This is a genomic window from Micromonospora sp. NBC_01699, from assembly GCF_036250065.1.
In the GTDB taxonomy this organism is placed as follows: Bacteria; Actinomycetota; Actinomycetes; order Mycobacteriales; family Micromonosporaceae; genus Micromonospora_G.
Genome location: NZ_CP109199.1, coordinates 4,655,585 through 4,886,270, shown reverse-complemented (window position 1 = coordinate 4,886,270; position 230,686 = coordinate 4,655,585). Strand labels below are relative to the sequence as shown.

At 71.3% G+C, this 230,686-nt stretch carries 69 protein-coding genes and 4 pseudogenes (1 of these 73 only partly in view); 38 read left to right on the top strand and 35 right to left on the bottom strand.

What is annotated here, in order from left to right; all coding sequences use genetic code 11:
- Positions 1-286: 286 nt before the first annotated feature.
- The 7 genes from OG792_RS20260 (at position 287) to OG792_RS20230 (ending at position 68,645) form a co-directional block, all read left to right on the top strand.
- Positions 287-1,114, top strand: coding sequence for a 2OG-Fe dioxygenase family protein (locus tag OG792_RS20260; RefSeq protein ID WP_329101157.1), 828 nt, complete (start codon positions 287-289; stop codon positions 1,112-1,114).
- Between the two features lie 127 nt (positions 1,115-1,241).
- Positions 1,242-2,132 carry a dihydrodipicolinate synthase family protein gene (locus OG792_RS20255; protein ID WP_329101155.1) on the top strand — a complete coding sequence of 297 codons (891 nt, stop codon included), beginning with the start codon at positions 1,242-1,244 and terminating at the stop codon, positions 2,130-2,132.
- A 62-nt stretch (positions 2,133-2,194) separates the two neighbouring features.
- Entirely contained in the window at positions 2,195-3,379 is a 1,185-nt protein-coding gene (locus OG792_RS20250; protein WP_329101152.1) for a pyridoxal phosphate-dependent aminotransferase, read from the top strand.
- Between the two features lie 433 nt (positions 3,380-3,812).
- Positions 3,813-26,105 (top strand): non-ribosomal peptide synthetase, encoded by a 22,293-nt coding sequence (locus tag OG792_RS20245; RefSeq protein ID WP_329101150.1) that lies wholly within the window; start codon positions 3,813-3,815, stop codon positions 26,103-26,105.
- Positions 26,105-29,317: a non-ribosomal peptide synthetase gene (locus tag OG792_RS20240; RefSeq protein WP_329101148.1), complete on the top strand. Its 3,213-nt coding sequence runs from the start codon at positions 26,105-26,107 to the stop codon at positions 29,315-29,317. The genes OG792_RS20245 and OG792_RS20240 overlap by 1 nt, the downstream gene beginning before the upstream one ends.
- The gene (locus tag OG792_RS20235; RefSeq protein WP_329101145.1) at positions 29,296-37,485 is read left to right on the top strand and encodes a non-ribosomal peptide synthetase; all 8,190 of its coding nucleotides are present in this window, start codon (positions 29,296-29,298) and stop codon (positions 37,483-37,485) included. The genes OG792_RS20240 and OG792_RS20235 overlap by 22 nt, the downstream gene beginning before the upstream one ends.
- A 2-nt stretch (positions 37,486-37,487) precedes the next feature.
- A complete protein-coding gene (locus tag OG792_RS20230; RefSeq protein ID WP_329101143.1) occupies positions 37,488-68,645 on the top strand; it encodes a non-ribosomal peptide synthase/polyketide synthase in 31,158 nt (10,385 codons plus the stop codon).
- A 119-nt stretch (positions 68,646-68,764) separates the two neighbouring features.
- Here OG792_RS20230 and OG792_RS20225 read toward each other — a convergent pair whose 3' ends face one another.
- A complete protein-coding gene (locus OG792_RS20225; protein ID WP_329101141.1) occupies positions 68,765-71,398 on the bottom strand; it encodes a non-ribosomal peptide synthetase in 2,634 nt (877 codons plus the stop codon).
- Between the two features lie 578 nt (positions 71,399-71,976).
- Between OG792_RS20225 and OG792_RS20220 the strand changes: the two genes are divergently transcribed.
- Positions 71,977-85,671 carry a non-ribosomal peptide synthetase gene (locus OG792_RS20220; protein WP_329101139.1) on the top strand — a complete coding sequence of 4,565 codons (13,695 nt, stop codon included), beginning with the start codon at positions 71,977-71,979 and terminating at the stop codon, positions 85,669-85,671.
- A gap of 186 nt (positions 85,672-85,857) precedes the next feature.
- On the opposite strand, the gene OG792_RS20215 is transcribed toward OG792_RS20220, so the two are convergent.
- Both OG792_RS20215 and OG792_RS20210 read right to left on the bottom strand, forming a co-directional pair.
- Entirely contained in the window at positions 85,858-87,714 is a 1,857-nt protein-coding gene (locus OG792_RS20215) for an ABC transporter ATP-binding protein (RefSeq protein WP_329101137.1), read from the bottom strand.
- 185 nt (positions 87,715-87,899) lie between these two features.
- Positions 87,900-88,703 carry an alpha/beta fold hydrolase gene (locus tag OG792_RS20210; RefSeq protein ID WP_329101135.1) on the bottom strand — a complete coding sequence of 268 codons (804 nt, stop codon included), beginning with the start codon at positions 88,701-88,703 and terminating at the stop codon, positions 87,900-87,902.
- 546 nt (positions 88,704-89,249) lie between these two features.
- Here OG792_RS20210 and OG792_RS20205 point away from each other — a divergent pair.
- From OG792_RS20205 to OG792_RS34750, 5 genes and pseudogenes are all read left to right on the top strand, one after another.
- The gene (locus OG792_RS20205; protein ID WP_329101133.1) at positions 89,250-90,260 is read left to right on the top strand and encodes a ParB N-terminal domain-containing protein; all 1,011 of its coding nucleotides are present in this window, start codon (positions 89,250-89,252) and stop codon (positions 90,258-90,260) included.
- 191 nt (positions 90,261-90,451) lie between these two features.
- The gene (locus OG792_RS20200; protein ID WP_329101131.1) at positions 90,452-92,044 is read left to right on the top strand and encodes an MBL fold metallo-hydrolase; all 1,593 of its coding nucleotides are present in this window, start codon (positions 90,452-90,454) and stop codon (positions 92,042-92,044) included.
- Positions 92,045-92,081: 37 nt separating this feature from the next.
- On the top strand, positions 92,082-93,095 hold the full coding sequence (gene hppD / locus OG792_RS20195) for a 4-hydroxyphenylpyruvate dioxygenase (RefSeq protein ID WP_329101129.1): 1,014 nt from the start codon (positions 92,082-92,084) through the stop codon (positions 93,093-93,095).
- Positions 93,092-94,138: pseudogene (locus tag OG792_RS34755) on the top strand (alpha-hydroxy acid oxidase); the annotation flags it as partial. The gene hppD and the pseudogene OG792_RS34755, both read left to right, overlap by 4 nt.
- Positions 94,139-94,297: 159 nt before the next feature.
- Positions 94,298-95,536, top strand: coding sequence for an aminotransferase-like domain-containing protein (locus OG792_RS34750; RefSeq protein WP_442932488.1), 1,239 nt, complete (start codon positions 94,298-94,300; stop codon positions 95,534-95,536).
- 1 nt (position 95,537) lies between these two features.
- On the opposite strand, the gene OG792_RS20185 is transcribed toward OG792_RS34750, so the two are convergent.
- The 11 genes from OG792_RS20185 to OG792_RS20135 all read right to left on the bottom strand — a co-directional run bounded on the left by OG792_RS20185 (position 95,538) and on the right by OG792_RS20135 (position 117,959).
- Entirely contained in the window at positions 95,538-97,874 is a 2,337-nt protein-coding gene (locus OG792_RS20185; protein WP_329101125.1) for an ABC transporter permease, read from the bottom strand.
- The gene (locus OG792_RS20180; protein WP_329101123.1) at positions 97,871-98,581 is read right to left on the bottom strand and encodes an ABC transporter ATP-binding protein; all 711 of its coding nucleotides are present in this window, start codon (positions 98,579-98,581) and stop codon (positions 97,871-97,873) included. Before OG792_RS20180 ends, OG792_RS20185 begins: the two co-directional genes overlap by 4 nt.
- A 10-nt stretch (positions 98,582-98,591) precedes the next feature.
- Entirely contained in the window at positions 98,592-99,671 is a 1,080-nt protein-coding gene (locus OG792_RS20175) for a threonine ammonia-lyase (protein WP_329101120.1), read from the bottom strand.
- Between the two features lie 320 nt (positions 99,672-99,991).
- Positions 99,992-105,595: a DUF6603 domain-containing protein gene (locus OG792_RS20170; protein WP_329101118.1), complete on the bottom strand. Its 5,604-nt coding sequence runs from the start codon at positions 105,593-105,595 to the stop codon at positions 99,992-99,994.
- 10 nt (positions 105,596-105,605) lie between these two features.
- Positions 105,606-107,867 (bottom strand): ComEC/Rec2 family competence protein, encoded by a 2,262-nt coding sequence (locus OG792_RS20165; RefSeq protein ID WP_329101116.1) that lies wholly within the window; start codon positions 107,865-107,867, stop codon positions 105,606-105,608.
- 15 nt (positions 107,868-107,882) lie between these two features.
- A complete protein-coding gene (locus OG792_RS20160) occupies positions 107,883-110,468 on the bottom strand; it encodes a LamG domain-containing protein (RefSeq protein WP_329101114.1) in 2,586 nt (861 codons plus the stop codon).
- Complete coding sequence (locus OG792_RS20155; RefSeq protein ID WP_329101112.1) at positions 110,465-110,632, bottom strand: hypothetical protein; 168 nt, start codon at positions 110,630-110,632, stop codon at positions 110,465-110,467. Before OG792_RS20155 ends, OG792_RS20160 begins: the two co-directional genes overlap by 4 nt.
- A gap of 14 nt (positions 110,633-110,646) precedes the next feature.
- On the bottom strand, positions 110,647-114,558 hold the full coding sequence (locus OG792_RS20150; RefSeq protein WP_329101110.1) for a hypothetical protein: 3,912 nt from the start codon (positions 114,556-114,558) through the stop codon (positions 110,647-110,649).
- Positions 114,559-115,149: 591 nt separating this feature from the next.
- Positions 115,150-116,448 carry a hypothetical protein gene (locus tag OG792_RS20145; protein ID WP_329101108.1) on the bottom strand — a complete coding sequence of 433 codons (1,299 nt, stop codon included), beginning with the start codon at positions 116,446-116,448 and terminating at the stop codon, positions 115,150-115,152.
- Positions 116,445-116,972: a SigE family RNA polymerase sigma factor gene (locus OG792_RS20140; protein ID WP_329101106.1), complete on the bottom strand. Its 528-nt coding sequence runs from the start codon at positions 116,970-116,972 to the stop codon at positions 116,445-116,447. Before OG792_RS20140 ends, OG792_RS20145 begins: the two co-directional genes overlap by 4 nt.
- A 165-nt stretch (positions 116,973-117,137) precedes the next feature.
- Positions 117,138-117,959: a hypothetical protein gene (locus OG792_RS20135; RefSeq protein WP_329101104.1), complete on the bottom strand. Its 822-nt coding sequence runs from the start codon at positions 117,957-117,959 to the stop codon at positions 117,138-117,140.
- A 288-nt stretch (positions 117,960-118,247) separates the two neighbouring features.
- Between OG792_RS20135 and OG792_RS20130 the strand changes: the two genes are divergently transcribed.
- Positions 118,248-118,511: a hypothetical protein gene (locus OG792_RS20130; RefSeq protein WP_329101103.1), complete on the top strand. Its 264-nt coding sequence runs from the start codon at positions 118,248-118,250 to the stop codon at positions 118,509-118,511.
- A 78-nt stretch (positions 118,512-118,589) separates the two neighbouring features.
- Here OG792_RS20130 and OG792_RS20125 read toward each other — a convergent pair whose 3' ends face one another.
- Positions 118,590-119,171, bottom strand: coding sequence for a TetR/AcrR family transcriptional regulator (locus OG792_RS20125; protein WP_329101102.1), 582 nt, complete (start codon positions 119,169-119,171; stop codon positions 118,590-118,592).
- Positions 119,172-119,239: 68 nt separating this feature from the next.
- Here OG792_RS20125 and OG792_RS20120 point away from each other — a divergent pair, with 68 nt between their 5' ends.
- The 4 genes from OG792_RS20120 to OG792_RS20105 all read left to right on the top strand — a co-directional run bounded on the left by OG792_RS20120 (position 119,240) and on the right by OG792_RS20105 (position 122,649).
- Complete coding sequence (locus OG792_RS20120) at positions 119,240-120,253, top strand: hypothetical protein (protein WP_329101101.1); 1,014 nt, start codon at positions 119,240-119,242, stop codon at positions 120,251-120,253.
- A gap of 404 nt (positions 120,254-120,657) precedes the next feature.
- Entirely contained in the window at positions 120,658-121,236 is a 579-nt protein-coding gene (locus OG792_RS20115; RefSeq protein ID WP_329101099.1) for a hypothetical protein, read from the top strand.
- Positions 121,237-121,404: 168 nt separating this feature from the next.
- Positions 121,405-122,085: a lytic polysaccharide monooxygenase auxiliary activity family 9 protein gene (locus tag OG792_RS20110; RefSeq protein WP_329101097.1), complete on the top strand. Its 681-nt coding sequence runs from the start codon at positions 121,405-121,407 to the stop codon at positions 122,083-122,085.
- A 120-nt stretch (positions 122,086-122,205) separates the two neighbouring features.
- The gene (locus tag OG792_RS20105; RefSeq protein WP_329101095.1) at positions 122,206-122,649 is read left to right on the top strand and encodes a hypothetical protein; all 444 of its coding nucleotides are present in this window, start codon (positions 122,206-122,208) and stop codon (positions 122,647-122,649) included.
- Positions 122,650-122,955: 306 nt separating this feature from the next.
- Here the strand turns inward: OG792_RS20105 and OG792_RS20100 are convergent, their stop codons facing one another.
- Both OG792_RS20100 and OG792_RS20095 read right to left on the bottom strand, forming a co-directional pair.
- Positions 122,956-124,047, bottom strand: coding sequence for a hypothetical protein (locus OG792_RS20100; protein ID WP_329101094.1), 1,092 nt, complete (start codon positions 124,045-124,047; stop codon positions 122,956-122,958).
- On the bottom strand, positions 124,044-125,006 hold the full coding sequence (locus OG792_RS20095; RefSeq protein ID WP_329101092.1) for an ACP S-malonyltransferase: 963 nt from the start codon (positions 125,004-125,006) through the stop codon (positions 124,044-124,046). The genes OG792_RS20100 and OG792_RS20095 overlap by 4 nt, the downstream gene beginning before the upstream one ends.
- Before the next feature lie 222 nt (positions 125,007-125,228).
- On the opposite strand from OG792_RS20095, the gene OG792_RS20090 reads away from it, so the two are divergent.
- The 12 genes and pseudogenes from OG792_RS20090 (at position 125,229) to OG792_RS20035 (ending at position 200,721) form a co-directional block, all read left to right on the top strand.
- Positions 125,229-132,485 (top strand): SDR family NAD(P)-dependent oxidoreductase, encoded by a 7,257-nt coding sequence (locus OG792_RS20090; RefSeq protein WP_329101090.1) that lies wholly within the window; start codon positions 125,229-125,231, stop codon positions 132,483-132,485.
- A 47-nt stretch (positions 132,486-132,532) separates the two neighbouring features.
- On the top strand, positions 132,533-137,992 hold the full coding sequence (locus OG792_RS20085) for a type I polyketide synthase (RefSeq protein WP_442932487.1): 5,460 nt from the start codon (positions 132,533-132,535) through the stop codon (positions 137,990-137,992).
- Complete coding sequence (locus tag OG792_RS20080) at positions 137,992-151,647, top strand: type I polyketide synthase (RefSeq protein ID WP_329101086.1); 13,656 nt, start codon at positions 137,992-137,994, stop codon at positions 151,645-151,647. The genes OG792_RS20085 and OG792_RS20080 overlap by 1 nt, the downstream gene beginning before the upstream one ends.
- A 26-nt stretch (positions 151,648-151,673) precedes the next feature.
- Positions 151,674-166,166, top strand: a pseudogene (locus tag OG792_RS20075) (type I polyketide synthase); the annotation flags it as partial.
- Positions 166,167-166,455: 289 nt separating this feature from the next.
- Entirely contained in the window at positions 166,456-178,494 is a 12,039-nt protein-coding gene (locus OG792_RS20070; protein WP_329101082.1) for an SDR family NAD(P)-dependent oxidoreductase, read from the top strand.
- Between the two features lie 70 nt (positions 178,495-178,564).
- Positions 178,565-188,800 (top strand): annotated as a pseudogene (locus OG792_RS20065) (type I polyketide synthase); the annotation flags it as partial.
- 109 nt (positions 188,801-188,909) lie between these two features.
- A pseudogene (locus OG792_RS20060) lies at positions 188,910-195,050 on the top strand (type I polyketide synthase); the annotation flags it as partial.
- A gap of 40 nt (positions 195,051-195,090) precedes the next feature.
- Positions 195,091-195,960, top strand: coding sequence for a 3-hydroxyacyl-CoA dehydrogenase family protein (locus OG792_RS20055; RefSeq protein ID WP_329101076.1), 870 nt, complete (start codon positions 195,091-195,093; stop codon positions 195,958-195,960).
- Between the two features lie 35 nt (positions 195,961-195,995).
- Positions 195,996-196,283 carry an acyl carrier protein gene (locus OG792_RS20050; RefSeq protein ID WP_329101074.1) on the top strand — a complete coding sequence of 96 codons (288 nt, stop codon included), beginning with the start codon at positions 195,996-195,998 and terminating at the stop codon, positions 196,281-196,283.
- Positions 196,276-197,400: an acyl-CoA dehydrogenase family protein gene (locus tag OG792_RS20045; RefSeq protein ID WP_329101072.1), complete on the top strand. Its 1,125-nt coding sequence runs from the start codon at positions 196,276-196,278 to the stop codon at positions 197,398-197,400. The genes OG792_RS20050 and OG792_RS20045 overlap by 8 nt, the downstream gene beginning before the upstream one ends.
- Positions 197,397-198,500, top strand: a complete 1,104-nt coding sequence (locus tag OG792_RS20040) for an HAD-IIIC family phosphatase (protein WP_329101070.1) — start codon at positions 197,397-197,399, stop codon at positions 198,498-198,500. The genes OG792_RS20045 and OG792_RS20040 overlap by 4 nt, the downstream gene beginning before the upstream one ends.
- A gap of 244 nt (positions 198,501-198,744) precedes the next feature.
- Positions 198,745-200,721: an AfsR/SARP family transcriptional regulator gene (locus OG792_RS20035; RefSeq protein WP_329101068.1), complete on the top strand. Its 1,977-nt coding sequence runs from the start codon at positions 198,745-198,747 to the stop codon at positions 200,719-200,721.
- 58 nt (positions 200,722-200,779) lie between these two features.
- On the opposite strand, the gene OG792_RS20030 is transcribed toward OG792_RS20035, so the two are convergent.
- Both OG792_RS20030 and hemA read right to left on the bottom strand, forming a co-directional pair.
- The gene (locus OG792_RS20030; protein ID WP_329101066.1) at positions 200,780-201,445 is read right to left on the bottom strand and encodes an O-methyltransferase; all 666 of its coding nucleotides are present in this window, start codon (positions 201,443-201,445) and stop codon (positions 200,780-200,782) included.
- Positions 201,446-201,484: 39 nt separating this feature from the next.
- Positions 201,485-202,729, bottom strand: coding sequence for a 5-aminolevulinate synthase (gene hemA / locus OG792_RS20025; RefSeq protein ID WP_329101064.1), 1,245 nt, complete (start codon positions 202,727-202,729; stop codon positions 201,485-201,487).
- Between the two features lie 278 nt (positions 202,730-203,007).
- Between hemA and OG792_RS20020 the strand changes: the two genes are divergently transcribed.
- Entirely contained in the window at positions 203,008-204,555 is a 1,548-nt protein-coding gene (locus OG792_RS20020) for a class I adenylate-forming enzyme family protein (protein WP_329101062.1), read from the top strand.
- A gap of 6 nt (positions 204,556-204,561) precedes the next feature.
- Positions 204,562-206,109, top strand: coding sequence for a long-chain-fatty-acid--CoA ligase (locus OG792_RS20015; RefSeq protein WP_329101059.1), 1,548 nt, complete (start codon positions 204,562-204,564; stop codon positions 206,107-206,109).
- A gap of 76 nt (positions 206,110-206,185) precedes the next feature.
- On the opposite strand, the gene OG792_RS20010 is transcribed toward OG792_RS20015, so the two are convergent.
- A complete protein-coding gene (locus tag OG792_RS20010; protein ID WP_329101057.1) occupies positions 206,186-207,508 on the bottom strand; it encodes an LPXTG cell wall anchor domain-containing protein in 1,323 nt (440 codons plus the stop codon).
- Between the two features lie 97 nt (positions 207,509-207,605).
- On the opposite strand from OG792_RS20010, the gene OG792_RS20005 reads away from it, so the two are divergent.
- Positions 207,606-208,103, top strand: coding sequence for a YcxB family protein (locus OG792_RS20005; protein WP_329101055.1), 498 nt, complete (start codon positions 207,606-207,608; stop codon positions 208,101-208,103).
- Positions 208,104-208,193: 90 nt separating this feature from the next.
- Here the strand turns inward: OG792_RS20005 and OG792_RS20000 are convergent, their stop codons facing one another.
- The 5 genes from OG792_RS20000 to OG792_RS19980 all read right to left on the bottom strand — a co-directional run bounded on the left by OG792_RS20000 (position 208,194) and on the right by OG792_RS19980 (position 214,054).
- Positions 208,194-211,556, bottom strand: coding sequence for a family 16 glycoside hydrolase (locus OG792_RS20000; protein ID WP_329101053.1), 3,363 nt, complete (start codon positions 211,554-211,556; stop codon positions 208,194-208,196).
- Positions 211,557-211,795: 239 nt separating this feature from the next.
- Entirely contained in the window at positions 211,796-212,404 is a 609-nt protein-coding gene (locus OG792_RS19995) for a class I SAM-dependent methyltransferase (protein WP_329111338.1), read from the bottom strand.
- A 222-nt stretch (positions 212,405-212,626) separates the two neighbouring features.
- A complete protein-coding gene (locus tag OG792_RS19990; protein ID WP_329111336.1) occupies positions 212,627-212,878 on the bottom strand; it encodes a Scr1 family TA system antitoxin-like transcriptional regulator in 252 nt (83 codons plus the stop codon).
- 226 nt (positions 212,879-213,104) lie between these two features.
- Positions 213,105-213,296, bottom strand: a complete 192-nt coding sequence (locus OG792_RS19985; RefSeq protein ID WP_329101051.1) for a DUF397 domain-containing protein — start codon at positions 213,294-213,296, stop codon at positions 213,105-213,107.
- Complete coding sequence (locus OG792_RS19980; RefSeq protein WP_329101049.1) at positions 213,284-214,054, bottom strand: helix-turn-helix domain-containing protein; 771 nt, start codon at positions 214,052-214,054, stop codon at positions 213,284-213,286. The genes OG792_RS19985 and OG792_RS19980 overlap by 13 nt, the downstream gene beginning before the upstream one ends.
- Before the next feature lie 772 nt (positions 214,055-214,826).
- Between OG792_RS19980 and OG792_RS19975 the strand changes: the two genes are divergently transcribed.
- The 3 genes from OG792_RS19975 to OG792_RS19965 all read left to right on the top strand — a co-directional run bounded on the left by OG792_RS19975 (position 214,827) and on the right by OG792_RS19965 (position 216,138).
- The gene (locus OG792_RS19975; protein ID WP_329101047.1) at positions 214,827-215,021 is read left to right on the top strand and encodes a hypothetical protein; all 195 of its coding nucleotides are present in this window, start codon (positions 214,827-214,829) and stop codon (positions 215,019-215,021) included.
- Between the two features lie 644 nt (positions 215,022-215,665).
- The gene (locus tag OG792_RS19970) at positions 215,666-215,845 is read left to right on the top strand and encodes a hypothetical protein (protein ID WP_329101046.1); all 180 of its coding nucleotides are present in this window, start codon (positions 215,666-215,668) and stop codon (positions 215,843-215,845) included.
- 11 nt (positions 215,846-215,856) lie between these two features.
- Positions 215,857-216,138 (top strand): hypothetical protein, encoded by a 282-nt coding sequence (locus tag OG792_RS19965; protein WP_329101044.1) that lies wholly within the window; start codon positions 215,857-215,859, stop codon positions 216,136-216,138.
- Here the strand turns inward: OG792_RS19965 and OG792_RS19960 are convergent.
- On the bottom strand, positions 216,086-216,385 hold the full coding sequence (locus OG792_RS19960; protein WP_329101042.1) for a hypothetical protein: 300 nt from the start codon (positions 216,383-216,385) through the stop codon (positions 216,086-216,088). The genes OG792_RS19965 and OG792_RS19960 overlap by 53 nt on opposite strands.
- A 74-nt stretch (positions 216,386-216,459) precedes the next feature.
- Between OG792_RS19960 and OG792_RS19955 the strand changes: the two genes are divergently transcribed.
- On the top strand, positions 216,460-217,467 hold the full coding sequence (locus OG792_RS19955; RefSeq protein WP_329101040.1) for a DUF5954 family protein: 1,008 nt from the start codon (positions 216,460-216,462) through the stop codon (positions 217,465-217,467).
- An 83-nt stretch (positions 217,468-217,550) separates the two neighbouring features.
- Here the strand turns inward: OG792_RS19955 and OG792_RS19950 are convergent, their stop codons facing one another.
- From OG792_RS19950 to OG792_RS19910, 9 genes are all read right to left on the bottom strand, one after another.
- A complete protein-coding gene (locus OG792_RS19950) occupies positions 217,551-218,600 on the bottom strand; it encodes a glycosyltransferase (protein ID WP_329101038.1) in 1,050 nt (349 codons plus the stop codon).
- A 180-nt stretch (positions 218,601-218,780) separates the two neighbouring features.
- Positions 218,781-219,761, bottom strand: a complete 981-nt coding sequence (locus OG792_RS19945) for an ROK family protein (protein ID WP_329101036.1) — start codon at positions 219,759-219,761, stop codon at positions 218,781-218,783.
- 73 nt (positions 219,762-219,834) lie between these two features.
- Positions 219,835-221,298, bottom strand: coding sequence for an argininosuccinate lyase (locus OG792_RS19940; protein ID WP_329101034.1), 1,464 nt, complete (start codon positions 221,296-221,298; stop codon positions 219,835-219,837).
- A 9-nt stretch (positions 221,299-221,307) separates the two neighbouring features.
- The gene (locus OG792_RS19935) at positions 221,308-222,261 is read right to left on the bottom strand and encodes an amidohydrolase family protein (RefSeq protein ID WP_329101033.1); all 954 of its coding nucleotides are present in this window, start codon (positions 222,259-222,261) and stop codon (positions 221,308-221,310) included.
- Positions 222,258-223,079 carry a creatininase family protein gene (locus OG792_RS19930; RefSeq protein ID WP_329101031.1) on the bottom strand — a complete coding sequence of 274 codons (822 nt, stop codon included), beginning with the start codon at positions 223,077-223,079 and terminating at the stop codon, positions 222,258-222,260. Before OG792_RS19930 ends, OG792_RS19935 begins: the two co-directional genes overlap by 4 nt.
- On the bottom strand, positions 223,067-224,845 hold the full coding sequence (locus OG792_RS19925; protein ID WP_329101029.1) for an ABC transporter permease: 1,779 nt from the start codon (positions 224,843-224,845) through the stop codon (positions 223,067-223,069). Before OG792_RS19925 ends, OG792_RS19930 begins: the two co-directional genes overlap by 13 nt.
- Positions 224,842-225,915, bottom strand: a complete 1,074-nt coding sequence (locus OG792_RS19920; RefSeq protein WP_329101027.1) for an ABC transporter ATP-binding protein — start codon at positions 225,913-225,915, stop codon at positions 224,842-224,844. Before OG792_RS19920 ends, OG792_RS19925 begins: the two co-directional genes overlap by 4 nt.
- A gap of 142 nt (positions 225,916-226,057) precedes the next feature.
- Complete coding sequence (locus OG792_RS19915) at positions 226,058-227,104, bottom strand: extracellular solute-binding protein (RefSeq protein WP_329101025.1); 1,047 nt, start codon at positions 227,102-227,104, stop codon at positions 226,058-226,060.
- Between the two features lie 37 nt (positions 227,105-227,141).
- On the bottom strand, positions 227,142-228,293 hold the full coding sequence (locus OG792_RS19910; protein WP_329101023.1) for an ROK family protein: 1,152 nt from the start codon (positions 228,291-228,293) through the stop codon (positions 227,142-227,144).
- A gap of 485 nt (positions 228,294-228,778) precedes the next feature.
- Between OG792_RS19910 and OG792_RS19905 the strand changes: the two genes are divergently transcribed.
- Positions 228,779-230,686 carry the 5' portion of a BTAD domain-containing putative transcriptional regulator gene (locus OG792_RS19905; RefSeq protein WP_329101021.1) on the top strand. It continues 1,377 nt past the right edge of the window, so only the first 1,908 of its 3,285 coding nucleotides appear in the window; its start codon is at positions 228,779-228,781; its stop codon lies off the right edge, out of view.

Genomic DNA, 230,686 nt, shown 5'->3' with positions numbered 1-230,686 from the left:
ACGTGCGGCCGCCGCCCGGTCGTCGTCCCGCCGTGGACGGGCGCCGCCCGCCAGCGCGTTCAAGCAGGCGCTCACGGACGCGTTCAACCGCCGCCGCCACGCAGTTGAGCGTGCGCCGCCGGCCGTCCGGCCGCCGCCGCATTCCACGACACCGTCGTGAGCGTCTACGCCCGATCAATTGTCCGCGTACGATTCCTGGCCACCGCATCAAAGACGTGATTCACTGCTGTCGACCAATTCTTGTCACCGTCGGTGAGGCGTAAGCAGACCGAGAGAGGGGCAATTCATGGACGGGAGTCGACCCGAGACGACTTTGGTCTTACCGGATCGCCCGGACGCGAATGCGGACAGCCTGGCCGAACGCGGCTTCGCCCGCGGCCGGGCTGCGGACTTCGGCTTCTCGGCGGACGAGCACCCGGAGGGGTTCCGGCAGCTAGCTGCCGCCTTCGCCGACCTTCCACCGGACTCTTACGCGCCGGGCAGCAACCGTTTCCGCCGGTACTCACAGCTCGTGTATCTGCCGTGGAATGACGGTCTGTTCTGGATTCCCGGCGTTTCGGACGACGTGTACGGATCCGTCGCGGAATACTATCAGGGTCGCTACAATCCGGATTTCACGAAATTGCGTAGGCGCTTTCCGGAAGTGCCCGACGAGCTCCGGGTGAATCCGCTGCTGCTACAGATCCTCCGGTCGGACGTCGCCCGCGTGCAGTGGCTTGAGGAGCTGACCCGAACCCCGATCTACATCGGGCTGCATATGGTGAAGCTCGCCGTGCACAATCCGGGCGAGGCCGCCGTCTCGTCGCCGAACTGTCTGCACCAGGACGGCGGGGCGACCATGTTCACCTTCGCGCACCTGGTCGACTGCCACAACGTGGTCGGCGGCGAGAACGTCATCGCCACCCCGGAGAGCGCCGGGCGACAGCCCGAGGAACTCGCGCCGGAGGCGATCCACGCCCAGTTCACGCTGACCCAGCCGCTGGACACGTACGTGGTGCACGACCACCGGGTCAGCCACCACGTCAGCGCCGTGCGGCTGGGCGACGAATCCCCGGGCCCCGGTCAGCGCTCGATCCTGATCATCGGCGTCGCGCCCTTCGTACCTGATTTCTGAGCTTCCGGCCGCTGCATCCACGGACGTTCCCGTCGAGACGGTCCCCGGCCGGCACCTGCCGGCGGTCTCCGCCCGGCGGCGCCGCGGTCCGTCCGGCCCGCGGTACACGAAGAAGAGAGGACGCATCATGGACCTCGTACCGGGTGGGGCCAACACCCTCGTGGTGACCCCGTTCGACGACTCCGGAGAGCTCGATCACAAGTCGATGGCGTCGCTCATCGACTTCGTGCTGGGCGGTGGCATCCAGGGAATCATCGCGCTGGGCACGACGGGCGAGTTCTTCACCCTGTCCACCGCCGAGCGGGTCGAGGTCATGCGCAACGTCGTGACCCGGGTCGCCGGCCGGGTGCCGGTCACCGTCGGCGTCGGCGCCGACGGCACCGCCGCCGCGATCGAACTCAGCCAGGCCGCGCGGGAGGCCGGCGCCGACTGTCTGATGGTGCTGCCCCCGCTCTATTTCGACCTGTCGCCGGCGGCGCAGATCGAGCACTTCACGACGGTGGCCCGGTCGACCGACCTGCCGATCATGCTGTACGACGGTGCCGGCAGGATCCCCGTTCCGGCCGAGGTCGTCGCCGAGGTCGCCAAGCGGGCGTCCAACGTGAAGTACGCCAAGCTGGCGTTCACCGACCCGGAGCGGGCCAGCGACATCCTCCGCCTGGCGCCGGGCGTCGTCCCGCTCGCCGGCGAGGACAGCGCGCTGCTGAGCACCTTCCGGGCCGGTGCGGTCGGCAGCACGATCGCCACCGGCAACATCCAGCCCCGCGAGGTCATGGCGGTGCACGAGGCGTACCACCGGGGCGACCTGGACGAGGCGTACACGATCTTCACCAACACGCTGCTCCCGGCGATGGTCGCCATCTCCATCCCCGAGCGGAACTTCATCGCGCGCTTCAAGGAGGTGGTGGCGGCCATGGGCGTGATAGCCAGCGCCCACGTCCGGTCACCGCTGCGTCGGATCGACCCCGAGTCGCGCGAGGAACTGCTGATGGTGATGAAGCGGCTGCACGTGCTCTGACCCACGCCGCGGGCCGTTCGTCACGGTCGCCGAGCTGGCGGAGAAACCCTTAGGAGGTATAGATGCCGTCAGTCGGCGCGTACGCGCAGGCGGTGGGCCGGTCCGGCTTCCGGGCCATCAGCGAGTGGCTTCAGGAGATACCGGGACCGGAGATCGCCCTGCACATCGGGGCGCCGGACCACCCCTCGCCCGACCACGTGGTCACCGCCGTCGAACAGGCCGTACGCCGGGGCGCCGCCCGCTACGGGCCGAACCGCGGCGAACCGGACCTGGTCGAGGCGATCCAGGCCAAACTGGCCCGACAGAACGACATCCGGGTCGGCACCGAGCAGATCGTCGTGACTGCCGGTGCCGCCCAGGGCGTCCACTTCGCGCTGGCCACGATCCTGGCACCCGGGCAGGAGGTGCTGGTGCCGGACCCGGGCTGGCCGAACTACGCGATGGCGACCCGGTCGCTCGGCGGCGTGGCGCGGCCCTACGCGCTGTCGGCCGACGACTCCGCCGCCGAGCAGCTCGCCGACCTGGAGCGCAGCATCGGCCCGGCCACCATTGCCATCGTGGTGAACTCGCCGGCCAACCCGCACGGCGTGGTGCTGTCGGCGCAGACCATGCAGGGCGTCGTCGAGCTGGCCCGGCGACACGACCTGTGGGTGATCTCCGACGAGTGCTACGAGTCGTTCCGGTTTACCGGCCGCCACCTCAGCCCGGCCGCCCTCGACGGCGAACGCGTCATCAGCTCTTTCAGCTTCTCCAAGACCTTCGCGATCCCGGGCATGCGCGTGGGCTACCTGGTGGTGCCACGGGCGTTGGCCGCGCTCTGCCTCCGGTTACAGGAGATGTCGATCTGCTGCGTGAACATCGCCGCCCAGGCCGGTGCCGTGGCCGCCCTCCAGGGACCGCAGCAGGTGGTCACCGACCTGCGGACCAGCCTCCTGCGGCGGCGGGCCAGCGTTACCCGGACGCTGCGGGACGCCGGAATCCCGTACGTCGAGCCGCAGGGCGCCTTCTACGTCTTCGCCCGGGTCACCGACCCGCCGCCCGACGAGGGCGGCCAGGGCGGTGACTGGGACTGGACCCGCGAGCTGCTGCGCTCGCAGCGGGTGCTGGTCGCCCCCGGCTCCACCTTCGGCGCGCGCGGCGGTGGCTGGGTACGGGTCTCCCTCACCGCCGACGACAGTGCCCTGGAGGAGGGCGTACGCCGTCTGGTCACGTTCACGCACGCCGCCGCCGTCGGCGGACGGCGCTGACGGACCGCTCCAACCGAATCCGTACGCCGGCCGGGTCGGTTCAACTGTCGACGGGCAGCAGTTGGACGCGTTCGCCGAAACCGACCACGTCGGACGGCCGGCGGCGCGGCGGTGATCGCCGTACGCGGGTCCACGGTCGATGGCCCGATACCCGGTCGACGGGGGTTCCGCAGCCCGCCGCGGTTGGCAGGGCTTACCTCGTGACGAATCCGGTCCGCGCCCAGATGATGGCTCCGGATGCGGGCCGTCGAGCGCGTCGCCGTCGTCACCCCGGCGGGCCGGGACTCCCGTATCCACGGTCCGTCGGAGCGCGACCGGACCCGCGGTGTACCGCAGTCGACCGGGACCGCGCCCGTTCGCGGCGTGTCCGTACAAGGAACCGAACATCCAGCGAGGCCGGCGTCGCGGGCATGCGATGCCAGAAGGAGTCACGATGATCCCGTTGTCGTTCGCCCAGCGCCGGCTGTGGTTCATCGAGCAGCTGCACGGGCCCAGCGCCACGTACAACGTCCCCGTCGCGCTCCGGCTGTCCGGACGGGTGGACCGGGAGGCGCTGGCCGCCGCGCTGCGCGACGTCATCGGACGTCACGAGTCGCTGCGCACCGTCTTCCCGACCGTGGACGGCGACCCGGTGCAGCGGATCGTCGGCATCGAGGAACTGGACTGGGAACTGCGGGTCGTCGACCTGCCCGCCGACGCCCCGCAGGCGCTGACCGAGGCGGCCGAGGCCGCGACCGAGCAAACCTTCGACGTGTCCTGCGAGGTGCCCATCCGGGCGTGGCTGTTCTCCGCCGGCCCGGACGAGCACGCCCTCGTGGTCGTCACGCACCACATCGCCAGCGACGGCTGGTCGCGCGGCCCGCTGGCGCGCGACGTCTCCGTCGCGTACGCGGCGCGGTGCGCCGGCACGGCGCCGGACTGGGAACCGCTGCCGGTGCAGTACGCCGACTACGCCCTGTGGCAGCGGGAACTGCTCGGCGACGACCGGAACCCGGACAGCATCGTGTCCCGCCAACTTGCCCACTGGCGTACAGCGCTGGCCGGTATGCCGGAGGAGCTGACCCTGCCGGTCGACCGTCCGCGACCGGCGGTGGCCAGCCATCGCGGGCACAGCGTCCGGGTGACCGTGCCGGCGGCGGTGCACACCCGGCTGCGCCGCGTGGCCCGTACCGAGGGTGCGACGGTCTTCATGGTGCTCCAGGCGGCCCTGGCGGCGCTGTTGTCCCGGCTGGGCGTGGGCACCGACATTCCGATCGGCGTGTCGGTCGCCGGGCGTACCGACGTGGCGCTGCGCGACCTCGTCGGCTTCTTCGTCAACACCCTGGTCATGCGCAGCGACCTGTCCGGCGACCCGACGTTCGCCCAGCTGGTACGGCAGGCCCGGGAGAACGGGCTGGGGGCGCTGGCCAACCAGGACATGCCGTTCGAGCGGCTGGTCGAGGAGCTGGCCCCCGCCCGGTCGCTGGCCCGGCACCCGCTCTTCCAGGTGATGCTGACCGTGCTCAACCAGGAGGAAGCGGTCCTCGACCTGGACGGTGTGCGGGTCGTCGACCTGCCCGCCGGGCCCGACCCGGCGAAGTTCGACCTGAGCGTGAGCGTGTCGGAGACGTACGACCCGGCCGGGCAGCCGGCCGGCATCACCGGCTGGATCACCGTGGCGGCGGACCTGTTCGACGCCGGGTCGGCGCAGCGGCTCGCGGACCGCCTCGGTGGCCTGCTCGACACGGTGGCCGGGGACCCTGACGTCCGGCTGAGCGCGCTCACCGTGCTCGACGCCGACGAGCGGCGCCGTGTGATCGAGGAGTGGAACGACACCGCCGTCGCGCTGCCCGCCGCCTCGGTCATCGAACGGGTCGAGGCGCAGGTCGCCCGTACCCCGGACGCGACGGCCGTGGTCTGCGACGGCGTCGAGGTGTCCTACGCCGAGTTGGACGCACGGGCCAACCGGCTGGCGCGGCACCTGCTGACGCTCGGCGTCGGCCCCGAGTCGGTGGTGGCGCTCCGGCTGCACCGGGGCGTGGACACCATCGTGTCGATCCTGGCCACGTGGAAGGCGGGCGCCGCATACCTACCGATCGATGCCCGGCAGCCGGCCGAGCGGCAGGCGTTCCTGCTGGCCGACAGCGCCGCGGCGGTCGTACTGAGCACGGCGGACACCGCTGCGGCGGTGGTACCGAGCACGGCAAACACCGCCGGCGACCGTACCGGCGCGGCCGTACCCACCCTGGTGCTGGACGACCCGGCGGTGGTCGCCGCGATCGCCGCCGCCGACGCCACGTCACCCCGGGTCAGCGGGTCTGCGGATGCGCTGGCGTACGTCATCTACACCTCCGGATCGACCGGCACCCCCAAGGGCGTCGCGGTGACCCACGCGTCGCTGGCGAACTACCTGTCGTCCGTCCCGGACCGGGTCGGCTTCGGCGCGGCCGGCGGCCGGTACGCCCTGCTCCAGGCACACACCACCGACCTGGGCAACACCACACTGTTCGCCAGCCTGGTCCACGGCGGGCAGCTGCACGTGCTCGGCGAGGACGCCAGCACCGACCCGGCCGCGGTCACCGACTACCTGACCCGGCATCGCATCGACCACCTCAAGGCGGTGCCGTCGCACCTGGCCGCCCTGTCGGCATCCCGTGGCGTCGCCGCGGTGATTCCGGCCCGGTCCCTCGTACTCGGCGGCGAGGCGGCGCCCGCCGGCTGGGTCCGGCAGCTCATCGAAGCCGCCGGTGAGCGCCCAATCTTCAACCACTACGGCCCGACCGAGACCACCATCGGCGTGGCCACCACCCGGCTCACCCCGGAGCTGGTGGCCGGCGGCACCGTGCCGGTCGGCCGGCCGATCGCCAACACCCGGATGTACGTGCTCGACCGATGGCTCAACCCGGTGCCGCCGGGCGTGGCCGGGGACCTCTACGTTGCCGGCTCCGGCCTGGCCCGTGGCTACGTGCGACGCCCGGCGCCGACCGCCGAGCGGTTCGTCGCCGACCCGTTCGATCCGGCCGGATCACGGCTGTACCGCACCGGCGACCGGGCCCGCTGGACCGTGGACGGGCAACTGGTGTTCCTCGGCCGCGACGACGACCAGGTCAAGGTGCGCGGCTTCCGCATCGAGCTGGGCGAGGTGCGCGCCGCGATCGCCGGCCACCCGCAGGTCGCCCAGGCAGCGGCGGTCGCCTGGCAGGACCCGGCCGGCGAACGACGCCTGGTGGCCTACGTCGTACCGGTCGACGGCGCCGACCGTGCCGCGCTGCCGGCGGCGGTCCGCGCGCACGTCGCCACCGTCCTGCCCGACTACATGGTCCCCGCCGCCGTCCTCGCCCTGGACACGCTTCCGCTGTCGGTCAGCGGCAAGCTCGACCGTGCGGCGCTGCCCGACCCCGACTTCGCCGCGGCGGCGGGCGCCGGCCGCGCACCGGCGGACGCCCGGGAGGAGCTGCTGTGCGCCGGCTTCGCCGCCGTACTCGGCCTGCCCCTGGTCGGCGTCGACGACGACTTCTTCGCCCTCGGCGGGCACTCCCTGCTGGTCGTCCGGCTGGTCGAATGGCTGCGCCAGCGGGGGATGTCGGTGCCGGTGCGCGCCCTGTTCCAGACGCCGACCCCGGCCGGCCTGGCGCGGGCGGCGGCTGACATCACCGCCCAGGCGCCGGTCCCGCCGCGGGCGATCCCGGCCGGCGCCACCGAGCTGACGCCGCAGATGCTGCCGCTGGTCACGCTCACCCCGCAGCAGCTCGACCGGATCGTCGCCACCGTGGACGGCGGCGCCGGGAACGTCGCCGACATCTACCCCCTCGCCCCGCTGCAAGAGGGACTGCTGTTCCACCACCTGCTCACCGCGGGTGGGGTCGACGCGTACGTCACGCCCACCGTGGTCGAGTTCGACACCCGGCGGCGCCTGGACGACTTCACCGCCGCCCTGCAACGGGTGATCGACCGGCACGACATCTACCGCACCTCGGTGGTCTGGGACGGCCTGCCCGAGCCGGTGCAGGTCGTCTGGCGACGGGCGACGCTGCCGGTGGTGACGGTCGCCGTGGATGCCGGCGACCCGGTGGCGGCGTTGCGGGTGGCCGCCGGCCGCAGGATGGACGTGGGTCGGGCGCCCCTGCTCGACCTGCACGTCGCGGCGAAGCCGGACGGCACCGGTTGGCTCGGCCTGGTCCGCGTGCACCACCTGTCCCAGGACCACCTCGGCCTGGAGGTGCTGCTCGACGAGGTCCGTACGGTGCTGTCCGGATCCGACGCCGCGCTGCCGGCCGCGCTGCCGGCCGCGCTGCCGTTCCGCGACTTCGTCGCCCGGGCGCGCGGCGCGACGGACACCGCCGCCCACGAGCGCTACTTCGCCGCGCTACTCAACGACGTGGACGAACCGACCGCCCCGTACGGGGTGCTCGACGTGCACGGCGACGGCACCGCCCTGACCCGGTCGGTCACCCCGGTGCCGGCGGACCTGGACGAGCGGCTGCGTCGGGTCGCCCGGCAGCTGTCGGTCAGCCCGGCGACCGTCCTGCACGTCGCCTGGGCGCGGGTCGTCGCCGCGGTCAGCGGCCGTGACGACGTGGTGTTCGGCACCGTCGTGTTCGGCCGGATGAACGGCGGCGCGGGCGCCGACCGGGTGCCGGGCCCGTTCATCAACACCCTGCCGGTGCGGGTCCGTACGGCGAGCGTCGGCGTACGAGCGGCGGTCGACGCGATGCGTGACCAACTCGCCGGGCTGCTCGAACACGAGCACGCCTCGCTGGCCACCGCCCAGCAGGCCAGCGGTGTCCCGGCCAACACGCCGCTGTTCACCGCGCTGTTCAACTACCGGCACAACGCGCCGACCGGAGCGGCGCAGCCCGTCGACGGCATCCGCGTACTCGTCACCGAGCAGTACACCAACTACCCGCTGTCGGTCTCGGTCGACGACGACGGCGCCAGCCTGGCGGTGGAGGTGGAGGCGGTCGCCCCCATCGACCCGGCGGCCGTGGGCGCGCAACTCGGCACAGCGACCGGCGCGCTGGTCGCCGCGCTGGAGGCGGTGCTGGACGGCGGACCGGACATCGCCCTCGGCCGGGTCGACGTGCTCGACATCGACCAGCGGCGGCGGGTGCTGGTCGAGTGGAACGAGACGGCCGTCGAGGTGGCGGCGCCACTCGTGCCGGAGGTGTTCACCGCGCAGGCGGCGACGACGCCGGACGCGACGGCGGTGGTGTACGAGGGCGCGGCCCTGAGCTTCGCCGACCTGGACGAGCGGGCGAACCGGCTGGCGCAGGTGTTACGGGGCCGAGGTGTCGGTCCGGAGTCGGTGGTGGGCGTGCTGTTGCCGCGCGGGCTGGACGCGGTGGTGGCGATCCTGGCGGTGTTCAAGGCCGGTGGGGCGTACCTGCCGATCGATCCGGAGTACCCGGCCGAGCGGATTGCCTTCCTGGTCACGGACGTGGCCGCGACGACGGTCGTGACGTCATCGGCGCTCGCCGGACTCGCTGCGGCCGGAGTGCCGACGCTCCCGCTCGACGACGCGGGCGTCGCGGCGGAGCTGGCGGCGGCGCCCCCCGGTCCGCCGGCGGTCGGTACGCGGGCCGGCGACCTCGCCTACGTCATCTACACCTCGGGCTCGACGGGGCGGCCGAAGGGCGTCGCGGTCACGCACGGCAATCTGCGCAACCTGTTCGGGTTGCACCGGTTCGGGCTGTTCGCCGGAGCGTCCGGTCGGGTACGCGCGGCGTTGACGGCGTCGCTGTCGTTCGACACCTCCTGGGACGCGTTGCTGTGGATGGTTGCCGGGCACGAGCTGCACGTGATCGCCGACGAGACCCGCCGTGATCCGGCCGCGATGGTCGGCTACGTGCGTGAGCACGGCATCGGCTTCTTGGACGTCACGCCGACGTACGCCGAGGAACTGGTCGCTGACGGCCTGCTGGCCGTCGCGCCGCAGATTGTCATGTTCGGTGGTGAGGCGGTCGGCGCGTCGTTGTGGTCCGCGTTCCGGGCCGCCGACGGTGTGCGGTGTGTGAACTTCTACGGCCCCACCGAGGCGACGGTCGACGCGGTCTGGCTCGACGTGGCCGACAGCGAGCGGCCGCTCATCGGCCGACCGGTGGCCAACACCCGCACGCTGGTGTTGGACGCCGCGCTGCGCCCGGTGCCGCCGGGGGTGGCCGGTGAGCTGTACCTCGCCGGGGCGCAGCTCGCCCGGGGCTACGTCAACCGGGCCGGGCTGACCGCCGAGCGGTTCGTCGCCTGCCCCCACGAGCCGGGTGAGCGGATGTACCGCACCGGTGACCTGGTGCGCTGGGATGCCGAGGGGCGGCTGGAGTACCTGGGCCGCGCCGACGACCAGGTGAAGCTGCGTGGCTTCCGGATCGAGTTGGGCGAGGTACAGGCCGTGGTGGCCGCGCACCCGGACGTCGTCCGGGCGGCCGTCGTCGTGCGTGACGACAAGCTGGTCGCCTATGTCGTGGGTGGCAACGGCAACGGCGTACGGGAGTTCGTGGGCCGGCGGCTGCCGAAGTTCATGGTCCCGGACGCCGTGGTGGCCCTCGACGTGTTGCCGGTGACGGCGAACGGCAAGCTGGACCGGGCGGCGCTGCCGGCGCCGGTGCTGTCGGTGGGTGCCGGTCGTGGTGGCGTGGATCCGCGCGCCGACCTGGTGGCGACCGCGTTCGCCGAGATACTGGGCCTGCCACGGGTCGGGGCGGACGACGATTTCTTCGCCCTGGGTGGGCATTCGCTGCTGGCAGTGCGTTTGATCAGCCGGGTCCGGAGCCTGTTCGGCGTCGAGGTCCCGCTGCCCGCGTTGTTCGACGCGCCCACCCCGGCCCGGCTTGCGCAACGACTGAGCAGCGCCGGCACCGCGCGCCCCGCGCTGGTGGCCGGGCAGCGGCCGGAGCGTCTGCCACTGTCGTACGCCCAGAACCGGCTCTGGTTCATCGGGCAGTTGGAAGGGCCGTCCGGCACCTACAACATGCCGGTCGTGCTGCGGCTGTCCGGACCGGTCGACCGGCCCGCGCTGGGCGCCGCGCTGCGTGACGTGCTGGGCCGGCACGAGGTGCTGCGTACGGTCGTCGTCACCGCCGACGGCGAGCCGTACCAGCGGGTGCTGGACCCCGAGGACCTGCCGTGGGAGCTGTCCGTCCGGTCGGTGGCACCCGAAGCGGTCGCCGAGACGGTCAGCGCCGCGGCGTCGTACCCGTTCGACCTTTCCCGTGAGGTGCCGATCCGGGCCTGGCTGTTCGAAACCGGCCCGGACGAGCAGGTGCTCGCCATTGTCGTGCACCACATCGCCGGCGACGGCTGGTCGATGGAGCCGCTGGCCCGGGACCTCTCCATCGCCTACGCCGCCCGCCGGCAGGGCAGCGCACCCCTGTGGAAGCCGCTGCCCGTGCAGTACGCCGACTACGCGCTCTGGCAGCGCGACCTGCTCGGCGCGGCCGACGATCCGGACAGCCTGCTGTCCCGGCAGGTCGCGTACTGGCGGCAGGCGCTCGCCGGCGCGCCCGAGGAGCTCGACCTGCCGTTCGACCGGCCCCGCCCGGCGGCCGCCGGCTACACCGGCCACGCCGTGCCGCTCTCGCTGCCGGCCGAACTGCACACCAGACTGCGCGACGTGGCCCGGGCCGAGGGCGCAACCGTGTTCATGGTGCTCCAGGCCGCCCTCGCCGTGCTGCTGTCCAGGCTGGGAGCCGGCACCGACCTGCCGATCGGTGCGCCGGTCGCCGGCCGCATCGACGCCGCCCTCGATGACGCCGTGGGCTTCTTCGTCAACACGCTGGTGCTGCGCACCGACGTTTCCGGCGACCCCTCGTTCGCCGAACTGCTGACCCGGGTACGCGGGACGAACCTGGCGGCGTTCGAGCATCAGGACGTGCCGTTCGAACGACTCGTCGAGGAACTGGCCCCCGCCCGGTCGATGGCGCGCAACCCGCTGTTCCAGGTGATGCTCACCCTCCAGAACACCGCCGACGCCGCGCTGGTGCTGTCGGGCACGGCCGCCGACTCCCTGCCCCACGCGACGCCGGCCGCGAAGTTCGACCTGGACGTGACGTTCGGCGAGACCTTCGACGACGCAGGCGCACCGACCGGTATGAGCGGCATCCTCGTCGCCGCCGCGGACCTGTTCGACCCGGCGACGGTCGAGACGCTCGCGCGGCGTTTCATCCGCGTCCTGAATACCGTGCTGGCCGACCCGACGTCACCGGTCAATGCCGTGGACGTACTCGATGTTGATGAGCGGCGGCGGGTGTTGGTGGAGTGGAACGAGACTGCGGTGGCGGTGGGGGCGCCGTTGGTGTTGGAGGTGTTCGAGGCTCAGGTGGTGTTGTCGCCGGAGGCGACGGCGGTGGTGTGTGGGGAGGTGGCTCTGAGTTTTGTGGAGTTGGATCGGCGGGCGAATCGGTTGGCCCGGTTGTTGGTCGGTCGTGGAGTGGGTCCGGAATCGGTGGTGGGTCTGTTGCTACCACGGGATGTGGACGTGGTGGTGGCGATTCTGGCGGTGTTGAAGGCGGGTGGGGCGTACCTGCCGCTGGATGTGCAGTATCCGGTTGAGCGGATCAATTTGATGGTGGCGGACGCGGCGCCGGTGGTGGTCGTGACGTTGTCGGAGTCGGTGAGCGCCGTGCCGGCGGGTGTTCCGGTCTTGGCGTTGGACGATCCGGGGGTCGGCGTGGAATGGGCGGCTGTGTCGTCCGATTCTTTGCCGGTGGTGGTGGGTGCGGAGTCGGCGGCGTATGTGATTTATACGTCGGGGTCGACGGGTCGGCCGAAGGGTGTGGTGGTGACTCATGGTGGGTTGCGGAATTTGTTTGCGTTCCATCGTGCGGGGACGATGGCGGGTTTTGTGGGTCGTCGGTTGCGGGTGGCGTTGACGGCGTCGTTGTCTTTTGACACGTCGTGGGAGGGGTTGTTGTGGATGGTGGCGGGGCATGAGTTGCACGTCATTTCTGATGAGGTGCGGCGGGATACGGCGGCGATGGTGCGGTATGTGGTTGAGGTGGGTGTGGGTGTGATGGATGTGACGCCGACGTATGCGGAGCAGTTGGTGGCTGATGGGTTGTTGGAGGGGCCGCCGGAGGTTTTGTTGTTGGGTGGTGAGGCGGTTGGTTCTGGGTTGTGGGATCGGTTGCGGGGTGTGGTGGGGATGTTGTTTGTGCCGTTGTATGGGCCGACGGAGTACAGCGTGGATGCGTTGGGTTTGTCGGTGGCCGTTGGTGAGCGGCCGTTGGTGGGTGTGCCGATTGCGAATACGCGGGCGTATGTGTTGGATGCTTTGTTGCGGCCGGTGCCGGTTGGTGTGGGTGGTGAGTTGTATTTGGCGGGTGCGGGTGTGGCTCGTGGGTATTTGGGGCGGGCGGGTTTGTCGGCGGGTCGGTTTGTGGCGTGTCCGTTCGGTGGTGTGGGTGAGCGGATGTATCGGACGGGTGATGTGGTGCGGTGGGATGTGTGGGGGCGGTTGGAGTTTTTGGGCCGGGTTGATGATCAGGTGAAGATTCGTGGGTTCCGGATCGAGTTGGGTGAGGTGGCGGCGGCGGTTGCGGCCTGTCCGGGTGTTGCTCGGGCGGTGGTGGTGGTGCATACGGATGTGGTGGGTGACCGGCGCCTGGTTGCTTATGCGGTTGCCGATGGTGGGGATGTTGACGGGTTGCCGGGCCGGGTGCGTGGGTTCGTCGCGGAGCGGCTGCCGGGGCATATGGTGCCGGCCGCGGTGGTGGTGCTTGACGACCTGCCGGTGACGGTGAGTGGGAAGCTCGATCAGCGGGCCCTGCCCGCACCCGACTTCGCCGGTCTGGCCGGCCGCGGCCGCACTCCGGCCAACGCCCGGGAAGAACTGCTCTGCGCCGGCTTCGCCGACCTGCTCGGCCTGCCGGAGGTCGGTGTCGACGACGACTTTTTCGCCCTGGGTGGACACTCCCTGCTGGTCGTCCGGCTGGTCGAGTGGTTGCGCCAACGCGGCATGTCGGTCGCCGTCCGAGCGCTGTTCCAGACGCCAACCCCGGCCGGTCTGGCCACCGCCGCGGATGCCCACCAGGTGACCGTGCCGGCCAACGCGATCCCGGCCGGCGCCACGGTCGTCACCCCGGAGATGCTGCCCCTCGTCACGCTCACCGTGGAGCAGATCGACCGGATCGTCGCCACCGTCGACGGCGGCGCGGCCAACGTGGCCGACGTCTATCCCCTCGCCCCGCTCCAGGAAGGGCTGCTGTTCCACCACCTGTTCGCCGCCGACGGCCGAGTCGACGCGTACGTCACACCGACCGTGGTGGAGTTCGACTCCCGGCAGCGACTCGACACCTTCCTCGCGGCGGTACAGCAGGTGGTCGACCGGCACGACATCTACCGCACCGGCATCGTCTGGGAAGGACTCGACACGCCGGTGCAGGTCGTGTGGCGTACCGCCGGTCTGCCCGTGACCGAGGTCGTGCTGCCGGACGCGGACGACCCGTCCGCCGCCCTGGCCGAGCAGGTCGGGCTCTGGATGGACCTGGGCCGGGCGCCGCTGCTGGACGTCCACCTCGCCGCGGTGCCGGGCAGCGACCGCTGGCTGGCCCTGGTCCGCGCCCACCACATGATCGAGGACCACACCGGCATGGACATCATGCTGGCCGAGATCCAGACGATCCTCGCCGGCCGCGGCGCGGACCTGCCCGCCCCGGCCCCGTTCCGGGAGTTCGTCGCGCAGGCCCGCGGCGGCGTCAGCGACGAGGAGCACGAGCGGTACTTCGCCGCGCTGCTCGGCGACGTGGACGAGCCAACCGCCCCGTACGGGCTGCTCGACGTGCGCGGCGACGGCACCGGTCAGACCTACGCCCGGATCGGGCTCGACAACACGGTCACCTCCCGGCTCCGCGAGGTGGCCCGGACGCTCGGCACCAGCCCGGCGACGCTGATGCACGTGGCGTGGGCGCGTACCCTCGCCGCCCTCTCCGGCCGCGACGACGTGGTGTTCGGCACGGTCCTGTTCGGTCGGATGAACGCCGGCGCCGGCGCCGACCGGGTGCCCGGCCCGTTCATCAACACCCTGCCGGTCCGGGTGCGTACCGGTCGGGTGGGTGCGCGTGCGGCGGTCGCCGCCATGCGCGACCAGCTCGCCGGGTTGCTGGAGCACGAGCACGCACCGCTGGCGACCGCCCAGCGGGCCAGCGGCCTGCCCGGCGACGCCCCGCTGTTCACGTCGCTGTTCAACTACCGACACAGCACGGCGGCCGACCCGGACCCGGCCCTCGACGGCGTGTCCGTCGTCTACTCCCGGGAGTACCACAACTTCGCGCTGTCGGTGTCGGTCAGCGACGACGGCGACGGCATCGCGCTCACCATCGACGGCGTGCCGGCCATCGACCCGTACGAGGTCGGCGCGCTGCTGGCGACGACCACGACCGGTCTGCTCACCGCCCTGGAAAGCGCCGACGACGTGGCCCTGAACACGGTCGACGTGCTCGACGCCGCGGCACTGCGTCGGGTCCTGGTCGACTGGAACGACACGGCGGCCGAGGTCGCCCCGCAGTTCCTGCCGGAGGTGTACGCGGCGCGGGCGGCGGCGATGCCGGACGCGACAGCGGTGGTGTTCCGGGACGCGTCGCTGACGTTCGCCGAGCTGGCGACGCGGGCGAACCAGCTGGCCCGGCTGCTCGCCGACCGTGGGGTGGGGCCGGAGTCGGTGGTCGGGCTGATGCTGGAGCGGGGCCTGGACGCCGTGGCCGCGATCCTGGCCGTGTGGCGGGCCGGTGCGGCGTACCTGCCGATCGACCCGGAGTACCCGGCGGAGCAGATCGCGTTCATGATCGCCGACGCCGCTCCGGCGCTGCTGCTGGTCTCGACCCGGACGGCCGACGCGGTCCCGGCGGGCGCCCCGGTGCTGGTGCTCGACGCCCCGTCCACCGTCGACGAACCGGCCGACACGCCGACCGACAACCCGGTCCCGCCTCGGCACGCCGAGCAGCCCGCCTACATCATCTACACCTCGGGCTCGACCGGCCGACCCAAGGGTGTCGTGGTCACCCACCGCGGCCTGCGCAACCTGTACGGCGTCCACACCTCCCGGTTCATCCCCGCCGCCACGGACGGGCGCAAGCGGGTGGCGTTCACCTCCTCGCTGTCCTTCGACGCCTCGGTCGACCCGCTGCTGTGGCTGGCCGCCGGGCACGAACTGCACGTCGTCGCCGACGACGTCCGCCGTGACACCGCCGCCACCGTGGCGTACGTCCGGGACCGGGGCATCCAGGTGATCGACGTGATCACCTCGACGTACGCGGAACGCCTGGTCGCCGACGGCCTGCTGGCCGCCCCGCCGGAGATCATGATGCTCGGCGGTGAGGCGGTCACCCCGCAGATCTGGGCCGACCTCCGCGCCGCCGACGGCGTGCGGTGCGTCAACCTGTACGGCCCCACCGAGATCACCGTGTACGCCACCTCGCTCGACTCCACCGACAGCGACCGCCCGTTGATCGGTCGGCCGGTGGCCAACACCCGCACGCTGGTGTTGGACGCCGCGCTGCGTCCGGTGCCGCAGGGGGTGGCCGGCGAGCTGTACCTGGCCGGCGCCGGCCTGGCGCGGGGCTACCTGCGCCGGTCGGGGCTGACCGCCGGGCGTTTCGTGGCCTGCCCGTACGGCGGGTCGGGGGAGCGGATGTACCGCACCGGTGACCTGGTCCGCTGGACCGACGGCGGGCGGCTGGAGTACCTCGGTCGGACGGACGACCAGGTGAAGCTGCGCGGGTTCCGGATCGAGCTGGGTGAGGTGCAGGCGGCCGTCGCGGCGTACCCGGAGGTTGTCCAGGCGGCGGTGGTCCTGCGCGACGACCGGCTGGTCGCGTACGTCGTCGGTGGTGACGGCACCGGCATCCGGGAGTTCGTCGGCCGGCGGTTGCCGGCGCACATGGTCCCCGCCGCGGTGGTCGCGCTGGATGCGCTGCCGACAACGGCGAACGGCAAGCTGGACCGGGCGGCACTGCCGGCGCCGACGCTGTCGGTGAGCGCCGCCCGTGGCGGTGCCGATCCGCGCGCCGAGCTGGTGGCCTCGGCGTTCGCCGAGGTGTTGGGCCTGCCACGGGTGGGAGTGGACGACGACTTCTTCGCCCTGGGTGGCCACTCGCTGTTGGCGGTGCGGTTGCTGAGTCGGCTGCGGTCGGTGTTCGGGGTGGAGGTGTCGCTGCGGGTGTTGTTCGAGGCGCCGACGCCAACCCGGTTCGCGGCGCGGCTGACCGACGCCGGTGCGGGTCGACCGGCGCTGGTGCCCTGGGAGCGGCCGGAGCGGCTGTCGTTGTCGTTCGCGCAGCGCCGGTTGTGGTTCATCAACCAGCTGGAGGGGCCGACGGCGGCGTACAACATGCCGGTGGTGCTGCGGTTGTCCGGCGCGGTCGACGCGGCCGTGCTGGACGCGGCGTTGCGGGACGTGGTCGGGCGGCACGAGGTGCTGCGGACGGTGTTCCCGACGGTGGACGGGGAGCCGTACCAGCGGGTGCTCCCGATGGACGGGTTGGCGTGGCGGCTGGAGCGGGTGGAGACCGGTGACGTCGAGGCGGCGGTCGCCGAGGCGGCCGCGTACGCCTTCGACGTGTCGGTCGAGGTCCCGATCCGGGCCTGGTTGATCAGCGGTGAGGTGCTGGTCGTGGTGGTGCATCACATCGCCGGTGACGGCTGGTCGATGGCGCCCCTCGCCCAGGACGTGTCGACGGCCTATGCCGCTCGTCAACGGGGGGCGGAGCCGGAGTGGGTGCCGCTGCCGGTGCAGTACGCGGATTTCGCTTTGTGGCAGCGGGCGGTGCTGGGCGACGAGACCGATCCGCGGAGTCTGGTGTCGCGGCAGCTCGGTTACTGGCGGGAGGCGCTCGCCGGTGTGCCGGAGGAGTTGGCGTTGCCGCACGACCGGCCACGGCCCGCGGTGGCGAGTCACCGTGGGTTCAGCGTGCCGGTCGACGTGCCGGCCGCGGTGCACGCGCGGATGGTGGAGACCGCCCGCGCGCACGGGGTGACGGTGTTCATGGTGATGCAGGCGTCGCTGGCGGTGCTGTTGTCGCGGTTGGGTGCGGGCCTCGACGTCCCGATCGGTTCGGCGCACGCGGGTCGCACCGACGAGGCGCTCGACAATCTTGTCGGCTTCTTCGTGAACACGCTCGTCCTGCGGGCGGACCTGTCGGGTGATCCGTCGTTCGCGGAGCTGCTGGTGCGGGTGCGGGAGGCGGCGCTGGCCGGTGCTGAGCATCAGGATGTGCCGTTTGAGCGGTTGGTGGAAGAGTTGGCGCCGGCCCGGTCGATGGCCCGGCACCCGCTGTTCCAGGTGGTGCTGACGAAGACCGACACGGTGGACGCGGTGCTGGACCTGCCCGGCGTCGAGGCGTCGGGTCTCGGCTCGGGTACCTCGGCGGTGAAGTTCGACCTGGACGTGCTGGTCGGTGAGGTGTTCGACGCCGATGGCGGACCGGCGGGTCTGCGGGGCACTGTCACGGTGGCGGCGGATCTGTTCGACGCGCCGTTCGCCGACCGGGTCTCCGCCGGTTGGGTCCGGGTCCTGGATACGGTGACCGGCGACCCGTCGCTGCGGCTGCACGCCGTCGACGTGCTCGACGAGGCGGAGCGGCATCGGGTGCTGGTGGAGTTCAACGACACCGCCACCGATGCTGAGGCGGAGCTGGTGGTGGCGTCGTTCGCGCGGCGCGTCGTCGAGACCCCGGACGCGGTGGCGGTGGTCGCCGACGGCGAGCGGACCACCTATGGCGAGTTGGACGCGCGGGCGAACAGGCTGGCCCGCTACCTGCTCGCCCAGGGCGTCGGTCCGGAGTCGGTGATCGCCCTGTCGCTGCCGCGCGGGGTCGAGCTGGTCACCGCGATTCTCGGGGTGTGGAAGGCCGGTGCGGCCTATCTGCCGATCGACACGCAGCAGCCCGTTGACCGGATGGCGTACATGCTGCGCGACAGCCTGGCGGTGTTGCTGCTGACCACCGAGGACCTGGTGGACGACCTACCCGCCGGCAAGGTACGCATCGTGGCGCTGGACGGGGCGATGACCGCCGCGCACCTGGCGATGGCCGAGTCCACCGCCCCGTCCGTGTCGCGTCGCCCCGGCGACCTGGCCTATGTCATCTACACGTCCGGCTCCACCGGCCAGCCGAAGGGTGTGGCGGTCACCCAGGGCGCGTTGGCGAACTATGTGGCCTCGGTGCCGGACCGGCTCGGCTTCGCCGCCCGTGGTGGCCGATACGCGTTGTTGCAGGCTCAGGTCACCGACCTGGGTAACACGGTGTTGTTCGCGAGCCTGGCCCGGGGCGGGCAGTTGCACGTGTTGCCGGAGGAGGCGGTCACCGACCCGGTCACCGTGGGCGGCTATCTGGCCGAGCACCGGATCGATCACCTCAAGGCGGTGCCGTCGCATCTGATGGCGCTCGGCGCGGCCGGTCGCCTGGAGGACGTGATCCCGGCCGGGAGTCTCGTGCTCGGCGGTGAGGCCGCCCCGGCCGAGTGGGTGGCCGAGCTGGTCGCCGCCGCCGGGGACCGGGGGGTGTTCAACCACTACGGGCCGACCGAGACCACGATCGGTGTCACCACGACCCGCCTGGACGGTGGGCAGGTGGTGCCGATCGGTGAGCCGATCGCGAACGTGCGTACCTATGTGTTGGACGCGGGTCTGCGGCCGGTGCCGGTCGGGGCGCCCGGCGAACTGTACGTCGCGGGTGCGGCGTTGGCGCGTGGCTATCTGCGCCGACCGGGACTGACGGCGGAGCGGTTCGTGGCCTGCCCCTACGGCACGGCTGGGCGGATGTATCGCACCGGCGACCGGGTGCGGCGGTTGGCCGACGGCCGGTTGGTGTTCCTGGGCCGGGTCGACGAGCAGGTCAAGATCCGTGGGTTCCGGGTGGAGCCGGGCGAGATCCAGTCGGTGCTGGCCCGGTGCCCCGGGCTGGATCAGGTCGCCGTGGTCGCGCGACCGGACGTCCGTGGTGAGCTGCGGCTGATCGCGTACGTGGTGTCCGACGACGACGTTGACGGTGTTGTCGAGCAGGTGCGTCGTTACGCGGGACAGCGGTTGCCCGAGCACCTGGTGCCGTCGGCCGTGGTGGTGCTCGACGTGCTGCCGCTGACCTCGAACGGCAAGCTGGACCGTCGGGCCCTGCCCGAGCCGGATCTGGCCGCGTCGGCCGGCGCCGGACGGGAGCCGGCCAACGAGCGGGAGCAACTGTTGTGCGCGGCCTACGCCGAGGTCCTCGGTGTCGAGGGCGTCGGTGTCGATGACGATTTCTTCGACCTGGGTGGGCATTCGCTGTTGGCGGTACGTCTGATCAGTCGGATCCGGGCGCTGCTGGGTGTCGAGGTCGAGATCCGGGCGTTGTTCGAGACCCCGACCGTCGCCGGACTGGCCGCGACCCTGCCCGACCCCGAGGACGACTCCACCGACAGCGTGGGTCGGCCGGTGCTGACCGCCCGACCCCGCCCGGAACGTATCCCGCTGTCCTCCGGTCAACGCCGCCTCTGGTTCATCAACCAGCTCGAGGGACCCAGCCCGGTCTACAACGTCTCGAACGCGGTCAGCCTTGCCGGTCCGGTCGATCCGGCCGTCATCGAGGCCGCGCTGCGCGATGTCATCGGCCGGCACGAGGCACTGCGTACGTTGTTCCCGACCGTCGACGGCGAGCCGGTGCAGCGGATCGTGCCGGCGGATCAGCTCGACTGGCGGGTGCGGCACGAGATGGTGGCCGACGACGAAATCGACGCGGCGGTCGGCCGTTGGCAGTCGTACGCCTTCGACCTGGCCGTCGAGCTGCCGATCCGAACCTGGCTGTTCAGCACCGACGCCGACCGGCACGTGCTGCTCGTGGTCATGCACCACACCGCCGGCGACGGCTGGTCCTGGACCCCGCTGGCCCGGGACTTCTCCACCGCGTACGCGGCCCGTGGCAACGGCGCCGCCCCGGACTGGACGCCGCTCCCGGTGCAGTACGCCGACTACGCGCTCTGGCAGCACGAGCTGCTCGGCGACGGACAGGACCCGGACAGCCTGCTGGCCCGACAGGTCGCCTACTGGCGAGACAACCTGTCCGGGGCGCCCGAGGAGCTGAACCTGCCGTTCGACCGGCCGCGCCCGGTGGTCCTCAGCGACCGTGGTCACCGTGTCTCGGTGCAACTGCCCGCAGACGTACACGCCGATCTGGCGCGGTTGGCCCGGGCCGAGGGCGTCACCGTCTTCATGGCGTTGCAGGCGGCTCTCGCCGTGCTGCTGTCCCGGCACGGCGCCGGCACCGACATCCCGATCGGTACGGCCGTCGCCGGCCGCACCGACGAGGCGCTCAACGATCTCGTCGGGTTCTTCGTCAACACCCTGGTGATACGCGGCGACCTGTCCGGCAACCCGGAGTTCACCGAGGTGCTGCGCCGGGTCCGGGAGACCAGCCTGGCTGCCTTCGCCCACCAGGACGTGCCGTTCGAACGGCTCGTGGAGGAGCTGGCGCCGACGCGGTCGTTGGCCCGCAACCCACTGTTCCAGGTGATGCTCACCCTGCAAAACCAGGAGGAGGCCGTTCTCGACGTGGCCGCGACCGACGTGGCGGCCGACTCCGGCGGCACGTTCGCCGGCGAGGTCGCCGAGGCGACCGCTCGATTCGACCTCGACTTCAGCCTTCAGGAAATGGTCGACGAGAGCGGCCGGCCGGCCGGGATCCGGGGCAGCGTCGTGGCGGCCGCCGACCTGTTCGAGCCCGAGTCGCTACGCCGGCTGACCGACCGGTTCGTCCGGGTGCTGCGGCTGGTGTCGGCCGATCCGGGGTTGCGGTTGGGTGCGGTGGATGTGTTGGACGAGGTGGAGCGTCGTCGGGTTTTGGTGGAGTGGAATGGGTCTGTGGTGGAGCGGGTGGGGGTGACGGTGTCGGGGTTGTTTGAGGCGCAGGTGGCGCGGACGCCGGACGCATTGGCGGTGGTGTGTGGTGATGTGGCGTTGACGTATGCGGAATTGGATTCGCGGGCGTCTGGGTTGGCGGGGTTCCTTTCTGCGCGGGGTGTGGGTCCGGAGTCGGTGGTGGGGGTGTGTTTGCCGCGTGGTGTGGATTTGGTTGTTGCTGTGTTGGGGGTGTTGAAGGCGGGTGGGGCGTATTTGCCGATTGATCCGGGTTATCCGGTGGAGCGGGTGGCGTTTATGGTGGGTGATGCGGTGCCGGTGGTGGTGGTGACGTCTTCGGTGGTGGAGGGGGTGTTGCCTCGGGGGATTGTTCGGGTGTCGGTGGATGATCGGGTGGATGGTGGGGGGTTTGTGGGTTGTTCTGGTTTGCGGGGGGAGCATCCGGCGTATGTGATGTTTACGTCGGGGTCGACGGGTCGGCCGAAGGGTGTGGTGGTGGAGCATCGGTCGGTGGTGGATTTGTTGGGTTGGGCGGTTGGTCGGTTTGGTGGTGGGGGTTTTTCGCGGGTGTTGGCGTCGACGTCGTTGAGTTTTGATGTGTCGGTGTTTGAGTTGTTTGGGCCGTTGGTGTGTGGGGGTTGTGTGGAGGTGGTGGCGGATTTGTTGGAGTTGGTGGGTGGGGGTCGGGAGTGGGATGTGAGTTTGGTGAGTGCGGTGCCGTCGGCGTTGGTGCGGGTGTTGGGTGGTGGTGGGGTGGGTGCTCGGGTGGGGGTGGTGGTGTTGGCTGGTGAGGCGTTGTCGGAGCGGGTGTTGGGTGAGGTGCGGTTGGCGTTGCCGGGGGTGCGGGTGGCGAATGTTTATGGTCCGACTGAGGCGACGGTGTATTCGACGGAGTGGTTTGCGGATGGTGTGGTGGGGGGTGTGCCGCCGATTGGTCGTCCGTTGGATAATGTTGGGGTTTATGTTTTGGATGCGGGGTTGTGTCCGGTGCCGGTGGGTGTGGTGGGTGAGTTTTATTTGTCGGGTGTGGGGTTGGCGCGGGGTTATTTGGGTCGGGCGGGGTTGACGGGTGAGCGGTTTGTGGCTAATCCGTTTGAGGTGGGTGGGCGGATGTATCGGACGGGTGATTTGGTGCGGTGGGGTGTGGGTGGGTTGGTGGAGTATGTGGGTCGTTCTGATGATCAGGTGAAGGTTCGTGGTTTTCGGATTGAGTTGGGTGAGGTGGAGGTGGTTGTTGCGGGGCATCCGGATGTGGTTGAGGTTGCGGTGGTTGCTTGGGAGGATTCGACGGGGGATAGGCGGTTGGTTGCGTATGTGGTGCCGGTGTCGGGTGTTGATCGTGGGGGTTTGTCTGTTGGGGTGAGGGCTTATGTGTCTGGTCGGTTGCCGGGGCATATGGTGCCGGCGGCGGTGGTGGTGGTTGATGGGTTGCCGTTGTCTGCGGTGGGGAAGTTGGATCGGCGGGCGTTGCCGGTTCCGGATTTTGCTGCGAATGCGGGTGTGGGGGTGGGGGTGGGGCGGGGGCCGTCGAACGCGCGGGAGGAGTTGTTGTGCGCGGGCTTCGCCGTGGTGTTGGGTTTGGAGAGTGTGGGCGTCGATGATGATTTCTTCGCCCTGGGTGGTCACTCGCTGCTGGTCGTACGGCTGGTCGAATGGCTACGCCAGCGGCGGATGTCGGTGCCGGTGCGGGCGTTGTTCCAGACCCCCACGCCGGCCGGGTTGGCTGCCGCGGGTGCCGGTCGGGGGCAGGTGCGGGTGCCGACCAACGCGATTCCGGTCGACGCCGTCCCGATCACTCCGGAGATGCTGCCATTGGTGGCGCTGACCCCGGAGCAGATCGACCGGGTGGTGGCGACGGTCGACGGTGGTGCGGGCAACGTCGCCGACATCTACCCGCTCGCCCCATTGCAGGAGGGGTTGCTGTTTCACCACCTGCTGGCCCAGGGGGGCCGGGATGCGTACGTGTTGCCGACCGTGGTGCGGTTCGATCGCCGGGAGTTGCTCGACGGCTTCCTGGCGGCGTTGCAGCGGGTGATCGATCGGCACGACGTCTTCCGTACGGCGATCCTCTGGGAGGGTCTGGACTCGCCGGTGCAGGTGGTGTGGCGGCACGCCACCCTGCCGGTGACCGAGGTGGCGGTTGCCGGGGCCGATCCGGTGGCGGAGCTGCTCGCCGCCGGGGAGACGGCGATGGATCTGGGTCGGGCACCGCTGATCGAGGTCCACCGGACGGCGGTGCCGGGTGGCGATGAGTGGCTGGCCCTGGTCCGGGTGCACCACCTGGTGCAGGATCACACGGGTCTGGACCTGCTGATCGCCGAGGTGCGCGCGGTGATGGCCGGGCGGGACGACGCTCTGGCGCCGGTGGTGCCGTTCCGGGAGTTCGTGGCGCAGGCCCGTGGCGGAGTGGCCGAGGAGGAGCACGAGCGATACTTCGCCGACCTGCTCGGCGACGTCGACGAGCCAACCGCCCCGTACGGGGTGCTCGACGTGCGCGGCGACGGCACGGGCCAGCGGCACGCCTCGGCCGCCCTCGGCGCTGCCCTGGCCGGTCAGCTCCGACGAGTGGCCCGGTCGTTGGGCACCAGCCCCGCCACGTTGCTGCACGTCGCGTGGGCGCGCACCGTCGCGGTGCTGTCCGGCCGCGACGACGTGGTGTTCGGCACCGTGTTGTTCGGCCGGATGAACGCCGGCGCCGGTGCCGACCGGGCGCCGGGACCGTTCATCAACACCCTGCCCGTACGGGTGCGCACCGGCGACCTGAACGTCCGGGCGGCAGTTAGCGCGATCCGCGACCAACTCGCCGGGCTGCTCGAACACGAACACGCCTCACTGGCGCTGGCGCAACGGTCGAGCGGGGTGGCACCGGAGACGCCACTGTTCACCTCGATCCTCAACTACCGGCACAACGCCGCCCAGGAGACCACGGAGGCCGAAGCCGTCGAGACGACGGGCACGGACGGCATTCAGGTGGTGTTCTCCCGGGAGAACACCAACTATCCGCTGACGGCTTCCGTCGACGACAACGGCGACGCCATCTACCTCACTGTGGATGCGGCCACGCCGATCGACGCTCATTCGGTCGCCTCGTTGTTGCGTACGGTGATCGGCAATCTGGTGACCGCGCTGGAGGCGGACGGAGAGCTGTCGCTTCGCTCGGTCGACGCGCTCGATGAGGCCGGGCGTCGGCAGTTGGTCGTCGGCTGGAACGACACGGAGGTGTCGTATCCGGTTAATGGGACGTTGCCGGATTTGTTCGCGGGGCGGGTCGCCGCGTCGCCGGATGCGGTGGCGGTGGTGTTCGAGGGTGAGCCGTTCACGTACGCCGAGCTGGACGCTCGGGCCAACAGGGTCGCCCGGTATTTGCGGGCTGTGGGTGTGGGTCCGGAGTCGGTGGTCGGGGTGCGGATGGACCGTGGTCTCGATCTGGTGGTGGCGTTGTTGGGCGTGTTGAAGGCCGGCGGGGCGTATCTACCGGTCGATCCGGGGTATCCGGCGGAGCGGGTGGCGGTGATGTTGGCCGATGCCGGGGCGACGCTGGTCCTGGATTCGATCACCGGTCTGGATGGTCCGGTGCCGGAGACGGTGGTCGATCTGTGTGTGGATCATCCGGCGTATGTGTTGTTCACGTCGGGGTCGACGGGTCGGCCGAAGGGTGTTGTTGTTTCGCATGCGGGGATTGTGAACCGGTTGCGGTGGATGCAGGACCGGTTCGGGTTGTCCGCTGCGGATCGGGTGTTGCAGAAGACGCCGTTCACGTTTGACGTGTCGGTGTGGGAGTTCTTTTGGCCGTTGGTGGAGGGCGCGACGCTGGTGGTGGCGCGTCCGGGGGGTCATCGTGATCCGGGTTATCTGGCCGAGTTGATTCGCACGCAGCAAGTGTCGACGGTGCATTTTGTGCCGTCGATGTTGGAGGCGTTCCTGCCGGTGGCGGAGTCCTGCACCGGCCTTACCCGGGTGATTTGTTCGGGTGAGGCGTTGCCGGCCGGTGTGCGGGATCGGTTCCTGGCCGTGCTTCCCGATGTCGAACTGCACAATTTGTACGGGCCGACGGAGGCGTCGGTTGATGTCACCGCCGTCCGGTGCGAGCCCGGTGTGCCGGTGACGATCGGTTCACCGGTCGCGAACACCCGCACCTACGTGCTGGACAGCGGCCTGCAACCCGTCCCGGTGGGAGTGGCCGGGGAGTTGTATCTGGCCGGTGTGCAGTTGGCGCGGAGCTACGTCAACCGGGCCGAGCTGACCGCCGAGCGGTTCGTGGCCTGCCCGTACGGCGGGTCGGGGGAGCGGATGTACCGCACCGGCGACCTGGTCCGCTGGACCGACAACGGGCAACTGGAGTACCTGGGCCGCACCGACGACCAGGTCAAGATCCGAGGGTTCCGCATCGAACTCGGCGAGGTCCGGGCCGCCGTGGTCGCGAGCCCCGACGTCACCCAGGCCGCCGTCGCGGTCCGCGACGACCGGATCGTGGCGTACGTGGTCGGCGCCGCCGACCCTGCCAAGGTCCGCGAGCACGTCGCCCGGCGGCTGCCCGGCTACATGGTGCCGGCCGCGGTGGTGACCCTGGACGCCCTGCCGCTGACCAGCAGCGGCAAGCTCGACCTGCGGTCCCTGCCGGCGCCCGACTTCGCCGGGACCGCCGGTTCCGGCCGCGCGCCCGCGAACCCGCGCGAGGAGGCACTGTGCGCCGCGTTCGCGCAGGTCCTCGGGCTCGAACGGGTCGGCGTCGACGACAACTTCTTCACCCTCGGCGGGCACTCGCTGCTGGCCATACGGCTGATCAGTCGCATCCGCACCGTGCTTGACGTCGAACTCGGCCTCCGCGACCTGTTCGACGCGCCAACCGTGGCCCAGCTTGCCCAGCGCATTCCCGCCGAGAAGTCCAGTCGGCCGGCGCTGCGGCCGATGCGTGAGCGGAAGGATTCCTGATGATCCCGTTGTCGTTTGCGCAGCGCCGGCTGTGGTTCATCGCCCAACTGGGCGATGTCGGCACGACGTACACCATGCCGATCGTGCTGCATCTCTCCGGCGGCGTAGACGTCGCCGCGCTGCGGGCGGCCCTGCGGGACGTGCTGGACCGCCACGAGGTGCTCCGTACGGTCTTCCCGACTGTCGACGGCGAGCCGTACCAGCAGGTCCTCGACGTCGCCGAGTTGGACTGGGACCTGCACGTGGTCGACGTCGCACCCGACGGGCTCGACGCGGCGGTCGCGGTGGCCGCCGCGCACACCTTCGACCTGGCCACCGACGTGCCGGTGCACGGCTCGCTGGTGTGCGCCGGCCCGACCGACTCGGTCCTGGTGGTGGTCCTGCACCACATCGCCGGCGACGGCTGGTCGATGGAACCGCTCGGCCGCGACGTCTCCACCGCGTACGCCGCGCGGCGCGAGGGCCGCGCCCCGGACTGGGCGCCGCTGCCGGTGCAGTACGCCGATTTTGCCCTGTGGCAGCGGGAGCTGCTCGGCGCGGAGTCCGATCCGGACAGCGTGGTGTCCCGGCAGCTCGGCTACTGGCAGACCGCCCTTGACGGCGTACCCGAGGAACTTGCCCTGCCCGCGGACCACCCACGGCCGGCCGAGGCCACCCACCGGGGACACGCCGTGCCGCTGTGGGTACCCGCCGACGTGCACGCCCGGATCGTGGAGCTGTCCCGCACCGAGGGCGTCACCGTGTTCATGGTGTTGCAGGCTGCCCTCGCCGTACTGCTGTCCAAGCTGGGGGCCGGCGCCGACGTGCCGATCGGCACCGCGGTCGCCGGGCGCACCGACGAGGCGCTCGACGACCTGATCGGCTTCTTCGTCAACACTCTCGTGCTGCGCACCGACCTGTCCGGCGATCCGACCTTCGCCGAGCTGCTGGCCCGGGTGCGGGAGACCGGGCTGTCCGCGTTCGAGCATCAGGACGTGCCGTTCGAGCGGCTGGTGGAGGAGTTGTCGCCGGCGCGGTCGATGGCCCGGCACCCGCTGTTCCAGGTGATGCTGACCGTGCAGAACAACGCCGACTCCGACCTGGCGATGTCCGGCGTCACCACCGGGCGCTTGTCGGCCGGACCGGGCGCGGCGAAGTTCGATCTTGAGATCAACGCCGCCGAGACCGTCGACCCGGCCGGCATGCCGGCCGGGTTGCACGGGGCGGTCGTCGGCGCCGCCGACCTGTTCGAGCGGGCCACCGTCGAGCGCCTGGTCATCTGGTACGTCCGGCTGCTGGGCGTGGTGGTGGCCGATGTCGGTCGTCGGTTGTCTTCGGTGGATGTTTTGGATGATGTTGAGCGTCGGCGGGTGTTGGTGGAGTGGAATTCGGTGCCGGTGGTGGTGCCGGCGGTGTCGGTGGGTGACTTGTTTGCGGCGGTGGTGGCGGGGGCGCCGGGTGCGGTGGCGGTGGTGGCGGATGGTGTGGGGTTGACGTATGGCGAGTTGGATGAGCGGGCGGGTCGGTTGGCGAGTTTGTTGGTGGGTTGTGGGGTGGGTCCGGAGTCGCGGGTTGCTTTGGTGTTGGGTCGGGGTTCGGAGTTTGTGGTGGCGATGTTGGCGGTGGTGCGTGCGGGGGGTGCGTATGTGCCGGTTGATCCGCGGTATCCGGTGGAGCGGGTTGGGTACATGTTGGAGGATTCGGGGCCGGTGGTGGTGTTGGCTTCGGCGGCGACTGTGGGGGTGTTGGTTGATTGCCCGGTGCCGGTGGTTGTGCTGGACGATGTGGAGGTCGTCGCGGAGTTGGCGGGGTTGCCGGTTGCGTTGCCGGTGTCGGTGTTGGTGGATCATTCGTTGTATGTGATTTATACGTCGGGGTCGACGGGTCGGCCGAAGGGTGTGACGGTTACGCATGGGAATGTGGTGGGGTTGTTTGCGGGTGCGGCGGGGTTGTTTGGTGGGTTCGATGGTGCTGATGTGTGGTCGTGGTTTCATTCGGCGGCGTTTGATTTTTCGGTGTGGGAGTTGTGGGGTGCGTTGTTGCATGGTGGTCGGGTGGTGGTGGTGCCGTTTGAGGTGTCGCGGTCGCCGGGGGAGTTCGCGGCGTTGTTGGTGCGGGAGCGGGTGACGGTGTTGAGTCAGACGCCGTCGGCGTTTTATGGGGTGATGGATTTGTTGGATGGGTCGTTGTTGCGGGTGGTGGTGTTTGGTGGGGAGGCGTTGGATCCGGGTCGGTTGGGGGGTTGGTTCGTTCGTCATGGTGGTGGTGGGCCGGTGATGGTGAATATGTATGGGATTACTGAGACGACGGTGCATGTGACGTTTGAGCGGGTGGGTTCGGGTGGTGGGGGGAGTGTGGTGGGTCGGGGGTTGCCGGGGTTGCGGGTGTTTGTGCTTGATGCGGGGTTGCGGCCGGTGCCGCCGGGTGTGGTGGGTGAGGTGTATGTGTCGGGTGGGCAGTTGGCGCGGGGTTATTTGGGGCGGGCTGCTTTGACTGGTGAGCGGTTTGTGGCGTGTCCGTTTGGTGGTTTGGGTGGGCGGATGTATCGGAGTGGGGATGTGGCGCGGTGGAGTGGTGGTGGTCGGTTGGAGTTTGTGGGTCGTGTTGATGATCAGGTGAAGGTTCGGGGTTTTCGGATTGAGTTGGGTGAGGTGGAGGCGGTGGTTGCGGCGGTGGGGTTGGTGTCGCGGGCGGTGGTGGTGGTGCGTGAGGATGTTCGGGGTGATGTGCGGTTGGTGGCTTATGTGGTTCCGGTGGGTGGGGTGGATTTGGTGGGGTTGTCGGGGGTGGTGTTGGGGGAGGTGGCTCGGCGGTTGCCGGGGTATATGGTGCCGGCGGCGGTGGTGGTTTTGGATGCGTTGCCGTTGACGGTTAATGGGAAGTTGGATCGTGGGCGGTTGCCGGTGCCGGTGTGGTCTGGGGGTGGGGGTCGGGCGCCGGTGAATGTGCGGGAGGAGTTGGTGTGTGCGGGGTTTGCTGAGTTGTTGGGTGTGGATGGTGTGGGGGTTGATGACGATTTTTTTGTGTTGGGTGGGCATTCGTTGTTGGTGGTGCGGTTGGTGGAGTGGTTGCGTCGGCGTGGTGTGGTGGTGTCGGTGCGGGCGTTTTTCAGACTCCTACTCCGGGTGCGTTGGCGGCTAGTGTTGGTGTTCGGCAGGTGGAGGTGCCGGCGAATCGGATTCCGGTCGGTGCCACTGGGATTACTCCGGATATGTTGCCGCTGGTTGAGCTGACCGTCGAGCAGATTGATCGGATCGCTGTCAGCGTCGATGGTGGTGCCGCGAATATCGCTGACATCTATCCCCTGGCTCCGTTACAGGAGGGTTTGCTGTTCCACCATCTGCTGGCCGGCGACGGACCGGACACCTACGTCCTGCCCACCGTCATCGAGCTGGACGCCCACGCACTCGTCGACCGGCTGGTCGACACGCTGCGCCGAATCGTCGACCGGCACGACATCTTCCGCACCTCGATCGTCTGGGACGGCCTGCCCGAACCCGTCCAGGTCGTCCAGCGGCAAGCCACCCTCCGGGTCCAGCAGGTGACCCTCGACCCCGACGGCGACGACCCGGTCGCAGAGCTGGTCCGGGCCGGCGGGTCGCGGATCGACCTGGGGCGAGCGCCGCTGATGGACCTGTTCACCGCCCGGATCCCCGGCGACGACCGGTGGCTGGTGCTGGTCCGTGTCCACCACCTCGTCCAGGATCACACCGGCCTCGACGTCGTTCTCGACGAGGTGCGGACGCTGTTCGCCGGCCGGGGCGACGAACTGCCGCCCGCGCCGCCGTTCCGCGACTTCGTCGCCCAGGCCCGCGCCGGCGTCCCTCAGGAGGAGCACGAGCGGTACTTTGCCGCACTGCTGGGCGACGTTGACGAGCCGACCGTGCCGTTCGGGGTGCCGGAAGTCCGCAGCGATCTGTACCCGGCGCGCGGTCGCACCCCGTTCCCGCCCGGACTGGCCGGCCGGCTGCGCGAGATCGCCCGACGGCTCGGCGCGAGTCCCGCGACCGTCCTGCACGTCGCCTGGGCGAGGGCGCTCGCCGTTGTCTCCGGCCGCGAGGACGTGGTGTTCGGCACGGTCCTGTTCGGTCGGATGAACGCCGGCGCCGGCGCCGACCGGGTGCCCGGCCCGTTCATCAACACCCTGCCGGTCCGGGTACGGACCGGCGACACCGGCGTACGCGACGCGGTCGCCACCATGCGCGACCAGCTGGCCGCCCTACTCGAACACGAACACGCCCCGCTCGCCGTCGCGCAGCGGGTCAGCGGCGTACCAGCCGACACCCCGCTGTTCACGTCGATCTTCAACTACCGGCGGAATACGGCCGCTGCCGACCCCACCGGCGACGGCGACGGCGGCATCCGGGTGGTCTACGCCCACGAGCGCAACAACTACCCGCTGACCGTCTCCGTCGACGACGACGGCGACGACGCGAGCGTCTCCGTCGACGCGGTGGCGCCGATCGACGTCGACGCCCTGGGCCGGCTCATCGTCACCACGGTCGACGACCTGGTGACCCGGCTCCGGGCCGCTCTCGACGGCGACACCGACCCGCCGCTGCGCGCGGTGAAGGTCCTCGACGACGCCGAACGGCGCCGGGTGATCGAGGAGTGGAACGACACCGCTGCGGACTTCGCCGGCATCCCGGTGCCGGAGCTGATCCGCCGACAGGTGGTCCGTACGCCGGAGGCGCCGGCCGCGGTGCACGAGGGCGCCGCGCTGTCGTACGCCGAACTTGCCACCCGGGCCGACCGGCTCGCCCGGCTGCTCGCGGCCCGCGGCGTCGGACCGGAGACTGTCGTCGGGCTTTGCCTGCCCCGCGGACTCGACATGGTGGTGGCGATCCTGGCCGTCTGGCGGGCCGGCGGCGCGTACCTGCCGATCGATCCGGAATATCCGGCCGAGCGCATCGCCTACCTCGTCTCCGATGCCCGGCCGCGCGTGGTGCTGACCGCGTCGTCGTGCGCCAACGTGCTGCCGGACGACGTCGACCCGGTCGTCGTCGATGCGCCGCTACCGGACGACCTCGCCGACGTCGCGCTGCCTACCGCCCCGGCGCCCGGCGGGGCGGCGTACGTCATCTACACCTCCGGTTCAACCGGACGGCCCAAGGGCGTGTGCGTCCCGCACGGCGGCCTGTCCAACCTCGTGTCGGTGTTCGCGTCGGTGCTGCGGGTACGACCCGGAATTCCCGTCCTGCAATTCGCCTCGTTCAGCTTCGACGCCTCCGTACTCGACGTGGCGGTCACCCTCGCCTGCGGTGGCACCCTGTTCATCGCCTCAGCGGCGGAGCGGTCGGAGCCGGAGTTGCTGCACCGGCTGGTCACCGAGAATGGAGTGCGCTCAGCCAGCGTGGTGCCGTCGCTGCTGGCTGTGCTGGACCCGGCGCAGTTCACCGACATCGAGGCAATGGTGGTGGGCTCCGAGGTCGTCGACCCGGCCCTGGCCGCCCGATGGGCGCGGGGCCGGCACCTGGTGCACGCGTACGGGCCGACCGAGGCCACCGTCATCATGGCCGCCGGCCGGATCGACCCGGGCTGCGCCGACGGCCCGGTGCCGTTCGGCGGGCCGCTGCCCAACAGCCGGGCGTTCGTCCTGGATGCCGCGTTGGTGCCGGTGCCGGTGGGTGTGGTGGGTGAGTTGTATATCGCGGGGTCGCAGTTGGCGCGGGGTTATGTGGGGCGTGCTGGGTTGACTGGGGAGCGGTTTGTGGCGTGTCCGTTTGGGTTTGGTGAGCGGATGTATCGGACTGGTGATTTGGTGCGGTGGACGGTGGATGGTGAGTTGGTGTTCGGGGGTCGGGTTGATGATCAGGTGAAGATTCGTGGGTTTCGGATTGAGTTGGGTGAGGTGCAGGCGGTGGTGGCGGTGTGTCCGGGTGTGGAGCAGGTGTGTGTGGTGGTGCGTGAGGATAGTCCGGGTGAGCGGCGGTTGGTGGCGTATGTGGTTGCGGGTGGGGCGGGTTTTGATGTTGAGGGTGTGCGGGGGTTTGTGGCGGGGCGGTTGCCGGAGTACATGGTGCCGTCGGTGGTGGTGTTGTTGGATTGTTTGCCGTTGACGTCGAACGGCAAGGTCGATCGTAAGGCGTTGCCGGTGCCGGTGGTTGAGGCTGGTGGTGGTGTGGGTCGGGTGGGGTTGACGCCGCGTGAGGAGTTGTTGTGTGTGGTGTTTGCTGAGGTGTTGGGTCGGGATGTGGTGGGGGTGGATGACGATTTTTTTGTGTTGGGTGGGCATTCGTTGTTGGCGGTGCGGTTGGTTGGTCGGGTGCGGGTGGTGTTGGGGGTGGAGGTGTCGTTGCGGGTGTTGTTTGAGGCGTCGACGCCGGGGCGGTTGGCGGTGCGGTTGTCGTCGGTGGCGGTCGCGCGTCCGGTGGTGGTTCCGGTGGTGCGTGGGTCGCGGGTGGGTTTGTCGTTCGCGCAGCGTCGGTTGTGGTTTGTGAATCAGTTGGAGGGGTCGTCCGGGGTCTATCACATGCCGTTTGTGTTGCGGCTGGATGGGGTGGACGTGTTGGCGTTGGAGTTGGCGTTGCGGGATGTGTTGGGTCGGCATGAGGTGTTGCGTACGGTGTTTCCGGTGGTTGATGGTGAGCCGTTTCAGCGGGTTGTTCCGGTGGGGGAGTTGGATTGGCGGTTGGGGGTTGTCGATGGTCCGGTGGGGGAGTTGTCGGAGGTAATTGGTCGTCCGTTTGATTTGTCGGTTGAGGTGCCGTTGCGGGCGTGGTTGTTTGGTGGGTCGGTGTTGGTGGTGGTGGTGCATCATGTGGCGGCTGATGGGTGGTCGTTGGTGCCGTTGGCGCGGGATCTTTCGGTGGCGTATGCGGCGCGGGTGGCCGGTGGGGTGCCGGGGTGGTTGCCGTTGCGGGTGCAGTATGCGGATTTTGCGGTGTGGCAGCGGGAGTTGTTGGGTGTGGAGTCGGATCCGGGGAGTGTGTTGTCGCGGCAGTTGGGTTTTTGGCGGGAGGCTTTGGCTGGGTTGCCGGAGGAGTTGGGTTTGCCGGTGGATCGGTTGCGTCCGGTGGTGCCGAGTTTTCGGGGTCATGGGGTGTCGTTGGTGGTGTCGGCTGAGGTTCACGCGGCGGTGGTGGGGCTTGCTCGGGTGCAGGGTGTGACGGTGGCGATGGTGGTTCAGGGTGCGTTGGTGGTGTTGTTGTCGCGAATGGGTGCGGGGGTGGATGTGCCGATCGGTACGGCGGTGGCGGGTCGGGTGGATGAGGCGTTGGATGATTTGGTGGGGTTTTTTGTTAATACGTTGGTGTTGCGGGGTGATGTGTCGGGGGATCCGTCGTTTGTGGAGTTGTTGGGGCGGGTGCGGGAGTCGAATTTGGCGGCGTTTGAGCGGCAGGATGTGCCGTTTGAGCGGTTGGTGGAGGAGTTGTCGCCGGTGCGGTCGTTGGCGCGGCATCCGTTGTTTCAGGTGATGTTGACGGTGCAGAATCAGGCGGCGGCGGTACTCGAACTGACCGACGTCGACACCGGTCACGTCGGGTCGGAGGCCCGGACCGCAAAGTTCGACCTGGAGCTCGGCATCACCGAGGAGTACGGTCCCGCCCGGCAACCGCAGGGCCTGCGCGGCGAACTGATCGGCGCCGCCGACCTGTTCGATCCGGCCTCGGTACACCAACTCGGCGAACGGTTCGTCCGGGTGCTGCGCACCGTGGTCGCCGACCCGACCGTACGGGTAGGCGCCGTGGACGTCCTCGACGGCAACGAGCGTGCGCGCCTGTTGATCGACTGGAATGACACGTCGGTGGTGTATCCGGCGGGCGACACGCTGGTTTCGTTGTTCGGTGCGCGGGTGGTGGCGTCGCCGGCGGCGGTGGCGGTGGTCTTCGAGGGCGAGTCGTTGACGTATGCGGAGGTGGATGCGCGGGCGGAGCGGTTGGCGCGGGTGTTGGTGGGGCGTGGTGTGGGTCCGGAGTCGGTGGTGGGGGTGTGTCTGCCGCGTGGTGCTGATCTGGTGGTGGCGTTGTTGGGTGTGCTGAAGGCGGGTGGGGCGTATTTGCCGGTTGATCCCGAGTATCCGGTGGAGCGGGTGGCGGTGATGTTGGCTGACGCGTTGCCGGTGGCGGTGGTGACCTCGCCGGAGTGCGCGTCGGTGCTGCCGTTGGGTGTGGCCCGGGTCGGGGTCGACGAGGCGCCGTCGTCGTCGGCGCCGCCGGTGCGTGCGCGTCCGCGTCCGGATCATCCGGCGTATGTGTTGTTCACGTCGGGGTCGTCGGGTCGGCCGAAGGGTGTTGTTGTTTCGCATGCGGGGATTGTGAACCGGTTGCGGTGGATGCAGGACCGGTTTGGACTCACGGAGTCGGATCGGGTGGTGCAGAAGACGCCGTTTACCTTCGATGTGTCGGTGTGGGAGTTTTTCTGGCCGTTGTTGGAGGGCGCGACTTTGGTGGTGGCGCGTCCGGGGGGTCATCGTGATCCGGCGTATCTGGCGGAGTTGATTGACGCTGAGCGGGTGTCGACGGTGCATTTTGTGCCGTCGATGCTGGAGGCGTTCCTGCCGGTCGCTGACCGGTGTGGCGTCCTTACCCGGGTGATTTGTTCGGGTGAGGCGCTGCCGGCCACTGTGCAGGATCGGTTCCTGGCCGCGCTTCCCGATGTTGAACTGCATAATTTGTACGGGCCGACGGAGGCGTCGGTTGACGTTACCGCCGCTCGGTGTGAGTCGGGTGCGCGGGTGACGATCGGTGAGCCGGTCGCGAATACCCGCACGTATGTGCTCGACCACAGTTTGCGGCCGGTGCCGGTGGGTGTGGCCGGGGAGTTGTATCTGGCTGGTGTGCAGCTCGCGCGGGGGTATGTGAACCGGGCCGGGTTGACCGGTGAGCGGTTCGTTGCCAATCCGTACGAGCCGGGTGGGCGGTTGTATCGCACGGGTGACCTGGTCCGCTGGACCGCTGACGGGCGACTGGACTATCTGGGTCGTACGGATGAGCAGGTGAAGCTGCGTGGGTTCCGGATCGAGTTGGGTGAGGTGCAGGCCGCCGTGGCCGCGCACCCGGAGGTGACCCAGGCCGCCGTCATCGTCCGCGACGACAAGCTGATCGCGTACGTCGTCGGTGGTGACGGTACCGGTGTCCGGGAATACGTGAGCCGGCGGTTGCCGGAGTACATGGTGCCTGCGGCGGTGGTGGTGCTGGATGCGTTGCCGGTGACCGCCAACGGCAAGCTCGACCGCTCCGCTCTGCCTGACCCGCAGATCCGGGTTGGTTCCGGCCGTCCACCGGTGAATGCGCGTGAGGAATTGCTGTGTGCGGGGTTCGCGGAGATCCTCGGCTTGGAAGTGGTCGGTGTGGATGACGATTTCTTTGTTCTGGGTGGGCATTCGTTGCTGGTGGTGCGGCTGGTCGACTGGTTGCGTCGGCGTGGGGTGTCGGTGTCCGTACGGGCGTTCTTCCAGACGCCGACGCCGGCGGCGCTGGCGGTGACCGGCGGTGCCCGGCAGGTCGATGTGCCGGCCAATGCCATTCCCATCGACGCCACCGAGATCACCCCGGACATGCTGCCGTTGGTCGATCTGACCGTCGAGCAGGTCGACCGGATCGCCGCCACCGTCGACGGCGGCGCCGGCAACATCGCCGACATCTATCCCCTCGCCCCGCTGCAAGAGGGCATCCTCTTCCACCATCTACTCGCCGAGGGCGGCATTGATGCCTACATCATGTCGACCACCGTCGGGTTCGACACTCGGGCCCACCTCGACCGGTTCGTCGACGCCTTACGCCGGGTCGTCGACCGCCACGACGTTCTGCGCACCGCGATCGTCTGGCAGGGGCTGCCGGAGCCGGTGCAGGTGGTGTGGCGACGGGTCACCCTGCCGGTGATCGACACAGTGCTTGCCGCCGACGAGGACCCGGTCGTCGTGCTGGCTGCCGTCGCCGGGCTTGCCATGGACCTCGACCGTGCCCCGCTGCTCGACATCCACGCCGCCGCGGCGCCCGACGGGCCGGGCTGGTACGCGTTGCTGCGGGTCCATCACATGATCCAGGACCACGTCGCGCTCGACGTGCTGCTTGGCGAGGTGCGGGCGATCCTCGCCGGCCGCGACGACCTGATCGCCGCTCCACTGCCGTTCCGAAACTTCGTCGCGCACGCCCGCACCGCCGTCGCCGAAACGGAGCACGAACGCTACTTCGCCGAGCTCCTCGGCGATGTCACCGAACCGACGGTGCCGTTCGGCATCCGCGACGTACGGGGCGACGGCAGCAACCTGACCAGGGAACGGCTCCACTTCCCGGCCGGCTTCGCCGACCGGCTGCGCGAGACCGCACGAACGCTGGGCGTCAGCCCGGCCACGCTGCTGCACGTCGCCTGGGCGCGGGTCGTCGCCACCCTCGCCCGACGGGACGACGTGGTGTTCGGCACGGTGCTGTTCGGGCGGATGAACGCCGGCACCGGCTCCGACCGGGTGCCCGGCCCATTCATCAACACCCTGCCGGTGCGGGTCCGCACCGGCGAGCTGACCGTACGGGCGGCGATGGTGGCGATGCGCGACCAGCTTGCCGGCCTGCTCGAACACGAGCACGCGCCGCTTGCCGTCGCGCAACGGGCCAGCGGCGTCGCCGCCGAGACCCCACTGTTCACCGCCCTGTTCAACTACCGGCACAACAACGGCGCCGACCCGTCGGACGAGCCCGACCTGATCCCGGAGGCGACCGGGATCCGGGTGCTGCACGCCCGGGAACGCAGCACGTTCCCGGTCAACGCATCCGTCGACGACGACGGCGACGCCCTGGTGCTCACCGTCGACGCCACCGCGCCGATCGACCCGTACACGGTGGCGGCGCTGCTGCGCACCACCACGCGGAACCTGGTCGACGCGTTGCAGGCCGCGGCGGACGACGACAGCGACCCGCCGCTGAGTGCGATCGACACCGTGGACGAGGCCGAGCGCCACCGGCTGCGCCTCGACTGGCCCGACGTCGCCGCCACCTCCGCAATGGGCCTCGCCGACGACGAGGTGGCCGAGCGGATACGGCAGTTCGTGGCGCACCGGCTGCCGCCGTACATGGTGCCATCCGCCGTCGTGCTGCTCGACGCGCTGCCGGTGACCCCCAACGGCAAGATCGACCGCCGCGCGCTGCCCCTGCCGGACTTCGCCCCGACGCCGGTGCCGGGCGGCGGCGCCCCGACCGATCCCCGGGAAGAGGCGGTCTGTGCCGCCTTCGCCGAGGTTCTCGGGTTGGACCGGGTCGGCATCGACGACGACTTCTTCGCCCTCGGCGGTCAGTCGCTGCTGGCGGTCCGGGCCCTCGCCCGGATCCGGGCGGCGCTCGACGTTGACGTGCCGTTGCGCGCCCTCCTACAGGCGCCCACTGCGGCCGGCCTGGCGCGCCGGATCGGCCAACAGCAGAAATCGAACCGGCCGGTGCTTCGGCCCATGCGTGGTGACAAGGAGTAACAATGATCCCGTTGTCGTACGCCCAGCGTCGGCTCTGGTTCATCGCCCAGTTGGAAGGGCCCAGCACCACCTACAACATCCCGATGGTGCTCCGGCTGACCGGCAGCGTCGACGTCCCGGCGCTGCGGGCCGCGGCCTGGGACGTCCTTGAGCGGCACGAGGTGCTGCGGACGATGTTCCCCACCGCCGACGGCGAGCCCTACCAGCGCATCGTCGAACCCGACGACCTCGACTGGCAGGTGGAACTGGTCGAGGTGTCCGCCGAGGACCTGGACGACGAACTGGAGCGGGCCACCCGCACCACCTTCGACATCTCGGCCGAGCTGCCGGTCCGGGCGTGGCTGTTCTCGACCGGCCCGGACGAGCACGTGTTCGTCACCGTCATGCACCACATCGTCAGCGATGGGTGGTCCCTCACCCTGCTGGCCCGGGACCTGTCCACGGCGTACGAGGCACGCCGCTCCGCTCGGGCCCCCGGCTGGGAGCCGCTGAGCATCCAGTACGCCGACTTCACCCTGTGGCAGCGCGAGGTTCTCGGCGAGAGCGACGACCCGAGTAGCCTCATCTCCAGGCAGGTCGCCTACTGGCGGGACATGCTCGCTGGCGTACCCGAGGAACTCGCGCTGCCGTTCGACCACGCTCGCCCGGCGATCGCGAGCCACCGGGCGAACAGCGAGTTGATGTGGGTCCCGCCGGCACTGCATGCCCGGGTGGCGGAACTCGCTGCCGAGGAGGGCGTCACGCTCTTCATGGCGTTGCAGGCCGCCCTCGCCATGCTGCTGTCCCGGTTCGGCGCCGGCACCGACATCCCGATCGGCACGGCGGTTGCCGGGCGTACCGACGAGGCGCTGAACGACCTCGTCGGATGCTTTATCAACATGCTGGTGCTGCGTACCGACCTGTCCGGGAACCCGACCTTCCGCGACGTCCTGGTCCGGGTACGGGAGACCGCTCTGTCCGCCTTCGAGTACCAGGACGTGCCGTTCGAGCGGCTGGTGGAGGAACTCGCTCCGGCCCGGTCGATGGCCCGGCACCCGCTGTTCCAGGTCATGCTCGGCGTCCAGAACAGGGACGCGACCCTGGAGCTGCCCGGCGTCGGGATGGGACGGCTCGCGGCCGGCCAGGGCACCGCCAAGGTCGACCTTGAGTTCAGCGTCGGTGAACTGCTCGACGACAACGGCGCTCCGGCGGGCATGCAGGGCGAGGTCATGGGAGCCGCCGACCTCTTCGAGACCGCCATGCTGCGCCGGCTCGCCGACCGGTTCGTGGCCGTCCTTGCCGCAGTGGTGGCCGATCCGCAGGTGCGACTGGCCGAGGTGGACGTCCTGGACGCGGACGAGCGTTCCCGGGTGCTGGTGGAGTGGAACGACACGGCGGTGTCGTATCCGGCTGGGGACACTTTGGTGTCGCTGTTTGCGGGGCGGGTGGCTGCTTCTTCGGGTGCGGTGGCGGTGGTGTTCGAGGGTGAGCAGTTTACGTATGCGGAGGTGGATGCGCGGGCGAATAAGGTGGCCCGGTATTTGCGGGGTGTGGGTGTGGGTCTGGAGTCGATAGTCGGGGTGCGGTTGGCGCGTGGTGTTGATTTGGTGGTGGCGTTGTTGGGTGTGTTGAAGGCGGGTGGGGCGTATCTGCCAATCGATCCGTCGTATCCGGTGGAGCGGGTGTCAGCGATGTTGGCTGATGCCGCGCCGACGGTGGTGTTGGATTCGATCGCCGGTCTCGATGGTCCGGAGCCGGCGACGTCGGTGGGTTTGTGTGCGGATCATCCGGCGTATGTGTTGTTTACGTCGGGGTCGTCGGGTCGGCCGAAGGGTGTGGTTGTTTCGCATGCGGGGATTGTGAACCGGTTGCGGTGGATGCAGGATCGGTTTGGGTTGTCGGCTGCGGATCGGGTGGTGCAGAAGACGCCGTTCACGTTCGATGTGTCGGTGTGGGAGTTTTTCTGGCCGTTGTTGGAGGGCGCGACTTTGGTGGTGGCGCGTCCGGGGGGTCATCGTGATCCGGCGTATCTGGCGGAGTTGATTGACGCTGAGCGGGTGTCGACGGTGCATTTTGTGCCGTCGATGTTGGAGGCGTTCCTGCCGGTCGCTGACCGGTGTGGCGTCCTTACCCGGGTGATTTGTTCGGGTGAGGCGCTGCCGGCCACTGTGCAGGATCGGTTCCTGGCCGCGCTTCCCGATGTTGAACTGCATAATTTGTACGGCCCGACGGAGGCGTCGGTTGACGTTACCGCCGCTCGGTGTGAGTCGGGTGCGCTGGTGACGATCGGTGAGCCGGTCGCGAATACCCGCACGTATGTGCTCGACCACAGTTTGCAGCCGGTGCCGCCGGGTGTGGCGGGGGAGCTGTACCTCGCTGGCGTGCAGCTCGCTCGCGGTTATGTGAACCGGGCCGGGTTGACGGGTGAGCGGTTCGTTGCCGATCCGTTCGAGTCGGGTGGGCGGTTGTATCGCACGGGTGATCTGGTGCGCTGGACCGCTGACGGGCGACTGGACTATCTGGGTCGTACGGATGAGCAGGTGAAGCTGCGTGGGTTCCGGATCGAGTTGGGTGAGGTGCAGGCGGCTGTCGCGGCGTGTCCGGAGGTCATCCAGGCAGCGGTGATCATGCGTGACGACCGGCTGGTCGCGTACGTCGTCGGCGGTGACGGCACCGGCATCCGGGAGCTGGTCGCGCAGCGGTTGCCGGAGTACATGGTGCCGGCGGCGGTGGTGGTGCTGGATGCGTTGCCGGTGACCGCCAACGGCAAGCTCGACCGTAAGGCTCTGCCCGACCCGCAGGTCCAGGCTGGTTCTGGTCGTGGTCCGGCGAACGCGCGGGAGGAGCTGCTGTGTGCGGGGTTCGCGGAGATCCTCGGCTTGGAAGCGGTCGGTGTGGATGATGATTTCTTCGTTCTGGGTGGGCATTCGTTGTTGGTGGTGCGGTTGGTGGAGTGGTTGCGTCAGCGTGGTGTGGTGGTGCCGGTGCGGGCGTTTTTCCAGTCGCCGTCGCCGGCTGGGCTTGCTCTTGCGGGGGGTGTGGAGTCGCGGGTGGAGGTGCCGGCGAACCGGATTCCGGTGGATGCTACCGGGATTACTCCGGAGATGTTGCCGTTGGTGGGGTTGACGGCTGAGCAGATCGATCGGATCGCTGCGACCGTTGATGGTGGTGCGGCGAATATTGCTGATATTTATCCGTTGGCGCCGTTGCAGGAGGGCATTCTTTTCCATCATCTGCTTGCGGATGGTGGGCGGGATGCGTATGTGCTGCCGACGGTGTTGGAGTTCGACAGTCGGCGGGGCTTCGACGCGTTTGTGGGTGCTTTGCAGCGGGTGGTTGATCGGCACGACATTTTCCGTACGGCGATCGTGTGGGAGGGGTTGTCGGAGCCGGTGCAGGTGGTGTGGCGGCGGGCGGTGTTGCCGGTGTCTGAGGTGTCGGCGCGCGGTTCAGAGGAGTTGTTGGCGTCGGTCGATGGGTCGTTTGATCTCGGGCGGGCGCCGTTGTTGGACGTGCACGTCAGTGCTGGTGCCGGACCGGAGTGTCTGGCTCTGGTACGGGTGCATCACCTGGTGCAGGATCACATGGGCCTTGACGTGTTGCTGGAGGAGGTGCGGGCGTTCCTGGCGGGTCGGGGTGGTGAGTTGCCGGCGCCGTTGCCGTTCCGGACGTTCGTGGCGCAGGCGCGTGAAGTGGGTGGACACGAGGCGTACTTCGCGGGGTTGTTGGGTGGGGTGACCGAGCCGACGGCGCCGTTCGGTGTGTTGGATGTGCGTGGTGATGGCAGTGGTCAGGTGCGGCGACGGACTGTCCTGGACAGGGCGTTGGTGGGTCGGTTGCGGTTGGTGGCGCGGGGGTTGGGTGTAAGCCCGGCGACGGTGCTGCATGTGGCGTGGGCGCGTGTGGTGGCGGTGGCGTCGGGCCGTGATGATGTGGTGTTCGGGACGGTGTTGTTCGGTCGGATGAATGCTGGTGTGGGTTCGGATCGGGTGCCGGGTCCGTTCATCAATACTCTGCCGGTGCGGGTGCGTACCGGGGGTGTGGGTGTGCGGGCTGCGGTGGTGGCGATGCGTGATCAGCTCGCCGGGTTGCTTGAGCATGAGCACGCCTCGCTTGCGGTGGCGCAGCGGGCCAGTGGCGTGTCCGGGAATGCGCCGTTGTTCACCTCACTGTTCAACTACCGCCACAACAGCGCGACTGCCGGTGCAGCTGACGACGACGCCGACGCCGACGGTGTGCGGCTGGTATTCACCAGGGAGCACACCAACTATCCGTTGACGGTCTCGATCGACGACAGCGGAGACGTCATTGGTCTGTCCGTCGATGTGGTCGCCTCGATCGACGCCGACCTGGTCTGCACTCTGCTGACGACCGCGACCGAGAATTTGGTCGCCGCACTGGAAACCGCCGCGGAGCCTTCGCTCGGCTCGGTCGATGTGCTGGGCAGTGACGAGCGTTCCCGGGTGCTGGTGGAGTGGAATGACACGGTGGTGTCGTATCCGGTTGGTGGGACGTTGCCGGAGTTGTTCGCGGGGCGGGTGGCTGTGTCGCCGGGTGCGGTGGCGGTGGTGTTCGAGGGTGAGCAGTTTACGTATGCGGAGGTGGATGCACGGGCGGATAGGGTCGCTCGGTATTTGCGGGCTGCGGGTGTGGGTCCGGAGTCGATAGTCGGGGTGCGGTTGGAGCGTGGTGTCGATTTGGTGGTGGCGTTGTTGGGTGTGTTGAAGGCGGGTGGGGCGTATTTGCCGATCGATCCGTCGTATCCGGTGGAGCGGGTGGCGTTGTTGGTGGAGGATGCCCGTCCGGTCTTGGTTCTGGATTCGATCACCGGTCTCGATGGTCCGGTGCCGGAGACGTCGGTGGATGTGTGTGCGGATCATCCGGCGTATGTGTTGTTTACGTCGGGGTCGTCGGGTCGTCCGAAGGGTGTGGTTGTTTCGCATGCGGGGATTGTGAACCGGTTGCGGTGGATGCAGGACCGGTTTGGACTCACGGAGTCGGATCGGGTGGTGCAGAAGACGCCGTTTACCTTCGATGTGTCGGTGTGGGAGTTTTTCTGGCCGTTGTTGGAGGGCGCGACTTTGGTGGTGGCGCGTCCGGGGGGTCATCGTGATCCGGCTTATCTGGCGGAGTTGATTGACGCTGAGCGGGTGTCGACGGTGCATTTTGTGCCGTCGATGTTGGAGGCGTTTCTCTCGGTGGCGGGGTCCTGCACCGGCCTTACCCGGGTGATTTGTTCGGGTGAGGCGCTGCCGCAGGGTGTGCAGGATCGGTTCCTGGCCGCGCTTCCCGATGTTGAACTGCATAATTTGTACGGGCCGACGGAGGCGTCGGTCGACGTTACCGCTGCCCGGTGCGAGTCGGGTGCGCTGGTGACGATCGGTGCGCCGGTCGCGAACACGCGCACCTATGTGCTCGACCACAGCTTGCAGCCGGTGCCGGTGGGTGTGGCCGGGGAGCTGTATCTGGCTGGCGTGCAGCTCGCGCGGGGCTACGTCAACCGGGCCGGGCTGACGGGTGAGCGGTTCGTCGCCAACCCGTACGAGCCGGGTGGGCGGTTGTATCGCACCGGTGACCTGGTCCGCTGGACCCCCGACGGCCAGCTCGACTATCTGGGTCGTACGGATGAGCAGGTGAAGCTGCGCGGCTTCCGGATCGAGCTGGGCGAGGTGCAGGCGGCCGTGGCCGCACACCCGGAGGTGACCCAGGCCGCCGTCGTGGTCCGCGACGACCGGCTGGTCGCCTACGTTGTCGGCGGCGACGGCGCCGGTGTCCGGGAACACGTGAGCCGGCGGTTGCCGGAGTACATGGTTCCCGCCGCTGTGGTGGTGCTCGACGCGCTGCCGGTCACCGCCAACGGCAAGCTCGACCGCCGCGCTCTGCCCGACCCGCAGATTCAGGCCGGCTCCGGTCGTGGCCCGGCCAACGCGCGCGAGGAACTGCTCTGTGCCGGCTTCGCGGAGATCCTCGGCCTCGAAGCCGTTGGTGTGGATGACGATTTCTTTGTTCTGGGTGGGCATTCGTTGTTGGTGGTGCGGTTGGTGGAGTGGTTGCGTCAGCGTGGTGTGGTGGTGCCGGTGCGGGCGTTTTTCCAGTCGCCGACGCCGGCTGGGCTTGCTCTTGCCGGGGGTGTGGAGTCGCGGGTGGAGGTGCCGGCGAACCGGATTCCGGCGGGTGCTACCGGGATTACTCCGGAGATGTTGCCGTTGGTGGGGTTGACGGCTGAGCAGATTGATCGGGTGGCCGCGACCGTTGATGGTGGTGCGGCGAATATTGCTGATATTTATCCGTTGGCGCCGTTGCAGGAGGGCATTCTTTTCCATCATCTGCTTGCGGATGGTGGGCGGGATGCGTATGTGCTGCCGACGGTGTTGGAGTTCGACAGTCGGCGGGGCTTCGACGCGTTTGTGGGTGCTTTGCAGCGGGTGGTTGATCGGCACGACATTTTCCGTACCGCGATCGTCTGGGAGGGGTTGTCGGAGCCCGTGCAGGTGGTGTGGCGGCGGGCGACGTTGCCGGTGTCCGAGGTGTCGGCGCGCGGTGTGGAGGAGTTGTTGGCGTCGGTCGACGGGTCGTTTGATCTCGGGCGGGCGCCGTTGTTGGACGTACATGTCAGCGCTGGCACCGGATCGGAGTGTCTGGCCCTGGTACGGGTGCATCACCTGGTGCAGGATCACATGGGCCTCGACGTGCTGCTGAGTGACGTGCAGTCGGTGCTGTCCGGTCGTGGTGATTCCCTGGCCCCGGTACTCCAGTTCCGGAACTTCGTCGCTCAGGTCCGCGGTGGAGTGGTGACGGCTGAGGAGCACGAGCGGTACTTCACCGGCCTGCTCGGCGATGTAACGGAGTCGACCGCACCGTACGGGGTGCTCGACGTCCTGGGTGACGGCACGGGGCAGGCCCGTGAAGTGATCGAGCTGGGGGAGGACCTGACCGCACGACTGCGGCGCGTGGCAGCCACGTCGGGTGTCAGCGCGGCGACGGTCCTGCATGTGGCGTGGGCGCGTACGGTCGCGGCGACATCGGGCCGCGACGACGTGGTGTTCGGGACGGTGTTGTTCGGTCGGATGAATGCCGGCGCGGGCTCGGATCGGATGCCGGGGCCGTTCATCAACACCCTGCCGGTGCGGGTGCATACCGGCGGTGCGGGCGTACGGGCTGCGGTGGCGGCGATGCGTGACCAGCTCGCCGGCCTGCTCGAACACGAACACGCCTCGCTTGCGGTGGCCCAGCGCGCCAGCGGCATGTCCGGAAACGCGCCACTGTTCACCTCGCTGCTCAACTACCGCCACAACACCGGTTCGACAGAGCCGGAGACGAGCTTCGACGGTGTCTCGGTGGTCTACGCCGACGAGCGCACCAACTACCCGTTGACGGTTTCCGTTGACGACAACGGCGATGCTGTTTACCTCACTGTGGATGCGGTGGCGCCGATTGACGCTCGTTCGGTGGCGTTGTTGTTGCGTACGGTGATTGGCAATGTGGTAGCCGCCCTGAAGGTGGATGGGGAGTTGCCGCTTCGTTCGGTCGATGTGCTCGATGACGCCGGGCGTCGGGAGTTGCTGGTCGGTTGGAATGACACCTCGGTGTTGTATCCGGTTGGTGGGACGTTGCCGGAGTTGTTCGCGGGGCGGGTGGCTGTGTCGCCGGGTGCGGTGGCGGTGGTGTTCGAGGGTGAGCAGTTTACGTATGCCGAAGTAGATGCTCGGGCCGATAGGGTCGCCCGGTATTTGCGGGCTGCGGGTGTGGGTCCGGAGTCGATAGTCGGGGTGCGGTTGGCGCGTGGTGTTGATTTGGTGGTGGCGTTGTTGGGTGTGTTGAAGGCGGGTGGGGCGTATTTGCCGATCGATCCTGGGTATCCGGTGGAGCGGGTGTCAGCGATGTTGGCTGATGCCGCGCCGACGGTGGTGTTGGATTCGATCACCGGTCTCGATGGTCCGGAGCTGGGGACGTTGGTGGATCTGTGTGCGGATCATCCGGCGTATGTGTTGTTTACGTCGGGGTCGTCGGGTCGTCCGAAGGGTGTGGTTGTTTCTCATGCGGGGGTTGTGAACCGGTTGCGGTGGATGCAGGACCGGTTCGGGTTGTCGGCTGCGGATCGGGTGGTGCAGAAGACGCCGTTCACGTTCGACGTGTCGGTGTGGGAGTTCTTCTGGCCGTTGTTGGAGGGCGCGACCCTGGTGGTGGCGCGTCCGGAGGGTCACCGTGATCCGGGCTACCTGGCGGAGTTGATTCGCACGGAGCGGGTGTCGACGGTGCACTTCGTGCCGTCGATGTTGGAGGCGTTTCTCCCGGTGGCGGGGTCCTGCACCGGCCTTACCCGGGTGATTTGTTCGGGTGAGGCGCTGCCGCAGGGTGTGCAGGATCGGTTCCTGGCCGCGCTTCCGGATGTCGAACTGCATAACCTGTACGGGCCGACCGAGGCGTCGGTCGACGTTACCGCTGCCCGGTGCGAGCCTGGTGCGTTGGTGACGATCGGGTCGCCGGTCGCGAACACCCGCACCTATGTGCTCGACCACAGTCTGCAACCCGTGCCGGTGGGTGTGGCCGGGGAGTTGTATCTGGCCGGTGTGCAGTTGGGGCGGGGTTATCTGAATCGGGCAGGGTTGACCGCCGAGCGTTTCGTGGCCTGTCCGTACGGTGGGTCGGGGGAGCGGATGTACCGCACCGGTGACCTTGTCCGGTGGACCGATAGCGCGCAGTTGGAGTACCTGGGCCGGACGGACGACCAGGTGAAGCTGCGTGGGTTCCGGGTCGAGTTGGGTGAGGTGCAGGCCGCCGTGGCCGCGTGCCCGGAGGTGATCCAGGCCGCTGTCATCGTCCGCGACGACAAGCTCATCGCGTACGTCGTCGGCGGCGACGGCGCCGGTATCCGGGAACACGTGAGCCGGCGGTTGCCGGAATACATGGTGCCCGCCGCCGTGGTGGTGCTCGACGCGCTGCCGGTCACCGCCAACGGCAAGCTCGACCGCCACGCACTGCCCGACCCGCAGATCCAGGTCGGCGCCGCCCGTGGTGGTGCGGATCCGCGCGTTGAGTTGGTGGCCTCGGCGTTTGCCGAGGTGTTGGGGTTGCCGCGGGTGGGTGTGGATGACGATTTTTTTGCTTTGGGTGGGCATTCGTTGTTGGCGGTGCGGTTGTTGAGTCGGTTGCGGTCGGTGTTTGGGGTGGAGGTGTCGCTGCGGGTGTTGTTCGAGGCGCCGTCGCCGACGCGGTTTGCGGCGCGGCTGATCGACGCCGGTACGGCTCGAATTCCGCTTGAACGAGTGGAACGCCCCGCCCGGGTGCCATTGTCGTTTGCACAGCGGCGGTTGTGGTTTATCAATCAGTTGGAGGGACCGTCGGCGGCTTACAACATGCCGGTGGTGTTGCGGTTGTCGGGCTTGGTTGATGCGGCTGTGTTGGATGCGGCGTTGCGGGATGTGGTGGGGCGGCATGAGGTGTTGCGGACGGTGTTCCCGACGGTGGATGGGGAGCCGTATCAGCGGGTGCTTCCGGTGGATGGGTTGGCTTGGCGGTTGGAGCGGGTGGAGGCCGGCGACGTGGAGGCGGCGGTCGCGGAGGTGGCCGGGTATGCCTTTGATGTGTCGGTCGAGGTTCCGATCCGGGCGTGGTTGATCAGTGGTGAGGTGCTGGTCGTGGTGGTGCATCACATCGCCGGTGACGGCTGGTCGATGGCACCGCTCGCGCAGGACGTGTCGGCGGCCTACGCGTCCCGGAGTGCCGGCTTCGTTCCCGAGTGGGTGCCGTTGCCGGTGCAGTATGCGGATTTCGCGTTGTGGCAGCGGGCGGTGTTGGGTGACGAGGCCGATCCGCAGAGTTTGGTGTCGCGGCAGCTCGGTTACTGGCGGGAGGTGCTCGCCGGTGTGCCGGAGGAGTTGGTGTTGCCGCACGATCGGCCGCGGCCGGGAGTGGCGAGTCATCGTGGGTTCAGTGTGCCGGTTGATGTGCCGGCCGTGGTGCATGCGCGGATGTTGAAGGTGGCTCGGGCGCACGGGGTGACGGTGTTCATGGTGATGCAGGCGTCCCTGGCGGTGTTGCTGTCGCGGTTGGGCGCCGGTGTTGATATTCCGATTGGTTCGGCGCACGCGGGTCGTACTGATGAGGCTTTGGATGATCTTGTTGGCTCTTTTGTTAATGCGGTGGTGCTCCGGGCGGATTTGTCGGGTGATCCGTCGTTTGTGGAGTTGTTGGTGCGGGTGCGGGAGGCGGCGTTGGCTGGTGCTGAGCATCAGGATGTGCCGTTTGAGCGGTTGGTGGAGGAGTTGGCGCCGTCTCGGTCGATGGCTCGGCATCCGTTGTTTCAGGTGGTGTTGACGAAGACCGACACGGTGGATGCGGTGTTGGATCTGCCCGGTGTCGAGGTGTCGGGTTTGGGTTCGGGTACTTCGGCGGTGAAGTTTGACTTGGATGTGCTGGTCGGTGAGGCGTTCGATGAGCAGGGCGGCCCGGCGGGTTTGCGGGGGAGTGTGACGGTGGCGGCGGATTTGTTCGATGCGCCGTTCGCTGACCGGGTTTCGGCTGGTTGGGTGCGGGTGTTGGATGCGGTGACCGGTGATCCGTCGTTGCGGTTGCACGCCGTTGACGTGCTCGATGAGGTGGAGCGGCATCGGGTGTTGGTGGGGTTCAACGACACCGCCACCGATGCTGGGGTGGAGTTGGTGGTGGCGTCGTTCGCGCGGTGGGTTGTCGAGACTCCGGATGCGGTGGCGGTGGTCGCCGACGGGGAGGAGATCACTTATGGCGAGTTGGATGTGCGTGCGAACAGGTTGGCTCGGTATCTGTTGGCCCAGGGGGTGGGTCCGGAGTCGGTGATCGCTTTGTCGTTGCCGCGTGGGGTGGAGATGGTTACCGCGATTCTTGGTGTGTGGAAGGCCGGTGCGGCGTATCTGCCGGTCGACGCGCGGCAGCCTGTTGATCGGGTGGCGTTTGTGTTGCGTGACAGTCTGGCGGTGTTGCTGTTGACCACCGAGGACCTGGTGGAGGACCTGCCTGCGGGCGGGGTGCGGATCGTGGCGTTGGACGGGGCGATGACCGTCGCGCATCTGGCGGTGGCTGAGTCGACCGCCCCGCCGGTGTCGCCCCGCCCCGCCAACCTGGCTTATGTCATTTACACGTCCGGTTCCACCGGTCAGCCGAAGGGTGTGGCGGTCACCCAGGGCGGGTTGGCGAATTATGTGGCTTGGGTGCCGGACCGGCTCGGCTTCGCAGCAAACGGTGGCCGGTATGCGTTGTTGCAGGCGCAGGTGACTGATCTGGGTAATACGGTGTTGTTCGCGAGTCTGGCTCGTGGCGGGCAGTTGCACGTGTTGCCGGAGCAGGCGGTGACCGACCCGGCCGCGGTGGCCGGGTATTTGGTCGAGCATGAGATTGATTATTTGAAGGCGGTGCCGTCGCATTTGATGGCGCTTGGTGCGGCTGGTCGGCTGGAGGATGTCGTTCCGGCTGGGAGTCTCGTGCTCGGTGGTGAGGCGGCGCCGGTCGAGTGGGTGGCCGAGTTGGTGGCCGTCGCCGGGGATCGGGGTGTGTTCAACCACTATGGGCCGACCGAGACGACGATCGGTGTCACCACGACCCGTCTCGACGGTGGTGCCACGGTGTCGATTGGTACGCCGATCGCGAATGTGCGCACCTACGTTCTTGATGCGGGTTTGCGGCCGGTGCCGGTTGGGGTGTCCGGGGAGCTTTACGTCGCGGGTGTGGGGTTGGCGCGTGGTTATGTGCGTCGGCCGGGGTTGACGGCGGGGCGGTTTGTGGCGTGCCCGTACGACACGGGTGGGCGGATGTATCGCACTGGTGATCGGGTGCGGTGGTTGGTTGATGGTCGGTTGGTGTTTCTGGGTCGGGTTGATGAGCAGGTCAAGATTCGCGGGTTCCGGGTGGAGCCGGGTGAGGTGCAGTCGGTGTTGGCTCGGTGTCCGGGGTTGGATCAGGTGGTGGTGGTCGCGCGTCCGGATGTTCGTGGTGAGGTGCGGTTGGTCGTGTATGTGGTGTCCGACGACGACGATGTTGATGGTGTCGTTGAGCGGGTGCGTCGTTATGCGGGGCGGCGGTTGCCGGAGCATCTGGTGCCGTCGGCTGTGGTGGTGCTCGATGGGTTGCCGTTGACGTCGAATGGGAAGTTGGATCGTCGGGCGTTGCCGGAGCCGGATCTGGCGGCGTCGGTTGGTGCGGGGCGGGGGCCGGCCAGTGAGCGGGAGGAGTTGTTGTGTGCGGCCTACGCGGAGGTTCTCGGTGTCGAGGGCGTCGGTGTTGATGATGATTTCTTCGATCTGGGTGGGCATTCGTTGTTGGCGGTGCGTCTGATCAGTCGGATTCGGGCGTTGTTGGGTGTTGAGGTCGAGATTCGGGCGTTGTTCGAGACCCCGACCGTTGCCGGACTGGCCGCGACCCTGCCCGCCCCCGACTTCGACGCTGACTCCACCGACATCGGGGGGCGGCTGGCGCTGACCGCCCGACCCCGCCCGGAACGCATCCCGCTGTCCTCCGGCCAACGCCGCCTCTGGTTCATCAACCAACTCGAAGGACCCAGCCCGACCTACACCATTCCCAACGTACTGCGGCTGAACGGCGCCCTGGACCGGCACGCGCTGCGTGTCGCCGTACGGGACCTGCTTGACCGGCACGAGGTGCTGCGTACCGTGTTCGACGTCGCCGACGGCGAGCCGTACCAGCGGGTGCTGGACCCGGCCGACGTGCCCGACGTGCTGACGGTGGTCGAGGTCGACGCGGCGGCACTCGACGACGCCGTTGCGGCCGCGACCGGCCACGGGTTCGACCTGACCACCGAGCCGCCGCTGCGGGTGTGGCTGTTCAGCACCGCCGCGGACGAACACGCCCTGGTCGTGGTCATGCACCACATCGCCGGTGACGGTTGGTCGTGGACCCCGTTGGCCCGGGACTTTTCCACCGCGTACGCGGCTCGGAGCAACGGAACCGTTCCGGACTGGGCGCCGCTGCCGGTGCAGTACGCCGACTACGCGCTCTGGCAGCACGACCTCCTCGGCGACGGGCAGGACCCGGACAGCCTGCTCGCCCGACAGGTCACCTACTGGCGAAACAACCTGTCAGGGGCGCCCGCGGAGTTGGCACTGCCATTCGATCGGCCCCGGCCGGCCGTACCCGGGCACCGTGGACACGGCGTCCCGCTCGACGTGCCGGCCGAGGCGCACGCCGCCCTGGCCCGGTTGGCGCGGGCGGAGGGCGTCACCGTCTTCATGGCGTTGCAGGCCGCCCTCGCCGTGCTGCTGTCCCGACACGGCGCCGGCACCGACATCCCGATCGGCACCGCCATCGCCGGCCGCACCGACGAAGCGCTCAACGATCTCGTCGGGTTCTTCGTCAACAACCTCGTGCTGCGGCTCGACCTGTCCGGTGACCCATCGTTCACCGAGGTGCTGCACCGGGTCCGGGAGACCAGCCTGGCTGCCTTCACGCACCAGGACGTGCCGTTCGAACGGCTCGTCGAGGAACTCGCCCCGGCCCGCTCGATGGCCCACCACGCGCTCTTCCAGGTGATGCTCACCCTCCAGAACAACGACCACGCCACCCTCGACCTGGCGGACGTGGCGGCACGGCGTAGCCACGCCGGGCCGACGGTGGCGAAGTTCGACCTTGAGGTCAGCGCCGAGGAGACCCTCGATGCCACCGGCGCGCCCGCCGGCCTGCGCGGCGTGCTGGTCGGGGCGGCCGACCTGTTCGAGTCCGCCACGGTGCGTCGACTGGCCGAGCGGTTCGCACGCGTGCTGGAGACCCTGGCCGCCCGGCCGACGACCCGGCTCAGCGCCGTGGACCTCCTGGACGACGCCGACCGGCGCAGGCTGGCCTCGTGGGGGACCGGCGCGGCGCCAGCGGTGCCGGACCGGACCGTGCCGGAGATGTTCCGCGCCCGGGTCACGCAATCACCGGATGTTCCGGCCCTGGTCGGAGGCGACGTCGCACTGACGTACGCGGAACTCGACGCCCGGACCGACCACCTCGCCCGGCTGCTGGCCGGTCACGGGGTCGGACCGGAGTCGGTGGTCGGGGTGTGCCTGGAGCGCGGGGTCGACCTGGTCGTCGCGCTGCTCGCTGTGCTCAAGGCCGGTGGTGCCTACCTGCCCGTCGACCCGGCCTACCCGGCCGAGCGGGTGACGTACCTGGTCCGCGACGCCGCGCCGGTCGTGGTGCTGACCTCAAGCCGTACGTCGGACGTGCTACCGGCCGACGTGCCCACGATCGTGCTCGACGGCCCGACCGGTACGCCGACCGAGTCACCGCTTCCGCCCCGGGCGCCGCTGCTGCCGGCCCATCCGGCCTACGTCATCTACACCTCCGGGTCGACCGGCCGCCCCAAGGGCGTCCAGGTGAGCCACGACAACCTGGTCAACCTGTGCACCGGCCACCGCCGCTCGCTGCTGGCCGGGCCGGCGCGAATGCGGGTCGCGCTCGGTCTGTCCGTCTCCTTCGACGCGTCCTGGGACCAGCTGACCGCCCTGCTGAGCGGCCACGAACTGCACGTCGTCGACGCCGACACCTGGCACGATCCCGCCCTGCTGGTGCCGTGGCTCGCGGCACACCGCATCGACGTGCTGGTGGCCACCCCCTCGCACGTCGAGGCGCTGCTCACCCACGGCCTGCTCGACGACCCGACCCGTTGCCCGGCCCGGATCGCGGTCGGCGGTGAGGCCGTACCCGAATCGCTGTGGCGACGCCTGCGCGCCGTTCCCGGCATCGAGGCGTACAACATGTACGGCCCCACCGAGTGCACCGTCGAGTCCACCACGGCCCGGCTCGCCGACGCGGCGGTGCCGGTCATCGGGCGGCCGGTGGCCCACGCCCGCGTCCACGTTCTCGACGCCCGGCTGCGTCCGGTACCCGCTGGCGTGCCCGGCGAGCTGTACGTCCAGGGCGCCGGCGTGGCCCGCGGCTACCTGCGCCGGCCGGCCCTGACCGGCGAACGGTTCGTCGCCAGCCCCTACGCCCCCGCCGAACGGATGTACCGCACCGGCGACCTCGCCCGGTGGACCACGGACGGGCAGCTGGAGTACCTCGGCCGCACCGACGACCAGGTCAAGGTCCGCGGGTTCCGGGTGGAGCTGGGCGAGGTCCGCACGGCCGTCGCCGCGCACCCCGACGTGGCGCAGGCCGCCGTCGTGGTCCGGGAGGACCGCCTCGTGGCGTACGTGGTCGGCGGGGACGGCACCGGCGTACGGGAGCTGGTGGCTCGGCGACTGCCTGAGCACATGGTGCCGTCCACGGTGGTGGTCCTCGACGCGCTTCCGGTGACCGCGAACGGCAAGCTCGACACGGCCGCCCTGCCCGAGCCCGACGCGGTCACCGGGGGCGGCGTCGACCGGCCGTCGTCGGACCCGCGCGAGGAACTCATCCGGGCCGCGTTCGCCGATGTTCTCGGCCTGCCCCGGGTCGGCGCCGACGACGATTTCTTCGCCCTCGGCGGGCACTCGCTGCTCGCCGTACGGCTGGCCAGCCGGATCCGCGCGATGCTCGATGTCGAGGTGCCGCTGCGCGCGCTCTTCGAGGCGCCCAGCCCGGCCGCGCTCGCCGCACGCCTCGATGCGACGCGGCAGACCCGCCCGGCCCTCGTCGCGGCCGACCGTCCCGCGCGGGCGCCGCTGTCGTTCGCGCAGCGTCGACTGTGGTTCCTCGGCCAGCTCGACGGCCCGTCGGCCGACTACAACGTGCCGGTGGTGCTGCGGCTGCCCGGCGCCGACGCCGGGGCGCTGGACGCCGCGCTGCGCGACGTCATCGGCCGGCACGAGGTGCTGCGTACCGTGTTCGCGATGGCCGACGGCGAGCCCTACCAGCAGGTGCTCGACGTGGTCGGGCTCGACTGGCGGCTGGAGGTCCGCGACGGCGACGAGGCGGACATCGCCGCGGCCGCTCGGCACCGTTTCGACCTGGCGCACGAACTGCCGATCCGGGCGTGGCTGTTCAACGGTTGCGTGCTGGTCGTCGTCGTACATCACATTGCGGCCGACGGATGGTCGATGGCGCCGCTGGCCCGCGATCTGTCCGAGGCGTACGCCGCCCGATCCGCCGGCCGGCCGCCGCGGTGGTCGCCGCTGCCGGTGCAGTACGCCGACTATGCGGTGTGGCAGCGGGAGCTGTTGGGCTCCGAGACCGACCCGGACAGCGTCCTCGCCCGGCAGGTGGCGTACTGGCGGTCGGCGCTCGCCGGCGCGCCGGAGGAGCTGAGGCTACCGGCCGATCGGCTGCGGCCGGCCGTCGCCACCCGGCGGGGCCATCGGGAGCCGCTGCGGATCCCCGCCGGCCTGCACGCCCGGGTGCAGGAGCTGGCCCGGTCCGAGGGGGTCACCGTCTTCATGGCGTTGCAGGCCGCCCTGGCGGTGCTGTTGTCGCGGCTCGGCGCCGGCACCGACATCCCGATCGGGACGGCGACCGCCGGGCGTACCGACGAGGCGATCGACGACGCCGTCGGCTTCTTCGTCAACACGCTGGTGCTGCGCGCCGACCTGTCCGGGGGCCCGACCTTCCGCGACGTCCTGGTCCGGCTCCGGGAGACCGCGCTGGCCGCGTACGAGCACCAGGACGTGCCGTTCGAGAAGCTGGTGGAGGAACTCGCCCCGGCCCGGTCGATGGCCCGGCATCCGCTGTTCCAGGTCATGCTCACGTTGCAGAACACCGCCGAGGCGGTGCTGGACCTGCCCGGGATCCGGCCCGCCGGACTGTCCGCCGGTGCTGCCACCGCAAAGTTCGACCTGGAATGGAGTATCGAGGAGACCCACGACGAGACCGGCGCACCAACCGGGCTGCACGGCGGGCTGACCGCCGCTACCGACCTGTTCGACGCGCGAACCGTCGCCGGTCTGGTGGAGCGGTTCGTCCGGGTGCTGGCCACCGTGACGGCCGATCCGCAGGCGCGACTGGCGGAGGTGGACGTCCTGGACGCGGACGAGCGTTCCCGGCTGCTGGTGGAGTGGAATGACACGGCGGTGTCGTATCCGGTTGGTGGGACGTTGCCGGAGTTGTTCGCGGGGCGGGTGGCCGCTTCTCCGGGTGCGGTGGCGGTGGTGTTCGAGGGCGAGCAGTTCACGTATGCCGAAGTGGACGCGCGGGCGGAGAAGGTCGCTCGGTATTTGCGGGCTGCGGGTGTGGGTGCGGAGTCGATAGTCGGGGTGCGGTTGGAGCGTGGTGTTGATTTGGTGGTGGCGTTGTTGGGTGTGTTGAAGGCGGGTGGGGCGTATTTGCCGATTGATCCGTCGTATCCGGTGGAGCGGGTGGCGTTGTTGGTGGAGGATGCCCGTCCGGTCTTGGTTCTGGATTCGATCACCGGTCTCGATGGTCCGGTGCCGGCGACGTCGGTGGATGTGTGTGCGGATCATCCGGCGTATGTGTTGTTTACGTCGGGGTCGTCGGGTTGTCCGAAGGGTGTGGTTGTTTCGCATGCGGGGATTGTGAACCGGTTGCGGTGGATGCAGGACCGGTTTGGGTTGTCGGCTGCGGATCGGGTGGTGCAGAAGACGCCGTTCACGTTCGATGTGTCGGTGTGGGAGTTCTTCTGGCCGTTGTTGGAGGGCGCGACCCTGGTGGTGGCGCGTCCGGGGGGTCACCGTGATCCGGGCTATCTGGCCGAGCTTATTGATACGCAGCGGGTGTCGACGGTGCATTTTGTGCCGTCGATGTTGGAGGCGTTCCTGCCGGTCGCTGACCGGTGTGGCGTCCTTACCCGGGTGATTTGTTCGGGTGAGGCGCTGCCGGCCACTGTGCAGGATCGGTTCCTGGCCGCGCTTCCCGATGTTGAACTGCATAATTTGTACGGGCCGACGGAGGCGTCGGTCGACGTTACCGCTGCCCGGTGCGAGCCGGGTGCGCTGGTGACGATCGGTGAGCCGGTCGCGAATACCCGCACGTATGTGCTCGACGCCAACCTGCAACCCGTCCCGCCGGGTGTGGCGGGGGAGCTGTACCTCGCTGGCGTGCAGCTCGCTCGCGGTTATGTGAACCGGGCCGGGTTGACCGGTGAGCGGTTCGTTGCCAATCCGTTCGAGTCGGGTGGGCGGTTGTATCGCACGGGTGATCTGGTGCGCTGGACCGCTGACGGGCGACTGGACTATCTGGGTCGTACGGATGAGCAGGTGAAGCTGCGTGGGTTCCGGATCGAGTTGGGTGAGGTGCAGGCGGCTGTCGCGGCGTGTCCGGAGGTCATCCAGGCAGCGGTGATCATGCGTGACGACCGGCTGGTCGCCTACGTTGTTGGTGGTGACGGTACCGGTGTCCGGGAATACGTGAGCCGGCGGTTGCCGGAGTACATGGTGCCTGCGGCGGTGGTGGTGCTGGATGCGTTGCCGGTGACCGCCAACGGCAAGCTCGACCGCTCCGCTCTGCCTGACCCGCAGATCCGGGTTGGTTCCGGCCGTCCACCGGTGAATGCGCGTGAGGAATTGCTGTGTGCGGGGTTCGCGGAGATCCTCGGCTTGGAAGTGGTCGGTGTGGATGACGATTTCTTTGTTCTGGGTGGGCATTCGTTGCTGGTGGTGCGGCTGGTCGACTGGTTGCGTCGGCGTGGGGTGTCGGTGTCCGTACGGGCGTTCTTCCAGACGCCGACGCCGGCGGCGCTGGCGGTGACCGGCGGTGCCCGGCAGGTCGATGTGCCGGCCAATGCCATTCCCATCGACGCCACCGAGATCACCCCGGACATGCTGCCGTTGGTCGATCTGACCGTCGAGCAGGTCGACCGGATCGCCGCCACCGTCGACGGCGGCGCCGGCAACATCGCCGACATCTATCCCCTCGCCCCGCTGCAAGAGGGCATCCTCTTCCACCACCTACTCGCCGACAACGGTGCCGACGCCTACGTGCTGCCCACCGTACTGAGCTTCGACACGAGGCAGCTGCTTGACGACTTTGTCGCCGCGTTGCAGCTGGTGATCGACCGGCACGACATCTTCCGTACCGCGATCGTGTGGGAGGGGTTGCCGGAGCCGGTGCAGGTGGTCCGGCGGCACGCCGCGCTGCCGGTGCGCGAGCTTACCGCCGGGGACGACCTGCTCGGCGAGGTCGGCCTGGCCATGGATCTGGGCCGGGCGCCACTGCTGGACGTGCACGTCGCCGCCGCACAGGCAGGGGAGTGGCGGGCCCTGGTGCGGGTGCATCACCTGGTGCAGGACCACATGGGGCTGGAGGTGTTGCTGGAGGAGGTGCGGGCGTTCCTGGCGGGTCGGGGTGGTGAGTTGCCGGCGCCGTTGCCGTTCCGGAACTTTGTTGCCCAGGCGCGTGGGGGCATCGCGGCGGAGGAGCACGAGCGGTATTTCGGGGCCTTGCTTTCCGATGTTGATGAGTCGACGGCGCCGTTCGGTGTGTTGGATGTGCGTGGTGATGGCAGTGGTCAGGTGCGGCGGCGGACTGTCCTGGATGGTGTGTTGGTGGGTCGGTTGCGGTTGGTGGCGCGGGGGTTGGGTGTAAGCCCGGCGACGGTGCTGCATGTGGCGTGGGCGCGTACGGTGGCGGTGGCGTCGGGCCGTGATGATGTGGTGTTCGGGACGGTGTTGTTCGGTCGGATGAATGCTGGTGCGGGTTCGGATCGGGTGCCGGGTCCGTTCATCAACACCCTGCCGGTGCGCGTCGACATGCGCCGGATCACGGCGCGGGGCGCCGTCGCCGCGATGCGCGACCAGCTTGCCGGCCTGCTCGAACACGAACACGCCTCGCTTGCGGTGGCCCAGGGGGCCAGTGGCGTGTCCGGGAACGCGCCGCTGTTCACCTCACTGTTCAACTACCGCCACACCGGGCGCCCGACCGAACCGCAGGCGGATTTCGACGGCATCGGGATCGTCTACTCGCACGAACGCACCAACTATCCACTGAACGTCTCGGTCGACGACGCCGGTGACACAGTCGCACTGACCGTCGACGCGGTAGCGCCCATTGACGCCGGTGAGGTGGGCCTGCTGCTGTATACCGCCACGGAGAACCTGGTGACCGCTCTTGAGGCGGACGGCGAACTGCCGCTCGACTCGATCGAGGTGCTGGACGAGATCGGCCGGCGGCGGATCCTTGTCGATTGGAACGACACCGGCACCGACGGACCGGCCGAGCCGGTGCTGGCGTCGTTCGAGCGGTGGGTCGCCCAGACGCCGGAGGCGGTGGCGGTCGTCTCCGAGACCGTCACCCTCACGTACGGACAGCTCGACCGCCGGGCCAACCAGCTCGCCCGCCTGCTCGTCGACCGGGGAGTGGGACCGGAGTCCGTGGTGGGGCTCTGCCTCGACCGGGGAGCCGACCTGATCGTCGGACTGCTGGCCGTGTGGAAGGCCGGTGCGGCGTACCTGCCCGTCGACCCCGCCCACCCGGCGGACCGCATCGCGTTCCCGCTGGAAGACGGTCGGGCAATGCTCGTGCTCGGCCGGTGCGACGCGTCGCCGGTGCCGGTGGTGGCGCTGGACGACCCGGCGATCAACGGGATGCCCGCCGACCCGCTCGGCGATCGGGGTCTCCGGCCGGACAACCTCGCCTATGTCATTTACACGTCCGGCTCCACTGGCCAGCCGAAGGGTGTGGCGGTCACCCAGGGCGGGTTGGCGAATTACGTGGCTTCGGTGCCGGACCGGCTCGGCTTCGCAGCAAACGGTGGCCGGTATGCGTTGTTGCAGGCGCAGGTGACTGATCTGGGTAATACGGTGTTGTTCGCGAGTCTGGCTCGTGGCGGGCAGTTGCACGTGCTGCCGGAGGACGCGGTGACCGACCCGGCCGCCGTGGGCGGATATCTGGTCGAGCATGAGATCGATCACCTCAAGGCGGTGCCGTCGCATTTGATGGCGCTTGGTGCGGCTGGTCGGCTGGAGGACGTCATCCCGGCTGGGAGTCTCGTGCTCGGTGGTGAGGCGGCGCCGGTCGAGTGGGTCCGGGATCTGGTCGCTGCCGCCGGGGATCGGGGTGTGTTCAACCACTACGGGCCGACCGAGACGACGATCGGTGTCACCACGACCCGTCTCGACGGTGGTGCCACAGTGTCGATTGGTACGCCGATCGCGAATGTGCGCACCTACGTTCTGGACGCTGGTTTGCGGCCGGTGCCGGTTGGGGTATCCGGGGAGCTTTACGTCGCGGGTGCGGCGTTGGCGCGTGGTTACGTGCGTCGGCCGGGGTTGACGGCGGGGCGGTTTGTGGCCTGCCCGTACGACACGGGTGGGCGGATGTATCGCACTGGTGATCGGGTGCGGCGGTTGGCCGATGGTCGGTTGGTGTTCCTGGGTCGGGTTGATGAGCAGGTCAAGATTCGCGGGTTCCGGGTGGAGCCGGGCGAGGTCCAGGCCGTGCTGGCCGCGTACCCCGGGGCGGAGCACGCCGTCGTGATCGCCCGTGAGGACACTCCCGGCGAGCATCGGCTGGTCGGCTACGTCGTACCCGATGAGGACGCCGACCGCGAGGAGCTGTTGTCGTCGATCCAGAAGTTCCTCGCCGCGAGGCTGCCCGGCCACCTGGTGCCCTCGGCCGTGGTGCTGCTCGACGCCCTGCCGCTGACCTCCAACGGCAAGCTGGACCGCCGGGCACTGCCCGAGCCGGACCGGCGCGCGGCGGCCGGGCCGGGCCACGGTCCGATCGACCCCCGCACGGAAATGCTCTGCGTCGTGTTCGCCGACGTACTCGGCCTCGACCGGGTCGGCGCCGATGACGACTTCTTTGCCCTTGGCGGCCATTCCCTGCTCGCCGTACGCCTGATCAGCCGCATCCGGACGGTGTTCCGCGCCGACGTCCGGCTGCGTACCGTCTTCGACGCGCCCACGCCGGCCGCGCTCACGGCCCGGCTGGCCGACGCCGACCGGGCCCGGCTTCCGCTCCGCGCGTCGGTACGGCCGGAGCGGATGCCGCTGTCGTACGCGCAGCGCCGCCTGTGGTTCATCAACCAGCTTGAGGGCCCGTCGGCGACGTACACCATGCCGGTGGTCCTGCGGCTGTCCGGCCAGGTGGACCTGGCGGCGTTGGACGCGGCACTGCGCGACGTGATCGCCCGGCACGAGGTCCTGCGTACGGTGTTCGCGACCGCCGACGATGAGCCCTACCAGCGGGTGGTCGACCCGGCGGACCTGGACTGGTCGCTACAGCTCGCCGCGGGCGAGCCGGACGCGATCGCCGCCGCCACCGGGTACCGGTTCGACCTCGCCCGGGAGATCCCGATCCGAGCCTGGCTGTTCGACCGGGAGACGCTGGTGGTGATCGTGCATCACATCGCCGGCGACGGCTGGTCCTGGAAACCGCTCGCCCGGGACGTGTCCACCGCCTACGCCGCCCGCCGCGCCGGTCGGGCGCCGGACTGGCACCCGCTGCCGGTCCAGTACGCCGACTACGCGTTGTGGCAGCGGGCCCTGCTCGGCGATCCGGACGACCCGGACAGCGTCGCCGGCCGGCAGCTGGCCTACTGGCGGGACCAGCTTGCCGGCGTACCCGAAGAGCTGAACCTGCCGGTCGACCGGCCGCGCCCCGCCATCGCCGGCTATGAGGGCCACGTCGCGGACCTGACCGTGCCCGGCGAGGTACACGCCCGGCTGCGGGCGCTCGCCCGAGCCGAGGGCGTGACCGTGCCCATGGTGGTGCAGGCGGCCCTCGCCGTCCTGCTGTCCCGCTTGGGCGCCGGCACCGACGTACCTATCGGCTCGGTGATCGCCGGCCGGACCGACGAGGCCCTCGATGACCTGGTCGGCTTCTTCGTCAACACGCTCTTGCTGCGCACCGACCTGTCCGGCGACCCGTCCTTCACCGAGCTTCTCGCCCGCGTCCGGGACACCGCCGTGACGGCCCTGGAGCACCAGGACGTGCCCTTCGATCGGCTCGTGGAGGAACTCGCGCCGGTCCGGTCGCTGGCCCGGCACCCGCTGTTCCAGGTGGCCCTGAACGTGCAGAATCAGGCCGAGGCGAGCCTGGACATCGCCGAGACCGACGTCGACCGACTATCCGCCGGCACCCGGGCGATCCGGTTCGACCTGGAGTTCAGTCTGCGCGAGGTGTTCGACCCGGCCGGTGAGCCCCTCGGGGTACGCGGCGCCGTGCGGGGGTCCGCCGACCTGTTCGAGGCGGACGCCGTACGGCGGCTCGTCGACCGGTTCGTGCGGGTCCTGGCCACGGTCAGCGCCGAGCCGGGGACCCGGTTGCGCGAGGTGAGCCTGCTCGACGAGGCCGAGCGGCACGAGGTGCTCACCGGTTGGAACGCCACCGAGACACGATTCGATCCGACCTCCGTACCGGCGCTGTTCGCGGCTCAGGCCGCGCGCACGCCGGCCGCCGCCGCGGTCCACTTCGGCGGGACGAACCTGTCGTACGCCGACCTTGCCGCCCGGGTGGACCGGCTGGCCCGGGTGCTGGTGGCACACGGCGCGGGGCCGGAGACGATCGTGGCGCTGCGCCTGCCGCGCGGATTCGACATGATCGTGGCGCTGCTGGCCGTGTGGCGAGCCGGTGGCGCGTACCTGCCGATCGACCCGGACGCCCCGGCAGACCGGGTGGCGTACATGGTCGATGACGCCCGGCCGGTGGCCTTCGTCACCACGTCGGCGTCGGCCGGTGCCGTACCCGCCGGCCCGTACCCGATCCTCGTCGACGCGCTGCCGGACGGCGCTGACGACGTGCCGCTGCCAGAGCCGGAGGGCGGTGGCCGGGCGGCGTACGTCATCTTCACCTCCGGCTCGACCGGTCGCCCCAAGGGGGTGCTGGTCGACCACGACGCGCTGGCGAACTTCGTCTCCGCCGTCGCCGACCACCTCGAAATCGAGCACGGTACGGCCATGCTCCAGTACGCGTCGTTCTCTTTCGACATGTCGGTGATGGACATCGCGGTGCCGCTCAGCCGCGGCGGCACGGTGGTCGTGCCGAGTGAGGCCGAGCGCGCCGAGCCCGAACTGCTGCGGGCGCTCGTCGCGGCCTCCGGCGCGCGCTCGGCGACGCTGGTGCCCTCGCTGCTCGGAGTGCTCGATCCGGACGACCTCGCCGGCGTGCGGGTGCTGTTCGTCGGCGGCGAGGTCGTCGACCCGGCCCTGGCCGCCCGATGGGCGCCGGGCCGTCGGCTGATGCACATGTACGGACCCACCGAAGCGACGATCGTCATGGCGATCCACCCGATCGACGCGCAGCGTCCGGGCCCGCTGCCGCTCGGTGGACCGATGGCCAACACCCGCGTCTTCGTCCTGGATGCCGCGTTGGTGCCGGTGCCGGTGGGTGTGGTGGGTGAGTTGTATATCGCGGGGTCGCAGTTGGCGCGGGGTTATGTGGGGCGTGCTGGGTTGACTGGGGAGCGGTTTGTGGCGTGTCCGTTCGGGTTTGGTGAGCGGATGTATCGGACTGGTGATTTGGTGCGGTGGACGGTGGATGGTGAGTTGGTGTTCGGGGGTCGGGTTGATGATCAGGTGAAGATTCGTGGGTTTCGGATTGAGTTGGGTGAGGTGCAGGCGGTGGTGGCGGTGTGTCCGGGGGTGGAGCAGGTGTGTGTGGTGGTGCGTGAGGATAGTCCGGGTGAGCGGCGGTTGGTGGCGTATGTGGTTGCGGGTGGGGCGGGTTTTGATGTTGAGGGTGTGCGGGGGTTTGTGGCGGGGCGGTTGCCGGAGTACATGGTGCCGTCGGTGGTGGTGTTGTTGGATTGTTTGCCGTTGACGTCGAACGGCAAGGTCGATCGTAAGGCGTTGCCGGTGCCGGTGGTTGAGGCTGGTGGTGGTGTGGGTCGGGTGGGGTTGACGCCGCGTGAGGAGTTGTTGTGTGTGGTGTTTGCTGAGGTGTTGGGTCGGGATGTGGTGGGGGTGGATGACGATTTTTTTGTGTTGGGTGGGCATTCGTTGTTGGCGGTGCGGTTGGTTGGTCGGGTGCGGGTGGTGTTGGGGGTGGAGGTGTCGTTGCGGGTGTTGTTTGAGGCGTCGACGCCGGGGCGGTTGGCGGTGCGGTTGTCGTCGGTGGCGGTCGCGCGTCCGGTGGTGGTGCCGGTGGTGCGTGGGTCGCGGGTGGGTTTGTCGTTCGCGCAGCGTCGGTTGTGGTTTGTGAATCAGTTGGAGGGGTCGTCCGGGGTCTATCACATGCCGTTTGTGTTGCGGCTGGATGGGGTGGACGTGTTGGCGTTGGAGTTGGCGTTGCGGGATGTGTTGGGTCGGCATGAGGTGTTGCGTACGGTGTTTCCGGTGGTTGATGGTGAGCCGTTTCAGCGGGTTGTTCCGGTGGGGGAGTTGGATTGGCGGTTGGGGGTTGTCGATGGTCCGGTGGGGGAGTTGTCGGAGGTAATTGGTCGTCCGTTTGATTTGTCGGTTGAGGTGCCGTTGCGGGCGTGGTTGTTTGGTGGGTCGGTGTTGGTGGTGGTGGTGCATCATGTGGCGGCTGATGGGTGGTCGTTGGTGCCGTTGGCGCGGGATCTTTCGGTGGCGTATGCGGCGCGGGTGGCCGGTGGGGTGCCGGGGTGGTTGCCGTTGCGGGTGCAGTATGCGGATTTTGCGGTGTGGCAGCGGGAGTTGTTGGGTGTGGAGTCGGATCCGGGGAGTGTGTTGTCGCGGCAGTTGGGTTTTTGGCGGGAGGCTTTGGCTGGGTTGCCGGAGCAGTTGGGTTTGCCGGTGGATCGGTTGCGTCCGGTGGTGCCGAGTTTTCGGGGTCATGGGGTGTCGTTGGTGGTGTCGGCTGAGGTTCACGCGGCGGTGGTGGGGCTTGCTCGGGTGCAGGGTGTGACGGTGGCGATGGTGGTTCAGGGTGCGTTGGTGGTGTTGTTGTCGCGAATGGGTGCGGGGGTGGATGTGCCGATCGGTACGGCGGTGGCGGGTCGGGTGGATGAGGCGTTGGATGATTTGGTGGGGTTTTTTGTTAATACGTTGGTGTTGCGGGGTGATGTGTCGGGGGATCCGTCGTTTGTGGAGTTGTTGGGGCGGGTGCGGGAGTCGAATTTGGCGGCGTTTGAGCGGCAGGATGTGCCGTTTGAGCGGTTGGTGGAGGAGTTGTCGCCGGTGCGGTCGTTGGCGCGGCATCCGTTGTTTCAGGTGATGTTGACGGTGCAGAATCAGGCGGCGGCGGTACTCGAACTGACCGACGTCGACACCGATCGGGTGACCCCCGCCGGGGCACCGACCGCGAAATTCGATCTCCATTTCACCGTTCAGGAGTCGTACGACGCCACGGGCGCCGCCGCCGGCCTGCACGGTTCGATCGTCGGCGCCGCCGACCTGTTCGACCCGACCTCGGTATGCGACCTCGGCGAGCGGTTCACGCGGGTGCTGACGGAGCTGTTGGCCGACCCGTCGGCGCCGGTGAGCACGGTCCAGATGCTGGACGCCGAGGAACGCGCCCGGGTCCTGATCGACTGGAACGACACGTCGGTGGTGTATCCGGCGGGCGACACGCTGGTTTCGTTGTTCGCCGCGCGGGTGGTGGCGTCGCCGGCGGCGGTGGCGGTGGTCTTCGAGGGTGAGTCGTTGACGTATGCGGAGGTGGATGCGCGGGCGGAGCGGTTGGCGCGGGTGTTGGTGGGGCGTGGTGTGGGTCCGGAGTCGGTGGTGGGGGTGTGTCTGCCGCGTGGTGCTGATCTGGTGGTGGCGTTGTTGGGTGTGCTGAAGGCGGGTGGGGCGTATTTGCCGGTTGATCCCGAGTATCCGGTGGAGCGGGTGGCGGTGATGTTGGCTGACGCTTTGCCGGTGGCGGTGGTGACCTCGCCGGAGTGCGCGTCGGTGCTGCCGTTGGGGGTGGCCCGGGTCGCGGTCGACGAGACGTCGTCGTCGGCGCCGCCGGTGCGTGCGCGTCCGCGTCCGGATCATCCGGCGTATGTGTTGTTCACGTCGGGGTCGTCGGGTCGTCCGAAGGGTGTGGTTGTTTCGCATGCGGGGATTGTGAACCGGTTGCGGTGGATGCAGGACCGGTTCGGGTTGTCGGCTGCGGATCGGGTGGTGCAGAAGACGCCGTTCACGTTCGATGTGTCGGTGTGGGAGTTCTTCTGGCCGTTGTTGGAGGGCGCGACTTTGGTGGTGGCGCGTCCGGGGGGCCATCGTGATCCGGGCTATCTGGCCGAGCTTATTGATACCCAACGGGTGTCGACGGTGCATTTTGTGCCGTCGATGTTGGAGGCGTTCCTGCCGGTGGCGGAGTCCTGCACCGGCCTTACCCGGGTGATCTGTTCGGGCGAGGCGCTGCCGCAGGGTGTGCAGGATCGGTTCCTGGCCGCGCTTCCCGATGTCGAACTGCATAACCTGTACGGGCCAACCGAGGCATCGGTCGACGTTACCGCCGCCCGGTGCGAGTCGGGTGCGCTCGTGACGATCGGTGCGCCGATCGCGAACACCCGCACCTATGTGCTCGACCACAGCTTGCAGCCGGTGCCGCCGGGTGTGGCCGGGGAACTGTATCTGGCCGGTGTGCAGGTGGCGCGGGGTTACGTGAACCGGGCCGGGCTGACCGCCGAGCGTTTCGTGGCCTGTCCGCACGACGGGTCGGGGCAGCGGATGTACCGCACGGGCGACCTGGTCCGCTGGACTCGGGACGGGCAACTCAAGTACGTGGGCCGCACCGACGAGCAGGTGAAGATCCGCGGCTTCCGGATCGAGCTTGGGGAGGTGCACGCGGTCGTCACCACTCATCCGGACGTGCTTCAGGCCGCGGTGATCGCTCGCGAGGACGTTCCGGGCGACCCTCGCATCGTCGCCTACACGGTGCCCGTACCGGACACCGATCACGACCGGCTGCCCGAGCTGGTCCGGGCGCATGTGGCCGACCTGCTGCCGGCGTACATGGTTCCGACCGTGGTGGTGCTCGACGCGCTGCCGGTGACCGCCAACGGCAAACTGGACCGCCGGGCCCTGCCGGCTCCGCAGATCCAGGTTGGTTCCGGTCGTGGCCCGGCGAACGCGCGGGAGGAGCTGCTGTGTGCGGGGTTCGCGGAGATCCTCGGCTTGGAAGCGGTCGGTGTGGATGATGATTTCTTTGTTCTGGGTGGGCATTCGTTGTTGGTGGTGCGGTTGGTGGAGTGGTTGCGTCAGCGTGGTGTGGTGGTGCCGGTGCGGGCGTTTTTCCAGTCTCCGACGCCGGCTGGGCTTGCTCTTGCCGGGGGTGTGGAGTCGCGGGTGGAGGTGCCGGCGAACCGGATTCCGGCGGGTGCATCGGAGGTCACTCCGGAGATGTTGCCGTTGGTGGGGTTGACGGCTGAGCAGATTGATCGGGTGGCTGCGACCGTTGATGGTGGTGCGGCGAATATTGCTGATATTTATCCGTTGGCGCCGTTGCAGGAGGGCATTCTTTTCCATCATCTGCTTGCGGATGGTGGGCGGGATGCGTATGTGCTGCCGACGGTGTTGGAGTTCGACAGTCGGCGGGGTTTTGACGCGTTTGTGGGTGCTTTGCAGCGGGTGGTTGATCGGCACGACATTTTCCGTACCGCGATCGTGTGGGAGGGGTTGTCGGAGCCGGTGCAGGTGGTGTGGCGGCGGGCGGTGTTGCCGGTGTCCGAGGTGTCGGCGCGCGGTGTGGAGGAGTTGTTGGCGTCGGTCGACGGGTCGTTTGATCTCGGGCGGGCGCCGTTGTTGGACGTGCACGTCAGTGCTGGTGCCGGACCGGAGTGTCTGGCCCTGGTACGGGTGCATCACCTGGTGCAGGATCACATGGGCCTTGACGTGTTGCTGGAGGAGGTGCGGGCGTTCCTGGCGGGTCGGGGTGGTGAGTTGCCGGCGCCGTTGCCGTTCCGGACGTTCGTGGCGCAGGCGCGTGGGGGCATCGAGGCCGAGGAGCATGCGCGGTATTTCGGGGCCTTGCTTTCTGATGTTGATGAGTCGACGGCACCGTTCGGGGTGCTGGATGTGCGTGGTGATGGCAGTGGTCAGGTGCGGCGACGGACTGTCCTGGACAGGGCGTTGGTGAATCGGTTGCGGTTGGTGGCGCGGGGGTTGGGTGTAAGCCCGGCGACGGTGCTGCATGTGGCGTGGGCGCGTGTGGTGGCGGTGGCGTCGGGCCGTGATGATGTGGTGTTCGGGACGGTGTTGTTCGGTCGGATGAATGCTGGTGCGGGTTCGGATCGGGTGCCGGGTCCGTTCATCAATACTCTGCCGGTGCGGGTGCGTACCGGGGGCGTGGGTGTGCGGGCTGCGGTGGTGGCGATGCGTGATCAGCTCGCCGGGTTGCTTGAGCATGAGCACGCCTCGCTTGCGGTGGCGCAGCGGGCCAGTGGCGTGCCCGGGAACGCGCCGCTGTTCACCTCACTGTTCAACTACCGCCACCGCGGTACCGGCACCGACCTCATCGGTGCGTCGGCCGTCGGGAATGACGACAGCATCCACGTGGCCTACACCCAGGAGCACACCAACTACCCGCTGACGGTTTCCGTCGACGATGCCGGCGAGCGCCTGGCGTTCGCCGTCGATGTGGTCGCGCCGATCGACGCCGATCTGGTCTGCGCCCTGCTGGCGACCACGACCGAGAACCTGGTCGCCGCACTGGAAACCGCCGCTGAGCCCTTGCTCGGCTCGATTGACGTCCTGGACACGGACGAGCGTTCCCGGCTGCTGGTGGAGTGGAATGACACGGCGGTGTCGTATCCGGTTGGTGGGACGTTGCCGGAGTTGTTCGCGGGGCGGGTGGCTGTGTCGCCGGGTGCGGTGGCGGTGGTGTTCGAGGGCGAGCAGTTCACGTATGCCGAAGTGGACGCGCGGGCGGAGAAGGTCGCTCGGTATTTGCGGGCTGCGGGTGTGGGTCCGGAGTCGATAGTCGGGGTGCGGCTGGATCGTGGTGTCGATTTGGTGGTGGCGTTGTTGGGTGTGTTGAAGGCGGGTGGGGCGTATTTGCCGATCGATCCGTCGTATCCGGTGGAGCGGGTGGCGTTGTTGGTGGAGGATGCCCGTCCGGTCGTGGTTCTGGATTCGATCACCGGTCTCGATGGTCCGGTGCCGGAGACGTCGGTGGGTTTGCGTGCGGATCATCCGGCGTATGTGTTGTTTACGTCGGGGTCGTCGGGTCGGCCGAAGGGTGTGGTTGTTTCTCATGCGGGGATTGTGAACCGGTTGCGGTGGATGCAGGACCGGTTTGGACTCTCGGCTGCGGATCGGGTGGTGCAGAAGACGCCGTTCACGTTCGATGTGTCGGTGTGGGAGTTTTTCTGGCCGTTGTTGGAGGGCGCGACTTTGGTGGTGGCGCGTCCGGGGGGTCATCGTGATCCGGCTTATCTGGCGGAGTTGATTGACGCTGAGCGGGTGTCGACGGTGCATTTTGTGCCGTCGATGTTGGAGGCGTTCCTGCCGGTGGCGGAGTCCTGCACCGGTCTGGTGCGGGTGATCTGTTCGGGTGAGGCGCTGCCGGCCACTGTGCAGGACCGGTTCCTGGCCGCGCTTCCGGATGTCGAACTGCATAACCTGTACGGGCCGACCGAGGCGTCGGTTGACGTTACCGCTGCCCGGTGCGAGTCGGGTGGGTTGGTGACGATCGGGTCGCCGGTCGCGAACACCCGTACCTATGTGCTCGACCACAGCTTGCAGCCGGTGCCGCCGGGTGTGGCGGGGGAGTTGTATCTCGCTGGCGTGCAGCTCGCTCGCGGTTATGTGAACCGGGCCGGGTTGACTGGTGAGCGGTTCGTTGCCAATCCGTTCGAGCCGGGTGGGCGGTTGTATCGCACCGGTGACCTGGTCCGCTGGACCCCCGACGGCCAGCTCGACTATCTGGGCCGTACGGATGAGCAGGTGAAGCTGCGTGGGTTCCGGATCGAGCTGGGTGAGGTGCAGGCGGCCGTGGCCGCACACCCGGACGTGACCCGTGCCGCCGTCGTGGTCCGCGACGACCGGCTGGTCGCCTACGTTGTCGGCGGCGACGGTACCGGTGTCCGGGAACACGTGAGCCGGCGGTTGCCGGAGTACATGGTGCCCGCCGCCGTGGTGGTGCTCGACGCCCTGCCGGTCACCGCCAACGGCAAGCTCGACCGTAAGGCTCTGCCCGACCCGCAGGTCCAGGCCAGCTCCGGTCGTGGCCCGGCCAATGCCCGCGAGGAGCTGCTCTGTGCGATCTTTGCCGATGTCCTGGGCCTGGAGGCCGTGGGCGTCGACGACGACTTCTTCGCCCTCGGCGGGCACTCCCTGCTGGCCGTACGGCTGGTCAGTCGGGTACGGGCGGAGCTGAATGTCGACCTCGCGCTGCCCGTCCTGCTCGACGCGCCGACCGTCGGCGAACTCGCCGGCCGGCTCGGCGACACACCGTCCAGCCGCCCGGCCCTGCGCCCGATGCGCGGTGAACCTCGGGCCTGATCGGTCGCGCTCCGGCGTTGGCGACAGCCACCCGGGCAGGAGAAATCGGCGGGGGCCACCGAACAGAAAACCGGTGGCCCCGCCGCCTGGCGGGACCACCGGAGGACGCGGGCAGCGCGTTACCGGGCAGGTACGACGTACGCCACCAGCCGGGCGGCCTCCCCTTCGCCGACGGCGACCACGACGGCCTCGGCCACGTCCGGGCTGGCCCGTACGGTGGACTCGACCTCGCCCAACTCGACCCGGAAACCCCGGACCTTCACCTGGTCGTCCACTCGGCCGAGGAACTCCAACTCGCCGGTGGAGCGCCGCCGCACCCGGTCACCGGTGCGGTAGAGCCGCCGACCGGGCAGACCCGAGAACGGGTCCGCGACGAACCGGGACGCGGTCAGGCCCGGCCGGCCCAGATAGCCGCGCGAGACGCCGGCACCGCCGACGAACAGTTCGCCGACGGCCCCGGTCGGTACCAGCGCTCCGTGGCGGTCCACCACGCAGAGGAACGCGTTGTCGACCGGTACGCCGATCGGCACCGGCGGCATCTCCTCGCGCCGGGTCGTCCAGGCGGCTGCGTTCATGGTGACCTCGGTCGGGCCGTACAGGTTGTGCAGCCGGGGCCCGAACGCGGCGGCCCGGGGCGGCACGTCGGCGGCCAGCTGCTCGCCGCCGGTGAAGATGTTCCGCAGCGTCGGTATCCGGGATTCGAGGTCCTGGTCCAGGAAGAGCGACAGCAGGTGCGGTGCGAGCTGCGCCGTGCTGACCCGGTGCCGTTCCATGTGCTCGACCAGGTAACCGATGTCCGCATGCCGGTCCGGTTCGAGGACCACCAGGGTGCCGCCCGTTGTCAGGGGCATCCAGAACTCCCAGACCGAGCCGTCGAAGCTGAACGACGTACGTTGCAGCACCCGCTCGTCGGGTCGGATACCGAATCGGCCGACGATCCAGTGCATGTGGTTGACCAGGTTGCGGTGCGTCACCGCGACGCCCTTGGGTAGGCCGGTGGAGCCGGAGGTGTAGATGACGTAGGCGACGTTGTCCGCCGAGATCCCCGCCCGCGCCGTTGGCAGCGATGCCGTAGGTGGCGTCTCCGGGGTGGTCACCTCAAGGGCCGGTGTGCCGGTTCCGGCCACCAGCGGTCGTAGTTCCTCGGTGGTCAGGACCGCGGCCAGCGCGGCGTCCCCGGCCATGAAGGCCAGCCGTTCCACCGGGTACAGCGGGTCCAACGGCACGTACGCTCCGCCGGCCATCAGCACGCCGAGCAGCGCCACCACCAGCTCCACCGATCGGTCCAGACAGACACCGACCCGGGACTCCGGTCCGACGCCGACCTCGGTGAGCCGCCGGGACAGCAGATCCGCCCAGGTGACCAACTGCCGGTACGAGACGGACCGGTCGCCGAACTGGACGGCCACCGCCTCCGGCGTCGCGACGGACTGCGCCAGCACCAGTTCGTGCAGCAGGGTGGGGTCGTCTCCGTCCACCCGGACGGTGCCCAGCACGCAGTTCTGGCCCGGTGCCACCATCGGCACCGCGCCCAGCGGCCGGTCCGGGTCGGCGGCCATGCCCTCCAGCAGCGTCGACAGGTAGCGGGCCAGCCGCTGTACGGTGGTGCTGTCCCAGAGGGCGGACGAGTAGCCGAGACAGAGTTCGATCGCCGTGTCCTGCACCGTGAAGTCGAACGTGAGGTCGAACGCCGAGCGCGGCGGATCGGTGTGCAGCCGCTGCACCGCGACCCCCGGCAGGGCGAACGCCGCCGCGACCGGCTCCTGTAGCGTCACCAGCGACTGCAACAACGGGTGGTGGCCGCCACCGGACCCGGCCCCGGTCAGCTCGACGATCTCGGCGAACGGGAGATCGGCCTGCGCGACCGCGTCCCGATGCACCCGGTGGGCGCGGGCGACGGCCTCGGCGACCGTCGGGTTGTCCGACAGGTCGCAGCGCAGCGGCAGCGGCTCCGCGAGCCGTCCGACGACCTCGGAGGTTGCGGGGAGCGTGCCGAGCACGAAGTCGTCCATGCCGGACAGTCGCGCGAGCAGGCTCTGTACGCCGGCGCTGAGCACGGCGAACAGGTCGGCGGCGCAGGACTGTGCCAGTTGGCTCAGCTCGGCCCGGCCGAAGAACCGGTACACCACCTGAGAGGTCGCGCCGCCGGCCACCGCCGGGCGGGGCCGGTCCAACGGCAGCTCCAGCAGGTGTGGCGCACTGCTCAGGGTGTCCCGCCAGTACCGGCGTCGCGCAGTCGCGCCGTCGCCGGCCAGCCACCGCCGGCGGGCCGCCACCGTATCGAGGAACGAGGTCGGCGGGGCGACCGGGTCCGTGCTCAGTTCGTCGCCAATGATTCGCACCGAGCCGGTGTCGGCCGCCAGTTGGTGCGCCGTCAGGACCAGGACGTGGTCGTCGGGCGCCAGCCGGACGATCCGGGGCGCGAACAGTGGGCCGGCGGTCAGGTCGAAGGTACGGGCGGTCTCCTCCCGCAGCACCCGGGCGATCGTCGCCTCGACTCCCTCTCCGGGCGGTCGGTCCTGCACCGGTACGGTCCACCCGTCGGTGACGATCTGCGCCGACTCACCGTCGTCGACGATGCGTACCCGCAGTGCCTCGTGCCGGTCGATCAGCCGACCGAGCCGGGCGGCGAGAACGTCCGGGTCCAGTTCGCCGATGAGTCGGAGCACCACCGGCATCGTCAGGTCCGAGGCGTGCCGGTCCGGCGCCGTCCGTTCCCACAGCGCCCGCTGTGCGGCGGAAAGCGGCGTCACCCGATGCACATCTGTTCCGCGGGACGTCGGCGGGACCGGTGCAATAGCGTTGTCCATCAGGCTTCCTCGCTCTTGACTCGAACCGGCCACGGCCGTTATAAGGGCGGCCGGAAACGCGCGGAGACCCGGTCCGGCGCCAACCCCGGACTGTGCTCGGGCGACGCGGAAAACGCCGGACGACAACGATCTTCTGGATGGTGCGGGGACACGCGCGCACGGCAATCCTGAGGGTAAGCCGGAGGAAGGACAACACGACGTCGTCGGTTGCCGGCGATGGTTGACCCACTGCGGCGGTGGAGAGCACGGCCGTCGTTCAACTGTGATCCCACGGCACTTGGACGGCGTCGACGCAACGGAAACGGGCCGCGCCGCGAACGATGGATCAAATATCCGGGGTGGGCCATAGTAGGCACCGCCATATGTGGCTTCGGGCCGCACATCGCAGCGGAAGGCGCGGGTTGCACGACCAGCCGTCAGCGTGATCGTTCGCTACCAGTCAAGGAACATCCGGCGTCCGTCGACGGGTGCTTGATCAGTCGTGCCGGCCGGACGGCCGCTGCATCGCTAGGAGGAAACTGATGATTCCGTTGTCGTTCGCCCAGCGCCGACTCTGGTTCATCGAACAGCTCGAAGGTCCCAGCACCCTCTACAACATTCCTCCGCTGGTGTTGCGGCTGCACGGCGAGCTGAACCCCGCCGCGTTGCGCCAGGCGCTGCGCGACACCCTCGACCGGCACGAGGTGCTGCGGACCCTCCTGAGTGTCAGCGACGGCGAGCCGTACCAGCGGATCCTGGGCATCGACGAGTTGGGCTGGGACCTCACCGTCGTGCCCACCACACCGGACGGGCTGGACGCCGCGGTGGCGACCGCGACCGGCCACGTCTTCGACCTGGCGGGCGAGGCGCCGATCCGAGCCTGGCTGTTCGCCGTGGCCCCGGACGAGCATGTCCTGGTCGTGGTGCTGCACCACATCGCGTCCGACGGCTGGTCGGTCGGGCCGCTGATCCGGGACGTGTCCACGGCGTACGAGGCGCGTCGTGCCGGACGCGCCCCCGACTGGGCGCCGCTGCCGGTGCAGTACGCCGACTATGCCCTGTGGCAGCGCGAGCTGCTCGGCGACGAGAACGACCCGGAGAGTGTTCTCTCTCAGCAGATCGGCTACTGGCGGCGGACCCTCGACGGTGCGCCGGAGGAACTGACGCTGCCGTTCGACCGGCCCCGGCCGCCGGTAGCCGGGCACCAAGGCCACTCCGTACCGTTGGCGGTGCCGGCCGAGGTGCACGCCCGGCTGGTCGAACTCGCCCGGGTCGAGGGCGTGACCGTGTTCATGGTCGTGCAGGCGGCGCTGGGCGTCCTACTGTCGAAGCTCGGCGCCGGCACCGACATCACTATCGGCACCCCGGTCGCCGGGCGCACCGACGTCGCCCTTGACGACCTCGTCGGGTTCTTCGTCAACACCCTGGTTCTGCGCACCGACCTGTCCGGCGAGCCCACCTTCACCGAGCTGCTGGCCCGGGTCCGTCGGTCCACCTGGGAGGCGTTCGAGCACCAGGACGTGCCGTTCGAACGGCTCGTCGAGGATTTGGCTCCGACCCGCTCGCTGTCGCGCCACCCACTGTTCCAGGTCCTTCTGACGGTCAACAACCTCGCCGTCGGCGACGTGCAGGGCATGGCGCCCGACCTGTCCGGCCTGTCGGTGGAGGGGGGCACGCCGGGCACCCCGGCGGCAAAGTTCGACCTGGAGTTCGCCCTGGAGGAGGTGCTCGACGCCGGTGCACCGGCCGGACTGAGGGGCGCGGTCATCGTGGCCGCCGACCTGTTCGAGGCGGCCTCGGCCCGGCTGATCGCCGACCGGTTCGTCCGGGTGCTGCGGGCCGTGTCGGCGGGTCCGGGGTTGCGGTTGGGTGCGGTGGATGTGTTGGGGGAGGTGGAGCGGCGTCGGTTGTTGGTGGAGTGGAATGGTGCGTCGGTGGCGCGGGTGGGTGAGACGTTGCCGGAGTTGTTTGCGGCGCAGGTGGCGCGGACGCCGGGAGCTGTTGCGGTGGTGTGTGGTGGTGTGGCGTTGACGTATGCGGAGTTGGATGCGCGGTCGTCTGGGTTGGCGGGGTTTTTGGTGGCGGGTGGTGTGGGTCCGGAGTCGGTGGTGGGGGTGTGTTTGCCGCGTGGTGTGGATTTGTTGGTTGCTTTGTTGGGTGTGTTGAAGGCGGGTGGGGCGTATTTGCCGATTGATCCTGGTTATCCGGTGGAGCGGGTGGCGTTGATGGTGGCTGATGCGGCGCCGGTGGCGGTGGTGACGTCGTCGGTGGTTGGGGGGGTGTTGCCTCGGGGGGTGGCTCGGGTGTCGGTGGATGACCGGGTGGTTGGTGGTGGGTTTGTTGGTTGTTCGGTTTTGCGGGGGGAGCATCCGGCGTATGTGATGTTTACGTCGGGGTCGACGGGTCGGCCGAAGGGTGTGGTGGTGGAGCATCGGTCGGTGGTGGATTTGTTGGGGTGGGCGGTGGAGCGGTTTGGTGGTGGGGGTTTTTCGCGGGTGTTGGCGTCGACGTCGTTGAGTTTTGATGTGTCGGTGTTTGAGTTGTTTGGGCCGTTGGTGTGTGGGGGTTGTGTGGAGGTGGTGGCTGATTTGTTGGTGTTGGCGGATGGGGGTCGGGATTGGGATGTGAGTTTGGTGTGTGCGGTGCCGTCGGCGTTGGTGCGGGTGTTGGGTGGTGGGGTGGGTGCTCGGGTGGGTGTGGTGGTGTTGGCTGGTGAGGCGTTGTCGGGTCGGGTGTTGGGTGAGGTGCGGTTGGCGTTGCCGGGTGTGCGGGTGGCGAATATTTATGGGCCGACTGAGGCGACGGTGTATTCGACGGAGTGGTTTGCGGATGGGGTGGTTGGGGGTGTGCCGCCGATTGGTCGGCCGGTGAGTAATGCTCGTGTGTATGTTTTGGATTCTGGGTTGTGTCCGGTGCCGGTGGGTGTGGTTGGTGAGTTTTATTTGTCGGGTGTGGGGTTGGCGCGGGGTTATTTGGGTCGGGCGGGGTTGACGGGTGAGCGGTTTGTGGCTAATCCGTTTGAGTGTGGGGGGCGGATGTATCGGACGGGTGATTTGGTGCGGTGGGGTGTTGATGGGTTGGTGGAGTTTGTGGGTCGTGCTGATGATCAGGTGAAGGTTCGTGGTTTTCGGATTGAGTTGGGTGAGGTGGAGGCGGCTGTTGCGGGGCATCCGGATGTGGCTGAGGTGGCGGTGGTTGTTTCGGAGGACGCTTCGGGTGATAAGCGGTTGGTTGCGTATGTGGTGCCGGTGGCGGGTGTGGATGGTGGGGTTTTGTCTTCTGCGGTGCGGGCGTTTGTGTCTGGGGTGTTGCCGGGTCATATGGTGCCGGCGGCGGTGGTGGTGCTTGATGGGTTGCCGTTGTCTGCGGTGGGGAAGTTGGATCGGCGGGCGTTGCCGGTGCCGGATTTTGGGGTGGGTGCTGGTGTGGGGCGGGGGCCGTTGAATGCTCGTGAGGAGTTGTTGTGTGCGGGTTTCGCGGTGGTGTTGGGTGTGGAGAGTGTGGGCGTCGACGATGATTTCTTCGCTCTGGGTGGTCACTCGCTGCTGGTCGTACGGCTGGTCGAATGGCTACGCCAACGGGGCGTGTCGGTATCGGTACGGGCGTTGTTCCAGACCCCCACGCCGGCGGGGCTCTCCGTGGCGGCGGGTGCCCGGACCGTCGAGGTGCCGCCGAACGTGATCCCGGCGGATGCCCAGGAGATCACGCCGGAGATGCTGCCCCTGGTACGCCTGACGGCGGACGAGCTGGCTCGGGTGGTGGACACGGTCGACGGCGGCGCGGCGAACGTCGCCGACATCTACCCGCTCGCGCCGTTGCAGGAGGGCATCCTCTTCCACCACCTGCTGGCCGAGGGGGGCCGGGACGCGTACCTGCTGCCGACCGTGGTGCGGTTCGACACCCGGGACCTGCTCGACCGGTTCCTGGGCGCGCTCCAGCGGGTGATCGACCGGCACGACGTCTACCGCACCGCGATCTTCTGGGAGCGGCTTTCCGCGCCGGTGCAGGTGGTGTGGCGCCGAGCGACGCTGCCCGTGGTCGAGATCGCGCTGGAGCGGACCACTGCCGACCCGGTTACCGCCCTGGTCGACGCCGCCGGCGTGTCGATGGACGTCACCCGGGCGCCGTTACTGGACGTGCACGTCGCGGCGCTGCCGGACGGCGACGAATGGCTGGCGGTGGTGCGGGTGCATCACCTGGTGCAGGACCACCTGGGGCTGGATGTGCTCCTCGACGAGGTGCGGGCGTTCCTGTCCGGACGGGGTGACCGCCTGGCCCGACCGCTTCCGTTCCGCGACTTCGTGGCCCAGGCCAGAGGCGAGGTCGAGAGCCGCGAGCACGACGGTTACTTCGAGCAACTGCTCGGGGACGTCACCGAGCCCACGGTGCCGTACGGGGTGGCGGACGTACACGGTGACGGCGCCGGGGTGGTACGCGGCGGGACGCAGCTCGCGTCCGGGTTGACCGACCGGCTCCGGACGGTCGCCCGGCGGCTCGGTACGAGCCCCGCGACGGTGCTGCACGTCGCGTGGGCGCGGCTGCTCGCCACGTTGTCCGGCCGGACGGACGTGGTGTTCGGCACGGTGTTGTTCGGACGACTGAACGCCGGCACCGGATCGGACCGGATCCCGGGTCCGTTCATCAACACGCTGCCCGTGCGGGTACGGGTCGACAACGACGGCGTGGTGGCGGCCGTCGGCGGGATGCGGGCCCAGCTCGCGGAGCTGTTGGAGCACGAGCACGCACCGTTGGCCGCGGCGCAGCGGGCGTCCGGGGTGGACGCCGACTCGCCGCTGTTCACCAGCTTGTTCAACTACCGGCACAACTCCGGTCAACCATCCGCCGAGGACACGTCGGAGGAACTGGCCGGCATCCGGCTGGTCTCCTCCTCGGAACGCACCAACTACCCGCTGATCGTCTCGGTCGACGACGACGGCGACCGGATCGGCTTCGCGGTGGACGCTGTCGCCCCGATCGATCCGGACGCTGTCGGGCAGCTCATGCGCACCACGGTGGCGGCCCTGGTGTCGGCCCTGGAGGCGGCCTCGGACGGGTCACCGGACCTGCCGCTGAACAGGGTCGAGGTGCTCGGCTCCGCCGAGCGGCACCGGGTGCTGACCGAGTGGAACGACACCGCTTCCCCGGTTGGGGAGGTGACGGCCGTCGAACTGTTCGAAGGATGGGCCGGACGGACCCCGGACGCGGCAGCGGTGGTGGCCGACGGGGTCGAGCTGACGTACGCCGAGGTGGACGCGCGGGCGAACCGGTTGGCGCGCCTGCTGGTGGACCGTGGCATCGGCCCGGAGTCGGTGGTCGGAGTGTGCCTGCCGCGCGGCGTGGACGTCGTGGTGGCGGTGTTGGCGGTGTGGAAGGCGGGGGGCGCGTACCTGCCGATGGATCCGGACCATCCGGCGGAGCGGATCGGGTTCATGCTCACCGACGCGCGGGTCGCGGCTCTGCTGACGGACAGCGGCGGCCGGGACCGGCTTGCCGGCATCGGCGCGGAGGCCGGGGTGGCGCTGACCGCGCTGGACGATCCGGCGGTGCGCGACGAGCTGGCCGGGCGCAGCCCCGCCGACCTGACGGACGCGGACCGCCACGCCGCCGTGGCGGCGGCCCACCCGGCGTACGTGATCTACACGTCGGGGTCGACCGGCCGGCCGAAGGGGGTGGCGGTCACGCACGGCGGCTTGACCAACTACGTGACGTGGGCGGTGGAAGCGTACGGCGCGGCCGATGGTGGTGCGGCGCCGTTGCACTCCTCGTTGGCCTTCGACCTGACGGTGACGAGTCTGGTGGTGCCGTTGGCGTCGGGCTCGGCGGTGTGGGCCAGCGCGGTCGGCGGGGTTGACGGGCTGGCCGAGCTGGTCCGTCGGTCCGGCGGCTTCGGGCTGGCGAAGGTGGTACCGGCTCACCTGCCGATGCTGGGGCAGGCGCTCGACGACCGGGAGGCCGCCGGTGCGGCGCGCCGGTGGGTGGTCGGCGGTGAGGCCCTGGCCGGCGCCGACGTGGAGGCGTGGCTGGCGCGGGCGCCGGAGTCGGTGGTGGTCAACGAGTACGGGCCGACGGAGACCGTGGTGGGCTGCTGCGTGTTCGAGGTCGCGGCCGGTGACGGGGTGGGTGCCTCGGTGCCCATCGGGCGGCCGGTCGCGAACACCCGGCTGTACGTGCTGGACGGGCAGTTGTCGCCGGTGCCGGTGGGGGTGGCCGGGGAGCTGTACATCGCCGGGGCGCAGCTGGCGCGGGGGTATGTGCGGCGGGCGCGGCTGACCGCGGAGCGGTTCGTGGCGTGTCCCTACGGCGGCACCGGCGAGCGGATGTACCGGACCGGGGACGTGGTGCGCTGGAACGCCGCCGGGCAGTTGGAGTACCTGGGCCGTACCGACGAGCAGGTGAAGATCCGCGGCTACCGGATCGAGCCCGGTGAGGTGCAGGCCGTGGTCGCGGAGCATCCGTCGGTGGCCAGGGCGGCCGTCGTCGCCCGCGAGGACGCTCCCGGCAACGTCCGCCTGGTGGCCTACGTCGTCGCGGACGAGGCCGCGGGCCCGGCCGACGCCGGGTTACCCACATCGGTACGGCAGTTCGTCGCGAACCGGCTGCCGGACTACCTGGTGCCGTCCGTGGTCGTTGTGCTCGACGACCTGCCGCTGGCCAGCAACGGCAAACTCGACCGCAGGGCGCTGCCGGCCCCGGAGTACCCGGCGGGCACGGGCCGGGGCCCGTCCACGGTGCGGGAGGAGATCCTCTGCGAGGAGTTCGCGAAGATCCTCGGGCTGCCGCTCGTAGGTGTGCACGACGACTTCTTCCGGATGGGCGGCCACTCCCTGCTGGCCGTGTCGTTGGTGGAGCGGTTGCGGGCGCGTGGGTTGTCGGTGTCCGTCCGGGCGTTGTTCGAGACGCCGACCCCGGCGGGGTTGGCGGCCACCGCGGGCACCACCGGCATGGTGGTGCCGGCCAACGCCATCCCGGCCGACGCCGGGCATCTCACGCCCGCGATGTTGTCCCTGGTGGAATTGGACGCGGACGAGATCTCCCGGATCGTCGACGGGGTCGACGGGGGCGCGGCGAACGTCGCGGACATCTACCCCCTCGCGCCGTTGCAGGAGGGTCTGCTCTTCCACCACCTGTTGGCCGGTGAGGGGCGGGACACCTACGCGGCGCCGACCGTGTTGATGATCGACTCGCGGGAGCTGGTGGACGCCTTCGTGGCAGCGCTCCAGCAGGTGGTGGACCGGCACGACATCTACCGGACCTCGGTGGTGTGGCACGGCGTACGCGAGCCGGTGCAGGTGGTGTGGCGCCGGGCGGTGCTGCCGGTGACGGAGGTGGTGCTGGACCGCGACGGCGGCGCCCCGGTCGACCAGTTGCTGGCACTCAGTGCCACGCCCATGGATCTGGGCCGGGCACCCCTGCTCGACGTGCATGTCGCGCCGGAGCCGGATGGCGACCGGTGGCTGGTGCTGGTCCGTGCGCATCACATGGTGCAGGACCACACGACGCTGGAAGCCGTGTACGAGGAGGTGCGCGCCTTCCTGTCCGGGCGTGGTGCGCAACTGCCGCCGCCGCTGCCGTTCCGGGAACTGGTGGCGCACGCCCGGGGCGGGATGCCCCGGTCCGAGCACGAACGGTTCTTCACCGAGCTGCTGGCGGATGTGACCGAGCCCACCACGCCGTTCGGTCTGGTGGACGTGCACGGCGACGGTACCGACCTGGACCAGGCCATCGTCCGGTTCAGCCCGGAGTTGGAAGCGCGGGTACGCGACGTGGCTCGCCGGTTGGGGACGAGCCCGGCGACGCTGCTGCACGTGGCCTGGGCACGTACGTTGGCCGTGGTCAGCGGCCGGTCCGACGTCGTGTTCGGGACGGTGCTGTTCGGCAGGATGAACGCCGGCTCGGGTGCCGACCGGGCCCTCGGCCTGTTCATGAACACCCTCCCGGTACGGGCCCGGACGCAGGGCGAGGAGGGCGGGACGGGTGTGCTCGCCGCGGTCACCGCGATGCGTGCGCAGCTGGCGCGGCTGCTCGAACACGAACACGCGCCGTTGGCGGTGGCGCAGCGGGCCAGCGGCGTCGCGGCGGACACCCCGTTGTTCACGGCGCTGTTCAACTACCGGCACAACTCCGGTCGACCGGCGCCGCAGGGCACGGACGAGAATCCGGACACCCGGGCGGACGGGGTCGAGTTGCTGATGATCCGGCCGCGCAACAACTATCCCCTGACGGTCGCGGTCGACGACGACGGTGACGGGATGGGGCTGGCCGTGGACGCGATGGCTCCGATCGACCCACGGGCGGTCGGTGGCCTGGTGCGCACCGCCACGGACAACCTGGTGACGGCGCTGGAGGTGGCACTCGACGGCGGCCCGGAGTCGCCGTTGACCGAGGTGGAGGTGCTCGACGACGACGAGCGCCGGCGCCTGCTGGAGGGGTGGAACGACACCGCGACCGGCGTCGCCGCACCGCACGTCGTGGCGCTGTTCGAGCGACGGGCCAGCGAGACGCCGGACGCGGTCGCCGTGGTCGACGACGGCGTGCCGACCAGCTATGCCGAGCTGGACGTGCGGGCGAACCGGTTGGCCCACTACCTGCTGGCCCAGGGGGTGGGCGCCGAATCGGTGATCGCCCTGGCCCTGCCGCGTGGGCTGGAGATGGTCACCGCGATCCTCGCCGTCTGGAAGGCCGGCGCCGCCTACCTGCCGGTCGACGCCGAGCAACCCGTCGACCGGATCGCGTACGCCCTGCGTGACAGCCTGGCGGTACTGCTGCTGACCACCGAGGAACTGGTGGCCGACATGCCCGCCGGCAAGGTGCGCATCGTCGCCGTGGACGGGGCGATGACCGCCGCGCACCTGGCGGTGGCCGAGACGACCGGGCCGGAGCCGGTCCGGCATCCGAGCCACCTGGCGTACGTCATCTACACGTCGGGTTCGACCGGCCGGCCGAAGGGGGTGGCGGTTACCCACGGCGCGCTGGCCAACTATGTGGCGTCGGTGCCGGACCGGCTCGGTTTCGCCGCCTCGGGCGGGCGATACGCCCTGTTGCAGGCGCAGGTGACGGACCTCGGCAACACGGTGCTGTTCGCGAGCCTGACCCGAGGTGGGCAGTTGCACGTGCTGCCGGAGGAGAGGGTGACCGACCCGGTGGCGGTGGCGGCGTACCTGGCCGAGCACCGGATCGACCACGTCAAGGCGGTGCCGTCGCACCTGATGGCGTTGACGGCCGCGGGACGGTTCGAGGACGTGATCCCGACCGGGTCGCTGGTGCTCGGTGGCGAGGCCGCCGCCGCGGACTGGGTGCGCGAACTGGTCGCGGCGGCCGGCGACCGAATGGTGTTCAACCACTACGGGCCGACGGAAACCACCATCGGCGTACTGACCGCCCCGCTGGGCGGCGGTGCCGTGGTGCCGATGGGCACGCCGATCGACAACGTCCGCGCCTACGTCCTCGACGACGCCCTCCGGCCGGTGCCGGCCGGGGTGGCCGGGGAGCTCTACCTCGCCGGTGCCGCCCTGGCGCGGGGATACCTGCGGCGACCGGCGCTCACCGCCGAACGATTCCTCGCCTGCCCCTACGGCGGTTCCGGGGAGCGGATGTACCGTACCGGCGACCGGGTGCGGTGGACCGGTGACGGGCAGCTGGTCTTCCTCGGCCGCGTCGACGAACAGGTGAAGATCCGCGGCTACCGGGTTGAGCTCGGCGAGATCCGGGCCGTGCTCGCGGCGCATCCCGGGGTGGACCAGGCGGCCGTGATCGCCCGCGAGGACGTCCCCGGCGACAAGCGGCTCGTCGGGTACGTGGTGCCGGACGAGGACGCCGACACCGAGGAACTGCCGGCCTCGATCCAACGGTTCACCGCCGCTCGGCTGCCCGGCCACATGGTGCCGGTGGCGTTCGTCCTGCTCGACGCCCTGCCGCTGACCAGCAACGGCAAGCTGGACCGCAGGGCCCTGCCAGCTCCCGAGTACCACACCGGGACCGATCACCGCCGCTCGTCGTCCGACGTCCGGGAGGACATCCTCCGGGTCGCCTTCGCCGACGTGCTCGGTCTGCCGGCGGTCGGGCCCGACGACGACTTCTTCGCCTTCGGCGGGCACTCGCTGCTGGCGGTACGCCTGATCAGCCGGATCCGGGCGTTGCTCGGCGTCGAGGTCGAGATCCGGGTGCTGTTCGAGTCACCGACCCCCGCCGGCCTGCTCTCCCGGCTGACCGAGGCGGACGAGGCCAGGGCGCCGCTGGTGGCCCGGGTCCGTCCGGAGCGGGTGCCGGTCTCCTACGGTCAGCGCCGGCTGTGGTTCATCGCCCAGCTCGAAGGGCGCAGTTCGACGTACAACATCCCGAAGGTGGTACGGCTTACCGGCGAGGTGGACCGGACGGCCCTCGCCGCGGCCATCCGGGACGTCGTCGGCCGGCACGAGACACTGCGTACGGTCTTCTCGACCGTCGATGGCGAGCCGTATCAGCGGGTGCTGCACCCCGACGAGGTGCCCGAGGTGTTCTCGGTGGTGGAGGTCGCTACGGACGGGTTCGCCGACGCGCTGGCCCGGACCGAGGCGTACGAGTTTGACCTGTCGACCGACGTCCCGGTGCGAATGTGGCTGATCACGGCCGGCCCCGAGGAGCAGGTGCTGGTGGTGGTGGTGCATCACATCGCCGGCGACGGCTGGTCATGGGGGCCGCTGGCCCGGGACTTCTCCATCGCGTACGCGACGCGGTGCGAGGGCCGCGCCCCGGCCTGGACGCCGCTTCCGGTGCAGTACGCCGACTTCGCCCTCTGGCAGCGCGAGCTGTTGGGCGACATCGCCGACCCACAGAGCCTGGTCTCCGCCCAGGTGGCGCACTGGCGGGAGGCCCTGGCCGGGGCGCCGGAGGAGTTGCCGCTGCCGACGGACCGGCCCCGTCCGGCGGCGGCGAGTCACCGTGGTCACGCGGTGCCGGTCAGGATCTCGGCCGAGACGCACGCGCGCCTGATGGAGATCGCCCGCGCGGAGGGCGTCACCCTGTTCATGGTGTTGCACGGCGCGCTGGCCACGCTGCTGTCCCGGCTCGGCGCCGGCACCGACATCCCGATCGGCTCCGCCCTCGCCGGGCGCGTCGACGAGAATCTCGACGATCTGGTCGGCTACTTCGTCAACACCTTCGTGCTGCGTACCGATCTGTCCGGAGACCCGACCTTCGGCGAGATCCTCGCGCGGGTACGCGAGACGAGTCTGGCGGCGTTCGCCAACCAGGAGGTGCCGTTCGAGCGCCTGGTCGAGGAACTGGCGCCGACCCGCTCGCTCGCCCGTCATCCGCTGTTCCAGGTGATGTTGCTGCTGGAGAACACCGCCGAGGTGGTGCTGGACCTGCCCGGCGCGACGAGCGGCGGGGTGCCCGGCGCGGCGCCCACCGGCGTCGGGGTGGTCAAGTTCGACCTGGACTTCAGCATGGCCGAGGTCCGTCACTCCGACGCCACGGCGGCCGGGCTGATCGGTACGGTGACCGCCGCCGCGGACCTCTTCGACGTCGCCTCGGCGCGGCGTATCGCCGACCTCTGGACGAGGGTGCTGGACCTGCTGGCGGCCGACCCGTCGGTGCGGCTCGGCGCCGTCGACGTACTGGACGCCGACGAGCGGCACCGGATCCTCACCGGGTGGAACAACACCGCGCTGGACCTGCCGCACGGCACCGTGGTCGACCTGTTCGAGGCACAGGTGGCGCGCACCCCGGACGCGACCGCCCTGGTCTACGGCGACGTGGAACTCACGTACGCGGAGCTGGACGCGCGGGCGAACCGGCTGGCCCGGTACCTGACCGGGCGCGGGGTGGGACCGGAGTCGATCGTCGCGACCGTCTTCGAGCGCACCGACGACCTCGTTGTCGCGCTGCTCGGCGTCATCAAGGCGGGCGGCGCGTACCTGCCGATCGATCCGGCGTACCCGTCCGAGCGGACCGCCTACGTCATCGCCGACGCGGGCGTGGTGTGCCTGCTGACCAGCACCGGGCTACGCGCGCACCTGGCCGACTTCGGGGTACGCCCGGACGAGCCGGACAGCGTGCCGGTGGTCTACGTCGACGATCCGGCGGTGGTGGCAGACCTTACCGGCCGCGACCCGGCCCCGCTCCGCGCCGACCTGCGCCCCGAGCATCCGATGTGGGTCATCTACACCTCCGGCTCCACCGGACGCCCGAAGGGGGTGCTGGTCGAGCACCGTGCGATCGAGAACTTCCTGGTCGCCATGCAGGACCGGTTCCGACTGACCACCGACGACCGGCTGCTCGCGGTGAGCACCGTCGGCTGCGACATGGCGGGCTTCGAGTTCTACCTGCCGTTGGTCGCCGGGGCGCGGATCGTGCTGGCCTCGCAGGATCAGGTGCTCGACCCGTGGGAGCTGCGCCGGCTCGTCCGAGACTCCGGAGCGACGATGGTCCACGCCACTCCCAGCCTCTGGCGCGGCCTGATCTCCGACGCCGACGACCCCGTCGACTGGACCGGGGTACGGGTCATGGTCGGCGCCGAGGCGCTTCCCGGCGAGTTGGCCCGTACGCTGCTCGACCGGGTGGGCGGCTTCAGCAATCTGTACGGCCCGACCGAGACCACGGTCTGGTCGACGGCCCGGCTCACCACCAGCGACGCGGGGGACATCTCCGCGATCGGCGGACCGATCGGCAATACCCAGGTCTATGTGCTCGACGCCCGGTTGGCCCCGGTGCCGCCGGGCGTCGCCGGCGAGCTCTACATCGCCGGCGACGGGCTGGCCCGGGGTTACCTGGGACGACCCGGGCTGACCGCCGAACGGTTCCTGGCCTGCCCGTTCGGCGGGGCCGACCGGCGCATGTACCGCACCGGCGACCTGGTGCGCTGGAACACCGACGGCGACCTGGAGTTCCTGGGTCGGGCCGACGACCAGGTCAAGGTGCGTGGTTTTCGGGTCGAGTTGCGCGAGATCGAGGCGGTGCTGGCCGCCCGGGAGACCGTCGCACAGTCCGCGGTGCTGTTGCGCGAGGACAGTCCCGGCGACCGGCGGTTGGTGGCCTACGTCGTGCCGGCGCACGGCGTCCGGCCGGACGAGGACCTCGGCCCGGCGCTGCGCGCCGCCGTGCGGGAACAGCTTCCCGACTACATGGTGCCGGCGGCCGTGATGGTGCTTGAGCGGTTCCCGCTCATGCCGAACGGGAAGCTGAACCGCAAGGCGCTGCCGACGCCCGAGTACGGTTCCGGAAGGGCCGAGCACACTCGCAGTGACGCGGTGGTGGAGGACGCCCTGTGCGACGCGTTCGCCGAGGTGCTCGGTGTGGAGAAGGTCGGCCCGTACGACGATTTCTTCGCCCTGGGCGGCCACTCTCTGCTGGCGGTGCGCTGGGTCGAGCTGATCCGGCAGCGGGGCCTGTCGTTCGCGGTCCGGGACCTGTTCGTCGCCCCGACCGTGGCCCAGCTGATCGAACGGATGAACCTGTCCTCGATGGCCAACGGGCTGGAAGTGCTGCTGCCCATCAGGACCAAGGGCGACCGTCCGCCGATCTTCTGCCTGCCGCCGGCCGGTGGGCTCAGCTGGAGCTACAGCCCGCTGGCCCGGTTCGTGCCCAAGGACATCCCGCTGTACGGGTTGCAGAGTCCCGGAATGAACGGCAGCCGTCCGATGACCACGTCCCTGCGCGAGGCCGCCGCGATCTCCGTCGAGCAGATCCGGTCGGTGCAGCCGACCGGCCCGTATCACCTGCTCGGCTGGTCCTACGGCGGAGCGCTCGCGCATGAGGCGGCGGTGCAGTTGCAGGCCGTGGGGGAGGAGATCGGTGCCCTGATCATCCTCGACCAGTTCCCCAAGGATCCGGGGATCAAGGCGGTCATCGGCGACGAGCCGGCCGAGGACGAGGAGACCCAACTGGACCGCCTGACCGAGGTCGTCCGCAGGGAGGCGGGCGCCGTTCTCGGCAACGCCCCGGAGGAGGAACTGCGGCGCTTCGCCCGAGTCTGGGCCAACAACTTCACCTGTATCAGCGGGCACGAGTACGGCCGGTACGAAGGGGACGCCCTGCTGATCGTCGCGGAGAACAACATCCCGGACGGCTGGCCCACCGCGGAGCGGTGGCGGCCGTACATCTCGGGCACGATCAGCGAGGCCCGGCTGCCGTGCGGACACGAGGACATGAACACGCCGGCGATGCTGGGGGAGATGTGGTCCGTCGCGGCGGCCTGGCTGGGCCTGGCCGAGGCGGAGGAGCCGGCCGACCAGGAGGAGCCCGCCGGCACACAGGACTGACGACCGACGCGGATCGGCCCCGCGTCCTCGCCTCCCGGCGGGGACGCGGGGCCGATCCGCGTCCGTGGGACGCGCCGGAACAACACGCGTCCGCAACGCTGGTGAACCCGGACGAGTGACCGGTCGCGGACGGCGACCGGCCCGGGACGACGTGGGCGTCCCGGGCCGGGGTGATGCGGAGTACGGTTACGAGGCGATCGCCGGGACATCCCCGGCCTGCTCGGCGAACTGGGTCCGGTACAGCTCGGCGTAGAGCCCACCGGCCAGCAGCAGTTCGTCGTGGGTGCCCTGCTCCCGGACCCGTCCCTGGTCGATGACCAGAATCTGGTCCGCCTCCCGGATGGTCGACAGCCGGTGCGCGATCACCAGGGAGGTGCGGCCGGCCAGCGCGTTACTCAGGGCGCGCTGGATCGACAGCTCCGACTCCGAGTCCAGGTGCGCGGTGGCCTCGTCGAGTACGACAACCGACGCGGACTTCACCAGCAGGCGGGCCAACGCCAGCCGCTGTCTTTCTCCCCCGGAGAAGCGGTACCCGCGCTCGCCGACCACGGTGTCCAGCCCGTTCGGAAGGGCCTGCACGGCGTCCCAGATCTGCGCTGCCACGCACGCGTCGATCAGCTCCTGCTCGGTCGCCTCGGATCGGGCGTACAGTAGGTTGGCCCGAAGCGTGTCGTGGAACAGATGCGCGTCCTGGGTCACCGTGCAGATCGCGTCGCGCACCGATTGCAGGGTCAGGTCACGCAGGTCGTGACCGCCGAGGCGCACCGTTCCGGCCTGCGGGTCGTACAGCCGCTGCACCAGGTGGGTGATGGTCGACTTGCCGGCGCCGGACGGGCCGACCAGCGCGGTGAGCTTGCCGGCCGGGGCGTGGAACGACAGGTCTTGCAGAGTCCACCGGTCCACTGGCCGGTCCGGCTCCGGAATCGTGATGGACTCCAGCGAGCCGAGCGGCAGATCGGCCGCCGTGGGATAGCGGAAGTTGACCTCTTCGAAGCGGACGTCCGGTGCCGAGCCGTCCGGTGGCACCGGCAGCACCCGGGCGCCGGGCCGCTCGCGGACCTGCGGCTCTAGGTCGAGCAGCTCGAACAGGCGCTCGAAGCTGAGTGCGGTGGTCAGCGCCGCGACGTGGATCTCGGAGATCTCGTTTACCGGCCCGTACAGCCGGGCCAGCAGGGCGGCCATCGCGACAAGGGTGCCGATCTGGACGGTGCCCTCGATGGTCAGGACGCCGCCCACGCCGTAGACCACCGCGGTGATCAGCGCGGTCACCACGCTGACCAGGATGCCCATCATCCGGCTCTGCACCACGGTACGGGCTACGACATCGCGCAGCCGAGCCGCCCGAGCGGCGAACAGGCGGGACTCCTCCTCGGGGCGGCCGAAGAGCTTGGCGAGGATGGCGCCCGAGACGTTGAACCGTTCGCTCATCATCGAACTGAGTTCGGCGTCGAGCTGCATCGTCTGCCGCGTGAGCCGCTGCACCCGGCGGGCCAGCAGCTGGACCGGTGGCAGGAAGATCGGGATCAGCACCAGCGAGATCAGGGCCAGTTGCCACGACAGGTAGATCATCGTTCCGACGACGAACACCAGCGTGAGTGTCGTGCCGGCCGCGTTGGACAGCAGGGTGGTCACCGCCTGCCGGGCACCGATCACGTCCGTGTTGAGCCGGCTCATCAGGGCACCGGTCTCGGCCCGGGTGAAGAACGCCACCGATTGCTGTTGGACGTGGGTGAAGACCTGGGTGCGCAGGTCGTAGACGAGGCCCTCGCCGACCCTTCCGGAGAGCCAGCCGCCGCCGTACGTGATCGCCGCGTCGAGCAGGGCGAGGCCCACGACGGCCAGGCACAGCCACCCCACGACCGATGTGCGACCGGGCAGGATGCCGTTATCGACGATGGCCTTGAGGATCAGCGGGCCGGCCGCGACGATCGCCGCCTCCAGGACCGTGAGCAGCAGCAGCAGGCTCAGCATCCCGCGGTATTTCACGACGTACGGCAGGATGCGCCGGACCGTACGCCACCGGACGTCCGGTCCTTTCGTCAAAGCCGTGGCGGGACTGTTGTCCGCCATGCCAAACCGCCTCTCGTCGGGGTGCCCGGCCGGGCGTGACGCCCAGGGTCTCGGGTGGCGCGGCGGTCGATGTGTCCGGCGGTGGAGCCACCGGGCCCGATAAACGTCGACCACGACCTGACCCCGCGCCTGGTCGGCGAGTCCCGCCGGCGTTCGGGTCAGTACTTCTGAAGGAATTCGAGGATCGCACCGTTCACCTCGTCCGGGCGTTCCAGATAGCCAATGTGGCCGCAGCCGTCGATCTGTACCAGGTCGCAGCCGGGAATGGCCTCCGCCGTCTCCGCGACGAGGTGGGGTGGGCAGATCAGGTCGTCACTGAAGGCAATGGCCCGGCACGGCACGGTGATCCGACCCAGGGCCGGCCGGCGGTCGCCGAGATTGTCAATGACGGCCTCTTGGCCGACGGCGACGTCCTGGCCACCGGAGAGCTCGAAAATGTCGAGCCAGTTGCCGACGGCCTCCTCGTCGTTGAGGGTCGCCGGGGACAACATCTCCAGCGCGGTCCGCGCGGCCCGGTACGGGGCCGGCAGCGCGATGCCGCTCTCCCGCAACGCCTTGTCGGCCAGGGACATCTTTGCCCGTAGCACGTCGGTGCGGGCGCGGGTGGCGATCAGGACCGCCGAGCGCACCAGGTGGGGCCATCGGATCGCCACCTCCTGGGCGACGATCGCACCAAGCGAGGTGCCGACGATGTGGCACGGACCGAGGTCGAGGGTCTCTATCAGGCCCGCCGTGTCGGTGGCGAGCTCCTCAAGGGTGTAGTCGCCGGGCGGGACCGACGACGGCGGAATACCTCGGTTGTGGAAGATGACCGTCCGATAGCCCGCCCGGTGGAGCGCCGGGGTCTGATGGATGGTCCACACGTGACCGGCGGCCGACGACCCCATGATGAGCAGGACCGGATCACCCGCGCCGTCGCTCTGGTACGACAGGGTGACCCCGTTGGTCGTTACGAAGGGCACGAGACGGCTCCTCTGCTGTGGTTGCCGAGGTCGCGCCGGGTGCGAAGAGTCGCGGCGCCGAACGGCAGTCGTCCCCGGGCCGGTTGCTGCTGACGCATCTGCCGCAGACACGATGGCACCGTCCCGTACCCGCGATCAATGTCCGGCGCGTGTCTGGCGGGCTGTTCAAGTGTTCAACTGTCACCGCGCCGCACCTGAACACCGTAGAAGTTCCACCCGGCACCCACGTCGGGTCGATCTCACAGAGCGCAGTGGCGCGTCGTCCGTGACCGACCCGGCTGCCTGGCACGTATTGACGCTTCACTTCGGATCGCGACGCTGCGTGTCGGCAGAAGCCGGCCTACTCTGGGTGGGGGGAGGAGGCAGGGATGGTCTAATCAGGACGACGGGGTCGACTCGCCCAATGGCCGAGGGCTACGATGCGATCGCCACGCCATTTAATTGGGGCCAGTCGATGAACTTGTTTAGATGAAGGGGCGGGAGAGTTCCGACTGTCCCCCGCACTAACGGGGAGTGCACTTGACGCAATCGCTTATCACTACAGCCATGTCCATCAGTTCATTCCATGACCGCGGCCCCACCATCCAGCATCTGGATATCCTAAAAGGTGGTGCGGCTCAGACGTGCCGAATACCGGTGCGCACCCTGCTGCCTGCGGATTCCCCGCGTAGCGAGGGTGAGGATCAGGAACACATTCAGGTGCTGGCCGCCGTGGAGGCGAAACTTCCGCCCATCATCGTGCACCGGGCGACGATGAGGGTAATTGACGGAATGCACCGACTCGCGGCGGCCAAGCTGCGCAATGACGAGACGATCGAGGTCCGGTTCTTCGAAGGCACCGAGCAGGAAGCCTTCGTGTTGGCGGTGAAGGCCAATATCTCCCACGGGCGGCCGCTGTCCCTGACCGACCGGACGAGCGCCGCCGAGCGCATCATCGTCTCCCACCCGGCCTGGTCGGATCGCGCCATCGCGGTGGCCGCGGGGATCAGCGCCCGACTGGTGGGCAATCTGCGTCGCCGCCTGGCGGTGGAGGACGACTCGTTCGACGAGGCGCGATCACGGGTCGGGCGCGACGGGCGGGTGCGTCCGCTGGACAACGCGGAGGGGCGACTCAAGGCCGCCGAGGTGATCCGCGAGTTTCCGATGGCGTCGCTGCGCGAGATCGGCAAGCGTGCCGGGATCTCCCCCGCAACCGCCAGTGACGTGCGCAAGCGGATCGAGCGAGGGGAAGACCCGGTCCCGGGTAACAACGAACGGGCGGAGCGTCGGCCGGCGCGCCAGCCGGCCCGCCGGAGTGTCGACTCGGCCAACGAGCCGGACATCGAGGCGATGCTACAGGGCCTGCGGGTCGACCCGTCGCTACGGTTCAGTGAGGCCGGCCGGGACCTGCTGCGCTGGATCCTATCCAAGGCACTGCGCCCCGGCGAATGGGGGCATGTAAGTGACGGACTACCACCGCACACCACCTATATCCTGGCCGACGTCGCCCGCCGGTGCGCCGATGAATGGTGCGAGATCGCGGACGACCTCGACCAGCGCTCGCGCCGTATGGCCTGACGCGCATTCGGTGTTCGACTGATGCCGGGACAACAGTTGAACGCATGACGTAACGCCGGTCTTTCCAGACGATCGACCGGGCGATACAAATTCATGGCCGCAGACGAACCATTCCGGCAGCTTTTCGAACACTTCCCCTGGTGCGCGTCCGGCCGGTCGTGCTGCATCAATTCCCGGATGGAGGAACATCCATGTGCGCTGAGACCGAACAAAAGTATCTTCGCTCCAATGTGATCATCGAGCCGCTGGTGGACCGGTTCTACGCCTGGCTGTACACGGTTGCCCCCGTGCAGGCGGCAATGAACCTGGCCAACGTGCAGATGCCGCTACTGGAGTCGTACCTGCACTCGCCGCAGGTGCATGTCGCGGCCAGCCACAACCCGCAGCTGCGGGGCGGCTACTTCGTGAACATTGAGGAGTCCCGGGCCGACGAGGTGGCCGCGCTCGTCGACACGATCAAGCGGGATCGGGCGGACATGCTGGACTTCGCGGCCGCCGTTGCCGAGGCGGAGGATCTGGTACGGGAGAACGCCACCGGCTTCGACCTGTCGCCGTTGTATCCGAAGCTGCCGGCGGCGCTGAACGGGCTCGTCGAGCTGGCCTACGACACCAGCAACCAGCCGTCGGTCCGGTTCCTTGAGCCGCTGCTCTACCGGAGCCCGGCCTACGACGAGCGCCGCCAGTCGATCCAGGTCTCGCTGGACGAAGGCGTGGAGCGGCCGTTCATCCTCAGCACTCCCCGCCTGGCCCGGCCCGGTGTGCTCGACCTCGCGATCCCGTTCCGTCACCCGGGCCTTGAAGCGCTGGTCCGGGCGCGGGTCAAGCCCACCACGCTGACCGCACTGCGCGAGGCACTGGAGCTCGACGACGAGCAGGCCGCCCTGCTGGACACCATGCTCACCGACCAGCCGAGCCTCGTCCCGGACCGGCACATCACCAGGGGAGGCCGGATCCGCTACTTCGGCCACGCGTGCCTGGTGCTGCAAACGCCCGAGGCGGCCATCGTCACTGATCCGTTCATCAGTACGGACAACACCAAGGGCGGCGACCGCTACACCCTCGACGACCTGCCCGACTTCATCGACCTGGTGCTGATCACCCACGGCCACCAGGACCACATCGTGCTGGAGACCCTCCTGCAACTGCGCGGCCGGGTCGGCAAGGTGGTGGTGCCCCGGACGTCTCGCGGCAATCTGGTCGACCCGTCGATGGGCCTGTACATGAAGCACATCGGCCTGCCCGTGGTGGAGGTGGACGACTTCGACGAGGTTCCCTTCCCCGGCGGTACGGTGGTGGCCACGCCGTTCCTCGGCGAGCACGCCGACCTCGACATCCGGGGCAAGTCCACGTACTCGGTGCGGCTTGCCGGTGCGTCGGTGTTCATCGGCGCGGACTCCTCGGGCATCGATCCCACGCTCTATCGCTACATCCGTGAGCGGGTCGGAAAGATCGATATGGCCTTCCTCGGCATGGAGTGCGACGGCGCCCCGCTGACCTGGCTCTACCAGGGGCTGATCACCAAGCCGGTGAGCAAGAAGATGAGCGACTCCCGCAAGCTGTCCGGCTCCAACGCGGCCCAGGCGGCCGCGATCATGATGGAGCTCGGCGCGGACGATGCCTGTATCTACGCGATGGGCGAGGAGTCCTGGCAGGGGCACGTGATGGCGACGACGTACACCGAGGACACCTACCAACTCAAGCAGATCGACGAGTTCCTGGCCTGGTGTTCCGGGCGCGGCATCACCGCCGAGCACCTCCTCAACAAGCGAGAGTGGAGCTGGTGAGCGCGCGCCCCGAACCGAGTCGAGAGGAAGGCGGGCGATGAGCGCCCAGTCCCTGGCGTATGTCGAGCTGTACGTCGACGATCCGGTATCCGTTCAGCACTACTTCGTGACGGCCATGGGCTTCACCCATGTCGCGGACTCGGTCACTGACCGCCGAACCTCCGCGCTGCTCCGTCAGGGGGACGTGGACCTGATCGTCACGTCCGGCCCGGTCACGGCACAGTTTCTGGCCCAACACGGCGACGGCATCGCCGACATCGCCCTGACCTGTGACGACGTCCAGGCGACGAGTGCCGCCGCACGCGCGGCCGGTGCCCGGGTGAGCGTCGTCGACGGCCAGCCGGTGATCTCCGACTTCGGCGCCGTACGGCACACACTGGTTCCGGCCGGCAACATCGGTCGGGACCCGGCGCACCGCGTCTGGACGCCGCAGCCCGGCGCGCCGACTCGGCCGGGCGGGCATGTTCGGCTGCTCGACCACGTCGCGATCTGCGTGGCCGGCGGCTCGCTCCAGGCGGTCGCCGACTTCTACGGTGCGGGTCTCGGCCTGGCCCGGTTCTCCAGCGAGTACGTCGACGTCGGTGGCCAGGCGATGGACTCGGTGGTGGTGCGCAGCGCCACCGGCGAGGTCACGTTCACGCTCGTCGCGCCGGACGTGACCCGCAACCCGGGTCAGCTCGACGCCTTCCTGGAGCGCAACGACGGGCCCGGGGTGCAGCACCTGGCATTCCTGGTCGACGAGATCCTGCCTGCTGTCGCGCAGTTCCGGGAGCGGGGTGTGACGTTCCTGAGCACTCCGCCGACGTACTACGACATGCTCGGCGAGCGGTTCCCGGAGATGGCAGCCGAGATCGGCGCGCTACGGGAGGCGAACGTGCTGGCCGACCGGGACGAGTGGGGATACCTGCTGCAACTGTTCTCCCGGTCACCGTACGACCGCAACACCCTGTTCTACGAGCTCATCCAGCGTCGCGGTTCGCGCGGATTCGGCTCACGGAACATCCGTGCACTGTACGAAGCCGTGGAGCGTGACCGTCTGGTCACGGAATGACCGAGGCGCCCGCCCTCGCGAAGGTCATCGACCTGGCCGACCTCGCGCGTCTGGCACAGCAGCGGCTGGATCCCCAGCTCTGGGATTTCATCGCGGGGGCCGCCGGGGAGGAGCGGACGCTGGCCGCCAACCGGGCGGCCTTCGACCGGCTGCACGTGGTGCCCCGGGTGTTGACCGGGTTGGCCCGGCCCGATGCGCGGACCCGGGTGCTCGGGCGCACCTGGCCGGCGCCGTTGGCGATCGCGCCCACCGCGTACCACACCATGGTCGATCCGGACGGTGAGGTGGCCACGGCCGCCGCCGCCGGATCGGCCGGGTTGCCGTTCGTGGTGAGCACCTTCGCCGGGCGCACCTTCGAGGAGATCGCGGCGGCCACCACCGCACCGCTGTGGTTGCAGATCTACTGCTTCCGGGATCGCTCGACCACCCGGCGACTGATCGAACGGGCCGAGCGGGCGGGCTTCGAGGCTCTGGTGCTCACGGTCGACGCGCCCCGGCTGGGCCGGCGGCAGCGGGACATCCGCAACGGTTTCCGACTGCCGGACGGGATACACGCGGCCAACATCGCGGGCACCGCCGGGCGCTCGCCCAACGAGCACGCCGTCGCCGAGTTCGACGCTCGGTTGGACTGGTCGGTGGTGAGCTGGCTGCGGTCGATCAGCCCGCTGCCGATCCTGCTCAAGGGCATCCTGCACCCGGCGGACGCCCGGCGGGCCGTTGATGCCGGCGCGAACGGCGTGCTGGTCTCCAACCACGGCGGCCGGCAGCTCGACGGGGTACTGGCCACCGTCGACGCCCTGCCCGGAATCGCCGCCGAGGTCGGCGCCGACGTGCCGGTGCTGCTCGACGGTGGGATCGGCCGCGGTGTCGACATCCTGATCTCACTCGCGTTGGGCGCGGACGCGGTGCTGGTCGGCCGTCCGGTGCTGCACGGCCTGGCGGTCGGGAAACAGGACGGCGTTCGACAGGTGCTGGACATCCTGGTCGACGAACTGATCGACGCCATGCTCCTCTCCGGCACCGCCACGGTCGCCGATGCCGGTCCGGACCTACTGCCGGGACCGGGCGCCGTCGTCGCCTCGACCGTCGTCGCCCGGCCGCTTCCGGCCGTAGCGGTGGCGGATCCGGCCGTACCGGGGCCATCGGACTGTCTGCGGCGGCAGGACCTGCACGCCAGTCTCACCGACCCGGTGCTGGACACCATGAACTTCCTCAACGAGGTGACCATGCGGTTCCCGCGGGCCGTCTCGTTCGCTCCCGGGCGCCCGTTCGGTCCGCTCTTCGGAGATCCGGAGCGGATGTTCGACCACGCGCGGCGTTACCTGGCGCATCTGGCGGCCGAGGGCCGCTCGCCCGAGCAGGTCCGTGAGGCGCTTTTCCAGTACGGGCCGGCCAGCGGGATCATCCGCGACCTGATCGCCGACTCGCTCCGGCTGGACGAGGGGATCGTGGTGCCGCCGGATGCCGTGGTCGTCACCAGCGGTGCCCAGGAGGCCATGCTGCTGACCGTACGCGCCCTGATTGCCGGCCAGGACGATGTACTGCTGGTATCCACTCCCTGCTACGTCGGCATCACCGGGGTCGCCCGCCTGCTGGGCGTCACCGTGGTCGCGGTACCGGAGGGGCCGACCGGTTTCGACCCCGCGACGCTCGACGAGGTGATCCGCGCCGAGCGTGCCCGAGGCCGTCGGCCACGGGCCTGCTACGTGGTGCCGGACCACTCGAACCCGTCGGGCAACACCATTCCGCTGGCCGCGCGCTCCGCCCTGTTGAGCCTGGCCGCCCGGCACGACTTCCTCGTCCTGGAGGACAGCCCATACCGGCTGGTCAGTCCGGGGCGTCAGCTGCCCACGCTGAAGGCGATGGACGAGCGGCGCCGGGTGGTGCAGCTCGGCTCGTACTCCAAGACCTTTTTCCCCGGGGTCCGGGTCGGCTTCGTGGTGGCCGACCAACCGGTCACCGACGGCGCCGGCCGGCAGACGCTGTTGGCGGACGAGATCGCGAAAATCAAGAGCATGGTGACGCTGAACACCGCGCCGCTGAGCCAGGCGGTCGTCGGCGGCCTGCTGCTGGAGGGCGAGGGCCGGGCCTCCGCCTTCACCGCGCCGGCGTCCGCGTTCTACGGCGACGCCATGCGTCATACCATCGAACTGCTCGACCGTTGGTTCCCGGCCGACCGTCGCGAGGCGATCGGCGTACGGTGGAACACGCCCACCGGCGGGTTCTTCCTCACCCTCCAGGTGCCGTTTCGCGCCGACGGGGCGGCACTGGCCCGGTCGGCGGAGGACTACGGCGTGATCTGGACGCCGATGTCCTACTTCTACCCGGACGCCGGCGGCGAGACCAGCATCCGGCTGTCGGTCAGCTACCTCACGCCGGAGCAGCTCGAAGAGGGTGTGGCCCGGCTGGCGCGGTTCGTCACCGCCGAGGCCGCCCGCTGAGTCACTCACTGCGCAGCACCTGACCGATCGGCAGCCGGGCCGCGGACCGTGCCGGGAGCAGCGCGCCGATAACCGCGATCACCAGACCGGCCAGCGGTAGCAGCAGCACGACCGGAACACGCCAGACATCCAGCAGGAAGTCGGGTGTGTCGATCTGTGCCGCGCGGGCGGTCAGCGGCACGATCAGACGGTGGGCCAGCACGCCCAGCGGTGTCCCGAGAACCCCGCCGACGACGCCCAGGGCGGCCATCGATACCACCGTCATCACCACCACCTGGGTGGGTTTCATCCCGATCGACTTCAAGATGCCGAGGTCGCGACGGCGCTCGCGGACGGTGAGCAGCACGGTGTTGAGCACGCCGAGCGCCGCCACGAGGCCCAACAGCACCGACAGCGTGACGGACAGACCCACCACCGAGGTGGTGAACGAGTTCGTCCCCCGGTTGTCCCAGGCGTACAGGCCGGGTGCCGCCGCGTTCACCCGCCGGACCAGCTCAGTCACGTCCGTACCCGGATCCGGTTCCATCTGGTAGAAGAGGTCGGAGGGACGGAACTGGTAGTTGGGCGCCAGCGTGTCGAGGGACTGCCACAGGGCGAAGAAGTCGCCCCCTCCCACCCCGCTGGACAGCGTCACACCGACGATCGTCACCCGGTCGACCCGCTCGCCGAACTGGAGCGCCACGGTGTCGCCGACCCTGAGACCCCGCTCGTTCAGCACTGCGGCGGGTACGACGATCTCGTCCGGGCTACGCAACCAGCGGCCCTCGACCACCATTCCCGCCAGGCCGGCGTCGGTGTCGCCACGCAGGAAGGTGCCGTCCACCGTCCGGGTCTGCCCGGCGACGGTCACCGGCACGCCCGCGTTCACGGTGAGGCGCGCGATCCCGGGCAGCGCGCGCAGCAACGCCTCGGTCTCCGCCACGTCCAGGGTGGGCGTGATCTCGCCGAAGGCCGGATTCCCGGGGCGCATGGCGACCGGGGCGGCGTTGTTGACGTCAGTGGTCGCCGAGTACCGCGACACCGTCGCGGCCAGGCCGCTGGCGAACACCACGGTGGCCACCCCGAGCACCACGGCCGCCAGGGTCAGGCCGGTCCGTCCGGGGCGGGCGAACGGCTGGCCCAGGCCCAGGCTCACCGGACGGGGCAGCCCGGTACCGCTGAGCCAGCGCTGCACCCGCAGTCCGCGGCCGGCGCGCGGCGCGCTGCCCGCGCTGATCGCCTCGGCGGCGGACAGCCGGTACGCCCGAGCGGCGGGCACCAGCGCGGCGACAACCACGACGGACGGCACCGCGACCAGCACTGTTACCGGCAACCACCAGGCGATTTCGATCTCGCCGCCGAAGCCCGACCCGCCGAACGCGTCGCCCAGCAACGAAACCGCACCGAAATAACCGAGCACGACGCCGAGTACGGCACCGACCGCCGCCGGGACCAGCGCCATCCCGATGTAGACCCCGACGACCTGGCGCGGGGTGAACCCGAGCGCTTTCAGCACCCCGATGTGCCGGAATCCGGACACCACCGCGCCGCTGACCACGTTGCCGATGATCAGGACCGCCACGGCCAGGCCGAGCAACCCGAAGGTGGTCAGGAACGGGACGTACGCACCGGGGCCGGCGGCGACCGCCTGCCGGACCGTCAGCCACGACTGGGTGCCCAGCAGGGCGTCCTGGGGCAGCCCACCGGTGACGGCCGCCGCGTTGGCCGCGATGCGCGCCGGTGTTTCGGCGTCGGTGAACCGGTAGAGCACCTGGGTGGCGGTCGGCCCGAGCGCGGTGATCTGGTCGGGGGAGACCCAGGCGTCGGCGGTTTGGCTCACGCTGTAGGCCCGACCGACGACGGTCAGGGTGGGAAGTCCGGGCACTTCGATCCGGGAGCCGAGTTGGCCCGCCCCGGTGACCAGGTCGTCGGGCGGCGCGTTCAGCACGATTTCGCCCGGCGCGGTGGCCCACCGGCCGGCCCACAGGTCGACCCGATCCACCGGTCCACCCGGCTCGGCGCGGCCCACCACGGTCAGCGTACCGGGCCCGGAGGTCCCGCCCGCGCCCGCCGGGATTTCGAGGACCGCCTGCGGGAACGGTCCCGCGACTGCCTGGACGGTGGCGGACCGGATGGCCGCCGGTTGGCCGGCGGGTACCTTGTCGCGCTCCAGTACGACCACCAGGTGCGCGCCGTGTTGCGCCTCGAAGATCCGGTTGAAGGGCGCCGACGTGGCGTTGAGCAGGGACAGCGCGACGGTCATCGTGGCGGCGGAGGCGAGTACCACCAGGCCGATCACGAAGGTCTGCATCCGACGGCGGCGTACCGCCGCCCGAATCGTTCGCCAGGTGGCGGTCATGCCGTCCGCTCCAGCACTCGTTCGCCGACCACCACACCGTCAGCCAGCTCGACCACCCGGGTGGCCACCCGCTCGGCCAGCGCCGGGTCGTGGGTGACCAACAGCAGGGTCTGACCCCGCTGGTTGAGCGCGAGGAGCAGCTCGGCCACCTGAGCGCCGGAGGCGCTGTCGAGCGCACCCGTCGGCTCGTCGGCCAGCAGTAACGCGGGCTCGTTCATCAGAGCACGGGCCACCGCGACGCGTTGCCGTTGCCCGCCGCTCAGCGTCGCGGGGTAGGCGTCCGCGCGGTCGGCGACTCCGAGCTCCGCCAACCCCTCCCGGGCCCGCTGGCGGGCCCGACCGGTGGGCATGCCGGCGAGTTGACCGGCCAGCGCCACATTGTCCAGCGCCGGCAAATCGTCCAGCAGGTTGAAGAACTGGAAGACCATACCGATCCGGCGCCGCCGGAACAGGGCGAGGCCGGTCTCGTTCAGCTGACGTAGATCCTCGCCGAGCACCGTGACCGAGCCGGAGGTCGGACGGTCCACGCCGGCCACGATGTTGAGCAGGGTCGACTTGCCGCAACCGGAGGGACCCATCACCGCGACCGCCTCGCCGGCGCGGACTTCGAGCGACACGCCGCTCAGCGCGTGCGTCCCGTCGGAGAACTCCTTGTGGACGTCGTCGATTCGCAGGACGATGTCCCTTTCCTTACCTTCAATGCGCATATAGTGATTTTTACCCCTGTGGACCTCCGAGGGAATCCGTCCACGGGATGTAGCCCGCGGACGGGCCTGCGGTGCTGGTGGGGCGGCTTTCGGCCAGCAGCGACGCGAGCAGATCGGGCTCAACGTTCCCGCCGGTGAGCAGCACCCCGACCTCGATGCGGCGACCTTCGGCGTAGCGCACCGCGCCCGCCAGCGCCGTGGCCGCGGCCGGTTCGACGACCAGTCGGGCGTGCAGCAGCGTGGCTCGCATCGCGTCGGCGATGGCGCGCTCATCAACCGTCACCACGGCGGCCACCTCCCGGTGGGCCAGTTCGAAGGGCAGGTCGCCGATCCGATCGGGACGCAATCCGTCCGCAATGGTGTAAAATCCCCCGACCGACACCGGCTTCCCGGCGTGCATCGCCGCGGTGAGCGCCGGCACCGCCTCCGGTTCGGCACCCACCACCGCCACATCGTGTGGATGGGCGGCCAGGCAGGCGCCGGCGATCGCACTGCCCCCGCCGACCGGGACCACCACGGCGTCCAGCCGGCCACCCTCCGCGCTCACCTGTTCGATCAACTCGGCTGTCGCCGTCCCCTGGCCGGCCACCACGACAGGGTCCTCGTACGGGTCGACCACCTCGTAGCCGTACCGGTCCCGCAGCTCCAGCACGGCGGCGGCCCGCTCCGCCAGGGCCTTCCCGGCGAACACCACCTCGGCACCCGCTTCCCGGATCCGCCGCACCTTGACGGGCGAGGCGTCCGACGGCAGGACCAGCATGGCGGGAATTCGGTGCTCGCGGGCGGCCAGGGCGACCGCGATCGCATGGTTGCCGGTGCTCTGCGCCAGCACTCCCCGGCTTCCCGCAGCGACCAGCCGGTCCACCGCGAGCAGCGCTCCGCGCAGCTTGAAGGATCCACCACGCTGGAGGTTCTCGGCCTTCATCCACAGCCGCACGCCGTACCTGGCGGTCAGTTGGCCGGAGTGGACGACCGGGGTCCGGTGCACCCGGCCGGCCAACGCCCGGCGAGCCCGATCTACGTCCCGATGGCTGAGCCGGACCGCCGACGTTCCGGCCCGGGTGGCACCGTTCCCCTGATCGGATGGCACGGTGGTCCCCTTCCTGATCGCGTCGGGCGTTCGTGGTGGGAGGCGGGCCTCCGGATCCCGGCGAGGTGGGGATGCCGACCGGCAGCGCTCGCCATCGTCACACGGATGTCCCCGGCCGAAAAGGTTCCGCCGAACGGGCCCGCCGGTGCGGGCCCGCGCCCCGTCCGGCCGCCGTCGGGGGTGTCGGGGCCCACGGCCGGCACGCGCGGAATTGCCCGTGCTCCGCTGGTCTCCCGACCCGTTCAACCACGTGTCCTGACCCGTTCAACCGCGATAGAGTCGGCAGTCGAACGCGAGTGGACCCGGTGCCACGGGTGCGGTCAGTGGCGGGTGATGGTGACCTGCGGCGCAGTCGTGATCATGCTCGCCGCGAACCGAGCCGAGGCGCCCTGACTCGCCGCCGGAGCGCCGATCCGGCCCCCGGCCAGCGCGGTCACGTCCACCACCCGGGTACCGCCCTGCCACGTGCCGGCCGCGTCACCGAGACCGAAGTGCAGTGTGTGCTCCGGCTGGGCGAGCGTCAGGGTGGCCAGGTCACCGGCGAACACGCAGAGCAGGGTGCTCGCCGAGAGCAGTTCGGTCCGTACCGGATCCAGCGTGCCGCCGCCCGCGTCCCGGGCGGTGATCCGCAGGTCCGGCCAGCCGGCCACGACGTGTGAACGGAGCAGGAACCCGCTCGGATTCGTGCCACCGGACGGCGACAGCACCCGGCGGGTCCACGGCGCCAGATCGCCGAGGCTGAGCAGGTCCGCGGCGAGGGTGGCGTCCATCCGCCGGTCCGCCGGGGTGACCCGTCCGATGCTGAGCGCTCCGTCCAGCAGGGCGGCCAGCCACCCCTCGTACAGCGAGAAGAACCGCAGCGACTCGACCGGCGTCATGCTCTCCTCGGGTACCAGATAGTTGAACGGCACCCCGTCCAGCACCGCCAGGTCGTCGAGGAAGCCGGTGACGGTGGTGGACAGGGCCGGCAGCGTGGTGTCCCCGCTCTTGCGACGCTGGGCGCGCAGCCGTTTCCACCGGTACAGCGCCGCCGCGAACGGCTTGCTGCGCAGCGCGAGCAGCCGGCCGAGCTGCCAGGCGGCACCGAACGCGGGATCGACGAGGTCGGTCGCGGGCAGCGTCGGCCGGTCGGTCCGGGGGTGCGCGACCAGGGGGCTGCGGTACCCGACCGGGGCGTCCGGCGCGGGCAGCGGGGCGCTGCCGTCGGCGAGCCGCCGCAGCAGGATGGCCAGGTCGTCCCCGTCGCTGGTGGCGGTGAACCGCCAGCTTGTCAGGCTGACCAGGTCGACCGTGCCGGTGCCGGTCGGGCCGGAGGAGCCGTACCGGTTCCGGATGGAGACGAGGTGCGCGACGTGGGTCGCGCCGTCGCGGGGCAGCCGGTTGCCGATCACCACCGCGCGTTCGACGCCGTCGGCGTCCCGGCGTACGTGGCTGAGCAGTGCGAGATCACGCCGGGTGGCATCCTGGGCCGGCAGCAACCCGACCGGTACGGAGATCACCGTGACCTTCTCGTCGTCGACCGTGGTGAGCCGGGGTACGGGCAGGTCGGTCTCGTCGAACAGCAGCAGGGCCAGCCACGGTAGGTCGTCCCGGTTCGGGTCGGCGTTCTCCTGCCAGGGCAGGGTGCTGTGGTTGAGGATGACGTGCGGCAGGTCGGTGGAGTAGTCGCCGACGCCGCCGTCCGGCGGGTAGACCGCGTAGACCTCGTCGGTGCCGAAGGTCGGGCGTACGCCGGTGACGGTGAACTCGCCGGCACTGCTGAACCGCTGGGTCGGGATCCTCCGCTCGGCGTCCTTCACCGAGGTCGGCTCGTCGCTGGTCACCTCCTGGACGACGGTGACCCGGTACCGCCCGCCGGGTACGGCCGGCAGGTGGTACTGGAGCAGCCGCAGGTTCCCGACGGTGGCCTGGTCGGTGCCGACGATCGGGTCGAGCCGGGGTCGGACCTCGAAGCCCACCAGGGCGTCCGGGACGAGCGCCTGGCCGTTGACCGAACCGGACGGAACCGCCCACAGCGCGGCCGGCACGTCGGACAGCACCGGGCTGAACGCGAAGTGCTGTTCCATGGATTCGGTGCCCCGGGTGACCGTGACCGTCGCCTTGCTGGTCAGATGCGTGCCCGTCGTCCCGGGGGCGGCGAGGCCCATCGGCCCGACCGCGAGCGGGGCGCGCGTACCGGCCAGTGGGGTGGTGCCGGTGGTGGCGGCCGTACTCGGAATGACCGTGCCGGTACGGATCACGAGTCGCTGCGGGTCGACCTCGCCCAGGTCGGTCGCGTCGTCGCTGGTCTTGCGCAGCAGCCCGGCGCTGACCGCGACGGAGCAGAGATCGCCGGTCGGCAGGAACGAGCCGCGGAACGCGGGCCAGTCGAGCAGCTTCGGCTGCTGGTTCGCTCCGGCACCGAAGGTGATGTCGAAGGAGATGACGGAGAGCTTGATGTGCGCGGTCCCGCTGAAGTCCGGTCCCCAGATGTGCAGGTCGGCGCCGATGTCCGCGTTGATGTGGTGGGTGCCGAACAGGTGGAAGGTGTAGGAGACGGCGAAGTCGACGTAGACGCGGGCGTCGTAGTGGTACGGCTTCCAGGCGATCAGGCAGTCGATGCCGGCGGTGAAGGAGGCGCGGAGGTTGTCGCTCTGCCAGACCACCTGGAGGTGCCCGCCGGCCATCAACGCGGCCGGGGTCAGCGCGTAGTAGCCGTCCCCCTTGACCCCCAGGTGCGGGTCGACCTGCCAGTTGAATCCGAGGCGGGGGACCTGTGGGTAGTGGGCCGGCGGGTTGTACTGCGGGTGGTAGCCGCCGGCGGTGAGGACGAAGTCGCCGGCGTGCTCGCCGCCGAACCAGTTGCCGAACGCGAAACCGCCGGTGAGGTGGCAGTCGGGGGAGAAGACGTACGAGGTCGAGGTGAGTTGGGCGCGGACACCGAGGGTGCCCTCGTCGGGTACGAAGCTGGCCCGGACGGCGAGCTGGATCTGGGCCAGCGGCGCGACCGGCGGTTCGCCCGGCACGGGTCGGGGCGCCACGAGCGTGGACAGGCCGAGCACGTCGAGTTCGAACCGGTTGCCGAAGCTCGCCACCAGCAGCGCGAACGAGTCGATCATCTGGAACGAGCTGAACCGGATGCCGGCGGTGAGGAAGACGCTGCCGGGGGTCGGCGGGATCCAGGCGCGCAGCCCGTCGACCGTGTCGCGGATCAGGTCGCGCGGGTTCGCTGCCCCGGTGACCGGGGTGGGGCTGGTGGCCGCGGCGATCAGCGGGAAGGTGGCGACCTGCTCGATCGGTGGTATGACCAGGCTGCGGTTGTACCCGAAGCCGGCGGCCAGGCCGGTGACGGTGAAGAACGGCGGCCCGCCGAGCACCTTGTCCAGGACCGCGTACACGAACATCGACGGCTGGCCGTTGAGGTACACGTACCCGCCGAGGGCGGCGAGACTCAGCGACTCGGTCCTGATCAGCGCCGCGCCGTCGTACTCGTCGTAGGGCGGCCCGTTGGTCGGGGTGACCGTGGTGCGCAGCAGGGCACCGCCGATCTCGACCGGGCCGTTGCGGTAGTCGAGGCCGAGTCCGCGCAGGTCGAAGCTGGGGTCGAAGTGGTCGACCGGGGAGCCGAGGCTCAGCCCGTCCAGCGACAGGGTCAGCCCGGCGGCGGCCAGCGCCGCGTCCAGCAGGAACCGGACGGCCCCGTCGGTGTAGTTGAAGCCGACCCGGCCGAAGTACACCGGGCCGAAGGAACGCTGAACGTCGAACCACCTGGTGCTGTCCGCGGCGGTGGCCGGGGAAGCCACCGGTACGGGCGGCGTGCCGCCGGTGGCGGGCGGGGCGGCGGCGACCGGCAGGGACAGGGTCTGGGTACCGCCGCTGCCCAGGGAGAGTCGCGCGGTGAGGGCGACCCCGGCGGCGAGTCCGTTCGGTCCGCTCGGCAGGGCCGGCACCGGCGCGGTCAGCAGCGCGTTGACCGCTGCGGTCTCGGCGGCGGTGAGGGCGCGGCTGGCCGCCACGATCCGCAGGCTGTCCACACCGACCGACTGGTCTGCCGGGAACTCCTTGCCGACCAGCGGCAGGCCGGACAGGCGCAGGTCGGCCCCGAGGTCCAGGCCGAGGACGGCTCCGGTGGTGGTGGCGCCCTTGCTGACCGCGAAGACCACGTCCCGCAGGTCGATGGTGAGCCCCGCCGGGACGGCGGCAGCCAGCGTGCTGGACACGGCGGCGACCAGGTCCCGGACCACCAGCGAGCGGGCACCGCCGGTGTGCGCGTACGTGGCGACCAGCACGGTCGAGGCCCGGTCCTGCACGAAGTGCACGTCGAACATGAGGTCGGCGACGGTCAGTTCGCCGCTGAAGCTCTTGCGCCAGGTGGTGCCGACCCGTTCCAGCCGGATGGTGACGGTCAGGTCGACGGTCTGGTCCTCGACCGGGAAGCGGGCGTCGCAGTCCAGGTTGACCGTGCCGGTGGCGGTGTCGAACCAGATCCGGACCTGGGTCAGCGCGAGGTCCTCCAGCACCGCCGGCAGGCTCGCGTCGACCCGGTATCTCGCTGTCAGATGGTCGTGGATGGCCTTGACGGTCAGCGCGGAACCGGGTTCGCTCTGGCAGTCGAACTGCCAGCCGCCGGTGTCCGGGTGCGAGGCGATCGCGTGGAAGTCCGCGTCGAACAGGCTGAACCAGCCCTCGATCTCGCCGCTGACCCCGTCCGGACCCTTGTTGATCTGAAACGCGAACTCGCGGAAGGTGAGCGCCAGCGGGCCGACGTCGAGGCCCCAGTCGCCGACGATCCGGGCGGCGAGACCGTACCGGCCGCTGCCGGGTGTCGCCGAGACCTGGAGTTGGGTGATGTCGATCTCCGGGAACGCGTCCGCGCCCGGGAAATAGCGGCCGACCAGGGCCTTCAGATGCAGGCTGCTGCCGGCGGCCAGCCCGCCGTGGATGGTCAACGTGGGCAGGGCCAGCACGACGGCGAAGCTGGTCCCGTCGACCGTGATCCGGGTGGCGACGGCGACCTCGCGCAGCGTACGGGTCGTCATGTCGAAGCGGATCCGGACCCCGTCCAGGGACAGCGCGGTCAGCCCGAGACGGGTGAGCCCCTGCTGGAGTTCGGTGGCCAGCGCCGCGCCGCCGGCGAGCTCGGCCAGGGCGCTCAGTCCGGGCAGCACGTTGCCGTCGCCGGGGGTGACCTCCAGTTCCCAGGAGCCGGGTGCGCGCAGGGCCAGGCGTACCCGGAAGTTCCGCTCGTCCAGCCGCAGCGTCGCCTCGACCGCGCCGCCGAGGTTTTCCCGGTACCGCCCGGACCGGTAGCCCACCTGGCTGGTCAGGCTGACCCGGATGCCGGTCAGTGCGGCCACCCCGTCGACGATCGGCCAGCTGACGCCGGTCAGGGTCGACCCGATCTCCACCTCGGTGGGCGCCGGCCGGTGGCCGAGCGACACCCGCAGGTCGGACAGGGGTATCGAGTCGAAGACGTCCGTGCCGACCGGGAGGAACTGGCCGAGGCGGTTACCGCTGACGAAGTCGGCCAGGGCGGTCAGCGGCAGGGCGGCCGGTGCCCCCGGTACCAGGGTCAGGTTCACCCGGTTGGTGTCGTCGAGGTCGCCCGCGATGGGGAACACCGTGCCGCCGACGGTGACGCCGCCGGTCACGTGCAGTCGCGCGACCAGTTCCGCCGGCCGGGTGATGGTGATCAGTACGGTGGCGAGCCGTACCGCCCGACCGCCGTCCACGCCGATCGACCAGGTGTCGGTGACGGTACCGGCGACGGTGAGGCTGTCCCCGGCCAGGTTGATGGCCGGGGCGGACACCCGGATCCCCGCCTGCGGCAGGCCGGTGAGGAAGGCCGCCAGCGCCGGTACGCCGCAGTTGCCGGCGGTGATCGGCAGTACGCCGTCCACCGTGGCCGACTCGTAGCTCGCCTGGAGGTCACTCAACGTGGTCATGGTTGGTCCTTCATTCGGCGTGCGCGATGTTCTGCGGTCCGTTGACGCTGTCGTAGCTCACGGTGAACAGGGTGTTGGCCGGGTTGAGCGTGGCGGCGACCCGTGCGTTGGCGGCGTGCGGCGCTGCGGTGGCCGCCGGCACGCCGGCCCGCACCAGCGCCTCCTGTACGCCCAGTTCGACGTTGATCGGCAGGCCGAGGTGGTAGGCGACGGCACCGACCGCCGCCGCCTGGGCCGCCTCGGCGGGGGTGAGCGGGGCCGGCAGCGTGGCATGCCTGGCCGCAGCGATGATCATCCGGACGCCCCGGTCGGGCGGGTCGTCGGGGATGGCGATCGTCATCATGATCGCCGCGGTGATCGTCGCGGCCTGTGCCGCGGTCGCTCCGTCGACCACCGCCCGTAGCGCGATACCGACGGCGTAGGCCGCGTCGTCGCGTCCGTTCGTCTCGCCGAACACCACCGAGGCGGCCGCCCCGGCCGCTGTGGCGGCGGCCGCCGACGCCCCGGCGCCGGTGGCCGCGGTGGAGATCGTCGTGGCCAGGTTGGCGGCCGGTGCGGTCACCGCGGCGGCGATCGCGGCAGCGGCTCCGGGTCCGAGGTCGGTGACCCGGGTGCCGAACCCGCCGAGCGCGGTCACCACCGCGCCGGCCCCGCCCCCGCCCCCGGCGGCGGTCACCGCCGCGTTCGCGACGCCGACCTCGGCCACCCCGTTCGGCTCGCCGTCGCCCATCCAGGCGGCGGCGTTGTGTACGCCGTCGGCGATCGCGGTTGCCACGCCGAGCACCGTGGCAACCGCCCGGATCGGCCCGTACGTCGCGGCCGCGTCGGCGGCGGGCACCGCCGTGGCGGGTGCCGGCAGGCCCAGCCCCGCCGCCACGTGCTCCAGGGTCGTGCGGGTGCCCCGGTGGGTCTGGCCGACGCGTGGGCGCTGTGACTGCTCCTCGGTGACGGTGAGCACTATGTGGCCGGGCAGGGGCGGCGTCGCTCCGGGGGCGCCCGCGGTCTGGGAGGCGTCGCCGCCGAGGCGCTCCCCGGTGTTCGATATCGGGTCGTAGCTCTGGTACCCGGTGAGGTAGTGCTGGATGGGCGGTAGCGGTGGCGGTGGCGGCTGCGGTGGGTGCCGGAGCGCGGCGGTCTGGTCGCCGAGGATGGGTTGCTCCGGGTAGCCGTCCAGCACGTTGACGGTGCGCTGGGCGGGGTGCAGGAACATGTTGCCCGCACCCGAGGAGATGAACGCCGCCGCCGGACGCAGCCGGGTGACGAACGCCCGTGAGCTCGCGGTGCTGGAACCGTGGTGGCTGGCCTTCAGAGCGTTCACCCGGTTGGTCATGTTGTCGGGGAAGTTGAGCAGGTGCATGACGCCGTCGCGGATGGGACCGCCCAGGATGTTGTTGTCCCGACAGCCGTCCTCCTGCGGCTCTTCGAGGTCACCGGCGATGTAGTACCGGAAGTTGTTGAACTCCAGCACGAATCCGAGGCTCTTGGCGTTCTCGTTCTCGTTCTCCGCCTCGGCGACCTCGCTCTGCGGCCGCCCACCGGTCGAACGGGCGGTGGACCGGTACCCGGCCGCGCCGTTGTTCTGGAGCACCCACTTGTTCGCCGCTATGCAGCGCAGCACCGGCCGGTTCAGGGCGTAGGCCGGGCCGGCGGGAACGTTCCAGGCGAGGCGGCCCGGCAGCCCGTCCCCGCCGTTGCCCCACATCAGGTCCCTACCGAGCAGCCAGCTCGGCTCCTGGTAGTCGACGGCGACGGCGCCGATGCCGACGGCCCGGTTGACCACGCCGCGCGCCTGCGCCAGCCAGCCCGCGTCCCACCGGACGATGTCGAAGCTGTTGACCCGCGCGGTCGCGTGCCGGAAGGTCGCCGGCATCGCCGCGATCCGGTCCCGGTAGTTGCCGAACTCGCGGTTCACCCGCCGCCGCTTGGGCCCGGTGCCCGTCCACATCGTGTCGCGGTCGGTGGGCAGGCGTCCGGTGTCGTAGAGGATGGCGTGCTCGTACATCGCCCGTTGGGGGCCGGTGTCCAGCAGAGCGCTGATGCCGTAGTAGTGGTCCTGGTCGAAGTGGGTGACGATGATGATGTCGACCCGGTTCACCCCGATCGAAACGAGGTACGGGTGGACGATGGCGGCGGCGTTGGCCTTGCCGCCGTCGACCAGTACGGTCCGGCGGATCGGCGGCCCGCCACCCCCGGCTGGATATTTCACGTCGATGACGGTGGCGTCGCCGATCGACCCGATGTCGAGGTGGTGGATGTCCACGGTCCAGGGCATGTCTCGGCTACCGTCCTATTCCCAGGCGAACCAGTCGAGCCGGACGTTCTGCTCCCACCTGCTGCCGAGCGAGTCGAGCCGCAGGAGGTTGACCTTGACGTAGGTGTTGGAGACGTACTTCACCGTCGCCGCGAACGTGTCGTTGTAGTAGCCCTCGTTGCGGACGGTGACCAGCACCATCGGGGTACCACCGAACGACTTCGGAAAGTTGATCTGCACTTCCTTGACCCCACCGGTGTGCGAGCCGGCCTGGAAGTGCCCGGCCTGCATCCGGTTGAACTGGGTGCCGTTGTTCACCGTCAGCCCGAGCACCTTGGCGGTGCCGTTGACGAAGAGCCGCTGGCCCTGCGGATCCGCCGCACCGATCGCGACGTTGCCGCCGTCGTCGTTGATGTACACGTTCGAACCGGCCTTGCCGCCGCGCAGGTACGTGTGTTCGTCCGTGCTGTAGCTGAAGTGGGAGAAGCGGGTGGTGCCCCGGATCTGGAGGGTGCCGCCGGCCCCGGCGCCGCGGACGATGTCCACCGTGGCCGCCGGAGTCGACACCCCCAGCCCGATCAGGTTGCCGCTCGCGTTGATGACCAGCGGGCTGGCGCCGTGCGACTGGATCCAGCTGTAGTTGCTGGCGTACCCCAGCCGCAGGTTGGCCCCGTTGATCGGACCGATCACCAGCGCGTTGCCGTTGGAGTCCTGCGGGGTGTGCATGATGTGCAGGCGGGCGCCGGGCGTGGTGGTGTTGATGCCGACGTTGCCCGAGGGCATCAGGGCTATGTGGTCGTCCGGGTCGTTCGAGGTGCCGATCTCCAACGTGGTCGCCTCGCCGGTCCGGGCGTAGTACCGGATCCAGCCCGCGTCCAGGGTGCCGCCGCCGGGGTCCTTCGGGAAGAGGATGCCGGCCTGCTCGGTGGCGCCGGCACTCGGCATGATCGCGCCACCGGCGACGTGCAGCTTCGCCTGCGGTACGGCCACGCCGATGCCGACCCGGGCGTCGACGGTCCCGTTCGGCAGGGTGACGTCGCGGGACACCAGCGGACCCTTCTCGATCACCACCGCGAGATGCCCGTCCCAGTAGCCCGGCATGTTCTCGTAGTGCAGCAGCAGCCGGGCGTGCCCGGACGGCGGCCGGCCGATCAGCCCGTCGAGGGTGACCTGGATGCTCTCCCCGGCGGCCAGGGCGACCTGGGTCGGGGTGGTCAGCCGCCACTGGAGGGTCTGGCCCTGCTCGGTCGGAACCGTGGCGACCCACTTGTCCGCACTCACCGCGATGCTCTTGAGCTGCGCCGCCGTACCCATGGCCCAGTCGGCCGGCTGGGTGTCGAAGGAGAGCACGAACGCCGACGGCGCGTCCCGACCACCGGGGGTCAGCGGAATCGGCTGCTTGGACACGTTGGTCAGGCGCAGTCGCAGGCTGGCGGTGCTGGCACCATCACTGAGGATGGTGTTGAAGCCGACAAACCCGACCTGGAGCGGGATGTGCTGCTGGCCGCGCCGGTTGACCAGGCTGAGGTGCTGCACCCGACGACCGGTCAGCAGGGTCGAGTCGTCGGCGTACGTGAGCCGGTCGTAGCGCAGCTGCACCCGGGTGCCCCGGGTACCGCCCTTGCCGTCCCCGCCGATGTTGCGCAGGGTGAACCGCAGCGGCTCGCCCGGCTTGATCGCCGCGCCGGCCGTGCCGACCAGGGCGATCGTGGTACCGCCGTCGGAGGTGGTGCCGGTGCGCGTGGTCCAGCCCGCCGCAGCGGTGACGATGAGCGGGTCGGTCGGGTCGACCGCCAACACCCCGGGACGAAAGCCCAGCTCCAGGTGACTGCCACCGGCGGGTACCGACCCGAGCACCACGGCCTGGCTGGCGGTGTTCGTCACCTCCAGCTGCATGGTGTTGCCGGTCGGGTCGTCGACGATCGCCAGCACCGGCTGCGTGTCGCCGTCGTGCAGGCTGAACGCGAGCGGATGGCTGCGCCGGAACGCGGCCATCGCGCTGCGGTCGTCGTCCATCACCTGGCCGACCTCGACGGCGGTGAGCGCCCGCTCGTAGAACCGGACCGCCGCCATCCGGCCCGCGAAGCCCGCGTCGCCCGCCGCCGGTACCGCGATCGTGCCGCTGTACGCGGTGAGGTTGAAGGCACCGGTCAGCGCCGCGCCGACCGACTTGCCGTCCAGGTAGCCGGCGAGCGACGTGCCGTCGTAGATCACGGCCAGGTGGACCCACCGGCCCAGCGGCAGCGTCGGGGCGAACTGGGTTCCGCTCCACACCCCGAGCTGGGCGCCCCCACCCGGGTTGAGCAGCCAGTGGTGCGCGCCGGCACCGGCCTGGCCCAGGGTCAGCAGCCAGGCGCGCCGGGTCGGATAGCTGTCCACCCGTACCCAGCCGGTGATGCTGTGCACCGGGTTGCCGCCGCCGGCGGCCGGGGTCAGGCCGGCGACCTGGATGCCGTCCCCGCCGCCGAAGCGTAGGCAACTGCCGAACTGGTCGTCGGGTACGGCCGCCGGTGTGCCGGTGACGGTGCCGTGCCGGGCGTGCGCGGAGCTGTCCACGGCCTTGCCGCCGACGAGGGCGTCGAGCCGCAGGTGCGCCAGCAGTTGCTGGTCGAAACTGGTCACGGTGTCTCCTGCGCGGTTTCGGTGGCGGCTTGGAGCTGGCTGGTCGCCTGCTGCTGCACCTTCTCGATGAGCAGGTGGACCCGCACGTACGGCAGCTGCCCCAGTGCCTCCAGCACCACGTTGGTCTCCTCGACGGTGAGGTCGAGCCGAATGTCTCGTCGCACGCGTGCCGCCTTCTCTAGTTGTCGTGACGCAGCTTCAGCCAGCCGGCGCGCAGTTCCTGCGGGGCGGCCGGAAGCGCGGTCGTGCTGGCCGCGCCGACGCGCTCCTCGCCGAGGTCGAGAATCGACTCGATGAGCGGTTCGGCGCCGGCCAGGTCGCCGGTGAGGACCGGTTGCGGCCGGCCGTCGGGCGCGGTGATCAGCGCCTGTCCGGCCCGCTCGGGCAGCGGGCGCAGCCAGCCGGCCCCGGTGTCCAGCAGGCTGTTCCAGGCCGGGGTGGCGACGGTGTCGGCCAGGCGCTCCAGCGTTGCCGGCTGCTGCACCAGGTGGTCGCCGAGCGGCGCCAGGATCGCCTCGACCCGGTCGGTCATCGCCCGGAACGGTGGGTCGAGCAGCGCCGAGGCCCGCTCGTCGACCTCGACCGCCCGCAGTGCCCCGGTGGTGCCGGGTACCGGGCGCAGCCAGCCGACGTGCGGGTCGGCCAGGTGGTCCCACAGCCGTCCGGCCAGTGCCGCGACGAACACGTCCCGGTCGATCGCGGCGGCCATGCTCACCTCCGACCAGGTGCCGCCGGTCCGGCTGAGCCAGGCCCACCGGTAGCCCGGCTCCACCGGCAGTGGCAGGTTGACCGCGCCCTGGTCGGTCAGCAGCGGCGCGCACGGGAAGGTCATCTCGATCGCGGACATCGCCGCCGCGTAGTGCACCGGCGGGATGCCGATCGCCTTGACCGGCTGGATGCCCGAGGTGACGTGCACCTTCCCCCTCGGGTCAAGCAGCATGCGTACGACCCCGGGTGCGGCGTCGACCGCCTGCCGGACATCGAGCGGACCGTCCGCGCAGGTGCGGATCGCCGGGTGCGGGTAGCTCTGGGCCAGCGGGGTGCGCAGCGTCGGGTCGCCCTCGACCCAGTAGCCGATCATGCCGTCGTCGAGCTGCTCGTGTGCGCCGAACCGGACCGGGAACTGGACCCGGGTGAAGCCGTCGCTGTCCCGGGTGGCGCGGCCGAGGTCGCCCCGGAACGCGTTCCATCCCTGGTGGACCGCGGGCAGGCCGAGCACCTCCAGGTCGACCAGCGCGCGGACCAGCGCGATCGGCCGCCCGATCAGCACGGCCAGGTCGACGTGCTGGTCCACTCCCTCCGGTTCGATGTTCTCCAGGGCGCGGTCGAGCACGTCCATGAACTGGTCGACGAAGTCCGCCCCCTGGCCGACCAGGTCGGCGACCGTTGCGCGCAGGTGCGGGTTGGCGATGTCGGCCACGGTCGCGGCACCGGTGCCGCCCGGTGCGGGCTGCCAGCTCGCCAGCTGGTCGACGTAGCCGAGCGCGCGGCCCTGGTTGTCGTACACCATGACGCTGGTGTCGAGGTGGTTGGGCAGCAGCCAGCCGCAGACCGGGCCGGTGTCCGGGTGTTCGTTGGTCTCGCCGTCGTGGTCCGCGGCGAGCCAGCGGAACACCACCCGGGCCGGCTGGCTCAGCCGGGGCGGCAGGGCGACCAGGTCGGGGTTTCCGGGTACGGTCAGGCTCTCCGCCGGTACGACCCGGTCGCAGTCGACGTCACGGGTCTGCCCGAACGTGTCGACCAGACGCAGCCGCAGCAGCCGCATCGCGCCGGACCGGATCGGGGTGAAGTCGTCGAGCGGCTCGGGGGCGCTGCGGTTGCTGATGCCGACCGCGTCGGCCACCGAGCCGGCGAACGAGCGGTCCTCGGGGAAGCCGAGCGGGTCGCCGATCGGGAGCTGGCGCACCGTCCGGTGCATGAGCAGGGCGTCGTTGAACCCGCCGAGCGACTGGGCCAGGCAGTCCATCCGGGTCACCAGGGCGTACGCGCGGACCGCGACCCAGACCGGGTCGGTGCCGTCCTTGTCCGGGTACCAGGCGAGTAGCTGGTCGACGATGGTGCTCGGGTCGTCGGTGGGCGGGGTGCCGGTCGCGGCGTAGAAGTCGGGCAGGACGGTCTTGTTGAGGTACTCGGCGAGGACGCCGCGCATCCGGTCGCCGGCGTGCCCGGTCAGCAGCGACGATCCGCTGTACACGGCGGCGGCGCCGGCGAGGGTCTGGGCCGGCCCGGTGGCGATCAGGTCGGGGCCGGTGTCGTCGAGGGTGAAGTTGGCGGTGATGAAGTCGGTGTCGTAGCTGTCCACCTCGGGGTGGACGTTCCCGCCGGCACGCAGCGGGAACATCTCGACCTCCCACTCCAGCTGGAACGGGTGCCACGGGCTGCCGTCACTGTCGTCGAACGCGAAGCTGTCCGGGTCGCGCAGGATGTTCAGCAGGACGTCGAACGCCTTCGGGGCGCCGGCGATGACGTCGAGCACCGTCTGTTCCGGCACGGTCGGGCAGGCGAGCGCACCGTCCTGGCCGTGTCGGTCGCTGAGCCGGGCGTCGGCACAGACCAGGTGCACCACCGGTTCCGTGGGTTGCCAGTACCGGGCCGCCTGGGTGGGGGCGAGGGTGTAACGGGTGCCGGCGTCGTCCAGCTCGTCCGTCGCGTTGAGCGCGTCGAGGGCGGCGGAGGTGGCGGCGTACGCGACCCGCAGCCGGCTCTCCGGGGTGTCGCCGTCGGGCCGCAGCGCGGCGACCAGCTCGGTCACCCGGGCCAGGCTCTTGTCCTCCAGGAACGACCGAACCTCGTCGATGTCCGGGTAGGTCTCCGGGTCGTCGACCGGCGGGTAGAGGCAGAGCTGGTACCTGTACCAGTCGGCGAACAGCTGCGTGCGCAGCGACTCCAGTTCGGCGGCGGCCTCGTCTCGCACCTGCTGGGCGTCGTTGAGCGCGGCCAGCAGGCCGGCGATCCGGGGGGCGACGGACAGCGGCACCGCGATGCGGGCCTGGGCACCGGACGCGTCGGCGGGGACCGGGTCGGTGGAGGTGCTGCCGGCGACGATGGTCCAGAGCCGGCCGCCCCGGCGCGCGGTGAAGCCCTTCTCGTGTCGGGCTTCGCGGAACTTCGCGTCGACGTCGACCTGCCGCTGCTCGGTCCGTCCGGCCAGCAGGATCGCTTCCAACTGGTCTTCGACCTGGTACCGCCGGCCGCCGTCCAGGGACTGCGCGAGGGCCACGGACAGCGCCTCGGTGGCGGTGTTGCCGATGGTGATCGTGGTCGGGCCGGCCGCCGTGGTCGGCGCCGACGCCCGGAAACCGCAGCTCGCGTAGCAGACGGTACGGGTCACGGCCACGTCGTCGGTGGGGGTCCAGCCGGCGTACTCCTCGACCGTGCCGGTGACGGTGCGCAGGAAGTCCCGGGCCGGGTCGTCGTACCAGCCGATCAGGTCGTAGCGCAGGCCCCTGGTGTCGGTGACCTCCGGGTCGTGCAGGCCGAACACGCTGTGGCAGTTGGGGTAGAGGGCGGCGAAGGTCGGGTCGCTGTACCCGGTGCCGTCGTTCATCGCGAAGCCGACCGCGGTCAGCGTGTCGACGTAGGCGGCGGTCGGATCGGCCGCCCGCCACAGCTCGAACGGCACCGCCCGGCCCAGGTATCGGAATGGGCGGTGCCGGCCCTGTGCCGGGGCGGGCGGGTAGGGGACCGCCACGCCGGCGGTGTCCCCGGTGCCGTCCGGGTGCAGGTAGTCGCTCTCCACCACCCAGGCCCGGCCGCTCAGGGTCGCGGTGGCGCCGCGCCGGACCAACCAGCGGTTGGGCACGGCCGGGAAGGCGACCGTGCCGGCCGGCTGGTCGGGCCGCTGCCGACCACGGGTCAGGGCGTCCGGCAGTGCCCAGTGCAGGTGTACGCCGGCCTGTAACACCGCCGTCTCGTCCTGGAACGGCCGGCCGACGATCTCCTCGCTGATCTGCGCGACGTCACTGTTCTGGTCACGGGTGCCGTCAAAATAGGGCAGTCGACTGTAGTCCGCCGTCGACCGCACCACGACACGGTCACTCGGGCAGTGCAGGGCATCGAGATGGACAGGGACCATCAGCGTGCTGTTCATGGAATCTCCGATAGGGCCGGTCGCATTCTGCTGCGGCCATGAAGGAAAACTCGGCGCCGGCCGCCGACAACGTACCCAAGGACGAAGGTGCCGGCAAACCCGCTGGAACGTACGGACGTTGTTAGTAAATTCCGCTGTGCCGTCGCCATCCGACAAATCTCGTCATGGCCCGAATTCAACTGATGTGGCCGGTGGCTACTTAGAGATCAACAGTACGTCCAGCTGGCCTTTTGGAACAGAGTGGTGAGCCGGGGGAAGGGACCGGACACAACGACTTTCCCCGCCGCGGTCGCCGCACCGCCGCTGTAAGTGTCGGTTCGTCGACACGTGGAGCCGATGCTCGGTGGAGATGCCAAGGGCGCATTCGGATGGCGCGGCCTGGGGCGCGATCGGCTCTTTCCTGAACCGCCGAAAAGGGCAAGCGGTTGACGCTCCGAAGTGGTGTCGGACTCGTGTCACGGGTCGTTTGGACGGTGCCGGCCGTTATGGCGGAAGTGTATTTTCACGCGCGCCCAGTTGGTGCACCGGTACGGCCGAGGCCGCCGGCGGTAACCGCCGACGGGCTGGCCGTTTCACCGCACCGGTCGACCTCTACCGGATGGCCCGCAGATCGAGCAGGTGGGTGCCGCCCTTCCCATCCGACCACTGCACCAGCGCGCTTCCGGGGATCATCACCATCCAGGGCTCGGAACTCCGGTCCGGTCCGAACGAGCCCGATGTCGCGGGTCCCCGCGGTGTCTTGACCACCGCCGCCTTTCCACTGAAGCGGTCCCAGATGAACGGGAACCGGCTCAACGCCGTCTCGAACCAGGCCGTCGCGAACCGGCCGTCGAGCGCCGCGTCCATTCCTCCCCACACACCCGCCGCCGATCCGGACGGATCCGCGAACTTCCGGAAATCGCTGCCGTCCAACCGCTGTAGCGTGGGCTGCTTGTGCAGGGCCTGGCCCAGGCAGAGCACCGGGTCGCACAGGAGAGCCCCGACGCTCGGGGCGGCCTTCCAGGCGCGGCGTTCACCGGTGACCAGGTTCCACAGCTCGCCCGAGATCGGTTCTCCGTTGACCGGGGTCTGCCGCGTGTGGGTGTCCACCCACGGTGAGAGCCCGCTCAGGTAGAACGCTTCGGAGCCGGGAACCAGGGTCGGCGCCCCACCGGAGACCGGGATTCGGTAGATGCCGGCCGGGCGGCTGCCCTTGTCCTGCCGCCAGTAGACGCTGTCCCCCGCCGTGGCGAGGTGCGGATACGCATGGTCCGTCTCGACGTACGTGTAGAGCAGGCGCGGCGGGGTTCGGCCGTCGAGCGGAGCCGCCCAGAGCGCGAGCGATCCCGCGTCGCCGGGGTTCGCCACGTCGGCTATCCAGGCCACCTCTTCTCCCACCACCACGAACGAGTTGATCCTGCCGCTGACGGGGCCTCCGGCGCCGGTCGACGGGTCGGCGAGTGGACGTATGGCGCCGGTCCGCGCATCGAAGAGCAGCGGACCCCTGGTGCCGCCGGTGTTGTTGACCAGGTAACGATCCCGATCGACGATCGCCAGAACCACGTACGAGTCGCCATTGGGGAGCGTGCCGGGCATCTTGCGGACCGCACGGGGCCAGACCTGCTCGGGTGACCTGAGCGTGGCGAATTCCGGTATCTCCCCGGACCAGTCGGTGGCGGTGGTGATCGGTTCCGGGTCCGGCGTGGGAGCCGTTTCGGTGGGCCGGACCACGCTCAGGCCGCCGACGATCGTCAGCGTCACGGCGCAGGCAGCGGCGACGGCGACCCTCCGCTGCCGGCGTCGCCGCTGGCGGCGTCGTACCTCGGGTACGAAGTCCACGCCGGGGGCCGGCGCGATGGCTCCGGCGCGGGCCAGGGTACGAATCAGTTCGTCTTCCAGTTGGTCGGTCATCGTCCGCTCTCCACCATCCCTTCCTGCCTTGTCGTTGTCTCCGGGTGCCAACCGGCGCGTAACTTGCTCAGCCCGCGAAACGCCTGGCTGCGTACCGTGCCCCGGGTGACGCCCAGGTGCTCGGCGATCTCCTCGTCGCTGCGGTGCTCGTAGTAGCGCAGCACCAGTACGGCACGCTGCCGCCGGGGCAGCAGGGCCAGCGCCTGCCACAGGCCGCCGTCCCCGTCGGCGTGTGCGAAACCCGCCTCGGTGTGTACCTGTTCCGGTACGTCACCGGAGAGCCGCTCACGTCGTCGCTTCCGCCACCAGCTGATGTGCAGCCGGGCCATGATGGTGCGTACGTAACCCTCGGGGTCGTCCTTGTGCCGCACCCGCGACCAGGTAGACCCGAGTCGGGCCAACGCCTCCTGCGTCAGGTCCGCGGCGTCGTGCGGGTTGCCGGTCAGGACGTATCCGTAGCGGACCAGCGCCGCCGAGCGGGCACGTACAAAATCCTCGAATGCTTGACCATCCGCGCTCTGCATCTCCACCTCCTCGGACCGGGGACGCCCGGCGGCGCCGGACTGTTGCACGGGTGCGGGTCCGGAAACGGCGCACGCCCCGTCGGCCGGTCAACGGCCATCGGGGCGTGCGCGAACAGGTTCGGATCGGGCGGGTCGGCGGTGACGGTCTGCTTCGGACCGGCCCGGTTACGGCGTTGTCGTCTGCGGGAACAGGAGGATCGGCCCGATGACTCCGGCATATCCGTTGCCGGCCGTGTCGACCGCCTGGACCCACAGGTCGGCGGTCGCGCTGCCGGGGAAGAACGGGTCCTCGGTCAGGGTGACCCAGATGGTCGCGGCACCGGTCGCGTCTGCGGCGACCCATTCGCTGACGTTGTTGTTGAACCCGTAGCGGTAACCGGCGATGTCATCGTCACCGGCGGCCGGGGTGAAGGTGACGGGACCGGGCACGTCGACGAGGAGCGTACCGACGGTGATCGTGGGCTCGCCCGGGGCGACACCGTCGACCGTGAAGTAGCACGGCTCGGTGGTGGGACCGGTCGCGTGATGGGTGTCCGTGGCCCACGCTTGGTAGTAGTAGACCGTGTCGTACGCGAGCAGGGCGCTGTCGGGGACCGTCCAGGTGACCGATGCACCCGAGGGGACGGTCGCGGAAATGGCCGGACCGTACGCCAGGGTGTCGTCCACACCACGGCGGATCTCCAGGTGGGCGCCGACATTGTTGCCGTTGGGATCGTAGAGCCGGGCGGTGAAGGTGGCCGTGAGCATGGACCGGGAGAACAGGGTCGGGCTCTCGATGGTGCCGCAGGCCCTCGGCGGGTAGGTGGTGAGGTCAGCCGGTGCGGCGGGGGCGGCGTTCTGCCGGCTCGCGCTCACGGCCGGGTTGGCGGCCGGTGGCGCGGCGACCGCCGGAGCCGCCACCGCCACGAGAAGGACGCCCGCGAGCAGGGCTCCGGCGGCGACCGTCGGTCGGCTGGTACGGGACGTCGTCGGTCGTACAGGCTTCACGAACAACCTTCCCTCCACTTTGATCAAGATCTGATGGAGGCCACAGTCTATCGAGCCTTGATCTTGTTGAGCGGCGCGCCGACGGCGCCGACCGACCGGGGCGTGAGCCGCGACGGGGCGGTCGGGAGCGGCACCGTGGGCCCGGCGGGCGGTGCTCGTCGGCGGGCCATCACTCGTCATTGACGCGCCGTGACACATAGAGCACCATGAGTCTCCCGGCCGCCTTCCGTGATTCCCGGCGGTCGCCCATCTCCGTGAAACCCCTACGACGGTCCGGGAGGGCTCCCGATGAAATCACTGCTTCCGATCCCGCGGCGGGCCAGGATCGCGGCGGTCCTGGCCATCGCGTTCGGCCTGAGCCTGTCCGCCGTGGCCCCCGCCCAGGCCGCACCGGCGGTGCGCTACATCGTGCAGGTCATCTACTACACCGACGCGACGCTGCTGGTGTTCGCCGGCGCGTACACCTGGAACAACTGTCCGGGCGAGGAGGGTTCGTGGGGGTACGGGCTTCAGACGCCCTACCACGTCACCTTCTCGGAAGAGTGCCCCTGACGCTCGCCACCGCGGTGGACACTCGCGGTCGAGACCGCGGCCCGGTCGGTATCACCCCGACCGGGCCGCCGTGCGTTTTCAGCCGCGACCGCGTACGAGCGGCAGGAACACCTCGTCCACGATCTCGACCAGCGCCTCGTCGGGCACCGAGGGGATGCCGCGCGTCGCGTATTCGGCGCGCAGCAGCATCATTGGCGTCGTCGCCACCCGGTGGTGCACCGCCGCGGCCGGTGCCTCGCCCCGGGCTGCCGCGCGCTCCAGCATCGCCAGCCAGGCGCGGTCCATGGTGTCCGCGCCGGACCGCTGCCGCATGAGGGTGAGCAGCTCGGGGTCGTCGGCCGCGGCGGCGAGCAGACCGCGCAGGATCGCCCCGTGCGGCGACGACCACGTCTCGTTCGCCCGCCGCAGCATCTCCAGCGCGTCGCCCCGCAGGGTGCCCGTGTCCGGGTTCGGCAACGCGGCGTCGGACAGGTGGCGGTACGCCGCGATGCCCAGTGCCGCCCGGTGCGGCCACCGGCGGTAGATGGCGTTCTTGTTGGTCCCGGCCCGTGCGGCGACCCCGTCCATGGTCATCCCCGAGTAGCCGGACTCGCGCAGTTCCTCCGCTGCCGCGTGCAGGATCGCCTGCTCCAGTTCCTCGCCCCGACGCCTCGTGCTCATGTCTTGCAGGGTACTGCGCGTACCCTATAAGGTACGCGCCGTACCCTATAAGTGAGGAGGGCCGTCGGATGCGCGTCTTCGGCATGAACTACGACACCGGTTTCGTGAGCGGGGGATTCACCACCCATGAGCCGTTCGACCCCGAGACCGTGCGGCGCGACATCCGCGTCATCCGCGACGAGCTGCACTGCGACGCGGTGCGCATCACCGGCGGGATCCAGGACCGGCTGGAGCTGACCGCGGGGTTCGCCGCCGAGGCCGGGATCGAGGTGTGGTACTGCCCGTTCACCAACGGCCTCGACCGCGACGGGCTGATGGCGTTCGTGCTCGACGGCGCGGAGCGGGCCGAGCGGCTGCGGCAGCGCGGGGCGTCGGTCGTGTACCTCACCGGCTCCGAGATCGCCATGTTCACCGACGGCTTCCTGCCCGGCCGCGACCTGGCCGAGCGCATGGCGCTGTTCACCGACCCGATGCGGATGCGAACGGCGGTCCCGGCCGCGCGCGCCGCGGTGCGCGACTTCCTCGCCGAGGCGGTCCCCGGGGTGCGGGAGCGGTTCGGCGGCCCCGTCGGCTACGCCTCGATCCCGCTGGAGGCCGTGGACTGGGCGCCGTTCGACATCATCGCCAGCGACGCCGGGTACCGCGACGCGACCAACGCCGAGGCGTTCCCGCAGACCCTGGCGGCCGCGGTGGGCCAGGGCAAGCCGTACGCCGCGACCGAGTTCGGCTGCTGCACGTTCCGCGGCGCGGCCGAGGTCGCGGGCGGGGCGGAGCCGGTGACGTACGACGAGCACGGCCGCGCCGCGAAGCTCACTCGGGTGCTGGAGCGCGACGAGGAGGGTCAGGCCCGCTACCTCGTGGACCTGCTGCGCGACTACGAGGCCGGCGGGGTGGAGGCGGCGTTCGTGTACACGTTCGCGAACCGGCACCTGCCGACCACCGACGACCCGGAGCGCGACTTCGACCTGGCCGCGCGCGGGATCGTGCGGGTGCTGCCGGACGGCTCGTGGACACCGAAGGCCGCCTTCCACGCCCTGGCCGCGTACGGCCGCTCGCGCGCGCGGAGCCGGTCGGCCACCTAGCCTGGTCCGGCGTTTCGGCGTCGGCCGGCCGCCATGGCTGTCCCGAAGCCACCCCCACCGGTGCCGGCAGGTCGGCCGGGTCGGATGCACACTGAGGATCGTCGATGTTGCCGAGCGGATCCAGACGTGTTGGAATGACTCATATCGCCGCAGTGCGGGGGCAACCGCGCTGGGAACGGCCAGCACGGGAGCATGTGCAGTGTCGGCAGCGCGCCGCTTCGGCGGGCGCCCGCGTGCCGCATCGCCGGGCCATCTCCACGACGACGGGCAGGCACCCTTTCCCGCCGTACGGATTCCCTGACACGTGTCCCCGCGACGGCCGACGCGCTCGGTCCGACCCGTGGGGAGCGCCCGACGTGATCTGCCAGCGCACACCCGAACCGGCGACGAGGTGAGAAGCAATCATGATTTCCTGGGAGAGTTTCGCGGGGTGGTACCGAAACCGCCTGGTGTGGGTGGCGGTGGTCCTGCTGACGGTGTCGGCCGGCGCGGTCGTACTGGTCAACCGGGCCGGGCCGGCGGCGGAGCCGGCGGATCTGCGAGGGCAGATCCTGACCCGGATGCGTGCCACGCTCGAACAGGCGGATCCGGGGCAGCACAACCATGCCGGACACGGCGTCCAGCAGGCGGCAGCCGAGGAGAAGCCGGCGGTGATCTGCGGGGTCCGCGTCTACGGCTACGAGCCGGTCGAGGTCACCGCGCTCGCCGACGTGCAGAAGGTCTACGGCTTCCACCTCTGCGGGGTCGCCGAACAGAGGCGCCCCTGGGACGTGGCGGTCAAGCTGGCCGGCCCGGTGATCGTGGACATGTCCACCGAGCCTCCGGGTATCGAGGTGGTCGAGGCGACCGCCGACGTCATGTTCGTCGACCGGCTGCGGGAGATGTTCCCGGACAGGTACGCGGAGCTGGCGCTCAAGGAGGCGCTGGCCGACTCGGAAATGGCCGACCTGCGCCGCCGGTACGATGCCGCCGCCGGGCTCTGACCGTCCGATATAGACAGATCTGATCGCCGCGCTCGACGGCGACTCCGGTCGGCTCGATCCGTATCCGGCCATAAATAGATCAATATTGATATTTAAGTTCATGGATGTAATAGTTGGTTGGGAGCGTTCCCATCCTGATCTCTAGTACCGAGGAACGGAGGATGAACAGTGCGTCCACACCAGTTCGATCAATCCGGCGGACGATCCCGGTCGACCGTCCGTAAGTCCGTCCAAGCGCTCGTCCTGCTGGTCGCCATGGTGGTCGGCACGCTGCCCTGGTCCGGCGCGGCCCAGGCCCACGGCACGATCATCAATCCGGCAAGTCGCGCCTACCAGTGCTGGCAGACCTGGGGCAGCCAACACACCAACCCGGCCATGCAGCAACAGGACCCCATGTGCTATCGGGCGTTCCAGGCCAATCCCGACACCATGTGGAACTGGATGAGCGCGCTGCGGGACGGCCTCGCCGCCCAGTACCAGGCCCGTACCCCGGACGGACAGCTGTGCAGCAACGCCCTCTCCAGGAACGACAGCCTGAACCAGCCCGGAGCATGGAAGGCGACCACCGTCGGCCGCAACTTCACGGTTCAGATGTACGACCAGGCCAGCCACGGTGCCGACTACTTCCAGGTCTACGTCACCAAGCAGGGATTCAATCCGGCCACCCAGCGTCTCGGGTGGGGCAACGTCGACCTGATCACGACGACCGGGCGTTACGCCCCGGCGCAGAACATCTCGTTCAACGTCTCGGTCTCCGGGCGCACCGGAAATCACGTCCTCTTCGTGATCTGGAAGGCGTCGCACATGGACCAGGCCTACATGTGGTGTAGCGACATCAACATCGTCTGATCGGTAAGAGCAACAGCGGCGGCACCAATTCGGCCCGGGGCATTGGGATCCCGGGCCGAATCGTGAGGGTTATGGCAAGGCGCGCGGTGGTCCCGCTCGGGTGGGAATCAGGGTAGGCGGATGGTGCGCGTGTTGGGGAAGCTGCCCGGGCAGGATGCCGAGGAACCCGTGCCGATCACGACGTATCCCGACGGGATCGGCGAGACCGTGCAGATGACGGTGGTCCCCGTGGTGGAGGGCAGCCGGATCGTCCAGGTGTTGGGGAAGCTGCCGGGGCAGGATGCCGAGGAACTCTCGCTGACGATGACGTACCCGCTCGGGAGGGCGGACACCTTGCAGATCGTCGTGGTTCCGGTGGTGGACGGCAGCCGGATCGTCCAGGTGTTGGGGAAGCTGCCGGGGCAGGATGCCGAGGAACTCTCGCTGACGATGACGTACCCGCTCGGGAGGGCGGACACCTTGCAGATCGTCGTGGTTCCGGTGGTGGACGGAGTGTCGATCGTCCAGGTATTGGGGAAGCTGCCGGGGCAGGACGCCGATGAACCCTGGGAGATGATGACGTAGCCGGCGGGTATCGGAGAACTCTTGCAGATGGTTACGGGTGCCGCACTGGCCGGTGCCGCGACCGCCACCGCCGAGACGACTCCGAGCAGGATGGCGGTCAGCACGACCGCCGCGAGGTGGCGCAGGCTCCGAAGTCCTGTTTCCGGTCGCCGAGTGTGCTCGATCAGGGTCATGTCGGTCCTCTCGCTAGATCCACGCGGACACGAGGAGTGTTGCTGCGATTACGTGCTGCCATGATGGGCCGCGCCGATCGGCCGCGCAATAGTCGCCACGATGATTGGACGGAAGTCGGCACGGGGACATCGATCAGTAGAGGCCCTCGGGTGCGGTGGCGGTGACCTGCAACGGGCGAACGTTGGCGACACCGTCGCAGGGCCAGTCCGGACCGGTGTCGTGGCGCAGCGCCTGATCGCGTTCCAGCACGTTGGGCAGGAACAGGTCCTCGTGCAACACGGTCAGCCGGACCTGGCCGGTCGCCCCGTACGGCACCGGCGCCGTCCAGTCGGTGCGGTTGACGACCGCCATGGTGACCTGCGGATAGTTCGGGGCGTACGGAAGTAGTTCGCCGTTCTGCTCCGGCGGCAGGCCGGCGGCGTTGCCGAAGGTGTTGCCGTAGCTGCGCCCGACGATGCCGCCATCCAGCGCCGCCACGAAGTCGCGGTACATGTCCGGGCTGACCTGGGTGCCGCTCAGCCGTACCCCGGCCAGCCCGGCCACCAGGTCCGGATGGCGGCGCATCAGCACCTGCAACAGGGCCGGGGTGGTGTTCAGGTAGTCGACGTCACCCTGCCGGAGCACGTCCGCTATCTGCTCCACCAGGTGGGCGCTGTACTCGTTCGCCTCCGCCAGCCGACGTTCCCGGATCAGCCGCTTCACCCAGCGCGGATCCATGTCGATGGCATAGACCAGGCCCGCGTGCAGCTGACTCGCCTCCCACGTGCCGTTGCCGATCAGGTGCGGTCCCGTCGGGGTCGCCTGGAGCCACGTACGGTGCGCCTCGAACCCCTCGGCCACGAACGACCACCGGCGCCACACGCCCCGGTGCATCAGCATGTCCGGGGTGTAGTGGACCCGGCAGGGCGTACCCGTGGTGCCGCCGCTGTCCCAGATGCGTCCGGTCAGCGGACGTGGCACCCCGAGGGGGACCAGTCGGGTCGGATCCAGTGTGCGGAGGGTGTCCAGGGGAAACGGCCCGAACGCCGTCAGCTCGTCGTAGCGGGTGATGTCACGCGGGTCGAAGTCGAGCCCGGTGGCACGCTGGAGCCAGTACGGCGAGCCGGTGCCCGGCTGGAAGTGCCGCCGGACCACCCGGCGGGTCCACTCGTCCAGATCGGTGTCGAGCCACGTCTTGACCAGGGCGTCGCATTCCGCGGCCACCGTGCCGTTCGGTGCGTTCATCGCGGTGACCGTCCCGGGGCCAGCTCGATGCCGAGTTCGAACACCGTGGTCATCACCTGGTCCAGGTGCTCCGGACGGTCGACGTGCACCACCGGAAACGGGAACCGCAGGACACCGTCCGGGACGGATCCCCCCATCACCAGGCCCAGCCGTACGCCCTCGTCCTTCATGGCCTCGCAGATGTGCACGAGGTTGATCGGGTCGGTGGGGTTGCGGTGGAACATGTCGCGCACCTCCTCGGCGGCGACCAGCACCCTGCGGTCCAGGCAGGAGATGAGCGGCAGACCGGGATCCTGGAACGGCATGGCGTCGATGTACGGCGCCATGAACGTACGGAAGCCGGCGCGCAGCGGCGAGTGGATGGCGATCGAGCGGCCGGGCATGGGGATCACGGAACCCTGCGGCAGCTCCGTGGCGAGCGCGTCCAGGGCCGCCTTCTCGCCGGAGAGCATGAGGATGCGGGTCGCGCCGTCGGTGGTCAACCCGAACGTCCCGGCCAGATACACCCCCGGGCGTCCCGCCCCGCGATGGTGGCCGGTGTTGTCGGTGGCCGGCTCGAACGCCAGCGCCAGTCCCTGCTCCGGGGTGCCGACCGGCTGCCCCGGGGTGTTGCGGGCGTACGCGAGCATCTCGAACAGGGCGCGGCGGCTGATCGCCCCGGCCAGACAGGCCGCCGACATCCCGCCGAGGCTCAGCCCGCCCAGCACCGACGGCCGCAGCCCGTGCTCGGCGAGCACGTCGTGCACCGCGATGGCGTGCACCGACTCCCGGACCGTACCCACGCTCTGCCGAATCTCGACGTCCTCGGGAAGATCCTCCTCCAGAATCTGCCCGACGCTCAGCCCGGTCCATTCCGCGACCTGCTCATAAAGATTACGCACGCCGACGAATCCGTGGTACAGGGCGACGCCGCGCGGCTCACTCCCGACACCGCCACCGAACAGATAACCCAGCGACATCGGCCGCCCTTCCTGCTAGCGCTCGCCCGACGAATTATTAAACGTTACCCACCGGTGGATCAGCCGGGCAAGCTCGCGACACGCTGTCTAGCCGGGCGCTATCGAGACGATATGCGGTGGTGGAACCATTCTGGTCGGAACGTCGTACGAGCAATTTCTACCCGATTTCCCTGTGAGGGAGCGCATCGCGTTGATGATGGAATTCCGGCTCGGGTGGGCGCAATGAAATCCGCCGATCCCGTCGCTGTCGTCGGGTATTCCTGCCGATTCCCCGGAGCCGGCGACCCGGCGGCTTTCTGGGAACTGCTCAGGACCGGCCGGGACGCGACAACCGACGCGCCCGCGGATCGCTGGGATCCGGCCGCGATCGCCGGGACGGCGGCGCGCCGGGGCGGCTTCATCGACGACCCCGCCACGTTCGACGCCGACTTCTTCGGCATCTCCCCGCGCGAGGCGGCGGCGATGGACCCGCAGCAGCGCCTGGTGCTGGAACTCGGCTGGGAGGCCCTGGAGCACGCCGGCCTGCTGCCCGCCGCGCTGGCCGGCAGCCGTACCGGTGTGTTCGTCGGGGCCGCGACGGACGACTACGCCCTGCTGCGCGGCCGACTCGGCGTCACCGGCATCACCGGGCACACCGCTACCGGAACGCTGCGCGGCATGATCGCCAACCGGCTGTCGTACCTGCTGGGTCTGCGCGGACCCAGCCTCGTCGTCGACACCGGACAGTCGTCGTCCCTGGTCGCGGTCCACCAGGCCTGCGAGAGCCTGCGCACCGGCGAGTCCACCATCGCCCTGGCCGGCGGGGTCAACCTGAACCTCGCGACGGACACCGTACTGGCCCTGGACGCGGCGGGCGTGCTCTCGCCGGACGGGCGCTGCTACACCTTCGACGCACGCGCCAACGGCTACGTCCGCGGCGAGGGCGGCGCGTTGGTGGTGCTCAAGACCCTCGACCGGGCTCGCGCCGACGGCGACCGGGTGCGCTGCGTGATCCGCGGCGGCGCGGTCAACAACGGCGCGGCCGAAGCGGGCCTCACGGTGCCCGACGCGGACGTCCAGCGCGAGGTCATCGAACTCGCACACGAGCGCGCCGGAATCACCGCGCGGGACGTGCAGTACGTCGAGCTGCACGGCACCGGAACCGCGGTCGGCGACCCGGTGGAGGCCACCGCGCTCGGGGCCGCCGTCGGTGCGCACCTCCCGGCCGGGCGGCCGCTGCGGGTGGGCTCCGTCAAGACCAACATCGGTCACCTTGAGTCCGCCGCCGGGGTGGCCGGCCTACTCAAGGTGATCCTGGCGCTGGAGCACGACGCCCTGCCGGCGAGCCTGAACTTCGTCCATCCGCATCCGGGCATCGCCCGGGACCGGTTGAACCTGAGCGTGCAGCGGGAACTCGGTCCGTGGCCGGCGTCGGACGACGTACGGCGGGCGGGCGTGAGCGCCTTCGGCCTCGGCGGCACCAACGCGCACCTCGTGGTGGAACAGTCGCCCCGGCAGCCGGACGGCGTTGCGCCGGAGCCGGCCCGGCCGGTGCTGCTGGCGCTGTCGGGTCGCGACCGGGGCGCACTGCGCGGGCAGGCCGACCGCCTGTACGCGTACCTGCGGGATCGTCCCGGCGTCTCGCCCGCCGACATCGGATACTCGTTGCTGACCTCGCGGACGGCGTTCGAGCACCGCGCGCTGGTTTACGGCGCCGACCGGAACACGCTGCTCCACGGTCTGCGGGCACTGGCCGACGACGACACCGACACGTCGCCGGCCGGGGCCGTGGCGCGTCCCGGTGATGGCGGCTGGACCCGCTTCCTGAGCGCACCGGGGGAAGCCTGGAGCGACGGCGCTCCGCTGAACCCCGAGGCCCTGTTCCCCGGTGCCCGGCTAACCGACCTGCCGACGTACGCGTTCCAGCGCACCCGCCACTGGCTCACCGACCCGCCCGCCACCATCGCCGAGCCGGAGCCCCGGCCGGACCATGACCTCGATCAGCTCGTCTACGTGCAGGTCGCGAAGGTGCTGGGCCGGGAGAGCACCGACGGGCTCCCCACCGGGCGTACCTTCAACGAACTCGGGCTCGACTCCCAGACCGGCGTCGAGCTGGGTGACCTGCTGCGGCACAGCACCGGCCTGGAGCTGCCGAACACGCTCGTCTACGACCATCCCACCCCGGACCGGCTGGTCGCCCACCTGCGGCAGCGGCTGCACGGCGGCGACGCCGAACCCGAGGCCGCCGAGGCGTACCCGAACCGAGCGGCCACCGGCGACGACCCCGTCGTGATCGTCGGCATGGCGTGCCGGCTGCCGGCCGGCATCGCCTCGCCACAGCACCTGTGGCAGGCGGTGACCGACGGCCTCGACGCCACCGGCGACTTCCCGACCGACCGCGACTGGGACCTCACCGGCCTGGAAGCCGGCGACCAACTCGGCGCCAGCTACGTACGGCGCGGCGGGTTCCTCGACGACGCGACCGACTTCGACGCCGGATTCTTCGGCATCAGCCCCCGGGAGGCCCTGGCCATGGACCCCCAGCAGCGACTGCTGCTGGAGACCTCGTGGGAAGCCCTCGAACACGCCGGCATCCGCCCGGAGAGCCTGCACGGCGAGCGGGTCGGCGTGTACGTCGGCGCCACCGCGATGGAGTACGGGCCCCGATTGCACGAGCCGGTCGAGGGCACCGACGGCCTGCGCCTGACCGGCACCTCCGGCAGCATCAACTCCGGCCGAATCGCCTACACGCTGGGACTGCGGGGTCCCGCGATCACCGTCGACACGGCCTGCTCGTCGTCACTGGTCGCACTCCACCTGGCGGCGCGCGCCCTGCGTACGGGGGAGTGCTCGCTCGCGCTGGCCGGCGGCGTGACGGTGATGGCGACGCCGGGCATCTTCGTCGAGTTCTCCCGTCAGGGCGCGCTCGCCCCGGACGGGCGCTGCAAGGCGTTCTCGGCGGACGCCGACGGCACCGGCTGGGCCGAGGGGGCCGGGCTGCTGGTCCTGGAGCGGCAGTCGGACGCGCTGGCGAACGGGCACACCGTGCTGGCCGTGATCCGCGGTTCCGCGATCAACTCCGACGGCGCGTCGAACGGGCTGACGGCACCGAACGGGGCGGCGCAGCAGCAGGTCATCCGGCAGGCGCTCGCCGACGCGGACCTGTCGCCGGCCGACGTCGACCTGATGGAGGCGCACGGTACGGGCACCCGGCTGGGCGACCCCATCGAGGCGCGGGCGCTGCTGGCGACGTACGGAAAGGATCGTGACCCCGCCCTGCCGCTGTGGCTCGGGTCGATCAAGTCGAACGTCGGGCACACCCAGGCCGCGGCCGGGGTGATCGGCGTCATCAAGACCGTACTGGCGATGCGGCACGGGGTGATGCCCCGCACGCTGCACGTCACCGAGCCGTCGCCGGAGGTCGACTGGGCCGCCGGAGCGGTCGAGCTGCTGGTGCAACCGCGCCCGTGGCCGTCGACCGGCCGCCCCCGGCGGTCCGCGGTGTCCTCCTTCGGCATCAGCGGCACCAACGCCCACGTCATCCTGGAGCACGTCGAACCCGCCGCCGCGCCGCCGCCGGCGGCCGGCGCCGAACTCGTCCCGTGGGTGTTGTCCGGCCGCGACGAGAATGCCCTGGCCGAACAGGGGCGGCGGCTCGCCGGGGCGGCGGCCGACCTGCACCCGCTGGACGTCGGCTGGACACTGGCGTCGAGCAGAACCCGCTTCGCCCACAGCGCCGTCATGCTCGGACGGACCCGCGACGAACTGCTCGAAGGTCTGACCTCGGTGGTCGAGGGACGCGCCTGCGCCACCGTCGTGCGGGGCCGGCGGGCCGCCGCCGCTCCCGCGTTCGTCTTCTCCGGCGAGGGATCGCAGTGGCCCACGATGGCCGCGCGACTGCTGCACACCTCCGCCGCGTTCGCCGCCCGGATGATCGAGTGCGAGGCCGCGCTGGCGCCGTACACGGGCTGGTCGCTGATCGCCGCCATCGGCGGCGGGGACGGCGCCCCGCCACTGCACCGGGTCGACGTGGGGCAACCCGCGCTGTTCGCGGTGAGCGTGTCGCTGGCCGCCATGTGGGAGTCGTTCGGCGTACGCCCCGCCGCGGTCATCGGGCACTCCCGGGGCGAGATCGCGGCCGCCTGCGTGGCCGGGGTGCTGTCGCTGCCCGACGCCGCCCGGCTCGTCGCCGCCCGCGGTCGCCTGCTGCACGACTCGGGAACCGCCGGCAAGGGCGCGATGGCGTGGGTCGCGCTCACCCCCGACCGGGTACGCGACCGGCTCACCGCCCGCCTGGAGATCGCCGCGATCAACGGCCCGGCGTCGGTGGTCGTCGCGGGTGACCCGGACGAGCTGGCCGCGTTCACGGCCGCCTGCGCCGCCGACGGGATCCGTCACCGGGCGGGGAACACCGGCTTCGCGTTCCACACCGCGCAGATGGAGGCGACCGCCGACGCGCTCACCGGCGAGGTGGCGTCGATCGTCTGCCGGGCGGCGACCGTGCCGTTCTACTCCACCGTCACCGGGGGCCTGCTACCCGACGGCGGGGCGGACGCGGCGTACTGGGGGCGCAACCTACGGGACACGGTGCGGTTCGAAACGGCCGTACGGGCGATGCTCGGCGCCGGCCTCGACCTGTTCATCGAGGTCAGCCCGCATCCGGTGCTGGTCCCCGCGATCCAGCAGACCGCCGAGGCGCTGAACCTTCCGGTAGCGACACTCGGCACACTGCGCCGTGGCGAGGACGACCGGGCCCGGCTGCTCACCAGCCTCGCCACCGCCTCCGTGTACGGGGCCCAGGTGGACTGGTCGCCGCTGTTCACCGGTACGGGTGCGCGTCTGGTCGAGCTGCCCACGTACCCCTTCCGGCGCAGCCGCCACTGGCTTGCGCCCACCCGCGGCACCGACCCCGGCGACATCGGGCATCCCCTGGTGAACACCGTGGTCGAGGTCGCCGAGCCGGGGACCACCACCGTCCTGACCGGACACCTCTCGCGGCACGCCCAGCCGTGGCTCGCCGACCACACGATCGGCGACGCCGTGCTGGTGCCCGGCACCGCCTTCGTGGAGCTGGCCCTGCTCGCCGGTGACCGGGTGGGTCATCGCCTGGTCGAGGAACTCACGCTGCTGGCGCCGCTGATCATCCCCGCCGAGGGCGGCACCGAACTACAGGTCACCGTGGGCGAGGCGGTCGACCACCGACGTCCGGTCGGTATCCTCGCCCGATCCGCCGCCGACGCCGGCTGGACCCGGCACGCCAGCGGGACCCTCACGGTGGACGACGGCGCGGTTCCCGACATCGACCTGACGACCTGGCCTCCCGCCGGCGCCGAAAGCGTTCCCCTGGACGACTTCTACCCCCGCCTGGGCGTACGCGGATACCACTACGGACCCGCGTTCCAGGGGCTGCGCGCGGCGTGGCGTCGGGGCGAGGAACGGTACGCGGAGGTCGTCCTGACCTCGGACCGGCGCTGGGGCACGGATCCCGCCGTGCTCGACGCCGCACTGCACGCGATGTTCCTGCCCGGTCTCATCGAGGAGAACGTGGTCCTGCCGTTCGCCTGGAGCGGCATCCGCCGGTACGCGACCAGCGGCGCGGCGGTACGGGTCAGGCTGGCCCGCCTCTCCGCCGACACGGTGACCATCTTCGTCACCGACGCGCGGGGCGCGCCCGTGCTGTCGATCGACGAGCTGACCGTGCGGGCCGTGACGTCGGAGCAACTGCGGGGGATGTCCCGGCCGGGGGAAGGGCTGCACACGGTCCGTTGGGTCGCCGCCACCGCACCGGCGCACGCCACCGCGCCCTGGGTGACCTGGGCCGGCGCCGACACGCGCGCGACGGAGGGCAGCGCCGTGCTGGTCGACTGCCGCACGCTCGCCGACGGCCCCACGCTCGCCGACGGCCCCACGCTCGCCGACGGCCCCACGCTCGCCGACGGAGCCGACGGAGCCGACGGAGCCGACGGAGCCGGGGTGCGGGACCTGCTGGCGGTGGTGCAGCAGTGGCTGCGACACCACGGTAGCGCCGGCGCACGGCTGGTCGTGGTGACGCGGGAGGCAGCCGGCGGGGCGCTGTGGGGCCTCGTACGCTCCGCCCAGCTCGAACACCCGAACCGGTTCGTGCTGGTCGACGTGGACGGCGAGACCGGTTCCGACCTGGCGGAACTACTGACCACCGCCGGCGTGGCGGGCCTGCTCGACACCGAAAACCAGATTCTCGTACGCCGAGGGGGCGCGTCGGTGGCCCGGCTCGGCCCGGCGGCCACGGGCGGCGGTAGCGCTATCGGCCTCGGCGACGGCGCGGTCCTGATCACCGGTGGCACGGGCACCCTCGGTGGCCTGCTCGCCCGGCACCTGGTGCGCGCGCACGGGGTGCGGCACCTGGTCCTGGTGTCACGCCGGGGATCCGCCGCTCCGGGGGCGGCGACGCTGGTCGCGGACCTCACCGCCGGGGGAGCGCGGGTCGACGTCGCCGCGTGCGACGTGTCCGACCGCGCGTCGCTGGCGGATGTGCTCGCCGCCGTGCCGTCGCTGTCGGCGGTGATCCACGCGGCGGGAGTGCTCCGTGACGCGACCGTGGAACGGATGACGGCGCAGCACGTCGACGACGTCTTCCGGGCGAAGGCCCGGCCGGCACGGCACCTGCACGAACTGACCAGCGCTCGTGGACTGTCGGCGTTCGTGCTGTTCTCGTCGGCGACCGCCGTGCTGGGCGGCGCCGGACAGGCCAACTACGCCGCCGCCAACGCCTACCTCGACGGGCTCGCGGCCCACCGCCGGGAGCGGGGCCTGCCGGCGATCTCCCTGCAATGGGGGCTGTGGGCCGCGGCCAGCGACATGACCGCCCGGCTGTCACCCGCCGACCGGCGCCGGCTGGCTCGCGCCGGACTGCTGGCGCTGGCCGACGACGACGCGCTGAGGCTCTTCGACGAGGCGCTCGCCGGTGGACAACCCGTCGTCGCACCCATGCGTCTTGAGCCGTCCGCGCAGCGAAGCGACGCGGTGACACCGCTGCTCCGCCCGGCGCGGCCGGTCGCCGGGGCCACGGATGCCCGACCACCCGTCGCCCGGACCGGGTCCGACCTGCGACGGCGTCTCGCCGCGCTCAGCGACCCCGAGGACCGGGAACGGCTGGCGACCGACGTCGTCCGGGCCGAGGTCGCCGCCGTCCTCGGCCATGCCCGGCCCGACGCGGTGGACGTGCACCAGGCGTTCAACGAACTCGGCCTCGACTCCCTGACCGCGGTGGACCTGCGCAACCGGCTGCACGACGCCACCGGGGTACGGCTGACGGCCACGCTCGTGTTCGAACACCCCCGTCCGATCGGGGTCGCCCGGCACCTGCTCGAACTGATCGCCGGAAGCGCCACGGCCGCCACCCCGGCCGTACCGGCCGCCGCGGTCACGTCGGCGACGAACGGCGTCTACGACGACGGCGTGATCGATGGGTTGGATGTTGCTGATTTGGTTCGGCTGGCCAGTGAGGTTGGTGACTTTTAATGGTTTCTGTTGATGATTCTTCGGCGGATTTGTCTCGTGGGGCGTTGGTGGGTGCTTTGCGGGAGTCGGTGAAGGAGGTGTCGCGTCTTCGTCGGGTGAATCGTGATTTGTTGGCGGCGGCTGGTGAGCCGGTGGCGGTGGTGGGTGCGGCGTGTCGTTTTCCGGGTGGGGTGGTGTCGCCGGAGGGTTTGTGGGATTTGGTGGCGGGGGGTGGTGATGGGGTTTCGGGTTTTCCGGTGGATCGTGGTTGGGATTTGGAGGGTTTGTTTGATTCGGATCCTGATCGGGTGGGGACGTCGTATGTGCGTGAGGGTGGGTTTTTGTATGATGCGGCGGATTTTGATGCTGAGTTTTTTGGGGTGTCGCCGCGTGAGGCGTTGGCGATGGATCCGCAGCAGCGTTTGGTGTTGGAGGTGGCGTGGGAGGCGTTTGAGCGGGCGGGTTTGGATCCGTTGTCTTTGCGGGGTTCGTTGACGGGTGTTTTTGCGGGTGCGTTTTATCGGGATTATGAGTGGGCGTTGTTGGAGAGTGGTGTGGTGGTTGATGGTCATCAGATGGTGGGGAATTTGGCTTCGGTGATTTCGGGGCGGGTGTCGTTTTTGTTGGGTTTGCAGGGGCCGGCGTTGACGGTGGATACGGCGTGTTCGTCGTCGTTGGTGTCGTTGCATTTGGCGGTGCAGGCGTTGCGGCGGGGTGAGTGTTCGTTGGCGTTGGCTGGTGGGGTGACGGTGATGGCGCGGCCGACGGCGTTTGTGGAGTTTTCTCGGCAGCGGGGGTTGGCGGTGGATGGGCGGTGTAAGTCGTTTGCTGCGGGTGCTGATGGGACGGGTTGGTCGGAGGGTGTGGGGTTTTTGGTGGTGCAGCGGTTGTCTGATGCGGTGGCGCAGGGGCGTCGGGTGTTGGCGGTGGTGCGGGGTTCGGCGGTTAATCAGGATGGTGCGTCGAATGGTTTGACGGCGCCTAATGGGTTGGCGCAGCAGCGGGTGATTCGGGCGGCGTTGCGGGATGCGGGGTTGGGTGTGGGTGATGTGGATGTGGTGGAGGGGCATGGTACGGGGACTCGGTTGGGTGATCCGATTGAGGCGGAGGCGTTGTTGGCGACGTATGGGCAGGGTCGGGTGGGTGGTGTGCCGTTGTGGTTGGGGTCGGTGAAGTCGAATATTGGTCATACTCAGGCGGCGTCGGGTGCGGCGGGGATTATTAAGTTGATTGGTGCTTTTGGGCATGGGGTGTTGCCGCGTACGGTGCATGTGGATGCGCCGTCGCCGTTGGTTGATTGGTCGTCGGGTGCGGTGTCGTTGTTGACGGAGTCGGTGCCGTGGCCGGCCGGGGATCGGCCGCGTCGTGCGGCGGTGTCGTCTTTTGGTATCAGTGGTACGAACGCCCACGTCATCCTTGAGGAACCACCACCAACCGAAACGCGCGGCGAGCGCACCGCGGAAACCGGAACCCTGGTCTGGCCGGTCTCCGCCGCCAGTGAGCCGGCGGTGCGGGAACAGGCCGCCCGCCTGCACGCGCACCTGCTCGCCCGCCCACACGACCACCCGGCCGACGTCATGCTGTCGCTGGCCACCACCAGGGCGCTGCTGGCGCACCGGGCCGTCGTCGTCGGCGACGACCGGGCCACCCTCCTCGGGGACCTGGCGGTGTTCGCCGACGGCGGCACCAACCCGCGCATCCTGCGCGGCGGCCCGTCCACCAGCGGCGAACTCGCCTTCCTGTTCACCGGGCAGGGCGCGCAGCGCGCCGGAATGGGACGCGAACTGGCCGCGCGGTTCCCGGTCTTCGCCGAGGCGCTCGACGAGAGCTGCGCCGCGTTCGGCGACCGGCTCGGCCGACCGCTGCGCGACGTCCTGGCCGGCGGCGAGCAGGAGCTGCTGGATCGGACGATCTTCACCCAGTCGAGCCTGTTCGCGTTCGAGGTCGCCCTCGTCGCGCTACTGCGGCACGTCGGGATCCGGCCGCGCCGCGTCGCCGGGCACTCGATCGGTCAGCTCGTCGCCGCCCACGTGGCCGGGGTGCTCTCCCTGCCGGACGCCGCCGCGCTCGTCACCGCCCGCGCCCGCCTCATGCAGGCCCTGCCGGAGGGCGGCGCGATGCTGTCCGTCCGGGCCTCCGAGCAGGAGGTGACCGGCCTGCTGACCGGACGCGGTGACCGGGTCGCGATCGCGGCGGTCAACGGGTTCCGGGCGGTGGTCCTTTCCGGCGACGAGGACGCGGTCGCCGAGGTCGGAGCGGTCCTTGCCGAGCGCGGACACCGTACGCGGCGGCTGCGGGTCAGCCACGCGTTCCACTCGCCGCGGATGGATCCCATGCTCGACGAGTTCCGCGCGGTGGCCGAAACCCTGACGTACCATCCGCCCACCCTGCCGGTGACCCCAGGCGACCGGATCGACACGGCGGAATACTGGGTCCGGCACGTACGCGACGCGGTGCGGTTCGGGGACACCCTCGGGGACCTGCACACCGCCGGGACCGCGACCTTCCTGGAGATCGGCCCCGACGCCGTCCTCACCGCCATGGGGGAGGAGTACGTCACCGGTCTCGACGTCGAGCCGCCCACGTTCGAGCCGCCCGCGTTCGTGGCGACGCTGCGCGGGAACCGCCCGGAGCAGTGGTCGTTCGTGGCCGCGCTGGCCGCCCTGCACGCACGCGGGTCCACCGTCGACTGGACCCGGGTGTTCGCCGGGACCGACGCCCGCCGGGTCAGCCTGCCCACGGCCGTCTTCCACCGCCGACGCTACTGGCCCAGCGGCACCGCGCGCCGCAACGCCGACGCCACCGGCTTCGGCCTCGACGCCGTCGACCACCCGTGGCTGGCGGCCGGCGTACGACCGGCCGGCGCCGACGCCGTGCTGCTGACCGGGCAGATCTCCCTGGACACCCACCCGTGGCTCGCCGATCACCGGGTGGGGGAGAGCCCGGTGTTCCCCGGTGCCGCGCTCGTCGAACTCGCCCTGGAGGCCGCCGGCCGGCTCGGCGCCGACACCCTCGACGAACTGACCATGACGTCGTCGCTGGTGCTGCCGCAGACCGGCGCGACCGACGTACAGGTCTCGGTCGGCGAGGCCGACACCGCCGGCCAGCGGCCGGTGTCGGTGCACGCCCGCGCCGCCGGATCGCCGGACTGGCAACTCGTCGCGGCCGGCGCGGCCAGCGCGAGCGACGCGGACGACCCGACCGGCTCCGACGAGTGGCCACCAGCCGGCGCCGAGGCGATCGACCTCACCGGCCGGTACGACGAACTCGCCGGACATCGGCTGCACTACGGGCCGGCGTTCCGCAACCTGCGAGCCGCCTGGCGGCGCGGCGGCGAGGTGTACGCGGAGGTCAGCCTCGCCGACGACGAGAGCCTGCGGAAGGAGCGCTTCGGGCTGCATCCCGCCCTGCTCGACGCCACGCTGCACGCCATCGGGCTCGGCGCGCTGCCGACGGCCGGGCCGACCCGGTTGCCGTTCGTGTGGGTGGGCGTACGCCGGTTCTCCACCGACCCGGCGGCGGTGCGGGTCCGGATCGCACCCGTCGGCCCCGACGCGGTCTCACTGGACATCACCGACACCGCCGGACGTCCGGTGGCGTCGGTTGCCTCGTTGACACTGCGGGAGGCCCCCGCCGACCAGCCGGGCGCCCTGTTCGAGGTGGACTGGGCGGCCGTACCGGCCGGTCCCACCGCCCCGGACGCCCACTGGGCGGTGCTCGGTGACGGGCAGCGGCTCGCCTCGGCACTGACCGACGCGGGGCAGCGGACCAGCCGCTACCCCGACCTGGACGCGCTGGCCGCGGCCGGCGACCCCGTACCGGACGCGGTGCTGCTGGTCCTGCGCGAGGTACGGCCCGACGAGGGCGCCGACCTCACCGCCACCGTCCACGCCACCTGCCACCACGCGCTCGCTCAGGCGCAGGCGTGGATCGCCGACGAACGGTTCGGCAGCACCCCGATGATCGTCGTCACCTACGGCGCCACCACCGGCGAGAACCTGCCCGTGGCCGCCGCCCGTGGGCTGATGCTGTCCGCCGCGACCGAGAACCCCGGTCGGTTCGTACTCGTGGACCTCGACCCGGCCCCGGCCTCCGCCCGAGCGCTGCCCCGGGTGCTCGGCCTCGACGAACCGCAGCTCGCCCTGCGCGACGGGACACTGCTGGCCGCCCGGCTGGTCCCGGCCGCCACCGGCACCGCCGAACCGGCGCCCTGGCCGGAACACGGCACGGTGCTCGTCACCGGCGCGACCGGCGCGCTCGGGCGGCTCGTCGCCCACCACCTCGTCACCGCGCGCGGCGTGCGGCGGCTGCTCCTGCTCAGTCGGCGCGGCCCGGACGCGCCCGGCGCCGACGACCTGCGCGCCGAGCTGACCGGGCTCGGTGCGCAGGTCACCATCGCCGCCTGCGACGCCGCCGACCGGGACGCGCTCGCCACGCTGCTCGCCACGATCCCCACCGGGCATCCGCTGACCGCCGTGGTGCACGCCGCCGGCGTCCTGGACGACGGCGTGCTCGGCGCGCTCACCGGTGCCCGCGTCGACACGGTGTTGCGGCCCAAGGTGGACGCCGGGTGGAACCTGCACGACCTCACCCGCGACGCCGACCTCGCCGCGTTCGTGGTGTTCTCCTCGGTCGCCGGGACCCTCGGCACCGCCGGCCAGGCCGGCTACGCGGCGGGGAACGCGTTCCTGGACGCGCTCGCGCGGCACCGGCGGGTACGCGGCCGCCCCGCACTCTCGCTCGGCTGGGGTGCCTGGGCCGGGAGCGGCATGGCCGCCACGCTCGGCGCGGCCGACCTCGCACGGGTCGCCCGCAGCGGTGTCGGCGTGCTCGCCACGGACGACGGGTTGAGGCTGCTGGAGGCGGCCCTGGCCGGCGAGCCGGCCCACGTCGTACCCCTTCGGCTCGACACCGCGGCGCTCGACCCGGACGCGCCGGCCCTGCTGCGCGGCCTGGCCCGCGCCCGTCGCACGCCCCGGCACCGTCTTTCCGACGTGGACGCCCTGAAGCGACGCCTCGCCACGCTGAGCCCGCCCAAGCGGCACCGGGCCCTGACTGACCTGGTCCGTGCCGAGACCGCCACCGTGCTCAACTACCCCGGCGCCGCCCGGATCCCGGTGGAGCGCAGCTTCACCGACCTCGGCGCCGACTCGCTCACCGCGCTGGAACTGCGAAACGCACTGATCCGGGCGACCGGGGTACGCCTGGCCCCGACGGTGGTCTTCGACCACCCCACACCGGCCGCCCTGGCGCGGCTGCTGCACGACGAACTGGTGGTGGAAACCGCCCCGGACGGTCCCGGCGACTTCGACGAGAACCGCTTCCGCCGGGAGTTCGCCGCGCTGCCGGTCGACCGGCTACGCGAGGCCGGACTACTGGCCGGGCTGCTCGCCCTGCTGGAGTCCGGCGATCCGGGCGTTCCCGTCGGTCCCGTCGCTCCCGTCGTGGCGGCCGACGACGACGGGGTGATCGATGAATTGGGCGTCGCGGAGCTGATCCGGCTGGCGACCGAGGTTGTTGATTCCTGATGGTCTCTGGTGGGGAGTCTTCGATGGATTCGTCTCGTGGGGCGTTGGTGGGTGCTTTGCGGGAGTCGGTGAAGGAGGTGTCGCGTCTTCGTCGGGTGAATCGTGATTTGTTGGCGGCGGCTGGTGAGCCGGTGGCGGTGGTGGGTGCGGCGTGTCGTTTTCCGGGTGGGGTGGTGTCGCCGGAGGGTTTGTGGGATTTGGTGGCGGGGGGTGGTGATGGGGTTTCGGGTTTTCCGGTGGATCGTGGTTGGGATTTGGAGGGTTTGTTTGATTCGGATCCTGATCGGGTGGGGACGTCGTATGTGCGTGAGGGTGGGTTTTTGTATGATGCGGCGGATTTTGATGCTGAGTTTTTTGGGGTGTCGCCGCGTGAGGCGTTGGCGATGGATCCGCAGCAGCGTTTGGTGTTGGAGGTGGCGTGGGAGGCGTTTGAGCGGGCGGGTTTGGATCCGTTGTCTTTGCGGGGTTCGTTGACGGGTGTTTTTGCGGGTGCGTTTTATCGGGATTATGAGTGGGCGTTGTTGGAGAGTGGTGTGGTGGTTGATGGTCATCAGATGGTGGGGAATTTGGCTTCGGTGATTTCGGGGCGGGTGTCGTTTTTGTTGGGTTTGCAGGGGCCGGCGTTGACGGTGGATACGGCGTGTTCGTCGTCGTTGGTGTCGTTGCATTTGGCGGTGCAGGCGTTGCGGCGGGGTGAGTGTTCGTTGGCGTTGGCTGGTGGGGTGACGGTGATGGCGCGGCCGACGGCGTTTGTGGAGTTTTCTCGGCAGCGGGGGTTGGCGGTGGATGGGCGGTGTAAGTCGTTTGCTGCGGGTGCTGATGGGACGGGTTGGTCGGAGGGTGTGGGGTTTTTGGTGGTGCAGCGGTTGTCTGATGCGGTGGCGCAGGGGCGTCGGGTGTTGGCGGTGGTGCGGGGTTCGGCGGTTAATCAGGATGGTGCGTCGAATGGTTTGACGGCGCCTAATGGGTTGGCGCAGCAGCGGGTGATTCGGGCGGCGTTGCGGGATGCGGGGTTGGGTGTGGGTGATGTGGATGTGGTGGAGGGGCATGGTACGGGGACTCGGTTGGGTGATCCGATTGAGGCGGAGGCGTTGTTGGCGACGTATGGGCAGGGTCGGGTGGGTGGTGTGCCGTTGTGGTTGGGGTCGGTGAAGTCGAATATTGGTCATACTCAGGCGGCGTCGGGTGCGGCGGGGATTATTAAGTTGATTGGTGCTTTTGGGCATGGGGTGTTGCCGCGTACGGTGCATGTGGATGCGCCGTCGCCGTTGGTTGATTGGTCGTCGGGTGCGGTGTCGTTGTTGACGGAGTCGGTGCCGTGGCCGGCCGGGGATCGGCCGCGTCGTGCGGCGGTGTCGTCTTTTGGTATCAGTGGTACGAACGCCCACGTCATCCTTGAGGAACCACCACCAACCGAAACTGCCGAACGGACCCCGCCGCCGGCCGGGCCAATTCCGCTGACCCTGTCCGCGCACACCGCCCAGGCGTTGTTCGACCAGGCCCGGCAGATCCTGCCGCTGCTCCGGGACGGCGTGGAACCGATCGACCTCGCCCGGTCCCTCGTCACCACCCGGGCCACCTTCGACCATCGGGCCGTGCTCGTCGGTGAGCGCCCCGCCCTCGTCGAGGGACTCACCGAACTCGCTGCCGGCTCCCCCGAGGCGGGCATCCGGGGCACGGTCGCCGACACCGGCTCCGTGGTGTTCGTCTTCCCGGGCCAGGGGTCCCAGTGGCCCGGAATGGCAAAGGACCTGCTGGACACCTCGTCGGTCTTCGCCGACCGGATGGCGGAGTGCGAGGCGGCGCTGAAGCCCTTCGTGACCTGGTCACTGACCGATCTGATCCGGGCCGGTGACCCGTGGGACCGGGTCGACGTCGTACAGCCGGCGCTGTTCTCGGTGATGGTGTCGCTGGCCGCCGTGTGGCGCTCGTACGGCGTGGAGCCCGACGCGGTCCTCGGCCACAGCCAGGGCGAGATCGCCGCCGCGGTGGTGGCCGGAGGCCTGTCGCTCGAAGACGGCGCGAAGGTCGTCGCGCTGCGCAGCCGAACCCTCGCCGGACTCGCCGGCCGGGGCGGCATGGCCTCGGTCACCCGCTCGCCCGAGCAGACCGCCGACCTCATCGCGCCCTGGTCCGGCCGGATCTCCGTCGCCGCCGTCAACGGACCGGCGGCCACCGTCGTGGCCGGTCCCCCCGACGCCCTGACCGAGCTGCTCGCCCGGTGCACCGCCGACGGCATCCGGGCCCGACGTGTCGACGTCGACTACGCCTCCCACCACGTGCAGGTCGAGGAGATCCGCGACGACCTGCACACCGCGCTCACCGGCCTCGCCCCGCTGACCGGCGACATCCCGTTCTACTCCACTGTCGACGGCGACTGGCTCGACACCGCCGCCCTCGACGGCGGCTACTGGTACCGCAACCTGCGCCACCCGGTGGCGTTCGCCCCGGCCGTACGAGCCCTCGCCGTCTCCGGCCACACGACGTTCATCGAGATGAGCCCGCATCCGGTGCTCACCGCCGGCATCGACGACACCGCTCAGGACGCCGGCATCCCGGTCATCGCGCTCGGCACGTTACGCCGGGACGAGGGCACGCCGCACCGGCTGCTCGGCGCGCTCGCCGAAGCCTGGGTACGCGGTCTGCCCGTCACCTGGGAGGTCGCGCTGTCCGGCGCCGACCCCCGGCCGGTGGAACTGCCCACGTACCCGTTCCAGCGCCGGCACTACTGGCCCGACCCGACGCGACGCCCGACCCAGCCGAGCGTCCAGGGCGACGACCTCCTGCGCGAGCTGGAAGACCACACCCTGCCCGACCTGGCCGCCGCGCTGAACGTCGACGCCGACGCCCTGGCCACGGTGCTGCCCGCCCTGTCGGCCTGGCGCGCCGCCCGTACGGACGCCGGCCGCGCCGACGCCTGGCGATACCGGGTCGGCTGGCAGCCGCTGTCCCTGGCCCCGGCGCCGCCGCCGGCCGGCCGGTGGCTGGTCCTGACACCCGAACGCGTCGGCGTACCCGACGGCGTCGTACCGGAGCACGTGCACGTCACCGTGCCGGTGGACGCCGACCGGGCAGCCCTCACCGCGCTGCTGCGCGCCGCGCTGGCCGACCGGCCCGTCGCCGGAGTGCTCTCGCTGCTGGCCGACGAGGAACGCCCGTACCCGGGAGAATTTGACCTGCCCGGCGGCCTGGCGCTCACGCTGGCCGCGGCGCAGGCCCTCGGCGACGTGGGCATCGACGCCCCGCTGTGGTGCACCACCCGGGGCGTCGCCACGATCGGCTTCGGTGAACAGCCCGGACCGCCCGCCCATGCCGCGGTCGCCGGACTCTGCCGGACGGTCGCCCTCGAACATCCCGACCGCTGGGGCGGGCTCGTCGACCTGCCCCCGGTGCTCGACGAACGCTCCACCGCCCGGCTCCGGACGGTGCTCGCCGGTGCGGGCGACGAGGACCACATAGCCGTACGCCCGTCCGGCGCGTACGGCCGCCGCCTGGTTCCGGCCCCCGCCCCCGGCCGGCTCGACGAGCGCTGGCCCACGACGGGCACCGTACTGATCACCGGCGGCACCGGTGGTCTCGGCGCGCACCTCGCCCGCCGCCTCGCCTCGGCCGGCACCCCGCACCTGCTGCTGCTGAGCCGGCGCGGCGCCGACGCACCGGGTGCCGCCGAACTGCACGAGGAGCTGACCGGCCTCGGCGCCGCCGTCACCATCACCGCCACCGACGTCACCGACCCCGACCAGCTCGCCGTGGCCCTGGACGGCATCCCGGCCCGCTGGCCCCTGTCCGCGATCTTCCACGCCGCCGGAGTGCTCGACGACGGCCTGCTCGACACGCTGACACCGGACCGGCTCACCACGGTCCTGCGGGGCAAGCTCACCGGCGCGGTCAACCTACAGGCGGCCACCGCCGGCCACGACGTCGAGGCGTTCGTGCTCTTCTCCTCGCTCAGCGGCGTCGTCGGTAGCGCCGGGCAGGCCAACTACGCCGCGGCCAACGCCGCCCTCGACGCGTTCGCCGCCACCCGGCACGCGGCCGGCCTGCCGGTCACCTCCGTGTCCTGGGGCGTCTGGGCCGGGCCGGGCATGGTGGACCAGTCCCGGACCGACCGGCTCGGCGACGCCGGTGTCCGGGCGATGGACCCGGTCACCGCCATCCGCGCGCTCGGCCGGATCCTCGCCGCCGGGGTACGGCACGCGGTCGTCGCCGACGTGCGGTGGCCCCGCTTCGTCGCCTCCGGCCGAGCCCGCGCCTCCGCGCTGATCGGCGACCTGCCCGGAATGGAAACCACCGCCGCCGACGCCGACGAGCCCGACACGTCGCTGCGGGCCCGGCTCGCCACGCTGCCCCCGCCCGAACGGCGGCACGTGCTGACCGGGCTGGTCCAGGACCTCACCGCCCGGGTGCTCGGCCACGCCAACGCCACCGAGGTGAACCCCGCACGGGCCTTCGCCGAGATCGGCTTCGACTCGCTCAACGCCGTCGCCCTGCGCAACCGGCTCGCCGCCGCCACCGGTCTGCGGCTGCCCACCACCCTGGTCTTCGACCACGCCACCCCGAACGCGCTCGCCGGTCACCTGGCCACCGAACTCGCCGGGGCCGAGCCCGTACCGGCTCCGGCGGGTTCGGTGGCGGGGACCGCCGCATCCGCCGCCGACGAGCCGATCGCGATCGTCGGGATCGGGTGCCGCTACCCCGGTGGCGCGCACGGACCCGACGCGTACTGGCGGCTGCTCGCCGAGGGGCGCGACGCCGTCACCGACTGGCCCGCCGACCGTGGCTGGGACACCGAGCGGCTGTACGACCCGGACCGATCACGGCCGGGCACCACGTACAGCCGTCGGGGCGGGTTCCTCGCCGGCGCCGGCGACTTCGACGCGGAGTTCTTCGGCATCTCCCCCCGCGAGGCGCTGGCCATGGACCCCCAGCAACGGCTGCTGCTGGAGACCTCGTGGGAGGCGATCGAGCACGCCGCCATCGACCCCACCTCGCTGCGCGGCAGCGCCGTCGGCGTCTTCATCGGCACGAACGGCCAGGACTACGCCAGCCGGCTCACCGAGGTCGGCACCGCCGAGGGCCACGTCATCACCGGGACCAGTGCGAGCGTGCTCTCCGGCCGGGTCTCGTACACCCTCGGCCTGGCCGGACCGGCCATCACCCTCGACACCGCCTGCTCGTCGTCGCTGGTCACCCTGCACCTCGCCGTCCAGGCCCTGCGGCGTGGGGAGTGCGTGCAGGCGCTCGCCGGCGGCGTCACCGTGATGAGCACCCCGACCGTGTTCGTCGAGTTCAGCCGCCAGGGCGGCCTCGCCCCGGACGGCCGGTGCAAGGCGTTCTCCGCCGACGCCGACGGCACCGCGTGGGCCGAGGGTGCCGGGGTCCTGCTGCTGGAGCGGCTCTCCGACGCCCGCCGGCACGGCCACCGGGTGCTGGCCCTGCTCACCGGCACCGCCATCAACCAGGACGGTGCCAGCAACGGCCTCACCGCCCCCAACGGCACCGCCCAGCAGCAGGTCATCCGGGCGGCCCTCGGCGCCGCCGGCATCGGCGCCGCCGACGTGGGGGCGGTCGAGGCGCACGGCACCGGCACCGAACTCGGCGACCCGATCGAGGCACAGGCCCTACAGGCGGTGTACGGCACCGAGCACGACACCGAACGGCCGCTCTGGCTCGGCTCGGTCAAGTCCAACATCGGCCACACCCAGGCCGCCGCCGGGGTCGCCGGGGTGATCAAGATGGTGCTCGCCCTGCGCCACCGCACCCTGCCGCCGACCCTGCACGCCGACCAGCCCACCCCGCACCTCGACTGGTCCGGCTCCGGCCTGCGCCTGCTCACCGGCGCGACCGCGTGGCCGACCGGCGCCCAGCCCCGGCGCGCCGGCGTCTCGTCGTTCGGCATCAGCGGCACCAACGCCCACGTGATCGTGCAGGAGGCACCGCCCGCCGACGAGCCCGCCGCCCCGTCCGCAGAACCGCTCCCGACGCCACTGCTGCTCTCCGGAGCCACCCCGGACGCCGTACGCGCCCAGGCCGTACGGCTCGGAAAACACCTCGACGCGGGGCGGACCGAGCTGGCCGAGGTCGCGCACACGCTCGCCACCGGGCGCGCCGCCCTGCGGCACCGCGCCGCGATCCTGCGCCACGACGCGGCGAAGGCCCGCGAGGCGCTTGCCGCGCTCGCCACCGGCGACCGGGCCCCCGCGCTGCTGACCGGTGTCGCCACCGGCACCGGCCGGACCGCCTTCCTGTTCCCCGGCCAGGGCAGCCAACTCGCCCGCGCCGGTGCCGAGCTGTACCGGGCGGAACCGGTGTTCGCCGACGCCCTCGACGACGTCCTCGCCCACCTCGCCCCGTACGTCGACGCGTCACTGCCGGACATCATGTTCGCCGCCGAGGGCACCGACCGGGCCGAACTGCTGCACCGCACCCGCTACACCCAACCGGCGCTGTTCGCCGTCGAGGTGGGGCTGTACCGCCTCCTGGCGGCGCGCGGGGTGCACCCGGACCTGATGATCGGCCACTCCGTCGGCGAACTCGCCGCCGCGCACGCGGCCGGCGTGCTGAGCCTCGCCGACGCCGCCATGCTGGTCGCCGCGCGCGGTCGCCTGATGGACGAGCTGCCGACCGGCGGCGTGATGGTGGCGGTGGAGGCCACCGAGGACGAGGCCCTCGACGCGCTCATCGGTACCCCGGTGGCGATCGCCGCGGTCAACGGACCCACCGCGATCGTCCTCAGCGGTGACGCCGACGCCGTGCACGCCGTTGCCGGGCGGTTCGCCCGGACCGGCCGGCGCACCCGCGCACTGACGGTCAGCCAGGCGTTCCACTCCGCCCACATGGACCCGATGCTCGACGAGTTCCGGCGCGTCGCGGAGTCCGTCACGTACGCCCCGCCGCAGGTGCCGGTGATCTCGAACGTGACCGGTGCGGCGGTCGCGCCGGACGCCGACCACTGGGTACGGCACGCCCGGTCGACCGTACGGTTCCTCGACGGCGCCCGACGGCTGCACGCCGAGGGCGCGACCACGTTCCTGGAGGTCGGCCCCGGCGGCGTCCTGACCGCCATGCTGGCCGCCTGCCTGCCCGCCGAGAGCGGTTCGGTGGCCCTGCCCCTGCTGCCCGGCGGCCGCCCGGAAACGCAGTCGGTCACCACCGCCCTGGCCGCGCTGTCCGTACGGGGCCTGCCCGTCGCCTGGCACTCGACCGGACGGCGGGTCGACCTGCCGACATATCCGTTCCAGCATCGCCGGTTCTGGCCCACGCCGGCACCGGCCGACCCGATCGACGAGGTCCCGGCCCTGCGCTACCGGGTCTCCTGGGCGCCGCTCACCGCCCCGGCCGAGCCCCGGCTGACCGGCACCTGGGCGCTGATCGTCCCGCCCGGTGATGCCGTGACGGAGGACGGGATCGCCCCGCCCGGTGACCCGCTCATGTCGTTCGGCGGTGCCGTGCCGGTCGGGGACGCGCTCGGGTCGTACGGCGCCGACGTCACCGTCGTCCCGGCCGGGCCGGATCTCGCCGAGCGGCTCGACGGGACCGCCTGGGCGGGCGTGGTGTCGCTGCTGGAGAGCACGGGCGACACCCTCCGGCTGGTCCGGGCCGTCACCGGCGCCGCAGGCGGCGCGCGGTTGTGGTGCGTGACGTCCGGCGTCGCCCAGGACACGCCGCCCGACCCGGAGCTGGCCCAGATCTGGGGGCTCGGCCGGGTCGTCGCCCTGGAACACCCCGATCGCTGGGGTGGGCTCGCCGACCTGCCCGCCACGCCGGATGCCGGTGCGCTGCGGCTGCTCGCGGCGTACCTGTCCGGTGGGTTCGGCGACGAGGACCAGCTGGCGATCCGCCCGACCGGTGCGTCCGGCCGCCGCCTCGTACGCGCCACCCCACCGGCCGCACGGGCGGGTCGGCACTGGACCCCGACCGGGACCACCCTGATCACCGGCGGCACCGGCGGGATCGGTGCCGCCCTCGCCCGCGAACTGGCCGCCGACGGCGCCGGACATCTGGTGCTCGTCGGCCGTCGGGGCACCGCCGCGCCCGGGGTGGGCGAGCTCGTCGCCGACCTCGAACGCGCCGGCACCCGCGTCACCGTGGCGGCCTGCGACGTGACCGACCGGACCGCGCTCGCCGAACTGCTGGACCGGCTGTACGCGGCCGGCGACCCGCCCCGCGCCGTCTTCCACGCCGCCGGCGTCGTCTCGATCGCGCGCATCGACGCCCGGACCGGGAACGATGACGAGACCGCCGCCGAACTGGCCGCGAAGGCCACCGCCGCGTCCCATCTCGACAGCCTGCTCGACGGGCGACCGCTGGACGCGTTCGTGCTGTTCTCCTCGATCGCCGGCATCTGGGGCAGCGGCGGGCAGAGCGGCTACGCCGCCGCCAACGCCCACCTGGAGGCGCTCGCCGCCGGCCGCCGCGCCCGTGGCCTTCCCGCCACCTGCGTGGCCTGGGGACCGTGGGCCGGCACCGGGATGGCCCGGGGTGACGCCGGGACGAGCCTGCGCCGACACGGCCTGGTCGGGCTGCGGCCGGCCGTCGCGCTGGCCGCCCTGCGCCAGGCGATCGACCTCGACGAGCCCGACCTGGTTGTCGCCGACGTGGACTGGCCACGATTCCTGCCCACCTTCACCGTCGCCCGGCCGAGCGCCCTGCTCAGCGGGCTGTCCGAGCCGTCGGAGCCCGAGTCGACCGCCGACCGGACCGGCACCGAGCCCGACCGGGCCGGCACCGGGTCGGAGACCGGATGGCGGCGCAGGTTCGCCCGGCTGACCGCGGCCGAGCGGCACGATGCGCTGCGTGAGCTGGTCGGCACCGAGGTCGCCACGGCTCTCGGCCACGACCCCGGCCACCAGATCGATCCCGTACGCCCGCTGCGCGATCTCGGCTTCGACTCGCTCACCACGGTCGAACTGCGCGACCGGATCGGCGCGGCCACCGGGCTCACCCTGCCCGTCACGCTGATGTTCGACCATCCGACCGCCGACGCGCTCAGCGCGCACCTGCACGTCCTGCTGACCGGCGGCACCCCGACGCCGGCGCCCGCCACCGGCCCCGCCAGCACGGATCCGGCCGAGCCTCTGGCCATCGTCGCCATGGCCTGCCGCTTTCCGGGCGGCGTACGCACGCCCGAGGACCTCTGGACCCTCGTCGTCGACGAGACCGACGCGATCGGGCTCATGCCCGCCGACCGTGGCTGGGACCTCGCCGCCCGCCACGACCCCGACCCGCAACACCCCGGAACGTTCTACCCGGCCGGGGGCGGGTTCCTCGCCGACGCCGGGGACTTCGACGCGGCGTTCTTCGGCGTCTCGCCCCGCGAGGCGCTCGCCATGGACCCGCAGCAGCGGCTGCTGCTGGAGACCGCGTGGGAGGCACTGGAACGCGCCGGCATGGACCCGGCGCGGCTCGCGGGCAGCGCCGGCGGCGTGTTCGTCGGCCTCGCCGGACAGGGGTACGGCACCGGCCCGAACACCGGGGACGTCGAGGGCCACCTGCTCACCGGCACCGTCACCAGCGTCGCCTCCGGCCGCATCTCATACCAGCTCGGTCTTGAGGGACCGGCCATCACCCTCGACACCGCCTGCTCGTCCTCGCTGGTGGCCCTGCACCTGGCCGGGCAGGCGCTGCGGGCCGGGGAGTGCACGTTCGCCCTCGTCGGCGGTGCCGCCGTGATGGCCGGGCCGGACGTCCTGGTGGAGTTCAGCCGGCAGGGCGGGCTCTCCGGGGACGGGCGCTGCCGCTCGTTCGCCGAAACCGCCGACGGCACCGGCTGGGGTGAGGGCGTCGGCATGCTGGTCGTCGAACGCCTCGCCGACGCCCGCCGCAACGGCCACCCGGTGCTGGCGGTCGTCCGTGGCACCGCCGTCAACTCCGACGGCGCGTCGAACGGGCTCACCGCCCCCAACGGCCTCGCCCAGCAGCGGGTCATCCGGCAGGCGCTCGCCAACGCCAGGCTCTCCGCCGCCGACATCGACGTGGTCGAGGCGCACGGCACCGGCACCGTGCTCGGCGACCCGATCGAGGCGCAGGCGCTGCTGGCCACGTACGGGCAGGACCGCAACGGTCGGGGGGCGCTGCGGCTCGGCTCGCTGAAGTCCAACATCGGGCACACCCAGGCGGCTGCGGGCGTGGCCGGCGTCATCAAGATGGTGCAGGCGATGCGGCACCGGGTGCTCCCCCGCACCCTGCACGTGGACGAGGCCAGCACCCGCGTCGACTGGTCGGCGGGCGAGCTGGAGCTGCTGACCGAGGCGCAGCCGTGGACCACCGACGGCCGCCCACGCCGGGCCGGGGTCTCGGCGTTCGGCATGAGCGGCACCAACGCGCACGTCATCGTGGAGGAGGCACCCGAGGCGGATCCACCCACGGCCGCGCGACCGCAGGAGGAGGCACCCGAGGCGGATCCACCCACGGCCGCGCGACCGCAGGCGGGACCGGTGTCGTTGGTGCTCTCCGCGCGTACCGGGACGGCGCTGTGCGCGCAGGCCGCGCGGCTCGCCGCCCACCTGACCACGGAACCGGGGCTTCCGCTCGCCGACGTCGCCCACGCGCTGGTGACCACCCGGTCGGCGTTCGGTGTCCGGGCCGTCGTCACCGGCACCGACCGGGCCGCCATGCTGCGCTCCCTGACCGAACTCGCCGCAGACCAGCCCGCCGCCGGCGTCGTACGCGCAGACGCGACGCGGGCCCGCACCGTCTTCGTGTTTCCGGGGCAGGGTTCGCAGTGGGTGGGGATGGCTCGGGAGTTGCTGGACGAGTCTGCGGTGTTCGCCGAGCGGATGGGGGAGTGTGCGGCGGCTCTGGGGCCGTACGTGGATTGGTCGTTGCTTGATCTGGTTCGTGCGGGCGGTTCGTGGGATCGGGTTGATGTGGTGCAGCCGGTGTTGTTTTCGGTGATGGTGTCGTTGGCGTCGGTGTGGCGTGGGTACGGTGTGGAGCCGGATGCGGTGGTTGGTCATTCGCAGGGTGAGATCGCGGCGGCGGTGGTGGCGGGCGGGCTGTCCCTGGCCGACGGCGCGATGGTCGTCGCGTTGCGCAGCCGGGCGTTGCGCGCGCTGTCCGGGCGCGGTGCGATGGTGTCGCTGGCGGTGGATCGCGCCCGTGCCGAGCGGCTGCTGGATCCCCTGACCAGCAGCGTCGCGGCGGTCAACGGCCCGGCATCGGTGATCGTCGCCGGTGAGCCCGCCGCCCTCGACCGGCTGCTCGCGGACTGCGAGCGCGACGGCGTACGGGCCCGGCGGCTGCCGGTGGACTACGCGGCCCACTCGGGCCAGGTCGAGCAGGTGCGGGACGAGTTGCTCGCCGCGATCGCCGCCGTACGTCCGACCCCCACGACGGTCCCGCTCTACTCCACGGTGACCGGTGAACGGACCGACGGGGAGTCGCTCACCGCGCAGTACTGGTACCGCAACCTGCGCGAGCCGGTGGAGTTCGCCGCCGGCACGAAGCGTCTGCTGGAAGCCGGCTTCTCGCGGTTCGTCGAGGTCTCCACGCACCCCGTGCTGGTGCCCGGCATCCTGGACACGGCCGAGGAGGCCGGACGGGCCGTCACCGCGTTCGGCACGCTGCGCCGCGACGACGGTGGCGTGTCCCGGCTGCTGACGGCCCTCGGCGAAGCCTGGTGCGACGGCGCGTCGGTGTCCTGGGGCGCGGTCCCGGAACTGGCCGGTACCGGCCGCGCCACGGTGCCGCTGCCGACGTACCCGTTCGACCGCCAGCGCTACTGGTTGCCCACCCCCGGCCGGTACGCGGCCCCCGGCGGGGCGGAGGTCGACCGGACCCGGTCCTACCGGGTCCGGTGGCAGCCGATGCCGGTCTCCGCCGCCGGTCGGCTCACCGGGGAGTGGTTGCTGGTCGTCCCCGCCGGCCACGGTGGACACCCGGTCGTGGCCACCTGCCGGGACGCGCTGCGGCAGGCCGGTGCCCGACCCCGCGTCGTCACGGCCGACGAGGTACGGCAGGCCGTTTCGGGAGAGCCGGCGGGCATCCTGTCGCTGCTCGCCCTCGACGATGCCCCGGCACCCGGAACGACGGCACCCACCGGCCTGGTGGCCACCGTCCAGCTGTTGCAGACCCTCGACCGCCGTGGGCTCACCGCCCCGCTCTGGTGCGTCACCACCGGGGCGGTTGCCGTCGACGGCGAGCCGCTCGCGCACCCCGACCAGGCCGGGGTGTGGGGCATCGGCCAGGTGATGCTGCTGGAACAGGAGCCACGCTGGGGCGGCCTGCTCGACCTGCCCGGCACCGGTGCGGCCGGCCCCACCGGCCGGTTGGCCGGGATCCTCGCGGGTGGTCACGGCGAGGACCAGATAGCGCTGCGCCCGGACGGCGCCCACGTCCCCCGACTGGTCGAGGCGGCGCTTCCCGCTCCGTCGGCGCCCGCTCGGCCGGCGCGCCGGGACTGGGCGCCCGACGGCGGGTACGCCCTGATCGTGGGCAGGCTCGACGGCCTGACCATGGAGTTGGCCCGCTGGCTCGCCCGGCGCGGTGCCGCGCACGTGGTGGTCGGTGCCGCCGGGCGGCCCGACCCGACGGTCGTGGCGGCCCTGCGTGCGGAACTGTCCGACCTGGGCGCCGAGCTGACCGTCACCGACGACGATCCGACCGCTCCTGACCCGGTGCCCGGCACCCCCGCCGTCGTGCTGTACCTCGCCGAACCGGACGAGCCGGGAGCCACCCTCACCACGCTCACCGCCGGGGAACTCGACGACGTCATCCGCACGACCGTGCCCCGCGTACGGGACCTGCCCGGCCTCGGCACCGACGCGACGACATCGCTCGTACTGGTCACCCCGCTCAGCGCGATCTGGGGCTCGGCCCGGCGCGGCGCGTCCACGGCCGCGTACGCGACCACGCAAGCGCTCGCCCGGCAGCGCCGCGACGATGGCGGGCACGCCCTGGTGGTGGCGCTGGGCGGGCAGGATCCACGGTCGGCCGGCAGCGACCGGCCGGTGGCTCCCGCCACGGTCACCGCCCTGCTGGAGCAACTCCTCGACCAGGACGAGACGTCGGGGGTGATCGCCGACATCGACATGGACCGGATGATCGCCTCCGTACCCGGGCCGCGCGCCCTCGGCCTGATGCGGGAACTGCCGGAGGTGGCGGAGGCGCTGCGGACGCCCCCCGGGGCGGAGGCCACCCTCGCCGACGCCCTGACCGCGCGACTGCGACCCCTGGACGCGCCGACCCGGCGCAAGGTCCTGCTCGACCTCGTCGCCGAGCACGCCGCCGCGATCCTCGGCCATCCCGACCGCCGGGCGATCCGGCCGGAGGAGGCGTTCTCCGCCATCGGCTTCGACTCCATGCTCGCGGTGCAGTTCCGCAACCGGCTGAGGACCGCGACCGGCGTACCGCTGCCGGCCACCGTGGTCTTCGATCATCCGACCCCGAACGCCCTGGTGGACCTCCTGTTCGACGAACTCTGCGCGGAGACCGCCGAGAGCGAGCAGGTCCTCGGCGAACTCGCCCGGCTGGAGTCGGTGCTGGCGGCCCTCTCCCCGGACGTCGCCGGCGGGAAGGAGATCACCGCCCGGCTGAACGGCCTCGCCCGGCGCTGGTCGGAAAGCGCCGCGCCGGCCCCGCGCGCGGACGACATCGAGTCGGCCACCGCGGACGAACTCTTCGATCTTCTTGACAACGACTACGGCGTGGCCTGAGGAGCGGACGACAGATGCCGAACGAAGAGAAGCTCCTCGAATACCTGCGCCGCGCGACCGCCGACCTCGGCCAGGCCCGCCGCCAGCTCCGCGAGGAGCGGGACGCGCGGCACGAGCCGATCGCGATCGTCGCGATGAGCTGCCGGTTTCCGGGCGGTGCCAACTCCCCGGAGCAGCTCTGGGACCTGGTCACCAGCGGCACCGACGCCATCACCGAGTGGCCGGACCGGCGCGGCTGGGACACCGCCGGGCTCTACCACCCCGACCCCGACAACCCGGGTACGTCCTACACCCGCAACGGCGGCTTCCTGCCCGACGCCGGCGAGTTCGATCCGGGCTTCTTCGGCATCTCGCCGCGCGAGGCCCTGGCCATGGACCCGCAGCAGCGGCTGATCCTGGAAACCGCGTGGGAGGCACTGGAACGGGCCGGCATCGTGCCCGCGACCCTGCGCAACACCGACACCGGCGTCTTCGTCGGCGCCATGATGAGCGGCTACGGCTTCGGCACCGCCCACGTCCCCGAGGTCGAGGGGCTGCTGCACACCGGGATGGCCAGCAGCGTCATGTCGGGCCGGCTCTCCTACCTGCTCGGGCTGACCGGTCCCGCGCTCACCGTCGACACGGCGTGCTCGTCGTCGCTGGTCGCCCTGCACCTGGCCGTGCGTTCGCTGCGCGCGGGTGAGTGCTCGATGGCGATCACCGGCGGTGCCACCGTCGTCGCCGACCCGGACCCGTACGTGGCGTTCAGCCGGCAGGGCGCGCTCGCCCCGGACGGCCGCTGCAAGGCGTACGCGGGCGCGGCCGACGGCACCATCTGGTCCGACGGCGTCGGCATGCTGCTGCTGGAGCGGCTGTCGGACGCGGTGGCGAACGGGCACCCGGTGCTGGCGATCGTCCGTGGTACGGCGGTCAACCAGGACGGCGCGTCGAACGGTCTGACGGCGCCGAACGGGCCGGCGCAGCAGCGGGTGATCCGAGCGGCGTTGGCGGACGCGCGGCTGACTGCGGTCGAGGTGGACGTGGTCGAGGGGCACGGTACGGGGACGCGGTTGGGTGATCCGATCGAGGCGCAGGCGTTGCTGGCGACGTACGGGCAGGACCGCCCGGCGGATCGGCCGCTCTGGCTGGGCTCCTTCAAGTCGAACGTTGGTCACACGTCCGCCGCCGCCGGGGTGGGTGGTGTGATCAAGATGGTGTTGGCGTTGCGGGCCGGGGTGATGCCGCCGACGCTGCACGTCGACGAACCCACGCCGCAGGTGGACTGGTCGTCCGGGGCCGTACGGCTGCTCTCGGCGGCCCGCGAGTGGACCTCGACGGATCTGCGCCGGGCGGGGGTGTCGGCGTTCGGGGTCAGCGGCACCAACGCCCACGTCGTGCTCGAACAGGCCCCCACTCCCGCAACCGAGCCGGAGGAGCCCGCCGACCTGCCGCCCGTCCTGCCGTACGTCGTCTCCGGGCGTACCGATGAGGCGCTGGCCGCCCAGGCCCGCAACCTGATCGCCCACCTCGACCGCGAACCCGACCCGGTACCCGCCGCCGTCGCCCGCGCGCTGGCCACCAGCCGGACCGCGTTCGAGCACCGGGCCGTCGTGGTCGCCGGGGACCGGGACGGGCTGCTCGACGGCCTGCGGGCGCTGGCCACCGGCGAGGAGGCCGCCAACCTCGTCCGGGGCACCGCCGGGCAACCCGGCCGCACCGTCTTCGTGTTCCCCGGGCAGGGTTCGCAGTGGGCCGGGATGGCCCGGGAACTGCTCGACCAGTCCCCGGTCTTCGCCGGGCGGATGGCCGAGTGCGAGGCGGCCCTGGCACCGTTCGTCGACTGGTCGCTGACCGATCTGGTACGGAACAAGGACCCGTGGGACCGCGTCGACGTCGTGCAGCCGGCCCTGTTCGCCGTCATGGTGTCGCTGGCCTCGGTGTGGCGCTCGCTCGGCGTGGAGCCGGACGCGGTGGTCGGTCACTCGCAGGGTGAGATCGCGGCGGCGGTGGTGGCCGGTGGCCTGTCCCTGGCCGACGGCGCCAAGATCGTCGCCCTGCGCAGCCGGGCCCTCGCCGCCCTGGCCGGCAGCGGCGGCATGGCCTCGGTGCCGCTGCCGGCCGCCGACCTCACCGACCGCCTCCGGGCCTGGTCCGGCCGGCTCGGCGTCGCCGCCGTCAACGCCCCGTCCTCGACCGTCCTCGCCGGGGACGCCGCCGCCATCGAGCAGATCGTCGGCGAACTCGTCGCCGACGGCATCCGCGCCCGCGTGCTCCCGGTGGACTACGCCTCCCACACCGCACACGTCGACCGGGTCCGGGACCGGCTGCTCACGGAACTCGCCGACCTGAGCCCGACCCCCTCCACCGTGCCGTTCTTCTCCACCCTGGAGGCGGCCTGGCAGGACACCGGCACCCTGGACGCCGACTACTGGTACCGCAACCTGCGCCAGCCGGTCCGCTTCGCCGAGGCCGTCCGCGCCCTGCTGGCGGAGGGCTACACCTACTTCGTCGAGTCCAGCGCGCATCCGATCCTCACCATCGGCATCAGCCAGACCGCCGACGACGCCGGGCTCGACGCCACCGCCGTCGGCACGCTCCGGCGCGACCAGGACGGGTTCGGCGCCGTTCTGCGCTCGCTCGGCGAGGCCCACGTACGCGGGCTGGCACTCGACTGGTCAGCGCTGTTCCCCGCCACCACCGGCGGCGACGCCGGGCTGCCCACGTACGCGTTCCAGCGGCGCTGGTTCTGGCTCGAACGCGCCGCCGGGGCCACCGGTACGGCACCGGCCCCACCCGCCGCCGAAGCCGCGTTCTGGCAGACCGTCGACGACCGCGACCTACCCGCCTTCACCGCCACGCTCGGCATCGACCCGGCCGACACCGCGAGCGCCGTGCTGCCCGCCCTGGCCGCCTGGCGCCGACAGCACGAGGACCGGACCACGGCGGACTCCTGGCGCTACCGGGTCACCTGGCAACGCCTCACCGACGCGCCGGCCCCGGCCCTGACCGGCAGGTGGCTGCTGGTCACGTCCAGCGTCGGCGACGACACCCTGACCGCCGGGTGCGAGTCGGCCCTCAGCGTGGCCGGCGCCACCGTCGTACGGCTGGAACTCGGCCCGACCGACGACGACCGCGCCCGGCTCGCCGCCCGCCTCGCCGCCGTCCTCGCCGGCCCGGTCGACGGGATCCTGTCGCTGCTCGGCACCGACGCCACCCCGCACCGCCGGCACCCGCAGCTCACCGACGGCACCGCGCTGAGCCTGGTTCTCGTGCAGGCGCTCGGCGACAGCGGCTGCGCCGCGCCACTGTGGTGGGCCACCCGGGGCGCGGTCAGCACCGGCACCGGTGACGTCCTGACCAGCCCCGCGCAGAGCCTGATCTGGGGCCTCGGCCGGGTCGCCGCGCTCGAACACCCGGACCGCTGGGGCGGCCTGGTCGACCTGCCCGCCGTCATCGACGAGCGCACCGCCGACCGGCTGCGCCACGCCCTGCACAACCCCGACGGCGAGGACCAGATCGCCGTACGGGCCACCGGTGCCTACGGTCGGCGGCTCGTCCGCGCGGCGCTCGGCGAGACCCGGGTCCGCACCTGGCGACCCAACGGCACCACGCTCATCACCGGTGGCACCGGGGGAGTCGGCGGGCAACTCGCCCGTTGGGCCGCCGCTCGCGGAGCCGAGCACCTCGTGCTGGTCAGCCGCCGGGGCGAAGCCGCCGAGCTGGCCGAGGAACTCACCGCCGCCGGCACCCGGGTCACCGTCGCCGCCTGCGACGTCGCCGACCGGGACGCGTTGGCCACGCTCGTCGCCACGCTGCGCGCCGACGGCGCCGACATCCGTACCGTGATCCACGCCGCCGGCAGTGGGGTGCTGGTGCCGCTCGACGGCACCGACCCCGACGACTTCGCGCCGACCCTGGACGCGAAGGTCCGCGGCGCGGACAACCTCGACGCGGTGTTCGGCGACGCCGACCTGGACGCTTTCGTGCTGTTCTCGTCGATCTCGGCGGTCTGGGGCAGCGCCGAGCACGGCGCGTACGCCGCCGCCAACGCCTACCTCGACGGGCTCGCCGAGAACCGCCGGTCGCGGGGCCTGGCCGCCACCTCCGTCGTCTGGGGCATCTGGGACCCGGCCGACGGCGGCGGGATGGCCGCGAACCTGGTCGAGGACCAGCTACGCGGCCGGGGCGTCCCGTTCATGTCCCCGACGGTGGCGCTCACCGCCCTGCAACAGGTGCTCGACAACGACGACACCGTCATCGTCGTCGCCGAGGTCGACTGGGACCGGTTCGCGCCGGTGTTCACGTCGGTACGCCCGAGCCGGCTCATCGGCGACCTGCCCGAGGTCCGCCGGATCCTGGCCGCCGACGACGAGCCGGCCCCGGACGACGACGGCGCCGGGGGTGCGCTGCGGCGCCGGCTGCGCGAGACCGTGGCCGCCGACCGTGGCCGGCTCCTCACCGACCTCGTCCGCACGCACGCGGCGGGCGTCCTCGGCTACGAACCCGGCGCGACGGTGGACTCGGACCGTGCGTTCCGCGACCTCGGCTTCGACTCGCTCACCGCGGTCGAGATGCGCAACCGCCTCAACACCGCCACCGGGCTGCGGCTGCCCGTCACGGTCATCTTCGACTACCCGTCGGCCACCGCGCTCGCCCGCCACCTCGGTGAGCTGCTGCTCGGCACCCCCACCGACGATCGCGAGGAGATCCCCACCGCCGTCGCGACCGACGCGGACCCCGTCGTCATCGTCGCCATGGCGTGCCGGTATCCGGGCGGTGTCAACACCCCGGACGAGCTCTGGGACCTGGTCGTCGACGGCGGCGAAGCCGTCACCGGGATCCCCGCCGACCGTGGTTGGGACCTCACCGGCCGCCACGACGCCGATCCCGGCACCACGTACCCGGTCGCCGGCGGCTTCCTCCAGGACGCCGGCGCGTTCGACGCGGCGTTCTTCGGCATCTCCCCGCGCGAGGCCCTGGCCATGGACCCGCAGCAGCGGCTGCTGCTGGAGACGTCGTGGGAGGCGCTGGAGGCGGCCGGCATCGACCCGGCCGGGCTGCGCGGCAGCCGGACCAGCGTCTTCGCCGGGGCCGCCTACCAGGGGTACGGCAGCCACGATGTCGCCGAGGAGGTCGAGGGCCACCTCGTCGCCGGGGTGTCGACCAGCGTCCTGTCCGGACGGATCGCCTACAGCCTGGGCCTCGAAGGTCCCGCCGTCACCGTGGACACCGCCTGCTCCTCGTCGCTGGTCGCGCTGCATCTGGCCGTGCAGTCGCTGCGCGCGGGGGAGTGCACGCTGGCGCTGGTCGGGGGCGTCACGGTGCTGGGCACCCCCATGTCGCTCACCAGCTTCAGCCGTCAGCGTGGCCTCGCCGTCGACGGGCGCTGCAAGTCCTTCGGCGCCGGGGCGGACGGTTTCGGCATCGCCGAGGGCGCCGGTGTCGTACTGATCGAGCGCCTGTCCGACGCCCGGCGCCACGGCCACCCCGTACTCGCGGTCGTGCGCGGCTCCGCGATCAACTCCGACGGTGCCAGCAACGGCCTCACCGCGCCGAACGGGCTGGCCCAGCAGCGCGTCATCCGGGGTGCGCTCGCCAACGCCGGCCTCACCCCGGCCGAGGTCGACGTGGTCGAGGCGCACGGCACCGGTACCCGGCTGGGCGACCCGATCGAGGCGCACGCGCTGCTGGCCACGTACGGTCGGGACCGGCCCGCCGACCGGCCCCTGCTGCTCGGCTCGATCAAGTCGAACATCGGCCACACCCAGGCCGCCTCCGGTGTCGCCGGCATCATCAAGGTGGTCCAGGCGCTCCGGCACGGGCAGCTGCCCCGGACCCTGCACGCCGCCGAGCCGAACCCGGACGTCGACTGGTCCGCCGGCAACGTCGCCCTGCTCACCGAGCCCCGGCCGTGGCTGCCCGGCCCCCGGCCCCGCCGCGCCGGGATCTCCTCGTTCGGCATGAGCGGCACCAACGCGCACGTCATCATCGAGCAGCCACCCACCGCCGAGGCGGAGACCGTCGCCGAACCCCTGCCCTCGATCGCCCCGGCCGCCGACCGGCCCGTGCTGTGGCCGCTGTCGGCCCGTACCGAGCGGGCGCTGCGGGACCAGGCCACCCGGCTCGCCGACCTCCTCGTCCGAAACCCCGGTGCGCACCTCGCCGACCTCGGCCACTCGCTGGCCCATGACCGCACCGCGTTCGAGCACCGCGCCACGATCACCGGCGCCGACTCCACCACCCTGCTGCGGGCCCTGACCGCCCTGGCCGAGGGCCGCGCCGACGACCGTCTCGCCGAGGGCGTCGCGGACCGGTCCGGCCGTACGGTCTTCGTGTTTCCGGGGCAGGGTTCGCAGTGGGTGGGGATGGCTCGGGAGTTGCTGGACGAGTCTCCGGTGTTCGCGGAGCGGATGGGGGAGTGTGCGGCGGCGCTGGCGCCGTTCGTGGACTGGTCGTTGCTCGATCTGGTCCGGGAGGGTGATTCGTGGGAACGGGTCGACGTGGTGCAGCCGGTCCTGTTCTCGGTGATGGTGTCGCTGGCCTCGGTCTGGCGTGGGTACGGTGTGGAGCCGGACGCGGTGGTCGGTCATTCACAGGGTGAGATCGCCGCCGCGGTGGTGGCCGGTGGCCTGTCCCTGGCCGACGGGGCGCGCATCGTCGCCCTGCGGAGCAAAGCCCTGCTCCCGCTCGTCGGCAACGGCGGCATGCTGTTCGCCGCGACCCCACCGGACCGGATCACCGGCCACCTCGCGCCCTGGGCCGACCGGATCTCGGTCGCCGCGGTCAACGGCCCCGGCTCGGTCACCGTCTCCGGCGACCTCGCGGCACTGCGGGAGCTGGGCGAACGCCTCGCCGACGCCGGCATCATGTCCTGGGACCTGCCCGGCGTCACGTTCGCCGGACACTCGCCCCAGGTCGAGGCCCTGCACGGCGAACTGACGAACGGCTTCGCCGGGATCACCCCGCAGCCGTCGGACGTCGCGTTCTACTCCACGGTCGCCGGTGACCGCGTCGACACCACCGCCCTGGCCGCCGAGTACTGGTACCGGAACCTGCGCGAACCGGTCGAGTTCGCCGCCGCCGTCGCGGCGCTGCTGCGTACCGGGCACACCACCTTCGTCGAGGTCAGCCCCGACCCGGTGCTGTCGGTGTGGTTGCGGCAGGCGCTCGAACCGGCCGGCGGCACCGGCTGCGTCACCGGCACCCTGGTCGGCGACGACGGCGGTCTCGGCCGGTTCCTCACCTCCCTCGGCGCGGTGCACGCCCACGGCGTCCCCATCGACTGGAACGCCGTGTACGCCGGCACCGGCGCCCGCCGTACCGAACTGCCCACGTACCCGTTCCAGCACACCCGGTACTGGCTTGAGGCGCCGGCCGCCGCGAGCGCCGGCACCGCCGGATCCGATCCCGCCGACGCCGGATTCTGGACCGCCGTCGAGGAGAACGACCTGGCCACCGTCGCCGACACGCTGAGCCTCGCCGACGACCGGGCCCGCTCCTCGCTGCGCGCGGTGCTCCCGGCGCTCTCCTCGTGGCATCGCGACCGCCGGGACCGCTCCATCGTCGACGGCTGGCGTTACCGGGTGACCTGGAAACCCGTACCGGCCGCCCCGGCGCCCCCGGCCCTCGGCGGCACCTGGTGGCTGATCGTGCCCGAGACCGTCGCCGTGGACCCGGCCGTCGAGCGTGCCCTGACCCGGTACGGCGCCACCGTCGTCACGGTGACCGTCGACGCAGGCGACCGCGGCGGGATCACCGACACCCTGCGCGGGCACCTGTCCGGCGGCCCGCCCGACGGGATCCTGTCGCTGCTCGCGCTCGCCCCCGGTGACCACCCCGCCGGGCCGGCGCTGCCGGCCGGAACGGCGCTGACCGCCGCGCTTGTGCAGGCACTCGGCGACAGCGGGGTGACCGCGCCGCTCTGGGCCGCCACCACCGGCGCCGTCTCGGTCGGACGCGCCGACGCCATCGGCGCGCCGCACCAGGCCATGATCTGGGGCCTCGGCACCGTCGCCGGCATCGAGTACCCGCAACGCTGGGCCGGCCTCGTCGACCTGCCCGCCCGTCTCGACGACCGGGCACTCGGGCGCCTCGCGGCCGTACTGGCCGGCCTCGACGGCGAGGACCAGGTAGCGATCCGCGCCTCGGGTGTCTTCGCCCGCCGGCTGACCCGGGCCACCCCGGCCGGCACCGTCACCGGTGACGGTTGGAACACCTCCGGCACCGCACTGGTCACCGGCGGCACCGGCGCCCTCGGCGCCCACGTCGCCCGCCGGCTGGCCGGCCGGGGAGCCCGGCACCTGCTGCTGCTCAGCCGTACCGGCCCGGCCGCGCCCGGCGCCGAGGCCCTCGTCGCCGAGCTGACCAGCCTCGGCGTCACCGCGACCGCCGTCGCCTGCGACATCACCGACCGGGACGCGCTCGCCGCCGTCCTCGCCGCGATCCCGGCCGACCGCCCGCTGCGGACCGTGGTGCACGCGGCCGGTGTCCTGGACGACGGAGTGCTCGACAGCCTCACCCCGGAACGGGCCGCCGTCGTGCTGGGCCCCAAGGCCCGAGCGGCGGGGCACCTCGACGAGCTGACCCGCGACCTCGACCTCGACGCGTTCGTCCTGTTCTCCTCGCTCGCCGCCACGTTCCCCGGCAGCGGCCAGGCCAGTTACGCCGCCGCCAACGCGTACCTCGACGCGGTCGCGGAGCACCGCCGCGACCTCGGGCTGCCGGCCACCTCCATCGGCTGGGGCCTGTGGGCGGGCCAGAGCGCGGCCAGCGCCTCCGGCGACCAACTCGTCCGCGCCGGCCTGCAACCGATGGCACCCGAACTCGCGCTGGTCGCCCTGGAGGAGGCCCTGGCCACCGGCGAGAACCGGCTCATCGTCTCCGGCTTCGACTGGGCCCGCTTCACCCGTACGACGGTCACCCTGCGGGCCGCCACCGCGCTGCGTGACCTGCCCGACGCCGTACCGTTTCTCGACGACGCCCCGGGCGGCGGCCCGGACGGCGACTCGCTGGCCGGACGCCTCGTCCGGATGTCCCCGGCGGACCGCGACGAGGAACTGCTCAAACTGGTCCGGACCGAGGTCGCCGCGACGCTCGGCCACGCCGACCCGGCCGCGATCGAGCCCGGCCGCGTCTTCAAGGAACTCGGCTTCGACTCGCTGACCGCCGTCGACCTGCGCAACCGGCTGGCCGCCAGCACCGGGCTGCGGCTGTCGGTCACCCTGGCGTTCGACCATCCCACGGCGACCGCACTGGTACGGCACCTGACCGGCCTGCTGGGCATCGCCGACGAGCCCACCGGCACTCCCGCCGAGCCGGTCGCGGTGCCGACGATCGCCGACGACCCGATCGCCATCGTCGCGATGAGCTGCCGGTTCCCGGGCGACGTCAGCTCGCCCGAGGACCTCTGGCAGCTCGTGGTCGACGGCACCGACGCGATCACCACGTTCCCGGACAGTCGTGGCTGGGACCTCGACGAGCTGTACTCCGCCGACCCCGGGCAACTCGGCACGTCCTACACCCGCGAGGGTGGCTTCCTGCACCACGCCGACGAGTTCGACCCGACCTTCTTCGGCATCTCCCCGCGCGAGGCGCTCGCCATCGACCCCCAGCAGCGGCTGCTGCTGGAGGTCACCTGGGAGGCGTTCGAGCGGGCCGGCGTCGATCCACTCTCGCTCAAGGGCAGCCGCTGCGGCGTGTTCGTCGGATCCAGCTACCACGACTACGGGCCCCGGGTGCAGAATCCGCCCGAGGAGCTTGAGGGCTACCTGGGCCTCGGCAGCGCGGGCAGCGTCGCCTCCGGCCGCATCGCCTACACCCTCGGGCTGGAGGGCCCGGCCGTCACCGTGGACACCGCCTGCTCCTCCTCGCTCGTCGCAATCCACCTCGCCGGCCAGGCGCTGCGCAGTGGCGAGTGCACCCTCGCCGTGGCCGGTGGCGTCGCGATCATGGCCACGCCCACCTCGTTCGTGGAGTTCAGCCGCCAGCGGGGGCTCGCCGAGAACGGCCGCTGCAAGCCGTTCGCCGCCGCGGCCGACGGCACCGCCTGGGCCGAGGGCGCGGGCGTCGTCGTCCTCGAACGCCTCTCCGACGCGCGTCGCAACGGACACCCGGTGCTGGCCCTGGTACGCGGCTCGGCGGTGAACTCCGACGGTGCGAGCAACGGGCTCACCGCCCCGAACGGCCCCTCCCAGCAGCGCGTCATCGCGCAGGCGCTCGCCAACGCCGGTGTCCGGGCCGCCGAGATCGACGCGGTGGAGGCGCACGGCACCGGGACCCGGCTGGGCGACCCGATCGAGGCACAGGCGCTGCTGGCCACGTACGGCCAGAACCGCCCCGCGGACCGTCCCCTCCTCATCGGATCGCTCAAGTCCAACATCGGCCACACCCAGGCCGCCGCCGGCATCGCCGGCGTCATCAAGATGGTCCAGGCGATGCGGCACGGCCTGCTGCCCGGCACGCTGCACGTGGACCGGCCGACGCCGCTGGTCGACTGGTCGTCGGGCGCGGTGTCCGTGCTGACCGCGAACACCCGCTGGCCCGACAACGGCCACCCGCGCCGCGCCGCCGTGTCGTCCTTCGGCGTCAGCGGCACCAACGCGCACACGGTGCTGGAACACGTGCCGGACGACGACGCGCCCGTGCCGGCACCGCAGAGCACCGGAATCACACCGTGGCTGATCTCCGGGCGCGGTCCCTCGGCACTGCGCGACCAGGCCCAACGGCTGCTGGCGTACGCCGAAGCCCGCCCCGACCTCGACCTCGGCCGGACCGCCCGCGCGCTCGCCATCGGACGCAGCGCGTTCGAGCGCCGCGCGGCCGTCGTCGCCGGTGACCGGGACGCCCTGCTCGCGGGCCTGCGAGCACTGGCCGCCGGTGACACCGCCGCCGGTGTCGTGCGGGGCACGTCCGCCGCCGGAAAGACGGCGTTCCTCTTCTCCGGGCAGGGCAGCCAACGTCCCGGCATGGGCGCCGAGCTGTACCGCGTGTACCCGGTGTTCGCCGACGCGCTCGACGCGGTGTTCGCCGAGTTCGACGCCGTACTGGACCGGCCGCTGCGGGAGGTGATGTTCGCCCCGGCCGGCTCGCCCGAGGCCGCCCTGCTCGACACCACCGAATACACCCAGCCCGCGCTGTTCGCGCTGGAGGTGGCACTGGCCCGGCTGGTGCAGAACTGGGGTGTGCGGCCGGCGCTGCTGCTGGGCCACTCCGTCGGGGAGATCGCCGCCGCGCACGTCGCCGGGGTGTTCACCCTCGCGGACGCCACCCGGCTCGTCGCGGCCCGTGGACGGCTCATGCAGGCACTGCCCGCCGGCGGCGCCATGGTCGCGTTGACCGCCTCGGCGGCGCAGGCCCACGCGCTGATCGACGGCCACCGGGACCGAGCCGCCGTCGCGGCGGTCAACGGCCCCGCCGCCACCATCATCGCCGGCGACGAGGACGTCATCTGGGACGCCGCCGCCCGCTGGCAGGCGTTGGGCGGCAAGGCGCGACGGCTCCCGGTCAGCCACGCGTTCCACTCGCCGCACATGGACGCGATGCTCGACGACTTCCGCCGGGTCGCCGCGACCATCACCTTCCAGCCGCCCCGGATTCCGGTGGTCTCCAACCTGACCGGTCGGCCGGCGACCGCCGAGGAGATCGGGACCGCCGACTACTGGGTCGCGCACGTACGCGAAGCCGTCCGCTTCCACGACGGGATGAATGTGCTCGCCGACGAGGGCGTCACCCGCTTCGTCGAACTCGGCCCCGACCAGACGCTGACCGCGATGGGCCGCGACTGTCTCGCCGACCGGGCCATCGACCCGGAGGCCCTGGTGCCGCTCCTGCACCGGGACCGCGCCGAGAGCTGGTCGGTGCCGACAGCGCTGGCCCGGCTGCACAGCCTCGGCGGCGAGGTCGCCTGGGACGAGTTCTTCGCCGGCACCGGCACCCACCACGTCGACCTGCCGACGTACGCGTTCCAGCGGGACCGCTACTGGCTGGAGGGGAACACCGAAGCGGGTGACGTCGCCTCGGCCGGGTTGCAGCCGACCGGGCACCCGCTGCTCGGCGCGGCGGTGGCACTGGCCGACTCCGACGGATACCTGTTCACGACCCGGCTGTCCACCCGTACCCACCCGTGGCTGGCCGAGCACGGCGTCCTCGGTACGGCACTGTTCCCCGCGACCGCGTTCCTGGAACTCGCCATCCGCGCCGCCGACCAGGCCGGCTGCGACCAGGTGGAGGAACTGCTGCTGGAGGCCCCACTGGCGATCGGGTCGCCGGGCGCCGTCCTGCTCCAGCTAGCGGTCGGTGCGCCCGAGCCGGACGGCAGCCGTACCCTGACCATCCACTCCCGCCCCGAGCACGCGCCCCCGGAACAGCCGTGGACCCGGCACGCCAGCGGCCGGCTCACCGCCGCGGCCCCGGCGCCCGCCCCGGACCGGCTCACCGAGTGGCCGCCACCGGGCGCCGAGCCGATCGACACCACCGGCCTCTACGAGCGGTTCGAGCAGGGCGGCTTCTCCTACGGCCCGGCCTTCCAGGGCCTGCGCGCGGCCTGGCGGCTCGGCGACGAGGTGTACGCCGAGGCGAGCCTGCCGCAGCAGCACCGGTCCGACGCCACCCGGTACGGACTGCACCCCGCGCTGCTGGACAGTTCGCTGCACGCGCTGACGTACGGCGTCCTGGCCGGATCCACCCGGAGCTGGCTGCCGTTCTCGTGGAACGGGGTACGGCTGCACGCCTCCGGCAGCCCGGCGCTGCGGATCCGGCTGCGTCCCGCCGGCCAGGACGCGGTGGAGGTGCTGGCCACCGACCCGACCGGTGACCCGGTGGTCGAGATTCGCGCGCTGGCGCTGCGGCCGGTCTCCGCCGACCAGGTCCGTACCGCCCGCCCACTGGGTCGGCACGACGATCTGTACCGGGTCGAATGGCCGGTCCTGCCCGCTCATCCGGCACCGCCCGGCGGCGACTGGGTGCTGCTCGGCGACGACGCGACGGCGTGGACCGGCGCGGGCGTCACCCGTACCGTTGCGGACCTGGCCGGGCTGGCCGCCGCACCGACCCTGCCCGATGTGGTGGTGGCCCCGATCCCGATCGCGGCAGATCCCGAGCGCGACGAGGCGGGCACCGCACGGGCCGCCGCCGCGTACGCGTTGACGCTGGTGCAGGGCTGGCTCGCCGAGGAACGGTTCCGCGCCGCCACCCTGCTGGTGGTCACCCGGGGCGGGGTGGCGGTGAGCCCCGACGCCGACGTGCCGGCGCTGGCCCACGCCGCAGTGTGGGGACTCGTGCGGACCGCCCAGACCGAGAATCCCCACCGGTTCGTCCTCGCCGACCTGGACGACGACCCCGCCTCGCGCAGCGCCCTGCGGGCCGCCGTCGGCTCCGGCGAGCCGCAGCTCGCACTGCGCGACGGCGTGGCACACCGGGCCCGGCTCGCCCCGGTGTCCCGCACCGGTACGGAGGCCCCGCCGGCATGGGGCGGCGACGGCACGGTCCTGATCACCGGTGGCACCGGCGCGATCGGGCGGCACATCGCCCGGCACCTGGCCGTCGAGCACGGCGTACGCCACCTGCTGCTCACCGGTCGCCGTGGCCCCGCCGCCGAGGGCGCCGCCGAACTGCACGCCGAGCTGACCGCGCTGGGCGTACGGGTGGACATCGTCGCGTGCGACGTCTCCGACCGCGACCAGCTCACCGCGCTGCTGGCCGCGGTGCCCACCGCCCACCCGCTCACCGCCGTGGTGCACGCCGCCGGTGTGCTGGCGGACGGGGTTGTCGACGCGATGACGCCGCAGCGGCTGCACGAGGCGATGCGGCCCAAGGCGGACGCCGCCCTGCTGCTGGACGAGCTGACCCGCGACCGGGACCTGGCGGCGTTCGTGCTGTTCTCCTCGATCGCCGGCGTCTTCGGCGGCATGGGCCAGGGCAACTACGCCGCCGCGAACGCGCTGCTCGACGCGCTCGCCCACCGTCGCCGGGCCAGGGGCCTGCCCGCCACGTCGCTCGACTGGGGACTGTGGGCCACCGAGGGCGGTATGAGCGGCTCCCTCGACGCGGGGGATCTGCGGCGCATCGCCCGCAGCGGCATCGTCGCGTTCACCCCGGCCGACGGCGTCCGGCTGTTCGACGTCGCCGTCGCCGTCGACGAACCCGCCGTGTTGCCGCTGCGGATGGACCTGGAGGCGATGGCCGTCGGCGGCCACCCCGTCATGCTCCGCGGCCTGGTCCGCCCGCCGGCGCGGCGTACGGCGGGCCTCGCCACCGGCCCGGACGCCGCCGACACGCTTACCCAGCGGCTCGCCGGTCAGACCGAGACCCAGCGCGGGCGGACGCTGCTGGAACTCGTCCGGCTGCACGCCGCCACGGTCCTCGGCTTCGCCGACCCCGGCGACGTCGACGGCGACCGGGGGCTGCTCGAACTCGGCTTCGACTCGCTGACCGCGGTGGAACTGCGCAACCGGCTCAACGCGGCGACCGGTCTGCGACTGCCCGCGACGCTGCTGTTCGACTACCCGACGTCGTCGGCGGTCGCCCGGCACCTCGCCGCCGAACTCGTACCCGCGCAGACCGCACCGGCCGTGCCGGGCCTTGCCGAACTGGACCTGCTGGAGGGCGTACTGAACGGCGGCCCGACCGACCCGGAGGTGGTCGACCGGCTACAGATCCTGCTCACCAGGCTGCGCGCGGGTACCGACGCCGACACCGCCTCGGTGCAGGAACGGATGGACCGGGCCACCGACGACGAGATCTTCGACTTCATCGACAACGAGCTCGGGATGTGACGACCTCCGCCTGTTCCCGTCCCGGCCCGCGACCGCCCGCAGAAGGTGACGATCACTGATGACCGATGGCAAGCTCCGTGACTACCTGAAGCGGGTCGCCGCGGACCTGCACCACACCCGCAAGCGGCTCGCCGAGGCCGAGGCCCGGGACCAGGAGCCCGTGGCCATCATCGGCATGGGCTGCCGCTACCCGGGCGGCGTCCGTACGCCCGAGGACCTGTGGCGGATGGTCCTCGACGGCACCGACGCCGTGGGCGCCTTCCCCGGCGACCGGGGGTGGGACCTGGGCGAACTGTACGACCCGGAACGGCGGCGCCCCGGCACCACGTACTCCGCCGAGGGCGGTTTCCTCGACGGGGTCGCCGACTTCGACCCGGGCTTCTTCGGCATCTCCCCGCGCGAGGCCCTGGCCATGGACCCGCAGCAACGGCTGCTGCTGGAGACGTCGTGGGAGGCGTTCGAACGGGCCGGTATCGACCCGGCCACGCAGCGCGGCAGCGACACCGGCGTCTTCGCGGGCGTCATGTACCAGGACTACGCGCTGCGCCTGAACGAGGTGCCGGACGACATCCGGGGCTACCTCGGCAACGGCCAGTCCGACAGCGTCGCCTCCGGCCGGATCTCCTACACGTTCGGCCTCGAAGGCCCGGCGATCACCGTGGACACCGCGTGCTCCTCGTCCCTGATCGCCATCCATCTGGCCGCGCACGCGCTGCGCCGCCGGGAGTGCCCGCTGGCGCTCGCCGGTGGGGCCATGGTCATGTCGACCCCGGTGCCGTTCGTGGAGATGAGCCGGCAGGGTGGCCTGGCCGGCGACGGCCGGTGCAAGTCGTTCGCCGACGAGGCCGACGGCACCGGCTGGGGCGAGGGCGTCGGCATGCTCCTGCTGGAGCGCCTCTCCGACGCCCGGCGCCACGGGCACCCGGTGCTCGCCGTGGTCCGGGGCAGCGCCGTCAACCAGGACGGGGCGAGTAGCCGGCTCACCGCACCCAACGGCCCCGCCCAGCAGCGGGTCATCCGGCGGGCGCTGGCCGACGCCCGGCTGAGCGCCGACGAGGTCGACGTGGTCGAGGCGCACGGCACCGGTACCCGGCTGGGTGACCCGATCGAGGCGCAGGCGCTGCTGGCGACGTACGGGAAGGGCCGCCCGTACGACCGGCCGTTGCTGCTGGGCTCGCTGAAGTCGAACATCGGTCACACGCAGGCCGCCGCCGGCGTCGGCGGCGTCATCAAGATGGTCATGGCGATGCGGTACGGCACCGTGCCGCCCACCCTGCACGCCGAGCACCCGACGTCCCAGGTGGACTGGTCCGCCGGCACGGTACGACTGGTCACCGAGGCCGCTCCGTGGCCCGAGACCGGCCGCCCGCGCCGCGCGGCGGTCTCCTCGTTCGGCATCAGCGGCACCAACGGCCACGTCATCCTGGAACAGGCCGAGCCGGCCGAGATCGTCGCCCCCGCCGATCCGGTCGGACCGGTCGGACCGGTCGAGATCGTCGGGCCCGCCGAGATAGTCGGGTCCGCCGAGCCCGCCGAGCCGGTTGGGTCCGGCGGCCGGGCGGTGCCGTGGTTGCTGTCCGGTCGGGACCGGGCGGGGCTGCGTGACCGGGCCCGAGGGCTGCGGGACCGGCTCACCGGGGAGCCGGGGCTCGACCTCGCCTCGACCGGACGCGCGCTGGCGACCACCCGTACCGTGTTCGAGCACCGCGCGGTCCTGCTCGCCGCCGACCACGCCGGACTGGTCGCCGACCTGGACGCGCTCGCCGATGACCTGCCGTCGCCGACCCTCGTTCGCGGCGGCGACCTCCGCACCGGCCGGGTCGTCTTCGTGTTTCCGGGGCAGGGTTCGCAGTGGGTGGGGATGGCTCGGGAGTTGCTGGACGAGTCTGCGGTGTTCGCCGGGCGGATGGGGGAGTGTGCGGCGGCGCTGGGGCCGTACGTGGATTGGTCGTTGCTTGATCTGGTTCGTGCGGGCGGTTCGTGGGATCGGGTTGACGTGGTGCAGCCGGTCCTGTTTTCGGTGATGGTGTCGTTGGCGTCGGTGTGGCGTGGGTACAGTGTGGAGCCGGATGCGGTGGTTGGTCATTCGCAGGGTGAGATCGCGGCGGCGGTGGTGGCGGGTGGGTTGTCCCTGGCCGACGGGGCGCGCATCGTGGCCCTGCGGAGCAGGGCACTGCTTCCGCTCGCGGGAGCCGGGGCGATGGCCTCGGTGCAGCTTCCCGCGGCGCGGGTCCGCGAGGAGATCGCCGCCTGGGGCGACCGGCTCTCCGTGGCGGCCGTCAACGGCCCGGCGGCCGTCGTCATCTCCGGTGAACCCACCGCCGTGGACGAGTTCCTCCGCCACGCCGACCGCAGCGACCTGCGGGCCCGCCGGATCGACGTCGACTACGCCTCGCACAGCGCCCAGGTCGAGCGGATCCGCGACGAGCTGCGCACCATGCTCGACGGCATCACCCCCGTCGCGGGCGACGTGCCGTTCTACTCCACCGTCACCGGGGCGGTGCTCGACACCGGGACCCTCGACGCCGACTACTGGTACCGCAACCTGCGCGGCACCGTCGAGCTGCAATCGGCCGTCAGCGCCGCCCTGACCGCCGAAATGCGGACATTCGTCGAGGTCAGCCCGCACCCGGTGCTCACCGTCGCGGTGGAGGACACCGCCCGCGACGCCGGCCATGAGGCGCTGGTGACCGGCACACTGCGCCGCGACGACGGCGGGCTCACCCGCGTACACGGCGCGGTCGGCGAGCTGTGGGCCGCCGGCTTCGACGTGACCTGGGAACCGGCGTACGCGCACGCCCCGGCCCGGCAGCTGGACCTGCCCACCTATCCGTTCCAGCGGCAGCGCTACTGGCTGGACTCCGGCCCGGTGGCGGGGGACGTCGGCTCGGCCGGCCTCATCGCGGCGGGGCACCCGCTGCTCGGCGCGGTGATCACGCTGGCCGACGGGGACGGGCTCGTACTGACCGGGCGGCTGTCGGCGGGCACCGGACCGTGGCTCGCCGAGCACGAGGTCCTCGGCGCCGCGCTGCTGCCCGGCACCGCGTTCCTCGAACTCGCCGTACGCGCCGCCGAGCCGGCCGGCTGCTCCCGAATCGAGGAGCTCACCCTGACCACGCCGCTGGAACTGCCCCGCTCCGGCGCCGTCGACGTACAGGTGACCGTCGGTCCGCCCGACGCCGTGGGACACCGCCCGATCGGCGTGTACGCCCGGCCCGCCGACGCCCCGGACGAGCCCTGGACCGGGCACGCCAGCGGCACCCTCTCCCCGGCGGCGTCCACCGCCCCGGCCGCCCTGTCCGCGTGGCCGCCCCCCGGTGCGGAACCGATCGACCTCACCGGCCTGTACGAGCGCTTCGCGTCGGGCGGCTTCGTCTACGGCCCGACGTTCCAGGGCCTACGCGCGGCCTGGCGACTCGGCGACGACATCTACGCCGAGGCCGTCCTGCCACCGGACCGACACGCCGAGGCGTTACTGCATGGCATCCATCCCGCCCTGCTCGACGCCGCCCTGCACGTCACCGGACTGCCGGGTGCCGACACCGGCCCGCACGTCACCGGACTGCCGGGTGCCGACACCGGCCCGCACGTCACCGGACTGTCCGGTGCCGACACCGGCCCGCCTGTCGCCGGAGCGTCCGGTGCCGACAGCGGACGGATGCCGTTCGCCTGGACCGGTGTGGCCCTGTACGCCCGGGGCGCGACGACGCTGCGGGCCAGGGTGGCGCCGGCCGGCGAGAACGCCGTGTCGGTGCAGGCGTGGGATGCCGCCGGGCAGCCGGTCGCCGCCATCGACGCCCTGCTGCTGCGCCCGTCGGCCGCCACCGCACAGCCACCGTCCGGACCGGGACGGTCGCTGTTCCGGTTGGCCTGGACGCCCGTACCGGTCGCCGGTGCCCCGGCGGTCGGCGACGAACCCGTCGTGCTCGGCGGCGAACGCCATCCCGACCTCACCGCGTTGCGCGCCTCCCTCGACGCCGGTGCGGCCGCACCCCGCCTGGTCGTCATGCCGATGCCGGCCGGGGAGGGCGGCGGCCCGGCCGCTGTCCACCGGGCCGTGCGGCACGCCGCCGCGCTGCTGCGCGAGTGGCTCGCCGACGAGCGGTTCGCCGGCTCCCGGCTGGTCCTCGCCACCCATGGCGCGGTCGCGGTAACGCCCGACGAGGACATCACCGACCTGCCGCAGAGCGCCGTCCGGGGGCTGGTCCGCTCGGCCCAGTCCGAGCACCCGGGCAGGTTCGTGCTGGCCGACCTGGACGACCCGGCCGATCTCACCGCGCTGACCGAGGTTCTGACCGCCACGGAGGAGGACCAGCTGACCGTACGCGGTGGTCAGGTCAGCGCCGCGCGCCTGGCGCGAGCCACCGACGCCCGAACCACGGACCCGTTCGCGGACCCCGGCGGCACCATACTGATCACCGGCGGTACCGGCCTGATCGGCTCCCGGATCGCGCGGCACCTCGCCGGCCGGGGCGCCCGCCACCTGCTGCTCACCAGCCGCAGCGGCCCCGACGCGCCCGGCGCCGCCGCGCTCACGGGGGAACTCGCCGCGCTCGGCGCCCACTGCGACATCGTCGCCTGCGACGTCGCCGACCGGGAGGCGCTGCGGCGGCTGCTCGACACGATCCCGGCCGAACATCCGCTGACCGCCGTCGTGCACGCCGCCGGTGCCCTCGACGACGGGGTCATCACCTCGCTCACCGACGAGCGAATCGACGCCGTGCTGCGGCCCAAGGTGGATGCCGCGCTGCACCTGCACGAGCTCACGGCCGGCCCGGACCTGCGCGCGTTCGTGTTGTTCTCCTCCGCGGCGGGCGTGTTCGGCGGGCCGGGGCAGGGCAACTACGCCGCGGCGAACGCCTTCCTGGACGCGCTCGCCCAGCACCGCCGGGCCCGGGGCCTGGCCGGGCAGTCGATCGCCTGGACGCTGTGGGAGCAGCGCAGCGCGATGACTGGTCACCTCGACGCCGACGACACGCGTCGGATCGCGCGCTCCGGCATGCCTGCGCTGACCGACCAGCAGGGCCTCGAACTGTTCGACGCCGCCACGGCCACCCGCGAGCCGTCGCTGGTCGCCATGCTGCTCGACGTCGCGGCGCTGCGGTCGCGTACCGACACCGACCCGGTGCCGAGGCTGCTGCACGGGCTGGTCCGTCCGGCCGCGCGCCGCGCCGCCGCAGGTCCGCTGGCCGGCGAATCCACCGACTCCCCGGCCGGCCGCTTCGCCGTCCTGTCACCGCCCGACCGGCGCCGGGCCCTGCGGGACCTGGTACGCACCCAGGTCGCGGCGGTGCTCGGGCACGCCTCGGCGGACGCGGTCGAACCCACCCGCGCGTTCCGCGACTTCGGTTTCGACTCCCTCGCCGCGGTGGACCTGCGCAACCGCCTCAACGTCGCCACCGGCCTGCGGCTGCCCGCCACGCTGGTTTTCGACTACCCGACCCCGGAGGCGCTGGTCGCCCTGCTCGACACCCGGCTCACCGGTGACCCGGAGCGGAGCACCGCCGTCCCCGCCGCGCCGGCCGGCGTCGCGACCAGGGCCGACGAACCCATCGCCATCGTGGCCATGGGCTGCCGGTTCCCCGGCGGCGCCGACTCACCCGAGCGGCTGTGGGACCTGGTCGTCAACGGCACCGACGCGATCTCCGGGTTCCCCACCGACCGGGGCTGGGACGTCGGGTCGCTCTACGACCCCGACGGCGCGAACCCCGGCACCTCGTACGTCCGGGAGGGCGGTTTCCTCTACGACGCGGCCGAGTTCGACGCCGGCTTCTTCGGCATCTCGCCGAGGGAGGCCCTGGCCATGGACCCGCAGCAGCGGCTGCTGCTGGAAACCACCTGGGAGGTCTTCGAACGCGCCGGCATCGACCCGGACACGCTGCGTGGCAGCCGTACCGGCGTGTTCGCCGGCGTCATGCACCACGACTACGCCGTACGCGTGATCGGCAACGTGCCGGAGGAGGTCGAGGGCTTCCTCGGTTCGGGCAACTCCGCGAGCGTCGCCTCCGGCCGCCTGTCCTACGTCTTCGGACTGGAGGGCCCCACCGTCACCGTGGACACCGCCTGCTCGTCGTCGCTGGTCGCGCTCCATCTGGCGGTCAGGTCCCTGCGCTCCGGCGAGTGCGACCTCGCGCTCGCCGGCGGTGTGACGGTGATGAACAGCCCGGAACTGTTCGTGGTGTTCAGCCGCCAGCGGGGGCTCGCCGCCGACGGCCGCTGCAAGGCGTACGCGGGCGCCGCCGACGGCACCGGCTTCGGCGAGGGCGCCGGCATGCTCCTCGTCGAGCGGCTTTCCGACGCGGTGGCGAACGGGCACCCGGTCCTGGCGGTGATACGGGGCTCGGCGGTGAACTCCGACGGCGCGTCGAACGGGTTGACGGCGCCGAACGGGCCGGCGCAGCAGCGGGTGATCCGGGCGGCGTTGGCGGATGCGCGGTTGAGCGCGGTCGAGGTGGATGTGGTGGAGGGGCACGGTACGGGGACGCGGTTGGGTGATCCGATCGAGGCGCAGGCGTTGTTGGCGACGTACGGGCAGGACCGTCCGGCGGATCGGCCGTTGTGGCTGGGGTCGTTGAAGTCGAACGTTGGTCACACGTCCGCCGCCGCCGGGGTGGGTGGTGTGATCAAGATGGTGTTGGCGTTGCGGGCCGGGGTGATGCCGCCGACGTTGCACGTCGACGAACCCACGCCGCAGGTGGACTGGTCGTCCGGGGCCGTACGGCTGCTCTCGGCGGCCCGCAGGTGGGAGTCGGCCGGTCCCCGTCGGGCCGGCGTCTCGGCGTTCGGGATGAGCGGCACCAACGCGCACGTCGTACTGGAACAGGCCGCCGAACCGGTCGCCCTCCGACCGGGTACGGGCGAACAGGCCGCCGAACCGGTCGTGCCGCAGCCGGGCACCGCCGAACCGGTCGCACCCCGGCCGGACACCGGCGAGCACCCCGTCGCCTGGGTGCTCTCCGCCCGTACGCCCGAAGCCCTGCGGGCCCAGGCCGAGCGCCTCGGCCGGCACCTCGACGCCGGTCCGGCACCGCGCGTCGCCGACGTCGGCCTGACGCTCGCCCTGCACCGGGCCCGGCACCCGCACCGCGCCGTCCTCGTCGGTGACCGCGAGGAGCTGACGGCGGGACTGCGGGCACTCGCGGTCGGGAACCCCTCGGCGGCCACGGCGCAGGGGGTTGCCGGACCCGTCGGCCGTACCGTGTTCGTCTTCCCCGGACAGGGCGCCCAGTGGGCCGGCATGGGACTGGACCTGCTGGACACCAACGCCGTCTTCGCGGACACGATGGCTGCCTGCGAACGGGCCCTCGCGCCGTACGGGGACTGGTCAGTCCGGGAGGTGCTCAAGGACGCCGACGCCCTGAAACGGGTGGACCGGGTGCAGCCCGCCCTCTTCGCCGTCATGGTCTCGCTCGCCGCGACCTGGCGCTCGTACGGGGTGGAACCCGACGCGGTCGTCGGCCACTCGCAGGGCGAGATCGCCGCCGCGGTGGTGGCCGGCGCGCTCTCGTTGCAGGACGGCGCGAAGGTCGTGGCGCTGCGCAGCCAACTGGTGCGTACCCTGGCCGGCACCGGCGCCATGGCCTCGGTCGCGCTGCCCGCCGACGACGTCCGTACCCTGCTCGGGAACCTGCCCGGTGGGATCGCGATCGCCGCGGTCAACGGGCCCCGGGCCACCGTCGTGGCCGGCGACCCCACCGCCGTCGCGGACCTGGTCGACCGGTGTGAACGCGACGGCATCCGCGCCCGCCGCGTCGAGGTGGACTACGCCTCGCACTCCGCGCAGGTCGACGTGCTGCGCGACGAACTCGTCGCGGCGCTCGCCACCGTCACACCGGGCACCGCCCCGACGCCGATGTACTCCACACTCGACGCGACCTGGCTGGACGGGCCCGAGCTGACCGCCGGGTACTGGTTCCGCAACCTGCGCGGCACGGTCGGCTTCGACCCCGCCGTACGGGCCCTGGCGGCGGCCGGCCACACGACGTTTATCGAGGTCAGCCCCCACCCGGTGCTGACCTCGGCGATCAGCGAGACGCTGGAGGACGCCGCCGGTACGGTCCTGGTGACCGGAACCCTGCGCCGGGGCGAGGGCGGGCTCGCCCGGCTGCTGCTGTCGCTGGGCGAGGCCCACGTGGGCGGGGTCCGACCCGACTGGGCCGCCGTGTTCGCCGACGCCGACGCCCGGCGGGTGGACCTACCCGGATACCCGTTCGAGCGCTCCCGCTACTGGCTGGACGCCGCCACCGGCCCGGCCGACATGGGCGCCGCGGGCCTCGGTACCACCGGCCACCCGCTCGTGGGCGCCGCGGTGGACCTCGCCGACCAGGGCGGTCATCTGCTGACCGGCCGGCTGTCCCGTGCGGCGACGCCGTGGCTGGCCGAGCACTCGCTCACCAGCGTGACCCTGCTGCCCGGCACCGCGTTCCTGGAACTGGCCCTGCGCGCCGCCGACGAGGTGGGTTACGGGCTGGTCGACGAACTCACCCTTCAGACACCGCTGGTGCTGCCCGACAGCGGCACGGTGCGGCTACAGGTCCGGGTCGACCCCGCCGGCCCCGACGAACGCCGCACCCTCGGCGTGTACGCCCGCCCCGAGGAGGACCCGGCCGCCGAGTGGACGACCTACGCCACCGGTACGCTCGCCCCCGCCCCCGGCGGCCCCGACGACGACCCGGTGTCCTGGCCCCCGGCCGACGCGGAACCGCTCGACACCTCCACCCTGTACGACCGCTTCGCCGAGGCCGGATACGGGTACGGTCCGACGTTCCGCAGTGTCCGGGCGGCCTGGCGCCACGGCGGGGAGGTCTTCGCCGAGATCGCCCTGCCGCAGCCCGGTGACGGTGCCGACTACCTGCTGCATCCGGCGCTGCTCGACGGTGCCCTACAGGCGAGCGCCCTGCTGCCCGACCGGGACGAGGTGGCGCGGCTGCCGTTCTCCTGGACCGGCGTCACCGCGTACACCGCCGGTGCCGGGGCCCTGCGGGTTCGGGTCCGGGCCGTCGGCGCCGACGAGGTGTCGTTGGAGGCTCGGGACCTCACCGGTGGTCTCGTCCTCCGGGCGGAGGCCCTGGCGCTACGTCCCGTCCCGGTCGGTGGCCTGCGCGCGGTCACCGCCGCCGGCGTACGCCCGCATCATCTGTTGTGGACACCTCAGCCGGCGCCCGGGGGCGCGACGGCGGGCGTGGTGGTGCCCGCCGAGCCCGGTTGGCCCGACCTCGCCGCGCTGGGTGCGGGGGCGGTACCCGCCTTCGTACTCGCCGATTTCGCCGCCGATGCCGATGCCGGTGCCGCCGATTTCGCCGCCGATGCCGATGCCGCCGCCGATGCCGGTGCCGCCGATTTCGCCGCCGATGCCGATGCCGATGCCGATGCCGATGCCGGTGCCGGTGCCGGTGCCGGGTCGGGGGGCCGGTCGGGCGCCGCCACGGTACGGGCCCTCACCCTGATCCGGCAGTGGCTCGCGGACGAGCGGTTGACCGGTTCGACGCTCGTGTTCGTCACCCGTGGCGCCATCCGCACCGGGCCCGCTGACCGGGGTACGGACTGGGTCGACTCCGGCGTCTGGGGTCTGGTCCGCAGCGCCCAGGCCGAACACCCCGACCGGTTCGTGCTCGCCGACGTCGACGACGATCCGGCCTCGCTGCGCGCCCTCGTGGCCGCGCTGCCCAGCGGCGGAACCCAGTGGGCGGTCAGGGCGGGCGAGCTGTTCGTGCCCCGGCTGGCCGCCGGTGACCCGGACCTGCTCACCGAGCCCGGCGGCGCGGAGTGGCGGGCGGAGGGTGGCGGCGCGGAGTGGCGGGTGGAGGTCGGCGACGGGGACGGGGCCGGCGGGCTCGTGCTGCGACCCGCGCCCGACGCGCTCGCGCCGCTGGGCGAGGGGCAGCTCCGCATCGCCGTCCGGGCCGCCGGACTCAACTTCCACGACGTCGTCGTCTCGCTCGGACTCGACCCGGACCAGCCGACCGTGGGCAGCGAGGGTGCCGGCGTCGTACTGGAGGTCGGCCCGGGTGTCACCGACCTGGCCCCCGGCGACCGGGTGATGGGCGTCTTCGGCGGGGCGTTCGGCCCCGTCGCCGTCGCCGACCGGGCCACCGTCGCCCGGATCCCGGCCGGCTGGTCGTTCGCCCAGGCCGCCGCCGTGCCGATCGCCTTCCTCACCGCGTACTACGGGCTGTTCGACCTCGGTGGCCTCCGGGCCGGCCAGGCGGTGCTCGTGCACGCCGCGACCGGCGGCGTCGGTAGCGCCGCGGTGCAGCTCGCCCGGCACGCCGGCGCGGAGGTGTTCGGCACCGCGAGCCCGGCGAAACACCCCGTGCTGCGGGCCATGGGCCTGGACGACGCGCACCTCGCCTCGACCCGCACCCTGGAGTTCGCGGAGCACTTCCGGGCGGGCACCGCGGGGCGTGGCATGGACGTGGTGCTCGACTGCCTGGCCCGCGAGTTTGTCGACGCCTCCCTGGGGCTGCTGCCGCGCGGCGGCTCCTTCGTGGAGATGGGCAAGACGGACGTACGCTCCGCCGACGACGTCGCCCGGGACCACCCCGGCGTGCGCTACCGGGCGTTCGACCTGGTCCAGGCGGGCCCGGAGCGGATCGGTCAGCTGCTCGCCGAGGTGCTGTCGCTGTTCGAGCGGGGCGTGCTGACGCCACTGCCGCTGACCTGCTGGGACGTCCGGCAGGCGCCGGAGGCGTTCCGGTACCTCGCCACGGCCCGGCACGTCGGCAAGAACGTGCTGCTCGTACCGGCTGCGGCCGACCCGGACGGGACGGTCCTGCTGACCGGCGGCACCGGCACCCTCGGCCGCCTCGTCGCCCGGCACCTGGCCGGCGCCCACGGCATGCGGAACCTGCTGCTGCTCAGCCGCCGTGGCCCGCAGGCGCCGGGCGTGGCCGAGCTGGTCGAGGAGCTGGCCGGGCTGGGGGCCCGCGCCGACGTGGTCGCCTGCGACGTCACCGATCGCGACGCCCTGGCCGCCGTGCTGGACACGATTGCGGTGGACCGCCCGTTGACGGCCGTCGTGCACGCGGCGGGCACACTCGACGACGGTGTCGTGGACTCGCTCACCGCCGACCAGGTGGACCGGGTGTGGCGGCCCAAGGTGGACGCGGCCGTCGCCCTGCACGAGCTCACCGGTCACCTTGACCTGGCCGCGTTCGTCCTGTTCTCGTCCGGCGCCGCCCTGCTCGGCGGTGCCGGACAGGCCAACTACGCCGCCGCGAACGCAGCCCTCGACGCCCTGGCCACGCAGCGGCGGGCCCTTGGACTGCCCGGTGTCGCCATCGGCTGGGGCCTGTGGCAGGAGCGCAGCGAGCTGACGGCGCGGGTCACCGACACCGGAACGAACCGAATGTCGCGTACGGGTATCGGCGCGCTGAGCACCGCCGAGGGGCTCGCGCTGTTCGACGCCGCCTGGCGCTCGCCCCGACCGTACGTCTTCGCCGCCCGGCTCGATCCGGCGGCCCTGTCCGGCGACCGCGTCCCGGCGGTGCTCAGCGGGCTGGCCCGGCCGCCGAGGCAGGCCCGTCGCCGGGCCCAGACCCCGTCTGCCAACGGGGCGGCGTCGCTGGCCGGGCGGCTGGCCGGCCTGGCGCCGGACGAGGCGCACCGGGTCCTGCTGGATCTCGTCCGGGGCAACGCCGCCACGGTCCTCGGACACGCCTCGCCCGACCAGATCCGCCCCGGCCGACCGTTCAAGGAACTCGGCTTCGACTCACTGACCGGTGTCGAGCTGCGCAACCGGCTCGCGAACGCGGTGGGCGTACGGCTGCCGGCCGCGCTGATCTTCGACCACCCCACGCCGGACGCGCTGACCCGCGACATCCTCGGCCGGATCCAGGCGGTGGCACCCGCGACCGCCGCACCGGTGTCGCCGGTGCTCACGCAGCTGAGCCGGCTCGAAGCCAGCATCGACGCCCTGGGGGCCGGGCCGGGACCGGAACCGGCCCTGCCGCCGCAGCTCGTGGCACAGCTGCGCCGCCTGCTGTCCCGGGTGGAGGCCCGCGACGGTGGTCCAGGCACGGACCCGGAGCAGGCGATCGAGGCCGCCAGCAACGACGAGCTGTTCGACCTCATCGACAAGGAGCTGGGCATCTCATGAGCACCGTGACAGCCCGGTGGACCGTTCCGGTCCCTGACGAAAGCGGGGGAGCCCGGTGAGCGAACAGAAGCTCCGCGACTACCTCAACCGCGTCACGATCGACCTGCAACGCACCCGTCGGCAGCTCGCCGAGGCCGAGGCCGCCGCCCACGAGCCGGTGGCGATCGTCGCCATGAGCTGCCGATTCCCCGGCGGCGTACGCACCCCCGAGCAGCTGTGGGACCTGGTCGCCGACGGCCGCGACACGGTGACGGCGCTGCCCGGCGACCGTGGCTGGGACGTCGCCGGGCTCGGCGCGGGCAACGTGCCCTGCCAGGGCGCCTTCGTCGACGGGATCGCCGACTTCGACCCCGGCTTCTTCGCGATCTCGCCGCACGAGGCGACCGCGCTGGACCCGCAGCAACGGCTGCTGCTGACCACGGTGTGGGAGGCGATCGAGCGGGCCGGTATCGACCCGGCCTCGCTGCGCGGCAGCTCCACCGGGGTGTACGCGGCCGCCGTCGACCAGGGATACGCCCAGCTCGCCATGCACGGGGTACCGGCCGTGCAGAACTTCGTGGTGACCGGCAACTCGATGAGCGTGCTGTCCGGACGGGTGTCGTACGCGCTCGGGCTGGAGGGACCCGCGCTCACCGTGGACACCGCGTGCTCGTCCTCGCTCGTCGCCCTGCACCTGGCCGTGCAGGCGTTGCGCCGGCAGGAGTGCTCGCTGGCGCTGGCCGCCGGCGTGACCCTGATGTCCCTGCCGCTGGTGTACGCGGAGTTCAGTCGCCAGGGCGCGATGTCCCCCGACGGCCGCTGCAAGGCGTTCTCGGCGACCGCCGACGGTACCGGCTGGGGCGAGGGGGTCGGCGTCCTGCTGCTCGAACGGCTCTCCGACGCGCGTCGGCACGGGCATCCGGTACTGGCCGTCGTCCGTGGCTCCGCCACCAACTCCGACGGTGCCAGCAACGGGCTCACCGCCCCGAACGGCCCCTCGCAACAGCGCCTCATCCAGGCTGCGCTCGCCGACGCCGGCCTCACCGCCGCCGAGGTCGACGCGGTCGAGGCGCACGGCACCGGCACCACGCTCGGTGACCCGATCGAGGCCGACGCGGTGCTCGCCACGTACGGGCAGGGGCGGCCCGTGGACCGGCCGCTCTGGCTGGGCTCGCTGAAGTCGAACATCGGGCACACCCAGGCGGCGGCCGGGGTGGCCGGGGTGATCAAGACCGTGCTCGCGCTCGGTCACGGCGTGCTGCCCCGTACGCTGCACGTCACCGAACCCACGCCGCACGTCGACTGGTCCGGCGGCCGGGTCGAGCTGCTGACGGAGAACCGGCCGTGGCCGGAGACCGGCCGGCCGCGTCGGGCGGGTGTCTCGGCGTTCGGCATGAGCGGGACGAACGCCCACGTCATCGTCGAACAGGCACCCGCACCCGAACCGGCGGAAGCCACCGGCACGCGCCGGCCACCGGCCCCGGCCGCGCCGTACGTCGTCTCCGGGCGTACCGCCGCCGCGCTGCGTGACCAGGCGGTACGGCTCAACGGCCGGCTCGCCGCCGACCCGGACGCGAACCTCGCCGACCTCGGCTTCTCGCTGGCCACCACGCGTACGGCGTTCGAGCACCGGGCGGTGGTGGTGGCGGGCGACCGTACCGAACTGCTCGCCGGGCTCGGCGCCCTCGTCGCCGACCGGGCCCCGGTGCCCGGCGTGGTCGTCGGCGACACCGCCGCCGGTGCCGGCCGGACCGTGTTCGTCTTCCCCGGACAGGGCGCGCAGTGGGACGGGATGGCCCGCGAGCTGCTCGCCGAGTCCCCGGTCTTCTCCGCCGCCATCGCCGAGTGCGACCGGGCCCTGGCCGAGTTCGTGACCTGGTCGCTGACTGACGTGCTGCGCGGCGTGGCCGGAACACCCCCGCTCGACCGGGTCGACGTCGTGCAGCCGGCGCTGTTCGCGACGATGGTGTCCCTCGCCGCGCTGTGGCGCTCCTGGGGCGTCGAACCCGCCGCCGTCGTTGGACACAGCCAGGGCGAGATCGCGGCGGCCGTGGTCGCGGGCGCGCTGTCGCTGGCCGACGGGGCGAAGGTCGTGGCGCTGCGCAGCCGGGCGATCGGTGTGCTCGCCGGGCACGGCGGCATGGTCTCCCTGGCCGTCGGGCACGAGCGCGCCGCCGTCGAGATCGCCCCCTGGGGGGACAGCATCTGCGTGGCGGCGGTCAACGGCCCCGGCGCGGTGGTGGTTTCGGGCGAGCCGGACGCGCTCACCGAACTGGTGGCCCACTGCACCGCCAACGGCGTACGCGCCACCCGGTTGCCGGTCGACTACGCCTCCCACTCGGCGCACGTCGAGCGGATCCGCGAGGACCTGCTGACCGCGCTCGCCGGCCTCGACCCCCGCCCGGGTGACGTCCCGCTGTTCTCCACGCTCACCGGTGCACGACTCGACACCGGCGGCATGGACGCCGACTACTGGTACCGCAACCTGCGCGGCACCGTACGGTTCGAGGACACGATCCGGGAGCTGGCGCGACAGGGCCACGACGTGTTCGTCGAGGTCTCGCCGCACCCGGTACTGACCGTGCCGGTGCGGGACACCGTCGAGAGCACCGGCCCGACCGGTGCCGTGGTCGAGGGCACGCTCCGGCGGGACGAGGGCGGCCTGCGGCGCGCGCTGACCTCGGCGGCCGAACTCTGGGTACGTGGCGTCAGCGTTGACTGGACCACCGTGTTCCCGGACGCCGGCGTGGTGCGGCTGCCCACGTACCCGTTCCAGGAACGCCGCTTCTGGGCGGCGGCCGCACCCACCGCGGACGCGTCCGGCGACGACGGCGGGTTCTGGGAACTGCTCGCCCACGCGGAGCCGGACGAACTCGCCGGCGTGCTCGCCGTCGACGCCGAGCCGCTCGGCCGGGTGCTGCCCGCACTGCGCTCCTGGCACCGGCGCCAACGGGAGAGCGCCACGCTCGACGCCCTGCGCTACCGGGTGACCTGGCAACGGCTTCCCGACCCGGCGGCGGCCACGCTCACCGGCCGGTGGCTGCTGGTGCTGCCACCGGGACACGCCGACCTCCCGTACGCCGCCTGGGTCACCGAAACCCTGGCCGCCCTCGGCGCCGCCGTCGGCACCGTCGAGTTGACCGATGACGACGTGGACCGGACCCGACTGGCCGGGCGCCTTGGCGCCGGGGAACCACCGGTCGGGGTGCTCTCCCTGCTGGCCCTGGCGGAACGGCCGGGCCCGCACCACCCGGCCCTGCCGGTGGGTACCGCGCTCACCGTCGCGCTCGTCCAGGCACTCGGTGACACCGGCTCCACCGCGCCACTGTGGTGCCTGACCGCCGGCGCCGTCTCGACCGGCGCCGCCGATCCCCTCACGGCCCCCCGCCAGGCGCTGGTCTGGGGCACCGGCATGGTGGCCGCGCTCGAAGCGCCGCAGCGCTGGGGCGGCCTGATCGACCTGCCCGCCACCGGGGACGACGCCGCCGGGCTGCGGCTCGCCGCCGCGCTCGGCGCCGGCGGCCTCGGGGAAGACCAAATCGCGGTACGCCCGAACGGTCTCTTCGTCCGCCGCCTCGTGCCCGCCCCGAGGTCCCCGAACACCCCCTCCCGCCCGTGGCGACCCCGGGGCACGGTGCTGCTCACCGGCGGCACCGGCGCCGTCGGCCCGCACCTCGCCCGGTGGCTGGCCGGTGCCGGCGCCGAGCACCTGGTGCTGCCGGGACGCCGGGGCGAGGACGCCCCCGGCGTGGCCCGGCTCCGCGAGGACCTGGCCGGGCACGGCACCCGGCTCTCCCTGCCGGTCTGCGACCTCGCCGACCGTGACCAGGTCGAGCGGCTGCTCACCGAGCTCGACGAGCAGGGCACCCCGGTACGCGCGGTGCTGCACGCCGCCGCGTTCATCGCGCTCGGCCCGCTCGACACCACGCCGCTGGACGCGTTCGCCGACGTCGTCGCGGCCAAGGCGGTCGGCGCGGAACACCTCGACGCGCTGCTCGACCGGGACCTCGACGCGTTCGTGCTCTTCTCCTCGATCGCCGGGGTCTGGGGCAGCGGCGACCACGGTGCCTACGCCGCCGGCAACGCCTATCTCGACGCGCTCGCCCAGCACCGCCGGGCCCGGGGACTGACCGCGACGACCGTCGACTGGGGCGTCTGGCGGTCCGGCGCCCCCGGTCAGCCGGCCGGGACGGGCGACGGCGCCGACCTGTTCAACCTGGACGAGCACGGCCTGCGCCGCCTCGACCCCGACACCGCCGTCGCCGCGCTCCAGCAGGTCCTCGACGACGACGAGACCGTCATCACCGTCGCCGACGTCGACTGGGGACGGTTCGCGCCGGTGTTCACCTCGGTCCGGCCCAGCCCACTGTTGCGTACGATCCCGGGGGCGAGCGAAGCCGGCGCCGACGATGGCACCGCCGAGGTCGCCTCCCCGCTGGCCGACCGGCTGTCCCGGATGACGCCGGCCGAGGGCACCCGGCTGGTGCTGGACCTGGTCCGGGCGCAGGCCGCGGCGGTTCTCGGCCACGACTCGCCGCAGTCGGTCCCGGCCGCGAGGGCGTTCCAGGAGCTGGGTTTCGCGTCCCTGACCGCCGTCGAGCTGCGCAACCGTCTCAACGACGCCACCGGGCTGCGGCTGCCGTCCTCGCTGGTCTTCGACTACCCCAACGCCGGTACGCTCGCCGCGCACATCACCGAGGAACTGCTCGGCGGCCCGGCCGCCGTACCCGGAATTGACGCCCCGGCGACGGCGGACCCGGCCACGGACGACGACCGGATCGCCATCGTCGCGATGAGCTGCCGGCTGCCCGGCGGGATCGACACCCCGGACAAGCTCTGGCGGCTGCTGGTGGACGGCGGCGACGCCGTCACCGGCTTCCCGGCCGATCGCGGCTGGCCGGGCGACGAGCTCTACCACCCGGACCCCGACAACGCCGGCACCGCGACGACCCGGCACGGCGGCTTCCTGCACGACGCCGGTCGGTTCGACGCCGCCTTCTTCGGCATCTCGCCGCGCGAGGCGATCGCGATGGACCCGCAGCAACGGCTGCTGCTGGAGACGTCATGGGAGGCGATGGAACGGGCCGGGCTGGATCCGGAGAAGCTGCGCGGCTCCCGAACCGGCGTCTACGTCGGCGTCAACTACGGCGACTACGCGTCGGTGGTGGCCCGGTCCGGGGACGGCGAGGGGCACCTGCTCACCGGCAGCGCGGCCAGCGTCGTGTCGGGCCGGGTCGCGTACACGTTCGGGTTCGAGGGTCCGGCCCTCACCGTGGACACCGCCTGCTCGTCGTCGCTGGTGGCGCTGCACACCGCCGCGCGGGCGCTGCGCGCCGGGGACTGCTCGCTGGCCCTGGTCGGCGGAGTGGCGGTGATGGCGACGCCCGGCGCGATCCTCAGCTTCTCCCGGCAGCGCGGGCTCGCCGCCGACGGCCGGTGCAAGGCGTTCGCCGACACCGCCGACGGCATGGGCATGGGCGAGGGGATCGCCGTCCTGGTCGTCGAGCGGCTCGCCGACGCCCGCCGCGACGGGCACCCGGTGCTGGCCGTGCTGCGCGGGTCCGCGGTCAACTCCGACGGTGCCAGCAACGGCCTCTCCGCCCCGAACGGCCCGTCCCAGCAGCGGGTCATCCGGGCCGCGCTGGCCGACGCCGGTCTCACCACGGGTGACGTGGACGTCGTGGAGGCGCACGGCACCGGCACCACGCTCGGCGACCCGATCGAGGCACAGGCGCTGCTGGCCACGTACGGGCAGCACCGGCCCGCCGACCGGCCGGTGCTGATCGGCTCGCTCAAGTCGAACATCGGCCACACCCAGGCCGCCTCGGGCGTGGCCGGGGTGATGAAGACCGTGCTGGCGCTGAACCACGGCCTGGTCCCGCCGACGCTGCACGTGGACCGGCCGACCGGCCAGGTCGACTGGGACCGGGGCGCCGGGGAACTCGTGACCACCCTCGTGCCCTGGCCGGCGACCGGCCGCGCGCGCCGGGCCGGCGTCTCCTCGTTCGGCCTGAGCGGCACGAACGCCCACGTCATCCTGGAACAGGCACCGGAGCCGGACCAGCCGGAACGGGATCGGGCGCCGGAACCGGAACAGACGCCGGATCCGGACCAGGGGCCGGTACATGGGCACGGGCCGCTGCCGTGGGTGCTGTCGGCGCGTACCCCGGCCGCGCTGGCCGACCAGGCGGCGCGGCTGCGGGAACACCTGGACGGCGTCGGCGGAGCCGGGCCGGCGGACGTGGGGCTGTCCCTCGCCGGCCGGACGGCGGCAACGCACCGGCTCGTGCTCGTCGGCGAGGGCGACGAGCTGGACTCGGCCCTGCGCGCGATCGTCGCCGACACCGGCACCAACGCGGCGGTTTCCGGCGTGCCGGACCCGGAGAGCCGGGCCGTGTTCGTCTTCCCCGGTCAGGGCTCCCAGTGGGCCGGGATGGCCCGGATCCTGCTCACGGACTCGCCGACGTTCGCGAACCGGATGGCCGACTGCGACACCGCTCTCGCGCCGTACCTGGAGTGGTCGGTGCTGGACGTGGTGCGCTCGGCGGCGCCGCTGGACCGGGTCGACGTGGTCCAGCCGGTGCTGTTCGCCGTACTGGTGTCGCTCGCCGCGCTCTGGCGCTCGTACGGTGTGGAACCCGACGCCGTCGTGGGCCACTCGCAGGGTGAGATCGCCGCGGCCGTTGTCGCCGGTGGACTGTCGCTCGACGACGGCGCCCGAGTCGTGGCGCTGCGCTCGCAGGCCATCGCCGAGCTGGCCGGCACCGGCGGCATGGTGTCGGTCAGCCTGCCCCGGGAGCGGGTCGAGAAGCTGCTGGCACCGTGGCACGGGCGCCTCTCCGTGGCGGCGGTCAACGGCCCGTCCACCGTGGTCGCCGCCGGGGAGACCGACGCGATCACCGAGCTGCTCGCCGTCTGTGACCGCGAGGCCGTCCGGGCCCGCCGCATCGATGTCGACTACGCGTCGCACTCGGCGCAGGTCGAGCGGATCGAGGCGGGGCTGCTGCGGGCCCTGGCGCCGATCACACCGCGCGGCGCCAGCGTGCCGCTGTTCTCCACCGTCACCGGCGGCTGGCTCGACACCGCCGGCATGGACAACGCCTACTGGTACGCCAACCTGCGCAACACCGTCGGTTTCGAACCCGCCGTCCGCGACCTGGCCGAGCAGGGCTTCACCACGTTCATCGAGATCAGCCCGCATCCCGTGCTCACCGCGGCGATCGAGGAGACGATCGAGGCCGCCGGCCGCGACGGAGTGGTGCTCGGCACCCTGCGCCGTGACGAGGGGGATCGGCGCCGTCTCCTGCTCTCCCTCGGCGCGGCCTGGGTCGCCGGGCGGCCGGTGGACTGGCCGGCCGTGTTCGCCGGAACCGGAGCCCGGCGGGTCGAGCTGCCCACCTACCCGTTCCAGCACCGGCACTACTGGGCGAGCCCGGCCGCCGGGTCCGGTGCCGGGGACGTCGCCGCGGCGGGCCTCGACGCGGCCCGGCACCCGCTGCTCGGCGCGGCCACCGAGGTCGCCGGCACCGGTGAGATCCTGCTCAGCGGGCGGCTGTCGGTGCGGACCCACCCGTGGCTCGCGGACCACGCCGTCGCCGGGGTGGTGCTGCTGCCGGGCGCGGCGTTCGTCGACGTGGCGCTGCGGGCCGCCGCCGAGGCCGGCTGTGCGCTGATCGAGGAACTCACGCTGGAGGCGCCACTGGTGCTGCCGCCCGGCGTGGCGGTCCGCCTCCAGGTCCGGGTGGGCCCGCCGGAACCGGACGGCGGCCGTACGCTCGCGGTCCACTCACGAGCCGAGGACGCCCCGGACTCCTCCTGGGTCCGGCACGCGACCGGCAGCCTGGCCGAGCACGCCCGCCCGGCCCCGGTGAGCCAGGAAACCTGGCCGCCGCCGGGCGCCAACGCCGTGAAAATCAGTGACCTGTACGACGGCCTCGCCGGCTCCGGCTACGAGTACGGCCCGACCTTCCGTGGCGTCCGGGCTGCCTGGCGCCTCGGCGACGAGATCTTCACCGAGGTGAGCCTGCCGTCGGGCGACGAGTCGGGCACCGCCGCGTACGCGGTGCATCCCGCCCTGCTCGACGCCGCCCTGCACGGAATGTGGATCGGGCCCGGCGCCGATGCCGGGGTGCCGGAGCCGGGCACCGCGCGGCTGCCGTTCTCCTGGACCGGTGTCACCCTGCACGCGGTCGGTGCGACGGCGCTGCGGGTCAGGCTGCGCTTCGACGCCGACGGCCGGGTCACGATCGACGCGGCGGACGCCAATGGACAGCCCGTGCTCTCGGTTGACGGGCTGGTGACCCGGCCGGTCCGGACGGACTCGCTGGCCCCGTCGGCGGCGTCCGGCGTACCGGAATCGCTTTTCCGGGTGGAATGGGTCCCGCTGCCGGGCGTCGACGCGCGGCTCGCGCCGCACGGACGCTGGGCCGCGATCGGACCCGCCGGCCTGCTCCCCGACATGTACGCCGACCTGGCCGAACTCGGCGACGCACTCGACCGGGGCGCGGCCGTGCCGGACGTCGTCTGCGTCGCGAACCGGTTCGCCGGGGACGACGCCGCAACCGTCCGGACGGCGACCACCGCCGCACTGACCCTGATCCAGCAGTGGCTCGCCGACGACCGGTACGCGGACAGCACGCTCGTGTTCGTCACCGCCGGAGCCGTCGAGGCGATCCCCGGCGAGGGCGTCGCCGACCTGGCCGGCGCGGCGGTACGGGGACTCGTCCGCTCGGCCCAGTCGGAGCACCCGGACCGGTTCACCCTGGTCGACGCCACCGACCCGGCCGAACTGTCCACCCTGCTGCCCTCGGCCCTCGCGGCGGCCGAACCCCAACTCGCCATCAGACGCGGCGCGCTGCTCGCCGCCCGCCTGGTACGCGTCCCGACACTCGCCGACCCGGCCGTGCCGTTCGACCCGGTGGCACGCGTCCCGTCACCCACCGACCCGGCCGTGCCGTTCGACCCGGGCGGCACGGTACTCGTCACGGGCGCCACCGGGCTGCTCGGCGGCCTGGTGGCCCGGCACCTCGCGGCCCGGTACGGGACACGGCACCTGCTGCTGCTCGGCCGACGGGGAGCGGACGCGCCACGGGCCGCGCAGCTGCTCGCCGACCTGCGGGACCTGGGCGCCGAGGCGACGTGGGGCGCCTGCGACGTCGCCGACCGGGACGAGCTCGCGGCGGCGCTGGCCGGCATCCCCGCCGATCGTCCGCTGACCGCGGTGGTGCACGCGGCCGGGGTGCTCGACGACGGCGTCGTGGCATCGCTGGACCCGCGGCGCCTCGACACCGTGCTGCGGCCCAAGGTCGACGGCGCGCTGCACCTGCACGAGCTGACCCGGGACCTGCCGCTCGCGGCGTTCGTGCTGTTCTCCTCGGCCGCCGGCGTGATCGGCAGCGCCGGGCAGGCCAACTACGCCGCCGCGAACGCCTTCCTGGACGCGCTGGCCACCCGGCGGCACGCGCGGGGCATGCGCGGCCAGTCGCTCGCGTGGGGGCTGTGGGAGCAGCGCAGCGAGATGACGGGCAGCCTCGGCGACACCGCGCGGCAGCGGTTGACCCGGGGCGGGGTGGTGGCGTTCTCGGCCGCCGAGGGCCTGGCCCTGTTCGACGCGGCGCTGGGCGTGGACGAGGCGGTGCTGGTGCCCGTACACCTGGAATTGGGCCGGCAGCGGTGGGCGACGACCTCGGCCGACGTTCCCCCGCTGCTGCGCGGCCTGGTCCGGGGAGTGGTCCGGCGCGCGGCCGGTACCGGCGCCGTCGACGTCACCGGGGCGACCGCACTGCGCCGACGGTTTTCCACGCTGCCGGCCGCCGAGCGCGCGGCGCTGCTGGAGGAGATCGTCCGGGACCGGGTGGCGCGGGTGCTGCGCCATCGGGGCGCCGACGCCGTCGACCCCGCGCTGGCGTTCAAGGACCTCGGGTTCGACTCGCTGACCTCGGTCGAGCTGCGCAACCAGCTCAACGCCGCCACCGGGCTGCGGCTGCCCGCGACGCTCGTGTTCGACCACCCGACACCCGAGGCCGTGGCGGCGTACATCGCCGGGCGGGTGGCACCGGAGGCCACCGGCGAGGCGCCGGCCGTGGCCGTCGACGACGAGACGGTACGCCGCCTGCTGGCCACCATCCCGCCGCAGCGCCTGCGCACCGCCGGCCTGCTCGACGCCCTGCTGCGGCTGCGTGAACCGGGACCCGCGCCGACAGCCGACGCCCGCCGCGCCGCGCCGATCCCCGAGTTGGCGCAGCCGGCGCCGGACGAGCCCGCGTCGATCCGGGACATGAACGTGGACGACCTGGTTCGGATGGCGCTCGGTGACGGCCGTGCCTGACCAGTCCGACGAGGAGAGGACCGCCATGGCGGCAGATCAGGTTGTCGAGGCCCTTCGCGCCACCCTGCTGGACAACCAGCGGTTGCGAGCCGAGGTCGACCGAGCCCGCGAACCGGTGGCGATCGTCGGGATGGCCTGCCGGTTCCCCGGCGGGGTGAGCGGTCCCGACGAGCTGTGGGACCTGCTGATCGCCGAGCGTGACGGCGTCACCGGCGTCCCCGCCGACCGCGGTTGGGACCTGCCGCCGGTCGACCCGGCCGGGGCCGGCGACCCCGCCGGCTCGTCCGGCCTCCGGGGCGGTTTCCTGCCCGACGCCCTCGACTTCGACGCCGGGTTCTTCGGCATCTCGCCGCGCGAGGCGCTCGCCATGGACCCGCAACAGCGGCTGCTGCTTGAGGTCTGCTGGGAGGCGATCGAGCGTACCGGCATCGACCCGTACCGCCTGCGTGGTGGCGACACCGCCGTCTACGCGGGCGTCATCAACAGCGACTACGGCACCCGGCTCGGGCGGGTTCCGGAGGACCTCGCCGGCTTCCTCGGCACCGGCACCATCCCCAGCGTCGTCTCCGGGCGCGTCGCGTACCTGCTCGGGCTTGAGGGCCCCGCGGTCAGCCTGGACACCGCCTGTTCCTCCTCACTGGTCGCCATCCACCTGGCCTGCCAGGCGCTGCGGGCGGGGGACACGTCACTCGCGCTCGCCGGTGGGGTGACGGTGATGAACGCGCCGGGAGTGCTCAGCGGCGCGCACCGGCAGGGCGGCCTCGCCCCGGACGGCCGGTGCAAGTCGTTCTCGGCGAGCGCGGACGGTGCCGCGTTCGGCGAGGGCGTCGGCGTGGTCGTGCTGGAACGCCTCGGCGACGCCCGCCGCAACGGGCACCCGGTGCTGGCCGTCGTCCGGGGCTCGGCCGTCAACCAGGACGGTGCGAGCAACGGGCTGACCGCCCCCAACGGTCCGGCCCAGCAGCGGGTGATTCGCAAGGCGCTGGAGAACGCGGGACTGTCCCCGGCCGACGTCGACGCCCTGGAGGCGCACGGCACCGGGACCGTACTCGGCGATCCGATCGAGGCACAGGCGGTGCTTGACGTGTACGGCCGCGACCGGCCCGCCGGCCGGGAACTGCTGATGGGTTCGCTGAAGTCGAACCTCACCCACACCCAGGCGGCGGCCGGCGTCGGCGGCGTCATCAAGATGGTGCTGGCGATGCGGCACGGCATCCTGCCCCGCTCGCTGCACATCGACGAGCCGAGCGCCCAGGTCGACTGGGGCGAGGGCGGCGTCGCGCTGCTGCGGGCGGCGACACCCTGGCCGGCGGGCGGCACCGTACGCCGCGCCGCCGTGTCGTCGTTCGGCGCCAGCGGCACCAACGCCCACCTCGTCCTGGAGTCCATCGCCGCCGATCCGGCACGACCCGGCGATCCGGTCGCCGAACCGGCACGACCCGCCGATCCGGTCGCCGATCCGGCACGGCCCGGCGAACCCGCACGGCCCGGCGGCCCGGTCGCCTGGACCCTGTCCGGGCGCACTCCCGCCGCGCTCCGCGACCAGGCGGCTCGGCTGCACTCCCGGCTGACCGCCGAGCCGGACCTGCACCCGGCCGACGTCGGCCTGTCGCTGGCGCTCGACCGCTCCCGCTTCGCCGAGCGGGCGGTCGTCGTCGGCACCGGCCGCGCGGAGCTGCTCGACGCGCTCGCCGCGGTGTCCCGGGGAGACAACACGAACCGGGCCGTGCTCGGCACCGCCCCGGCCCGGCCCGGTCGGCCGGTGTTCGTCTTCCCCGGCCTCGGTGCCGAGTGGCCCGGGATGGCCCGCGAACTCCTCGACAGCTCACCCGCCTTCGCCGCACGGATGGCCGACTGCGAGCGAGCCTTCGCCGCCCACCTCGACTGGTCACCGGTCGCGGTGGTGCGCGAGGAGCCCGGCGCACCCTCGATCGAGGACGTACGGGTGCTCCAACCGGTGCTGTTCTCCGTGCTGGTGTCACTGGCCGCCGTCTGGCAGGCGTACGGGATCGAGCCGGCCGCCGTCGTCGGGCACAGCCAGGGTGAGGTCGCCGCGGCCTGTGTCGCCGGCCACCTCTCGCTGGCGGACGGCGCCCTGATCGCGGTGCTGCGCAGCCGTGCGCTCGCCGAGGTGGCCGGCGGCGGGGGCATGGCGACCCTGATGCTCACCGTCGCCGAGACCGAGAAGCTGATCGCCGGGTACGACGGCCGGCTCTCCCTCGCCGCCGTCAACGGTCCACGGGTCGTCGTCGTCGCGGGCGAGGCGCCCGCCCTGGACGACCTGCTCGCCGAGACCGGGGCCGACGGCATGCTGACCTTCCGGACCCCGGTCGACTACGCCCCGCACTCCGCCGACATCGACCGGGTCCGGGACTCCCTCCTCGCCGGGCTCGGCGAGCTGCGTCCCCGCCGGGGCGGCGTGCCGATGATGTCGACGGTGGACGCCGGGTGGGTCGAGTCACCGGCGCTCGGTGCCGACTACTGGTACCGCAACCTGCGGCAGACCGTACGGTTCCACGAGGCCGCACAGTTGCTGTTCGACGCCGGCCACCGGACCTTCGTGGAGGTCAGCCCGCACCCGACGCTCACCTTCAGCCTGCGGGACGCGGCGGTCGACGCCGGGCTCACCGAACTCGCCATGGTCGAGACGCTGCGTCGCGACGACGGCGGCAGCACTCGGCTGCTGACCTCGCTCGGCCAGGCCCACGTCGCCGGGCTCCCGGTCGACTGGCGGCCGGCGTACGAGGGCACCGGCGCCCGCCGCGTCGACCTGCCCACGTACGCCTTCCAGCGTCAGCGTTACTGGCTGGACCCGACCCCGGCCGGGGGCGATCCGGTGTCGATGGGACAGCGCGACCCAGGGCACCCGCTGCTGAGCGCCACCGTGGAGCTGCCCGGCACCGGCGGCACCGTGTTCACCGGGCGGCTGTCGCTGGCGGAGCAGCCCTGGCTCGCCGACCACGCGGTCCGGGGTGCGGTCCTGCTGCCCGGAGTGGCGTACGTCGAGATGGCCGCGCACGCCGGCGGACAGCTCGGCTGTGCCCTCGTCGAGGAGCTCACCCTCGCCGCGCCGCTCCTGCTGCCGGCCGGCGACGACGGCACCGGCGTGCAGCTACGGCTGACCGCGGGTACGCCGGACCACGCCGGGCGTCGGGTGATCGAGTTCCACTCCCGGTCCGAGCAGGCCGGACCCGATGCCGAGTGGACCGGCCACGGCAGCGGCGTACTCGCCCCCTCCGGGCCGCTGCCGAGCGCCGTCACGGGCGTCGTGTGGCCACCGACCGGCGCGCGGCAGATGCGCATCGGCGAGCTGTACGGCTTCCTCCGCGACCGTGGCGTCGAGTACGGTCCCGCCTTCCGGGGCCTGCGCGCGGCCTGGTCGCGCGGTGACGAGATCTTCGCCGAGGCGGCGCTGCCCGAGCTGGGCGCGGACGGCTTCCCGATGCACCCGGCGTTGCTCGACGCGTTCCTGCAAACCGTCAGCCTGCGCGACGCGGGGGTCGGCCGTGAGGCGGAGCGGCAGCCCGAGGCGACCGGCGTCCCGCTGCCCTTCGTCTGGCAGCAGGTGCGTCTCTGGGCCGGCGCCCGGCCGGGCCAGACGCTGCGCGTGGCGCTGCGCCCGACCGGCCCGGACGAGGTCTCGCTCCAGGTCACCGACGAGGACGGCCGGGCGGTGGTCACGGTCGGCACGCTCACCATGCGGACCGCCTCGTTCGACTCGCTGCGTCCCGCCACCGACTCGCTGTACCGGGTCGAGTGGAGCACCCTGGACGCTCCCGCCGGGATCGCCTCGGCCGGGCTCTGGGCCCGGCTCGGCGCGGACGACGAGCGGCTGCTGCCCGCCGGTACGCCCGCCGTCACCGACGCCGTCGCCGGCCTGGACGCGGTACTCCTGGCGTGCCCGCCGCCCGCCGCCGCCACGCCCGCGTTCGTGCACGAGACCACCGCCGCCGTCCTGGAGCAGTTGAACGCCTGGCTGCGGCGCCCGGCCGTCGGCAGCCCGCCGCTGGTGGTGCTCACCCGGGGCGCCGCCGACATCGGCGACGTGCCGCCGGACCTGGCGGCTGCGGCCGTCCACGGCCTGGTCCGCTCCGCGCAGCAGGAACACCCGGGCCGGCTGGTCCTGGTCGACTCCGACGACCCGCGCAGCACCGCGGAACTGCTGCCCGCCCTGCTCGCGTCCGGTGAGCCCGAGGTGGCGCTGCGGGCCGGGCGGATCCGGGTGCCCCGGCTGCGGCCGGTACGGCCCGCCGAGGCGCGGACCGATGTTTTCGACGGCACCGGCACCGTGCTGCTGACCGGTGGCGGGGTTCTGGCCGGCATCCTCGCCCGGCACCTGGTGACCCGGCACGGCGTACGCCGGCTGCTGCTGCTCAGTCGACGCGGGGCGGACGCGCCGGGAGTGCCCGAGCTGATCGCCGAGCTCGGCACGGCCGGCGCGCGGGTGACGGCGCAGCGGTGTGACGTGACCGACCGGGCGGCGCTCGACGCGGCACTGGCCGGTGTCGCGGCCGAGCACCCCGTGACGGCGGTCGTGCACACGGCCGCGGTGATCGATGACGCCCTGCTCGCCGATGTCACGCCCGAGCGGCTCGGCCGGGTGCTGGCGCCCAAGGTCGACGGGACGTGGCACCTGCACGAGGCGACCCGGAACCTCCCGCTGCGCGCGTTCGTGGTCTACACCTCGGTGGCCGGGCTGTTCGGTGGGCCCGGCCAGGCGGCGTACGGTGCCGCGAATGGTGCCGCGGAGGCGCTGATGGTGGCCCGGCACCGCGACGGGCTGCCCGCCACCTCGCTCGCCTGGGGGCTGTGGGAGCAGCGCAGCGGCCCGACCGGGGCGCTGTCGGACATCGATATCAACCGGATGGCGCGCAGTGGCGTGCTGAGCCTGACCGCCGAGGCCGGCACGGCGCTGTTCGACGCGGCGCTGACCCGGCCCGATCCGGTCCTCGTGCCGGTCGCGCTCGACCTCGCCGCGTTCCGTACCGGGCCGGTGCCGTACCTGCTCCGTTCGTTGGTGCGTACCTCGGGCCCGGAGACCGCCACGGTGGACTCGGGGCTGCGGGACCGACTGGCGGTGGCGCAGGCCGACGAGCAACTGGCGATCCTGCTGGAGGCGGTACGCGTGCACGCCGCCCAGGTGCTCGGGCACGCCGACGCCGACGCGGTCGGTGCGCAGGAGGCGTTCCTGTCGGTCGGGTTCGACTCGCTCACCGCGCTTGAGTTGCGCAACCGCCTGGCCGGGGCCACCGGGCTGAACCTGTTGCCGACCGTCGTGTTCTCCAGCGGCACGCCCGCCAAGCTCGCCGACCTGGTACGGGTGGAGTGGGCCGCCGCCGCGGCTGCCGAACGACAGGTCACCAGCGAACAGCCGGGCAGCCAGCCGGTGGCCCCGGTTGCGCCCCGCTCCGACGACGACCCGGTCAGCACGCTGTTTCGGCAGCTCTGCCGTCGGGGTCGGTCCGACGAGGCGATCGACCTGCTCAAGAACGCCTCGGCGCTGCGTCCGGAGTTCCACACCGCGGCCCAGCTACGGGACTCGGCGGAACCACCGACGCTGCTGCGGATCAACACCCACGAGGAGGCGCCCCAGCTGATCTGCTTCGGCTCCCTCGTCGCGCTCGGCGGCGGCCACCAGTACGCCCGGTTCGTCAACCGCTTCCGCGGCACGTACGGCTCCAGCGTCCTGTCCGCCCCCGGCTTCCTGCCGGGACAGCGGGTGCCGTCGGCGATGGGTCCGTTGCTGGAGTACCACGCCGAGGAGGTCCTCGAACGGCTCGGCGGGGACCGGCCCCTGGTCCTGCTCGGCTCCTCCTCCGGCGGCACGGTCGCCCACGGGGTCGCCGCCGAGTTGGAGAAACGCGGCGTACGACCGGCGGCGGTGGTGCTGCTGGACACGTACCTGTCGGACAACAGGGCGATGACCCAGTTCAACGACGTGCTGCTGAGCGGCATGTTCGACCGCGAGGACCAGGCGGTCCCGTTGGACGGCGCCCGGCTCACCGCGATGGGCAAGTACTTCCGGATTCTCGACGACTACCGGGCGCCACGGGTGGCGGCCCCGGTCCTGCTCGTCCGGGCCTCCAGCCCGCTCGGTGCCGCCGCGCCCGCCGTCGGTGACTGGCGGTCGAGCTGGCCCGGGGCACACGCGGTGATCGATGTCGACGGCGATCACTTCTCGATGATGGAGCAGCACGTGGCCACCACGGCCACCGCCGTCTCCGACTGGCTCGCGTCGATCCTCTCCTGACCCCGACCCCCGCAGCAGTCACGGAAGGGCTCTGTCCACGATGAGCACAGCAACCTGGTCCGAAGCGTCGGATGTGCACCGGCTCGCCGTGGTGGGCGGCGGCGTCATGGGCGTCGGCATCACCACCCTGGCCCTCGTCCGGGGCCTGCCGGTCCTGCTCGTCGACGTCGGCGAGCAGGCGCTGGACCGCGCTCGTGAGCGCATCGACGGCGAGTTGCGGATGGCGCAGTTGATGGGACGGCTCTCCGGCGACGTACCGGTGGGAACGCTCACCACGACGAGCACCCTCGCGGACGCGGCCGGGGCGAGCGCGGTCATCGAGGCCACCACGGAGGACATCGCGGTCAAGGCGAAGGTGATCGCCGAGGTGTCGGCGCTGGTGCGGCCGGGAACCCCGCTGGTCTCCAACACCTCTTCGATCCCGATCGACGAGCTTGCCGACTTCGCGAAGCGCCCCGACGAGGTGGTGGGCACGCACTTCATGAACCCGCCGTACCTTATCCGTACGGTGGAGGTCATCCGCGGACGTCGGACCGGCGAGGCGGTGATGGCCTCGCTCGGCGACGCGCTGGCCGCCCTGGGCCAGGAGCCGATAGTGGTCGGGGACGCCCCGGGCTTCGTCACCAGTCGGATCCTGCATCCCATGATCAACGATGCGGCCCGGATAGTGCAGGCCGGCACCGCGAGCGTCGAGGCCGTCGACTCCCTGATGGAGAACTGTCTGGGGCACCGGACCGGCCCGCTGCGGACGGCCGACCTGATCGGCATCGACAACCTCGTCGACTCGCTCCGGGTGCTGGTCGAGCGCACCGGCGACGAGGGCTGCCGCCCCTGTGACCTGCTTCTGGAGAAGGTCCGCCTGGGCCACCTCGGCCGCAAGTCCGGCCGCGGCTTCTACGCGTACGGCTGATCAGCAGCGCCACGACTAACCCCCTGGAGACACTGATGGACACGACGAACACCGACCCGGACGCGACCGTGGACGGCGGGACGGTCGAGAAGGACCTGCTCGCGTTCCTGGCGGCCCAGACCAGGCGAACCTGGGAGCCGGATACGGACCTGTTCGCCACGGGCGGACTCTCCTCGCTGTTCGCCATGCAGCTGGTGGTCCACCTGGAGACGACCTTCGGCATCTCCATCCGGGGCGCGGACCTGCGGCTCGACAACTTCCGGACGGTCGACAACATGGTGGCGCTGGTGCGTCGCCTGGGTGGCGGGAGCGCCGGTGAGTGACCCGCTCGCCGCGCCCCGTGCCCTGCTCACCGGCCTGGTCGGCGACCAGGCGGAGGGCTGGGACCGGGCCGGCCGGCTGCCCCGGGAGCTGCTGACGAAGCTGGGCGCCGCCGGCTACCTCAGTCCCGGCGTCCCCACCGCCTACGGCGGCGTGGGCTGGACCAGCTCCCGCGACGGCGAGTTCACCGCGCATGTCGGCAGCCTCTGCTCGTCGCTGCGCAGCGTCATGACCTCGCAGGGCATGGCGGCCTGGACGATTGAGCGGCTGGGTGACGAGGAGCAGCGGGCGGACCTGCTGGGGCGGCTTACCGGTGGGGAACTGGCCGCGGTCGCATTCAGCGAGCCGCAGGCCGGTAGTGACCTGTCCGCCATCGCCACCCGGATCCGCCACGACGGCGGCGCGGTGGTGGTCGACGGTCGGAAGACCTGGTCGACGGCGGCCGTCTACGCCGACTTCGTCGTCGTGTTCGGGTTGCTGGACGACGGCGCCGCCGGCGCCGTCGTGGTGCCGACCGACGCCCCCGGCGTCGAGATCGAGCGGATCGCCGATCCGCTGGGTTGCCGCGCCGCCGGGCACGCGGATCTGCGGCTGAGCGGGGTACGCCTGCCAGCCTCGCATCTGCTCGGCGGTGGCGGCCAGTTCCTGCCGTTGCTGGTCACCACCGCACTGGCGTACGGCCGGATGTCGGTGGCCTGGGGCTGCGTCGGCATCCTCCGCGCCTGCCTGCACGCCGCCGGTGAGCACGCGCGCAGCCGGGAGCAGTTCGGCCGGACGCTCGGCGGGCACCAGCTCGTCGCCCGGCACCTGGCCGAGCTGCTGGTCGCCGAGCAGGCGGCCACCCGAGCCTGCGAGCACGCCAGCCGCTGCTGGGACGAGCGCTCGCCGGACCAGGTGATCGCCACCGTCCTGGCCAAGCACACGAGCGCCACGTACGCGGCGCGCGGGGCCGCAGCGGCGGTGCAGGTCCTGGCCTCGGCCGGTGCCCGGGACGGGCACGCGGTGGCGCGCGCGTACCGGGACGCCAAGTGCATGGAGATCATCGAGGGCAGCAACGAGATGTGCCAGCTGCTGCTGGCCGATCACGTACTGAGCGGTGGGGGAGGGGGAGGACGTTGAGCGAGGACACGTCGCCGGGGGCGCCGACCATGGTGAAGTGCCTGGTCTGGGATCTCGACAACACGCTGTGGCGGGGCACCCTGCTGGAGGACGGCGAGGTGACGCTGGCCGACGAGTTGCGGGCGGTCGTCGTCGAGTTGGACGCGCGCGGCATCCTCCAGTCGGTCAGCAGCCGTAACGACCACGACCTGGCGTGGGCGCGGTTGGAGGCGCTCGGCATCGCGGAGTACTTCGTGCTGCCGGAGATCGGCTGGGGTCGCAAGTCCGACGCGGTACGCCGGATAGCGGAGACGCTGAACTTCGCCCTCGGCACGATCGCGTTCGTCGACGACCAGCCGACCGAGCGTGCCGAGGTCACATACCACCTGCCGGAGGTGCGGTGCTATCCGGCCGAGACGGCATTGACGCTGCCCGGTCTGGCGGAGTTCTCCCCGCCGTTTCGCACGGTCGACTCGCGCCGGCGGCGGGAGATGTACCAGGCCGGGTTCCAGCGGGACGCCGAGCGGGCCGGATTCACCGGCCCCGACGAGGACTTCCTGCGCTCACTGGAGCTGGTGATGCGGGTCGATCGGGCCACCGAGCAGGAGCTGTCGCGCGTCGAGGAGCTGACGCTGCGGACCAGCCAGATGAACGCGACGGGTGTGCACTACTCGGACGAGACGCTGCGCGGGCTGCTCCGGGAACCGGGCCACGAGGTGCTGGTGGCCTCGCTCACCGACCGGTTCGGACCGTACGGCGCCGTCGGCGTCGTTCTCGTGGAGAAGCATTCGGACGTCTGGCACCTGCGCCTGCTCGCCACGTCGTGCCGGGTGGTCTCGTTCGGCGCCGGTTCCGTCCTGATTGCCTGGCTGGCGGGCCAGGCGGCGCGGGCGGGCGTCCACTTTCTCGCCGACTTCCGGCCCACCGACCGGAACCGGATGATGGAGGTCGCCTACCGGTTCGCCGGCTTCGACGACGAGGTCTGTGACTGTCGGGACGCGCTCGCCGCGCCCGGCGCCGACGGGGTCCAGCGGCTGCATCTCGTGCCCGTCGAGTGGGCCGGTTCGTCCACCGTGCGGCTTGACGCACCCGATCTGGCCGGGGTTTCCGTGGGTCGCTGAGAAAGATCGAGATCGTCTATACCCGGGTGCGGTGGGTGCCGGTCCACCGGTGATATTGCGTTTATGCATATCAATGCAACATCCGGCATCGCCGTGCTGGCCAATTGTGTACCGGGTGCTCGATTTTGCCCACCGGGATTTAACTTCGTCGTCAAATCCGGAGCCTTCCTCACGTGTACAACAGATGACAACACGGGGGTGGGTTTCCCCTGGCAGGGAAACGCTCGGCTGAAGTGAGCAAATAGTGGAGTTTCTCTTTCTTGGCCCGTTGGTGGTCCGCTCCGGTGACAGCGAGGTCACGATTTCAGCTCCCCGGCAGCGGGTCGTGTTGACGACACTTCTGCTGTCTCCGAACAAGGTGGTGCCCGTCGACCGCATAGCGAAGCTCGTCTGGGACAACCCGCTGCCGCCCAGTGCGGCGGCCACCGTCCGGACCTACGTCATGCGGCTGCGCCAGGTCCTCGGCAAGGCCGGGGCGGAGCGGATCGTCACCCGTGCCCCCGGCTACCTCCTGCGGGCCGAGGAGGACGAGACGGATCTCGGCCGGTTCCACGCGCACCGGCGGGCGGCGAAGCGGCTCGCCGAGCGGGACGACCTGCCCGGCGCCGTGGCAGAACTCGACCAGGGTCTCGGTCTGTGGCGCAACGACCCCTTCCTGGACGTGCCGTCGCCGCGTCTGCGCGATTCCGAGGGCGTCCACCTGCGGGAGTTGCGGTTGCAGGCGCTGGGCTGGCGGGTGGACATGCAGCTGTTCCTGGGGCGGCACGCCGAGCTGCTGCCCGAGCTACGGCAGATCGTCGCCGAGCAACCGTTCAACGAGGCGTTCGTCGGTCGGCTCATGCTGGCTCTCGCCCGTGCGGGTCAGCAGCCCGAGGCGCTTGAGCTGTACCGGCGTACCCGGGCGGATCTGATCGCCGAATTCGGCATGGAGCCCGGCAACGACCTGCGGGAGATCCAGGGCCGGATCCTGCGTACGGAGGCAAAGTCGCCCGCTTCGGTGGCCGTCTGGGGCGGGCCGGCGCATCCCGTCCGCGACGAGCGCGCCGGATCGGAGGAGGAGGTGGAGGTCGAGGTGGAGACGCTGCTGCCGGCGCAGCTCCCGCCCGCGGTACACGACTTCACCGGCCGGGCCCCGGAGACCCGGGAACTCGCGGCACTGCTCACCTCGCCCGCCTCGCCGGCCCTGGTCGCCGTTATCACCGGCGGGCCCGGCGTCGGCAAGACCAGCCTGCTGCTGCGGGCCGCCCACGCCGCGCGTGCCGACTTCCCGGACGGGCAGCTCTACACCAGCCTTGAGGACGACCACGGCCGCCCGAGCGATCCCGCCGACGTCGCCGGCCGGTTCCTCGTCGGCCTCGGGGTGCCGGAACACGCCGTCCCGAGCCGGGGCACCGACCGGCTCGCCACGTACCGCTCCGTCATCGCGCGGCGCCGGGTGCTGGTCGTACTCGACGATGTGACGTCCGGATCCCAGGTGGGTCCGCTGATGCCCGGCAGCGGCGACAGCAGGGTTCTGGTCAGTAGCCGGTCCCACCTCGTCGACGTGGACTGGTCCCGCACCATCCAACTGGCCGCCCTCGACGACGACGAGTCGCTCGGGCTGCTCGCCGGCATCATCGGGCGGGAGCAGACGGACGCGGCGCCCGAGGCGGTCCGCTGGATCGTGCACGCCTGCTCCGGGCTGCCCCTGGCCCTGCGCGTCGCCGGACTGAGGGTGGCGCACCGTACGCATCGCAAGCTCGACGCCCTCGCGCGCCGGCTGGCGGACCCGCGGCGGATTCTCGACGAGCTCCAGTTCGGCGAGCTCGTCGTGCGTACGGCACTGGACCGGGCGTACGACGACCTGGCCGCCCAGGGCCGCAACGGCACGGACCTGCGGCTGACCCTGCGCCGGCTCGGCATGATCCCCCCGCGTTGCATCCGGCCACCGACGGTGGGCGCCCTGCTTGAGTGCAGCCCGGAGCAGGCCGAGGAACTGCTGGACGATCTCGTGGACGCGCACCTGCTGCGGGCCGAGGACGGTGGCTGCTACCAGATGCCGTGGCTGATCTGGGTGCACGCCCAGGAGCGGATGTACCGGGAGGAGTTGTCCGGGTACTACGTCGCGGCGGTGGAGCGGCTGGCCCGTTACCGTCGAAGCAGCCCCGAGGGAAACTGCCACTCCTGCCGTACGCAGCGCTGGATCGCCGAAGCCCTGGCACGCGCCGAGCACCGCACCTGACGTGACCCGTCCGGCGCGCCCACCCCGTGGTCGCCGGTCAGCCCCGCCGACGCACCGGTCAGGCCCGCCGACGCAGGAGGGTGATGCCGTCGGCCACGGTGAGCAGGCTGACGTCGACCCGTTCGTCGGTGTGCAGCCGGGTGTTGAGTTCGCGGATGGCCTCGGTGTCGGGGTCCTGGGCTGCGGGGTCCACGACCCGGCCGAAGAACAGCGTGTTGTCCACGACGATCAGCCCGCCCGGCCGGACCAGCGGGAGGCTCAGCTCGTAGTACTCCGGGTAGCCGATCTTGTCCGCGTCGATGAAGACCAGGTCGAAGCTGTCCGGCCCCTCCTCGATCCGAAGCTTGGCGAGGGTTTCCCGCGCGTCACCGACCCGCAGGTCGATGCGGTCCGTCATCCCGGCCCGTGCCCAGTAGTCGGCGCCGATCGACGGCCATCGGTCAGTGATGTCGCAGGTGACCACGCGGCCGTCCGCCGGCAGTGCTCGGGCCAGGCAGAGCGTGCTGTAGCCGGTGAAGGTCCCGATCTCCAGGACCGAGCGGGCGCCGACGAGGGCGGCGAGCAGGGCGAGGAGCTGGCCCTCCTCGGCGGGCACCTGCATGGCCACGCCACCGGGCAGCATCGCGGTTTCCTCGCGGAGTTCGCGCAGGATGTCGTCCTCGCGCCGGGACACCTCCCGGACGTACTCGGCGAGGCGTGGGGTGAGGTCCGTCCGATCAGCCACGATCGTCCTTCCGGTCGGGGTCACTCGGCTCGCGCCGGGTCAGGACATCGCCGGGACCGTGGCCAGGGACACGGGGGAGCGCCGCTGGTCGAGTTCCCGCCAGATCGAGTCGAGCGCCTCGACGAAGGCGCGTACGCCGTCGGTGGAGTGCACCGCACCGGGCGCGACCCGCAGGATCTCCCGGCCCTTCGGCACGCTGGGCGCGTTGATGGCCTGGACGTAGATGCCGTGCCGGGTCAGCAGGAGTTCGGAGATCTGCTGGCTGGTGGCGTCGTCACCGACCAGGACCGAGATGATGTGCGACTGGTCGGAGAGGAACGGGATCCGGCGCGCGTGGAGCAGCCGGTGCATCAGGGTCGCGTTCGCGCGCAGTTGGGTGCGTTCCTCGTCCGAGCCGCGCAGGTGCCGGACCGCGGCCAGCGCGCCGGCGGTCAGCGCGGGCGGCAGGGCGGTGGTGAAGATGAACGAGCGGGCGAGCCCGCGGACCACGTCGATGAGATCGGTCGGTCCGGCGATGTAGCCGCCGGTGGTGCCGAATCCCTTGGCCAGGGTGCCCATGACGACCGTGAACTCGTCGGCGATGCCCAGGTCCGCCGCGATACCGGCGCCCTGTGGCCCGTACATGCCGACCGCGTGGACCTCATCGAGGAAGGTCATGGCGCCGTGGCGCTTCGCGATGGCGGCTATCCGGGCCAGCGGCGCGATGTCACCGTCCATCGAGTACACCGACTCCGTGACGATCATCTTCGGCCGGTCCGGATCGGTGGCCGCGATCAACTCTTCGAGGTGCGCCGCGTCGTTGTGTCGGAAGATCCGCTTCTCGGCACCGCTGTGCCGCAGCCCGTCGATGATCGACGCGTGGTTCTTCTCGTCCGAGAAGACGACACAGTCCTCGATCCGTCCGGCCAGTACGGACAGCGAGCCCTCGTTGGCCGCGTAGCCCGAGCTGAACAGCAGGGCGTCGGCCTTGCCGTGCAACTCGGCGAGTTCCCGCTCCAGCCGGACGTGCAGGCCGTTCGTTCCGGCGATGTTGCGCGAGCCGCCGGCGCCCGCACCGGCCTCGCCCAGGGTGTCCCGCATAGCGGCCAGGACGTCGGGGTGCTGCCCCATGCCCAGGTAGTCGTTGCTGCACCACACGCTGATCTCGGCCGGCACGCCGGCACGGTTGTGCAGGGCGGCCGGGAACTTTCCCGCCAACCGCCCGACCTCAAGGAACTCGCGTCTGTTCCCGGCGGTCTCCAGGTCGTCACGCAACCGTCGCAGGGCGTCGAAGTAATGCGGCATGGTGTCGACCCACCTTCCGGAACTCACGACGATGCGCCGCGAGCCCGTTCCCGCAGCGCTTTGTTGATGTTGCCGGGGCCCGTCACACGGGAACTCCAAGCGCGCTCCGTGCAGGGTCAGGGCGTTCCGGCCAGCCTATGGTGACAGGGCTGGATCTCGTATCGATAGCGCCTCGATGGCTGCCGTCGATTGATTGCGACATGCGATTTGATGGTTGTGACACATTGTCGGGAAGCTATGCTCGCCGCAATTCCGCCGCGCGAGGGGGACGAGCCGCCATGTCCGCGAACGACACCTATGTCAGCCGTATCCTCCAGGTCCTCGGCACCGAACCCGGGAGGGTCGTGCTCACCCGGCGGGACGTCACGCTCACCGCGGAGCAGTTCGCCGGTGCGGTCCGCTGCGCCGCCTCGGTGCTGCGACGGCGGCTGGGCGTGGGACCGGGAGTGACGCCGGTGGTCGGCATCCTCACCGAGACCAACACCCCGGAAACGCTGATCCTGCGGTACGCGGCGAACCTCGTCGGCGCCCCCGTGGTGCACCTGCACACCACCAACGCCGTCGACCCGAACGACCGGCTCACCGCCGACGCGACCCGGCGCATCGTCGAGGAAACCCGGATGACGGTGCTCGCGATCGACGAGGTGAACGTCGACCGGGCTCGCGCGATCCGCGACGACGTCACCCTCCCGGTGCAGCTGACCGCGCTCGGCCGACTCGGCCTCGACGTCGTCGACCTGTCCCGGGGCGATCCGGCCTTCGACGAGTCCACCGTGGCGGTCGCCCCGGACACCGACGCCGTGGTCACCTACACCAGCGGCACCACCGGCAGGCCGAAGGGCATAGCCGTCAGTTTCCGCACCCGCCGCGGCTTCATCACCGGCGGACTACAGAACGCCTGGCGGGCGACCTATCTCGCGACGCTGCCGATGAGCCACTCCAGCGGACAGGCGGCCGACGACTCGCTCGCCTCGGGCGGCTCGGTGATCCTGCACGACGGCTTCGACGCGGGGGCCGTGCTCGACGCCGTGCAGCGGCATCGGGTGACCCGCCTGCTCGTCTCGCCGTCGCAGCTCTACCTGCTGCTGGACCACCCCGCGACGGGCGACACCGACCTGTCGAGCATCACGATGCTCTGCTACACCGGGGCACCGTCCTCGCCGGACCGGCTGGCCCTGGCGGCGAAACGGTTCGGGCCGGTACTCATGCAGATCTACGGCACCAGCGAGGCCGCGGCCATCAGCATGCTGACCCCGTTCGAGCACTCCGATCCGGCGCTGCTGGGCACGGCCGGGCGACCACTGTTCGCCGAGGTACGCATCCGGGCCGAGGCCGACGGGCACGATCTGCCGGTCGGCGAGGTCGGGGAGATCGTCGTCCGCTCCCCGTTCGCCATGACCCGGTACGTGTCCGACCCGGAGCTGACCGCCCGGACCGTACGCGACGGCTGGTTGTACACCGGTGACCTGGGCTTCCTCGACACACGCGGCTACCTCACCATCTGCGGTCGGCGGGCCGAGGTGATCAAGGCCAACGGGATCAAGATCTACCCGGCCGCGGTCGAGCAGGCCCTGATGACGCACCCGGGCGTCGCCCAGGCCGCCGTCTTCGCGGTGGTCGACCGCGACCGTCTGGAGCACCTGCACGCCGCCGTGGCGCCGCACGACGGGCAGCCGAAGCCGAGCGAGGACGAACTGCGCGAGCTCGTCGGCGCGCGGCTCTCCGTCAAGCACGTGCCGGAGCGGTTCCACCTCCGTACCGCCCTGCCGCTGACGAGGATCGGCAAGCCCGACAAGGCACGACTGGCCACGGAAGCGAGCGTCTGAGCAACCATGGCCCTCTCCCTCGCCGCCGTCCTCGCCGAGTCGGCCCTGCGACGACCGGACCACCCCGCACTCGTGACCGCCGCGACCACGCTCACCTACCGTGAGCTGTGGGCCGGCGCCCGCCACCAGGCCGCTCTGCTGCGCCGGCACGGCATCGGACCCGGGGACAGGGTGGCACTGCTGCTGCCGAACTCGGCACACTTCCCGAAGGCGTACTTCGGGGCACTCGCGCTGGGTGCGACGGTCGTGCCGATGCCGACGACGCTGCGCACCGGCGAGATCGCGTACATCCTGGAAGACTGCGCGGCGGCCGCGCTGGTCTGCACCGCGGAGCTGCGCGACGCCGACGGCGGCCCGGCCGCCAGATCCACCGGTACGCCGGTCCTCACGGTCACCGACGAACTCGCTGCCGGGGCCGAGCCGATCGACAACCTGGTGCCCCGCTCGCCGACCGACATCGCGCTGATCCTCTACACCTCGGGGACCACCGGACGGCCCAAGGGTGCGATGCTCACCCACCTCAACGTCTTCCTCAACGTCGAGCTGGGCATGGAGTCGCCGTTCGCGATGGACGGCGACGACGTACTGCTCGGCTGTCTCCCGCTGTTCCACACGTTCGGGCAGATCTGCGGCATGAACACGACGTTCCGGGCCGGCGCGACGATGGTGCTGATGGAGCGCTTCGAAGCGGCGCGGGCGGTGCGGCTGATCGCCGAGTACGGCTGCACGGTGCTGATGGGCGTGCCCACCATGTATCTCGCCCTGCTCGCCGCCACCGAGCACGACCCGCCACGGCAGCGGCTGGACCGGGCCTACTCCGGCGGGGCGGCGCTGCCCGTCGCGGTACTGGAGAGCTTCGAGGAGCGGTTCGGCTGCCCGATCTACGAGGGCTACGGGCTCACCGAGACATCCCCCGTGGTCGCGTACAACCAGCGGGCGTGGCCGCGACGGCCCGGCACCGTCGGTCGTCCGATCTGGGGCGTCGAGGTCGCGATCGCCCGAGCCGACCTGGACGACCGGGTCGAGCTGCTGCCCGTCGGCGACATCGGCGAGATCGTCATCCGTGGCCACAACGTGATGGCCGGCTACCTGAACCAGCCGGAGGCCACCGCCGAGGCCATCGTGGACGGCTGGTTCCGCTCGGCCGACCTCGGCGTCCAGGACGACGACGGCAACCTGCGCATCGTGGACCGGAAAAAGGACATGGTGATCCGCGGCGGCTACAACGTCTACCCCCGCGAGTTGGAGGAGACACTGGCGCGACATCCCGCCGTGGCCCAGGTCGCGGTGATCGGCGTTCCGCACGACTCCCTCGGCGAGGAGGTCTGCGCGGTGGTCGTGCCCCGCCCCGGAACCGAGCGGGACGAGACGCTGCCCGCGGAGATCGTGGCCTGGTGCCGCCAGCGGATGGCCCGCTACAAGTACCCCCGCCGGGTGGTGCTCGTCGACGCCATGCCGCTCGGGCCCAGTGGCAAGGTCCTCAAGCGGGAGCTGACCGCCCGGTTCGCGGCGCCCGTCGACCCGGTCACCCCCGTCGGCAGGGCGGATCGATAGCCGCACCACGCCGAGTCACGTACGCCTCCCGACCGTGATCGGCCCGCCGCCGGGCGGGCGGCGGGCCGATGCCGGATCAGCCCTGGCCGGGCCGGGTCACCGACGACTGGCGACGGCGGCGGCCGAGCAGCAGCAGGGCGGCGCCGAGCAGCACCGCGCCGGCGCCGGTGCCGGCCATCCGGGCGGCGTCCACACCGGTCACCGGCATGCCGCCGCCGACACCACCGGACTCCACGGCGGTGAACACGGTGAACGTGTCGGTGTTGTCGCTCGGATCCCGGTCCGGCGTTGCCTCGGGATCGGCACGCATCGGGCTCGCCTGCCGGGGCAGTCCGGCGGCGGCGATGCTGGGGATCGGCTCGTCGAGCAGCGCCCGTACCTCCACCCGTCCACCGGCCAGGTGCGCCGGGGCGGGCGCGGACTCCGCCACCCGTACCGAGACCTGGAACCGCAGGCCAGAATGCTCGTCGTCGTTCGGGTCGGTGTCGTCGTTCACCGGGATGAGCGACAGGCCACGGTAGACGCAGATCGCCTCGCGGCGGCCGGCGTCGTACTCGCACCCGGACAGGTCACCTTCGAGGCTGACGTGCTCGGGCAGCCGGAGCGTCAATTCGAGCTCGCGGACCACCGTAAGGCCCACGTTGCCGATCTCGAACCGCAGCTCTCCCCGTTGACCCGGGACTATCGCGCCGACCTTCCCGGAGGCGTCGACCGGTACGTCCCAGGCGGACGCGTACATGTCCGCGCCGGCGACCGAGGCGGTGGCGATGAGCCGGCTGAGCACGCTGTTGTTGGCGGGCACCGGATCGCTCTGCGCGTGCCGGACGGAGGTGGTGAACTCGCCGAACATGTGGATCACACCCCCGCCGAAGATCGGGTATCTCATGTCGAAGGTCAGCGACCGGCCCGGCGGCAGGTTCGGCAGATCGCACTCCGTGCCGATGGCCACCACACGACCGCCGGGCGGGACCGGCGGCGCCGGCGGCATCGGCGGCTCGGGCCGCTCACACCAGTTGACGGCGCCCGGGTCGGTGGACTCGCCGTCCACCCAGCCGACCAGCCGCAGCCGGATGCCGGTAGCGGTGGCCGGGCCATGGTTGGTGATTTTGAGGGTGGCGGGCTTGGGAGTCGAGACATCGGCGATGGTGGTGCCACGGACGATGAGCGACAGGTCGGCCGAGCCGCCCGCCGCAGCCCGCGCGGTGCCGGCCGTTCCTGGGGACGCGGTGCCCGCTGGCGGGGTGTCGGCCTCGGGCGCCTCGACCGGTGTGGAGTCCGCGGGTGTGCCCGGCGCGGAGCCGGGGGCCGCCGAGGCGGCGCTCGCGGGTCCGGCGACCAGGCCGGCAAGGAGCAGCATCGCGGCTCCGGCACGGTGGAACAGGGGACGGGTGTCACGCATGACCACACACTGTAACCGAGATCACACAACAGTGTTGCCCCGTCCCAGCGCGGGCGCGGGATGCGGATCAGGCGCTTGGGGGCACTATCGTTCTGGCGTGCACATCCGTTTTGACGTCCCGGCCGATCCCGCCTACCCGGGCCGCGTGGCCGCCGCGCTCAGCAGTGTCCGCCTGCGCAGGTACGGTCAGGTCGGCGCGGTGCTGGCGGCGGTCGGGGCGATCGGTTTCGCCGCCTCGCGGGGGTTCGAGTGGGGTGACCGGATCTCGCCGCTGTGCGTGACGATGGTCGTGGCTGGCCTGCTGTTGATGCTGTACTCGCCGTGGGTGCGGTGGCGCGCCCGGCGCCGCTCCGGTCGTTACGCTGTCGAGGGCGCCTACGACATCACCGACGACAACATCATGATGCGCAGCGGCTCGGAGTCCGGCGGCATCGCCTGGGACGGGGTCGCCGAGGTGAGGGACACGCCCGAGTTCTGGATCGTGTACGTCGGCCGGATGCCGGCGACCGTGATCCCACGCCGCTTGATGTCCGCCGAGGACGCCGAGACGCTGCGTGCCTTCATGGCCGGACGTGGGCTGCTCCAGCCTCGGTGAACTCGTCTGCCGCGCAGGCAGGTATCGACCTCCGCCGGGACGGCGACGAGCGCCGACCCCGGTGTGGGATCGGCGCTCGTCGGGCGAGAGTTACGTCGGCTCGATCCAGATGTTGCGGTAGCGGATCGGGTTGCCGTGGTCCTGGAGGCGGATCGGGCCCGCTGACGGGCCCTCGGCCGCGCCGCCGCCGGTCGGGCCGTTGATCGCGACGTTGTTCTGTACCGTCACGCCGTTCCAGACCACCGTGATGCGCGCGTCCTCCGTCTTCGTCGTGCCGTTCCAGCGTGCCGCCCGGAACGTGATGTCGTAGGTCTGCCACGTCTGGGGCGCCGTCGCGGCGTTCACGTCCGCCGCCTTCTTGGTGTAGATCGCCGCCGCCTCGTCGTTGGCCAGCGACGTGTCACCGAACGAGTCGAGCACCTGCAACTCGTAGCGGTCCTGCTGGTAGACGCCGGAGTTGGCCCGGGCCTGACCGGTCACCTCCGGGCCGTACAGCGGAAGCCAGAACTCGACGTGCAGCTTGTAGTCGCCGTAGCCCTGCCGGGTACGGATGTCGCCGCCGTTGACCTGCATGCCGCCGCCGGTGATCGTCCACGTCGGGTTGGCGCCGTTGGTGTGCTGCCAGTTGGCGGTCTGGGACGCGGCGGTGCCGTCGAACAGCACGGTCCGGTTGGTGGCCGCCCGGACCGTCCAGTTCTGGCTCGCCGCGCCGGCGTACTCCCAGATGTGCAGTTGTGTGCCGTCGGCGGAGCTGCCGGCGAGCGCGTCGAGCACCTTCCCGGACTGCGGGTTGAGCAGCGAGCCGTTGGTCTGCGGTTGCCAGACCTGGGAGCCGCTGCCGTTGCAGGTCCAGAGCTGCACCTTCGTGCCGTTGACGGTGCCGCCGTTGTCGACGTCGAGGCACTTGCCGAGGGTCTGGTAGGTCGAGCCCACCCGGCTCCACTGCTGTGCCCCGCTGCCGTTGCAGGTCCAGAGCTGGATCTTCGTGCCGTTGGCGGAGCCGGCGTTGTCGACGTCGACGCACTTGCCGCCGATGCCGCTGATCGTGCCGGGCCCGCCACCGCCGCCACCGCCGCCGACCGCGGTCACGGTCAGGTTGTCGAGGTTGACGTTGCCGATGTCGCCCGCGTCGTACCGGTAGGCGATCGTGTTGGCGCCGGCGTTGAGGGTGACCGGCTCGGACTTGGTCGCCCAGGTGTCCCAGTTGCCGGTGCTGGGCAGGCTGGTCTGGCGGATCTTCGTGCCGTTGACGTAGAGGCTGACGGTCTTGGCGCCGGTGCCGCCGTTGGGCCCGTTGGAGAACCGCAGCACGGCGTTGTGGGCGCCGGCCGACGCGGCGTTCACGGTGAACGTCGTCGCCGCCCCCTGGGTGCCGTAGCCGGCCACGAACCCGCTGCCGGTGTAGCCGACGTGGTCGGTCATCGCGACCGCTCCGCCGGTGAGCGACGCGTTCTCCGCCTCCAACGTTCCCGTCTGCGGCGGTGGGCCCCCGACGAGAGAGTTGAGCGTGTACCACGCCTCGGTGCTCCACAGCTCCTGCCCGTTGGTCGCCGTGAACGGGCGGGGCGACCGCACGTGCACGACCCGGCCGGGCTGGAGGCCACTGATCTGTAGGGTGACCTTCTTGCCGTCGGCCGACGGGGTCGCGGAGGTGACCGTCAGGGTCTGCTCGTCGACCTTCGGGCCGCCGTAGGTCGCCGTCGGGACGTACCGCCACTGCTTGACCTTGTACTTGGCGACGAGTCCGGCCAGCGTGGCCGCGGACAGCGGCTGCGTGTAGGTCAGCTCGAAGCCGCCGGCCACCGCGCGCATCGAGTGGATGTCGAACGCGTTGCCACCGTTGGGGGTCAGCTTCTGGAGGCCGTAGGTCAGCTTGCCGGCCTGGCCCCAGTTGCCGCCCGCGCCGAGTCCACCGACGTAGATGGCGCCGTCGGGCCCGATCGACGTACGCAGCACGCCCATCTCCAGGCCCTGGGTGTGCCGGAACAGCGCCCCCTGGTACTCACCGTTGACCTTTTCCAGGAACGCGCGCTGGAGCCCACCGTAGGTGACGTCGCCGATCAGCATCTGCCCGGCGAACGGCCCGGTCGACACCATCACCGGGGTACTCGGTGAGTTGGCGATCTCGTTCTGCGGCATCCACAGCACCGGCTGGGTGACCGGGTTGCTCTGGAAGGGTCCGGGCGGGTTCGTGTTCAGGTTGAAGAACCGGTCCTGCTTGATGTGCAGCAGCTTCGACGAAGGCAGCCAGTCACCCTGGTTGTCGAGCACGAAGATTCCGCCCTCGGGACCCCAGCCGATGCCGTTGGGCGTACGCAGGCCGCCGGCAACGTAGTGCAGCGCGCCGGTGTTCTTGTCGATCCGGACGGTCGTGCCACGGTTGGGCGCCGGCTGCGGGTTGGTGGTCGCCCCGCCCTGGTTGATCGAGACTGAAAGGTTGAGGTAGAAGTAGGGCGCCTGGTAGAGCAGCCCGAACGCGAACTCGTGGAAGTTGCCGCCGAACGGCCACGTCGCCACCTGGCGGTAGTTGTCGGTGACCCAGTCGCCGTTGGTGTCGTTCAGCTCGACCAGCCGGTGCTTCTCCGACACGTAGAGCTTGCCGTCGACGTACTTGATGCCCATCGGCTCCTTCAGCCCCTGGGCGATCCTCTGGTAGGTGACCTGCAATGGGCTCGTCGTGCCGGTCACGTTGGACAGCAGGTAGACCTCGCCGAGCAAATTGTCGGTGCCACCCCAGGTGGTGATCGCGAGCCGCCCGTCGGGCAGCCAGTCCATCGCCGACACCTGCGGCTGGAAGCCGGTCGGACGCAGGTTCGTCAGCGTGTAGTTGGGGTGGACGCCGGTCAGCGGCAACCCGTCGCCGGGCGCGTCGGTGACGCCTTCGCACTCCTTGCGACCCGGCGCGGTGACCCGCACGACGCCGGCGTCGGTGCTGAGCACGCTGTTGGGGACAAGAACGAAAGACGAAGATCCGGGTGTACGCCACTCAAGGGTGATCTGCTGGTCGCCGGCCCGCTCGAAGTGGTCGATCCGCAGCGAGTGGTAGCCGGTCGTGAGGGTGACCGTGCCCTCCTTGGGCGGCGTCGCGCCGTGCAGCCCGTCGTGGTCGATCACGAGCTGGTCGTCGATCCGCAGCTCGGACCCGTCGTCGCTGCTCAGCCGGAAGGTGTAGCTCCCGGCCGTGGCGATGTTGATGTTGCCGATGACCTGGCTGACGAAGTTGTCGCCGAATCCGAAGTCAGTCGTGGTGGTCCAGTTGATCGTGGACATCTTCTTGTCCACATTGGGTGTCTGGCCGGGCTTGAGCACGCAGATCTCGCTGAGCGGCACCTGCACGTCGAAGACGCGAAGCGTGACACCGGGCTCCTGCGGTGGTGGCGCCGCGATGGCGGCACCGGCTGGGATGGCGAGGCTACCGGCTAGGAGACCGGCAGCGGTGAGGGCGACTGACATGGACCGTATGCCCATTGTTCCTCCGGGACGGGAGCGGGACGTGACGGACACGGTAGGGGTCTTTCATTCAACTGTCCATATCTATGCGTCGATCAATCGGAACTTTTGTCCAGATGAGCAGAAGTAAGTGGTTGGTCGATAGAAAGACCGGGTCGCTGGGCGCCCGGACAAGGGCTCGCGCGCATGCCGCCAGACGGCCGGAATCCGCGAAGTCGGCACGGGAAGCGAGGCGCCGACGGTCAACCCTGGGTGGCGATTGCCGCGATGGCGGCGTGTGGCCGATGGGTGCCGTCGCTGGGTCGCTGTAGGCGCTCAACCTCCGTGAAGCCGGCGCGCGCCAGTCGCTCGGAGAATTCGTCAACGGGCCAGCGGTACGCGGTCACGACCTTGTGGTCGAAGGCGGCGACCTCGTCGCCCACGAAGAGACCGAGCACCAACGCTCCGGCCGGGGCCATCACTCGCCGGAACTCGGCGAGCACGCCGTCGAGATCCTGCGGCGGCAGATGGATCAACGAGTACCAGGCCAGGATGCCGGCGATGGAGTGGTCGGCGACGTCGAGCTTCTGTATCGACCCGAGTTGGTAGCTGCCGCTCGGGTGGGTTGCCCGCGCATGGGCGATGAACTCGGGGACCAGGTCGATTCCGGTCGCGTCGGCGCCGAGGGAGCGAAGGTAGTCGGTGATATGGCCCGGCCCGCAGCCCAGATCGAGCACCGGGCCGGGTCGGCCCGCCAGGTGGCGCCCGATGAGGGCGAGGTCGTCGGCGTGTACCTGCTGTCTCGTACCGAACAGCCCGATGTAGAGCTCCGCGATGGATCCGTATGCCTGCCGAACCTGCTCCATGTTCACCGCACGACTATATGAACTCCCGGATCGGCCGCTCGTCACGTCCACGGCGATACGACCGGACCCCCCGCCACCGGGCCCGGGGGAGATGATGATCGCTTGCCGCCACCGTCGGAGCCACATCTCCACACGACTCCCGGTGTCCAGCCAGACTGCGGGGTCAACCGTGCTCAACGGCCTGTCCGGCGAGTCGTGCCGGACGGGCCCGTCATACCGAGGCGGGGCTCAGCGTTTGAGAAGGTCGCCCCCGACTGACAAGGAGACGAGGTGCAGACCCACGGGTGGCCCACCTACCGGCCGCCGTAGTGCACCCTTGTCGATCACCACCGTGAGTAGCGGGGGCCGCTCCCGGTCGAGCGCCGATTGCCGATCCAACCGGAGCGCGACGCTCTCCTCCAGCTTTCCGTCCGTGAGCATGCCACCGCTCCGGAAGACTGCACGCGCGTAGTCCACCCGCTTTAGAAGACCAGGAATCACCGTGGGCTGCTGATCCAGGCATACGGGGAGGCGGCGCACGGATAGAAGCTGGCGTCAACCGGGCGAGCGGCCAAAGACGGCCAGCCCGCCGGGACACCGACGCGAGTGACGAAGAGACGTCATTCTCTTGTTTCCTCGAAGGAATCGAACCCTTGAGAGAAATAGAGAATGACGTCTCTTCGTCACAGTCGTCAGCGAACAGAGCACCCGTGCCCGCTACGGGCGTTTACTGCTGCTTTGCCAGCCCGACGAACGCGCGCCACGCGTCCGGGCCGAAGTTGAGGGTGCCGCCATCGCGGTCCTTCGTGTCCCGGACCAGCACCCGGCCGGACAGGTTGTCGGCGACCTCCACACAATTGCCACCGTTCCCGCTGCTACGGGTGCTCTTGCGCCACTGGGCGCCGGTTAGGTCGTCCATGTTCCTGCCACTTCCATCATCAGGTCGATTGACTGCCGGTGCGGCAACGCCTCACCGCGCACGGACTCCCACGACGCCTGAAGCGCCTCCATCTTGTCAGCGCTGTCGACCACCTGGCCGTCGAGTTGAGTGTCCAGGTAACCGGTTAGCCGACCGCCTGGGCCTGCGGCAAGCACGAAGGGTCCGTTCAGGCCAGCGTACGCGCCAGCCGTCGACGGCACGATGTGCACACGGATGTGCGGCTCGTCGCACGCAGTGATGATCGCCCGGATTTGGTCCCGCATCACCTGAGGGCTACCGACCGCGCGATGCAGGACCCCTTCGTCCAAAACAGCCGTGAACTGCGGTGGCTTGCTCCTGGCGAGGATCGCGTGCCGGTCCATTCGGTTGCGCACGCGCAACTCCACATCATCCCGCGACCACAGCCCCGCATCGGTCAGCACCACACGTGCGTACGCCTCGGTCTGTAACAGGCCGGGCACCACCAGCGGTTCGAACGAGCGCAACGATACTGCCTCGCGCTCCGCTTGTGCCCAGGGCACGAACCACAGTGGGTCACGCCGACGGCCTGTATCGGGCCACAGTTCGCTTACTTCCCGGCCAAGGACCGCCGCCGCTCGAACGCGTGTGCGGGCGTGCGGCACACGACCAGGCGACAGCCATCGACCAACGGTTTTCCGGTCGACGCCGGTTTGCTGAGCAAGTGAATCTACGGTCAGGCCGAGTTCCGTCATCGCGGACCGAAGAGTCTCATTCACGTTCGGTGCCTCCTTTAGGGACAGAGCGTGGATATCTCGGGACATTACCATCGGCCGCTGCGTTGCCTGTTCCGGCAGGGCAAGCTGGCTACCAGTGCTACTGCTCGCGGAGCGAAAACGGGCGGGCACATTGATGTCCTTTCGGGTGTCCCACGTACAAATCAAGGAGATGCCGTGATGTCCCCACCCCGCCGCCACTGGTGGTGCCGCGTCCGGCCGTGGTCCCTCGGGGCTGCCGCGCCGCCGCCGCTCACTTCGCCGCCGTCCGTCCGCCCGGTGTGGGCTGGTCCGACCCTGTCTCTGGGGCCGTTGCCGACGTTTGGGCAGCGCACGGGCTACCGCGTGTCCCGCGACGGGGGTTGTCATGTCGGATGAGCCGTTGGTCAAGGTCGGTGATGTGTTCACGATCGATCCGACGTCGTACCTGCTTGGTCATGGGCCGTTTGAGTGGCCCGAGGGTTGGCAGGACCTTCGTCTGCGGGTGACGCATTACCCCGTGGACGTGGAGTTGGGTCGTACGGATTGGGTTGCCCTGGTGGGGGTCGAGTTGGGTCCGGACGGTGAGCGGGTGGCGGGTTGGGTCGGTGTCGTGCGGACCACGGCGCTTCCGGGTTACCGCCGGCCTCCGTGTCCGTTCGGGTGTGTGCGGTGTCCGACCGCGACCGACCCGAGTCGGTGGTCATGACGCGACGTGCTGGCCCCGCCTACTACCGCGTACTACCGCGCCTGCTGCGCGACATTCACCCCGCCGTTCGAGATGGAGGCACACCCTATGAGTGACGACGAGACCAACCAGACCGCCGAACCGGAGATCTCCGGTGAGGAGGTGCCCGACACGCCGCCCGCTCCTGGTGCGCGGCGGCGGATGCCCAACGAGGGCAGGTACGACGAGAAGCGTCGGACCGTTCCGATGGAGCTGTTCTCGATCGGGATGTCCGGGCGCATCCGGCGCAACCCGACGGGGTGACCGATGGGCGGGGATTTGAGTATCGAGACGTTGAAGTGGATCGCCCGGAGTGAGGTCATGCGGCACCGTAATTCGCGCCTCTGGCGGCCGGTCTGCCTCCATTGCACCCAGTACGGATGTCCGTATATGGATCGTGCGATCGAGTTTCTCCAGGCTCTCGCGCGGGACGTGTGCACCGGTACGCAGAACGGTGCAGAGGAAGGCGAATGATGAGTAGGCAGGATGAGCCGTTGACGAGGGCCGGGATCTGGTGGGCCGCCGGGATGACGCTTCGGGGTCATGTCAATGGTCGGCGCTGTCCGCAGTGTCGGGCGGATGGGTGCGAGCAGTTGGCCTGGGCCCAACGCGAGCGCCAAACAGTGGCACCGGTGGCACTGGAGGCCCGGTGACGGACGAGCCGCTGACCCCGGCGGCGGACGGGCCGTTGTGTATGAACTGCGGCAGCGACAGCGCCAAGTGCGACCGGTGCAGGGGGTGGGTCAAGCCGGGGTCGAAGTCGTGGCTGCCGTGGGCACCGTGCTCCTGCCCATGCTGGACGCGCAAGACACGACCACCCGCCCCGACGATACCCATGATCGAGATCGGCAAGCGTCGTCGTGGCTGACCCGGACCGGTCGACGCTCACGAAGATCACAGTCAACCTGATGCCCCGCGCGGTCGACGCACTCACCTCGGCGTGCGCCCGGTCACGGGACACGAAGACCGACACGATCAACCGGGCCCTGGTCGTCTTCGACCTGGTCCTCCACCTGACGGAACAAGGCGAGGGAAGCCTCACGGTGCGGAACACCGACGGCGGCACCGAGCGGGTCCACCTGCTCTGAACGGAGGAAGCGTGGAACACGACCCCGACGACGGCGACCCGATGGGCGCCCCGCACCGGCCGGGCGACGACTGGCGGTGTAAGGACGACAACGAGGAATGGCCCTGCCAGGTGTTCCGCCGCCGCATGTGGTCCCTCTACCAGGGAAACCGGCCCCGACTCGCCGAGGTGATGGGCGGCTTCCGCGACAAGGCAACGGCAACCCTGCCCGACCTGACCCCCGAACAGGCTGAAGCCCGCTTCATCGGCTGGGTCCACGACCCACCGGTCCGCCGTCGACTACGGGCGATCTGACCACAAAGGTGTCGCAGTCGTTGGCGGCGAACGGGAAGTCGTAGGAGTCGTCACCGATGTCGAGGACCCACGGCAGGGTGCCCGACCGGACCCTGCGGTCGAACCCCTCCAGTGCCGCCGCGTCCCGCTGCGACAGTCTGGCCAGGAACTGGGCAACCGGCCGAACCGAGGTGGTCAGCTTGATCGCCGGCCGGTCCGGGAACCAGCGGGCGAGGTCGGCTTCGAAAGGCAGGCGTGAAGACGGCACCCGGTCGATAAACCTGGAGGAAGTGTGGTGGTGGCGGGGCTGCATTTCAGCAGCCAAGGGATCACAATGCGCACATGGCCAATGACGGTACGCAGGTGCCTGATCACCTGCTGATCAGAATCGAGCAGCGGGACGACCCCGTGTCGGCGGTCTCCGAAGACGATGCCCGGAACCGCTCGGTCGCCTACCCGACGATCATGTGGGGCGCCCCGGTCTTCGGCTCCGCGGAGGAGGTGGGCGGCCGATGGCGGATCCTCCGGCTCAACGCCGACGCGCCGCAACATGCGCGGGACGGCCTCGCGTCCCACTTCCGGAAGCTGTTCAGTGAGACACCACAGACCCCCGAGCACGCGGCCGAGCGGGCCGAGTGCGAGGTGGCGTACGAGTTGCTTGACTGGGAGGTTGTCGACGAACTCACCGCGAACGGCCGCCGCTACCGGATCATCCGGGCCCAACCGTTCATCCGGATGGGCCCGAACGGACCGGAGCCGCCCCGGCCCACCGACCCGGACCCGTACCGGCCCGGCCAGGCGGAACGGCACACGTCGCAGATGGACGGTTTTGTCATTGACCCGACGGCGAGTACCGGGCTCACCGACGGACTCGTCCGGATGGAGATGATCTCGGCCGCCTACGAGCCGAGGACCGTTCCCGAGGATGTGCACGCCGATTCCCGCCGGGCGCTGACCACCCACCCGAACGTGGTGCTGCTCCCGGTCGGCTACACGGTGGGGGAGTACGTCGCCGGCAGGTGGCGCCCCCGGCCGGTCACGTACGCGACGCCGCAGGCGGCCCGGGACGCGGAGTCTTTCTCCATGGCGGACATTCCCCGGGACGAGAACACCCCGCTGGAGGAGTTCATCGCGGCGTACAGTCGCGCCCGCGCGGCGCACCGGCCCCCGCGTACCGACGACTTCGAGGTGCGGGGCGTGCCGTGCCGGGTGACCCGGATCGAGACCTTCGTCCGGGTCGGCCCGGACGGCCCGGAGGGCCCGCGCCGCTCGGACCCGGATTCGCACCTACCGCCGGCACGGCTCGTCCACGACCTCCGCGCGCAGGGCCTGATGCCCGATCCCGACTGACCGACAACGGTGGGCGTACGGCGCGGTGAGCCGTACGCCCACCCGTACCCGCCCCGACCTCGCGCCTGCCGCGCGTTCCGACACTACGCTGACCGTTCCCGGCTGCTCCGGGGCGAGCGCCCATCGGCGGAGCCGGTGAGACCGCCGAGCGCGGCCAGGATCTCGTCCATCCAGGCGCTGAAGTGGACCGCGCGGGCGGGTGCCCCGGGCCGCGCCCTGGCCGCCCGTACCGCCTCCACCAGCGCCGGGCCGACCGTCTCGGCCGTGTGGCGATCCCGTACCCACTGTCGGGACGCCGTCCGCAGACCCTCGGTGTCCGGCAGGTCGAGCACCCGTACGGTTTCCTCGGCGAGCAGGAGTGGTCGCTGGTCGGGTACCGCCCAGGCGCCCGGCGCGTCGAACAGCTCCAGTCCGCCACCGGCCGGATAGCCGACGACCAGGCAACCGGTGGACAGCGCCTCGGCCACCGGCAGCCCGAATCCCTCGAAAGCGCCCAGCGCCACGAACACCGAGGTCCGTCCGAGTGTTTCGGCGACCTCGTGTTCGGACAGACCGGTCAGTTCCCGCAGTTCCACGTCCTCGGCACCGGGCGTGGTGGCCAGCAGCCGTTTGAGCAGCGTGGATTCCTGGGTCCGTTTGCGCGGCATCCAGGCGACGCTGCGGGTACGTCGCGGGCCCGGACGGAACAGGTCGGTGTCGATCGGGTACGGGACCCGGTGCAGCGGCAGTTCCGGGTACAGCCGGGTCAGCACGCGGGCGCTCTCCCGAGATGCGGTCCACACCGTCGGGGTCGGTGTCCAGCCCGGATATCCGCTCGGGTCGGGCCAGGTGAGCAGGGTGTAGAAGTGGTTCTGGTTGAAGATGACCTTGCGGGCGCCGGGGGCCGGGTCGCGGCCGGGCAGCACCGCCGGCTCGGGCACCACCAGCAGGTCGTCGGCGGTCAGTTCCAGGTCCGTGCCGGACAGCATGGGTACGACCTCGTCGAACCAGGTGTAGCGGTAGCCGGGCGCCGGGCACCACAGGGCCGCGTCGATTCCCGCTTCGCACAGCAGGGACACGTGCCGGCTGAGCATCCGTACGCCGCCCGCCTCGGCGGCGACCTCCGGTGCCATGTAGATCACGCGCCCCGACATGCGCACACGCTCCCGCCAGTTGCCGTACGGATGGTTGGGGTCGTCGCCGCGCGATCACCGGCGGCCGGACTCTCGACCGCGCAGCGCGATCGAATGCAACCGTAGAGTGATTGGTCGATCGATGCAATGCCATCGATGCCCGAGCCGTAAGGAGAATCCGGCGCCGCACGGGTCCGGGGTTCAGCCGTCCCGGTGGCGCGGGTCGGCGGGCAACGCCTCCCGGGCCATGGTGACCGCGCCCAACAGCGCGGAGTCGTCGGCGAATCCGGACAGCACGATCTCCGGCGGGTGCGGCAGCACCCGGGCGAGCCGTTCGGCGAGCAGGCCGTGGATCAGTTCGCTGCCGGCCACCCCACCGACCAGTACCACCCGCTCGGGATCGAGCAGCAGGCAGCAGGTGACCAGGTGCCGGGCCAGTTCGTCGAGCCGGCCCAGCAGCGCGTCGCGGACCGGGCCGGGGCCGACCGCACGGGCGCTCAGACCGGCCGCGCCGTCGGGGATTGCCAACCGCTGGGCCAGTTGGTCCAGTGCCCGACCGGAGAATATGGACTCCAGCATGGTGCCGGGAAATCCGTCGCCGGTCACCGCGTACCCGATCTCGCCGGCCGCCCCGTGGTGCCCGACCACCACGGCGCCGCGAACCGTGACGGCCGCCGCCACCCCGGTGCCGAGCCCGATCACCAGACCCGGATCGACGCCGCGCAGCGCGCCGAGGCGCAACTCGGCCAGCGCGGCCGCGTTGAGGTCGTTGTCGACCCGTACCGTCTCGACGCCGAGCCGGTCGCGGACCGCGTCGGCCAGCCGGAGCCGCTCCCAGCCGGGCACGTTCGGAGCCAGGTCGATACCGTCCGGACGGACCACCCCGGGCGAGGCCACCCCGGCCGCCGCGACCGGCCCGCCGACCTCGGCGATCAGCTTCTCGGCCAGGTCGAGCGCGCGCTCCAGGGCCTGCGGCGCGCCCCGCTCGGCGTACGTCGGGACCCGCTCGCTGGTCAGCAGCCGACCCTCGGCGTCGGCGACCCCGATCGCCATCTTGGTGCCACCGAAGTCGATACCGAGCAGCCGGGGCCCGTGCGGCTTCGCGGCGTCGGGTCGACCGGTCGGGGCGGGCAGCGCGGTCGCGGCCCCGACCGGACGGGCGGTGGTGGACCGAATCGTCACAGGGTCAGCCGTTCGTTCGCGATCGTCGGGTCGGCCGCTGGTCGCGGTCGTCCCCATGGGTCGCTCCGCTCGTTCATCGGGCCGCCATCTCGGTCGCCACCTCGTCGAGCGCCCGATCGGCGCGGGCCAGCCGGTCCGTTACCCCGGCCAGCCTACCGGCCACCTTGTCGACAGTGCTTCGCACGACCGTGACCTGGGCGCGAACGGCCGCGGTGCCGGGACCGTCGGCCTGGGCCCGGTCGAGAACCAGTTCCGGCCGGACCGCCGCGGCGATCAGGTGCGCGACGGCCACGTCGGTCAGCGGTTCGCCGATCCCGACCGCGTCGGCCGCCGCCCGGACCGACTCGGCGGTCCAGCCGTCCGGGGCACTGTCGCGCACCAGCCGGCCGACCACCGAGTGCGCGGCCCGGAACGGTACGCCGTGTCGGGTGAGCGCGTCCGCCGCCGCGGTGGTCGTGGCGCCGGAGGCGACGATCTCCTCGCGGGTCGGCGGTTCCAGCGGTTCCAGTTCGGCGAGGAAGCCGCCGAGCAGGGCGAAGAAGCGGTCCGCGCGGTCGCAGCTGTCCCAGAGTCGGACCTGCACGTCGGTGGTGGCGTTGTTGGAGTCCTCCCACCAGGCGGCGCCGACGTTGTTGAGCACCGACGCGGCGTCCGCGGCCTCGGCCCCGGCCATCGAGACGAGGTGTTCCAGCACGACCGGGTTCCGCTTCTGCGGCATGATGCTGCTGCCCTGGGTGAAGTCGCCGGGGGTGGCCACCCAGCGCCAGGTCAGCCAGTCCATCAGGGTTCGCGCCAACCGGGCGCCGGTGGCCAGCGACTGCGCGTTGAGGGTGGCCACCCGTACCAGGTGGTCGGCGCCGGCAACCGCCTCGTAGGAGTTGGTCACGAGGCCGTCGAAGCCGAGTAGTTCGGCCACCCGGGCTGGGGAGATGTCCAGGTCGGTGCCGGCGAAGGCACACGAGCCCAGCGGTGAGATGTTGAGCTGGTCGATCACGTCGGCGTAGAGCACCGCCTCACCGGCGAGCGCCTCGGCGTAGCCGGCGAGGGCGTGTCCGATGGTGGTCGGCTGGGCGGGTCGGCGGTGGGTGTAGCCGGTGATCACCACGTCCGCGTACCGGTCGGCCCGCTCCAGCGCGGTCGTGGCCGCCGCCAGCACCCGACCCAGTACGCCGACCAACTGGTCGCGCAGCACCATCCGGAACACCCCGGCGTCCAGGTCGTTGCGGCTGCGGGCCAGCTGCACGTCGAGCTGTGAGGTCGGGATCCGGCAGGCTTGCGCCAGCCGCTTCTCCATCATGAAGTAGACGTCCTCGAAGCTGCCGTCGTACGCGGTCGCCGGGCCGGTGTCGGTGGACAGCTCGCGCAGCCCGCGCAGCAGCCGGGCGCCCCGCTCGGCGGGGATGAGTCCCTGCTCGGTCAGCATCACCACGTGGGCCTGACTGGCCCGGACCATCGGCGCGAAGAGGTACCCCACGTGGTGCTGGTAGGTCGGACGCAGGTGGTACTGCTGGTAGGTGGTCAGCGACGGCGTGTCCATGATGTTTCCTTACCTTGTGAGGCCGAGCAGCCGTTCGGCGTTTCCGGCGAAGATGGCGCGCAGGTGGTCGTCGGGCATGGCCATCTCCCGGCAGATCCGGAGCTGGTCGTCGAGGTACCGGGTGACGTATCCGCGCGGGAACCACGACGAGTCGCTGCCGAAGACGATCCGGCTCGGCCCGATCGTCTCGTAGCAGCGACGGAACAGGTCGTCCAGGGTGAGCCGGTACGGCATCCAGCGCACCCACTGGTTGGAGCCGGAGGTGTCGACGTGGATGTTCGGGCAGGCCCAGGCGGCGAAAAGCAGCTCCTGCACGTGCTGGACACCGAAGTGCGGCACCACTATCGACAGCTCCGGATAGCGGCGGGCGACCCGGGCGAGGTGGTTGGGGCTGTCGTGTGGGCTGGCCGAGAGGCCACCCGCGCTGCCGTAGTGCCCGACGTGCACCAGCACCGGGACGCCGAGCCGCTGGGCGGTCGCCCAGAGCGGGTCCAGCGACTCGTCGTCGACCGGCCCGCGCAGCAGCGGGGCGAACAGCTTCAGCCCCCGCAAACCGCGTTCCACCACCGCGCGTTCCAGTTCGGCGGCGGCGCCGGGGGCGAACGGGTCGTGGTGGGCGAAGCCGAGCAGCAGGTCCGGGTGCCGGTCGACCACGTCGGCGACGGCGTCGTTGCCGCCGCCGGTGACGAAGACAGCGCGGCGGATCCGGTGTGCCCGAAGCTCCGCGGCCCACCGGTCGGCTTCGCCAGCCCGGTCCGCCGAGGGCGGTTCCGGGTCCGGGAAGCTCCAGGTCCGCCGCCACTGCTCGGCGTACGGGGCCGAGCCGGCGGAGCGTACCGCCCGCTCGTGGTCGCCGCCGGGGTGCATGCCGGCCGTGCATTCGGCGTCCCGGATGGTCTGGTCGGCGCCGATCTGGAAGTGCAGGTGGAAGTCGACGATGTCGAACTCTCGGTCCACGGTCACGACTCCTTCCCCGGCGGGTCGTCGGTTGGCGGGGCGGGGAGCGGGGCGGCGATCCAGGCGTCGACGATGTCGCGAAGGCGCCCGCCGGCCAGTTCGCGGACCCGTGTTCCGGCGGCCACGTTCGCCAGCGAGATGTGCCCGGACCAGCCCTGCCACGGCTCGGGCCGGGACTCGACCAGCACGTACGGGTGGTCGACCGGGAGCTTGGGCTTCGGTGGAAGGTCGGTGACCGCGTCGAGGCGTACCGCGTCGGGGTCGAAGCCGAGCACACCGGAGGTCTCGTACGCGCCGCCGTGGCCGCGCGACGGCAGCGGACCGTAGATCTCGGTCGTCTCCGCCGGGGTCACCAACTGGAACCAGTTGACCAGCAGGAGGCTGGCCCGGCGCCGACCGGAGACCCACTCCATCGCCGCCCGGACGGTGGACATGTTCGCGTCGTGTCCGTTGACGATGAGCAGCCGGGGGAATCCGGCCGCGACGATCCCCTCGATCACGTCGGCGAGGTAGCCGACCGCGATCTCGGGGCGGATCGCCACCGTGCCCGGCCACGGTCGGGTCTGCCCCGGGCAGGCCGCGTACGGCACGGCGGGGAAGAGCACCCCACGGTGGCCGGCGGCGACCGCACTGTGCGCCGCGAAGCCCTCGGCGAGGATCAGGTCGGTGCCCAACGGCAGGTGCGGGCCGTGCCACTCAACCGCCCCGACCGGCAGGACGGCGAAGTCCGCCGCCCCGGCCACCTCGGCCAGTTCACCGCCGGGTACCCGGACGATCGGGGCGAGGCCGCCGCCGGTCGGCCAGTGTGCGCTCAGTTCGTCCACTGTGCTGCCTCTCGGGAAGCTCGGCGCCCGCTGTCCAGCCGGCCCGAGACCACCATCACGACGAAGATCAGCACCACCTGGAGCATGCCGTACGCGGCGGCGGTGCCGACCTCGAACGAGTACATCCGGTTGTTGATCTCGACCGAGATCGGGGCGGTGCTGGAGGTGTAGATCAGCACCGAGGCGACGAACTCGCCGACACCGTGCACGAACGCGAGCAGCGCGCCGGCGATCACGCCCGGCAGCATCAGCCGCAGGGTGACCGAGCCGAACGCCCGCCACCAGGAGGCGCCGAGGTTGCGGGCCGCCTCCTCCAGCGAGGGGTCGATCTGGGCCAGGGTCGCGGAACTGGACCGGAAGACCAGCGGCAGGAACCGGACGAAGTAGGCCAGTGGCATGATCCAGAAGGTGCCGATCAGCACCTGCCCGAAGCTGAATGCGTTGCCGGTGCTGAACGCCGAGATCAGGTTGATCGCGACGACCGTGCCCGGCAGCGCCCAGGCGAGCATGACCGCCACGTCGAGCAGGCCGCGTCCGACGAAGGTGAGCCGACGAACGGCGTACGCGATGAGCACGCCGACCACGACGCACCCGGCGGTGGCCAGCAGGCTCATCTGGAGTGAGTTGAGGATCGGCTGGAAGGCGTCCGGGTCGGAGAAGATGGTCTTGAAGTTCTCGATGGTGTAGTCGGTCGGCAGCACCTGGGTGGTCCAGCTACCGTCCAGCGAGAAGGCGACGATTCCGATGGTGGCCACCGGTGCGAGCAGGACCGCCGTGGCCAGCAGCGAGCCGCCGAGCGCGAACCACCGCCCGAACGGGTTGCTGATCTCGCGTCGGCGCGCGGCCACCCCCTTGGACTGTGAGCGGTAGCTGCGTCGCCCCTCGTACCAGCGCATGCCGAGCAGGAAGAGCACCGAGACCACACCCAGCACCGAGGCGTAGGTGGAGGCCATCGGCAGGTCGCCGTTCGTCCGGTTGATGTAGATCTGCATGGTCATCGTCTGCTCCACCCCGAACAGCAGCGGAGCGGTGTACGACGCCAGCGAGGTCATGAAGACCAGCAGCGAGGCGGAGACGAGTGCCGGGGTGAGCATCGGCAGCAGGACCGTTCGCCAGACCCGGACCCGACCGGCACCGAGGTTGTAGGCGGCCTCCTCGACCGACGGGTCCATCCCGGCCAGTGCCGCCGATGCGGCCAGGTAGAAGAACGGGTACATGGTGAAGGTGTGCACCACCAGCACGCCGGCGATGCCGCTGAACGGCAGCACCGCGCTCTCCGTACCGAAGAGCTGTTGCAGCCCGCGCGGCAGGATGCCGGTCTCGCTGAACAGCAGTTGGAACGAGATCGCACCGATCAGCGGCGGCAGCGCCGCCGGCACCAGGATGATCGCCTCGATCAACCGGCGGCCGGGGAACGAGAAGCGCTTGAGCAGGAAGGCCATCGCGACGCCGACGATGCCGCAGAGCAGCACGCTGGCCGCCGAGATCACAAGTGAGGTGATCAGCGACGAGCGGGCGACGCCGTCCCCGGACAGGAAGCTGGTGTAGTTGGCGGTGCCGTCCTCGCTGGCGCTCTCGGCGAACGTGGTGAGCATCGGCTGCACCACGTAGCCCCACAGGATCAGCAGCAGCGGCGCCACCAGCAGGTACGGAAACCAGGTCGAGTTCGTCGCACCACGAAACCGGTCGGTGAACCGCGACGGCCGGCCGGTCGGTGTCGTGACGGTGGTCGGCCGGGAGGTCGTCGTGGTCGGCGTGGCGGTCACGGTCGTACCACCCACGTGCGCGCCGCCGTCAGCCGCAGCCCGACCTGGTCACCCACGCTCAGCCCGGCCGGCACCTCCACCGCGGCGACCTGCACCGACTCTCCCGCCACGTCGACGGTCAGCGTGGTCGCCATGCCGGTGAACTCCAACTCGGTCACCCGGCCGCTCAGCGCGTCCGGGTCGGTGACCGCACCGAGCCCGATGTGCTCGGGACGGATCGAGACCAGCGCGGTGTCCGTGGCGGCGAGGCCGTGTTCGGCCGGTGCCGGGACCCTGATCTCGCCGTCGCCGGGCAGCCGCACGGTCACCGAGTCCGCCGTCGCGTCGACCACCGGGAGCGACAGTACGTTGCTGCGGCCGATGAACCGGGCGACGAACGAGGTCGCCGGCCGGTGGTAGATCTCCCGGGGTGAGCCGACCTGCTGTACCCGCCCCGACTCCATCACGGCGATCCGGTCGGACATCGCCATCGCCTCGGCCTGGTCGTGCGTCACGTAGAGCGAGGTGGTCCCGGCGTCCCGCTGGATCCGGCGGATCTCGGTCCGGGTCTCCTCGCGCAGCTTGGCGTCGAGATTGGACAGCGGCTCGTCCAGCAGCAGCGTGCGCGGCCGGATGACCAGGGCTCGGGCCAGGGCGACCCGCTGCTGCTGGCCGCCGGAGAGCTGGTCGATCCGGCGTCCGCCGTACCCGGCCAGGTGCACCTGGCCGAGGGCTTCCTCCACCCGCCGCCGGGACTCGACCCGTCCGACCTTACGGATCTTCAACCCGTACGCGACGTTCTGCGCGACACTCAGGTGCGGGAAGAGGGCGTAGTTCTGGAAGACCATGCCGGCGTCTCGCTTGTTCGGCGGCATCCGGGTCACGTCCTCGGCGCCGAACCGGATCCGGCCGGACGTGGGGAAGTAGAACCCGGCCACCATCCGCAGCGTGGTGGTCTTGCCGCAGCCACTCGGGCCGAGCAGGGTGAAGAACTCACCGGCGGCGATGTGGATGTCGACGTCGTCAACCGCGGCGGTGTCGCCGGCACGCGCGAAACGCTTGCTCACCGACTCCAGCGTGACATCGATCATGATGCCTCTCTCCTCTATCCGGTGCCGGACGACGCCGTACGGCGTGCCTGTTCGGTCGTGCGGCGGGTCGTACGGCGGTGTTCGGATACCAGCGGACGGCGGCGCCGGACCGGGCGGTCGCACCGGTCCGGCGCCGTGCCGGTCAGCCCTTGTTCTTGATCTGGGCGTTCCAGTGGTTGATCCACTCGGTCTCGTTCTTGGCGATCACGTTCCAGTCGACGTCCATCGGCTTCAGATCGAGCTGGGCCAGCCACTCCGGCTGGTCGGCGATCTCCACGGCCGGGATCTGGTAGTAGTCCCGGGCCAGGTCCGCGCGCAGCTTGTCGTCGAAGAGGTACTCGATGAACTTCTGCGCGCCGGTGGTGTTGTCGCCCTTGATCGCGGCGAGCCCGTCGACCAGGATCGGTGCGCCGGAGGCGGGGATGACGTAGCCGAACGGCATGTTCGACTGGTCGGCCTGGAGCAGGATGTCCTGGAGGTTCCAGGCACTGAGCGTCCCCTGCTGGCGGGAGAGCTTCAGGTAGAGGTCGGCCGGGTTGGCCGCGTACGCACCGGTGTTCGCGTCGAGCTTGCGCAGCCAGTCGTAACCGGGCTGCGGGTCGCTGCCGTCCTTGGACAGCCGCTGGATCATCGAGGCGTAGATCGACCGCATGGTTCCGGACGCGGCCACGTCGCGGATGATGACCTTGTCTTTCCACTGCGGAGCGAGCAGGTCGTCCCAGTCCTTCGGCGCCTGTTCGGCGGTGAGCGCCTTGTTGTTGTACATGATCACCTCGGGCAGCAGGATCTCCCCGAACCACCGGCCGTCGGCGTCCCTGTACTGGGCGTCCATCTTCTCGGCGAAGGTCGGCTGCCAGGCCGCCAGCAGGTCCTCGGACGCTCCCGTGGCGAGCCCCTGCTGGGTGCCACCCCACCAGACGTCGGCCTGCGGGTTCGCCTTCTCGGCACGTACCCGCTCCAGGATCTCCTGGGCGCCCAGGTTGAGGACCTCGACCTTCCCCTTGTACTCGGGGAACTTGCCGGTGAACTGTTCCACGACGTAGTCGGTGACCTTCTTGTCCCGCGCGGTGTAGATCACCAGCTTGTCCACGCTCGCGCTGGCGGCGGAATCGTCCGCGGCACCACCGCAGGCGGTGCCGGCGGCGAGGACCGCGGCCAGGGTTCCGGCAAGTACTAGTCGACGTCTCATGGGGGTACCTCCGAGGGGGATGGGGGAACTGCGGTAGTCAGGGCGAGGGAAGCAGGGTCGGCAGGCCGGTGGCGGCGGCCGAGAGGGCGTAGCTGATCGCGCCGTGCAGGACGGCGCGGTCGCCGAGGAGGGCTCGGCGCACCTCGGTGGTGGCCGGCGCGGCCTCCGCGACCAGGGCCTGGATTCGTTCGAGCGCCGGGTCGTCGAGTTGGGCGGCGGCACCGCTGAGCAGGACCCGGCCGGGATCCACCACGCAGACGCAGGCGACGATCAGCCGGGCCCACGCGCGCAGCACCTCGTCGAGGTAGCGGGCCGCCGCGTCGTCGGTGCGCGACAGTTCGACCAGGGTCTGCACGGGACGGACCGGACGACGACCCGGCCGCAGGGCGACGACCCGCTCGGCGATCGCGTTCGCCGACCAGCGTTCCTCGAACGGCCCGACGCCGTCGTGTCCCTGCGGAGCCGGATCGAGCGGCAGGAAGCCGACCTCGCCGGCCGCCCCGCCGGCACCCCGGCGGACGTGGCCGTCCAGGACCAGTCCGGCACCGATACCGTCCGCCACGTGCAGCAGCAGCAGGTCGGCGACGTCGGCACCGGCACCGACGGCGTGCTCACCGGCGGCCATCAGGTTGACGTCGTTGTCCACCACTACCGGTACGCCCAGCCGCTGCTGCACCGACTCACCCACCGGGCGGCCCTCGACGAGGCCGACCGAGGGCGCCAGCCGGACCGCCCCACCGGAGGAGACACCGGGTGCGGCGATGGCGATCCCGCGCAGTGCGGGCAGTCCGTCACCGGCCAGTTCCGGTACCGACCGGCAGACGGTGTCGACGATGTCGCCGCTGAACCGGACCACGCGGTGCGCTATCACCTCGCCGTCGCTGTCGGCGATCTCGCAGCTGATCCGGGCGGGTTCCAGTGCGACCGCCGCTACCAGTTCGGCGCGCGGGTTGAACTCCAGCATCGCGCGGGGACGCCCGGCACGGGAGGTGCCGGGGCCGCGCTCGATCAGGTAACCCTCGGCGATCAGCTCACGGACCAGGGGCGTGAGGGTGGCGGGACTGAGCCCGGTGAGCTCGGTGAGCTCGGCACGGGACAGCACCCGTACCTGCCGGGCGGTCGAGATCACGGAACTCCGCTTGATCTCCTTGGACCGCTCCCGGCTGATCGGGCTCACTGGTGGTGTCACCACGTCAATCACACTTCCTTCCTACGGCGAACGAACTATCTGCGTCAAGTAACGAATCGGCCACGACGGCTCTCGGTGGGGCTACGAACAGCCCAAACTTGGCCACAGCAGGAGAAGTTGGGCGGGAAACGGTGGTCATTCGATCCTCGCCGGCGCCGTCATTGAGCCCTCTTGCTTTCTTCTCCGAAAGAAGTAAGGGCTCGGGGCATCGACGATCACGACGACGATCCTCGCCGTCGCCCGGTGGCGGCTCGCGTAGGGGCTGCCGGATCGAACGCGTGACGTGGGTGCATGCTCGGGCCACCGTCGGCAAGCTGGCTGTGCGGCCCCGAACAAGGCCACAACGCCGCACCGATCATCGGCGAGGCTTGTCCAATCAGGTCGTGCCGCCGACCCGACCGGTGCGCCGAACGGTGGTCGTCAGGTCAGCCACGCGCGCTGCGATACTCAAACCTCGGGCATGTCGAGACCACCGTGGTGATGGTGTGCAGTTTCAGATGTTGGGTCCGCCGGAGATCCTCCGCGATGGCCGGGTGGTGCCGATCGGGGGACCGAAACAGCAAGCCCTGCTCGTCCTGTTCCTGCTTCGACCGAATCGGTACGTCTCCGCCGACTGGCTGGTCGACGCGCTCTGGGACGGGCGGCCGCCGGCGAGCGCGGAGATGACACTGCGGACGTACGTCGCCGGGCTGCGCCGGGCCGTCGAGCCCCAGCGCTCCCCCCGCGAGCCCGCCCGGGTCCTGCTGAGCCGCTCGAAGGGGTACGAGCTGCGAGTGCCGGTCGAATCCATCGACGCGGTCCGGTTCGACCGGCTGCTCGGACGGGCGGCGGACGCGTTCTCGGCCGGCGACCCGGCAACGGCGGAACGCTGCTACACCGAGGCGCTGGCGCTGTGGCGGGGGGAACCGCTGGCCGGGGTGGCGGAGCTGACGGTGGTCCGCCCGGAGGCGGTGCGCCTGACCGAGCTGCGGCTCGGCGCCGAGGAGGGGCGGTTCACCGCGGCCCTCGCCGACGGGGTGTCGGGCGGCGGCGGCGAACCGGCCGCGACCGGTCGACACGCGAGCCTGCTGACCGAGCTGGGCCGGTTCGTGTCGGCGAACCCGGCGCGCGAGGGCGCCCGCGCGCAACTGATGCTGGCGCTGTACCGGCGCGGCCGGCAGACCGAGGCGCTCGCCGTCTTCGACGAGGGCCGCCGGATCCTGGCCGACGAGTACGGGCTCGATCCCGGTGAACAGTTGCGCGAGGCGCACCGGCTGATCCTGGACCAGGCCGTGCCGTCGACCCCGACGCCGCGCGCTACGCCAGATCCGACCCCGACCCCGACCCCGACCCCGACCGTCGCCCCGCCGCGCCAGGTTCCCACCTCGACCCTCGTCCCACCGGGCCCGGTTCCGTTCTCAACCATCGCTTTGTCGAGCCCGGCTCCATCCTCGACCGTTGGTTCATCGAGCCCGGCTCCATTTTCGGCCGTCACTCCGCCGGATCCGAACCCGACCGCCGCCGGGCTGGTCGGGCGCGGTGCCGAGTTGGACCGGTTGACCGAGACGCTGGGCGTGGCGATCCGGCGGGCCGGTCGGGTGGCGACCGTGGTGGGCGATCCGGGGATCGGCAAGACCAGCCTCGCCACCGCGCTCGGTGAACTCGCGCGGGCGGACGGCGTACCGGTGGTGTGGGGACGTTGCCCGGACGTCGGGCAGGCGCCGCCGTTCTGGCTGTGGAGCCAGGTCGTACGCGAACTCGTGGCGATGCCCGAGGCGGAGCCCATCGCCTCGGCCCACGGGCTCGGCGTGTTCGCGCTCGATCCGCCGGCCGGCCCGGCGGAGGAGAGCGGACCCGACCCGACCGCCCGCTTTCGCGCGTACGAGGCCGTCTCGGCGCTGGTCCGGACCGTGGCGAGGCGACGCGGTCTGCTGATCGTGCTGGACGACCTGCACGCCGCCGACCCCGACTCGCTGCTGCTGCTGCGGTACCTCTCCTCGCTCCTGGCCGGGTCCCGGGCCCTCGTCGTCGCCACCCTGCGGCCGTACGGCCACGACGCGGCACTGGTGGCGACCGTCGCCGAGCTGGCCCGGGGGCCGGGATTCAGCCAGCTCCCGGTGACCGGACTGGACGCCTCGTCGGTCGCCGACCTCGTCCGGGACCGGACCGGCGTACCGCCGCCCGAGCGGGTCGTGGCGCGGCTGGTGACCCGTACCGGCGGGAACCCGTTCTTCATCACCGAACTGCTCCGGGCGCGCACCGACCCGGCCACCGGGGAACTGCCACCCAGCATCCGGGACACCGTACGGCTGCGACTCGGCGGGCTGCCCGGCGCCGCTCGGGACTGCCTCGACCTGCTCAGCGTGGCCGGACACGCCCTCGAACTGCGGGTGATGGCCACCGTCCTGGACACG

Coding starts and splice junctions, on each gene's coding strand:
- OG792_RS20260 (WP_329101157.1), top strand. CDS start 287: ATGGACGGGAGTCGACCCGAGACGACTTTGGTCTTACCGGATCGCCCG.
- OG792_RS20255 (WP_329101155.1), top strand. CDS start 1,242: ATGGACCTCGTACCGGGTGGGGCCAACACCCTCGTGGTGACCCCGTTC.
- OG792_RS20250 (WP_329101152.1), top strand. CDS start 2,195: ATGCCGTCAGTCGGCGCGTACGCGCAGGCGGTGGGCCGGTCCGGCTTC.
- OG792_RS20245 (WP_329101150.1), top strand. CDS start 3,813: ATGATCCCGTTGTCGTTCGCCCAGCGCCGGCTGTGGTTCATCGAGCAG.
- OG792_RS20240 (WP_329101148.1), top strand. CDS start 26,105: ATGATCCCGTTGTCGTTTGCGCAGCGCCGGCTGTGGTTCATCGCCCAA.
- OG792_RS20235 (WP_329101145.1), top strand. CDS start 29,296: ATGTTGCCGCTGGTTGAGCTGACCGTCGAGCAGATTGATCGGATCGCT.
- OG792_RS20230 (WP_329101143.1), top strand. CDS start 37,488: ATGATCCCGTTGTCGTACGCCCAGCGTCGGCTCTGGTTCATCGCCCAG.
- OG792_RS20220 (WP_329101139.1), top strand. CDS start 71,977: ATGATTCCGTTGTCGTTCGCCCAGCGCCGACTCTGGTTCATCGAACAG.
- OG792_RS20205 (WP_329101133.1), top strand. CDS start 89,250: ATGTCCATCAGTTCATTCCATGACCGCGGCCCCACCATCCAGCATCTG.
- OG792_RS20200 (WP_329101131.1), top strand. CDS start 90,452: ATGTGCGCTGAGACCGAACAAAAGTATCTTCGCTCCAATGTGATCATC.
- hppD (WP_329101129.1), top strand. CDS start 92,082: ATGAGCGCCCAGTCCCTGGCGTATGTCGAGCTGTACGTCGACGATCCG.
- OG792_RS34750 (WP_442932488.1), top strand. CDS start 94,298: ATGAACTTCCTCAACGAGGTGACCATGCGGTTCCCGCGGGCCGTCTCG.
- OG792_RS20185 (WP_329101125.1), bottom strand. CDS start 97,874: ATGACCGCCACCTGGCGAACGATTCGGGCGGCGGTACGCCGCCGTCGG.
- OG792_RS20180 (WP_329101123.1), bottom strand. CDS start 98,581: ATGCGCATTGAAGGTAAGGAAAGGGACATCGTCCTGCGAATCGACGAC.
- OG792_RS20170 (WP_329101118.1), bottom strand. CDS start 105,595: ATGACCACGTTGAGTGACCTCCAGGCGAGCTACGAGTCGGCCACGGTG.
- OG792_RS20165 (WP_329101116.1), bottom strand. CDS start 107,867: ATGCCCTGGACCGTGGACATCCACCACCTCGACATCGGGTCGATCGGC.
- OG792_RS20150 (WP_329101110.1), bottom strand. CDS start 114,558: ATGAACAGCACGCTGATGGTCCCTGTCCATCTCGATGCCCTGCACTGC.
- OG792_RS20145 (WP_329101108.1), bottom strand. CDS start 116,448: ATGACCGACCAACTGGAAGACGAACTGATTCGTACCCTGGCCCGCGCC.
- OG792_RS20140 (WP_329101106.1), bottom strand. CDS start 116,972: ATGCAGAGCGCGGATGGTCAAGCATTCGAGGATTTTGTACGTGCCCGC.
- OG792_RS20130 (WP_329101103.1), top strand. CDS start 118,248: ATGAAATCACTGCTTCCGATCCCGCGGCGGGCCAGGATCGCGGCGGTC.
- OG792_RS20125 (WP_329101102.1), bottom strand. CDS start 119,171: ATGAGCACGAGGCGTCGGGGCGAGGAACTGGAGCAGGCGATCCTGCAC.
- OG792_RS20120 (WP_329101101.1), top strand. CDS start 119,240: ATGCGCGTCTTCGGCATGAACTACGACACCGGTTTCGTGAGCGGGGGA.
- OG792_RS20115 (WP_329101099.1), top strand. CDS start 120,658: ATGATTTCCTGGGAGAGTTTCGCGGGGTGGTACCGAAACCGCCTGGTG.
- OG792_RS20105 (WP_329101095.1), top strand. CDS start 122,206: ATGGTGCGCGTGTTGGGGAAGCTGCCCGGGCAGGATGCCGAGGAACCC.
- OG792_RS20100 (WP_329101094.1), bottom strand. CDS start 124,047: ATGAACGCACCGAACGGCACGGTGGCCGCGGAATGCGACGCCCTGGTC.
- OG792_RS20095 (WP_329101092.1), bottom strand. CDS start 125,006: ATGTCGCTGGGTTATCTGTTCGGTGGCGGTGTCGGGAGTGAGCCGCGC.
- OG792_RS20090 (WP_329101090.1), top strand. CDS start 125,229: ATGAAATCCGCCGATCCCGTCGCTGTCGTCGGGTATTCCTGCCGATTC.
- OG792_RS20080 (WP_329101086.1), top strand. CDS start 137,992: ATGGTCTCTGGTGGGGAGTCTTCGATGGATTCGTCTCGTGGGGCGTTG.
- OG792_RS20070 (WP_329101082.1), top strand. CDS start 166,456: ATGACCGATGGCAAGCTCCGTGACTACCTGAAGCGGGTCGCCGCGGAC.
- OG792_RS20055 (WP_329101076.1), top strand. CDS start 195,091: ATGAGCACAGCAACCTGGTCCGAAGCGTCGGATGTGCACCGGCTCGCC.
- OG792_RS20050 (WP_329101074.1), top strand. CDS start 195,996: ATGGACACGACGAACACCGACCCGGACGCGACCGTGGACGGCGGGACG.
- hemA (WP_329101064.1), bottom strand. CDS start 202,729: ATGCCGCATTACTTCGACGCCCTGCGACGGTTGCGTGACGACCTGGAG.
- OG792_RS20020 (WP_329101062.1), top strand. CDS start 203,008: ATGTCCGCGAACGACACCTATGTCAGCCGTATCCTCCAGGTCCTCGGC.
- OG792_RS20015 (WP_329101059.1), top strand. CDS start 204,562: ATGGCCCTCTCCCTCGCCGCCGTCCTCGCCGAGTCGGCCCTGCGACGA.
- OG792_RS20010 (WP_329101057.1), bottom strand. CDS start 207,508: ATGCGTGACACCCGTCCCCTGTTCCACCGTGCCGGAGCCGCGATGCTG.
- OG792_RS20000 (WP_329101053.1), bottom strand. CDS start 211,556: ATGTCAGTCGCCCTCACCGCTGCCGGTCTCCTAGCCGGTAGCCTCGCC.
- OG792_RS19985 (WP_329101051.1), bottom strand. CDS start 213,296: ATGGACGACCTAACCGGCGCCCAGTGGCGCAAGAGCACCCGTAGCAGC.
- OG792_RS19975 (WP_329101047.1), top strand. CDS start 214,827: ATGAGTGACGACGAGACCAACCAGACCGCCGAACCGGAGATCTCCGGT.
- OG792_RS19970 (WP_329101046.1), top strand. CDS start 215,666: ATGCCCCGCGCGGTCGACGCACTCACCTCGGCGTGCGCCCGGTCACGG.
- OG792_RS19955 (WP_329101040.1), top strand. CDS start 216,460: ATGGCCAATGACGGTACGCAGGTGCCTGATCACCTGCTGATCAGAATC.
- OG792_RS19950 (WP_329101038.1), bottom strand. CDS start 218,600: ATGTCGGGGCGCGTGATCTACATGGCACCGGAGGTCGCCGCCGAGGCG.
- OG792_RS19940 (WP_329101034.1), bottom strand. CDS start 221,298: ATGGACACGCCGTCGCTGACCACCTACCAGCAGTACCACCTGCGTCCG.
- OG792_RS19920 (WP_329101027.1), bottom strand. CDS start 225,915: ATGATCGATGTCACGCTGGAGTCGGTGAGCAAGCGTTTCGCGCGTGCC.
- OG792_RS19915 (WP_329101025.1), bottom strand. CDS start 227,104: ATGAGACGTCGACTAGTACTTGCCGGAACCCTGGCCGCGGTCCTCGCC.